General features: G+C 63.2%; 223 protein-coding genes, 1 tRNA gene, 2 pseudogenes and 1 riboswitch (2 of these 227 cut by a window edge). Of the genes and pseudogenes, 103 read left to right on the top strand and 123 right to left on the bottom strand.

Annotated features, from left to right (window positions below):
- Together AC2FME_RS01400 and AC2FME_RS01405 are read left to right on the top strand one after the other, a co-directional pair.
- Positions 1-768, top strand: partial view of a cache domain-containing protein gene (locus tag AC2FME_RS01400; RefSeq protein WP_496799414.1) — the 3' portion only. It extends 666 nt beyond the left edge of the window; 768 of the gene's 1,434 nt are visible here — the last part of the coding sequence; its start codon lies off the left edge, out of view; it ends in the stop codon at positions 766-768.
- Positions 768-1,412, top strand: coding sequence for a response regulator transcription factor (locus tag AC2FME_RS01405; protein ID WP_496684491.1), 645 nt, complete (start codon positions 768-770; stop codon positions 1,410-1,412). Before AC2FME_RS01400 ends, AC2FME_RS01405 begins: the two co-directional genes overlap by 1 nt.
- A 6-nt stretch (positions 1,413-1,418) precedes the next feature.
- Here AC2FME_RS01405 and AC2FME_RS01410 read toward each other — a convergent pair whose 3' ends face one another.
- The gene (locus tag AC2FME_RS01410) at positions 1,419-2,264 is read right to left on the bottom strand and encodes a HalD/BesD family halogenase (protein ID WP_496799415.1); all 846 of its coding nucleotides are present in this window, start codon (positions 2,262-2,264) and stop codon (positions 1,419-1,421) included.
- A 403-nt stretch (positions 2,265-2,667) separates the two neighbouring features.
- On the opposite strand from AC2FME_RS01410, the gene AC2FME_RS01415 reads away from it, so the two are divergent.
- The 5 genes and pseudogenes from AC2FME_RS01415 to AC2FME_RS01435 all read left to right on the top strand — a co-directional run bounded on the left by AC2FME_RS01415 (position 2,668) and on the right by AC2FME_RS01435 (position 7,506).
- Positions 2,668-4,419: an acetolactate synthase 3 large subunit gene (locus tag AC2FME_RS01415; protein WP_496799416.1), complete on the top strand. Its 1,752-nt coding sequence runs from the start codon at positions 2,668-2,670 to the stop codon at positions 4,417-4,419.
- Positions 4,420-4,479: 60 nt separating this feature from the next.
- Positions 4,480-5,040, top strand: coding sequence for an acetolactate synthase small subunit (gene ilvN, locus AC2FME_RS01420; protein ID WP_496684483.1), 561 nt, complete (start codon positions 4,480-4,482; stop codon positions 5,038-5,040).
- A 311-nt stretch (positions 5,041-5,351) separates the two neighbouring features.
- Positions 5,352-5,541, top strand: a pseudogene (locus AC2FME_RS01425) (helix-turn-helix domain-containing protein); the annotation flags it as partial.
- Between the two features lie 589 nt (positions 5,542-6,130).
- Entirely contained in the window at positions 6,131-7,288 is a 1,158-nt protein-coding gene (locus tag AC2FME_RS01430) for an aromatic ring-hydroxylating oxygenase subunit alpha (protein ID WP_496799417.1), read from the top strand.
- Positions 7,285-7,506, top strand: coding sequence for a hypothetical protein (locus AC2FME_RS01435; protein ID WP_496740751.1), 222 nt, complete (start codon positions 7,285-7,287; stop codon positions 7,504-7,506). The genes AC2FME_RS01430 and AC2FME_RS01435 overlap by 4 nt, the downstream gene beginning before the upstream one ends.
- Positions 7,507-7,515: 9 nt before the next feature.
- Here AC2FME_RS01435 and AC2FME_RS01440 read toward each other — a convergent pair whose 3' ends face one another.
- The 6 genes from AC2FME_RS01440 to AC2FME_RS01465 all read right to left on the bottom strand — a co-directional run bounded on the left by AC2FME_RS01440 (position 7,516) and on the right by AC2FME_RS01465 (position 16,112).
- Positions 7,516-8,307 (bottom strand): DUF2189 domain-containing protein, encoded by a 792-nt coding sequence (locus tag AC2FME_RS01440; protein ID WP_496796054.1) that lies wholly within the window; start codon positions 8,305-8,307, stop codon positions 7,516-7,518.
- Between the two features lie 24 nt (positions 8,308-8,331).
- Positions 8,332-9,732, bottom strand: a complete 1,401-nt coding sequence (locus AC2FME_RS01445; RefSeq protein ID WP_496799418.1) for an amidase — start codon at positions 9,730-9,732, stop codon at positions 8,332-8,334.
- A 110-nt stretch (positions 9,733-9,842) separates the two neighbouring features.
- Complete coding sequence (prfB, locus tag AC2FME_RS01450) at positions 9,843-10,970, bottom strand: peptide chain release factor 2 (protein ID WP_496799419.1); 1,128 nt, start codon at positions 10,968-10,970, stop codon at positions 9,843-9,845.
- A gap of 107 nt (positions 10,971-11,077) precedes the next feature.
- Positions 11,078-13,567 (bottom strand): penicillin-binding protein 1A, encoded by a 2,490-nt coding sequence (locus tag AC2FME_RS01455; protein ID WP_496686418.1) that lies wholly within the window; start codon positions 13,565-13,567, stop codon positions 11,078-11,080.
- Positions 13,568-13,662: 95 nt separating this feature from the next.
- On the bottom strand, positions 13,663-14,883 hold the full coding sequence (locus AC2FME_RS01460; RefSeq protein WP_496711469.1) for an N-acetylmuramoyl-L-alanine amidase: 1,221 nt from the start codon (positions 14,881-14,883) through the stop codon (positions 13,663-13,665).
- 65 nt (positions 14,884-14,948) lie between these two features.
- Positions 14,949-16,112 carry a pyridoxal phosphate-dependent aminotransferase gene (locus AC2FME_RS01465; protein WP_496799420.1) on the bottom strand — a complete coding sequence of 388 codons (1,164 nt, stop codon included), beginning with the start codon at positions 16,110-16,112 and terminating at the stop codon, positions 14,949-14,951.
- Between AC2FME_RS01465 and AC2FME_RS01470 the strand changes: the two genes are divergently transcribed.
- Together AC2FME_RS01470 and AC2FME_RS01475 are read left to right on the top strand one after the other, a co-directional pair.
- On the top strand, positions 16,111-17,493 hold the full coding sequence (locus tag AC2FME_RS01470) for a M48 family metalloprotease (protein WP_496799421.1): 1,383 nt from the start codon (positions 16,111-16,113) through the stop codon (positions 17,491-17,493). The genes AC2FME_RS01465 and AC2FME_RS01470 overlap by 2 nt on opposite strands.
- Positions 17,490-18,248 carry a DsbA family protein gene (locus AC2FME_RS01475; RefSeq protein ID WP_496686429.1) on the top strand — a complete coding sequence of 253 codons (759 nt, stop codon included), beginning with the start codon at positions 17,490-17,492 and terminating at the stop codon, positions 18,246-18,248. The genes AC2FME_RS01470 and AC2FME_RS01475 overlap by 4 nt, the downstream gene beginning before the upstream one ends.
- Positions 18,249-18,322: 74 nt before the next feature.
- Here AC2FME_RS01475 and ispG read toward each other — a convergent pair whose 3' ends face one another.
- The 3 genes from ispG to hemA all read right to left on the bottom strand — a co-directional run bounded on the left by ispG (position 18,323) and on the right by hemA (position 22,082).
- Positions 18,323-19,444, bottom strand: a complete 1,122-nt coding sequence (gene ispG, locus AC2FME_RS01480) for a flavodoxin-dependent (E)-4-hydroxy-3-methylbut-2-enyl-diphosphate synthase (RefSeq protein WP_149774887.1) — start codon at positions 19,442-19,444, stop codon at positions 18,323-18,325.
- 72 nt (positions 19,445-19,516) lie between these two features.
- Positions 19,517-20,728, bottom strand: coding sequence for a helix-turn-helix domain-containing protein (locus tag AC2FME_RS01485; protein ID WP_496681175.1), 1,212 nt, complete (start codon positions 20,726-20,728; stop codon positions 19,517-19,519).
- A 130-nt stretch (positions 20,729-20,858) separates the two neighbouring features.
- Positions 20,859-22,082, bottom strand: a complete 1,224-nt coding sequence (gene hemA / locus AC2FME_RS01490; RefSeq protein WP_496799422.1) for a 5-aminolevulinate synthase — start codon at positions 22,080-22,082, stop codon at positions 20,859-20,861.
- A 325-nt stretch (positions 22,083-22,407) separates the two neighbouring features.
- On the opposite strand from hemA, the gene AC2FME_RS01495 reads away from it, so the two are divergent.
- Positions 22,408-23,793: a dipeptidase gene (locus AC2FME_RS01495; protein WP_496686437.1), complete on the top strand. Its 1,386-nt coding sequence runs from the start codon at positions 22,408-22,410 to the stop codon at positions 23,791-23,793.
- A 161-nt stretch (positions 23,794-23,954) separates the two neighbouring features.
- Here the strand turns inward: AC2FME_RS01495 and lpdA are convergent, their stop codons facing one another.
- Entirely contained in the window at positions 23,955-25,349 is a 1,395-nt protein-coding gene (lpdA, locus tag AC2FME_RS01500) for a dihydrolipoyl dehydrogenase (RefSeq protein WP_496799423.1), read from the bottom strand.
- Positions 25,350-25,562: 213 nt separating this feature from the next.
- On the opposite strand from lpdA, the gene AC2FME_RS01505 reads away from it, so the two are divergent.
- Positions 25,563-25,997 (top strand): hypothetical protein, encoded by a 435-nt coding sequence (locus tag AC2FME_RS01505; RefSeq protein WP_496799424.1) that lies wholly within the window; start codon positions 25,563-25,565, stop codon positions 25,995-25,997.
- Here the strand turns inward: AC2FME_RS01505 and AC2FME_RS01510 are convergent.
- The 4 genes from AC2FME_RS01510 to AC2FME_RS01525 form a co-directional block, all read right to left on the bottom strand.
- A complete protein-coding gene (locus AC2FME_RS01510) occupies positions 25,994-26,572 on the bottom strand; it encodes a DUF924 family protein (protein ID WP_496681166.1) in 579 nt (192 codons plus the stop codon). The two genes, AC2FME_RS01505 and AC2FME_RS01510, sit on opposite strands and share 4 nt — an antisense overlap.
- Before the next feature lie 107 nt (positions 26,573-26,679).
- The gene (locus AC2FME_RS01515) at positions 26,680-27,951 is read right to left on the bottom strand and encodes an MFS transporter (RefSeq protein ID WP_496681165.1); all 1,272 of its coding nucleotides are present in this window, start codon (positions 27,949-27,951) and stop codon (positions 26,680-26,682) included.
- A gap of 121 nt (positions 27,952-28,072) precedes the next feature.
- Positions 28,073-29,119 (bottom strand): tRNA preQ1(34) S-adenosylmethionine ribosyltransferase-isomerase QueA, encoded by a 1,047-nt coding sequence (gene queA / locus AC2FME_RS01520; RefSeq protein ID WP_496799547.1) that lies wholly within the window; start codon positions 29,117-29,119, stop codon positions 28,073-28,075.
- A gap of 45 nt (positions 29,120-29,164) precedes the next feature.
- Positions 29,165-32,539, bottom strand: coding sequence for a YhdP family protein (locus AC2FME_RS01525; protein WP_496799425.1), 3,375 nt, complete (start codon positions 32,537-32,539; stop codon positions 29,165-29,167).
- A 68-nt stretch (positions 32,540-32,607) separates the two neighbouring features.
- Between AC2FME_RS01525 and AC2FME_RS01530 the strand changes: the two genes are divergently transcribed.
- From AC2FME_RS01530 to aqpZ, 5 genes are all read left to right on the top strand, one after another.
- A complete protein-coding gene (locus tag AC2FME_RS01530; protein WP_496686447.1) occupies positions 32,608-33,069 on the top strand; it encodes a peroxiredoxin in 462 nt (153 codons plus the stop codon).
- Between the two features lie 76 nt (positions 33,070-33,145).
- Positions 33,146-33,964, top strand: a complete 819-nt coding sequence (locus AC2FME_RS01535; RefSeq protein WP_496799548.1) for a ferritin-like domain-containing protein — start codon at positions 33,146-33,148, stop codon at positions 33,962-33,964.
- Positions 33,965-34,152: 188 nt separating this feature from the next.
- Positions 34,153-35,478, top strand: coding sequence for a DUF5930 domain-containing protein (locus tag AC2FME_RS01540; RefSeq protein WP_496681160.1), 1,326 nt, complete (start codon positions 34,153-34,155; stop codon positions 35,476-35,478).
- A complete protein-coding gene (locus AC2FME_RS01545; RefSeq protein ID WP_496681152.1) occupies positions 35,468-35,971 on the top strand; it encodes a bactofilin family protein in 504 nt (167 codons plus the stop codon). The genes AC2FME_RS01540 and AC2FME_RS01545 overlap by 11 nt, the downstream gene beginning before the upstream one ends.
- A 180-nt stretch (positions 35,972-36,151) precedes the next feature.
- Positions 36,152-36,841: an aquaporin Z gene (gene aqpZ / locus AC2FME_RS01550; RefSeq protein ID WP_496681150.1), complete on the top strand. Its 690-nt coding sequence runs from the start codon at positions 36,152-36,154 to the stop codon at positions 36,839-36,841.
- Between the two features lie 8 nt (positions 36,842-36,849).
- Here aqpZ and AC2FME_RS01555 read toward each other — a convergent pair whose 3' ends face one another.
- From AC2FME_RS01555 to AC2FME_RS01565, 3 genes are all read right to left on the bottom strand, one after another.
- Positions 36,850-37,812: a DUF3179 domain-containing protein gene (locus AC2FME_RS01555; RefSeq protein WP_496799426.1), complete on the bottom strand. Its 963-nt coding sequence runs from the start codon at positions 37,810-37,812 to the stop codon at positions 36,850-36,852.
- A 120-nt stretch (positions 37,813-37,932) separates the two neighbouring features.
- On the bottom strand, positions 37,933-38,478 hold the full coding sequence (locus AC2FME_RS01560; RefSeq protein WP_496799427.1) for a peptidylprolyl isomerase: 546 nt from the start codon (positions 38,476-38,478) through the stop codon (positions 37,933-37,935).
- The gene (locus AC2FME_RS01565) at positions 38,471-38,977 is read right to left on the bottom strand and encodes a peptidylprolyl isomerase (protein WP_496681145.1); all 507 of its coding nucleotides are present in this window, start codon (positions 38,975-38,977) and stop codon (positions 38,471-38,473) included. Before AC2FME_RS01565 ends, AC2FME_RS01560 begins: the two co-directional genes overlap by 8 nt.
- 136 nt (positions 38,978-39,113) lie before the next feature.
- Between AC2FME_RS01565 and AC2FME_RS01570 the strand changes: the two genes are divergently transcribed.
- From AC2FME_RS01570 to AC2FME_RS01590, 5 genes are all read left to right on the top strand, one after another.
- Entirely contained in the window at positions 39,114-40,304 is a 1,191-nt protein-coding gene (locus tag AC2FME_RS01570) for a phosphoglycerate kinase (RefSeq protein WP_496799428.1), read from the top strand.
- A 169-nt stretch (positions 40,305-40,473) separates the two neighbouring features.
- Entirely contained in the window at positions 40,474-40,773 is a 300-nt protein-coding gene (locus AC2FME_RS01575; RefSeq protein ID WP_496799429.1) for an FtsB family cell division protein, read from the top strand.
- Between the two features lie 130 nt (positions 40,774-40,903).
- Entirely contained in the window at positions 40,904-41,893 is a 990-nt protein-coding gene (pdhA, locus tag AC2FME_RS01580; protein ID WP_496681139.1) for a pyruvate dehydrogenase (acetyl-transferring) E1 component subunit alpha, read from the top strand.
- Positions 41,894-41,908: 15 nt separating this feature from the next.
- Positions 41,909-43,288 (top strand): pyruvate dehydrogenase complex E1 component subunit beta, encoded by a 1,380-nt coding sequence (locus AC2FME_RS01585; protein WP_496799430.1) that lies wholly within the window; start codon positions 41,909-41,911, stop codon positions 43,286-43,288.
- 14 nt (positions 43,289-43,302) lie between these two features.
- A complete protein-coding gene (locus AC2FME_RS01590; RefSeq protein ID WP_496799431.1) occupies positions 43,303-44,619 on the top strand; it encodes a pyruvate dehydrogenase complex dihydrolipoamide acetyltransferase in 1,317 nt (438 codons plus the stop codon).
- Positions 44,620-44,689: 70 nt separating this feature from the next.
- On the opposite strand, the gene cysE is transcribed toward AC2FME_RS01590, so the two are convergent.
- Complete coding sequence (gene cysE / locus AC2FME_RS01595) at positions 44,690-45,499, bottom strand: serine O-acetyltransferase (RefSeq protein ID WP_496681130.1); 810 nt, start codon at positions 45,497-45,499, stop codon at positions 44,690-44,692.
- An 86-nt stretch (positions 45,500-45,585) separates the two neighbouring features.
- Between cysE and AC2FME_RS01600 the strand changes: the two genes are divergently transcribed.
- On the top strand, positions 45,586-45,924 hold the full coding sequence (locus tag AC2FME_RS01600) for a TraR/DksA family transcriptional regulator (RefSeq protein WP_496799432.1): 339 nt from the start codon (positions 45,586-45,588) through the stop codon (positions 45,922-45,924).
- Here AC2FME_RS01600 and AC2FME_RS01605 read toward each other — a convergent pair.
- From AC2FME_RS01605 to AC2FME_RS01680, 16 genes are all read right to left on the bottom strand, one after another.
- Positions 45,905-46,201 (bottom strand): DUF7742 family protein, encoded by a 297-nt coding sequence (locus tag AC2FME_RS01605; RefSeq protein ID WP_496799433.1) that lies wholly within the window; start codon positions 46,199-46,201, stop codon positions 45,905-45,907. The genes AC2FME_RS01600 and AC2FME_RS01605 overlap by 20 nt on opposite strands.
- 7 nt (positions 46,202-46,208) lie before the next feature.
- The gene (locus AC2FME_RS01610; RefSeq protein ID WP_496799434.1) at positions 46,209-50,177 is read right to left on the bottom strand and encodes a baseplate multidomain protein megatron; all 3,969 of its coding nucleotides are present in this window, start codon (positions 50,175-50,177) and stop codon (positions 46,209-46,211) included.
- Entirely contained in the window at positions 50,177-50,620 is a 444-nt protein-coding gene (locus AC2FME_RS01615) for a C40 family peptidase (protein ID WP_496799435.1), read from the bottom strand. Before AC2FME_RS01615 ends, AC2FME_RS01610 begins: the two co-directional genes overlap by 1 nt.
- Positions 50,620-51,507: a phage/gene transfer agent baseplate hub protein gene (locus AC2FME_RS01620; protein WP_496799436.1), complete on the bottom strand. Its 888-nt coding sequence runs from the start codon at positions 51,505-51,507 to the stop codon at positions 50,620-50,622. The genes AC2FME_RS01615 and AC2FME_RS01620 overlap by 1 nt, the downstream gene beginning before the upstream one ends.
- Entirely contained in the window at positions 51,507-52,139 is a 633-nt protein-coding gene (locus AC2FME_RS01625; RefSeq protein WP_496799437.1) for a phage distal tail protein, Rcc01695 family, read from the bottom strand. The genes AC2FME_RS01620 and AC2FME_RS01625 overlap by 1 nt, the downstream gene beginning before the upstream one ends.
- A gap of 15 nt (positions 52,140-52,154) precedes the next feature.
- Complete coding sequence (locus AC2FME_RS01630; RefSeq protein ID WP_496799438.1) at positions 52,155-52,817, bottom strand: RcGTA-type gene transfer agent tail tape measure protein; 663 nt, start codon at positions 52,815-52,817, stop codon at positions 52,155-52,157.
- Positions 52,804-53,013 (bottom strand): rcc01693 family protein, encoded by a 210-nt coding sequence (locus tag AC2FME_RS01635; RefSeq protein ID WP_496799439.1) that lies wholly within the window; start codon positions 53,011-53,013, stop codon positions 52,804-52,806. The genes AC2FME_RS01630 and AC2FME_RS01635 overlap by 14 nt, the downstream gene beginning before the upstream one ends.
- Positions 53,010-53,330: a gene transfer agent family protein gene (locus AC2FME_RS01640; protein WP_496796036.1), complete on the bottom strand. Its 321-nt coding sequence runs from the start codon at positions 53,328-53,330 to the stop codon at positions 53,010-53,012. The genes AC2FME_RS01635 and AC2FME_RS01640 overlap by 4 nt, the downstream gene beginning before the upstream one ends.
- Complete coding sequence (locus AC2FME_RS01645) at positions 53,330-53,743, bottom strand: phage major tail protein, TP901-1 family (RefSeq protein WP_170370664.1); 414 nt, start codon at positions 53,741-53,743, stop codon at positions 53,330-53,332. The genes AC2FME_RS01640 and AC2FME_RS01645 overlap by 1 nt, the downstream gene beginning before the upstream one ends.
- A 20-nt stretch (positions 53,744-53,763) precedes the next feature.
- Positions 53,764-54,177 carry a DUF3168 domain-containing protein gene (locus tag AC2FME_RS01650; protein ID WP_496686487.1) on the bottom strand — a complete coding sequence of 138 codons (414 nt, stop codon included), beginning with the start codon at positions 54,175-54,177 and terminating at the stop codon, positions 53,764-53,766.
- Positions 54,174-54,512 carry a phage head closure protein gene (locus tag AC2FME_RS01655; RefSeq protein ID WP_496686490.1) on the bottom strand — a complete coding sequence of 113 codons (339 nt, stop codon included), beginning with the start codon at positions 54,510-54,512 and terminating at the stop codon, positions 54,174-54,176. Before AC2FME_RS01655 ends, AC2FME_RS01650 begins: the two co-directional genes overlap by 4 nt.
- The gene (locus AC2FME_RS01660; RefSeq protein ID WP_496799440.1) at positions 54,509-55,108 is read right to left on the bottom strand and encodes a head-tail connector protein; all 600 of its coding nucleotides are present in this window, start codon (positions 55,106-55,108) and stop codon (positions 54,509-54,511) included. The genes AC2FME_RS01655 and AC2FME_RS01660 overlap by 4 nt, the downstream gene beginning before the upstream one ends.
- A 177-nt stretch (positions 55,109-55,285) precedes the next feature.
- A complete protein-coding gene (locus AC2FME_RS01665) occupies positions 55,286-56,464 on the bottom strand; it encodes a phage major capsid protein (protein ID WP_496799441.1) in 1,179 nt (392 codons plus the stop codon).
- Between the two features lie 34 nt (positions 56,465-56,498).
- Positions 56,499-57,044: an HK97 family phage prohead protease gene (locus AC2FME_RS01670; RefSeq protein ID WP_496681094.1), complete on the bottom strand. Its 546-nt coding sequence runs from the start codon at positions 57,042-57,044 to the stop codon at positions 56,499-56,501.
- Positions 57,045-57,070: 26 nt separating this feature from the next.
- Entirely contained in the window at positions 57,071-57,295 is a 225-nt protein-coding gene (locus tag AC2FME_RS01675) for a GTA head formation protein, RCAP_rcc01685 family (protein WP_093962401.1), read from the bottom strand.
- Positions 57,288-58,460: a phage portal protein gene (locus AC2FME_RS01680; RefSeq protein WP_496799442.1), complete on the bottom strand. Its 1,173-nt coding sequence runs from the start codon at positions 58,458-58,460 to the stop codon at positions 57,288-57,290. The genes AC2FME_RS01675 and AC2FME_RS01680 overlap by 8 nt, the downstream gene beginning before the upstream one ends.
- Before the next feature lie 192 nt (positions 58,461-58,652).
- Between AC2FME_RS01680 and AC2FME_RS01685 the strand changes: the two genes are divergently transcribed.
- On the top strand, positions 58,653-59,495 hold the full coding sequence (locus AC2FME_RS01685) for an SDR family NAD(P)-dependent oxidoreductase (RefSeq protein ID WP_496799443.1): 843 nt from the start codon (positions 58,653-58,655) through the stop codon (positions 59,493-59,495).
- Here AC2FME_RS01685 and AC2FME_RS01690 read toward each other — a convergent pair whose 3' ends face one another.
- Both AC2FME_RS01690 and AC2FME_RS01695 read right to left on the bottom strand, forming a co-directional pair.
- Complete coding sequence (locus AC2FME_RS01690; protein WP_496799444.1) at positions 59,496-60,866, bottom strand: DNA-packaging protein; 1,371 nt, start codon at positions 60,864-60,866, stop codon at positions 59,496-59,498.
- Entirely contained in the window at positions 60,775-61,119 is a 345-nt protein-coding gene (locus AC2FME_RS01695) for a hypothetical protein (protein ID WP_149774847.1), read from the bottom strand. The genes AC2FME_RS01690 and AC2FME_RS01695 overlap by 92 nt, the downstream gene beginning before the upstream one ends.
- Before the next feature lie 518 nt (positions 61,120-61,637).
- On the opposite strand from AC2FME_RS01695, the gene AC2FME_RS01700 reads away from it, so the two are divergent.
- Positions 61,638-62,888, top strand: coding sequence for a DEAD/DEAH box helicase (locus tag AC2FME_RS01700; protein ID WP_496740799.1), 1,251 nt, complete (start codon positions 61,638-61,640; stop codon positions 62,886-62,888).
- Positions 62,889-63,009: 121 nt separating this feature from the next.
- Here the strand turns inward: AC2FME_RS01700 and mltG are convergent, their stop codons facing one another.
- The 7 genes from mltG to fabD all read right to left on the bottom strand — a co-directional run bounded on the left by mltG (position 63,010) and on the right by fabD (position 69,338).
- Positions 63,010-64,170, bottom strand: a complete 1,161-nt coding sequence (gene mltG / locus AC2FME_RS01705; protein WP_496740801.1) for an endolytic transglycosylase MltG — start codon at positions 64,168-64,170, stop codon at positions 63,010-63,012.
- On the bottom strand, positions 64,171-65,436 hold the full coding sequence (fabF, locus tag AC2FME_RS01710) for a beta-ketoacyl-ACP synthase II (RefSeq protein ID WP_496740803.1): 1,266 nt from the start codon (positions 65,434-65,436) through the stop codon (positions 64,171-64,173).
- A 194-nt stretch (positions 65,437-65,630) separates the two neighbouring features.
- On the bottom strand, positions 65,631-66,374 hold the full coding sequence (locus tag AC2FME_RS01715; RefSeq protein ID WP_496740805.1) for a 1-(5-phosphoribosyl)-5-[(5-phosphoribosylamino)methylideneamino]imidazole-4-carboxamide isomerase: 744 nt from the start codon (positions 66,372-66,374) through the stop codon (positions 65,631-65,633).
- Between the two features lie 123 nt (positions 66,375-66,497).
- Entirely contained in the window at positions 66,498-67,037 is a 540-nt protein-coding gene (locus tag AC2FME_RS01720) for a GNAT family N-acetyltransferase (protein WP_496686512.1), read from the bottom strand.
- Positions 67,038-67,176: 139 nt separating this feature from the next.
- Positions 67,177-67,410, bottom strand: a complete 234-nt coding sequence (locus AC2FME_RS01725) for an acyl carrier protein (protein WP_005982462.1) — start codon at positions 67,408-67,410, stop codon at positions 67,177-67,179.
- A gap of 210 nt (positions 67,411-67,620) precedes the next feature.
- Complete coding sequence (fabG, locus tag AC2FME_RS01730; RefSeq protein WP_496681068.1) at positions 67,621-68,358, bottom strand: 3-oxoacyl-[acyl-carrier-protein] reductase; 738 nt, start codon at positions 68,356-68,358, stop codon at positions 67,621-67,623.
- Between the two features lie 41 nt (positions 68,359-68,399).
- Entirely contained in the window at positions 68,400-69,338 is a 939-nt protein-coding gene (gene fabD / locus AC2FME_RS01735; RefSeq protein WP_496799445.1) for an ACP S-malonyltransferase, read from the bottom strand.
- A 171-nt stretch (positions 69,339-69,509) separates the two neighbouring features.
- Between fabD and AC2FME_RS01740 the strand changes: the two genes are divergently transcribed.
- The gene (locus tag AC2FME_RS01740) at positions 69,510-70,739 is read left to right on the top strand and encodes a cytochrome b/b6 domain-containing protein (RefSeq protein ID WP_496799446.1); all 1,230 of its coding nucleotides are present in this window, start codon (positions 69,510-69,512) and stop codon (positions 70,737-70,739) included.
- 74 nt (positions 70,740-70,813) lie between these two features.
- On the opposite strand, the gene AC2FME_RS01745 is transcribed toward AC2FME_RS01740, so the two are convergent.
- A complete protein-coding gene (locus tag AC2FME_RS01745) occupies positions 70,814-71,386 on the bottom strand; it encodes a YceI family protein (RefSeq protein ID WP_496681320.1) in 573 nt (190 codons plus the stop codon).
- A 128-nt stretch (positions 71,387-71,514) separates the two neighbouring features.
- Entirely contained in the window at positions 71,515-72,033 is a 519-nt protein-coding gene (locus AC2FME_RS01750) for a hypothetical protein (RefSeq protein WP_496681318.1), read from the bottom strand.
- 283 nt (positions 72,034-72,316) lie between these two features.
- Between AC2FME_RS01750 and rpsF the strand changes: the two genes are divergently transcribed.
- The 6 genes from rpsF (at position 72,317) to AC2FME_RS01780 (ending at position 76,077) form a co-directional block, all read left to right on the top strand.
- The gene (gene rpsF, locus AC2FME_RS01755; protein WP_149774836.1) at positions 72,317-72,670 is read left to right on the top strand and encodes a 30S ribosomal protein S6; all 354 of its coding nucleotides are present in this window, start codon (positions 72,317-72,319) and stop codon (positions 72,668-72,670) included.
- A 28-nt stretch (positions 72,671-72,698) separates the two neighbouring features.
- The gene (rpsR, locus tag AC2FME_RS01760; protein WP_005982441.1) at positions 72,699-72,926 is read left to right on the top strand and encodes a 30S ribosomal protein S18; all 228 of its coding nucleotides are present in this window, start codon (positions 72,699-72,701) and stop codon (positions 72,924-72,926) included.
- A 12-nt stretch (positions 72,927-72,938) separates the two neighbouring features.
- The gene (gene rplI, locus AC2FME_RS01765; protein ID WP_496681315.1) at positions 72,939-73,556 is read left to right on the top strand and encodes a 50S ribosomal protein L9; all 618 of its coding nucleotides are present in this window, start codon (positions 72,939-72,941) and stop codon (positions 73,554-73,556) included.
- 152 nt (positions 73,557-73,708) lie between these two features.
- A complete protein-coding gene (locus AC2FME_RS01770) occupies positions 73,709-74,230 on the top strand; it encodes a transglycosylase SLT domain-containing protein (protein ID WP_496799447.1) in 522 nt (173 codons plus the stop codon).
- Positions 74,231-74,423: 193 nt separating this feature from the next.
- Complete coding sequence (locus tag AC2FME_RS01775; RefSeq protein ID WP_496681312.1) at positions 74,424-75,125, top strand: helix-turn-helix transcriptional regulator; 702 nt, start codon at positions 74,424-74,426, stop codon at positions 75,123-75,125.
- Between the two features lie 97 nt (positions 75,126-75,222).
- Positions 75,223-76,077, top strand: a complete 855-nt coding sequence (locus AC2FME_RS01780; protein ID WP_496681309.1) for an acyl-homoserine-lactone synthase — start codon at positions 75,223-75,225, stop codon at positions 76,075-76,077.
- Positions 76,078-76,246: 169 nt separating this feature from the next.
- Here the strand turns inward: AC2FME_RS01780 and tig are convergent, their stop codons facing one another.
- The 3 genes from tig to AC2FME_RS01795 form a co-directional block, all read right to left on the bottom strand.
- Complete coding sequence (tig, locus tag AC2FME_RS01785; protein WP_496799549.1) at positions 76,247-77,578, bottom strand: trigger factor; 1,332 nt, start codon at positions 77,576-77,578, stop codon at positions 76,247-76,249.
- A 184-nt stretch (positions 77,579-77,762) separates the two neighbouring features.
- Entirely contained in the window at positions 77,763-78,884 is a 1,122-nt protein-coding gene (locus tag AC2FME_RS01790) for a porin (protein ID WP_496799448.1), read from the bottom strand.
- Positions 78,885-79,192: 308 nt separating this feature from the next.
- Positions 79,193-80,770 (bottom strand): NAD(P)H-hydrate dehydratase, encoded by a 1,578-nt coding sequence (locus AC2FME_RS01795; RefSeq protein ID WP_496799449.1) that lies wholly within the window; start codon positions 80,768-80,770, stop codon positions 79,193-79,195.
- A gap of 169 nt (positions 80,771-80,939) precedes the next feature.
- Between AC2FME_RS01795 and AC2FME_RS01800 the strand changes: the two genes are divergently transcribed.
- The 4 genes from AC2FME_RS01800 (at position 80,940) to AC2FME_RS01815 (ending at position 84,753) form a co-directional block, all read left to right on the top strand.
- Positions 80,940-81,278, top strand: coding sequence for a P-II family nitrogen regulator (locus AC2FME_RS01800; protein ID WP_005982402.1), 339 nt, complete (start codon positions 80,940-80,942; stop codon positions 81,276-81,278).
- Positions 81,279-81,310: 32 nt separating this feature from the next.
- Positions 81,311-82,717 (top strand): type I glutamate--ammonia ligase, encoded by a 1,407-nt coding sequence (glnA, locus tag AC2FME_RS01805; protein WP_496681303.1) that lies wholly within the window; start codon positions 81,311-81,313, stop codon positions 82,715-82,717.
- Between the two features lie 147 nt (positions 82,718-82,864).
- Positions 82,865-83,659, top strand: a complete 795-nt coding sequence (locus AC2FME_RS01810) for a lytic murein transglycosylase (protein ID WP_496796025.1) — start codon at positions 82,865-82,867, stop codon at positions 83,657-83,659.
- Positions 83,660-83,841: 182 nt separating this feature from the next.
- Positions 83,842-84,753 carry a hypothetical protein gene (locus AC2FME_RS01815; protein WP_496799450.1) on the top strand — a complete coding sequence of 304 codons (912 nt, stop codon included), beginning with the start codon at positions 83,842-83,844 and terminating at the stop codon, positions 84,751-84,753.
- A gap of 36 nt (positions 84,754-84,789) precedes the next feature.
- Here the strand turns inward: AC2FME_RS01815 and AC2FME_RS01820 are convergent, their stop codons facing one another.
- A complete protein-coding gene (locus AC2FME_RS01820) occupies positions 84,790-85,533 on the bottom strand; it encodes a heme-dependent oxidative N-demethylase family protein (RefSeq protein WP_496799451.1) in 744 nt (247 codons plus the stop codon).
- 123 nt (positions 85,534-85,656) lie between these two features.
- On the opposite strand from AC2FME_RS01820, the gene dddP reads away from it, so the two are divergent.
- Entirely contained in the window at positions 85,657-87,000 is a 1,344-nt protein-coding gene (gene dddP / locus AC2FME_RS01825; protein WP_496799452.1) for a dimethylsulfonioproprionate lyase DddP, read from the top strand.
- 3 nt (positions 87,001-87,003) lie between these two features.
- Here the strand turns inward: dddP and AC2FME_RS01830 are convergent, their stop codons facing one another.
- Complete coding sequence (locus AC2FME_RS01830) at positions 87,004-87,195, bottom strand: hypothetical protein (RefSeq protein WP_496799453.1); 192 nt, start codon at positions 87,193-87,195, stop codon at positions 87,004-87,006.
- A 249-nt stretch (positions 87,196-87,444) separates the two neighbouring features.
- Here AC2FME_RS01830 and AC2FME_RS01835 point away from each other — a divergent pair, with 249 nt between their 5' ends.
- The 6 genes from AC2FME_RS01835 (at position 87,445) to AC2FME_RS01860 (ending at position 93,268) form a co-directional block, all read left to right on the top strand.
- The gene (locus AC2FME_RS01835) at positions 87,445-88,683 is read left to right on the top strand and encodes a bifunctional alpha/beta hydrolase/OsmC family protein (RefSeq protein WP_496799454.1); all 1,239 of its coding nucleotides are present in this window, start codon (positions 87,445-87,447) and stop codon (positions 88,681-88,683) included.
- Positions 88,684-88,860: 177 nt separating this feature from the next.
- Positions 88,861-90,165: an adenylosuccinate lyase gene (purB, locus tag AC2FME_RS01840; RefSeq protein ID WP_496681287.1), complete on the top strand. Its 1,305-nt coding sequence runs from the start codon at positions 88,861-88,863 to the stop codon at positions 90,163-90,165.
- A 126-nt stretch (positions 90,166-90,291) separates the two neighbouring features.
- Positions 90,292-90,444 carry an adenylosuccinate lyase gene (locus AC2FME_RS01845; RefSeq protein ID WP_496681285.1) on the top strand — a complete coding sequence of 51 codons (153 nt, stop codon included), beginning with the start codon at positions 90,292-90,294 and terminating at the stop codon, positions 90,442-90,444.
- Positions 90,445-90,544: 100 nt separating this feature from the next.
- Positions 90,545-91,084, top strand: coding sequence for a tetratricopeptide repeat protein (locus AC2FME_RS01850; protein WP_496681283.1), 540 nt, complete (start codon positions 90,545-90,547; stop codon positions 91,082-91,084).
- A 66-nt stretch (positions 91,085-91,150) separates the two neighbouring features.
- Positions 91,151-92,248, top strand: coding sequence for a flagellar motor switch protein FliG (locus AC2FME_RS01855; RefSeq protein ID WP_496799455.1), 1,098 nt, complete (start codon positions 91,151-91,153; stop codon positions 92,246-92,248).
- 96 nt (positions 92,249-92,344) lie between these two features.
- Entirely contained in the window at positions 92,345-93,268 is a 924-nt protein-coding gene (locus AC2FME_RS01860) for a lysophospholipid acyltransferase family protein (protein WP_496796019.1), read from the top strand.
- 4 nt (positions 93,269-93,272) lie between these two features.
- Here the strand turns inward: AC2FME_RS01860 and AC2FME_RS01865 are convergent, their stop codons facing one another.
- Entirely contained in the window at positions 93,273-93,971 is a 699-nt protein-coding gene (locus tag AC2FME_RS01865; RefSeq protein ID WP_496799456.1) for a DUF1223 domain-containing protein, read from the bottom strand.
- 226 nt (positions 93,972-94,197) lie between these two features.
- Here AC2FME_RS01865 and acnA point away from each other — a divergent pair, with 226 nt between their 5' ends.
- Entirely contained in the window at positions 94,198-96,888 is a 2,691-nt protein-coding gene (gene acnA / locus AC2FME_RS01870) for an aconitate hydratase AcnA (RefSeq protein ID WP_496681276.1), read from the top strand.
- A 110-nt stretch (positions 96,889-96,998) separates the two neighbouring features.
- Positions 96,999-97,700, top strand: coding sequence for an SDR family NAD(P)-dependent oxidoreductase (locus tag AC2FME_RS01875; protein WP_496799457.1), 702 nt, complete (start codon positions 96,999-97,001; stop codon positions 97,698-97,700).
- Between the two features lie 8 nt (positions 97,701-97,708).
- Here AC2FME_RS01875 and AC2FME_RS01880 read toward each other — a convergent pair whose 3' ends face one another.
- From AC2FME_RS01880 to yajC, 10 genes are all read right to left on the bottom strand, one after another.
- Entirely contained in the window at positions 97,709-98,248 is a 540-nt protein-coding gene (locus AC2FME_RS01880) for a DsbE family thiol:disulfide interchange protein (protein ID WP_480642760.1), read from the bottom strand.
- Positions 98,241-98,399: a heme exporter protein CcmD gene (gene ccmD / locus AC2FME_RS01885; RefSeq protein WP_005982370.1), complete on the bottom strand. Its 159-nt coding sequence runs from the start codon at positions 98,397-98,399 to the stop codon at positions 98,241-98,243. The genes AC2FME_RS01880 and ccmD overlap by 8 nt, the downstream gene beginning before the upstream one ends.
- Positions 98,396-99,169 (bottom strand): heme ABC transporter permease, encoded by a 774-nt coding sequence (locus AC2FME_RS01890; protein ID WP_496686559.1) that lies wholly within the window; start codon positions 99,167-99,169, stop codon positions 98,396-98,398. The genes ccmD and AC2FME_RS01890 overlap by 4 nt, the downstream gene beginning before the upstream one ends.
- 45 nt (positions 99,170-99,214) lie before the next feature.
- The gene (gene ccmB, locus AC2FME_RS01895; protein WP_496681267.1) at positions 99,215-99,871 is read right to left on the bottom strand and encodes a heme exporter protein CcmB; all 657 of its coding nucleotides are present in this window, start codon (positions 99,869-99,871) and stop codon (positions 99,215-99,217) included.
- Complete coding sequence (ccmA, locus tag AC2FME_RS01900) at positions 99,868-100,482, bottom strand: heme ABC exporter ATP-binding protein CcmA (RefSeq protein ID WP_496799458.1); 615 nt, start codon at positions 100,480-100,482, stop codon at positions 99,868-99,870. Before ccmA ends, ccmB begins: the two co-directional genes overlap by 4 nt.
- Before the next feature lie 125 nt (positions 100,483-100,607).
- On the bottom strand, positions 100,608-100,961 hold the full coding sequence (locus AC2FME_RS01905; protein WP_496711953.1) for an Mth938-like domain-containing protein: 354 nt from the start codon (positions 100,959-100,961) through the stop codon (positions 100,608-100,610).
- 8 nt (positions 100,962-100,969) lie between these two features.
- Positions 100,970-101,728: a TSUP family transporter gene (locus tag AC2FME_RS01910; RefSeq protein ID WP_496799459.1), complete on the bottom strand. Its 759-nt coding sequence runs from the start codon at positions 101,726-101,728 to the stop codon at positions 100,970-100,972.
- Positions 101,709-102,677, bottom strand: a complete 969-nt coding sequence (gene secF / locus AC2FME_RS01915; RefSeq protein WP_496681258.1) for a protein translocase subunit SecF — start codon at positions 102,675-102,677, stop codon at positions 101,709-101,711. Before secF ends, AC2FME_RS01910 begins: the two co-directional genes overlap by 20 nt.
- A gap of 1 nt (position 102,678) precedes the next feature.
- Positions 102,679-104,340: a protein translocase subunit SecD gene (gene secD / locus AC2FME_RS01920; RefSeq protein WP_496799460.1), complete on the bottom strand. Its 1,662-nt coding sequence runs from the start codon at positions 104,338-104,340 to the stop codon at positions 102,679-102,681.
- A gap of 33 nt (positions 104,341-104,373) precedes the next feature.
- A complete protein-coding gene (yajC, locus tag AC2FME_RS01925) occupies positions 104,374-104,661 on the bottom strand; it encodes a preprotein translocase subunit YajC (protein WP_073279584.1) in 288 nt (95 codons plus the stop codon).
- A gap of 204 nt (positions 104,662-104,865) precedes the next feature.
- On the opposite strand from yajC, the gene AC2FME_RS01930 reads away from it, so the two are divergent.
- Positions 104,866-106,527 carry a mechanosensitive ion channel family protein gene (locus AC2FME_RS01930; protein ID WP_496799461.1) on the top strand — a complete coding sequence of 554 codons (1,662 nt, stop codon included), beginning with the start codon at positions 104,866-104,868 and terminating at the stop codon, positions 106,525-106,527.
- Between the two features lie 78 nt (positions 106,528-106,605).
- On the top strand, positions 106,606-107,898 hold the full coding sequence (gene serS, locus AC2FME_RS01935) for a serine--tRNA ligase (protein ID WP_496799462.1): 1,293 nt from the start codon (positions 106,606-106,608) through the stop codon (positions 107,896-107,898).
- Between the two features lie 40 nt (positions 107,899-107,938).
- On the opposite strand, the gene AC2FME_RS01940 is transcribed toward serS, so the two are convergent.
- The 5 genes from AC2FME_RS01940 to AC2FME_RS01960 all read right to left on the bottom strand — a co-directional run bounded on the left by AC2FME_RS01940 (position 107,939) and on the right by AC2FME_RS01960 (position 113,251).
- Entirely contained in the window at positions 107,939-108,466 is a 528-nt protein-coding gene (locus AC2FME_RS01940; RefSeq protein WP_496799463.1) for a helix-hairpin-helix domain-containing protein, read from the bottom strand.
- A gap of 90 nt (positions 108,467-108,556) precedes the next feature.
- Positions 108,557-109,543 carry a fatty acid desaturase gene (locus AC2FME_RS01945; protein WP_496799464.1) on the bottom strand — a complete coding sequence of 329 codons (987 nt, stop codon included), beginning with the start codon at positions 109,541-109,543 and terminating at the stop codon, positions 108,557-108,559.
- Between the two features lie 163 nt (positions 109,544-109,706).
- A complete protein-coding gene (gene der / locus AC2FME_RS01950) occupies positions 109,707-111,161 on the bottom strand; it encodes a ribosome biogenesis GTPase Der (protein ID WP_496681247.1) in 1,455 nt (484 codons plus the stop codon).
- Positions 111,162-111,209: 48 nt separating this feature from the next.
- Positions 111,210-112,532 carry a PQQ-like beta-propeller repeat protein gene (locus AC2FME_RS01955; RefSeq protein WP_496799465.1) on the bottom strand — a complete coding sequence of 441 codons (1,323 nt, stop codon included), beginning with the start codon at positions 112,530-112,532 and terminating at the stop codon, positions 111,210-111,212.
- A 47-nt stretch (positions 112,533-112,579) separates the two neighbouring features.
- The gene (locus tag AC2FME_RS01960) at positions 112,580-113,251 is read right to left on the bottom strand and encodes a hypothetical protein (protein ID WP_496681244.1); all 672 of its coding nucleotides are present in this window, start codon (positions 113,249-113,251) and stop codon (positions 112,580-112,582) included.
- A 222-nt stretch (positions 113,252-113,473) separates the two neighbouring features.
- Between AC2FME_RS01960 and AC2FME_RS01965 the strand changes: the two genes are divergently transcribed.
- Together AC2FME_RS01965 and AC2FME_RS01970 are read left to right on the top strand one after the other, a co-directional pair.
- On the top strand, positions 113,474-114,700 hold the full coding sequence (locus tag AC2FME_RS01965; protein WP_496799466.1) for an efflux RND transporter periplasmic adaptor subunit: 1,227 nt from the start codon (positions 113,474-113,476) through the stop codon (positions 114,698-114,700).
- Positions 114,697-118,473, top strand: a complete 3,777-nt coding sequence (locus AC2FME_RS01970; RefSeq protein ID WP_496799467.1) for an efflux RND transporter permease subunit — start codon at positions 114,697-114,699, stop codon at positions 118,471-118,473. Before AC2FME_RS01965 ends, AC2FME_RS01970 begins: the two co-directional genes overlap by 4 nt.
- Positions 118,474-118,532: 59 nt before the next feature.
- Here the strand turns inward: AC2FME_RS01970 and AC2FME_RS01975 are convergent, their stop codons facing one another.
- A complete protein-coding gene (locus AC2FME_RS01975) occupies positions 118,533-120,338 on the bottom strand; it encodes an ABCB family ABC transporter ATP-binding protein/permease (protein WP_496794850.1) in 1,806 nt (601 codons plus the stop codon).
- 76 nt (positions 120,339-120,414) lie between these two features.
- Positions 120,415-121,788: a LysM peptidoglycan-binding domain-containing protein gene (locus AC2FME_RS01980; protein ID WP_496799468.1), complete on the bottom strand. Its 1,374-nt coding sequence runs from the start codon at positions 121,786-121,788 to the stop codon at positions 120,415-120,417.
- A 126-nt stretch (positions 121,789-121,914) separates the two neighbouring features.
- Here AC2FME_RS01980 and AC2FME_RS01985 point away from each other — a divergent pair, with 126 nt between their 5' ends.
- Positions 121,915-122,466 carry an LOG family protein gene (locus AC2FME_RS01985; protein ID WP_496740862.1) on the top strand — a complete coding sequence of 184 codons (552 nt, stop codon included), beginning with the start codon at positions 121,915-121,917 and terminating at the stop codon, positions 122,464-122,466.
- Between the two features lie 3 nt (positions 122,467-122,469).
- Here the strand turns inward: AC2FME_RS01985 and AC2FME_RS01990 are convergent, their stop codons facing one another.
- Together AC2FME_RS01990 and AC2FME_RS01995 are read right to left on the bottom strand one after the other, a co-directional pair.
- Positions 122,470-122,919 carry a baeRF12 domain-containing protein gene (locus AC2FME_RS01990; protein WP_496681233.1) on the bottom strand — a complete coding sequence of 150 codons (450 nt, stop codon included), beginning with the start codon at positions 122,917-122,919 and terminating at the stop codon, positions 122,470-122,472.
- Between the two features lie 189 nt (positions 122,920-123,108).
- Entirely contained in the window at positions 123,109-123,708 is a 600-nt protein-coding gene (locus AC2FME_RS01995; protein ID WP_496740864.1) for a superoxide dismutase, read from the bottom strand.
- Between the two features lie 107 nt (positions 123,709-123,815).
- On the opposite strand from AC2FME_RS01995, the gene AC2FME_RS02000 reads away from it, so the two are divergent.
- Positions 123,816-124,568, top strand: coding sequence for an FkbM family methyltransferase (locus AC2FME_RS02000; protein ID WP_496799469.1), 753 nt, complete (start codon positions 123,816-123,818; stop codon positions 124,566-124,568).
- Positions 124,569-124,646: 78 nt separating this feature from the next.
- Here AC2FME_RS02000 and AC2FME_RS02005 read toward each other — a convergent pair whose 3' ends face one another.
- From AC2FME_RS02005 to AC2FME_RS02025, 5 genes are all read right to left on the bottom strand, one after another.
- Positions 124,647-125,213, bottom strand: a complete 567-nt coding sequence (locus AC2FME_RS02005) for a sarcosine oxidase subunit gamma (RefSeq protein ID WP_496799470.1) — start codon at positions 125,211-125,213, stop codon at positions 124,647-124,649.
- Positions 125,206-128,220 (bottom strand): sarcosine oxidase subunit alpha family protein, encoded by a 3,015-nt coding sequence (locus AC2FME_RS02010; RefSeq protein WP_496799471.1) that lies wholly within the window; start codon positions 128,218-128,220, stop codon positions 125,206-125,208. The genes AC2FME_RS02005 and AC2FME_RS02010 overlap by 8 nt, the downstream gene beginning before the upstream one ends.
- A 67-nt stretch (positions 128,221-128,287) precedes the next feature.
- On the bottom strand, positions 128,288-128,617 hold the full coding sequence (locus AC2FME_RS02015; protein ID WP_496686601.1) for a sarcosine oxidase subunit delta: 330 nt from the start codon (positions 128,615-128,617) through the stop codon (positions 128,288-128,290).
- A 19-nt stretch (positions 128,618-128,636) separates the two neighbouring features.
- Positions 128,637-129,434: an FkbM family methyltransferase gene (locus AC2FME_RS02020; RefSeq protein WP_496799472.1), complete on the bottom strand. Its 798-nt coding sequence runs from the start codon at positions 129,432-129,434 to the stop codon at positions 128,637-128,639.
- Positions 129,434-130,678: a sarcosine oxidase subunit beta family protein gene (locus AC2FME_RS02025; protein WP_490360667.1), complete on the bottom strand. Its 1,245-nt coding sequence runs from the start codon at positions 130,676-130,678 to the stop codon at positions 129,434-129,436. Before AC2FME_RS02025 ends, AC2FME_RS02020 begins: the two co-directional genes overlap by 1 nt.
- Before the next feature lie 176 nt (positions 130,679-130,854).
- On the opposite strand from AC2FME_RS02025, the gene ccmI reads away from it, so the two are divergent.
- The 3 genes from ccmI to AC2FME_RS02040 are packed head-to-tail and all read left to right on the top strand — an operon-like array spanning position 130,855 to position 132,796.
- Positions 130,855-132,084 carry a c-type cytochrome biogenesis protein CcmI gene (gene ccmI, locus AC2FME_RS02030; protein WP_496799473.1) on the top strand — a complete coding sequence of 410 codons (1,230 nt, stop codon included), beginning with the start codon at positions 130,855-130,857 and terminating at the stop codon, positions 132,082-132,084.
- Positions 132,081-132,545: a Holliday junction resolvase RuvX gene (gene ruvX, locus AC2FME_RS02035; RefSeq protein ID WP_149774785.1), complete on the top strand. Its 465-nt coding sequence runs from the start codon at positions 132,081-132,083 to the stop codon at positions 132,543-132,545. The genes ccmI and ruvX overlap by 4 nt, the downstream gene beginning before the upstream one ends.
- Positions 132,546-132,562: 17 nt before the next feature.
- Positions 132,563-132,796: a DUF1289 domain-containing protein gene (locus AC2FME_RS02040; protein ID WP_496686609.1), complete on the top strand. Its 234-nt coding sequence runs from the start codon at positions 132,563-132,565 to the stop codon at positions 132,794-132,796.
- Here AC2FME_RS02040 and AC2FME_RS02045 read toward each other — a convergent pair.
- The 6 genes from AC2FME_RS02045 to AC2FME_RS02070 all read right to left on the bottom strand — a co-directional run bounded on the left by AC2FME_RS02045 (position 132,791) and on the right by AC2FME_RS02070 (position 137,808).
- On the bottom strand, positions 132,791-133,033 hold the full coding sequence (locus AC2FME_RS02045) for a hypothetical protein (RefSeq protein WP_496799474.1): 243 nt from the start codon (positions 133,031-133,033) through the stop codon (positions 132,791-132,793). The genes AC2FME_RS02040 and AC2FME_RS02045 overlap by 6 nt on opposite strands.
- A 341-nt stretch (positions 133,034-133,374) precedes the next feature.
- Complete coding sequence (locus tag AC2FME_RS02050) at positions 133,375-134,103, bottom strand: SpoIIAA family protein (protein ID WP_496799475.1); 729 nt, start codon at positions 134,101-134,103, stop codon at positions 133,375-133,377.
- Positions 134,104-134,136: 33 nt separating this feature from the next.
- Positions 134,137-134,922 (bottom strand): hypothetical protein, encoded by a 786-nt coding sequence (locus AC2FME_RS02055; RefSeq protein ID WP_496799476.1) that lies wholly within the window; start codon positions 134,920-134,922, stop codon positions 134,137-134,139.
- Positions 134,916-135,740, bottom strand: a complete 825-nt coding sequence (locus tag AC2FME_RS02060) for a sulfite exporter TauE/SafE family protein (RefSeq protein WP_496799477.1) — start codon at positions 135,738-135,740, stop codon at positions 134,916-134,918. The genes AC2FME_RS02055 and AC2FME_RS02060 overlap by 7 nt, the downstream gene beginning before the upstream one ends.
- A 33-nt stretch (positions 135,741-135,773) precedes the next feature.
- The gene (gene dusA, locus AC2FME_RS02065; RefSeq protein ID WP_496799478.1) at positions 135,774-136,781 is read right to left on the bottom strand and encodes a tRNA dihydrouridine(20/20a) synthase DusA; all 1,008 of its coding nucleotides are present in this window, start codon (positions 136,779-136,781) and stop codon (positions 135,774-135,776) included.
- A 412-nt stretch (positions 136,782-137,193) separates the two neighbouring features.
- The gene (locus tag AC2FME_RS02070; protein ID WP_496799479.1) at positions 137,194-137,808 is read right to left on the bottom strand and encodes a hypothetical protein; all 615 of its coding nucleotides are present in this window, start codon (positions 137,806-137,808) and stop codon (positions 137,194-137,196) included.
- Positions 137,809-138,365: 557 nt separating this feature from the next.
- Here AC2FME_RS02070 and AC2FME_RS02075 point away from each other — a divergent pair.
- The 5 genes from AC2FME_RS02075 (at position 138,366) to AC2FME_RS02095 (ending at position 142,664) form a co-directional block, all read left to right on the top strand.
- On the top strand, positions 138,366-139,031 hold the full coding sequence (locus tag AC2FME_RS02075) for a recombinase family protein (protein ID WP_496799480.1): 666 nt from the start codon (positions 138,366-138,368) through the stop codon (positions 139,029-139,031).
- Between the two features lie 523 nt (positions 139,032-139,554).
- On the top strand, positions 139,555-140,424 hold the full coding sequence (locus tag AC2FME_RS02080; RefSeq protein ID WP_496799481.1) for a hypothetical protein: 870 nt from the start codon (positions 139,555-139,557) through the stop codon (positions 140,422-140,424).
- 470 nt (positions 140,425-140,894) lie between these two features.
- Complete coding sequence (locus AC2FME_RS02085) at positions 140,895-141,287, top strand: hypothetical protein (protein WP_496799482.1); 393 nt, start codon at positions 140,895-140,897, stop codon at positions 141,285-141,287.
- Between the two features lie 43 nt (positions 141,288-141,330).
- Positions 141,331-142,314 carry a hypothetical protein gene (locus AC2FME_RS02090; RefSeq protein ID WP_496799483.1) on the top strand — a complete coding sequence of 328 codons (984 nt, stop codon included), beginning with the start codon at positions 141,331-141,333 and terminating at the stop codon, positions 142,312-142,314.
- 101 nt (positions 142,315-142,415) lie between these two features.
- Positions 142,416-142,664: a hypothetical protein gene (locus tag AC2FME_RS02095; protein WP_496799484.1), complete on the top strand. Its 249-nt coding sequence runs from the start codon at positions 142,416-142,418 to the stop codon at positions 142,662-142,664.
- Between the two features lie 13 nt (positions 142,665-142,677).
- On the opposite strand, the gene AC2FME_RS02100 is transcribed toward AC2FME_RS02095, so the two are convergent.
- Together AC2FME_RS02100 and AC2FME_RS02105 are read right to left on the bottom strand one after the other, a co-directional pair.
- Complete coding sequence (locus tag AC2FME_RS02100) at positions 142,678-144,042, bottom strand: tyrosine-type recombinase/integrase (protein ID WP_496799485.1); 1,365 nt, start codon at positions 144,040-144,042, stop codon at positions 142,678-142,680.
- A 92-nt stretch (positions 144,043-144,134) separates the two neighbouring features.
- A tRNA-Leu gene (locus AC2FME_RS02105) sits at positions 144,135-144,221 on the bottom strand.
- Between the two features lie 141 nt (positions 144,222-144,362).
- Between AC2FME_RS02105 and AC2FME_RS02110 the strand changes: the two genes are divergently transcribed.
- Positions 144,363-145,022: a DsbA family oxidoreductase gene (locus AC2FME_RS02110; protein ID WP_496799486.1), complete on the top strand. Its 660-nt coding sequence runs from the start codon at positions 144,363-144,365 to the stop codon at positions 145,020-145,022.
- Between the two features lie 38 nt (positions 145,023-145,060).
- Complete coding sequence (lipB, locus tag AC2FME_RS02115) at positions 145,061-145,720, top strand: lipoyl(octanoyl) transferase LipB (RefSeq protein WP_496711933.1); 660 nt, start codon at positions 145,061-145,063, stop codon at positions 145,718-145,720.
- A 334-nt stretch (positions 145,721-146,054) separates the two neighbouring features.
- Here lipB and AC2FME_RS02120 read toward each other — a convergent pair whose 3' ends face one another.
- Positions 146,055-146,981 (bottom strand): cation diffusion facilitator family transporter, encoded by a 927-nt coding sequence (locus AC2FME_RS02120; protein WP_496799487.1) that lies wholly within the window; start codon positions 146,979-146,981, stop codon positions 146,055-146,057.
- 76 nt (positions 146,982-147,057) lie between these two features.
- Between AC2FME_RS02120 and AC2FME_RS02125 the strand changes: the two genes are divergently transcribed.
- Positions 147,058-147,471 (top strand): MerR family transcriptional regulator, encoded by a 414-nt coding sequence (locus AC2FME_RS02125; RefSeq protein ID WP_496799488.1) that lies wholly within the window; start codon positions 147,058-147,060, stop codon positions 147,469-147,471.
- Positions 147,472-147,479: 8 nt separating this feature from the next.
- Here the strand turns inward: AC2FME_RS02125 and AC2FME_RS02130 are convergent, their stop codons facing one another.
- Positions 147,480-147,899, bottom strand: a complete 420-nt coding sequence (locus AC2FME_RS02130; RefSeq protein WP_496795992.1) for an HIT family protein — start codon at positions 147,897-147,899, stop codon at positions 147,480-147,482.
- A 292-nt stretch (positions 147,900-148,191) separates the two neighbouring features.
- On the opposite strand from AC2FME_RS02130, the gene ctaD reads away from it, so the two are divergent.
- The 3 genes from ctaD to AC2FME_RS02145 all read left to right on the top strand — a co-directional run bounded on the left by ctaD (position 148,192) and on the right by AC2FME_RS02145 (position 151,121).
- Positions 148,192-149,850, top strand: coding sequence for a cytochrome c oxidase subunit I (ctaD, locus tag AC2FME_RS02135; protein WP_496682160.1), 1,659 nt, complete (start codon positions 148,192-148,194; stop codon positions 149,848-149,850).
- A gap of 134 nt (positions 149,851-149,984) precedes the next feature.
- Positions 149,985-150,584 carry a 2-hydroxychromene-2-carboxylate isomerase gene (locus AC2FME_RS02140; RefSeq protein WP_496711931.1) on the top strand — a complete coding sequence of 200 codons (600 nt, stop codon included), beginning with the start codon at positions 149,985-149,987 and terminating at the stop codon, positions 150,582-150,584.
- 45 nt (positions 150,585-150,629) lie between these two features.
- A complete protein-coding gene (locus AC2FME_RS02145) occupies positions 150,630-151,121 on the top strand; it encodes a DUF2244 domain-containing protein (RefSeq protein WP_496799489.1) in 492 nt (163 codons plus the stop codon).
- A gap of 7 nt (positions 151,122-151,128) precedes the next feature.
- Here the strand turns inward: AC2FME_RS02145 and AC2FME_RS02150 are convergent, their stop codons facing one another.
- On the bottom strand, positions 151,129-151,611 hold the full coding sequence (locus tag AC2FME_RS02150) for a GatB/YqeY domain-containing protein (RefSeq protein ID WP_496682166.1): 483 nt from the start codon (positions 151,609-151,611) through the stop codon (positions 151,129-151,131).
- A gap of 183 nt (positions 151,612-151,794) precedes the next feature.
- Between AC2FME_RS02150 and carA the strand changes: the two genes are divergently transcribed.
- Complete coding sequence (gene carA / locus AC2FME_RS02155) at positions 151,795-152,961, top strand: glutamine-hydrolyzing carbamoyl-phosphate synthase small subunit (protein ID WP_496799490.1); 1,167 nt, start codon at positions 151,795-151,797, stop codon at positions 152,959-152,961.
- Between the two features lie 90 nt (positions 152,962-153,051).
- The gene (locus AC2FME_RS02160) at positions 153,052-154,965 is read left to right on the top strand and encodes a glycosyltransferase family 2 protein (protein ID WP_496799491.1); all 1,914 of its coding nucleotides are present in this window, start codon (positions 153,052-153,054) and stop codon (positions 154,963-154,965) included.
- Here the strand turns inward: AC2FME_RS02160 and AC2FME_RS02165 are convergent.
- Positions 154,922-155,569, bottom strand: coding sequence for a GntR family transcriptional regulator (locus AC2FME_RS02165; protein WP_496682172.1), 648 nt, complete (start codon positions 155,567-155,569; stop codon positions 154,922-154,924). The two genes, AC2FME_RS02160 and AC2FME_RS02165, sit on opposite strands and share 44 nt — an antisense overlap.
- Positions 155,570-155,670: 101 nt before the next feature.
- Here AC2FME_RS02165 and AC2FME_RS02170 point away from each other — a divergent pair, with 101 nt between their 5' ends.
- The 3 genes from AC2FME_RS02170 (at position 155,671) to AC2FME_RS02180 (ending at position 157,957) form a co-directional block, all read left to right on the top strand.
- Positions 155,671-156,315 (top strand): pyrimidine 5'-nucleotidase, encoded by a 645-nt coding sequence (locus tag AC2FME_RS02170; RefSeq protein ID WP_496799492.1) that lies wholly within the window; start codon positions 155,671-155,673, stop codon positions 156,313-156,315.
- Between the two features lie 122 nt (positions 156,316-156,437).
- The gene (locus tag AC2FME_RS02175) at positions 156,438-156,686 is read left to right on the top strand and encodes a hypothetical protein (protein WP_093962490.1); all 249 of its coding nucleotides are present in this window, start codon (positions 156,438-156,440) and stop codon (positions 156,684-156,686) included.
- 74 nt (positions 156,687-156,760) lie between these two features.
- Positions 156,761-157,957, top strand: coding sequence for a UbiH/UbiF family hydroxylase (locus tag AC2FME_RS02180; protein WP_496799493.1), 1,197 nt, complete (start codon positions 156,761-156,763; stop codon positions 157,955-157,957).
- A gap of 13 nt (positions 157,958-157,970) precedes the next feature.
- Here AC2FME_RS02180 and AC2FME_RS02185 read toward each other — a convergent pair whose 3' ends face one another.
- Positions 157,971-159,098, bottom strand: coding sequence for an aminotransferase class V-fold PLP-dependent enzyme (locus AC2FME_RS02185; RefSeq protein ID WP_496799494.1), 1,128 nt, complete (start codon positions 159,096-159,098; stop codon positions 157,971-157,973).
- A 316-nt stretch (positions 159,099-159,414) separates the two neighbouring features.
- Here AC2FME_RS02185 and hutC point away from each other — a divergent pair, with 316 nt between their 5' ends.
- Positions 159,415-160,029: a histidine utilization transcriptional repressor HutC gene (gene hutC / locus AC2FME_RS02190; RefSeq protein WP_496686636.1), complete on the top strand. Its 615-nt coding sequence runs from the start codon at positions 159,415-159,417 to the stop codon at positions 160,027-160,029.
- A gap of 3 nt (positions 160,030-160,032) precedes the next feature.
- Here the strand turns inward: hutC and AC2FME_RS02195 are convergent, their stop codons facing one another.
- Both AC2FME_RS02195 and AC2FME_RS02200 read right to left on the bottom strand, forming a co-directional pair.
- Entirely contained in the window at positions 160,033-160,491 is a 459-nt protein-coding gene (locus AC2FME_RS02195) for an Lrp/AsnC family transcriptional regulator (protein WP_496686637.1), read from the bottom strand.
- Positions 160,488-160,943 carry an Lrp/AsnC family transcriptional regulator gene (locus AC2FME_RS02200; protein ID WP_496686638.1) on the bottom strand — a complete coding sequence of 152 codons (456 nt, stop codon included), beginning with the start codon at positions 160,941-160,943 and terminating at the stop codon, positions 160,488-160,490. The genes AC2FME_RS02195 and AC2FME_RS02200 overlap by 4 nt, the downstream gene beginning before the upstream one ends.
- A 131-nt stretch (positions 160,944-161,074) precedes the next feature.
- Between AC2FME_RS02200 and ilvC the strand changes: the two genes are divergently transcribed.
- Together ilvC and AC2FME_RS02210 are read left to right on the top strand one after the other, a co-directional pair.
- The gene (gene ilvC / locus AC2FME_RS02205) at positions 161,075-162,097 is read left to right on the top strand and encodes a ketol-acid reductoisomerase (protein ID WP_496682193.1); all 1,023 of its coding nucleotides are present in this window, start codon (positions 161,075-161,077) and stop codon (positions 162,095-162,097) included.
- Positions 162,098-162,169: 72 nt separating this feature from the next.
- Positions 162,170-163,072 (top strand): DMT family transporter, encoded by a 903-nt coding sequence (locus tag AC2FME_RS02210; protein WP_496799495.1) that lies wholly within the window; start codon positions 162,170-162,172, stop codon positions 163,070-163,072.
- Here AC2FME_RS02210 and glmM read toward each other — a convergent pair.
- The 9 genes from glmM to AC2FME_RS02255 form a co-directional block, all read right to left on the bottom strand.
- The gene (gene glmM / locus AC2FME_RS02215; protein ID WP_496686640.1) at positions 163,066-164,412 is read right to left on the bottom strand and encodes a phosphoglucosamine mutase; all 1,347 of its coding nucleotides are present in this window, start codon (positions 164,410-164,412) and stop codon (positions 163,066-163,068) included. The genes AC2FME_RS02210 and glmM overlap by 7 nt on opposite strands.
- Positions 164,413-164,448: 36 nt before the next feature.
- The gene (gene folP, locus AC2FME_RS02220; RefSeq protein WP_496799048.1) at positions 164,449-165,447 is read right to left on the bottom strand and encodes a dihydropteroate synthase; all 999 of its coding nucleotides are present in this window, start codon (positions 165,445-165,447) and stop codon (positions 164,449-164,451) included.
- Positions 165,444-166,364 carry a dihydroneopterin aldolase gene (locus AC2FME_RS02225; protein WP_496682204.1) on the bottom strand — a complete coding sequence of 307 codons (921 nt, stop codon included), beginning with the start codon at positions 166,362-166,364 and terminating at the stop codon, positions 165,444-165,446. Before AC2FME_RS02225 ends, folP begins: the two co-directional genes overlap by 4 nt.
- 102 nt (positions 166,365-166,466) lie before the next feature.
- Positions 166,467-167,843, bottom strand: a complete 1,377-nt coding sequence (locus AC2FME_RS02230) for a multicopper oxidase family protein (protein ID WP_496799496.1) — start codon at positions 167,841-167,843, stop codon at positions 166,467-166,469.
- A 79-nt stretch (positions 167,844-167,922) separates the two neighbouring features.
- Positions 167,923-168,597 carry a cell wall hydrolase gene (locus tag AC2FME_RS02235; protein ID WP_496682209.1) on the bottom strand — a complete coding sequence of 225 codons (675 nt, stop codon included), beginning with the start codon at positions 168,595-168,597 and terminating at the stop codon, positions 167,923-167,925.
- Between the two features lie 152 nt (positions 168,598-168,749).
- Positions 168,750-171,290, bottom strand: a complete 2,541-nt coding sequence (locus AC2FME_RS02240; RefSeq protein WP_496742327.1) for a putative PEP-binding protein — start codon at positions 171,288-171,290, stop codon at positions 168,750-168,752.
- A gap of 88 nt (positions 171,291-171,378) precedes the next feature.
- Positions 171,379-173,637: a glycine--tRNA ligase subunit beta gene (gene glyS, locus AC2FME_RS02245; RefSeq protein ID WP_496799497.1), complete on the bottom strand. Its 2,259-nt coding sequence runs from the start codon at positions 173,635-173,637 to the stop codon at positions 171,379-171,381.
- Between the two features lie 9 nt (positions 173,638-173,646).
- The gene (gene gltS, locus AC2FME_RS02250) at positions 173,647-174,858 is read right to left on the bottom strand and encodes a sodium/glutamate symporter (protein WP_496682248.1); all 1,212 of its coding nucleotides are present in this window, start codon (positions 174,856-174,858) and stop codon (positions 173,647-173,649) included.
- Between the two features lie 8 nt (positions 174,859-174,866).
- Positions 174,867-175,391 (bottom strand): DUF6446 family protein, encoded by a 525-nt coding sequence (locus AC2FME_RS02255; protein WP_496682218.1) that lies wholly within the window; start codon positions 175,389-175,391, stop codon positions 174,867-174,869.
- Positions 175,392-175,482: 91 nt separating this feature from the next.
- Here AC2FME_RS02255 and AC2FME_RS02260 point away from each other — a divergent pair, with 91 nt between their 5' ends.
- The gene (locus tag AC2FME_RS02260) at positions 175,483-176,115 is read left to right on the top strand and encodes a MarC family protein (RefSeq protein ID WP_496799498.1); all 633 of its coding nucleotides are present in this window, start codon (positions 175,483-175,485) and stop codon (positions 176,113-176,115) included.
- 8 nt (positions 176,116-176,123) lie between these two features.
- Here the strand turns inward: AC2FME_RS02260 and AC2FME_RS02265 are convergent, their stop codons facing one another.
- The gene (locus AC2FME_RS02265) at positions 176,124-177,053 is read right to left on the bottom strand and encodes a glycine--tRNA ligase subunit alpha (protein ID WP_496682224.1); all 930 of its coding nucleotides are present in this window, start codon (positions 177,051-177,053) and stop codon (positions 176,124-176,126) included.
- Positions 177,054-177,258: 205 nt separating this feature from the next.
- Between AC2FME_RS02265 and AC2FME_RS02270 the strand changes: the two genes are divergently transcribed.
- Positions 177,259-178,998, top strand: a complete 1,740-nt coding sequence (locus tag AC2FME_RS02270; protein ID WP_496799499.1) for a serine protease — start codon at positions 177,259-177,261, stop codon at positions 178,996-178,998.
- 56 nt (positions 178,999-179,054) lie between these two features.
- Here the strand turns inward: AC2FME_RS02270 and AC2FME_RS02275 are convergent, their stop codons facing one another.
- The 5 genes from AC2FME_RS02275 to metZ form a co-directional block, all read right to left on the bottom strand.
- Complete coding sequence (locus AC2FME_RS02275; RefSeq protein WP_496799500.1) at positions 179,055-180,635, bottom strand: thiamine pyrophosphate-binding protein; 1,581 nt, start codon at positions 180,633-180,635, stop codon at positions 179,055-179,057.
- Positions 180,635-182,083 (bottom strand): TrkH family potassium uptake protein, encoded by a 1,449-nt coding sequence (locus AC2FME_RS02280; RefSeq protein ID WP_496682232.1) that lies wholly within the window; start codon positions 182,081-182,083, stop codon positions 180,635-180,637. Before AC2FME_RS02280 ends, AC2FME_RS02275 begins: the two co-directional genes overlap by 1 nt.
- A 52-nt stretch (positions 182,084-182,135) precedes the next feature.
- Positions 182,136-182,780, bottom strand: coding sequence for a hypothetical protein (locus tag AC2FME_RS02285; RefSeq protein ID WP_496799501.1), 645 nt, complete (start codon positions 182,778-182,780; stop codon positions 182,136-182,138).
- 277 nt (positions 182,781-183,057) lie between these two features.
- Positions 183,058-184,161 (bottom strand): GTP cyclohydrolase FolE2, encoded by a 1,104-nt coding sequence (gene folE2, locus AC2FME_RS02290; RefSeq protein ID WP_496799502.1) that lies wholly within the window; start codon positions 184,159-184,161, stop codon positions 183,058-183,060.
- 191 nt (positions 184,162-184,352) lie between these two features.
- Positions 184,353-185,543 carry an O-succinylhomoserine sulfhydrylase gene (metZ, locus tag AC2FME_RS02295; RefSeq protein ID WP_496799503.1) on the bottom strand — a complete coding sequence of 397 codons (1,191 nt, stop codon included), beginning with the start codon at positions 185,541-185,543 and terminating at the stop codon, positions 184,353-184,355.
- Positions 185,544-185,605: 62 nt separating this feature from the next.
- Positions 185,606-185,683, bottom strand: a riboswitch (SAM riboswitch).
- Positions 185,684-185,796: 113 nt separating this feature from the next.
- Here metZ and AC2FME_RS02300 point away from each other — a divergent pair.
- Complete coding sequence (locus tag AC2FME_RS02300; RefSeq protein WP_496799504.1) at positions 185,797-186,495, top strand: glutathione S-transferase N-terminal domain-containing protein; 699 nt, start codon at positions 185,797-185,799, stop codon at positions 186,493-186,495.
- 64 nt (positions 186,496-186,559) lie between these two features.
- Here the strand turns inward: AC2FME_RS02300 and AC2FME_RS02305 are convergent, their stop codons facing one another.
- Both AC2FME_RS02305 and AC2FME_RS02310 read right to left on the bottom strand, forming a co-directional pair.
- Complete coding sequence (locus tag AC2FME_RS02305) at positions 186,560-187,375, bottom strand: DUF2189 domain-containing protein (protein WP_496799505.1); 816 nt, start codon at positions 187,373-187,375, stop codon at positions 186,560-186,562.
- Between the two features lie 40 nt (positions 187,376-187,415).
- On the bottom strand, positions 187,416-187,802 hold the full coding sequence (locus AC2FME_RS02310) for an OB-fold nucleic acid binding domain-containing protein (RefSeq protein WP_496799506.1): 387 nt from the start codon (positions 187,800-187,802) through the stop codon (positions 187,416-187,418).
- A gap of 126 nt (positions 187,803-187,928) precedes the next feature.
- Between AC2FME_RS02310 and AC2FME_RS02315 the strand changes: the two genes are divergently transcribed.
- Both AC2FME_RS02315 and AC2FME_RS02320 read left to right on the top strand, forming a co-directional pair.
- The gene (locus AC2FME_RS02315) at positions 187,929-188,252 is read left to right on the top strand and encodes a 2Fe-2S iron-sulfur cluster-binding protein (protein ID WP_149776058.1); all 324 of its coding nucleotides are present in this window, start codon (positions 187,929-187,931) and stop codon (positions 188,250-188,252) included.
- 11 nt (positions 188,253-188,263) lie between these two features.
- On the top strand, positions 188,264-189,031 hold the full coding sequence (locus tag AC2FME_RS02320) for an FG-GAP repeat domain-containing protein (protein ID WP_496799507.1): 768 nt from the start codon (positions 188,264-188,266) through the stop codon (positions 189,029-189,031).
- Between the two features lie 90 nt (positions 189,032-189,121).
- On the opposite strand, the gene purD is transcribed toward AC2FME_RS02320, so the two are convergent.
- Positions 189,122-190,384 carry a phosphoribosylamine--glycine ligase gene (purD, locus tag AC2FME_RS02325; RefSeq protein WP_496799508.1) on the bottom strand — a complete coding sequence of 421 codons (1,263 nt, stop codon included), beginning with the start codon at positions 190,382-190,384 and terminating at the stop codon, positions 189,122-189,124.
- A 74-nt stretch (positions 190,385-190,458) separates the two neighbouring features.
- Between purD and xseA the strand changes: the two genes are divergently transcribed.
- Positions 190,459-191,952, top strand: coding sequence for an exodeoxyribonuclease VII large subunit (gene xseA / locus AC2FME_RS02330; RefSeq protein ID WP_496712784.1), 1,494 nt, complete (start codon positions 190,459-190,461; stop codon positions 191,950-191,952).
- Between the two features lie 12 nt (positions 191,953-191,964).
- Here xseA and AC2FME_RS02335 read toward each other — a convergent pair whose 3' ends face one another.
- Complete coding sequence (locus AC2FME_RS02335; protein WP_496712782.1) at positions 191,965-192,357, bottom strand: hypothetical protein; 393 nt, start codon at positions 192,355-192,357, stop codon at positions 191,965-191,967.
- A gap of 138 nt (positions 192,358-192,495) precedes the next feature.
- On the opposite strand from AC2FME_RS02335, the gene AC2FME_RS02340 reads away from it, so the two are divergent.
- The 5 genes from AC2FME_RS02340 (at position 192,496) to AC2FME_RS02360 (ending at position 196,737) form a co-directional block, all read left to right on the top strand.
- Complete coding sequence (locus tag AC2FME_RS02340; protein WP_496742340.1) at positions 192,496-193,131, top strand: lysoplasmalogenase; 636 nt, start codon at positions 192,496-192,498, stop codon at positions 193,129-193,131.
- Between the two features lie 57 nt (positions 193,132-193,188).
- Positions 193,189-194,340, top strand: coding sequence for a signal recognition particle-docking protein FtsY (gene ftsY, locus AC2FME_RS02345; protein WP_496795965.1), 1,152 nt, complete (start codon positions 193,189-193,191; stop codon positions 194,338-194,340).
- Positions 194,341-194,419: 79 nt separating this feature from the next.
- A complete protein-coding gene (locus tag AC2FME_RS02350) occupies positions 194,420-195,322 on the top strand; it encodes an EamA family transporter (RefSeq protein WP_170366474.1) in 903 nt (300 codons plus the stop codon).
- Positions 195,323-195,339: 17 nt separating this feature from the next.
- A complete protein-coding gene (locus AC2FME_RS02355; RefSeq protein ID WP_496795964.1) occupies positions 195,340-195,945 on the top strand; it encodes an inner membrane-spanning protein YciB in 606 nt (201 codons plus the stop codon).
- Positions 195,946-196,068: 123 nt separating this feature from the next.
- Complete coding sequence (locus AC2FME_RS02360) at positions 196,069-196,737, top strand: Crp/Fnr family transcriptional regulator (RefSeq protein ID WP_496799509.1); 669 nt, start codon at positions 196,069-196,071, stop codon at positions 196,735-196,737.
- A gap of 233 nt (positions 196,738-196,970) precedes the next feature.
- Here AC2FME_RS02360 and AC2FME_RS02365 read toward each other — a convergent pair whose 3' ends face one another.
- The 6 genes from AC2FME_RS02365 to rpiA form a co-directional block, all read right to left on the bottom strand.
- Entirely contained in the window at positions 196,971-198,419 is a 1,449-nt protein-coding gene (locus tag AC2FME_RS02365) for a DegQ family serine endoprotease (protein WP_496799510.1), read from the bottom strand.
- A gap of 172 nt (positions 198,420-198,591) precedes the next feature.
- Complete coding sequence (locus tag AC2FME_RS02370) at positions 198,592-198,786, bottom strand: DUF2065 domain-containing protein (RefSeq protein ID WP_496799511.1); 195 nt, start codon at positions 198,784-198,786, stop codon at positions 198,592-198,594.
- A complete protein-coding gene (gene hflC / locus AC2FME_RS02375; protein ID WP_496799512.1) occupies positions 198,786-199,673 on the bottom strand; it encodes a protease modulator HflC in 888 nt (295 codons plus the stop codon). The genes AC2FME_RS02370 and hflC overlap by 1 nt, the downstream gene beginning before the upstream one ends.
- 3 nt (positions 199,674-199,676) lie before the next feature.
- Entirely contained in the window at positions 199,677-200,825 is a 1,149-nt protein-coding gene (gene hflK / locus AC2FME_RS02380; RefSeq protein WP_496680296.1) for an FtsH protease activity modulator HflK, read from the bottom strand.
- Positions 200,826-200,897: 72 nt separating this feature from the next.
- Positions 200,898-202,256 carry a glutathione-disulfide reductase gene (gene gor, locus AC2FME_RS02385; RefSeq protein WP_496799513.1) on the bottom strand — a complete coding sequence of 453 codons (1,359 nt, stop codon included), beginning with the start codon at positions 202,254-202,256 and terminating at the stop codon, positions 200,898-200,900.
- A gap of 109 nt (positions 202,257-202,365) precedes the next feature.
- Positions 202,366-203,151, bottom strand: coding sequence for a ribose-5-phosphate isomerase RpiA (gene rpiA / locus AC2FME_RS02390; RefSeq protein WP_496688878.1), 786 nt, complete (start codon positions 203,149-203,151; stop codon positions 202,366-202,368).
- Between the two features lie 125 nt (positions 203,152-203,276).
- On the opposite strand from rpiA, the gene AC2FME_RS02395 reads away from it, so the two are divergent.
- The 4 genes and pseudogenes from AC2FME_RS02395 (at position 203,277) to AC2FME_RS02410 (ending at position 206,779) form a co-directional block, all read left to right on the top strand.
- Positions 203,277-204,074 (top strand): methyltransferase domain-containing protein, encoded by a 798-nt coding sequence (locus tag AC2FME_RS02395; RefSeq protein ID WP_496799514.1) that lies wholly within the window; start codon positions 203,277-203,279, stop codon positions 204,072-204,074.
- Positions 204,075-204,154: 80 nt separating this feature from the next.
- A pseudogene (locus AC2FME_RS02400) lies at positions 204,155-204,367 on the top strand (thioredoxin domain-containing protein); the annotation flags it as partial.
- Positions 204,368-204,441: 74 nt separating this feature from the next.
- Positions 204,442-205,815 carry an L-serine ammonia-lyase gene (locus AC2FME_RS02405; protein ID WP_496680292.1) on the top strand — a complete coding sequence of 458 codons (1,374 nt, stop codon included), beginning with the start codon at positions 204,442-204,444 and terminating at the stop codon, positions 205,813-205,815.
- Between the two features lie 49 nt (positions 205,816-205,864).
- Positions 205,865-206,779, top strand: coding sequence for a DMT family transporter (locus AC2FME_RS02410; protein WP_496799515.1), 915 nt, complete (start codon positions 205,865-205,867; stop codon positions 206,777-206,779).
- Here AC2FME_RS02410 and AC2FME_RS02415 read toward each other — a convergent pair.
- Entirely contained in the window at positions 206,724-207,431 is a 708-nt protein-coding gene (locus AC2FME_RS02415; protein ID WP_496799516.1) for a thiamine diphosphokinase, read from the bottom strand. The genes AC2FME_RS02410 and AC2FME_RS02415 overlap by 56 nt on opposite strands.
- Before the next feature lie 122 nt (positions 207,432-207,553).
- Between AC2FME_RS02415 and AC2FME_RS02420 the strand changes: the two genes are divergently transcribed.
- Entirely contained in the window at positions 207,554-209,272 is a 1,719-nt protein-coding gene (locus AC2FME_RS02420; protein WP_496799517.1) for a hypothetical protein, read from the top strand.
- A gap of 130 nt (positions 209,273-209,402) precedes the next feature.
- On the opposite strand, the gene AC2FME_RS02425 is transcribed toward AC2FME_RS02420, so the two are convergent.
- The 5 genes from AC2FME_RS02425 to nthA form a co-directional block, all read right to left on the bottom strand.
- Entirely contained in the window at positions 209,403-209,645 is a 243-nt protein-coding gene (locus AC2FME_RS02425; protein WP_496680284.1) for a DUF2842 domain-containing protein, read from the bottom strand.
- Entirely contained in the window at positions 209,645-210,940 is a 1,296-nt protein-coding gene (locus AC2FME_RS02430; RefSeq protein WP_496680282.1) for an adenylosuccinate synthase, read from the bottom strand. Before AC2FME_RS02430 ends, AC2FME_RS02425 begins: the two co-directional genes overlap by 1 nt.
- Before the next feature lie 212 nt (positions 210,941-211,152).
- Positions 211,153-211,488 (bottom strand): nitrile hydratase accessory protein, encoded by a 336-nt coding sequence (locus tag AC2FME_RS02435; protein WP_496799518.1) that lies wholly within the window; start codon positions 211,486-211,488, stop codon positions 211,153-211,155.
- Entirely contained in the window at positions 211,485-212,162 is a 678-nt protein-coding gene (nthB, locus tag AC2FME_RS02440; RefSeq protein WP_496680280.1) for a nitrile hydratase subunit beta, read from the bottom strand. The genes AC2FME_RS02435 and nthB overlap by 4 nt, the downstream gene beginning before the upstream one ends.
- Positions 212,159-212,773, bottom strand: a complete 615-nt coding sequence (gene nthA / locus AC2FME_RS02445) for a nitrile hydratase subunit alpha (RefSeq protein WP_496799519.1) — start codon at positions 212,771-212,773, stop codon at positions 212,159-212,161. The genes nthB and nthA overlap by 4 nt, the downstream gene beginning before the upstream one ends.
- 149 nt (positions 212,774-212,922) lie before the next feature.
- Between nthA and secG the strand changes: the two genes are divergently transcribed.
- From secG to AC2FME_RS02495, 10 genes are all read left to right on the top strand, one after another.
- Positions 212,923-213,288: a preprotein translocase subunit SecG gene (gene secG / locus AC2FME_RS02450; RefSeq protein WP_496680278.1), complete on the top strand. Its 366-nt coding sequence runs from the start codon at positions 212,923-212,925 to the stop codon at positions 213,286-213,288.
- A 158-nt stretch (positions 213,289-213,446) separates the two neighbouring features.
- The gene (gene pyrG, locus AC2FME_RS02455) at positions 213,447-215,090 is read left to right on the top strand and encodes a CTP synthase (RefSeq protein WP_496680276.1); all 1,644 of its coding nucleotides are present in this window, start codon (positions 213,447-213,449) and stop codon (positions 215,088-215,090) included.
- A gap of 78 nt (positions 215,091-215,168) precedes the next feature.
- The gene (locus AC2FME_RS02460; RefSeq protein WP_496680275.1) at positions 215,169-215,462 is read left to right on the top strand and encodes a DUF1330 domain-containing protein; all 294 of its coding nucleotides are present in this window, start codon (positions 215,169-215,171) and stop codon (positions 215,460-215,462) included.
- A 42-nt stretch (positions 215,463-215,504) separates the two neighbouring features.
- Positions 215,505-215,954 (top strand): tellurite resistance TerB family protein, encoded by a 450-nt coding sequence (locus tag AC2FME_RS02465; protein ID WP_496680273.1) that lies wholly within the window; start codon positions 215,505-215,507, stop codon positions 215,952-215,954.
- Between the two features lie 20 nt (positions 215,955-215,974).
- On the top strand, positions 215,975-216,412 hold the full coding sequence (locus AC2FME_RS02470) for a tellurite resistance TerB family protein (protein ID WP_496688894.1): 438 nt from the start codon (positions 215,975-215,977) through the stop codon (positions 216,410-216,412).
- 5 nt (positions 216,413-216,417) lie between these two features.
- On the top strand, positions 216,418-217,161 hold the full coding sequence (locus AC2FME_RS02475) for a phosphate/phosphite/phosphonate ABC transporter substrate-binding protein (protein WP_496799550.1): 744 nt from the start codon (positions 216,418-216,420) through the stop codon (positions 217,159-217,161).
- Between the two features lie 128 nt (positions 217,162-217,289).
- Entirely contained in the window at positions 217,290-218,066 is a 777-nt protein-coding gene (locus tag AC2FME_RS02480; protein WP_496680271.1) for an ABC transporter ATP-binding protein, read from the top strand.
- Between the two features lie 32 nt (positions 218,067-218,098).
- Positions 218,099-218,848, top strand: coding sequence for a transporter substrate-binding domain-containing protein (locus AC2FME_RS02485; protein ID WP_496680270.1), 750 nt, complete (start codon positions 218,099-218,101; stop codon positions 218,846-218,848).
- Positions 218,849-218,929: 81 nt separating this feature from the next.
- Positions 218,930-219,817: an ABC transporter permease gene (locus AC2FME_RS02490; RefSeq protein ID WP_480633320.1), complete on the top strand. Its 888-nt coding sequence runs from the start codon at positions 218,930-218,932 to the stop codon at positions 219,815-219,817.
- Entirely contained in the window at positions 219,814-220,620 is an 807-nt protein-coding gene (locus AC2FME_RS02495; protein ID WP_496680269.1) for an ABC transporter permease, read from the top strand. Before AC2FME_RS02490 ends, AC2FME_RS02495 begins: the two co-directional genes overlap by 4 nt.
- Positions 220,621-220,631: 11 nt before the next feature.
- On the opposite strand, the gene AC2FME_RS02500 is transcribed toward AC2FME_RS02495, so the two are convergent.
- Positions 220,632-221,021 (bottom strand): MerR family transcriptional regulator, encoded by a 390-nt coding sequence (locus tag AC2FME_RS02500; protein ID WP_496799520.1) that lies wholly within the window; start codon positions 221,019-221,021, stop codon positions 220,632-220,634.
- A gap of 88 nt (positions 221,022-221,109) precedes the next feature.
- On the opposite strand from AC2FME_RS02500, the gene AC2FME_RS02505 reads away from it, so the two are divergent.
- From AC2FME_RS02505 to AC2FME_RS02525, 5 genes are all read left to right on the top strand, one after another.
- Positions 221,110-221,442 carry a hypothetical protein gene (locus tag AC2FME_RS02505; RefSeq protein ID WP_496799521.1) on the top strand — a complete coding sequence of 111 codons (333 nt, stop codon included), beginning with the start codon at positions 221,110-221,112 and terminating at the stop codon, positions 221,440-221,442.
- A 4-nt stretch (positions 221,443-221,446) separates the two neighbouring features.
- Positions 221,447-221,671, top strand: coding sequence for a GDCCVxC domain-containing (seleno)protein (locus AC2FME_RS02510; RefSeq protein WP_496799522.1), 225 nt, complete (start codon positions 221,447-221,449; stop codon positions 221,669-221,671).
- 65 nt (positions 221,672-221,736) lie between these two features.
- Positions 221,737-223,056 (top strand): glutamine synthetase family protein, encoded by a 1,320-nt coding sequence (locus AC2FME_RS02515; protein WP_496799523.1) that lies wholly within the window; start codon positions 221,737-221,739, stop codon positions 223,054-223,056.
- Between the two features lie 58 nt (positions 223,057-223,114).
- Positions 223,115-223,795, top strand: coding sequence for a type 1 glutamine amidotransferase (locus AC2FME_RS02520; protein WP_496799524.1), 681 nt, complete (start codon positions 223,115-223,117; stop codon positions 223,793-223,795).
- Positions 223,795-224,046: the 5' end (the start) of a glutamine synthetase family protein gene (locus AC2FME_RS02525; RefSeq protein ID WP_496688905.1), read on the top strand. 1,107 nt of this gene lie beyond the right edge of the window; the window shows 252 of its 1,359 coding nt (coding positions 1-252); its start codon is at positions 223,795-223,797; its stop codon lies beyond the right edge, outside the window. The genes AC2FME_RS02520 and AC2FME_RS02525 overlap by 1 nt, the downstream gene beginning before the upstream one ends.

Raw genomic sequence — 224,046 nt, forward strand, 5'->3', positions numbered from 1 at the left:
GTGCTGATCGTCTTTGCCTCGGGGATGCTGCTGAACATCCGCGAACGTCGCCTCGCGGATGCCAAGCTGAAAGAGTTGACCAAGCGGGTCATCGACGCCCAGGAGGAAGAGCGCGGCCGCGTAGCGCGCGAATTGCATGACGGGATCAGCCAGATTCTGGTCGGAGTGCGCTATGCGCTGGACAATGCGCGCCGGCGCCTCGCAAAAGGCGATCATGACGGTGCGCGGGTGCCGCTGGACAAGGGGATCGACAATCTGGGCACCGCCATCACCGAGGTGCGCCGCATCAGCCGCGACCTGCGCCCCGGTGTTCTGGACGATCTGGGCCTCGGCCCCGCGCTCAAGGCGCTGACCGACGATTTCCGCGAACGCACGGGGATCGAGACCGAGTTTTCCACCGTCGTGTTCCGCAACCGTCTGGACCATGACAGCAAGATCGCGCTCTACCGAATCGCGCAAGAGGCGCTGACCAATGTCGAACGCCATTCCGGCGCGACGCGGGTGACGATCGACCTGCGCGGCCACAAGCGAGGCGCCACGATGCGCATCACCGACAACGGGAGCGGGTTGCGCAGCCGGCCGGGCCAGATCAGCACCGGGATCGGCCTGCGCAACATGCAGGAGCGGATCGAACAGCTTGACGGGACCCTGCGCATTCTGTCATCACGCGGCGCGCAGAGCGGAACGGTGATCGAGGTCAGCCTGCCGCTGAGCCACCTGCTGCCGCCGCAGGAAGACGCGACACCCAAAAGAAAGGCCGGTTCCTGATGACAGACACGACCCGAGTCCTGATCGTCGACGATCATCCGATGGTTGCCGAGGGCATCCAGTCGATCCTTGAAAGCTATGACGACATTAACGTGGTCGGCACCCTGGGCAACGGGCAGGAAGCAATCGACTTGGCCCCGGATCTGCGGCCCGACGTGATTCTGATGGATCTGAACATGCCCGGCACGGGCGGGCTGAGCGCCACCGAGATCATTCTGGAACGCCTGCCCCAGACCCGAATCCTGATCCTGTCGATGCATGACAGCCCCGAATACATCTCGACTGCGCTGAGCCATGGCGCCAAGGGATACATCCTCAAGGATGTGCCGACCGACGAGATCAAACAGGCCATCGATGCGGTGATGCGCGGCGAGCGCTATCTGTGCACCGGGGCCAGCGGCTCACTGGAGCCCAAGGGCGACAGCACCCGCGAAGCGCTGACCGGGCGCGAGCAGACGATCCTGCTGGAACTGGCGCAGGGCAAGTCGAACAAGGAAGTGGCCCAGACGCTGGACATCTCGGTCCGCACGGTCGAAACCCACCGCAAGAACATCAAGCGCAAACTGGGCATTTCCTCGACCGCCGGCCTGACGCGCTATGCGCTGGAACATGGTGTGCTGCAGGGCACCGGCGTCGGGTACTGACGCGGGTCAGTCCAACAGACGGTCAGCCCGCCGCCCCGCGCGCGCAAGGTGATGCGGCAGCACCCGGCCGTACAGCTGTTTTGTCCGCTCTATGCCGCCACACATCCCCTCTGCCTCAACGAAGGAAAAGATACCCACATAGCGCGGCCAAGGGCCGCTGACCGGCGCAACCCGGTGCAGCGAGTAGCGGCCGCGAAATATCTGCAGGTCACCAGGCTGAAGTTCCAGTTGCCGGACAGCGCTCATGTCACCGTCGAGGATCGCGGCCACTTTGTCGAAATTCTCGTGTTCAGGCGTGCGCAGGTTGGGCGCGTATTCGAACGCCCCGCCCCATTCGGCATTCTGGATCGCCAGAGTCACGGTGAAGTTGTTGGTATCGAAATGCCAGGGGAACCCCTGCCCTTCCTCGACCACGTTGATGATCACGTCGGCCAGAGGATCGTCATAGCGAAAGAACCGATCCTGGGGTTCGTTCAGGGCCGCGCGGATAAAGGGCAGAAAGCCATCATATTCATAGATACGCCGCAACGGGCCGGTCTCGGGGAAATTGTCGGCCGGTACAAATGCGTTCGACCGGTCATAGAACCGTCGGATCGGGTGGCGGATGCCGAACCGGGGGTCGTCTCGGGTGAAATAGGGGTTGGTGCGGTTGAAACTGCGATGCGCGCGCGGGGCGACGGCCTCGGCCTCGGCCAGCAACTGCGCCAGACCACCGTCATGCACGAAACCGGGCAGCACCGCGCACCCGTCCGCGTCAAGCTCGCGCCGGATATCCGCGATCAGCCGCTGGTAGGCCGCCGAGTCCGGCCGGTCGATCGGATAACGGCCCAGGTCCACCAGATCCACAAGCATGCGCGCCTCCGTCCTTGCACTTTCCGGTTCAGCCTGACCCGGCGGCGCGTGCGGCTCATGCCCATTTCAGACATCGACCTGCCGCTTTCTGACTTCGGAACCCTTGCCCGCGGCACCATTCGCGGAAATTCCGGCCATGCGTCAATCTGCGCAATAAAATGTCGCAAAATTCGACCTCAGAGACAGGAAATTGGCCAGATTGCCTGTTGACGCCCCGTCCCCCCACCCATAATGTCCCTGCACGCAAAAAGGAGCCTCTGGCGATGAAAACGCTAGTCGTAATCGTAGGAACCACGCGCATGGGCCGGTAACGGTACACCATAATCGAACCCATGCGCCTCCGAAACTTCGGGGGCTTTTTTATGTCAAACGCAAGACACATGTCGCGAACGGAGCAAAGCAGATGACACGTGAGATGACCGGCGCAAAGATGGTGGTCCAGGCCCTCAAGGATCAGGGCGTGGACACGGTATTCGGGTATCCCGGCGGCGCCGTCCTGCCGATCTATGACGAGATCTTTCTGCAGAACGACATCCGTCACATCCTCGTGCGGCATGAACAGGGCGCGGTCCATGCCGCCGAAGGCTATGCCCGGTCGACCGGGAAGCCCGGCGTCGCGCTGGTGACCTCGGGCCCCGGCGCGACCAACGCGGTGACCGGCCTGACCGATGCGCTGATGGATTCGATCCCGATCGTGGTTCTGACCGGCCAGGTGCCGACCTTCATGATCGGTTCGGACGCGTTCCAGGAGGCCGACACGGTGGGCATCACCCGCCCCTGCACCAAGCACAACTGGCTGGTCAAGGACACCAATTCGCTGGCCGCAACCCTGCACGAGGCGTTTCACGTCGCCACTGCCGGCCGCCCCGGCCCGGTGCTGATCGACATTCCCAAGGACGTGCAGTTCGCGACCGGCACCTATACCGCGCCGAAACCCTCGACCTCGCATTATCAGCCGGCGGTCAAGGGCGATCTGGACGCGATCACCGAACTGGTCGCTGCCATCGAAACCGCCAAGAAGCCCGTGTTCTATACCGGCGGCGGCGTGATCAATTCGGGCCCTGCCGCCAGCCAACTGCTGCGCGAGCTGGTGGACGCGACCGGCTTCCCCATCACCTCGACCCTGATGGGTCTGGGCGCCTACCCCGCATCGGGCAAGAACTGGATCGGAATGCTGGGCATGCACGGCCTGTACGAGGCGAACATGGCCATGCATGACTGTGACCTGATGATCAATGTCGGCGCCCGGTTCGACGACCGGATCACCGGGCGCATCGACGCGTTCTCGCCCAAGTCGAAAAAGGCGCATATCGATATCGACCCGTCCTCGATCAACAAGGTGATCCGAGTGGACATCCCAATCGTGGGCGACGTGGCGCATGTTCTGGAAGACGTGCTGAAAGTGTGGAAGGCGCGCGGGCGCAAGACCAACGCCGCGGCCGTCACCAAATGGCAGGCCCAGATCTCGGACTGGCGCAAGGTGAACTGCCTTGCCTACACGAACAGCGAAAAGTCGATCAAACCGCAATACGCGCTGCAGCGACTTGAGGCACTGACCAAGGACCTTGACCGCTACGTCTGTACAGAAGTGGGCCAGCACCAGATGTGGGCCGCGCAGTTCCTTGGGTTCGAAGACCCCAACCGCTGGATGACCTCGGGCGGTTTGGGCACCATGGGCTATGGCTTCCCGGCCTCGATCGGGGTGCAGATGGCGCATCCCGACGCGCTGGTGATCAACGTCGCGGGCGAGGCCAGCTGGCTGATGAACATGCAGGAGATGGGCACCGCCGTCCAATACCGCCTGCCGGTGAAACAGTTCATCCTGAACAACGAACGCCTGGGCATGGTGCGCCAGTGGCAGGAGCTGCTGCACGGCGAACGCTACTCGCATTCCTGGTCCGAGGCCCTGCCCGATTTCGTCAAGCTGGCCGAAGCCTTCGGGGCCAAGGGAATCATGTGCTCGGACCCGGCCGATCTGGATGACGCGATCATGGAGATGATCAATTACGACGGTCCGGTGATCTTTGACTGTCTGGTCGAAAAGCACGAGAACTGCTTCCCCATGATCCCGTCGGGCAAGGCGCATAACGAGATGCTGCTGGGTGAGGCCGAAACACAGGGTGTGATCGACTCCAAGGGCTCGGTACTGGTCTGATCGCTCCCACCGCACCCGGCCGGACCTTCCGGCGCACGAAAGTTGAAGAAAGGGACATAAATGTCTGCCCTACATATTAAAAAAGGCTCTACCCGCCATTCGGCCTATAACCTGCGCCCGACGTTTTCGGACGTGCAGGAGCGCCACACGATCGCCGTTCTGGTCGAAAACGAACCCGGCGTCCTGGCGCGCGTGATCGGGCTGTTTTCCGGACGTGGCTACAACATCGAAAGCCTGACCGTGGCCGAGGTCGACCACACTGGCCACCTCAGCCGTATCACCATCGTGACCACCGGCACACCGCAGGTGATCGAGCAGATCAAGGCGCAGCTGGGCCGGATCGTTTCTGTGCACGACGTGCATGACCTGACCGTCGAAGGCCCCTCGGTCGAGCGAGAACTGGCGATCATCAAAGTCGTGGGCGAAGGCGAAAAGCGCGTCGAGGCGCTGCGCCTGGCCGACATCTTTCGAGCCAACGTGGTGGACAGCACCTTGAATTCCTTCATCTTCGAGATTACCGGCACACCCGAAAAAATCGACGCCTTTGCCGACCTGATGCGCCCGCTTGGACTGATGGAAATCGCCCGGACCGGCGTGGCCGCCCTGCTGCGCGGCAGCTGACGGGTCGTCGCCCCCGCGCAAGGGGGGCCGCTTGTCTCCATATCCACTCGAGACTGTCGCCGGTCAGTGTCATCTGACCGGTTTTCCCAAATAGTTTGTGCAAAATCGCCAAATGCCTATTGCCTTTGGCCTATAAGGCATTAGCCTAGCGTCGGTTCTTTCCGACAGGAAAGCTCTTGGGGAAAATTATGCGATATTCCGGTTCAGGCCGACGGCTGACGCTGTGTCGGCACAGTCGTGTTGCGTTGCCATAGGCCATGACTGGACAAGGCATGGGCCATAAAGCACGCACACCAGAAGAATTGCGCACAATGCTTGGCGCAAACCTCCGGCAGCTGGTCAGCGGCTATCCCTCGGTGTCCGAGGTCTGCCGCCGTCTGGGCATCAATCGCACTCAGTTCAATCGATATCTGTCTGGCGAAAGCTTTCCACGGCCTGATGTGCTGGACCGGATCTGCCGCTTTTTCGGGATTGATGCCCGCATCCTTCTTACCCCCCTTTCCGAAATACCGAAAACCGAGTCGGCGCCGCTGCCTCCGTCCCTGCTGAAGTTTTTCGCGACGGGCCAAATAAAACGGGAGGAAACCCTGCTGTGCAGCGGGTTTCATCATGTCATCGAAACCCATCCCGCAGAGCCGCGGCACACCTGCCATCTGTTGCTGTTTGCCCGGAACCAGGGCAGCCACGCGACCGTACGCGCCTTCGACCCCGTCACGCCGGGTGCGACACCGGCTTCGCGCGAACTGCGCGGCTTGGCCTTCCGCTCAGGCACGACGACACAAATCATGATGGCGCATCGCGATACCATCGGCACCCGTTTCTACGTTCTTGCGGACGCAACCACTCCGGCCGCGTCGGTACGCACCGGATACAGCGTCAGGCTAGGCGCAAGCGCCTCCGACTGCCGAAAGTTGGAACTGCGGTTCCTGGGGCAAGATCTGAAGGCGGCCCTCGGGGTCGCGCGGCTGGCCCGGTCCTGACCACCCCGGCAGGCCGCCAACATGTCGTTGTGAGAAAAACCCGGGTCGCGGACATGACAGCGGGCCGGCGGTGGGACTGCTTAGGCTGGGTGGCAACCGAGGAGGACCACATGGCCAGCACACTGACCGATCTGTCTGCCGTTCGCCAAAGCATCGAAACCGCGCTGGGCCTGCCCAACGCGCACTATACCGACCCCCGGCTGCACGCCGAGGAGAGCCAGGCCCTGCTGCTGGACGGCTGGTCCGGACTGGCCGTAACCGCCGACGTGCCCGAACCGGGCGACGCGGTCCCGATCGAGTTTCTCGGCATCCCCCTGCTGCTGCTGCGCGACCGGTCGGGCCAGGTACGGGTGTTCCAGAACATCTGCCGCCACCGTGGCATGATCCTGGTGGCCGAACCGCGCAAGATCGAAGGCGCGATCCGCTGCCCCTATCACAGCTGGTGCTATTCGACCGAGGGTCGCCTGGTGGCGACCCCGCATGTGGGCGGGCCGGGCCAGAACGCGCATGACGCGATGAACCGGTCCGAACTGGGCCTGATCGAGGTGCGCAGCCATATCTGGCGCGAGGTGGTCTGGATCAACGTCTCGGGAACCGCTCCGGCCTTCGAGGATGCCAACGCCAAGCTGATCGAACGATGGGCCGAGTTCGACCAGCCGCTGTACCATGGCGGCCCCGACAGCGCCTTCCGGCTGGACGTGAACTGCAACTGGAAGCTGGCGGTCGAGAATTACTGCGAAAGCTATCACCTGCCCTGGGTGCATCCCGGGTTGAACAGCTATTCCCGGCTGGAGGACCACTATCACATCCAGGAGCCCGGCCTGTTTTCCGGCCAGGGTACCCTTGTCTATCGCCAGTTGACCGGCGAGGACGGCCGCACCTTCCCCGATTTTCCGGGGCTGAGCGCCAAGTGGGACACGGCCGCCGAATACATCGCCGCCTTTCCCAACGTTTTGCTGGGCGTGCATCGCGACCACGCCTTTGCCATCATCCTGCGCCCCGAGGCGCAGGACCGTACATCGGAACATATCCATCTGTTCTATGCGTCGCCGGACACAGATGCCGACCTGCGCGCGCGCAACACCGAGCAGTGGAAACTGGTGTTCGAGGAAGACGTGTTCGTGGTCGAAGGCATGCAGCGCGGTCGCGCGGCCCCCGGTTTCGACGGAGGGCATTTCTCACCGGCGATGGACGGGCCGACGCATCTGTTCCATGACTGGGTCGCACAGCGGCTGATCGCGCGCCGCGATAGGCCTGCCGCCGAATGAGCGCACTGGACGACCGTCTGCTGAACGCACATGCGGCTGGCGACATCCGGGCCTTGGCGGCCCTGTATGAACAGGCCGCAGACGCGCAGAGCGATGCGGATGCAGCAGCGTTCTTCCTGACCCACGCCTATGTGCATGCGCTCGAGGCCGGTCTGCCGGCCGCCGCCTGGCTGCGCCAGCGGCTGATCGACATGGGGCGCGAGGTTCCGCAGCAGTGACCGCACCGATCAGGTCGGGGCGGTTTCTTCACCGTCACTATCCCCCGTGATCTGCCGGTACAGGTGCCAGCTGGCATGGCCGAACAGCGGCAGCACGATCAGCAGGCCCAGAAACCACGGGATCATGGCGATGAAGGTGGTGACGGCGATGAACGCCCCCCACCCGAGCATCACACGCTTGTTCACTGCGACATAGGCATAGCTGGAAATCATCGCCGTCACGAAATCCAGTTCACGATCCAGCAGCATCGGAATCGACAGCACCGAGATCATGTAGAGCAGGATCGCGAAAAGCGCTCCGACCACGGTTCCGACGGCCAGCATGGTCAACCCGTTCGCAGTAAGGAACACCTCGAGCGACGAGGACACGTTGGTCATGGTCGACAGGCCCATGAACAGGGCGAAGATCATGTGGCCCAGAAAGAACCAGAACAAGAAGATCACAACGATGATGGCGCAAATCGACGGCAGCTGTCGGCGGCTCTGCTGGATCACCACGCCGAAGATGGCGCCGAAATCCAGCGGCGCGCCCTGTTCCAGCCGGTGCGAGACCTCGTATAGCCCCACCGCTGCAAACGGCCCCAACAGCGGAAACCCGATCGCGGCCAGCACCAGCCAGTACGAGGTGCCCGTCTGCACCGTGATCCATGCCATCAGCCAACCCACTAGAACGTAGAACCCCGCGAACAGCAGGCCGAAGATCGGCGCGCGGCAATAGTCCTGCCAGCCCCGGCGCAGCGCCGTGCGAAGCATTTCGCGGCTGGCGGGTTTCAACTTTGGAACTCCGAATGGCCTGTCCATGTTCCGTCTGTCCTCCCAGTTCCTTCAAATCTCGGGCGGCCGTTTCTGCGGCCAATGCGTAACCGCATGATAGGCGGCCCCGATCGACAGCAGTCGGGCATCGCTGCCCCGCGGGCCGAACAGCTGCATCCCCATCGGCAGCCCCCCCGGCCCGAATCCGGCCGGAATCGACAGGCAGGGCAGCCCCAGCAGGCTGACCGGTGTCACCACCTGCATCCAACGGTGATAGCTGTCCATCTCGACCCCGGCGATGCGGCGCGGATACGGCCAGTCCACCGGAAACGGCCAGACCTGCGCTGCTGGCAGCACCAGCGCGTCATATTCGGAAAACAGCGCGACCGCCCGCCGGTGCCAGTCTGACCGGGTCACGCTGGCGGCCTGCAGTTGCATCGCGGTCAGGGCCAGCCCGCGCTCGAGCTCCCATAGGGCACTGTCCTTCAGGGCGTGTTTGCGGTCGGCCAGGGGTTGCAGCCCGGCCGCCACGCTGAACGAGCGCAGCGTGATCCAGGACTCCCAGATCCGTTCGGCATCGAAGGGGGGCGGTACCTCCTCGACCGTTGCGCCCAACTGGGCAAACAGCGTCAACTCGCGCGCGCACAGCGGCAGAATGCCGTCTTCCGTTGGGAAGGCCCCGCCCCAGTCACCCAGCCAGCCGATGCGCATGTCCTCAAGGCTTCTGACCGGCACGGGCGAGACCGGATCGCTGTCGAACGACAGGGGCTGGCGCGGGTCCGCGCCCGACATCACGTCCAGCAGCAGCCCGATATCCTCTGGGCTGCGCGCCATCGGACCCAGCGTCGAAAGTTGATGAAGATACAGATCGCCCACCGGCTCGGACGGGACGCGGCCCCAGGTCGGGCGGAAGCCATAGACATTGTTCCAGGCGGCCGGGTTGCGCAGGCTGCCCATCATGTCGGACCCATCGGCCAGCGCCAGCATTCCCGTGGCCAAGGCGACCGCCGCCCCGCCCGAAGACCCGCCGCAACTGCGCGTCAGGTCATAGGGGTTGCGGGTTGCGCCATAGACCGGGTTGAACGTATGCGACCCCAGACCGAATTCCGGCGTGTTGGTCTTGCCGATCAGGATCGCGCCTGCCGCGCGCAGTCGGGCCGCGATGAGGTCGTCGGCATCGGGCACATGGCCGCGAAACAGGGGCGAACCCTGGGTCGAAGGAATGCCCGCCACGTTCACCAGATCCTTGACCGCCATTGGCAGACCGTGCAGCGGGCCATGCCGGGCATGGCCGTCGGCCGCCTGCGCCTGCGCCATCAGTGCATCTTCATCCTGCAGTGCCACGATGGCGTTGACCCGGTCGTTGACCCGCGCGATCCGGTCCAGCGTCGCGCGCATCACTTCGACGGCCGAAACCTGCCCCGCGCGCAGCTTGCTCAGCAGTTCGACGGCCGAAGTTTCGATTGGGGTCATGGGGTTACGTCCAGGCTATGATCGAACTCAGCCTAGCGATGGACGGATCGTATTTAAACCCGGTGTTTTGTATGTATCTTTTGTCGGTGTGCCACCCGCCCCGTGCGCAATCAGGCGTCCGACTGCGCCTCGGCCCGGCTTTTGCCCGAAACGTTCATCGCCAGCGTGGCCGCCATGAACCCATCCAGATCACCGTCCAGAACACCCTTGGTGTCCGAGGTCTCGTAACCCGTGCGCAGGTCCTTGACCATCTGATAGGGCTGCAGAACGTAGGACCGGATCTGGTTGCCCCAGCCCGCGTCGCCCTTGGCCTCGTGCGCGGCGTTGATCTCGGCGTTGCGACGGTCCAGCTCCAACTGGTACAGGCGCGATTTCAGCGCCTTCATGGCGATGTCGCGGTTCTGGTGCTGCGACTTTTCCGAACTGGTCACCACGATGCCGGTCGGGATGTGGGTGATCCGAACCGCCGAATCCGTCGTATTGACGTGCTGACCGCCCGCGCCGGACGAGCGATAGGTATCGACGCGGATGTCAGCCGGGTTCACTTCGATCTCGATATTGTCGTCCACCACCGGATAGACCCAGACCGAGCTGAATGACGTGTGCCGCTTGGCCGCCGAGTCATAGGGCGAGATGCGCACCAGCCGGTGCACGCCGCTTTCGGACTTCAGCCAGCCATAGGCGTTGTGGCCCGAGATCTTGTAGGCCGCCGACTTGATCCCCGCCTCTTCGCCCGGGGTTTCCGACTGCAGCTCGACCTTGTAACCCTTCTTCTCGGCCCAGCGGACATACATCCGCGCCAACATCGAGGCCCAGTCGCAGCTTTCGGTGCCCCCGGCGCCCGCGTTGATTTCAAGGAAGGTGTCATTGGCATCGGCCTCGCCGTCCAGCAGCGCCTCCAGCTCTTTTTCGGCCGCTTTGTCGCGCAGCTTTTTCAGGGCCTCTTCGGCATCCTTGACGACTTCTTCGTCGTCTTCCATCTCACCCAGTTCGATCAGTTCGACATTGTCGTTCAAATCGGTCTTGATCGACTCGTAGGTCTCGATCGCATCGACCAGAACCTGCCGTTCGCGCATCAGCTTCTGCGCGTTTTCGGGGTTGTCCCACAGGTTGGGGTCCTCGACGCGGGCGTTGAACTCCTCCAGCCGGTGCGGCGCGGTTTCATAGTCCATACGCTGGGCCAGCAGCTCCAGCGATTTTTGGATCTCGGCCACGATGTTCTGGATTTCGGCGCGCATGGTCAGGTCCCAACTTGCTCAATCAGGCCTGCGTGATAGCAAGAGGTTCAGGCCACCACAAGATGACCCGCGCGGGTTTGCACAGCTTTCCCGCGCTCGGCGGCAGATCAGTAAAGTCCGCCGCCCTGCAGATCGCCCTGGCTGGCCTTCGGCCCCACGATGACCGTTTCGCCGGTCGATGTCCGAACCTGACGGCCTCCGCTCGTGACCTCCTCGAACAGAGGCAGGTCAGACCCCATCGCGAAACCGCCATCATACACGCGGTCGATGAACCCATCGACGCCATCGCGGAAATATTCGGCTACGACGTAATCGCCGGTCGCATCTTCCGGCAGCCGCGCGCCGCTGAACCGGTCGATCTTGATGAAATGGCCGCCCGGGGGCACTTCGAACGGGCCGCCGCCGTATTTCGCGACTGCCTTTTCCATGAAGCTCTGGAAGACCGGCCCGCACAGCGTGCCGCCATAGGCCCCCCGCCCCATCGGACGCGGACGGTCATAGCCGATATAGCAGCCGGCCACGATATTCGAGGTGAAGCCGATGAACCAGGCGTCCTTGGATTCGTTGGTCGTACCGGTCTTGCCAGCCGTCGGAACCGGCAGGTTGACCACACGCGACGCGGTACCGCGATCCACCACGCCCTTCATCATCGAGGTCAGCTGATAGGCGGTGATCGGGTCCATCACCTGCTCGCGGTCGTCGACGATGGTGGGGGCCGCATCGGGTTCCAGCCAGCTGGAATTGCAATCGAGGCATTGACGATCATCATGCCGATAGATCGTCTTGCCAAACCGGTCCTGGATCCGGTCGACCAGGGTGGGTTTGACCCGCTCGCCACCGTTGGCGAACATCGCATAGGCCGCAACCATCTTGTAGAGCGTCGTCTCCTCGGCCCCCAGCGCGTTGGCCAGGTAGGGGCCCATGTTGTCGTACACGCCAAACCGTTCCGCATAACCTGCGACCACGGGCATCGAAACCTCCTGTGCCAAGCGGATGGTCATCAGGTTCCGCGACTGCTCGATCCCGGTGCGCAGCGGCGTGGGGCCATAGAACTTGTTGGTCGAGTTCTTGGGGGTCCACAGACCCTGCGGCGTATTCACCTCGATGGGCGCATCCACCACGATGGTCGCCGGGCTGTAGCCGCTGTCGAGCGCGGCGGCATAGACGAAGGGCTTGAAGGCCGAACCGGGCTGGCGCAGCGCCTGGGTGGCGCGGTTGAACACCGAGTCCTGGTACGAGAACCCGCCCTGTATCGCCAGAACGCGGCCCGAGTTCACGTCCATCGCGACAAATCCGCCCTGAACCTCGGGGATCTGGCGGGCCGACCACTGGCCGTCTTCGGCGGCTACCACAAGGATCACGTCGCCGCGCTTGAAATTGGCGCGGAAATCGCCCTGCATCCACTTGATGTCGCTGCGCGGGATGATGCCGTCGGCCGGACCGTTTTCGACCCCCACGGTCAGTTGCTGGTCGGCAACGTCCAGCACCACCGCCGGATACCACGGCGTGGGCAGCACCACGTCGCGCGGAACCTCCAGTTTGGCCAGCTCTGCGCGCCATTGTGCCTCGTCGGCCAATATTTCCTCGGGGATGGTCAGGCCGGTTCCGCGCCATTTCCCGCGCGACCGGTCGTATTTCTGCAAGGCCTCGCGCAGGGCAAGTGCGGCTTCGACCTGCATCTCTTCGTCCACCGAGGCGCGGACGGTGAAACCGCCGGTAAAAAATTCGCCCTCGCCGAAATCCTCGCTCAGCTGACGGCGGATCTCGTCGGTGAAATAGTCGCGCGGCGGCAGCGCGGTGCGGAAGCTTTCGAAATCGCCGTTCTGGACCGAGCGCAGCGGTTGCGCCACTTCGGTCTCATAGGTCGCCTTGTCGATGTACCCGTTCTGGTACATTTCGCGCAGCACATAGTTGCGCCGCGCCAGCAGGCGATCCTTCTGCCGGACCGGGTGATAGTCCGACGGCGCCTTGGGCATCGCCGCCAGCGTCGCCGCCTCATGCGGGGCCAGTTCCTGCAAGGTCTTGTTGAAATAGGTCTGCGCGGCAGCGGTCACGCCGTAGGAGTTCTGGCCCAGGAAGATCTCGTTGAGATAAAGCTCGAGGATCTGTTCCTTGTCCAGCGTCTCTTCCAGGCGGGTGGCAAGGATGATTTCCTTGATCTTGCGCTCGGCCCGGCGGTCGCCCGACAGAAGGAAGTTCTTCATCACCTGCTGGGTGATGGTCGAGGCCCCGCGAACGTTTTCGCCCTTGGACTTCACCGCCTCGACCGCGGCGGCGATGATGCCGCGCGGGTCATAGCCTTGGTGGGTGTAGAAATTCTTGTCCTCGGCCGAGATGAAGGCCTGCTTGACCAGGTCGGGGATTTCCTCGGACGGGGTGAACAGGCGGCGCTCCTGGGCGAATTCGTCAATCAGGTGGCCTTCGCCCGAATAGATGCGGCTGATGGTGGGCGGCTTGTACTGGGCCAACGACTCGTGGCTGGGCAGGTCACGGCCGTACATCCAGAACACCGCGCCGATCACCAGCGCCGCCATGAAGATACCAAGCGTCACGAGGCTGAAGATCGCCCCGAAAATCGAAAGAATGAACCGGATCACGTTGCTGCCTTTTGTTCGCGGTGCCGCCTATATAGTGCCGCTGCACACAAGGGTCAAAGCACCCGCGCCGATACTAGCCGTTTTGCGCCGCAGGGTCACTGCCCAATCAGGTCGCGGCGGGCCAGATCTTGCTGCCGCCAAGCCTGAAGCCCCTGACGGATGCCGCGCGCCATGGTGGATCGCCATTCGGGATTTTTCAGGTTTTTCAGATCTCTGGGGCTGGACAAGAACCCAAGTTCGACCAGAACCGACGGGATGTCGGCGGCCTTGAGTACCGAAAACGAGGCCCGACGGACAGGGCGCCGGTTCATCGGCCCGCCCTGTTGCGCCATGCCGTTGGCCAGCGTCTGCGCCAGCGCCTCGGTGCGGGGCTGGGTCTCTTGCCGGGCCATGTCCAGCAGAACGTCGGCGATCTGGTCGTCCGAGCCGCTCAGATCAACGCCGGCGATCAGGTCGTCGCGGTCGTGCCGCTCGGCCAGTTTGCGGCTGGCCACGTCCGAGGCCTCGTTGGACAGGACATAGATCGTGGCGCCGTGGGCCTGCCCCTCGGACAGCGCGTCGGCATGCAGCGAGATGAAGACATCGGCTGCGGCGCGATGCGCCAGCGCGATCCGCCGTTCCAGCGAGACGAAATAATCGTCGGCCCGCGTCAGGACCACTTCGAACCCGCCCGCGCGCAGCAGTTCCTCGCGCAGTTCGCGGGCGAAGGTCAGCATCAAGGTCTTTTCGTTGGTTCCGCCCGCCTCGGCGCCGGGGTCGATGCCGCCATGGCCCGGGTCAAGCATCACCCGCAGCGCCCGTCGGTCATCCGCGCCGCGCAGCGCCGGCAGATCGGCCGGGGGCGGCAGATCCCATCCGGGCGTGTGCGGCGCGCCCGCGCTTGCGGCGAAGCTTTCGAAATCGGTGCCTTTCAGGTTCAGGGTCAACACCGCCGCGCCCGAGGCCGGATCGACACGCATCGCGGCCCGGTCCACAGCCAGCGGCGCCCCAAGTTCCAGCACCAGACGCGACCAGCCGGGCACATAGGCCCCGAACCGAACCGCGCTGATGCGCCGGGTCTGCAGGAAGGCCTCGCGGTTCAACCCGCTCCAGTCGACTTCCTTGAAGTCGATCACCATCCGGTACGGGTCTTGAAGGGTGAAGATGCGATATGGCACGCCCTGGCTCAGCCCCAGTTGGACCTGTACGCCCGCGCCGTCATCGTCGATGATCCGGCTCTGCTCGGGCAGGACACGCGCCAAGGCATTGAAGTCCTGCGCCCATACCGCGCCGGTCAGCGCCCAGATCAGGGCGAGTGCGAAAAGGATCCTGCTCATGGCCTCAAGTTTTCCCGAGATCGTTTGGCAGTAGCCTATCGCAGCACGGCCGGTTTGTGAACGCCTCAGGCCGACTTCTGCGCGGCCCGGCGATCCACCATGAAGCTGCGGAGCCGTTCCAGGCCCTGCTCGATGTCCTCGGTCGACCGGGCGTAGGAAAGGCGCAGGGTCGTGTGGCCGCGCACCGGATCGAAATCCAACCCCGGCGTTACGGCGACGCCGGCCTTGTCCAGGATCTCGGCGGCAAAAGCGCGGCTGTCCTGGGTCAGGTCCGAGACATCGGCATAGACATAGAACGCCCCGTCCGGAGGCGCGATGTTGGTGAACCCGGCCTCGGGCAGGCCCTTCAGCATCAGGTCGCGGTTGCGGCGATAGACGGCTAGGTTGCCCTGCAGTTCGTCCTCGCAATCCATCGCGGCCAGCGCGGCGATCTGGCTGGCATGGGGCGCACAGATGAACATGTTCTGGGCGATGCGCTCGACCACGCGCACCTGATCCTCGGGTACCACCATCCAGCCGACGCGCCAGCCGGTCATCGAGAAATACTTGGAAAACGAGTTGATGACATAACACTCGTCGGTCAATTCCAGAGCAGTGACCGCCTTGGCCTCGTATTCCAGCCCGTGATAAATTTCGTCACTGATGAACGAAGCACCCTGCCCCTGCGCGGCCTCGATCAGCGCGCCCATGGCGGCGTGGTCCAGCATGGTTCCGGTCGGGTTTGCGGGCGAGGCCACCATCAGCCCCTGCAGGTCGAGCCCGGCAAAATCCTGTGGCACGGGTTGCAGGCGGTTTTCCTGCGCAGTCGGCAGATCGACCGGCACCAGCCCCAGCGCCCGCAAGATCTGACGATAGGACGGATAACCCGGCGCGCCGATCCCCACCCGGTCGCCGCTGTCGAACAGCGCGGTGAAGGCCAGCAGGAATCCGCCTGAGGATCCCGGGGTGATCACCACCCGTTCGGGGTTCAGGTCTACGTCGTACCATTCGCCATACATCCGTGCGATGCGTTGCCGCAGCGCCGGCAGACCCAGCGCGACGGTATAGCCCAGCGGGCCGTGCCGCATCGCGCGGGCCAGCGCCTCCAACGCGCCTTGAGGCGCGCCGGTTCCGGGCTGGCCGACTTCCATGTGGATGATGTGGCGCCCGGCCTCTTCAGCGCGGCGCGCGGCCTCCATCACGTCCATCACGATGAAGGGATCAACGCCCGACCGGGTTGAGTTTCGCATGCCCATCTCCCATGTTGCGACCATGGCTTTTGAACGCGGATCCCGGCTGGCGTCAATCCCGGCATTTCTGCTGGCGGTGGCGCTGTGGATCGCGGCCGCCGCGCAAAGCCACGCGCAAAGCCTGATCCGCGACCCCGATATCGAACACGGGCTGCGCGAACTGGCCTTTCCGATCCTGCGCGCGGCGGGGCTGAACACCAACCGCGTGCGCGTTCTGGTGGTCAAGGACGATACGTTCAACGCCTTCGTGATCGACTACAACACGATCTACGTGAACCACGGGCTGATCCTCAGCGTCGACAGCCCCGAGATGCTGCAGGCCGTCATCGCGCACGAGGCCGCCCATATCGCCAACGGGCATCTGGCCCGGCGGGCCGAAAACCTGCGCGCCGCCAAGCGGGCCGCCGGGTTCGGAACCGCGCTGGCCATGATCGCCGCGGCTGCAGGGGGCGGCGAGGCCGCAGCCGGGATCGCCGCCGGAACATCCGCCTCGGCGCTGCGCAGCTTTCTGGGCCACACCCGCGCCGAAGAGGCCTCGGCCGACCGCAGCGCGGCCGGATACCTGCGTTGGGCCGAGATCTCGCCCAGCGGCATGGTCGCCCTGCACCGGAAATTCGCCGGCCAGGAATTGCTGAGCGAGGCCAATCAGGACCCCTACATGCGGTCGCACCCCACCAGCCGCGAGCGTCTGCGCGCCGCCGAGGCCTTTCTGGATGAATTCGGCGACCGCGCCAAACCCGACCCGAACGCCGACTACTGGTTCGCGCGGGTGAAGGGCAAACTGTCGGCCTTCCTGCGCTCGCCCAGCTGGACCCTGCGCCGCGCCAAGGAAGAAAGCGCACGGGACATCCGCCTGATGCGCGAAGCCGCCGCCCATCACCAGAACCGCAATCTGGGTGCGGCCCTGTCGGCCATCGACGGGGCCTTGGCGATCCGGCCCGAGGATCCGTACTATTACGAGTTGAAAGGTCAGATCCTGCTGGAAAACCGCCGGTTTGCGCAAGCGGTCAACGCCTATGCCAAGGCCATGGAACTGGCGCCGCGCGATGCTCTGATCATGGCCGGGTACGGGCGCGGGTTGCTGGCCGAAGGGCGTACGAAGGAAGCCCTGCAAGTGCTTGAAAAGGCACGCGCCCGCGACTATCGAAACCTGCGGCTGATGCAGGATCTGGGGGTGGCCTATGCCAAGCTGGGACAGCCCGGCATGGCCGCGACCGTCACCGCCGAACGCTATGCCCTGCAAGGCCGCCTGGCCGATGCGGGCATCCACGCAAGACGCGCCGTCGGGCAATTGCCCGAAGGCTCACCGGGTTGGCAACGGGCACAGGATGTGCTGATTGCCGCAGAACGAGCTGAGAAATCGAAAAGGAAACGGAAATGATCCTCAGACACGCAGCACCTGCCCTTCTGGGGCTTACCCTGATATCCGGCCCCGCGCAGGCGCTGGACCTGAGCGCGATGAGTCCCGACGAAAAGGCCGAGTTCGGCGCGGCCGTGCGCGAATATCTGCTGGAAAACCCCGAGGTCATCATCGAAGCGGTCAACATTCTGGAGCAGCGCAATGCCGCAGCCGAAGCCGCAGCCGACAAGGACCTGGTCGCAGCCAATGCCGAGGCGCTGTTCAATGACGGCTACAGCTGGGTGGGTGGCAATCCAGACGGCGACATCACTCTGGTCGAGTTCATGGACTATCGCTGCGGCTATTGCCGCCGAGCGGTGCCCGAGGTCGACGCCCTGCTGGCACAGGATGGAAACATCCGCTTTATCATCAAAGAGTTCCCGATCCTTGGCGAGGCTTCGGTGTTGTCGTCACGTTTTGCTATCGCGACCAAGCAAGTCGCAGGCGACGACGCCTACAAGCAGGTGCATGACGCGCTGATGGAATTCGGCGGAGACGTGACCGAAGTAGCCCTGCGCCGAATTTCCGACGGGCTGGGCCTGGACAGCGATGCGATCTTGGCTGCAATGGATAGCGACGCGGTGACAGATGAAATCGCCCAGACCCGCGAACTGGCGCAACGGCTCAAGATTTCTGGCACGCCCAGCTTCGTGCTGGGTACGGAAATGTTGCGCGGTTATCTGAAGGCCGATCAGATGCAGCAGATCGCCGACGCCGTGCGCGCCGAACAGGGATAGTCGGCCAAGAGGTCGAGACCGGACACGCAACGACATGGAAGAGCCGCAGCCAGGTGCTGCGGTTTTTTCTGTTTCTATTCAGCCGCCTCGGCCGCGGCATCCAGCTCGGCCGCCTTCTTCTCCACCTGCTCGACGATGTGGTCGATCATCTGTTCGTTCGACATCTTGTGGCTGGCCTTGCCCGCCAGATAGACCATGCCCGAACCCGCGCCCCCGCCGGTAAAGCCGACATCGGTCATCAGCGCCTCGCCGGGGCCGTTCACGACGCAGCCGATGATCGACAGGCTCATGGGCGTCTTGATGTGTTCCAGCCTCTTTTCCAGCGTCTCGACCGTCTTGATCACGTCGAACCCCTGCCGCGCGCAGGACGGGCATGAGATGATGTTCACGCCCCGATGGCGCAGGCCAAGAGATTTTAGGATCTCGAAACCGACCTTCACCTCTTCGACCGGATCGGCGGACAGGCTGACGCGGATCGTGTCGCCGATCCCCATCCACAGCAGGTTGCCCAGCCCGATGGCCGATTTGATCGTGCCGCTGACAAGCCCCCCGGCCTCGGTGATGCCCAGATGAATCGGGGCGTCGGTGGCCTCGGCGATGCCCTGATAGGCAGCAGCCGACAGGAAAACGTCGCTGGCCTTCACGCTGATCTTGAATTCGTGGAAATCATTGTCCTGCAGGATGCGGATATGTTCGAGCCCGCTTTCCACCATCGCCTCTGGGCACGGCTCGCCATATTTCTCCAGCAGGTGCTTTTCCAGACTGCCCGCGTTCACGCCGATGCGGATCGAGCAATTGTGGTCGCGCGCGGCCTTGATGACCTCTTTCACCCGCTTTTCATCACCGATATTGCCCGGGTTGATGCGCAGGCACGCGGCGCCGGCCTCGGCGGCCTCGATGCCGCGCCGATAGTGGAAATGGATATCCGCCACGATCGGCACCGGGCTTTCGCGCACGATCTCCTTTAACGCCTTCGACGACGCCTCGTCCGGGACCGATACGCGCACGATATCCGCTCCGGCCTCGGCCGCCGCCTGTACCTGCGCCACGGTCGCGGCGACATCGGTCGTCAGCGTGTTGGTCATGGTTTGCACGGCGATCGGCGCGTCGCCGCCCACCGGAACGTTGCCGACCATGATCTGGCGGGATTTGCGGCGATAGATGTCGCGCCAGGGGCGCACGTGGTTCAGAGACATGAAAACGGATCCGCGTCAGCCTGAGGTCTGGCCTTTAGATAGTCCGGGGGCAAGCCCGCCGCAATGGCAAGATCACTCTGCCGGGGCTTCGGTCGCTTGAGTCTGAAGCTCGGCCACCAGACGCCGCAGCGCACTGTTGGCCTCGGACGTGAGATCGGCAACGGCGTAGTTTTCGGCAACCGCGTCCTTGGACAGGATCACGCCCTTGGACACGGTTCCGGGCTTACCGACCGGGCCGTAATGCTGGCCGTTCATCGAGAAATACACGCTGCCCGATGCACCTGCGCGCAGTTGCGGGGGCTCTTCGGTCAGCGGCACCTCGAAGACGTTGCCGTTTTCGACCGTGCCAAGCGTTCCCTCGAAGATCACGCTGCCATCGGCTGCGGTGACCCGCATCCAGGCAGGTTCTACCGCAACGATCTTGAGCGCAGTGTCTACCTGTTCGACCACTTGCGGCAGCGGTGTGCGCTCGACCGTGTGCACTTCGGCCATAGCCACCTCGGGCAGTTCCGGCGGGCGGAAGGTGCCTACGGTGCGCGGATCGAGCGTCGAGATCGGCGCATCGCGCGCCACCAGCACCGGCACGTCCAGCGCCTGCGGCCGATACAGACGATCCAACGCCTCTGCACTGGGGGCCTGCAAGCCGTCGATATCATCGTCGGTGTCGGACCGGATCGCCGCCAGCGGATCGAGATCGGCCAACACCACCGGCGCTTGTTCGACCGGGGCGACCTGCACCTGCTGGATCTTGTTGAGAACCGACCAGCCGCCATAGCCGATGCCGCCGATCAGTGCCAGCAGGACCAGCGAAGAGCCGATTGCCCGGGGTTCAATCTGGCTGAAGACGGATTCACGGCCCGGAAGATAAGGCGTGTTCGGCGAAATGAACGGGTCGCGCCCCATTGGTCCACGCGCCGGCAAGTCGCCGCCGCCTTTCTTGACCACCGAGGCTTGGGCCGACATGCCATGCGCCACCGAAAACCCGCTTTCCTTGCAGAAGGTTTCAAACGTTTCATCCGGGTCCATGCCCAGATACCGGGCGTAGGAACGCACATACCCGGCGATAAAGCCGGGTGTGTCGAACGCATCAGGGTCGGCGTTTTCGATGGCGGCGATGTAGTTGGCCTTGATCCGCAGTTCACGTTGGACATCCAGCAGAGACTTGCCCTTGGTGGCACGCTCGCCGCGCATGACATCGCCCAAGCGAACCTCATAGTCGTCAAACCCTTTTGGCCTGACCTCCACGTCTTGCTCGGAATTGCGCTGAGTCCTGCGCCCAATCATCCCTGCTGCCCCAAACTGCCTACCGCGTGTTACACGCAAACGGCGAATCATCCCCACAACGAATCATCCGTTTTCTTTTGTTAGCGAGAGCTTAACACGCGCCAAACATGTTGCACATGTCAGTCAGAGGCTACCCGGCAAGTTCGGCGCGATTTAGCGCACAATGTGACCAAAGTTCGTCCATTGCCTGGACCAAGCGGTTCATCTCGTCCGGTCCATGGACGGGCGACGGGGTAAAGCGCAGGCGCTCGGTCCCGCGGGGCACGGTCGGGAAATTGATCGGCTGGACATAGATGCCATAGCTTTCCAGCAGCATGTCGCTGAGCTTTTTGGTATGTACCGGGTCGCCTACGATCACCGGCACGATGTGGCTGCCGTGGTCGATCAGCGGCAAGCCCAGCCCCTTCAGCCGCAGCTTGAGGATCTTGGCCTGGGTCTGATGCTGCTCGCGCAGTTCCGGCGCACGCTTGAGGAAGGCGACCGAGGCTGCGGCGCCCGCAGCGACCGCCGGAGGCAGCGAGGTGGTAAAGATAAAACCCGGCGCATAAGAGCGAACGGCATCGCACATTTTCGCGCTGGCCGCGATGTAGCCGCCCATCACGCCATAGGCCTTGGCCAGGGTGCCGTTGATAATGTCGATCCGATGCGCCAGCCGGTCACGCTCGGTCACGCCGCCGCCGCGCGGGCCGTACATGCCCACGGCATGCACTTCGTCGATATAGGTCAGCGCGCCGAACTCGTCGGCCAAGTCGCAAATTTCCTCGATCGGACCGAAATCGCCGTCCATGGAATACACCGATTCAAAGGCGATCAGCTTGGGCGCGGCCGGGTCGTCGGCTAGGAGCAGTTCGCGCAGATGGGCCACGTCATTGTGGCGGAAGATCCGCTTGGCGCCCCCGTTGCGGCGCACGCCCTCGATCATCGAAGCATGGTTCAGTTCGTCGGAATAGATGATCAGGCCCGGAAACAACTTGGGCAGCGTGCTAAGAGTGGCGTCGTTGGCGATGTAGGCGCTGGTGAACAGCAGCGCCGCCTCTTTGCCGTGCAGATCGGCCAGTTCCGCCTCGAGCCGTTTGTGATAGACGGTCGTGCCCGAGATGTTGCGCGTCCCGCCCGATCCGGCACCGGTTGCGTCGATTGCCTCGTGCATCGCCTGCAACACGACAGGGTGCTGCCCCATGCCCAGATAATCGTTGCCGCACCAGACCGTGATGTCCTGCTGCGACCCGTCGGGGCGCGTGCGTACCGCATGCGGGAACTGTCCGTTGCGACGTTCGATGTCGATAAAGGTCCGGTAACGTCCTTCTTCATGCAGCTTGGCAATCGCCGTATCGAGCTGAGCTCTATAGTCCAAAGGACCCTCCTTCATGACCCTTTCGCGCGGCCAGGCGTTTCTCCGTGCCATAGTACCCGATTTTCAGGCAACGTCCGCTATTTGTTTCCTGCACTTGCCTAGCCCGTCGGGACCCGTCGCAACATTGATTTGCATCAATTATCCTCTCGGGCCAGCCGCGACAAGTAAACTCGACACCACCAAGCGCGAGGAAACGACGCAGGCCGGGCGCCTCACATGCCCGCATGTTTCCGATATTGTCCGCGGTTTCCCTGCGGCTTGGACTGGACGGCGCCGCTGACACTGATAGGTTCGGCGCAAATTCAAAACCATTCAGGAGCCCCCGATGTCGCTTGACGCCGTACTGAGCAAGATCGACGCTGATCTTACCACCTCGATCGACCGGTTGATGGAATTTCTTCGGATCCCGTCCATCTCGACCGATCCAGCCTACAAGGAAAGCGTTGACAAGGCTGCCGACTGGCTGGTCGCCGATTTGCAGAGCATGGGCATTCAGTCAGAAAAGCGCGCAACGCCGGGCCACCCGATGGTCGTCGGTCATGTTGGCGATGATGCTGACGCACCGCACCTGCTGTTCTACGGGCACTATGACGTTCAGCCGGTTGACCCGCTGAACCTGTGGAAGCGCGACCCGTTCGACCCGGCTCTGGAAGAGACCGAGCACGGCCAGGTGATCCGCGGGCGCGGTGCCTCGGACGACAAGGGCCAGCTGATGACTTTCGTCGAGGCCTGCCGTGCGTGGAAGGCCGTGCATGGCAAACTGCCCTGCCGGATCACCTTCTTCTTCGAAGGTGAAGAAGAGTCTGGGTCGCCTTCGCTGGTCCCGTTCCTCGAGACCAACAAGGACGAGTTGAAGGCCGATCTGGCGCTGGTCTGCGACACGTCGATGGTGTCGCGCGGCGTGCCCTCGATCGCCTCGCAACTGCGCGGCATGCTCAAGGATGAATTCACGATCATTGGCCCGCGCATCGACCTGCATTCGGGCCACTACGGCGGCCCGGGCCTGAATCCGCTGCGCGAGATTTCCCGGATCGTCGCCTCGTTCTACGACGAGGAAACCGGCCGCGTTGCGGTCGAAGGCTTCTACGAAGGCGTGCACGAGGTTCCCGCCGACCAGCTGCGCCAATGGGAGAATTGCGGCTTTGACGAGGCCGAGTACCTCAATTCGGTCGGCTACACGCAGCCGCACGGCGAAAAGGGCTACTCGACGCTCGAGCAGCAATGGGCGCGGCCGACGCTGGAAATCAACGGGCTGTGGGGCGGCTACAACGGGGCGGGGTCGAAAACCGTGATCCCCAGCGAAGCCCATTGCAAGATCACCTGCCGACTGGTCGGCGACATGGACCCCGACAAACTGCGGGACAAGATCCGCAAACACGTCGAAGACCGCCTGTCGCCCGACGCCAAGGTCGTTTGGGACAATGACCTCGAAGGCTCCCCCGCCTCGGTGATGAATCTGGACCGGCCGGAGTTCGAGGCCGCCCGCAGCGCCCTTTCAGATGAATGGAACCGCGAGGCTGTTTTCACCGGCATGGGCGGCTCGATCCCGGTCGTGGGATATTTCAATTCCGTTCTGGGGCTGGATTCGATGCTGGTCGGATTTGCGAACGACGACGACGCCATCCATTCACCCAACGAAAAGTATGACGTGAACAGCTTTCACAAGGGCATCCGCTCGTGGGCCCGTATCCTGGACGCCCTGACCCGCTGAGCAGAAGCAGTTTGCGAGGCTCTGCCTCGCACTCCGGGATATTTGACGCCAGATGAAGAATACGACCGCACTTCATCTGGCCCAAAATATCCCGGGGGAGCCGCGCGCAGCGCGGTAGGGGCAGAGCCCCATTCCGCGTTCCGCCATGATCCGATTTGCAGCTAGAAGTGGATGGCGCGTCCGTAAGCGTCCAGAACGGCCTCGTGCATCATTTCCGACAGCGTTGGGTGCGGGAAGACGGTGTTCATCAGGTCTTCTTCCGTGGTTTCCAACTGGCGCCCTACGACATATCCTTGGATGAGCTCGGTCACCTCGGCACCGACCATGTGCGCCCCTAACAGCTCACCCGTCTTGGCATCGAAAACGGTCTTGATCATGCCCTCGGGTTCTCCCAGCGCGATGGCCTTGCCGTTACCGATAAAGGGGAAACGGCCGACCTTGACCTCAAAGCCCAACTCTTTGGCCTTGGCTTCGGTGTAGCCGACCGATGCCACCTGGGGGTGGCAGTAGGTGCACCCAGCGATGCTCTCGGGTTTGACGGGATGGGCATGTTTTCCGGCGATCAGTTCCGCGACCATGACGCCTTCGTGGCTTGCCTTGTGCGCCAGCCAAGGCGCCCCTGCGATGTCGCCGATCGCATAGAGGCCATCGACGCCGGTACGGCAGAATTCATCGGTCACGACATGGGTTCTGTCGATCTTCACATCCAACGCCTCGAGCCCCAGGTTCTCGACGTTGCCGACGATCCCAACGGCAGAGATGACCGTGTCGAATTCGTGTTTTTCCGTCTTTCCGCCGGTTTCGATATGGGCGGTCACCTTGCCCTTGCCGCGGTCAAGCTGCTTGACCATGGATTTCTCCATGATCTTCATGCCCTGCTTGATGAATGCCTTTTTGGCAAAGGCGCTGATCTCGGCATCCTCGACCGGCAGAACGCGGTCCATGACCTCGACCACCGTCGTGTCCGCACCCAGCGTATTGAAGAAACTGGCGAATTCGATCCCGATCGCGCCCGAGCCGATGACCAGCAGCTTCTTGGGCATCCGAGGGGGCTGCAGCGCGTGCTTGTAGGTCCAGACCAGGTCGCCGTCGGCCTCGAGCCCAGGCAACTCACGCGCCCGGGCCCCGGTGGCGAGGATGATGTTGCTGGCGGCCAACTCCTCGGTTCCCTTGTCGGTCTTCACCGAAACCTTGCCGCGTGCGGGGATGGTCGCCTCTCCCATCACTACGGTGACCTTGTTCTTTTTCAGAAGGTGCCCGACGCCACCGGCCAGTTGCTTGGCCACACCGCGCGACCGCTTGACCACAGCATCGATATCATATCCGATCTTCTCGGCGCTCAGCCCGAATTCCTTGGCGCGTTCCATAAGGTGGAATACCTCGGCAGACCGCAGCAGCGCCTTGGTCGGGATGCAGCCCCAGTTCAAACAGATGCCGCCCAGGTGCTCGCGCTCGACGATTGCGGTCTTCAGGCCCAGCTGGGCCGCGCGAATAGCAGCGACATAGCCGCCGGGGCCGGCCCCGATTACGATCAGATCAAAGGATTTTGCAGCCATGTGTACCTCTCGGCGCGGGTCTGATGAAAACTAGTTTAGTGCTAAACTATTTCTGCGGGCGCTTCAACATCGCTGCCTGCGATATTGGTGACGTAAGGTCACAAAAGCAGAAACCCAGCCCGTCAAGACTATTGCAGCGCTGGGCGGAAGGCTAGAAAAGATACCAAATCCATTGGCAACACGTGTTTGACCGAGACATAGGAGGCCCAGGCCATGGCCCGAACACTCAAGGATCTGCTGATTGCCCTACTGAACGCGACTCTGATCCTGCTGGCCCTGTGCCTGTTTCTCGGCTGGAAACTGGCGCAGAGCGTCGAGAACATTCAGGACCGGTTTCAGCAGAATCTGCAGATCGTGCGCCCATTTCAGGAGCAGGCCCGCAACATCAGAGCGGATTTGAGCGCGTTGCGGGACGAGTTGGAGGCCGTTCGCGCCGGCGGCAGTACCGATTTGGACACTGGACAGAAGCTGGCGCGAACGCTGGACCGGCTCGACCAAAGCCTGGCAGCCCTGAACCGGGCACAAGATACCCTGACACAGATCGCCGAAACCCCGGAACTGTTGATCGACCGAGCCATAATCACAGCCATCGACACCACCAGCCAACGCCTGATGACGCTGCGCGGCTGCGGGGCGCAGGAAAGCTAGGCGATCGCCTGCAACTCGCGCACGGTGGCACCGTAACCGCCGTTGCTGACATAGGCGGCCTCGGGCGCAGTCGTTTCCCGCGACAGCGCCGCGTTGCGATAGGGGAACCGCCCGAATTTTCTGATCACCTCGCGATGCGCGCGGGCATGCAGCAGGTTGTCTCTGCCATGCTTGGGCATGCGCTCGCACATCAGTCGTACACAGCGTTCCTGGTCGCACAGGTTCTCGGAATGCATCAGCGGCATGTAGAAGAACTGCCGCGCCGGTTCGTCGATCTTCAGGTCCCAGCCCTTGTCGATGGCGCATTTGGCCGCCGCCAGCGCAGCCCTGTCGGACGCGAAGGCCCGAGCGCTGCCCCGGAACATGTTGCGCGGAAATTGATCCATCAGAATGATGTAGGCCAAGGCCCCGCTGGGATAGGTCAGCCACAGCGAGAATTTCCCTTGGCACGCCGCTTCCCACGTCGTCAGGAACCTCTCCCGGATCCGGGTATCCAGTGCCTCATCCTCGCGGTACCAGCCCTTGGGGCCGACTTCATCCAACCAAAAACTCAATACTTCTTCAGGACCGACCATCCCAATGACTCCGTGTGTTCTCCCCCAAGAGACATAGGGTTATTTAAGGGTCTTTTACAAAAATGTTACAGTAACATATTGCAACACTTGCGACACATATCTGGCGCTCAGGCCGGAGTTTCAGCCTCTTCGTCGTCCTGCGCGGCCTCGATGGCGATTTCCTGCGCAACTTCCAGCGCCACCGGCGAGGCGGTGGGGTAAAGCGGCGCAAGCGCGGCGGTCTCGTCCACCGGCACATGGGCACGCTGGGTCATCCGGTACAACGCATAGGCAGCCATGGCGAACAGCAACGCTGCGATTAACAGGAAATACCCGGACGGCCCGAACACCGCATCGCCCATCAGCCAACCGGTGATGAGCGGGCCAGCGATCGCCCCCAAACCGTTGATGAAGATCAACCCGCCCGAGGCAGCGGCCATGTCCTCGTATTCCAGATAGTCATTGGTATAGGCGATCAGCAGCGAATAAAGCGGGTTCGACATGCCTCCGATCACGAAGGCGGCGGCCAGCAGAACCGCGAAGGTCATGCCAAACAGCATGCCCACCAGAGCCGCGGCCCCCCCGGCGACCGAAACCAGCAGGATCAGCACCCGCCGGTCCATCCGGTCCGAGAACCATCCCAGCGGATACTGCAACAGCAACGCACCGATGTAGAAGGTTGCCACGAAGGTCGAAATCTCGACCAGTGTCAACCCGGCGCGGGCGCCATAGACCGCGGCCATGCCGAACTGGGCCGAAAAGACGCCGCCCAGCAGGAACATGCCAACGCAGCCCAGCGGCGAGGTTTCCATCAACTGTCTCAGCGTCATCGGCTTGGTCGTGTCAAAGGCCGGTGTCGGCGAGATCGACAGCAGGATCGGCGCGAACGAGACCGAGACCAGGATCGAGGCGATTACGAAGGTCTCGTACCCCGCCGGATCGCCCACCAACATCAGCGCCTGCGCACTGACGATGCCGATCATCTGGACGATCATGTACAGCGACAGCGCCTGCCCCCGGTTTTCATTGCTGGCGGCATTGTTCAACCAGCTTTCGGCCGTCACATATACGCCGGAAAAACAAAAGCCGATCACCACGCGACCCAGCGACCAGGCGATCGGGTCGGTCAGCATCGGATACATGATCATCACCGCCGAGATGAACGACGCCAGCGCCGCGAAGACCCGCACATGCCCGACCCGCCGGATCATCTCGGGGGCCAGGCGCGAGCCGCCCAGGAATCCCACGAAATAGGCCGACATGACAAAGGACATCTCCAGCGTCGAGAAGCCCTCGATCTCGCCCCGCACGCCCAGCAGTGTACCCTGCAGGCCGTTGCCGATCATCAGCAGACCCATTCCAAGAAGAAGCGCCCAAGCGCTGGCAAGTACCTGAAGCATGACTGCCTCCAATTCTGCTGAACAATTCTTTGCGTCAAACTCGTTGCGTTAAACGACCTGAATACGCCCCGGTCGCGCTTGTCTACGACATTTCCCGGATTCGGTCCGGTGATCGCGCCCTTTAAGGGATCAAAAGCGACGCGTCACCATAAGAAAAGAAGCGGTACCGGCTGGCAATAGCGTGATCGTAGATCCGCAGCATCCGGTCCTTACCCATCAATGCCGAGACGAGCATCAGCAGGGTGGATTTGGGCAGATGGAAATTGGTCATCAGCGCATCGGTCACATGGAATTTGAAACCGGGATAGATGAAGATGTCGGTCTCGCCTTCCCACGGTTCGATCCGTCCGCCGCGCGCGGCGCTTTCGATCAGGCGCAGCGCCGTGGTGCCCACGGGAATGACGCGGCCGCCGGTGGCCTTGGTGGCGGCGATCTCAGCCGCGGCCTGCGCGCTGACACGCCCCCATTCGGCATGCATCTTGTGGGTGGTCACGTCCTCGACCTTTACCGGCAGGAAGGTGCCCGCGCCCACATGCAGGGTGACATAGGTGAAATCCACCCCACGCGCGGCCAGCGCCTGCAGCAGAGACTCGTCGAAATGCAGCGAGGCGGTGGGGGCCGCGACGGCACCGGAATGGCGCGCCCAGACCGTCTGATAGTCCGTCTTGTCCCGCTCGTCCGCCGGTCGCTTTGCGGCGATGTAGGGCGGCAGCGGCATCGCCCCGGCTTGCTCAAGCGCACGGTCGAAATCCTCGCCCGTCAGGTTGAACCGCAGATGGGCCTGCCCGTCCACGACGCGTTCCAGAATCGCAGACAGTTCGCCCGAGAACACGATCTCTTCGCCGACGCGCACCTTTTTCAGCGGTTTCAGCAGTGCCGCCCAACTGCCGTCGGCCTGCGGGTCCAGCAAGGTGGCCTCGATCGCGGCCGACACCGACCCCTGCGCGCTGTCGCGGTGGCGCCGCCCCGACAGGCGCGCGGGAATGACCCGAGTGTCGTTCAGCACCAGCCGGTCGCCCGGTCGCAGCCAGTCGGGCAGCTCGGACACGCGCGCATCGGTCAGGTCATCGCCCTGCGCCACCAACAGACGCGCCGACGAGCGCGGGCTGGCGGGCCGGGTAGCGATCAGGTCTTCGGGCAGGTCGAAATCGAAATCACTCAGCTTCATGCGCGCGGCATACAACGCCCGAATGGATTTGACCACAGATCCCGGTCAACGATCTTCTCCGCGTGCCCCCAAAGACGGGCTGGGGCCATCGCGTTGGGGCGTTGCGTTGGGGCCGTCCGAAACCGTCGGTGCCGGGTCGCGCATAAGGTTGCGTAGAAACAATGGCGCCAATCCCGACAGCGGATTGACCGAGACCTGCGGCGCCGAGACCGGCCCGACCAGCTTGTAGTTGAAGGCGAAAACGCCTTCGCCCTTCTGGGTCAGTACGCTGCCGATGGCGTTGACCAGGTAGATCGGAGAAATCGCGCCCTGAAGGTTCAGGAATTTGCGGTTCAAATCGACCGTGCCGTCGAACGACAGCCCCAGCGACGGACCGACCGCGCTGCCGCTGAGGATCTTGACCTGCGTCGGCGTGATTCGCATTACGCTCTCGATCGACGAGAACTGGATCCCCTGCCCGGACATCTCGTCCAGCAACCCGACCACGCTGATCGCGTTCAACAGTGCCGCCATGGCCGGGGCGTCGGTGATGCGGGTGTTTCGGATATTCAGGTTCAGGTCGTAATTTCCGGGCTCGGCCACCGGGTCCAGCTGGACCTGTAGCGTGCCACCCTGCGCCTGCGTCAGCAACCCGGCCGACCGCAAAACGGCCCCGGCATCCACCGATTGCAGCCGGACTGCGCTGCGGCCATCGCCGCTGGGGAAGACCTGCCCCTGAACGGCGGCACCACCGTTCACCCGGGCGCTGAACCCGCCCTGCAGGCCGCCCGTCGTCTGGAAATTCCCGGTCAGGCCGGTCAGGGCCACCGTATCGGTGACCTGCAGCCGGTCCAGCGTCACGTCCAGTTTCGGACCTGCGCCACCGCCCCCGCCACCGCTGGCGAAGGTCGCCTTGGCAAGGTTCAGAACCCCACCCAGAACCCGGATATCCGGGACCGCCGCACCCCGCCCAATCAGCTCGGCCGGAACCGCCAGCCAGTCGCCCAGTTCGAACGTGCTGAATCGGATCCGGTCCAGCGCGCCGTCGCTGATCGAGATCGCTCCCACGGCCCGCAGCCCGGCGGCTTCGATTAGCAGCGTGTCGATGCTCAGCGGCTCGGAGACGGTGGCTTCGACCGTCAGCGCGCCCGTGCCGGACGGAGGCTTGCGCCAGCCCAATTCGGGGATCGCCAGCGTCACCCCCGCAAGATCCGAACTGGCGCGCAGACGCGTCGGCTGACCGCCCCCGATCCCCAGTTCGATCTGCGCCACGCCCTGCCCCGTCAGCATCTGCGGCGGCAATCCCGCCTTCAGCTCGTCCATCAAACGCGGCGACAGCTCGATCTGCCCGGTCAGCGTGCTGCGTTGCGGTTCGGTGCCGCCGATGGGCTGTCGCCAGCGGACCTGCATCGGAACCGCGCCGAAAGACCCGTCGCCGGCGATGGAGACCTCGTCCTGGGTGCCGCTCAGGGCCAGTTTCGCCGCGCTGACGCGGAAACCGGGCACAAGACGATCGGTCTGCAGGTTCAGGATGTCCCCGGCAAAATGGAACCGGGTTTCTTCCAGCTTGAGCCCCTTGATCAGCGGCAGGGCCAATGTGCCGCTCAACCGCACCTGCCCGTCGGCCAGATCGACCGGCAGTTTGGCCTTGGTCAGCACGGACAATGGCGGCCGGTCCAGCAGCGACAGCGCCGCGGTCACGCTGCCTCTGGCCTGAATGCGAACAATGCCCGGCGTCGATTTCTTGATCCCGGTGTCCGGGATGATGAACGAGGTGCCCGCGGCATCGACGACTCCGCCCTGATCGGCCTTCACGAATCCCTGATGGGCGGTGACGATAAAGCGCCGCTCGATCAGGCTGGCCTCACCGCGTGCGTTCTGCAACGGCGGCAGGGTCTTGGCAAATCGCACGGTCGCCTCGTCGAATTCGAAATCCGCGTAGATCAGCGGTTTGGTCCCGGGGCGCAGGCGAAGAGCGAAATCCACGTTCGACATCTGCCCGCCGAGCACGTTTTCCGTGACCCATTTGCGCGGCTTAGGCGCCAGTCGCGGCGGCCAGTACTGCAAAACGCGCCCCTGCGAGATCTGATTGATCCGAGCGTCGAGATCCACGCTCCAGCCGTCGGGCAGGCCCTGCACCGCGCCCGACGCTTGCAGCCGCACGTTATCGTCCTCGACAACCGCCTGCCCCAGTTGCAGGCGGAACGGATTCAGACTGACCTGGAAATCCAGCTGGGCCCGGTTCAGGTGCAGGTCGTCCACGAACAGATCAGCCGGGTTCAGCCCGATTCCCGTCAGGCGGACCTGAACCGCCATGCTCTGCAGCGCACCCGTCTCCACACCCTCGAGATAGGCCTCACCTTCACCTTGGACCGTTCCCCAGGCAGAGGCGATGGAGACTTCGTTGAAATCCAGAACCTGCCGGTAGGGGTCATAGGTGAAATAGGTGCGGGCCGTGTCAAACGGCACCGGACGGGTTTCGGGATTGGGCTGCACGGCGCCCGGGCCGAGGTTGAGCGTGGCAAAAACCGGCCCCAACGCCCCCTGCTCGTCGATGCTGCCGCGCAGGGCGCCCGAGATCGGCGCGTCCAGCACCTGCAGCCACGCGAGGGCCGGCGCCTGCGCGGCCACGTCCACGGCGGGCAGGTCCGTGATCGAGATGCCGAACTGTGCCTGAGGCGAGCCGAATGAGCTGGTATAGTTGGCCTCGACCATACTCACATAGTCTCGCCCCGCCAGAACCGAAAACCCTGTGGCCAGCCGCAAGGCCCGATCGTCGCGGGTGACCAGGATGTGCCCGCCATCCAGAACCCAGGACCGGCCAAGCCGCTGATCGCTGTAGTCCAGCGTGATCGCCTCCATCTCGACCGACGCCAGTGCGGACAGGGCCGGAGATTGGAAAACGGCATCAGCCTGCTCGATCAGTTCGGCCAGATTTGGCGCCTGCCTCACGGGGGCGCTGCCGGACCCCACGATCAGGGTCAGCATCCCGTCTGGCCCGCGGACCAGCGTGATCTGGGCACCGTTCAGTACGATCCGCTTGGGCCGGACATGTCCGCGCAGCAATGGGCGCATCGACAGGCTGGCCCGCAAGTCCGACACATGTGCGATCTGCCGCCCTTCGGCATCGCTGATCGACACGTCGCTCAGCCGCAGACTCGGACGCCAGCCTTCGTGGATGATGAAACTGGCATCGCCGAACCGGATCTTCACCCCGTCCAGCGCCTGGTCTAGCCGCGCCTCGACCCGGTCGCGCAGCCAGTTCGGCGCATGCACCCGTTGCCCCAGGACCATCAACCCCGAGAACACGGCCAGAAACACCAGCAGGAAAACCCCGCGCAAGGCCCACAGAACGGCCGTCCGGCGGCGGGATCGGCGGCGCGGCGCCCGGCCTGGTTTGTCCGATTTTTCGTCCTGCCGCTCAGCCAATTCGCCTACCAAGCCTTCCAACCCGCTGACGCCGCTCTATTATCCGCGGCAGTTCATGACAACCACAACCGGAGACCTCCATGCCCGACCTCTCAGACATCGCCCCCGATTTCACCCTGCCCCGTGACGGCGGCGGTTCGGTCACCCTGTCGGCCCTGCGCGGCCGCCCCGTCGTTCTTTTCTTCTATCCCCGCGATGATACGCCGGGCTGCACGAAGGAATCCATCGGATTTTCCGAAGCTCTGCCCGCCTTCGCCGAGGCGGGCGCGCAGGTCTTCGGCATCTCGCGCGACAGCGTCGCCAAACATGACAAATTCGTCGCCAAGCACGGTCTGACCACGACGCTTCTGTCCGACGAAGACGGAACCGTCTGCGAGGCCTTCGGCGTCTGGGTCGAAAAGAACATGTACGGGAAGAAATCGATGGGGATCGAGCGTTCGACCTTTCTGATCGACACCGACGGCAAGATCGCCCGCGTCTGGCGCAAGGTGAAGGTCCCCGGTCACGTCGATGAGGTGCTGGAGGCCGTGCGCGCGCTTTGACGCCGCGCGCCATCCGGTCTAAGAGGCGGCAGTTTCATTCGACCCGAGGATCACCGTGGCCAAGACCCTGACCCAGATGGCAACCGACGTGCTGACCACCGCGGACGGGCGGGCCAAGACCGCCCTGTCGCGGCGCTATGCGGCCGACTGGGTCGCGTCCCGCAAGGGCGAGGCCCCGGCGATCGCGATCGGCACCGCCGAACCGCCGCTGCATCCCGCGCGCCCCGCCCGCCCCGAGCTGCTATCACCGCGCGACGTACCGCGCCGCCGCCCCGGGTCCGAGGCCGGGCGCATCGCGCTGCTGCACGCCGTAGCCCATATCGAGCTGAACGCGGTGGACCTGCATTGGGACATCATCGCCCGGTTCGGACATGTGCCGATGCCGATCGGCTTCTACGACGACTGGGTCAAATGCGCCGAGGAGGAATCGCGCCATTTCGAAATGGTCTGCGACTGCCTGGAGGCGATGGGCAGCCATTACGGCGCGCTTCCCGCCCATGCCGGCATGTGGCGCGCGGCCGAGGACACCGCCGGGGACCTGATGGGCCGGCTGGCGGTAGTGCCGATGGTGCTCGAGGCGCGCGGCTTGGACGTGACACCGGGCATGATCGAGATTTTCCGCAAGGCAAAGGCCGATCAGGCCGTAGCTGCGCTGGAAGTGATCTATGCCGAAGAGGTCGGCCACGTCGCCTATGGGTCGAAATGGTTCCACTTTCTGTGCGGTCGGGAAAATGCCGACCCCAAGGACGTGTTTCACGATCTGGTCCGCCGGTATTTCCACGGCGCCCTGAAACCGCCCTTCAACGAGGAGAAGCGGGCCGAGGCTGGATTGCCGCCCGATTTCTACTGGCCCCTGGCCGAAGATCTGCCCCTGCCCGGAACGGCCCGGAAATAGACCGGGCAGCGCGCGCTTCGGCAAATTCTCGCCGATCCGTAGCCCGAAATTGCGCGATTTTTGCACCAATCGGTTAACAAACTTGCCCAATCGCTGCCCGGCCATTAATCAGTCGCCCCAAGGGTCGGCAAGCCGCCACGGCAACCACTCATGACCGACCCGGACAATGGGGATGAGGAGTAAGACGCGTGCGAACACGTCTGGCGATCAAACTGCACTCACTGCTCGAACGGCACTTTCCCGAACGCAGGGTCTTTCTGAAATCTGACAAGGACACGCGCTTTGTCCGGCTTAGCTCGGAAACCCAGGTACTGGCGGTTCTGGGCGTGGCGGTCATGGTCGGCTGGACGTCGGTGGCAACTGCGCTGTTGCTGATGGACAGCATCGGGTCGGGCAATTTCCGGGAACAGGCCAAACGCGATCAGGCGGTCTATCAGGAACGTCTGAACATTCTGTCCGCCGAACGGGACGCCCGCGCCCAAGAGGCGCTGGCCGCACATGAACGCTTCAATTCCGCGCTCGAGCGGATCTCGGCGATGCAGTCTGAACTGCTGGAATCCGAGAACCGCCGGCACGAGTTGGAAACAGGGATCGAGGTGATTCAGGCCACTCTGCGCGCCACCATGAAACAGCGCGAGGAGGCGCGCGCCGAACTGGCCGCGCTGAAACAGAAGGCCGACGACCCGGCCGTGGCCATGTTTGCATCGGCCGCCCCCGTTCAACTGGGATTCCTGTCCGAGGCCCTGGCCCGCACGGCCCAGCAGCGCGACCAGATCGCGTCCGATGCCCAGAGTGCGCTGGACCAGCGCGACGAGCTGGAACTTGAAATCCAGTTGATGCAGGAACGCAATGACGAGATCTTCCGCCAGTTGGAAGAGGCGATGCTGATCTCGGTCGAGCCGCTGGACAAGATGTTCCGCCAGGCCGGCATGCCGACCGACCGCATCCTCGACGAGGTGCGGCGTGGCTACAGCGGCATTGGCGGGCCGTTGACCCCGATCTCGTTCAGCACCCGCGGCGAGGAGCTGTCGCCGGATGAAATCCGCGCCAACCGCCTGCTGGAACAGATGGACCAGTTGAACCTGTATCGCATCGCCGCTGAAAAGGCGCCCTTTGCCACGCCGATCCGTTCGTCCTTCCGGTTCACCAGCGGCTACGGCTATCGCCGCGACCCAAAGACCGGTGGCCGCCGGATGCACAAGGGCACCGATTTCGCCGCCCCCAAGGGCACAAACATCTATGCGACCGCCGACGGCGTCGTGACCCATGCCGGATGGCAATCGGGTTTCGGCAAGCTGGTCAAGATCAAGCACGCCTTCGGGATCGAAACCTATTACGCCCATAATTCGAACATCCGCGTGAAGGTCGGCCAAAGGGTCTCGCGCGGGGACCACATTGCTGATATGGGTAACACCGGACGGTCGACCGGAACGCATCTGCACTACGAAGTGCATGTGAACGGAAAACCCGTAAACCCCATGACCTACATCAAGGCTGCGAACAATGTTTTCTAAGAGCAAGATCAACGAGCCCGCACCCAAGGCATCCGAAACGGCGAAGCCCGCCGCTCCGGCCGCTCAGGCGACCCCTGCCCCGACCGAGCAGAAAGCGGCCGCAACCCCACCGAAACCCAAGCCGCCGGCTTCGGTTCTGTCGTCAGATCTGCACATCACCGGCAACATCAAGACCTCGGGCGACATCCAGGTCGAAGGCACCGTCGAAGGCGACATCCGCGCGCATCTGCTGACCATCGGCGAGACCGCGACGATCAAGGGCGAAGTGACCGCCGATGACGTTGTCATCAACGGCCGCATCGTGGGCCGCGTGCGCGGGCTGAAGGTGCGCCTGACCTCGACCGCGCGTGTTGAGGGCGATATCATCCACAAGACCATCGCCATCGAAAGCGGCGCGCATTTCGAGGGCTCGGTCCAGCGTCAGGACGACCCGCTGAACCCGGGCCGCAGCAGCAAGACCGGCGCCAACCCGGCCGCCGAAGTCAGCCAGTAAATCCGAAGAACCCAACGGTTCCGACCCAAACGCCGTGGCCCTGCCGCGGCGTTTTTTCGTGCGCGATGCCCCCGGAGCCGGTGGCCAATTAACACCAATACCGGACGGATATCGGGGCGGGATTCGAAATTTTCCTGATTTCGGCTACACTTGCCTCCGATGTATTTGGGAGATTTCACGATGCGAGCAAAATTGATGGCCGAGTTCTTCGGCACGTTCTGGCTGGTTCTTGGCGGGTGCGGCAGTGCGGTTCTGGCCGCGGGCGTAGCCGATGTCGGCATCGGCTGGCTGGGCGTTTCCTTCGCCTTCGGCCTTACGGTGCTGACGATGGCCTTTGCGGTGGGCCATATCTCGGGCGGGCATTTCAACCCGGCCGTCAGCCTGGGCCTGATGATCGGCGGACGCTTTCCAGCCAAGGATCTATTGCCCTATTGGGCCGCCCAGGTGATCGGCGCCATACTGGCGGCTGCGGTTCTGTACCTGATCGTCAGCGGCGCGCCCGAGTTTTCCGGTGTCGGCAGTTTTGCCTCGAACGGTTATGGCGAAGCCTCGCCTGAGGGCTATTCGATGATGTCCGCCCTGGTGATCGAGATCGTCCTGACCGCCTTTTTCCTGATCATCATCCTGGGCGCCACGTCCGAAAAGGCACCGGCCGGCTTCGCCCCCATCGCCATCGGGTTGGGGTTGACCCTGATCCACCTGATCTCGATCCCGGTCACCAACACGTCGGTGAACCCGGCGCGATCGACCGGCGTTGCGCTCTTCGCCGACGGGCCTGCGCTGGCCCAGCTGTGGCTGTTCTGGGTCGCCCCGCTGATCGGCGGCGCGGTGGGCGCGCTGATCTGGAACGCGATGGTGTCCGAGGACTGACGCCCGGCCTAGCGACCCGTCATCCAGATTCCGTCGGGCCAGAAGGCGTGGAAGGCAAAGGCGAACATCACGTCGTGCACCACGTCCTGCCCGGTGGCATCGGTGACGCGGACCGATCCGACGTCACGCCCCTTGGCGATGAGCCCGTTGTCCAGCGCCGAGGCCTGGCCGCTGCGCCACGAGATCGTCACGCCAGCCTCGGTCACCTGCCCTTGGCGGCGCAGGCGGGTCAGAGGCCAGGCCCGGTCGCCCACCCGCACCACACGTTCCAGAGGGTGAAGGCCATGTGGTGGCAGCGCTCCGTCATACAGGAACGGTTGGCGCGACGTGTCATAGCCGCGATAGGGGTTGCGGCCATAGTCGCGATTGTAGTCCGGTTCGGCCATAACCAGCCCATCGGGGTTGCGTTCGCGAAACTGCGCCCAGCTTTCCATCCACGCCGGAAGCGCCCGCAGCCGGGCTCCGGTCAGCCGCCCGACAATGGCCTCGCCCGTGGCCTGCTGCCACCAGCTTTCGGTTTCACGATCGTACATGACCATGTCCGAATGGCGCAGCTTGCCCGTGACGCCAAAACTGAGCACGCCTTGCTCCGTCCGCCGGTCGAACACCAGCGCCGAGTTGCACAGGGGGCAATAGGTGATCGCGACGGGCCGGTTGCCGATCCGGTCATTCACGATCTCGTGCCAGATCAGATAGCGGATCGGATAGGCCCTTGGCCGCGCGCCGGGTAGCTCGACGGAGATGACCGGCTCGGCAGCGGCCAGTCCGGTATTCACGGACACCTCGACGAAACCGGGATCGCTGAGCGCCGGGATGCCATCCTTGGGCGGCCCGCCCGAGCGGATCTGGCTCCAGTCCTGCACCGAGGTCATCGCGAAATCGGTCCGAGGCCATTCACCGCGCCACAGATCGGGGTTTGCGGACGCAGCCGCCGCGCAGACCAGCAAAAGAGCGGATAGAAGGGATCGCATGAGGCACCTCTGGCTGTCTGCCATGGTGCGCGATGCGCGGGCGGCGGGCCAAGCCCCCCGCACGGGGACGTGAACACCCGTGCGTCAAACCCGGCGCGGAAACCGCGCCGGGTGTCGAGGTCATTCGGTAACGGTGACCTTGGTCATCACGTCGGGCTGGCCGATCACGGCGCCGTTCGGGCCGGTGCCGCGTTTGATGGCGTCCACTACGTCCATCCCACCGGTCACCTCGCCGACAACCGTGTACTGGCCGTTCAGCGACGGCGCCGGTGCGAACATGATGAAGAACTGCGAGTTGGCGCTGTTCGGGTCGCGCGCCCTCGCCATGCCGACGATTCCGCGCTCGTAGGGAACATCTGAGAATTCGGCCGGCAGGTCAGGACGATCGGACCCACCGGTGCCCGCACGGCGCATATCGCTGCCCAGCTTGCCGTATTCGACATCGCCGGTCTGCGCCATGAAACCGTCGATTACGCGGTGGAACACCACCCCGTCATACTTGCCCTCGGCGGCCAGAGCGGTGATCTGCTCGACATGCTTGGGCGCGACATCCTCGAACAGGTCGATGGTGATCGTGCCGTTGGCCTCGCCCTCGACTTCGATCTGCAGGCCCGTGGCCAGCGCAGGGCTGGCCAGAAAGGCAAAAACGGCGGCCAGCTTATACATCGGCGGCCACCTTGACGCTGATCATGCGGTCGGGGTTCGCGGGCGGCTCGCCGCGGGTGATGGCGTCGACATGCTCCATCCCCTCGATCACGCGGCCATAGACGGTGTATTGGCCGTTCAGAAAGTGGTTGTCCTTGAAGTTTATGAAGAACTGCGAGTTGGCCGAGTTCGGGTTGGCCGACCGGGCCGCGCCCAGCGTACCCCGGTCATGCGGCAGTTTCGAGAATTCCGCCGGAAGGTTCGGCAGCGACGACCCGCCGGTGCCCGCCATGCGGAGGTTGAAGCCGTCTTCCATGTCGCCGTGCTGCACATCACCGGTCTGCGCCATGAAGCCGTCGATCACCCGGTGAAAGGCCACGTTGTCGTACTCGCCCGCGCGCGCCAGCTCTTTCATGCGCTCGCAATGCTGGGGTGCCACGTCGGGCAGCAGCTCGATGACGACCTTGCCATCCTTCAGCTCGATGATGATGGTGTTTTCGGGATCCTTGATCTCGGCCATGGGGCTCTCTCCTGTGGAAATGATTTGCGCAAATACCTATGCGCCGGACGCGGGAAAGCCAAGTGAAGCATTGACCTGTCGGCAAAATGCAGGAAAAGAACCGCTGACGCGTGGTGACAACGGCGAGGATGACACGATGGGCTGGAAAACGCTGGACGACATGGACCTGCAGGGCAAACGCGTGCTGGTGCGCGTGGATATCAACGTGCCTGTCGTCGACGGCGCGGTGACCGACGACACGCGCATCCAACGCATCGTGCCCACCGTGCGCGACATCCTGGCCAAGGGCGGCAAACCCATCCTGCTGGCCCATTTCGGGCGCCCCGGCGGCGAGCGGCGGCAGAACCTGTCGCTGAAACATCTGGTTCCCGCGCTGGAAGCGGCCTTTGGCACCAAGGTCCGTTTTGGCGAGGATTGCGTCGGATATGAGGCCGAGCTGGCCGTGGCCAACCAAGGCGAAGGCGAGGTCGTCCTGCTGGAGAACACGCGGTTTCACGACGGCGAAACCAAGAACAGCGCCAAACTGGCCGAAGGGATGGCCAAGCTCGGCGATATCTATTGCAACGATGCCTTTTCCGCCGCGCACCGCGCCCATGCCTCGACCGAGGGGCTGGCGCGGCTGCTGCCGGCCTGCGCCGGGCGCCTGATGCAGGCCGAGCTGAGCGCGCTTGAGGCCGCGTTGGGCAACCCTCAGCGTCCGGTCACCGCAGTGGTCGGCGGGGCCAAGGTCTCGACCAAGCTGGACCTGCTGGGCAACCTGATCGAGAAGGTCGACAACCTGATCATCGGCGGCGGCATGGCCAACACCTTCCTGCTGGCCAAAGGGTATGACGTTGGCAAATCGCTGGCCGAACACGCCATGACCGACACCGCGGCGCAGATCATGACCAAGGCCGAGGAAACCGGCTGCCGCATCATCCTGCCCAGCGACGTGGTCGTGGCCGAAAAGTTCGAGGCCCACGCCCCGCACAAGGTGGTGCCGGCCGATCAGTGCCCGGCCGATGTGATGATCCTGGACGCGGGGCCGGAAACCGTCGCCACGATCTGCAAGACCTTTGAAGACAGCAAGACACTTATCTGGAACGGCCCCTTGGGCGCTTTTGAGATCGAGCCCTTCGACGCGGCCACCAACGCCGCCGCGCTGAAAGCGGCCGAGCTGACCCGCGCGGGCAAGCTGGTCTCGGTGGCCGGCGGCGGCGATACGGTCGCCGCGCTGAACGCGTCGGGCGCGGCGCATGATTTCACCTACATCTCGACCGCCGGTGGTGCGTTCCTTGAGTGGATGGAGGGCAAGACCCTACCCGGCGTCGCCGCCTTGGACCAATGATCCAAGGCCGGTGGCGCTCTGCCCGGCGAGGCGCCCTGTTTTTTTGAATCGCTGTCGAGATTTTCGCGCTTTCGGGGATTCACAAGCCGAATCACCTGTGACATAGTGCCGACAGATGCCCGGGAAACGGGCACGATTTTGAGGCAGTATTCATACGGCGGTAAACAGAGTGTCCCGTTCCAGTCGGCCCGGTTTGGGCACAGTCCTGTTCTTTTCAGTGGCGTTTTTGCTTGGTGTGTATTTCACCTTCGCCGCCGTACAGGGCGACTATGGCCTGCTCCGACGGGTCGAGATTGCGGCGGAACGGGATGCTCTGTCGCGCGACCTCGGCGCATTGAACGCCGAAATCGCGCGGATGGAGAACCTGACGCGCAGACTTTCGGACACCTATCTTGACCTTGATCTTCTGGACGAACAGGCACGCTCGGTTCTGGGCATGATCCGCGCCGACGAAATCGTCATCCGCTGAACGCCCACTCCGGCTGTGGCACGGCGCGCGGCGAGACGCTGCGTCACATTTCCACTCGCCAGACTGGGCGAAATGCATTAAAAGATAGTTTAACGCTAAACTATCTTGCCGGAAGGGGGAGATCGCCACGATGGCTGCGCGAAAAACCACAAAGAAACCAAACGTTTCTGCGGAAGAACTCAAGACCTACTACCGCGAGATGTTGTTGATCCGCCGATTCGAAGAAAAGGCGGGGCAACTGTATGGGATGGGTCTGATCGGCGGTTTCTGCCACCTCTACATCGGTCAGGAAGCCGTCGTCGTGGGGCTCGAAGCCGCTGCCGAGGATGGCGACAAGCGCATCACCTCCTACCGCGACCACGGTCACATGCTGGCCTGCGGCATGGATCCGGGCGGCGTGATGGCCGAGCTTACCGGGCGCATCGGCGGTCTGTCCAAGGGCAAGGGCGGCTCGATGCACATGTTCTCGAAGGAAAAGCATTTCTATGGCGGCCACGGCATCGTGGGCGCGCAAGTACCTCTGGGGGCGGGTCTGGCCTTTGCCGATAAATACAAGGACAACGGCCGCGTGACCTTCACCTATTTCGGCGATGGCGCGGCGAACCAGGGCCAGGTCTACGAAACCTTCAACATGGCCGCCCTGTGGCAGCTACCGGTGGTCTTCGTGATCGAGAACAACCAGTACGCGATGGGAACGGCGCAGTCGCGCTCGACCTCGACCAAGGACATCTATCACCGCGGCGAGGCGTTCGGCATTCCCGGCGAAATCGTCAACGGCATGGACGTGCTGGCAGTGAAAGAGGCCGGAGAGAAAGCAGTGGCCCACTGCCGCGCAGGCAAGGGGCCCTATATCCTCGAGGTCAAGACCTACCGCTATCGCGGCCACTCGATGTCAGACCCGGCCAAGTACCGCACCCGCGAAGAGGTGCAGAAAGTGCGCGAACAGAGCGACCCGATCGAACATGTGCGCGAGCTGCTGCTATCGGGCAAGCACGCCACCGAGGATGACCTGAAGGCGATCGACAAGGAGATCAAGGAAGTCGTCAACAAGGCCGCCGAATTCTCCAAGGAAAGCCCCGAGCCGCCCGTCGAAGAGCTCTGGACCGACATCTACGCCTGAGAGGACGAACAAGACATGGCAACCGAAATTCTCATGCCCGCCCTTTCGCCGACCATGGAGGAAGGCACCCTGGCCAAATGGCTGGTCAAGGAAGGCGACACCGTAAGTTCCGGCGACATACTGGCCGAGATCGAGACCGACAAGGCCACGATGGAGTTCGAGGCCGTCGACGAAGGCATAATCGGCAAGATCCTGATCCCCGAGGGCACCGAAGGGGTCAAGGTCAATACACCCATCGCCGTGCTGGTCGAAGAGGGCGAAGACGTCTCCGCCCTGCCCGAGGCTGCCCCGGCAGCCGACGCGGGCAACGAGGCCGCCGCGCCTGCGGCGGTTGAGGCGTCCGCACCCACCCCTGCGGCGGCTCCCGCCGCGCCCGTCGTGGATCTGTCGCCCGATTGGCCAGCCGACGCGCCGATGAAACAACAGACTGTCCGCGAAGCTCTGCGCGACGCGATGGCAGAAGAGATGCGCGCCGACGAAGACGTCTACCTGATGGGCGAGGAAGTCGGCGAATACCAGGGCGCCTACAAGGTCTCTCAGGGTCTGCTGGACGAGTTCGGCGCAAAACGCGTGATTGATACGCCAATCACCGAGCATGGCTTTACAGGCATCGCCGTCGGCTCGGCCTTTGGCGGGCTGAAGCCGATCGTCGAGTTCATGACCTTCAACTTCGCCATGCAAGCGATCGACCAGATCATCAACTCGGCCGCCAAGACGCTGTACATGTCCGGCGGTCAGATGGGTTGTCCGATTGTGTTCCGCGGCCCCAACGGCGCCGCCGCGCGCGTGGCGGCCCAGCACAGCCAGGACTATGCCGCCTGGTACATGCAGATCCCGGGCCTTAAGGTCGTGATGCCCTATTCGGCAGCCGACGCCAAAGGCCTGCTGAAATCGGCCATCCGCGACCCCAACCCGGTCGTGTTCCTGGAAAACGAAATCCTCTATGGCCGCTCGTTCGACGTGCCGCAGGTCGATGACCTGACCGTGCCGCTGGGCAAAGCTCGCATCTGGCGCGAAGGCACCGACGTGACCATCGTCAGCTTCGGCATCGGCATGCAATACGCCTTGGAAGCTGCCGACAAGTTGGCCGAGGACGGCATCAGCGCCGAGGTGATCGACCTGCGCACCATCCGCCCGATGGACACCGGCGCGATCATCAACTCGGTGATGAAGACCAACCGTCTGGTCACGGTCGAGGAAGGCTGGCCCCAAGGGTCGGTCGGCAGCTACATCAGCTCGGTGGTGATGCAACAGGCGTTCGACTATCTCGACGCGCCCGTCATCAACCTGACCGGCAAGGACGTACCCATGCCCTATGCCGCAAACCTGGAAAAACTGGCGCTGGTGACCACCGACGAGGTGATCGAAGCCGTCAAACAAGTGACCTATCGGTAAGGAGCGACTGACAGATGCCCACCGAAATTCTGATGCCCGCCCTTTCGCCGACCATGGAGGAAGGCACGCTCGCCAAATGGCTGGTCAAGGAAGGCGATACCGTCTCCTCGGGTGACCTGCTGGCCGAGATCGAGACCGACAAGGCCACGATGGAATTCGAAGCCGTCGACGAAGGCATCGTCGGCAAGATCCTGATCCCCGAAGGCACCGAGGGGGTCAAGGTCAACACCCCGATCGCCGTGCTGCTGGAAGAAGGCGAAAGCGCCGACGACATCGCAGACGCCCCAGCCAAAGCACCCGAGGCTGCACCCGCAGCCTCCGCGGGCAACGAGGCTGCCGCGCCTGCGGCATCCGAGGCGCCCGCCCCTGCCCCGGCTCCGGCGGCCCCGGTCAAAGCCGACGGCGGACGCATCTTCGCCTCTCCGCTGGCCCGCCGGATCGCCGCTCAGAAAGGGCTGGACCTGGCGCAGATCAAGGGCTCGGGCCCGCATGGCCGCATCGTCAAGGCGGATGTCGAAGCCGCAACCGCTGCTCCGGCCACCGCTCCGGCTCCGGCAGGCGCACCCAGCGCAGCGCCGGCACCTGCTGCTGCCCCCGCCGGCCCCTCGGCCGACTTGGTCGCCCGCATGTACGAAGGCCGCGAGTACCAAGAGGTCAAGCTGGACGGCATGCGCAAGACCATCGCCGCGCGTCTGGCCGAGGCCAAGCAGACCATCCCGCATTTCTACCTGCGCCGCGACATCAAGCTGGACGCGCTGCTGAAATTCCGCAGCCAACTGAACAAGCAATTGGAAGCCCGCGGCGTAAAGCTGAGCGTCAACGACTTCATCATCAAGGCCGTCGCCAACGCGCTGCAGCAGGTGCCGGAATGCAATGCCGTCTGGGCGGGCGACCGGGTGCTGCAACTGAAACCCTCGGACGTGGCCGTGGCCGTGGCGATCGAAGGCGGGCTTTTCACCCCGGTCCTGAAGGACGCCGACACCAAATCTCTGTCGGCGCTCTCGACCGAAATGAAGGACCTGGCCGCCCGCGCACGCGAGCGCAAGCTGGCCCCGCATGAGTATCAGGGCGGCACCTTCGCGGTTTCTAACCTAGGCATGTATGGCATCGACAATTTCGACGCCATCGTGAATCCGCCGCATGCGGGCATCCTGGCCGTCGGCACCGGCGCCAAGAAGCCGGTCGTGGGCGAGGATGGGGAACTGACCGTGGCGACCGTCATGTCGGTCACTATGTCGGTGGATCACCGGGTGATCGACGGCGCGCTTGGGGCTCAGTTGCTGCAGGCCATCGTGGACAACCTGGAAAACCCAATGGTCATGCTGGCCTGATCCAGGCCACAAGAATCAAAAAAAGCCGCCTCGGACCCCGAGGCGGCTTTTTTCGTACCTGAGAACAGGCTTACTGATCCTTACCCAGCATGTGATCCATCGAGATCGAGGGCTGGTCGCATCCGGCCTCGCCCACGATCTTGGCGGGGATTCCGGCTACGGTTTTGCAGGGCGGCACATCCTGCAGAACCACCGAACCGGCGGCGATACGGCTGCAATGGCCTACGCGGATGTTGCCCAGAACCTTGGCGCCAGCGCCGATCAGAACGCCATCCTCGATCTTGGGATGGCGGTCCTCTTCCTCCTTGCCGGTCCCGCCAAGGGTCACCGAATGCAGCATCGAGACGTTATCGCCCACGACCGCGGTTTCACCGATCACGATAGAATGGGCGTGGTCGATCATGATGCCCTTGCCGATCTTCGCGGCGGGGTGGATGTCGACACCGAAAATCTCGGAACAGCGCATCTGCAGAAAATAGGCCAGATCGTGGCGCCCCTTGCGCCACAGCCAATGCGCTACCCGATACGCCTGCATGGCCTGGTAGCCCTTGAAATACAGAATCGGCTGCAGCAGGCGATGGCAGGCCGGATCCCGCTCGTACACGGCCATCAGGTCGGCCCGGGCGGCAGTAAGCAGGCTCTGGTCGTCGGCGTAGGCCTCCTCGACGACTTCCCGCAGCACCATCATCGACATTTCGTTCGAGCACAGCTTGGCCGAAATCCGATATGACAAGGCGCGTTCCAGCGATTTGTGGTGCAGAATGCAGGCGTGCACCAGCCCGCCCATCAGCGGTTCTTTCTCGACGGCGGCTTGCGCCTCGGATGTGATCCGGTCCCAAACGGGATCGACCGGAGTGACTTGGGTGCGCGTTTCAAACATGGCTTTTGTTCCTTTTCTGCGCCTAGAATAGCCATCTAGGCCCAAAAAGGCCAAACGCAAACCCTTGATGTACGGCACAACAAAAAATGAACCAGGCGGAACTTATGGAATTCGAAACACTGATCCGCGCCCGGTTGGCCGAATTGGAACAGAATTCCGAAGCCGGGAAACAGGCCCAGTCGGTCGTCCAGCTTGATCAGCAGGCGGTTGGGCGCCTCAGCCGGATGGACGCGCTGCAGAACCAGGCCATGGCCAAGGCCCAGCAGACCCGGCGCGACCTTGAAGCCCGCCGGCTGAACGCTGCTCTGACGCGTATTTCCGCGGGCGAGTTCGGGTATTGCGAAGACTGTGGCGAGGCCATCGCGCGCGGGCGGCTGGAACTGGATCCAGCCGCCGGGAAATGTGTCAGCTGCGCGTCCGGCTGATCTGAAACCGGATCAGGTGGCGCAGAACCGTCTCGAAACACTGGCAATAATCCGTGTCGTCGAAACCCGGTTCATCCGCCAGAGGTCGGCCACGCGCCGCCGCCATCAACGACCCGTTGCCGAACTGCGGATGCAGCCGCCCGGTGGCCGCGACATGCCGGTCGGCCAGTTCGGCCTCGGCAATCATGCGGGCACACAGGCGGTCCCTTTCGGGTTGCGGCGCGGATAACAAAACCCGCGCCGCCGCGCTGATGTCTCCGTGCAGAACGGGGCGCATGGCCGACCTAGCCCACGGTCATTCGCGCCGCGGGGCCCGGGCCATAGCTGGCCGAAACCTGCGCGACCTCAACGCCATAGGAACCGGTGACGCCGTCGGCAGATTTCATCGCGGCCGTATAGGTCCAGGCCGGAACGGAGACTACCTCTTGGCGCACCAACGCGCCGCCGGCGCTGATACGAACCAGATAGGCCTCGGATTCCTCACCCAGGGGCACCTCGAGAAAGCTCCAGTCGTCTCCGTCGATCCGGGTCCGGCGAACCCAGGTCAGATGGTCGTCGCCCGCCGAATGCAGAGCGCGCAGATGCACCGGCGCATAGGGGCGCAGTCCGTTGCCGTCGAAGGTTTCGACCCTGTGGGTGTAGGACTCGTCGTCGTAACCCCGCGTTGCCGGCCCGATCCGGAAATGCCGCTCGACGCGACGCTCGGTGCGGGCGAGGCTGGCCTGATAGATGCGCTCGTCCAATAGGACGAAGACCGACCCTACCGGCCAGTAGTCCGGCATCAGGGCATCGGTGCCGAACTGGCCCCGCAACCGCCCCGACAGGTCGTAGACACCGGGTTCCTGCAACTGCGCGTCGGCGAACTGGAACAGCTCCCAGTTGCCGGCGGTTCCATCTCCGATGGCCGCCAGATTCGCCCCGTTCAGCAAGGTAGCCCGCGACTGCGACTGCAGCACCCCGTCAATAAGCCTGACCCGCAAGGGGGCGCCTTCGTCCCAAACCCCGGCCGCAGCCCTGGGCAGTTGGGTTTCGGCAAATCCGATCACGGCCTGCCCCGGCAGAACGTCGCGCAATTCGTACCCCTCATCCCGATCCGAGGCATAGACGGCAACGCTGCCCGGCCAGGGGTCGGCCGTCGCCGCAATAAAAGGAGCGTGCGGCTTTTCCGCACCGGTGATCAGCGGCAGATCCAGGAAATAGGACAGAACCGGTACCGGCGCGGCATAGGGCTTGGCGCTGGCTCCGTCATCTTCCATGTCCGACCGGTCATAGACCGCTGGCTCGATCCGGACTGCGTCCACCAGCTGCAGGTCGGCCTGCTCGACCCGGTCGATGCGATACAAGGCATTCGACGCCGCATTCGCCGAAGGCAGGCGCACCACGTCCCCGGCGCCCAGGTGCATCAGTGATGGCGGTAGCGCAAACCGAACCGTGTCGCGCGACACGCGTGCCTCGGACAGCCAACGTTCGACGGTCTGTCGCCCCTCGGCCCGGGTCATCGACAAGGGCATTTCATTCACGGCCACCGAGTGGGTCCGGTCATCGGGCATCACCGCCTCTTCCGACACAAGGTCGTGGTCGGAATCCGACTGCACGAACCGCAGACGCACACGGCCCGCCATTTCCGCTTCGGCCTCGCGCAGGTACTGCACGCGCCCTTCGATCTCGGGGCTTTCCGCGATCTGGTCCAGTTCAAGGTCGTGTGAATGCCGACCCTCGCGCATACGGAACACCAGCATCCCGTCGCGCTCGACCGCGTCGAACCCATAGCGCAGCATGAGCGGTTGCAAGGCGGAGCGTGCATCCGACACGTCTTCGACCGCATAGCCCCGCACCACGCCGTACAGGCCCGACACATCGATGTCGGTCACCCCTGCGCCATGGCAGATTTCGGTCACAACCGAGGCCAGAGTGCGCGACCCAGACCGCCCGTTCAGCCAATGACCGCGCGCATAGTTGGCCCCATCGCTCCATTGCGAGCGCAGGTTCGGAAAGGTCGGATAGGGCCGCGCATCCCAGGCCCAGACAAAGGCATTCGACACATCCACCATCGGCCCGCCATAGATCTCGGAGACCGGGTTCACCTGCGGGTCCGCCCAATAGCCCAAGGTGGCCTTGAGGTACTGAACCTGGATGAAGTCATCGCGCAGCCCGTTCGAGTATCTTGGCAGGTCCGATTCCGAGGATTTCGGATCGACGAACTTGTTGGGCTGGTTGGTTCCCTTGTCGATAGCCGCGCAGCCCAGTTCGGTGAACCAGATGGGCTTCGCCCCGGGCACCCATGCGGTGGGCGCGGGCTGCCGTACCCCGCCGATGCGTTCGTGATGCGGCTTCGACCACCAGTTCCGGATGTCCTTGTACCGCCAGATCCATGGTTCGCCATGTTCGGCATCCTCGATCGGGGTCCGGATCTGGGCGTCGCGCTCCTCCGGCGAGGCATAGTACCAGTGATAGCCCTCCCCGCCTTCGATATTGGCGCGCAGATACCCAAGGTCATAGATCGACCGCGCACCGGATTTGGCGTCAAGATGCCCGTCTCCGTCGCGCCAGTCCGAGATCGGCATGTAGTTGTCGATCCCGACAAAGTCGATGTTGTCGTCGGCCCATAGGGGATCCAGGTGAAAATACCGGTCTCCGCTGCCGTCGCTCGGTTGATAGCCGAAATACTCGGACCAGTCGGCCGCATAGCCAATCCGGGTCTGCGGCCCCAGAATCTGGCGCACTTCGGCCGCGAGGGTCCGCAGCCGGTCCACGGCCGGAAATCCCGACGCGCCGCGGATCTGGGTCAGACCCCGCATCTCGGACCCGATGCAGAATGAGTCGACCCCCCCGGCCGCTTTGCAAAGGGCGGCATAGTGCAGGATGAAGCGCGCAAGCCCCCATTCCTGCGGCCCCGAATAGGTGACGGTGCCCGCGCCGATTGAGAAATCCGACGCCTTGGCCGCGCCAAAGAAGCTGGCCACCTGCGCGTCGGCCTGAGCCGTTCCGTCCACAGACCCGTCCCGCCCCGGCGCAACGTCCAGCGTGATACGCCCACGCCAAGGCAGATGTGGCTGATCGCCCGCATCGGACCACGGGTCCGGCAGGCCGTTCCCCGGCAGTTGATCCATCAGGATGAACGGATAGAACATGACCCGCTTGCCCGTGGCCTTGAGGTGCGCGATGGCTTCGATGACCGACACGTCCGCCGGGGTCCCGCCATAAACCGGACGGCCGTCAATCTCCTCGACGACCGCAGCCGCGCTGCGAGCCACCCCGGCCACGTTCCACGGCATGTTCATGCCATCGACATCCCGTCGCAGAACCTTGGGTCGAATGCTGCATTGGCCGCACCGCAGATCATCCCCAAACCATGACACGACCAACGAGGCTGCTTCGCAAGCGGGCAATTCCCGGCGCAACGCCCGCAGCGAGTCGACCAAATCCGGCTGGCCGGACGGCGCGTTGACATTTGCGGCCCAGGTCCGCCCCTTCCCTTTTCCATAGTTCACCTGACTGCTGGCAAGGGTGTATTCGCCCGTGCCCGGCATCAGGGCAACGCCCTTCACGATCCGTTGCAGCTCGCTCTCATAGTTCGGCATATCCTCCTGATCGGGGCGGATCACCTCGAACGAGAACTGCGGCACGCGGTTGCCGAATCTGCCGAGTTGCAGGTCCTCGATCACCACATAAGCCGTGCCGCGATAAGCCGGCACGTTGCCCGTGCCCTCGATCGATTCAATCAACGGGTCGGGCAGTTGAGTATCCGTCCCCCGATAGATCCGCATGTTCACGCTGGTGCGCTCGATTTCCTCACCATCGGCCCAAATGCGCGAAACGTCGGCGATTTTTCCTGCCCCGACCGCAATCGCCAGCGACACCGAGTAGCTGTAACTGTGGGTGGTCGTCGTCACTTCGGCGGGTTTGGGCGTGCCCTTGCCGCCCCCGGCAGACTGCGTCGTGGTCGTGGTCGACCGCGTCTCCAGAAAATCCGAAGCCCAGATGACCTGCCCGCCCACGCGCATCCGGCCGAAAACGGTGGCCACGGGCGCGCCTTCGCCGGTCTCGGTCAGGCGGAAGCGGTCCAGCCGCCCGGTCTCGACCACTTCGCTGCCGCTTCCCATCACCGATTGGCTCATCAGGCGCTGGTCGATCACACGGCCCAGCGTGGCGCCGATGGCACGGCCGACGATCGCCGTGGACAGGCCGGCCACCGTTCCGCCGATGGACCCGCCCAGCGCGGCCCCGGCCGCCGATAACAGAATGGTCGCCATCAGGTGTCCTCCAAAGAAAAATCAAAACAGGCGACCACCCGGCGGCGCCAGGGATCGCTCAGAGCGTTTTCAACCACCCCGTGCCCTGAATAGGCATGGATGAAGCGCGGCACCGGGCCGGTCTCGCTGACGATGCCCAGATGCTTGGCAACGCCTCGGTCGCGCATGCGGAACAGCAGCACCGCTCCGATGGCCAGGCTAAGGTCAGGGCGTTCGATCAGGTGGCGTTGGGCAGCCGCCCACATCCGCTCCTCGCCCTGTGGCTCGGACCAGTCCTGGCTGTAGGCCGGTACTGCTTCGGGCTCGTCCCCGATTGCGGCGCGCCACACGCCACGCAGCAAGCCCAGGCAGTCGGTGCCCGCCCCTCTGACCGAGGCCTGGTGGACATACGGTGTCCCCAACCAGCGGCGCGCTTCGCTCACAATGTCATGTCGGGTCGGCATCACCGTCGGCTCCCTCCTTTGTACGGCTTTCCCTGCTTGGGCACGGCCATCACCCAGTCTTCGCCTGGCAGGTCGGGAAATCCCTGAAAGTTCAGAAGATTGTCGAATTTCAACCGGCAGGTTCTCATCCGTTTGTCGCAACCCGCCGTCAGCCGGACGCGGTCACCGGCCGAAAGGCGCCCACCGATCCCGGACCACAGCATAACCTCGCGCCCACCCGAGACCGGCCGATCCGTCTTGATCGTCGCCCACAGCCCTTGCGATGCGCCGCTCAACACATCCAGCCGGCCCCGATCGAACCAGCTCGCGTCAATCTCCGCGGCTCCTTCCAGGCGCAAGACCGGGCCGTCGCCGACCGCGGCGATCGCGACCTCAGCCCAATAACCGGGCGTGGTCGTGTCGAACTTGCAGGCCTTGTCGCCCAAAATCGCGGTGCAGGGTTTTTGGTAGATCCGCCCCAATGGCCGGTTCAGCCGGTCGGTCAGCCCCCGCAATTCGGCATGAAACGCGCGCCCGGCCCTCCGCAACTCGCCGATCGAGCCGCGAAACTGCAGCATCCGCTGGTCCGGCGCGGCCCAGTTGACCAGCCAGGCCCGCACCTCGGCGCCGTCGAACCGGCCGGCCTCGATATCTTCGTCGCGCACGGCCGCATCGGTCAGGGCGCCCATGGCCTCGGAATTGTCGATCGACAGGCCCGTTGCCTGTTCGATCGCCGAGGCCGTCAGACCGGAGCTTGCCTTGAACACCAGTCCGTCAAAGGCCAATTCGCGGTCATGGTCGGTGAAACCGAAGGACACGCCATCGGTTCGAGTGATCGCCCAACAGCGGCAGACCGTAGTCATGCCGGACTGAAGATGGGTCAGCAATGCCTGCTTGTCGCCGCTCATCAGACCCGCACCTCCACCACCGGAACATTGGGTACGTCGCCTGCCTGAAAGCTGGCCACGCTGACCTGGATCCTGTCGGTATCGAAGCGCACCGGCACGTCGAACTCGAACCCGGCGGTCACTTCGACCCCCTCGGCCGGCGGGACCGCGAATTGAATCAGACCGCTATTCAGGTCCACCTCGAAATCGACGCCCTCTCGGGCCTCGTCCTGATCGAGCCCCACCTTGACCGTACCCAGCACCGGCTTGACGATGGGCCTGACATAGCTGACCCCGCCCGAGGCATAGGTCTTGACCAGTTGGAACACGGTCGTGACCCCGTCGCCTTGACCGATCACCTGGTCGCCCATGTCGACCTCGGCAGTGGCGGCGCAGGACTTGTAGTCCGACCAGTCCTTCCAGCGAAAGCCGTACATCTGCCCCTTACGCGCCTCGAAAAAGGCGATCAGCGTCTGGATGTCGTCCAGCGACCGCATCCCCAAACCGGCGTCATAGCGCCGCCGCGAATGCGCCCAAGGCGTGTTGCGTTCCTCGAACCCGTTGGCCAGCGTCACGATATCCGTGCGCCGCTCGGGTCCGCCGACCGAGCCGAAACTCAGGCTGGCGGGAAATCTGACTTCGTGGAAATTCATGTCCTGCTCCCCAAATTACCGGTTGCGATTGCCGCGCCCCAGGGCGCGGCTCATCTGGGCCGCGATCTGGCCCTGGCTGCGGCGGAAGCCTTGAACGTCGGGTGTGGTGATGTTCATCACCACGTTCACCGCCCGTCCGCCGCCCGAGTTGCGCACGCCCAGCTTGCCGTCGGGTCCGCGCGCCAGCGGCATGATCGCCTCGGGGCCGGCCTCGCCCATCAACCCGGTCGCACCGCGCATCGGAAACATGGTGGGCCCGGTGACCACGCCGCCATTGGCAAAGGGCATGACGCGCCCCTGGGCGAAACTGCCACCGTCGGCAAAGGGCAGCAGCCCCTGCACCAAGCCGCCGACCGTATTGGCCAGCATGCCACCGAAATGATCCGTCACCGGCTTGATCGCTGCCGAATAGGCCGTGCGGATCATCGAATTCTTCAGAACGTCCAGCGCCTCCGACAGGTTCATGCCGTCCAGAACCACGCCGTCGAATGCCTTACGCAGCCCGGTTGACATGCCGCGTTCCAAGGTGGCGACATCCTTCCCGGTCTCTTCAAAAGCGGCGCTGACCCGCTTCATCTGGGCATCGAAGGCCGCCGCCATCGTGGCGGCATCGCCCAGGGCATCGCCCAGCGCCTCGCCGCGCTCCTGCAGGTCGTCAAACCCGTCATTTTCCGCCATCACGCTCTCCTCGTATCTTGTCGGGCCAGGCGGCCAGCAGCTTCTCCAGCCGCGCCCGGTTCATCGCCGGAATCCCGCGTCCCTGCCCCAGCATCAGCCGCAGTTCGGCCGGGGTCAGACGCCAGAACTGATCCGGCGTCAGCCGCAGCCCGTGCAGCCCGGCCCGCATCATGCCGGGCCAGTCAAAGCCGCTCATGACTCACCCGGCACCATGAAGGCCCGCGCCAGCAGCTCGGCCGCCGCCCGCGCCGCGGCCATCGGGCCGCCCTCGATCTCGGCCCGCAGCATGTCGGCGCGGGTCACATCCGCCCCGCCTCCGCGCAGCCCCGCCAGGATCAGCGCCAGCACGTCACCGCTGGAATAGGCGCCGCTCTCGAACCGCTGCACCAGCTCCACCAGCGACCCTGCGCCCAGCTCCTGCTCCAGCTCGGCCAACGCGCCCAGCGTCAGCTTTAGCAACCGGCGCTGGCCATCGATCACCAGCGCCACTTCTCCCGCCCACGGATTGACCATCACAGCGCCACAAAGGTCAGGGCGCCGGCGCTGGCCAGGCTCATCTCATAGGTCGCCTCGCCATTGTGCGAGCCCGCATACTCGATCCCGGTCACCTGGAACGGGCCTTCGACGATGCCGAAATCAGGGATGATCACCTGGAAGGCGGGCGTTTCACCATCAAAGAACAACTGCCGCGCGCGTTCATCCGTGCCGGCGTCCTTGAACACGCCCGATCCGGAAATCGAGGCCGACTTGACCCCCGCCCCCGACAGCAACTCGCGCCAGCCGCCCTGGCTTTCCAACGTGGTGACATCCACGCTTTCGGCGTTGAAACTGATACGCGTGGCCCGCAGCCCCGCGATGGTCTGGAACAGACCCGTGCCGTTCATGTCCACCTTGACCAGCAGGTCCTTACCGTTCTGGGCACCCATATGCTCTCTCCATTGATTGCTTAGTTGTCTTCCACGCGGGCGCGGAATCTCAGGTCGATCTGCCGGATCGCGCCGCCGGTCCCGGTGCGCCGGGCCGAGGCCCGCTCGAACCACAGCCCCACCAGCCGCCCCCGATCCAGCGTCAATGCGGCGTCGTCCAGCGCGTCGCACACGGCCCCAGCCAGCGTCTTGGCCGCGCCGAACCCGGCGGCCTCCGAGACCACAGATACGGTGAAGCGATGCAAAGTGCCCTGCCCCGTCTTGTCCGAAGCCTCGCGCACCTCTTCGGGGCCAAGCGTCACGTAGGTCTGAGGAACCGTCCCCGAAGGCACCGCGTCATAGATCGCGCCGCCGCTCAGCGCGCCCACCTGGGCATCCGCCACCAATTGCTGGAACACCGCCGCCTGCAGCGCCGCCGAAACGCCATAGCTCATGCCGCCACCTCCTCATCCGCGAAACAGGTCAGATAGCGCCCGGCCGCGTCGTATTCGGCCACGGCACGGATCACGAAGCGCCGCTCGCCCTCGCGAAACCTCTGATCGGGCGCCGGGCGCATCGACGACCCCTCGGGCGCGCCGCGCACAACGATGCGGTAACTCACGCGCGACACCGGCACATTCGCGACCGCGCGTTCCGCCCCCGTGCGGGCCGTCACCTTGGCCCACAGCGTGCCCAGAGGTGTCCATGTCTCGGCATAGCCGCCCGCACCGTCGGCCACCCGCACCGGGGCCTCCAGCACCAACTGCCTGTTCAGACGGGGCACGCTCATTGCATCACCCCCGCGCCAAAGCGCACCATGCGAAAGCGCTGAATCAGGCTGGTCACGCCGAAAGGCATGCAGCCGTCGCCCAGGCTGGTCTCGTCGCGGTATTCATAGTAATGCGCCGCCAGCAGCAGCACCGCCTGCCCCAGATCGGCCGGCAGTCCGCCCCAGTCCGCCGCCATCCCGGCCGTCAGCGCGATGGTCGCCTCTCCACCGTTGGGAATGGCGGGCAGGCGAGCCCCCATCGGCCGCAGGCAGGGACGCTGGCTGTCCCGCTCCAGGCGGTAGGTCCCGGGCGCCACCACCTGCTGGGCGCCCAGCGCGTCGGTCAGCATCACCGCGTCGATACTCGTCACCGGCGCAACCGGCAGGACCTCGCCCGCGTCGTTGCGCCACCGGCTTAGCGTCCATGTGAAACTGCGCGATATCAGCACCTTGCCCGTGCGCGCCTCGATCGCGGCCATCGCCGCCCTCAGGAACCCTTTCAACACGTCGTCCTGCAGGCTGGTCTCGGCAAATCCCGTGCCCAGCCGCAGATGCGCCTTGAACTGATCCACCGGCAGCGCCGCATCCGCGATGGCGGTTTCTTCGATCAACATCATCCATTCACTCCGCAATCTCGGACCCCTCCGGGGGCCGCATCCTTGGAAAATGGCGGGCACGTGCCGCCCCACGTTGCTCGGACGGAGGGGAGCAGCTAGACAACGCGGGGGATCTCACCCCGGCCCGCGCCCGCCGCCCGAGGGACCGGCCCACCGGCCCCCCGGATCCGTCACCGCTTAGGCGGTGCCGAATTTCACCAGCTTGATCGCGGCAAAGTCGCTGATGTCGCCGCCCACGCGCTTGGTGGCATAGAACAGGACATGTGGCTTCGCGCTGAACGGATCGCGCAGCACGCGCAGGTCAGGCCGCTCGGCAATGGTGTAGCCGGCCGAGAAGTCACCGAAGGCGATCGAGAAACTGTCGGTGCCCGGATCGGGCATATCCTCGGCGATCAGCACCGGATAGCCCATCAGGCGCGCGGGCTCGCCGGCGGCAAGGCCGTCGGACCACAGGAAGCGGCCGTCGGCGTCCTTCAGCTTGCGGATCACGCCTGCGGTTTTCGAGTTCATGACGAAGGTGCCGTTCACGCGGTACTGCGCGCCCAGCGCATAGACCACGTCAACGATCGCATCCGCATCGATGCCGCCCGCAACACCGGTGGGCACGTAGCCCAGGTTGCCCCAGGTCCAGACGTCATTATCCACCGCCGGATGGATCAGAATGCCCTTGGGCTTGTCGATGCCGTCGCCGTTGATGAAGGCCGCCGCCTCGGCGCGGGCGAACTTGTCGGCGATGCGGCCCGCCAGCCAGCCCTCGACGTCGAATGCGCTGTCATCCAGCAGCCGCTGCGAGGCCTTGGGCAGCGCGCTCAGCTCGTGCAGCGGGATCGAGATGCGGTCGATCGACGGGGTGCCGGTCTCGGAGGCGGCCGCGGTTTCATCGGCCCAGCCCGCGCCCACATCGGTGTGGTCGATCAGCACGTCGAACGAATTGGCCTCGACATTCACGACCGACGCGATCGAGCGGATCGACGCGGTGGATTTCAGCACCGACTTGATCATCTCGGCGGTCTGCGGATCGACTAGGTAACCGCCATCGCTGTTGACGGCCGTCGACAGCGACTTGGCCTCCATCTCCAGCCCGCGCAGGGCATCGTCGTCGCCCGAGCGCACATAGGCGTCAAAGGCCTTCTGGTGCGGCGCTTCCTCCAGGGTCGAGGCCGCAAGATGCGGGCGCGCCGCAATGGTTGATTTACGATCCAGCATGGTCAGTCGCTCTTCTGTCTGTTGCAGTTTATATTGAACTTCAGCCTTCAGGCCCTTGAATTCACTCACGAAGCCAGCCATCGCCTGCTTCACCTCCTGAACCAGGGGCACACCCTCTCCGGTCAAGGCCGCGGTCTCGGTCTTGCTCATCAGCACTTCCTTTCTGGGTGGGGGTTGAGGCGCGCTAGGTTCGCGCCAGCTCCTGCCGGGCGTTCTCGAACACCTCGGCAATACTGCGCCAGGTGTCCTCGGCATCGGGGTCCGTCCCCTTTGCCGCCACCCGCGCACTGGGCAGCATCGGGAAGGTCACCAGCGACACCTCCCACAGCTCCAGTTCCGTCAAGAGCCGCCGGCCCTTGTCATCCTTCACGGCCCGCTTTGTGCGATAGCCGATCGACAGCCCGTCCAGCGCACCCGCGCGGATCAGCTCGGCCGCTTCGCGCCCCTTCTGGGTGCTTTCCAGCAACCGCCCCTTGACCCACAGCCCGCGCTCATCCTCGCGCACCTCGTCCCACACGCCGATGGGCTGCGTCGGATCGTGCTGCCAGAGCATCTTGACCCGCTGACCGGCCGCCCTCAGCCCGGCCAGCGATACGGCATAGGCACCTTTCTGCACCACGTCGCGGCCCTGATCGACCTGGCCGAACAGGCTGGCATAGCCCTCGATCACCGCGTCCTCGGTCACCGACAGCCCATCGCCGAACCGCGCGAACTTGCGTTCCAAATCCATGAAAAACTCCTCGTAAGCCACTGAATTCATGGCGCTACCGTCAGGAATGACTGGAACGCCTGCGCTAGGATCACCGCCGCCACGCCATAGACCGTCAGCCACAACCGCCGCTCCAGCCGTTCCATCATTTCCTCGATCTGATCCAGCCGCCTGCACAGATGCGCATGCTGGATCTCGGCCACCCTCTCGTGCGCGGCCAGGCGCAGGCCCGGCGCGCAGTCAAAGGGCGGGTATCCCGGCGTGTCAGCCATCCGCCGTCTCCGCCAGCGCCGGCAGGCCCAGCAGAGCACGCTTTTCGGCATCGGTCAGGAAATCGGCATTGGCCACCCGCGCCCATTGCGCATCGCGTTCCGCCGCCAGCGCCGGCACCTGATCCAGATCGGGCTTCAGCATCAGATCTTCGCCGGTAAAGCCCGACAGCCAGTCCGACAACGCCGCCGCCACCCGCGTCACCAGGGGCAGAACGGTCAGGCGATAGAACGCCCGGTTGGCCTCCTGATAGTTCGAATAGGTCGCGTCGCCCTGGATCCCCAGCAGCATCGGCGGGACACCAAAGGCCAGCGCGATCTCGCGGGCGGCGGCTTCCTTGGTCTTCTGAAACTCCATGTCCGAGGGCGAAAAGCCCATCGGCTTCCAATCCAGCCCGCCTTCCAGAACCATCGGACGCCCGGCGTTGCGCGCGCCGCGATAGTTCGCCTCGATCTCGTCGCTCAGACGGCGGAACTGTTCCTCGGCCATCACGCCCTGCCCGTCGCCGCCCTTCCACACCAGCGCCCCCGAGGGCCGCGCGGCATTGTCCAACAGCGATTTCGACCAGCGCGAGGCGCTGTTGTGGACGTCGATCGCCATCGCCGCCGCCTGCAGGGGCGAAAAGCCATAGTGGTCATCCTGCGGGTGGAACGACTTGATATGGCAGATGGCTTCGGCCGGGAACCGGTGCGTCTTGCCCCCGGCGGTGTAGTCATAGGCCCTGGGCCAGCCATCCGCCCCCGGCACCACGCTCATCCGGTCCGAGCGCAGCACATGCAGCTCGACCGGCAGCCCGCCCTCGGCCTGCACCGCCTCGACATAGGCATTGCCCGACAGCAGCAACTGCCCGAACAGCGCCTCCAGCAGCTCGGCCTTGCCCTGCGCCGCGTTCGGACGGCGCATCAGACTCAGAACCGGGTGCGTCTCGTACCGTTGCGCGTCGTCTTGCAGCACCAGAGGCAGCGCCGCCGCGGCCTCGGCAATCAGCTTGACCGACCGGAACCCCACCGGGTTGCCCGTGAACCCCGCGTGCGTCAGCGAGACGGTGTCCCGCGGGCTCCAAGCCACGCGACCGCCGGTCTGCCAAGCCACCACCGGCCCGGCTGCGCTTACTTTTGCCTCGGGGGCCTTCTCAGCCGATCCACGACGCAAGAAATCGAATACCATGTCCAGATGCTCCTTTCTGCCGCCGCTCTGCCCGGCTTGTTGAAAGGAGTTATGACGGAAAGATCTTTAAGCCTCGGGAATGGGGCGTACGGCGGTTGCGCAACGGCGTCGGAGCCTATGCCTTCAGGTTTTACCTCGGCATCAACCAGAAATGCGCTACCCTCGTCGTCAATCTATCAGGAGGGACCAGTCATGTACAAACGTGCAATTGAAACCGGCGGGATCGCCGTCGTGACCGGCGCCGCCAGTGGAGTCGGGCGCGTCGCGGCACAGCGTTTTGCTCAAGCCGGGCTGGACGTCATACTCGCCGACCTTCCGGGACAGGCGCTCGACGAAACGACGGAAGACCTCAAAGCAGGCTTTGACGCGGTAAACATCACCGCGGTGCCGACTGATGTCACCTCTCAAGCCGACATGGAAAACTTGGCTGATACAGCTCTCGCCGCCGGGCACGTCGCCGTTTTGATGAACAATGCAGGCATCAGCCTTCCGACGAAAACATGGGAGTCATTCGACAACTGGCAGAAAATTCTCGACGTGAACTTTCTGGGTGTGCTGCGCGGCGTCCAAGCCTTTTTGCCCCACATGATCAAGGCTGACCGCCCGGCGGTCGTCATCAACACCGGGTCAAAGCAGGGGATCACCACCCCGCCGGGCAACCCCGGCTACAACGTGTCCAAGGCCGCCGTCAAAACGCTGACCGAACAGCTCGCGCACGAGCTGCGCGAGGCCGGCGCACCGATCTCCGCGCATCTCTTCGTTCCGGGCTTTACCTATACCGGCATGGTCGCGTCATTCCTGCCGGAAAAACCAGCCGCCGCCTGGACCAGCGAGCAGACCGTCGACTATTTCCTGGACCGCATGGCCCAGGGCGATTTCTACATCCTCTGCCCCGACAACGACGTCGATGCCGAACGCGACCGCCGTCGCGTTCAATGGGCCGCCGAGGACATCATTCACAACCGCCCCGCCCTCTCGCGCTGGCACCCCGACTATGCCGAGGCCTTCGCGAAGTTCGAAAAGCGCGAGGGCTGATCACAAAACCCGCACCCTGGGCCGCTGGTATGCCGCCGCCGGTCCCACCACCAGCTCATGCAGCGCCCAGACCAGCGCATCGACCCGGTCGGGCGAGCCCTGCCCCTCAAACCCCCGCGCGGTCATCTGGCACATCTGCTCCTCCAGCGCGTCCAGCCCGGCGACCTGGAACACCCGCCCCTGCTCATAGAGCGCCGCCACCGGCTCGGCCCGCGCCACCTTCCCGCGCGAGGCCCGCACCGCCCGGAACGGGACCAGGGGGTCCACCTGCCGCACCACCTCTTCTACCAACTGCCCGCCCTGATTGACCTCGGCCACCAGCCGCTCGGCCCCGAATTCGTCCATCGCGTCGATCGCCGCGCGCGCCCAGCCTGCCGGGCCCGCGCCCTGCACCGTCCGGTCGGCCACCACATAGGCGCGCCAGTCCTCGGGCGGCCCCTGCAGTTGCGCGCCGACCACCAAGATCCCGCAGGCATCCGCGCCAGAACCGCCCGTCACCGCCGGGTCCAGCGCCACCACCACGCGGTCCAGCTCGGGCACCGCCTTGACCCGCGCCGCATCCAACATCGAGCCGGTCCACAACGCCCCCTCGGCATCGGCCAGCAGCACCCCGTCCAACTCCTGCCGCCCCAGCCTTGTGCCGGCATAGCGCGCGCGCACCTCTTGCAGGAACGAGTCCGCCAGATTGGCCCGGTTCGCCTCGGTCGGCGCATGGGTCATCACCGTGGACGGTGCCGCCAGCAGATCCTTCAAAACCTTCACGTTGCGCGGCGTCGTGGTCACACAGACCCGCGGGCGCTCGCCCAGACGCAACGCGAATTGCAGCATGTCCCAGGTCTCGCCCGCCTTTTTCCACTTGGCCAGTTCATCAACCCAGGCCGCATCGAATTGCGGCCCGCGCAGCCCCTCGGGGTCATGCGCCGAAAACGCCTGCGCCTCGGCCCCGTTGGGCCAGACCAGCTTACGTTCCGATGCCTTCCACTGCGGCCGCCGGTCAGGCGGCGAGCACTGCATGATCCCGCTGTCGCCAAAGATCATCACGTCGCGCACTTGGTCAAAGGTCTCGCCCACCAGCGCCACGCGCTTGGCCTCACCCTCATCAAACGGCTTGGCCCCCTCGACCACCTGTCGCACCCACTCGGCCCCGGCCCGCGTCTTGCCCGCGCCGCGCCCGCCCATGATGACCCAGGACCGCCAGTCGCCTTCGGGCGGCAATTGATGCGGCAGTGCCCAGAACTCGAACAGGAAAGGGAGGGCACACAGCCCCCCCTCCCCGATCTCACTCAGAAATCTGTCCCGCACCGCAGCAGGCGCGGAGGCGAGCCAATCGGCACCCGATCTCAGATCGGGCCCGCTCCAGGTCGAGCGCATAGCCTCCTTGGGCGATTCCCGCTTGTCTGTGACATTGTTCGACAAAGCTTGTCTCCACTTTCTGGCAACTTCGGATCAGCCCCTCTAGCTGCCCGAGTTGTCTGGCTGAACTCGCCAGGTCTGCATCCTCCCCGGCCTCGATCCGCCTGCGCAGGTCTTCCGCCGCTTGCCGCAAACCGCGAATGGATACCTCCAACGACTGCAACAGCTCGGCCGTCCGGGACATCCGCTCTTCCGGGGTAATCAAAGTCATGTTTGCCTGTGACCTCATGCGTGAGTGATCTCCGCACGAGAGAAATGAAAAACGGCCGCCGGGTTGCCCCGGGGCCGTTGCCCACTTCTTCTAGCATGACACAACCTATACGCGAAACAGTGCGCCATGTCAAGGTGCCGCGCAACAGCGCGCAACGGGTAACGTACTGTCGGGGTTAACTAAATCTCAATTTCCACCCCCTCACACGGCCCAGCCCAGATACCACACAAGCCGCCGCTCCACACCAATCCGCCGACGCGGCTTGACATTCCACGCCGCAGCCCTCATGTGTCCCGCAGCGCTGCCGCGTGAGCACGCGGACCAGAACCGAGGTCCGACAGCGCCCCATATCTCCAGTTCCCATTCACGCAGGGTTCTCGACGCGTCGGCCGGATGCCGCAGGATTCGCCTGCTGATCCCGAGGCCACGCACAACCCCTGCCGGTCGCGCATCCCGCGCGATCAGTGACTATCGTGTGCGCATTGCAGATGCAGGCGCGGACCACAAAGGAAGACTACTTGTTCGATTTCGACATGCTTGGCCTTGCGCCAGCCCTGAACGACGCGCTTGAACGCGCCAAATTCACCCAACCGACCCCGATCCAGAACCAGGCCATCCCGCTGGCCCTGGAAGGTCATGACATCCTGGGCCTCGCCCAGACCGGCACCGGCAAGACGCTGGCCTTTGGCCTGCCGCTGATCGACCACCTTCTGGCCCAGCCCGGCAAACCGGCGCCGAAAACCGCCAAGGCCCTGATCCTCGCCCCCACCCGCGAACTGGTGAACCAGATCGCCGACAGCCTGCGCACGCTCACCAAAAAGACGAAACTGCGCGTGGCTACCGTCGTCGGAGGCCAGTCGATCAACAAGCAGATCATGTTCCTGTCGCGCGGCACCGACATCTTGGTGGCCACTCCCGGCCGCCTGATCGACCTGATGGAGCGCGGCGCGGTGGATCTCGGCCAGGTCCGGCATCTGGTGCTGGACGAGGCCGACCAGATGCTCGACATGGGCTTCATCCACGCGCTGCGCCGGATCGCGCCCGAACTGGGCACGCCGCGCCAGACCATGCTGTTCTCGGCCACCATGCCGAAACAGATGGAGGAGCTCAGCCGCGCCTACCTGACCAACCCGCAACGGGTGCAGGTCTCGCCTCCGGGCAAGGCGGCCGACAAGATCACCCAGTCGGTGCATTTCGTTGAAAAGCCGGGAAAACCCGCCAAGCTGCGCGAGATCCTCTCGCGCGACACCGAGGCCCTGACGCTGGTGTTTTCGCGCACCAAGCACGGCGCGGAAAAGCTGATGAAGGGGCTGGTGGCCGACGGCTACAACGCCGCCTCTATCCACGGCAACAAAAGCCAGGGCCAGCGCGACCGCGCCATCAAAGCCTTCCGCGAGGGCGAGATCACCGTGCTGGTCGCCACCGATGTGGCAGCCCGCGGCATCGACATTCCGGGCGTGGCCTATGTGATCAACTATGACCTGCCCGAGGTGCCCGACAACTATGTCCACCGAATTGGCCGCACCGCGCGTGCGGGTCGCGAAGGCGAAGCCATCGCCTTCTGCGCCCCGGATGAATACGATCTGCTGCGTCAAATTCAGAAGCTGATGAAGATCGAAATTCCCGTGGCCAGCGGAACGGCCCCCGAGGCCGCGGCCACTGCCAAACCCGGTGGACGTCAGCGCAATCGGCGCCGTGGGCCAAAGCCGCAAAGCGCAAATGGCGCTGCAAACCGTCGGCGCCGTCCGCGCCGCAAATCGGCGGCGTAACAAGAGACCGGCGCGCATGCCCCCATGCGCGCCAGCCATCGAGTCCTGAATACTCGTCGAACGTTCAAACTAGACAGATCGTCTTATTCGGCCTAATCACCCTTGCTCGGGCCCGCGCGGATCAGTTCCCCGACCCGTTCCTTTCGGCCTCGATCTCACGCCACTTGGCGACATTGCGGTTGTGCTCCTGCAGAGTTTCCGCAAAGGCATGTCCGCCGGTTCCATCAGCCACGAAGAAGACATAGTCGGTCTCGTCCGGTGCGACGGCGGCCTGCAAGCTGGCCAGTCCCGGGTTGGCAATCGGCGTGGGCGGCAATCCATCGATCAGATAGGTGTTCCACGGGGTCGCCCGCCGCAGTTCGCTGCGCCGCAGACCCCGGCCCAGAACGCCCTGCCCCTTGGTCACACCATAGATCACCGTGGGATCGGTCTGCAGCTTCATGCCCTTGCGCAAACGGTTGATGAAAACGCTGGCCACCTGGCCGCGCTCTTCCGGGATGCCGGTCTCCTTCTCGATGATCGAGGCCAGGATCAGCATCTCCTCCGGCGTCTCGATCGGCAGACCGTCTTGACGGGTCTCCCAGACCTGAGCGATGCGGGTCTGCTGTTTGTCCTGCATCTGTTGCAGCAGCGCGGTGCGGTCGTCACCGGGCGAAATCTCATAGCTGTCTGGGGCCAGCATGCCTTCGGGCGGCAGTTCGGCCACCTCTCCGGTCAACGCGTCCGCCGCCTTCAGCCCCTCGACCACCTGCCAGCTGGTCACACCCTCGGCCACGGACACGCGATAGCGCGTGTCAGGATTGTTCCGCTTTTCCTGGTAGATCTCCGGCGCGTCCTCTTCACCCACCACGAACAAGGCGATCTCGACAAACTCCAGCGTCGCCGGGTCCAGTTCACGCACGCGGATCTGCGTCCGGGTCACGCCGATGCGATATTCGATCTCGGTGCCACAGGTGCTGGCGCCGCTGCGGGTGATCTCGTCGATGATCTCGGCCATCGAGGCACCCTCTGGGATCAGAAAGCTGCCCGCCTTCAGCCGCTGCGCCTTGTCTGTGTAGTCGGCGGCCAAGCGAAAGATCGTGGCACTGCTGATCGCGCCCTGATCTTCCAACTGGCGGCTGACGCCGGTCATGTTGCTACCGCTTTTGACCTGCAGGCAGATCGCGGTTTCCAGAGGGCCTTCAGCCTTGTACTGCGACTGCCCCCACAGGATCAGCCCGCCCAGCAGGAACATCCCGACCACCAGCAGGGTCAGCATGTTCGAGGCCAGCGCGCGCCACATCTATTTCGCCTTTCCGAAAATCACACTGGCATTGGTACCGCCGAACCCAAACGAGTTCGACAGCGCCACGTTTATTTCACGCTCGCGCTTGGTATTCGGCGCCAGGTCAATCGGCGTTTCCACCTCGGGGTTGTCCAGGTTTATCGTCGGCGGGGCCACCTGATCGCGGATCGCCAGGATAGAGAAGATCGCCTCGATCGCGCCTGCGGCCCCCAGCAGGTGACCGGTGGCCGATTTGGTCGAACTCATCGTCGCCTTGCTAGCGTATTCGCCCAGCAGGCGTTCAACCGCGGCCAATTCGATCGTGTCGGCCATGGTCGAGGTGCCATGCGCGTTGATATAGTCCAGATCCTTCGGCTCGAGCCCCGCGTTGCGCAGCGCCGCCTTCATCGAGCGCTCCGCCCCGTCGCCATCCTCGGCCGGCGCGGTGATGTGATAGGCGTCGCCCGACATGCCATAGCCCAGAACCTCGGCATAGATCTTAGCGCCCCGGGCCACGGCGTGCTCGTATTCTTCCAAAACCACGATTCCGGCGCCCTCGCCCATCACGAAACCGTCGCGATCGACGTCATAGGGGCGGCTGGCGGCCTTGGGGTTATCGGCATATTTGGTCGACAATGCCTTACAGGCGTTGAAGCCGGCAATACCGATCTCGCAGATGCAGCCCTCGCCGCCGCCGGCGATCATCACGTCGGCATCGCCCGAGCGGATGATACGGCTGGCATCGCCGATCGCGTGGGCACCGGTCGAACAGGCGGTCACGACCGAATGGTTCGGACCCTTGAAGCCAAAGCGGATCGAGACCTGACCCGAGGCCAGGTTGATCAGCGCGCCCGGGATGAAAAACGGCGACACGCGGCGCGGACCCTTGTCGCGGATCAGATTGGCGGTCTCAGCGATCGAGCCCAGACCGCCGATGCCTGACCCGATCAGAACGCCGGTGCGCAGACGCTCTTCCTCGTCCTCGGGCAGCCAGTTCGCGTCCTTGCAGGCCATCTCGGCCGCAGCGATCGAATACAGGATGAAATCCTCGATCTTGCGCTGTTCCTTGGGCGGCATCCAGTCATCGGGGTTGAAGGTCCCGTTGGTGCCATCGCCACGCGGCACTTCGCAGGCATAGGTCGTGGTGACCCCTGCGGCTTCGGCATCGAACAAGGTGATCGGGCCGGCACCCGACTCGCCGGCCAGCAGCCGCGACCAGGTTTCCTCGACCCCGCTGGCCAGTGGAGTGACCAATCCCAGACCGGTTACAACGACTCTGCGCATGAAATGCCTCTTGCCTGCTTGCTGTTTGAGAACCGCTCATACCCCGGCCAAGGGTCCGGGGGCAAGAGCAACAGCGTATTCCGCACCGGCAGCCTGCCGCCCGCCCTCGCGGCGCACACCGCGCACGGCCAAGGCAAAACTACAGGAACTGCCCCCGACAACCTGTCAGAGGCGGCCCGGACGGATTTGTTGCGTTACTGGAATTGCGCTACAGGTTCATGGGCGGTTTTGGCTACCGCCAAAGCCTCGGACAAGTCGACCGTCTTGCGGAACAGCGCCCGCCCGACCAAAGCACCCGAGATATTGGGGATGTACGCCAGACGCGAGATGTCGTCGCTGCTGCGCACGACGCCGCTGGCGATCACCGGTGTGCGCGAATGCGCGGCCAGCCCCGAAATCAGGCCCAGCTGCGCCTCGACATCCTCCATGTCGCTGTCGATATCGGTGACCAGAATGGCAGCAAGCGGAGCATCGGCAAACGCTTCGATGAAAGCCTCCGGGGTGAACGCACTTTGGGTGCGCCAGCCGTCCGTCATCACGTAACCCTGCCACACGTCCACGGCCAACACGATCTGGTCTGGGTATAGCTTGGCCAACTCTTTGAACAGATGGGGATCACGCGCCGCCAGGGTGCCGATTACGATGCGGCCCGCCCCTTTGTCGATCCAACGCTCGACCTGCTCGCGCGAGCGGAACCCGCCCGCCAGTTGAACAGGCAGTTCGGCGCTGCGGATGATCTGCTCGACAAGCACAGAGTTCGTGTCGCAACCTTCGATCGCGTCGAAATCGGTCAGGTGCATCCATTCCGCCCCCGCCGCGGCCCAGCCTTGGGCGGTTTCCACCGGATCGACATGCCAGATCAGCGCCTCGTCCAGGCGGCCCTTTTCCAGGGTTACGCACCGCCCATTCTGCAATTCCATCGTGGGATAGATCCTCATGAGCCAACTCCTCTGCCCAGTCGTTCCGGATTTCCACGATAGCATAGGCGGTCGCCAACGGCCTTCGCTTCCCAGTTTCGGCAAACTGAGAGCCATTTGCGGCAACAAGCGGAAAGTTGCGTTTCAGAAACGCGCGGGCGGGCCATCCCGACGAAACAGTTTGACGGTCGTGTCGCGAAACCGGGTTTCGCGCAGTGCGACATAGCCCAGCCTGGCGGCCAGTCGCTGCGACGGTTGATGATCGGCATCTATCATCGCCACCAGCGGGCCCGGCATGATCCGGTCGAACCAGTCATGCGCGGCCTGCGCGGCCTCGAACCCGTAGCCTTGCCCATGCGCCTCGGGCGCCAGGACCCAGCCGGCTTCGGGGAAGGTGTCGAAGTCCTCGCCCAGACAGCGGTTGCCGAAAAAGAACCCCGCCTGACCTATCAAAGTGCGATTCGATTGCAGCAGCACGCCCCATTGGCCGAACCCGGCCATCTGCCAATGGCCCGCATTGCGCAGAAAGGAATCCCAGGCCTCGCCGCGTGTGCGGGGCTTGCCGCCGATATGACGCACGACATCCGGGTCGCGCCAAATGTGGGCGAACCGCTCGAAATCCTCGGGTCGCATCCCGCGCAGGGTCAGCCGCGCGGTATTGATCGTCGGGGTGGATCTTATCATGCCCTTGCCCGTTCAGAACCTGCCTACATCCAGAGCAGAGCAAATCCTGGCCGTGCGAGGCAAGCCGGAAATGGCCGGCGCAAAGAAAAACGGCGCCTCCGTTGCCCGGAAGCGCCGTTTTCCCAATAATTCAAAGCGATCAGGAAGCTTCGCTGATGAACTTCACGGCGTCGCCGAAGGTCTGGATGGTTTCGGCTGCATCATCGGGGATCTCGATGCCGAACTCTTCTTCGAAAGCCATGACCAGTTCAACGGTGTCCAGGCTGTCCGCGCCCAGATCGTCGATGAAGGACGCGTTCTCGGTGACTTTGTCCTCTTCAACACCCAGGTGCTCAACAACGATCTTTTTAACGCGATCTGCGACGTCGCTCATGTCTATTCCTCATTCCATTTCAGGGCGGTCTGCCCGGTTCTGCCCTTGCCCGCTCGGGGTGGCCTTGATTTGCCCGATCCGGGCGGTTTGGGTCCCGGGTCTCCGGGAAAGTAGAAGGCCGACCTGAACGCCCGGCCCCTAATTACATGCGCCGCCTATAGCACAGACGACGCAAGAGGCAAACGCTTTCGCACCTGCCCCGCGATGCGCCTACAACATGGCCATGCCGCCGTTCACATGCAAGGTGGTTCCGGTCACATAGCCCGCCTCGGGGCTTGCCAGATACAGCACGGCCGCCGCGATTTCCGACGGTTCGCCCATCCGACCGGCGGGCACCTGCGCCAGGATGCCGGCCTTCTGGTCGTCGGTCAGCTTTTCGGTCATCGCGGTCGTGATGAAACCCGGCGCAACCGCATTTGCTGTTATGCCCCGGCTTGCGACCTCGTAGGCCAGCGACTTGGTCATGCCGACCATGCCCGCCTTGGACGCGGCATAGTTCACCTGACCCGGGTTGCCGGTTGCACCGACAACGGACGAGATGTTGATGATGCGCCCCCAACGCGCCTTCATCATACCCCGCAGAACGCCTTTGCACAGCTTGGCGGTCGCGGTCAGGTTCACGTCGATCACGCTCTGCCATTCCTCATCAGACATGCGCATGAAAATGTTGTCGCGGGTTATCCCTGCGTTGTTGACCAGAATATCAACGGACCCCATGGCCTCGGCGGCCTGCTTCGGCAGCGCGGCCACGGCCTCGGCGTCACCCAGGTTGCACGGCAGGACATGAGCACGCTCGCCCAGTTCATCCGCCAGTTTCTGCAGCGGCTCTACCCGCGTGCCCGACAGGCCCACAGTGGCCCCTGCGGCGTGCAAGGTGCGTGCGATCTCGCCCCCGATCCCGCCCGAAGCCCCGGTGATCAGAGCGCATTTTCCAGTCAAATCAAACATACCTGTATCCTTTTCGAGTGTCCTGTCGGACCAACTTTAGGTTATTCGCCTGCCTGCAGCGCTTTTTGAACGTCTTCCGGCGTGCCAACGGCGGTGCAGGCCACGGCCCGATCGATCTTGCGGATCATGCCCGACAGCGCCTTGCCCGCGCCTATCTCCCAAGCTTCGGTCACGCCCTGGGCCACCATGTACTGAACGGATTCGCGCCAGCGGACCGAACCGGTGACCTGTTCGACCAGCAATTGACGGATCAGGTCGGGATCGGTCACCGCCTCGGCGCGGACATTGGCCACCAGTGGAACAGCCGGCGCCTTGATTTCGACGCTTGCCAGCGCTTCGGCCATCACTTCGGCGGCGGGCTGCATTAGGGCGCAATGGAACGGGGCGCTGACCGGCAGCATCACGGCGCGCTTGGCGCCCCTTGCCTTCGCGATCTCGGCCGCGCGTTCGACGGCAGCCTTCGCCCCCGACACCACGACCTGCGTGGGATCGTTGTCGTTGGCGGCTTGGCACACGTCGCCCTGTGCCGCTTCCTCGGCCACGGCACGCACCGCATCCAGGTCCAGCCCCAAGATCGCAGCCATCGCGCCCTCGCCCACCGGCACGGCGCTTTGCATGGCCTGACCGCGGGTGCGCAACAGGCGAGCCGTGTCGGCCACGCTGAGCGCGCCGGCCGCAGCCAGAGCCGAATATTCACCCAAGGAATGGCCCGCGACGAAAGCCGCCCGAGTGACCTGAACGCCCTCGAAATCCAGCGCGCGCATCGCCGCAATCGACGTGGCCATCAGCGCCGGCTGCGCGTTCTGCGTCAGGGTCAGGGTTTCGATGTCGCCCTCCCAGATCAGGGTACTCAGCTTCTCGCCCAGCGCCTCGTCCACCTCGTCGAACACGGCTTTGGCGGCGGGATAGGTATCGGCCAGCGCCTTGCCCATGCCGATGGTCTGGGCGCCCTGCCCCGGAAAAACAAACGCGATTGTCATTGCGACCTCTTGGATGACGTCAGGTTGCGCGGGGTGTAAACCGAGTGGCGGTCTGGCACAAGCTTTGCCTGCACTCTGCATTATGGCACCCTGTCTGTGCGCAGCACGCTATTGTGTCGCCCCGCGGGGCCGCTACCTTGGCGCAGAAGCCAATTCCGGAGCGTACCACCCATGCCCCTGACCAACACCCCTGCTAGCTATGGCAGCGTGACCAAGACCTTTCACTGGGTGACAGCCCTGCTGATCTTTACCGCGCTACCGCTCGGCTGGATCGCCAATGACCTGGCACATGCGATCTCAGACCCGGCGATCCCCTCGTCCGAGGCCGACATCGCCCGCGCCGCCCGCCTGTTTTCGCTGCACAAGACCGTCGGGATCACGGTGTTCTTCGTGGCACTGGCGCGCATCCTGTGGGCGCTCAGCCAACCCAAGCCGGGTCTGCTGAACGCCGACAACAAGCCCGAGGCCTTCGCCGCCGATGCGGTGCATTGGCTGCTGTACGGGTCCCTGGTGCTGGTTCCGCTGTCGGGCTGGATCGACCATGCCGCGACCGAGGGCTTTGCACCCATCCTGTGGCCATTCGGACAGAACCTGCCGCTGGTGCCGAAATCTCCGCACCTCGCCGAATTGATGGCCGCGCTGCATTGGCTGTTCATGCTGGTGCTGGTGGTCGCCCTGTTTCTGCACGTGGCGGGAGCGCTCAAGCACCACGTCATCGACAAGGATTCGACCCTGCGCCGGATGCTGCCGGGGCGGTCCGACGCGCCGACCCCGCCCGACCAGACACATTCTGCGGCGCCGGCAGCCGCGGCAGCGGTCGTCTGGGTCGCGGTACTGGCGGGCGGCTGGGCGACCGGGATGCTTGGCGCCGGGACTCAGGCCGATGCTGGCTCTACAGAATTGGCAGAGGTTCAATCGGACTGGCAGGTGCAGGACGGCGAACTGGCGATCACGATCACCCAGTTGGGCAACCCGGTGACCGGCCGGTTTGCCGATTGGACGGCCGCCATCACCTTCGACGACCCTGGTGCGCCGGGGCCGGCGGGGACCGTGGACGTTACGGTGTCGATCGGCTCGCTGAGCCTGGGCAGCGTGACAGATCAGGCCATGGCCCCCGATTTCTTCGACGCTGCCCAATTTCCCACCGCCCGGTTCCAGGCCGTTTTGGTCAAGACCGAGACCGGCTACGAGGCGCGTGGCCCTTTGACCATCCGCGGCCAGTCCGTCGACATCGTGCTGCCCTTCGCCCTCGACCTGCAGGGCGACACAGCGCGGATGTCAGGCTCGGTCGATCTGAATCGGCTGGATTTCGGCATTGGCGAGACCCTGCCACAGGAGGATTCGCTGGCCTTTGGCGTTACCGTCGCGGTCAATCTGACCTCGACGCGCAGCGCAGAATAAGCGCGCCACGTGCATGAAAAAAACCGCCGAGGCGCAGGCCGCCGGCGGTTTTCTCTTTCACATCCTGGAACGGATCAGTCGGCCTTCTGCGCCTCGATCGAAATCTGGATTGCAACTTCATCACTGACGAACGGCGCGAACTTTCCCAAGCCGAAGTCGCTGCGCACCAGTGTCGTGGTCGCATCAAAGCCTGCCCAGGGCTTGCCGGCCATCGGGTGCTCGCCCACCTGGTTCAGCTTGGCGTCCAGAACAACCGGCTTGGTCACGCCGTTCAACGTCAGGTCGCCGGTGATCTTGGCGGTGGTCTCACCGGTCACCTCGATGCTGGTCGAGGTAAAAGTCACCATCTCGTCCTCGGTCGCTGCAAAGAAGTCTTCGGACATGAAGTGATCTTCGCGCGGCTTCCAGCCGGTGATCATCGACATGACCGGCATCGACACGGTCACGCTAGACGCGGCGGGGTCTTCCTGGTCGAACATGATCTCGCCCTCAAAGCCCGAGAACATGCCGGTGGTGGTCGAAAAGCCCAGATGATTGTAGCTGAAGATCACCTGGCTGTGGCTGGAGTCCAGAACGTATTTCTCGGGCGCGGCGAAGGCAGCGGTGGCAGTGGCGGCAAGCGCGGCTGCAAGAAGGGTGGTTTTCATGTCGATCTCCAAAAATAATGTAAACGCAAACCCACTGGGTTGCTTGCCAAAGAAAATGTGCCGCCCATGGGCGGCACACAATCCATTTAAATCTCACAAGTTCTGTTCTTTTTTGAACAGACCGAGTTTCAGGCGAAAATCGTCACGTTTCCGCTCAGTTGACCCTTGAGCGCTCGGCTGACATCCGCCGATTGCAAGGGCAGCTTCATCAACAGGCTGCCATCCACCTCGAACAGTTCGACCTGGTCGTCGGCAAAGCGGGCGCCGCCCAGGCTTTCGTAGGACCGGCGCAGAACGGTTTGGGGGCGACCGTTTCCATTTTTTTGCAAAACCCGCACTTCGCGGCGGATCGGATCGAAATAGGCGTCGGGACGCGGGTCCAGCACTTCGATCGTCAGCAGGCTGACCCCCAACAGTAGGAACAGCATCGAGACGGTCAGCTTGAACCCCCAGACCTCTGCACCGGAAATCGACCCCGGCATCAGCCACATCGAGAAAGCCGCGATGATCAGCGCTGCGCCGACCACGCGAAACAGCACCAGCCGCGCCTTCCAGTTTGGAGCGAAGGTGATCAGCACCGGCACCGATTTTTCATAGGCCTTGCCGGTCTGTGCCTGCTGGAACGTGTTGGTGTTCGTGACCGCCATCTTCTTTTACCCTGTCCATGTCCGTGTTCAGTGGCCCCAATGGGTGCCGGATTTGTCGAAAGAGTCGGCTCGAAAAGCGTCAGGAATTGGGCGGCGGGGTGTTAATGGGGTGGAAAAACGGCGGCCCCAGACGCAAACCCTGACAGGTCTTGCCCCCCCGCCAGAAACGTGTATACCGAGCCATCCTTCGCAAATCGCATGAATCGCGCAGCCTCTCGTGGCAGGGTCGCGAAGGGTTCTGGCCCCGCCTATGAAATGCGCCTTGATACAAACAGGAGTGAACATGCCACTGTATGAGCATGTAATGATCGCGCGTCAGGACCTGTCCAACGCGCAGGCCGAGGGCCTGATCGAACACTTTGGCACCGTACTGGCTGACAACGGCGGCAAGCTCGTCGACAGCGAGTACTGGGGCGTCAAGACGATGGCCTACAAGATCAACAAGAACCGCAAGGGCCACTATGCCTTCCTGAAGACCGACGCCCCCGCCGGCGCCGTTCAGGAGATGGAGCGCCTGATGCGCCTGCATGACGACGTGATGCGCGTTCTGACCATCAAGGTCGATGAACACGAAGAAGGCCCGTCGGTTCAGATGCAGAAGCGCGACGAGCGCGAAGGCCGCCGCGAGCGCCGTTGATCAACGCCTGAGGAAAGGACACCAAACCATGGCCGCAAAACCGTTTTTCCGCCGCCGCAAGGTCTGCCCGTTCTCGGGCGACAACGCGCCCAAGATCGACTACAAGGACACCCGTCTGCTGCAGCGCTACATTTCCGAGCGCGGCAAGATCGTTCCGTCGCGCATCACCGCCGTTTCGGCCAAGAAGCAGCGTGAACTGGCCCGCGCCATCAAGCGCGCCCGCTTCCTCGCCCTGCTGCCCTACGCCGTGAAGTAAGGAGAGACTGACATGCAAGTTATCCTTCTGGAACGCGTCGCGAAACTGGGTCAGATGGGCGATGTCGTCGACGTCAAGCCCGGCTACGCGCGCAACTACCTGCTGCCCCAGGGCAAGGCTCTGAGCGCATCGGAAGCCAACATCGCATCCTTCGAAGCCCAGAAAGCGCAGCTGGAAGCGCGCAACCTGGAAACCAAGAAAGAAGCCGAAGCCCTGGCCGAAAAGCTGGACGGTCAGCAGTTCATCGTGATTCGTTCGGCGTCGGACGCTGGCGCGCTGTACGGCTCGGTCACCCCGCGTGACGCCGCCGAAGCCGCAACCGCAGCCGGTTTCAGCGTCGACAAGAAGCAGGTCGCGCTGGTTGCCCCGATCAAGGAACTGGGCCTGCACACCGTTGCAGTGCGCCTGCACCCCGAGGTCGAGGTCGAGATCAAGCTGAACGTCGCCCGTTCGGAAGAAGAAGCCGAACTGCAGGCCTCGGGCAAATCGATCCAGGAACTGGCCGCCGAGGAAGAGGCAGCTGCCGATTTCGAGATCGCCGAACTGTTCGACGACATCGGCTCGGCCGCTTCGGACGATGAAGACCTGGCCGCTGAGGCCCCGGCCGAAGGCGACGAAGCCAAGGCCTGAGTTCTCGACGAACCTATTTTGGGAAAGGCCGCGCAGACGCGTGGCCTTTTTCTTTTGTTGGCCGATCGGGCAGCATTCAGCCGACGCGCTGCCGTCTGCTTGCAGCGCGGTGTTGCAATCTTATCATGGTCGCAAAGTGACAGGAGAGCCCCATGCCCGACAAATATCGCCGCGGTTTTCTGAAATTTCTTATGGTTGCGCCTTTGGCTGCGTGCGGCACCCCGAACCCGGACGTGGTATCGCGCACCGCGACATTCGATCCGCCGCTCTACCCGAACGAAACACCCCAATTGAGGGCATCGATCAACAAGTGGGCCGACCACTACGGGCTGCCACGGGAATTGGTGCACAAACTGGCAATCCGCGAGAGTACCCACCGCCCTTGGGCCGTGAACCGACCGTATTACGGCCTGCTGCAGATCCTGCCTGCGACTGCAAGATCAATGGGTTACAAGGGCAAGCCCGAGGGGTTGCTGGATGCCGACACCAATCTCGAGTTTGCCGGGAAATACCTGCGGGGCGCCTGGATGCTGTCGGACGGCGACATGGATCGGGCCATTTTTCTTTATGCCAAGGGCTACTACCCCGAGGCCAAGGCGCGCGGCATGCTGCTGGAAACGGGACTGCGTCCCGACTTATCGGGGTCACCAGGCTACGGCGCGATCCGATCATGACGATCCGCAATGCGGCGATCCCGCTCGACGGTTTCAAAAAATTCGCTCCGACCGTTGGCAATGGCACCCAAAACGACAATATGATATGCACAAAAAGCTTGCGTCTTGCTCAACACTTGACGCAACGTCGATACATTAAAGGGACAGAACCGGCATTTCGGGGGAAAATGCCAACGGAACAAAGGTTGGACTGGTGAAACTTATCGACTTGGCCGCGATTGACCATGGGGAACGGTCGGCCTTCGACATCATTGATTCTGTCTGTAACGAACTCGGCTTCGACTATGCGTCCTATGCCACCACGCATCCCGTGAAGGGTGACGTGCAAGGCTATGCCAACTATCCAGAAGAATGGAAGATACACTATGGGACGCAGGGCTATCATCATCTTGATCCCACTCTGTACCAATCGGCCCTGAGCATCGCGCCGGTCGATTGGAGCCGTTTCAACCACGATGACAAGTTCAATGCGGTATTCCGCGATGCACATGATTTTGGAATCACCGACCGGGGCCTGACCGTCCCCGTCCGCGGTCCTTACGGCGAGTGCGGGCTGCTGAGCGTCACCAAAGACTGCTCGGACTCGGAATGGAAAAAGCTCAAACGCCATGTCATGGGCGACCTTCAGATGGCGGCGGTTCAGGCGCATGACACGGTGATGCAATCGGGGGTTCTGGCTAAAGCCTTGTACCTGCCAACTCTGTCCTCGCGCGAAAAAGAGATTCTGCAATGGGTTGCCGAAGGCAAGTCACAGCAGGATATCGGAGATATTCTGTGCATTTCTCATCGTACGGTCGAAGTCCACTTGCGGTCCGGACGCGAGAAACTTGGCGCTCTGACCACTGCGCAGGCGATCGGCCGAGCCATCGGCCTGGGCTTGATCTACCCCGGCTGACCGAATTAAGGCAGAAAATTACGGGAAATCCCCAATAGTCATGTTTCCAAAGTTGGTTAATCTCAACTTCACGGTAACCAGACTGTAGGGGGATGGAATGATCATCGTAATTGATGGTATCAACCAGCACAAATTCAAAGACGTCCTGGACGAAATGTTCAAGCTGCGCGCACGCGTTTTCGGGGATCGCTTGGGCTGGGAAGTAAACATTAAGGATGGCCGGGAACGCGATCATTTCGACGACCTCAATCCTGCCCATGTTGTCAGCATCAGCGACGAGGGCGATGTTGTCGGCTGTATGCGTCTCTTGCAGACGACCGGTCCGCATATGCTGGCCGATGTGTTCAACTCGATCTTGGATGGTGAGCCGCCGATCCGCAGCGCCCAAGTGTGGGAAGCGACGCGTTTCTGTGTCGATACAAAGAAACTTGGTCGCGGACGGGGCAAGAACTCAGTGTCCTATGTTACCAGCGAGGTGATGATCGGTTCCTTCGAATACGCGATGGAAGCCGGCGTCATGGACGCAGTGGCCGTCATCGACCCGGTCATGAACCGCGTCCTGCAACGTTCGGGAAATGCGCCGTATGACTATGTCGGAACAGCCAAACCGATGGGCAAGGTTGTAGCCATGGCTGCCCTGATGGATTGCTCGGAAGAGCGGATCACGTCCATCCGGAACTACGCGGGAATCGACCATGACGTGTTCCTGAGCGACCAGCAGGCCCGCGACCTGTTCGACAGAATCGAGACAACGCAATTGTCGCCGGCGAACCGGGATCACAAACCCCTGTCCGAGCTCGAAACCTATTTCGTCGAACAGATGGCCGCGGCCAAGACCGAATCTGAACGCCAGGCCGTGCTGAACCTTATCGAGGCGCTGTCGGACCAGTTCACGCCCGAACAGAAAACAGCTCTCCTTCAGACCCCCCGTGCTTTTGCTCATGAGGCCTGACCCCCTCACCTCATAAGAACAAAAGCCACCCATGCGGAGCCGCCCCATTCCAGGCGGCTCCGCTTTTTATTTGGGGGGGTCTTCTGACACGGGGCAGACAAAAGAAAAGGCCCCCTGCGCGGGGGCCTTTGAACATTCCGGTCAATCGGTTTCCGGCTGACGGAGATTGTTATTCCTCTTCCAGCGCTTCGACGGCCTTCTGCAGGTCGTCCTTGCCGACCTCCTTCTCGGTGACATCGGCCAGCTCGACCACATAGTCGACGACCTTGTCTTCGAAGATCGGCGCGCGCAGTTGCTGCTGCATCTGAGCATTCTGCTGAACGAATTCGAAGAACTGACGCTCTTGCCCCGGATACTGGCGGGCCTGGTTCATGATCGCCTGGGTCATCTCGGCATCGGTGACCTCCACCTCGGCCTTCTGGCCCAGTTCGGCAAGCAGCAGGCCCAAGCGCACGCGGCGCTCGGCCAGCTTGGTGTGCTCTTCGGTGGGCTCGATCTCTTCGTGATCATGGCCCTGGACGTCGGGGTTCTCTTCGTGCCACAGCTGGTGCGCGATCTGCTTGGCTTCAGCCTCGACAAGGGTCGGCGGCAGATCGAACGACACCATCTTATCCAGCTCGTCCAGCAGGGCGCGCTTCATCACCGCTCGCGAGGCGCCGGCATATTCGGCTTCCAGGCGCTCGGCGATCTGCTTTTTCAGCGCGTCCAGATCCTCGGCACCGAATTTCTGGGCCAGCTCGTCGTTAATCTCGGCTGCGACGGGCTCTTTCACCTCTTTCACGGTGCAGGTGAACACGGCCTCTTTGCCGGCCAGGTGCTCGGCTCCGTATTCCTCAGGGAAGGACACGGTCACGTCCTTCACCTCTTCGGCCTTCACGCCGACCAGTTGATCCTCGAAACCGGGGATGAAGCTGTTCGATCCTAGAACCAGCGGATAGTCTTCGGCCGAACCGCCTTCGAAGGGCTCACCGTCAATCTTGCCGACAAAATCGATGACGACCTGATCGCCCTCTTTCGCCTTCGAGCCCTTGCGGCGGGCTTTGAAATCCTGCGCGGTTTCGGCCAGGTTCTTCAGAGCCTCTTCCACGGCGGCGTCGTCGGCCCTGACCACCAGCTTTTCCAGCTTAACGGACTTCAGATCAACCTCGGGGATTTCCGGCAGCGCCTCGTACGTCATCTCGACATGAACGTCGTCGCCTTCTTTCCAGTCCTCGTTGGTCATCTTGACCTGGGGCTGCAGGGCGGGACGATCGCCACTCTCCTCGAAATGCTTGTTCATGGCGCCGTCGATGGTCTCTTGCATGGCTTCGCCAAGCAGACGCTGGCCGAACTGCTTTTTCAGCAGCGCCATCGGCACCTTGCCTTTGCGGAAACCTTTCATCTCGATTTCCGGCTGGGCTTCGGCCAGTTTCTCGTTGACCTTCTCGTCCAGCTCGGCGGCGGTGACAACGATGTTGTAGCCGCGTTTCAGACCTTCGTTCAGCGTCTCGGTAACCTGCATTCTGGTAGTCCCCATAGGATTCGGGGCGCGCAAAACGGGCGCGCCGGGCAAATTTGACGCCTTCTATTTGCCCAGCCGCCGAAGGGCAAGGGGCAAGGTGCCTGTTCGGCTCCGATTTGCCGCCCTGCCCTACAAAAAACGCCCCGGACCGGGCCGGGGCGCTTGGATTGACGGTTTGACGCGATCAGAACTTCCAGCGCGCGCCCAGAACCCAGGCTTCGTTCTTGTCGAACGATGTGCCGTCGTCGAAATCGTGGTTGCGGTATTTCAGGTAGGCATCGGTGTTGATGCTGTCGATCCGCTGGACCACGGCGACGCCCCAGGATTCAGTGCTGGAGCCATTAGTGTCGAAGTCCGACCCATCATAATAGTCGATGCCGACGCCCGTCTTGCCCCAGGACACCCAGTCGCCTTCATAGGCGATCTTGGTGTACCAGAAACTCGGGTCGCTCTGGCCTGCGACGTTGTCACGGCTGCCGGCCGCCGCGGTAAAGCTGAACCCGCTGGGCAGCAGCACCGAGGCCGACCCCACGGTATCGTTGCGCTCGCCCGACCCATTGTCGAAGTCGCGCACGGCATAGGCGAGGCTGGCCGCAAACTCGACACCACCCGCGAAGGTGTTGTTGTAGTTCACCGCCACGTCGTAATAGTCGTCGTCATCGCTGCTTGACAGGATGTTCTGGCCATAGGCGAAGCTGGCCGAGAATCCGCTGAAGTCAGGGGTGTCATACCGCACGCGGCCACGGCGCGCGCCGTCAAAGTTGCTGGTGCTATCGCCCACGGTGATGCCACTCAGGGCCCCGTTGGTTCCACGGTAGAAGAAGCCCGAGTTTTCGTCGGCCGTATAGGAATACAGCGCCGTCCTCACAAAGGACAGGTCGGTTTGCGCCGCCCAGTCCGATGCCATGCTGCCCTGACCGGCCGAGAATTTACCCCAGCTGCCCTTCAGCCCGAAATCGACATGGCGGATGTCTTCACGGGTCCAGCCGCTGAAATTAGTGCCGTTCTGGTTCCACTCGGTCGAGTTCGGCAGACCCAGCGCGGTCTCGAAGCGAAAGGTGAACTCGTTCTGTCCGAAGGGCTGCATCAGCCTCAGGCCGACGCGGCTGTTGGACAGGTCGTTGTCCAGAAGGCGGGTATCAGTATCCTGACCATCATCCACCGAGATGATTGCCGGGCTCAGTTGCCCGTACAGAAGAACATATCCGCCCGAGTTGTTTTCGTATTTCATTTCAGCCGCGGCGGGGATCGCCGTGGTGGCCGCCAGCAGCGCTGCGGCCGAGGGAAGTCTGAGATTAAGTGTCATGTCGTTCACCATGAATGCTTCAGGTTTCGGATACTGCTCAGATGTTCAGTCGAACCTTGCGGTTCCAGTGGTCCTCCGCCCACCATGGCCGGACATTGCAATTTCGCCACACACTGCGACGCGATTACGCCAAGATACAAAGTTTTTTCAATGCTTTAACTTTTCCACTTCGCAACATCATCAAAGCTGCGAATGAATTCTGCCACTTGGCCATGCATATAGCAAACACTGGCTCTGCAATTGCGCAGGCTTGACGGCAGAAATTCGCCGGAAATCCGGTGATTTGTACTGGAAATGTCACCCAGAGTTCATACCTGCAACAGTCTAAGCACCTCCGGCAGCTGTTCGGGCAGATCCTCGGCAATCAGGCCAGGCCCGAAACTGCGGGCGCACTCGACATGCAGCCAGGCGGCGATCTCGGCCGCCGTCGGCGCGGAGAACCCGCGCGCCAGCAGCCCTGCGATGAACCCCGACAACACATCACCGGCCCCGGCCGTCGCCAGCCAGGGAACGGCGCGGTCGTGGTGGGCCGAATTGACGATACAGCGGCCATCCGACGCGGCGATGACCGTATCCGCGCCCTTGAACAGAACCGTGCAACCCGCACGCTTTGCAGCGTCGCGCACGGCATCGACCTTGGAATAGGCCGGCCCCTTGATCGGAATTTCGGCCAGCCGGGCCGCAAGATCCGGGAACAGGCGCGCGAACTCGCCACCATGGGGGGTCAGAACGCAATTCTCGCGAAGAAGGCGGAACAGTGCTGCGGGCGCGTCGGCGAAGGCGGTCAGCGCATCCGCGTCCAGTACTGCCGGCCGAGGCGATACATCGCCGCCCCCAAGAGCCACCGGCACCAGTTCGCGCGCACGCTCAAGCCCCAACCCCGGCCCGATGCAGAGCGCATTCAGGCGCTCATCCCCCAGAACCTCGGTCAGGCCCGCCGCCCCGTCGACCCGCCGCAACATCAGCGCGGTGATCTGGCCGGCCACCTCCGACTGGGCAGACGGCGGCACCGCCAGAGTCACCAACCCCGCCCCGATCCTAAGTGCCGCGCGCGCGGCCAGCCGCGCGGCTCCGGTCTTGCCGGAGCCACCAGTCAGGACGAGTGCATGACCATGCGCATATTTGTGCCCGGCACCGGCCTTGGTCAGCAGATGCGGCAGCACTCGGCAGTCTCGCGCGATCGGCGTCTTGCTGTTGTACAGCGCACCGCCTTCGCGGCGCCGGATCCCCAGCGGCTTGACCGCCACCTTGCCCGAGACGGCCGCCGCTTCGGCCAACCGATGCCCCAGCCGGGGGCATTCGAAGGTCACCGTCAGGTCGGCACCCGAATTGGCGTGCGCTTCGAACAACGGGCGGCCGCTGTCTGCGCAATATCCCGACGGCATGTCCACCGCGACCACCCGAACCGGAGAAGGCCCCTGACGCATCACTCCCAGCAACCCGAGCACTTGCGTGACTGCCGAGTCGAGCCTGCGGGACAAGCCCGTTCCGAACAGGGCATCCACCACCACCGAGGGACGCTCCGGTGGCGGACCAGTAAAGGCCTCGACGGCCTGAACGGTCCCGCCCAGCGCCGTCCACCTGTCAAAATTCACCTTGGCGTCCGGCGGCAGTTTTCGAGGTTCGCCAAAAAGATACACACCGACCTCCCACCCCCAGTCCCGCATCAGACGCGCCACCACGAATCCGTCGCCGCCATTGTTGCCCGGGCCGCACAGGACAACCGCACGCTGGGGTTCTTTGGCAAGATCGGGCCATTCTTCTAAAATCGCCTCGAAAATGCCACGCCCGGCCGTCTCCATCAGATCCAGCCCGGTGGCGTGACCGGACTCGATTGCCTCTTGCTCGATCGCCCGCATCTGCGCTGCCGTCAGCAATTCCGCCATGTCATGCCTCCTGCCGATTCAGTTTCGTCCATTTTTTGTGCAAGTCGCCCATTTTTTAAACCGCCCTTCGTTTTGCACCGCCCGGCTGGCCCACAAACCCGCATTCGGATTGCCCCGTGATCTTAGACGTGGTGACTGCGGTTCTGACAACCATGCGAGGTGAGCCGGAATGAAAAAGATCGAAGCGATCATCAAGCCGTTCAAGCTGGATGAAGTGAAAGAAGCGCTCCAAGACGTGGGCGTGCAGGGCCTCAGCGTCATCGAGGTCAAGGGGTTCGGTCGTCAGAAAGGGCATACCGAACTGTACCGCGGCGCCGAATACGTCGTCGACTTTCTTCCCAAGGTGAAGGTCGAGGTCGTTCTGGAAGACGATCAGGTCGATGCCGCCATCGAGGCCATCGTCGCGGCCGCCAAGACCGACAAGATCGGCGACGGCAAGATCTTCGTCTCGCCCGTCGAACAAGCCATTCGCATCCGCACCGGAGAAACCGGCCCGGACGCGTTGTAATCGCAATTCTGCAAATCTAGAGGAACAGTATTATGAGCAAGGACGCAGTTCTTCAGCTGATCAAGGAAGAGGGTGCCGAATATGTCGACATCCGCTTCACCGACCCGCGCGGCAAGCTGCAGCACGTGACCGTGATGGCGGATCAGGTCGATGAGGACTTCCTGGACGAAGGCTTCATGTTCGACGGATCGTCGATCGCCGGCTGGAAGTCGATCGAAGCATCGGACATGAAACTGATGCCCGACACCGAAAGTGCCTATGTCGATCCGTTCTATGCGGAAAAGACCATCTGCATTCACTGCTCGGTGGTCGAGCCCGACACCGGCGAACCCTACGAGCGTGACCCGCGCGGCACCGCGCAGAAGGCCGAGGCCTACCTGAAATCGTCGGGCATCGGCGACGCGGCGTTCTTCGGCCCCGAAGCAGAATTCTTCCTGTTCGATGACGTGCGTTTCTCGAACAGCATCAACAAGGTATCCTACGAAGTTGATGCTACCGACGCATCGTGGAACACCGACACCGAATACGAGATGGGCAACATGGGCCATCGTCCGGGCGTCAAGGGTGGCTACTTCCCGGTGAACCCGATCGACGAAGCCCAGGACCTGCGTTCGGAAATGCTGTCGACCATGAAACGTCTGGGCATGAAGGTCGACAAGCACCACCACGAAGTGGCCTCGTGCCAGCACGAGCTGGGGCTCATCTTTGACAGCCTGACCAAACAGGCCGACGAGCTGCAGAAATACAAGTATGTCATCCACAACGTGGCGCACGCCTACGGCAAATCGGCCACCTTCATGCCCAAGCCGATCGCGGGCGACAACGGCACTGGCATGCACGTGAACATGTCGATCTGGAAAGACGGCAAGCCGCTGTTTGCTGGCGACAAATATGCCGACCTGTCGGACGAGGCCCTGTGGTTCATTGGCGGCATCCTCAAGCACGCCAAAACCCTCAACGCCTTCACCAACCCGTCGACCAACAGCTACAAGCGCCTGATCCCGGGCTTCGAAGCCCCCGTTCTGCGCGCCTACTCGGCCCGCAACCGTTCGGGTTGTGTCCGTATTCCGTGGACTGAATCGCCGAAAGCCAAACGCGTCGAGGCCCGCTTCCCCGACCCGTCGGCAAACCCCTACCTGGCCTTTGCAGCCTTGCTGATGGCCGGCTTGGACGGCATCAAGAACAAGATCGATCCGGGCGAGGCGATGGACAAGAACCTCTACGATCTGCCCGCCGAAGAGTTGGCCGGTATCCCGACCGTCTGCGGCAGCCTGCGCGAAGCTCTGGAGAGCCTGGCAGCCGACCACGACTTCCTGCTGCAGGGCGACGTGTTCACCAAGGATCAGATCGACGGCTACATCGCGCTGAAGATGGAAGAGGTCGAAACCTACGAGCACACCCCGCACCCGGTCGAGTACGGCATGTACTACAGCTGCTGATCGCAGCAGGTTGATGCTACCTTTTCAAGGGTGCCCTGCGGGGCGCCCTTTTTTTGATTTGGGCGCTCCGGGTTCAGCAAAGCGCTTTGTAGTGTTGCCGACAGGCTCTAACCTTGGTCTCAGTCATTTTTTGAACGGATTGATGCTATGATGCGCGCAGCCCTGCTTGTTTCGGCCCTGTCCCTCGCTCCGGCGACTGCTCTGGCCGCCCCCTGCGGCAATGACGGCAGCGGTTTCGAAACGTGGAAAACCAGTTTCGCCCAACAGGCCCGCAGGGCTGGCGTCAGGAAGAAGGGGCTGCAGGCATTGGCCCAGACCCGGTATGCGGCCGGCACGATCGCCGCCGACCGCAATCAAAAAAGCTTCAGATATTCGCTGGGCAAATTCCTGCAGATCCGTGGCGCCGACACGATCGTCGCGCAGGGCCGCAAACGCAAGGCTCGCAACCCGCAATTCTATGCCGCGCTCGAACGCCAATACGGCGTGCCGGCCGGTGTTCTGATCGCCATTCACGGCATGGAAACCGGGTTTGGCCGCTTTATGGGAGACAGCCAGGTCGTTTCCGCAATTACAACACTGGCCTACGATTGTCGCCGATCCGAGTTCTTCATTCCACACGCCATCGGCGCCCTGAAACTGGTCGACCAAGGCAGTATTTCGATGGCAACAAAAGGGGCAAAACATGGCGAGTTGGGCCACACGCAGTTTCTTCCCGGGAACGCCCTGCGCTATGGCGTAGACGCCACCGGAGACGGCAGGGTCGATTTCTATAACCCGACCGACGCGCTTGCCTCGACCGCGAATTTCCTGCGCAAGAAAGGGTGGAAACCCGGCCGCGGCTACCAACCGGGAGAGCCGAATTTCGCGGTGTTGCAGCAGTGGAACGCAGCCAGCGTCTATCAGCAGGCCATCGCGATCATGGCTGCCCGAATCGATAAATGATACCCGGCCGGCGCTACCGACCGCGCCCCCAATTTTGCCACAATGTCGCCACAGTACCTAAGATTTTGGTCTAATTTCTTGGTTTCCAAAGCGTAATCAATCATCGGATTTCCGTTCTTTTTTGCAGAATGGTCAAATTTCCTCCCCGATGTCCTGCTAGATTTGTTTTCAACGATGCCGACTTGAAGGAAAGTCTTGTGACCTCGAAGCACTCATATCACGGCGGCCTGCAGTTCCAGGGAGACCCGGATGGCGCGCTCGAACGCTTCGGCGAGATCGTTGCCGCCACGCTCGAGGATTACGGCCATCTGGTCGAGCGCAAGGCTCTGCTCAGCGCGAACGAGGCAAGTATCGTAACCAGCCAATATCTGGTTTCCCTCATCGTCGAAACGGAAAGCCCGGAAACGCCCCCGCAATGCCGTCGCGATCAGATGGCCGGGCTGAAAACGATTATCCGTCCCGCCGCGGCCCGTCCCAGAAACCGTCTGACTGTATCACTGTTGCCCGTGTCCGGGCTGCTCGACGATTCCGAGATCTCGGAACTGATGCTGGTGGTGATGCTGTACCGGATGGTCGATATCTGCACCACCCAGCGCGTGGAATGGCTGTCGCCGAAAACCGTTCTGACGACCGAGCAGTTCATGAGCGCGTTTGATACGTTCATGCCGCGCAAGATCCGCAGTCGGCACGACGCATTTCACGTCGTCAGCGGCCCGTTCGCCGGTCTACGGACCGAAAACACCGACGTCGAGATCGACGAACTGCCAGCCCCGAAGGCAACCAGCGGCCGCCCGATCCAGCTGACGGATGATCAATTGCTGAGCATCGCCTTCAGGGCTGAGGCCAACGAACCGCAAGAACAGGTGACCGAGGACGAGGACCGCCCCAGCGATGCGCTGCGCCTGAGCAGCTGGGCCATGACCGGAATCGTGGCCAGCATGTCGGCGCCTCTTGCCCTGTCGCTGGCAGCTGTGAACCTGATCAAGGGCGAGGATTTCCGCCTGAACACTCAGGTAATGGTCTTTACCGTGGCCATCGTTTCGCTGAGTTCCAGCAAGGTGTTCGCCGGAGCGGCCAACGCGCTGGGCATGTAGCCGAAATTCAAAGAACCCTCCTTGGAGGCCCCGCCGTCAGGCGGGGTTTTCCATTTCTGGCAGCCGCTCGACCGGCAAGACATAGGTGTGGATCGAGAACACAACTGCCTGCGACTGCGGCAGCCGCACCAAGGTCTGACGCTCGCTGCGCAGGTACCGTGCAGTGCCGCGGTCGCGGATCTCGCGCGGGGCGCTGGCACTGCGGGGCTGGTGCAACTCGGGGTCATCGTACCACAGCGCGTTGAACCGCCACAAAGGCCGAGCAATTTGAATCCCGTCAAACAGGCGCTGCACCCGGCGCGCGATGTTGGGATCATAGCTGTCGACCGGCTCGTGAATGGCGATCAGTGGTCGCATGAATTTCTCGGACAGACGCCAGCTGGCGGGAAAGCACAGGATGGCCCCGGTCAGCACATGCTCGTCGCCCCGTTTCTGCAGGATGCAGAAATCCTCCTGCGCCAGCAGGCAAAGCGTATCCAAAGGATTGTCGCGGTCAATCGGCACGGCGGCCCCATCCGGGCGCTGCGCGGTGTCGGCCGCCTCGGGATAGGCCTGCGCCAAGACCAGATCCAGCAGTTCGACGGCGGCCGGGTGGGCGTGCGGGTCCAGCGCCAGCACGTCGTCCCGACGGGTTTCAAGCAGGTGCTGGCGGTGGCGCATCTGCGCGGCGAAGGCATCATCGCGATGAAGCCAGTCCTCCATCGTGGTCGGCGCGATCCCCGGCAGCGGTCGCTGTTGGGTCGGATCGTAGGGCAGAGTCTGTTGCAGAATGGCTGTCATGGCCTTGGGTTAGCACTCCAAACAGGCCTTGTCGGTCAAAAAGCGACTGGCAAATCGTCGCAATTCACCCAGACGGGGCCGCCCTGCCCCTTCAGGCTGAACCGGCAAGCAGGGAGGCGCGCCGTGAACCACCACTACCGAGACACCCGCAAGATCGACCCCAGCCGCGGCGCGACGCTTGGCGACGGCACGCCGAACGACAATGACCGGATCGAGATCGGCCCCACCCAACTTGCATTCAGCGAATGGGCCGCCGCCGGGTTGCAACTGCCCAACCTGGACCGGATGCGCGAATATCGCTGGAAACGGCTGACTCAGGCAATCGTCGATCGAGGCTATGGCGGGCTGCTTATGTTCGACCCGCTCAACATCCGCTATGCGACCGACAGCACCAACATGCAGCTGTGGAACACACACAACCCGTTCCGGGCTGTGCTGCTGTGCGCCGATGGCTACATGGTGATCTGGGACTACAAGAACTCGCCCTTTTTGTCGAAATTCAACCCGCTGGTGCGGGAACAGCGCTCGGGCGCGGACCTGTTCTATTTCGACAGGGGCGACAAGGTGGACGTACAGGCGGACGTGTTCGCCAACGAGGTGCGCATACTGATGCAGGACCACGCCCCCGGCCACACCCGGCTGGCGGTGGACAAGATCATGCTGCACGGCCTCCGCGCGCTCGAGGCACAGGGCTTCGAGATCATGGAGGGCGAGGAAGTCACCGAAAAGACCCGCGCCATCAAGGGCCCTGACGAGATCCTTGCCATGCGTTGCGCCAGCAACGCCTGCGAAACCGCCGTGGCCAAGATGGAGAAGTTCGCCCGCACCTATGTTGGTGACGGCAAGACCTCCGAGGATGACATCTGGGCCGTTCTGCACGCCGAAAACATCAAGCGCGGCGGTGAATGGATCGAAACGCGCCTGCTGGCCTCGGGGCCGCGCACCAACCCGTGGTTTCAGGAATGCGGGCCGCGGATCACTCAGAAGAATGAAATCATCGCCTTTGACACCGATCTGATCGGCAGCTACGGCATTTGCGTCGACATCTCGCGCACTTGGTGGATCGGGGATGAAAAACCCCGGCCCGACATGGTCTATGCCATGCAGCACGCGCATGAGCACATCATGACCAACATGGGCATGCTGAAGCCCGGCGTTATGATCCCCGAGTTGACCGCCAACTGCCACAGGCTGGACGACAAGTTCCAGGCGCAGAAATACGGCTGCCTGATGCATGGCGTGGGCCTGTGCGACGAGTGGCCTTTGGTGGCCTATCCCGACAAGGCGGTGCCCGGCGCCTATGACTATCCGCTGGAACCCGGCATGGTGCTGTGCGTCGAGGCAGCCGTGGGCGAAGTCGGCGGCGATTTCTCGATCAAGCTCGAGGATCAGGTGCTGATCACCGAGGATGGATACGAAAACCTGACCACCTACCCGTTCGATGCCGCTCTCATGGGGCTCGAATAGGTCTCAATCCGTCCAGTACGAGCGGCGCACATTTCCGCGCCAATCCTCGGGCGCGGGCTGCTCGATGCCGACTTGTTCGGAGTCCAGCGGCCAGGTCTGGCCCGCAGCAAAATCCAGCGTAGCAGTCAGCAGCAGCCCCGGCAAAAGCCCGAGGTGATAGCGGTGACAGTGATGGATCGGTTCAACATGTGTCATCGTAAAAATCCTGTTTCATTGTTCGACGAAACATGAGCATGGGGACATCCGAACCATTTACGAAACGAATATCTGATCGCTGCGACACCACAATCCCTGAAGTTTTACCTTCCCGAGACAAGCAAGCCGCAACACCTTCACGATTCAACGCTCCCCTCTCACCTTGGCGTGACGCGCCTGACACAGGGGTTGAGGCCCCCGCGCCCGGCCCCCAGTATTGCGGGAACCCGATCAACGGAAGGAGCGGCCATGCCGACCGAACGCATCACCTTTGCCGGACACGACGGCAGTCAATTGGCTGCACGCTTGGATCTGCCCGACGGGCCGGTGCTGGCGACGGCGCTGTTTGCCCATTGCTTCACCTGCTCAAAGGACATCCCCGCCGCCCGGCGGATCAGCGCGCGGCTGGCGGCGATGGGCTTTGCGGTGCTGCGGTTCGATTTCACGGGCCTTGGCCATTCCGAAGGCGAGTTTGCCAACACCACCTTTACCACGAACGTGCAGGACCTGATCGCGGCGGCTCAGTATCTGGCCGAGCGGAACATGGCGCCGGATCTGCTGATCGGGCATTCCCTGGGTGGGGCGGCCGTGTTGCGGGCTCGGGCCGGGATCCCCTCGGTCAAGGCGGTGGTCACCATCGGCGCCCCGGCCGACCCCGGCCATGTGGCCCATCACTTCGAGGGCGCACGCACGCAGATCGAACAGGATGGCAGCGCCGAGGTGCTTTTGGGCGGACGGCCGATCCGCATCGGGCGCGACTTCGTGCGCGACATATCGGAATCGGCGCTGATCCCGGCAATCGAGCGCCTGAAGGCCGCTCTGCTGATCCTGCATGCCCCGCTCGACGAAACCGTGGGCATCAACAATGCCAGCACGATCTTTCTGGCCGCCAAGCACCCCAAAAGCTTTGTCACGCTGGATGATGCCGACCACCTGATCACCCGCCCCACGGACGCGGACTATGCCGCCGACGTCATTGCCGCCTGGGTGTCGCGCTATGTGCAACTGTCGCCACCCGCCCCACCGCCGGGCGCCCCCGAAGGCGTCGTGCGCGTAACCGAGGTGGACCCGAACGGATTCCTGCAAGACATCCAGTCAGGCCCGAACCATCATGCCGTGGCCGATGAACCGGCTTCCTACGGCGGCACCGATCGCGGCATGTCACCCTATGGGTTCGTGTCGGCCGGGCTGGGCGCCTGTACCTCAATGACCATCCGCATGTACGCCCGGCGCAAACAATGGCCGCTGACCGGGGTCACCGTGGATGTCTGCCACGACAAATTGCACGCGCAGGATGCGGGGTTGGCCGGCGATGGCAAGGTGGACCAGTTCCGCCGCAAGATCCGCCTGGCTGGGCCTCTGGATGAGGCCCAGCGGGCCAAGCTCCTCGAAATCGCCGACAAATGCCCGGTGCACCGCACGCTCGAGAACTCGGCCCATATCACGACCGAACTGCTTCCGGCCCAGGACCCGGTCGTTACGGTCTGACCCGGCCCAAGGCCGCGACAGGGCACAGACAGACCGGGGATCGGCGGGCGGCCGGCCAGAACGGCGCTTGTGCGGGGGCAAACCGTCTCAGTAGGTCCTTCGCGGCTTGCCGGATGTGCCGGACAAGGCTATGACCCGCGCCGACACCCATTGCCAATCACGAAGGTCCTGCCGCCCATGATCCCCCGCTATTCCCGCCCCGAAATGGTCGCCGTCTGGTCGCCCGAGACCAAGTTCCGCATCTGGTACGAGATCGAGGCCCATGCCTGCGACGCGATGGCCGACCTGGGCGTCATCCCGCGCGAAAACGCCGAGGCCGTCTGGAAGGCCAAGGACGTGGAATTCGACGTAGCCCGTATCGACGAGATCGAGGCCGTCACCAAGCATGACGTCATCGCCTTTCTGACGCATCTGGCCGAGCACGTCGGCAGCGAAGAGGCCCGTTTCGTCCATCAGGGCATGACCAGCTCGGACGTGCTCGACACCTGCTTCAACGTGCAGTTGACCCGCGCCGCTGACATCCTGATCGCCGATCTCGAAGGCCTGCTGGCCGCGCTCAAGCGCCGCGCCTACGAGCACAAGGACACTGTCCGCATCGGCCGCAGCCACGGCATTCATGCCGAGCCCACCACCATGGGCCTGACCTTCGCGCGCTTCTACGCCGAGATGGACCGCAACCTGTCTCGGATGCGCGACGCCCGCGCCGAGATCGCCACCGGCGCCATCAGCGGCGCGGTCGGCACCTTCGCCAATATCGACCCGCGTGTCGAAGAACATGTCTGCGAAAAACTTGGCCTGGTGCCCGAGCCGATCAGCACGCAGGTCATCCCGCGCGACCGCCACGCGGCCTTCTTTGCCACGCTGGGCGTGATCGCCAGCAGCATCGAGAACATCGCCATCGAAATCCGCCACATGCAGCGCACCGAGGTTCTGGAAGCCGAGGAGTTTTTTTCCAAAGGCCAGAAGGGCTCGTCGGCGATGCCGCACAAGCGCAACCCAGTTCTGACCGAAAACCTGACCGGCCTGGCCCGGCTGGTGCGCATGACCGTGATCCCGGCGATGGAGAACGTGGCCCTGTGGCACGAGCGCGACATCAGCCACAGCTCGGTCGAGCGCAACATCGGCCCTGACGCAACCGTAACGCTAGACTTCGCCCTGCACCGCCTGACCGGGGTGATCGACAAGCTGGTGGTCTATCCGGACAACATGCTGGCCAACATGAACAAGTTCCGCGGTCTGGTCATGAGCCAGCGCGTGCTGCTGGCCCTGACCCAGGCCGGCGTCAGCCGCGAGGACGCCTATCGCCTGGTGCAGCGCAACGCGATGAAGGTCTGGGAAGAAGGCAAGGACTTCAAGACCGAACTGCTGGCAGACCCGGACGTGACGGCAGTGCTGAGCACGGAAGAGATCGAAGAAAAATTCGATCTCGGCTATCACACCAAGCATGTCGACACGATCTTCGAGCGGGTGTTCGGCGAGTAACCCTCAATGCATGAACGGCTTTTTTGGGGCCCGGATCGCACAGTACGATCCGGGCCCCTGTCTTTTGCGAAAACATCCGAAATCGGCTATGCTGGGTAGGCAATTTCCGTTCAAGGAGAGCCCACCATGATCCGCATGACCCTCTGCGCACTGGCCCTTGCCCTGTCCGCCTCGTCCGCATTCGCCTGCCAAGCCCACAGCAAGCAATCGCAATCCTGTGCGCCCGGCACGACTTGGGATTCGGCCTCGGAAAGTTGTGTGAAAAACGCCAGCAGCTGAGCATCTGACCCAGTTGTGAACTGATCCGGGCGATTTCCTGTTAGCTTTTCCTCGGAACGCGCTATGCTTTGCCCAAGCGAATTTCGAGATGGAGTTTGACATGCGCCTTTTGTTGGCCTCGGCGATTGCCCTTCAAAGTTTTGCCTTTGCCCCCGCGGTCAGTGCCGCAGGCGGGGACAGCAGCCCCCCGAAACCGACAAACACCACCAAGAAATGCCTGTTCGGCAGAGTCTATGACGAGGCGGCGGGCCGCTGCGTCAAACCCAACAAGACCAATTTCACCGACGACCAACTGTATCAGGCCGTGCGCGAGATGGCCTATGCCGGCCAATACGAAAACGCCCAATCCGTGCTGCGCATCATGGATCAAGACGACGACCGCGTCCTGACCTATTGGGGCTTCACCTACCGCAAGATGGGCAAGGTCGATCTGGCCAACGCCCATTACATGCGCGCGATTGCGGCGAACCCCGACAACATCCTGGCACGCAGCTACATGGGCCAAGGTTTCGTGGCCGAGGGCAAGACCGACCTGGCCATCGCCCAATGGCGCGAGATCAAGGCCCGGGGCGGTGAAGGCAGCTGGGCCGAAGCGTCGCTGCGACAAGCGATCCGCACAGGGTTGACCTACAGTTACTAGAGTTCAGCTTTTCTTTACGCGACTCTCGCTAATCTGCCTGCGCAACGAATTTGACAGCACAGGCAGATGCAAGACTCCAACGCTTTGGTTCAGACGGCCCTGGGCGCCACGCCGCTGGCGGCCGAACAACAGGACGACGCGCCGCGCGTGGTTCCCCGTCACCTGACACCCGGACAAAAGGCCGCAATCATCGTGCGCCTGCTATTGAACGAGGGTGCGGATTTCCCGCTCGAGGAACTGCCCGACGAACTGCAGGAACGGCTGACCGTGCAACTGGGGCAGATGGGGCTGGTCGATCGGGTGACGCTGGCGGCGGTGGCTCAGGAATTCGCCGATGCGCTCGACAGTGTCGGCCTGGCGTTTCCGCACGGGCTGGCGGGCGCGCTGGACGCGGTGAACGGCAAGATCGCCCCCACGACGGCCGCACGGCTGCGCAAGGTGGCGGGCATGCGCCAGGTCGGTGACCCGTGGCAGCGCCTGCGCGACGTGCCGGTCGAGGATCTGGCCCGCATGGCCCAGGCCGAAAGCACCGAGGTGGCGGCGGTCATGCTTTCCAAGCTGGATACAGCGACGGCCGCGAAACTGCTGGGGCATCTTCCCGGCCCGGTGGCACGCCGGATCACCTACACGGTCTCGAAAACCACCAATGTCTCGCCCGAGGCGGTCGAACGTATCGGCTGGTCGCTGGCCGCGCAGTTGGATCAGCGCCCGACCCCGGCCTTCGGAGACGACCCCGGAGCGCGGGTGGGGGCGATTCTGAATCAATCCTCGGCGGCCACTCGGGACGAGTTGTTGAGCGCCCTCGAAGAAGAAGACAAGAGCTTTGCACAAGCGGTGCGCCGCTCGATCTTCACCTTTGCCCACATCGCCAAACGCATCGCGCCGCGGGATGTTCCCGCGGTCTTGCGCGGGATTGACCAGCCCGTTCTTGTCACCGCGCTGGCTGGTGCAAACAGCGACGAAGACAAAGCCTCTGCCGAGTTCCTGCTTTCCAACATGTCGTCGCGCATGGCCGACAACCTGCGCGAAGAAATTGCCGAGCGTGGCAAGGTCAAGCAAGCCGACGCCGAAGAAGCCATGACCCAGGTCGTGGGCGCCATCCGCGCGCTGGTCGATGAAGGCACGATCACCTTGAACGAAGAGGAGGCCGAGGGCAGGGACTGATCCCCTCCCGACCGTCCGCCCATACGGTGCTTGTGGTTGCCCGGCGCCCTCTGTATGTCTGGCCCCGCAAATCACATAACCCGTCGAGACCCTCGCATGCCCGCCGAAAAGTCGGAACTGAGCCGCGTTCAGCTTGCAAAATATTATGTCGCCAACCTGTTTCTGAAAGGCGTGATCGGCACCATGCGCTTGCTGCCCTACGAGCGGCGGATCGCAACGATGGGCGCGATTGCACGAGCGCTGTCGCCGCTGGTGGGGTTCACCAAGCGGGTGCGCAGCAACCTGAGACTGACCTGCCCCGAACTGACCGAGAGCGAAGTCAAACGCATCTGCCGTGCAGTACCCGACAATGCGGGCCGCGCGATCATGGAGCATTTCTCGCCCGAGGATTTCACCAAAAGGCAAAAGGCTGCCGTCGTGACCGGGCCGGGCTTGGCCGCATTTGACCGTGCCGTCGCCGAGGGCCGCCCGGTGATGATGATCACCGCGCATTTCGGGCATTACCTAGCCGCGCGGATCGCGTTGCAGGCGCACAGCGGCAAACCGATCGGCTGCTTGTACCGGCGCATGGCCAACCCCTATTTCAACGAGATGTATGTCGAAGCCTTTCATAGGACCGGCAAGCCGATGTTCGAACAGGGGCGCCGGGGCATGGTGGAAATGGTGCGTTCGTTGAAGAATGGCGGCATCATCGCCATCGTGTCCGACCTGCACGCCCATGGCGGCGAAGAGCTGACGTTTTTCGGCAAACCGGCGGTGACCTCGGTTCTGAATGCTGAACTGGCCATGAAATACGATGCAGTGCTGATCCCCTGCTATGCGGTGCGCCAACCCAATGGCATCGATTTCCAGATCGTTCTGCATGACCCGGTGCCGCATTCCGACCCCAAGACCATGACCCAGTTCATCAATGATGATCTGGAAGGAATGGTGCGCCAGCACATGGGTCAGTGGTTTTGGATTCACCGGCGCTGGAAAGCCTGGAACGGCCTGGGCGTTCAGCCTGAAGACATGCCCTGAGCCCTCAATCCACCCGCGCGGCCGCGATGATCGGCCCGTGCCCGGCCTGTTGCAGCAAGACCACGGCCGGCAACTCAGACGCCACCGAGACCTGGAACACCTGCGGCCCGGCCCCATCCCATTGCCCGCCGACATGCCAGGCGTCGATCACGTTGGCATAGTCCAACTCGCGCCCGGCCAATTCACCCCGGCGGATCGAGGCGTGACGCAATGGCGTGTATTGCACGACCCGGACGTCATAGACTGTGCCCGATTGCAGATCGACCGGGGCAACCTGGACCGAAACGGTATCACCGGTTCGCGTCGCCGACACCTGCGCCATGGGCGGCGCGCTCAGATGGCTATCGATCACCCGTTCCAACTGTTCGCGTCTGGCCCCGACGATATCCTGCTCCCCGTTGACCACCATCTGCGGCGTATAGATCATGTCGCGCCCGCCCCGGCGCGCATAGGTGCGCTGGCGTGTGGTGTGGAACGGGTTGGCGTATTCGTCCTTCCAGCCGATATAGTCCCAGTAGTCCACATGCAGGGCCAGGCCGATCACGTCATCACGCTTGGCCAGATCGTGCATGATCGCATCCGCCGGCGGACACGAAGAACAGCCCTGCGAGGTAAAAAGCTCGACCACCACCGGACCGTCGGCCGCGGCCGGGACGGCGAGAAACAGGGACAGAAGGGTGGCGGTCAGTCGATGTCGTGGCATGGTCGGCTCAAGGCTCGTGGTTTACGGGAACCGGTTTACAGCCCGTCCGCGTCAAGGGCCAATCAAGGTTTCTTGAGACCGGTTTCGGCGGCAATCCGCAAAAATGTGTGCAATGGTATACAAAAATTGCCGCACCCGCCCTGTTGGACCTTGAACCGCAGGCCTTGGTGATGCAGATACCGCTCAGCGAATCCCAATTCCACGTCATTTGAGAGGGAGGCCACAGATGCCCATCAAAGTCGGACAGGATACCGCCAAGACACGCCGCAGCCTGAGCGTGAATGGCAAGTCCATCTCGTATTACTCGATCCCCGCCGCGCAAGAGGCCGGTCTGGGCGATTTCTCCAAGCTTCCCGCCGCGCTGAAAGTGGTGCTGGAAAACATGCTTCGGTTCGAGGACGGCGGTTTCTCGGTCTCGGTCGATGACATCAAGGCTTTTGCCGAATGGGGCGCAAACGGCGGCAAGAACCCGCGCGAGATCGCCTATCGCCCGGCCCGCGTGCTGATGCAGGACTTTACCGGCGTTCCGGCCGTGGTGGACCTGGCCGCGATGCGTGACGGCATCAAGGCGCTGGGGGGCGATCCGCAGAAGATCAACCCGCTGAACCCCGTCGACCTGGTCATCGACCACTCGGTCATGATCGACGAGTTCGGCAACCCGCGCGCCTTCCAGATGAACGTGGACCGCGAATACGAACGGAACATGGAGCGCTACCAGTTCCTGAAATGGGGCCAGAACGCGTTCAATAACTTCCGCGTCGTGCCTCCGGGAACCGGCATCTGCCACCAGGTGAACTTGGAATACCTAGCCCAGACCGTCTGGACCGACACCGACCAGAACGGTGAAGAGGTCGCCTATCCCGATACGCTGGTCGGCACCGACAGCCACACCACCATGGTCAACGGCATGGCCGTTCTGGGCTGGGGCGTCGGCGGGATCGAGGCCGAGGCCGCGATGCTGGGTCAGCCGATCTCGATGCTGATCCCCGAGGTCGTCGGTTTTGAACTGACCGGCGAGATGGTCGAAGGCACCACCGGCACCGACCTGGTTCTGAAGGTCGTGGAAATGCTGCGCGCCAAGGGCGTGGTGGGCAAGTTCGTAGAATTCTACGGCGAAGGCCTGGACCGTCTTCCGCTGGCCGACCGCGCAACCATCGCCAACATGGCGCCTGAATACGGCGCGACCTGTGGCTTCTTCCCGATCGACAACGAAACCCTGCGCTACCTGCGCAACACCGGCCGCGACGAGGACCGCATCGCGCTGGTCGAAGCCTATGCCAAGGAAAACGGTTTCTGGCGCGACGAGAATTATGCCCCGGTCTACACCGACACTCTGTCGCTGGACATGGGCACCATCGTCCCTGCCATCTCGGGCCCCAAGCGCCCGCAAGACTATGTGCCGCTGACCAACGCCAAGGCCGCCTTCCGCAAGGAAATGGAAAACACTTTCAAACGCCCGATGGGCAAGGAAGTGCCGGTCAAAGGCGAAGACTACACCATGGAATCGGGCAAGGTCGTGATCGCCTCGATCACCTCGTGCACTAACACCTCAAACCCCTATGTGATGATCGGCGCCGGTCTGGTTGCGAAAAAGGCGCATGAGCTGGGCCTGAACCGCAAGCCCTGGGTGAAAACCTCGCTGGCGCCGGGATCGCAGGTCGTGTCCGAATACCTCGAGGCCGCCGGCCTGCAAGAGCATCTGGACGCCATCGGGTTCAACCTGGTGGGTTACGGCTGCACCACCTGCATCGGCAACTCGGGCCCGATCCAGAAAGAGATCTCGGAAGCCATCGCCGAGGGCGATCTGGTGGCAACCTCGGTCCTGTCGGGCAACCGCAACTTCGAAGGCCGGATCTCGCCCGACGTGCGCGCCAATTACCTGGCCTCGCCGCCGCTGGTGGTGGTCTATGCGCTGGCCGGCACGCTGGACATCGACCTGACCTCGGAACCGATCGGTCAGGACAAGGACGGCAACGACGTCTACATGAAGGATCTCTGGCCGAGCCAGAAAGAGATCTCGGATCTGGTCGAAGCTACCGTGACCCGCGAGGCGTTCCAGTCGAAATACGCCGATGTCTTCAAGGGCGACGAGAAATGGCAATCGGTGGAAACCACCGATGCCGAGACCTATGACTGGCCGCCGACGTCGACCTACATCCAGAACCCGCCCTACTTCCAAGGTATGGGGGCACAGCCGGGCACCATCTCGAACATCGAAGGCGCCAAGGTTCTGGCTATTCTGGGCGACATGGTCACCACTGACCACATCTCGCCGGCTGGTTCGTTTGCAACCACCAGCCCCGCAGGCAAATACTTGCTGGAGCGCCAAGTGCAACCGCGCGAGTTCAACTCGTACGGATCGCGCCGGGGCAACCATGAGGTCATGATGCGCGGCACCTTCGCCAACATCCGCATCAAGAACGAGATGCTGGACGGCGTCGAGGGTGGTTACACCAAAGGCCCCGATGGTCAGCAGACCTCGATCTATGACGCATCGATGGCCTATCAGGCAGAAGGCACGCCGCTGGTCGTGATCGGTGGCGAGCAGTATGGCGCCGGTTCCTCGCGGGACTGGGCGGCAAAGGGCACCGCGCTGCTGGGCGTCAAGGCCGTGATCGCAGAAAGCTTCGAGCGAATCCACCGCTCGAACCTGGTGGGCATGGGTGTCATCCCGTTCGAGTTCACCGCCGGCGACAACCGCAAGACGCTGGGCTTGAAAGGCGACGAGACCTTCTCGATCCACGGTCTGGACACGATCCAGCCGCTGCAGGAGGTGCCCTGCACCATCACCTATGCGGACGGGACCGAGAAGACCATCACGCTCAAGTGCCGCATCGATACCGCGCCCGAGATCGAATACATCGAAAACGGCGGCGTGCTGCACTACGTGCTGCGGAACCTGGCCAAGGCGAGCTAAGCCGGCACAAAGCCAAGAACACAAGGGCGCCCCGACCGGGCGCCCTTTTTCATTTCAGGCATTTCAACTATCGCGTTGTGTTTTCTGCAGACTGCCGGTCTGTTTGCGACATGGGAAAAGTTGCATTGATAACCGGCGGCGCGCGTGGAATTGGCCGGGCCATCGCGGTTGATCTGGCCGCGGATCATCGTGTCGCCCTGACGTGGCACACGACCGAACCACAGCCCCTGCCCGATGACCGACCGGCGCTGACCCTGCACAGCAATCTGACGCAAGAAGGTCAGCCCGAAGACGTGGTGCGCCGCGTCATCGACAGATACGGCCGGCTGGATGTCATCATCAACAATGCCGGGCTGGTTCAGGCCACCCCGAAGGACCGGTTCAGCCAAAAGGATCACCAGGCCATTCTTGATCTCAACCTGTTGGTACCGGCCGCCCTGCTGGCCGCCGCGTTGCCTTACCTGCAGCGGGGAGCGTCGATCGTCAGTATCTCGTCAGTCAACGCCGCGCTTGCCCCGCACGACGCCGCGACCTATGGGGCCAGCAAGGCTGCGCTGAACTTGTGGACCCGCGCCATGGCGAAAGAACTGGGTCCTGACGGCATTCGCGTCAACGCGGTGGCTCCTGGAGCGATCAACATCCCCGAAGCCCCCAGACCCGACGATCTGACCGACCTGTTCGTTCAGAACACGGCGCTGGGGCGTGTTGGGATACCAGAAGACATAGCGCGCGCAGTTCGCTTTCTCGCATCTGAAGACGCGTCCTTCATCACCGGAGAGGTGCTGACCGTCTCTGGCGGGTATCGCCTTTAACCCCGGCGTTACTGCGCGGCGGCTTTTTCCAATGCGGGTCGGATAGTGCTCTCGATCACGCGCTGGGTGATCGGGCCGGCAAACCGCAGGATGATCGTGCCGTCACCGTCGATCACGTAGGTCTCGGGCACGCCGTAGACGCCCCAGTCCAACCCCATGCGGCCGTTTTCATCGCGCCCGATGGCGGCATAGGGATCGCCCAGCTCGGCCAGGAACGCATCGGCATTGGCAAGCTTGTCTTTGTAGTTGATGCCGTAGACCGGAATACCTTCCTGCGCCAGTTTCTCGAGGTTCGGATGCTCGGCACGGCAGGGTGCACACCAGCTGGCCCAATAGTTCACCAGCTTAACCTGACCGTCGCGCAGGGTTGCGTCGTCGAACCCCTGTTTGCCCGGAAACTCGGTCAAGACAACGGGCGGCGCGGGCTGGCCTTCGCGGGCCGAGGGCAGCGCGTTGGGATCTTCGCGGAACATGCCGATGGCCGCCAGCACGGCGAAGGCGCCGAAAATCAGCGGCGGAGCAATCATCAAGGGCGAGATCTTAGCCATTGCGCGACATCCTCTGTTCGATCTTTTCCATCTCGGCCCGAACCTTGCGCCCACGCAGTATGCTGAAAACCACCAGCGCCACCAGCAGGACGATCGAGGCCGCGTAGGAGGACAGAACCGTTTCGGCGTATTTTCCCAGATCAGGCATCATCCGTTTACCCTTTCCCGTGCCAGCAGCGCCTTGATGCGCCGCGCACGGATTTCGGTGCCGGTCCGATACAGGACCAGCGCGATGAACAGCAGCACGAAGCCGATGATGCAGGTCAGCAGCGGGTAGAAGAACACGTTGCTGACCTTTTCCTCGGTATCCGTGCCGGTGACCGCCCCGACCCGCATGACCGAGGCACCCTGATGCAGGCCTTGATTCCAGAAATTGACCGCATAGCGGCTGAGGAAGGCAAAGACCGAACCGACCAGACATAGGACCGAGGTCAGGTCGGCCGCAGTATCCGGATCCTCGATCGCCTCCCACAGGGCGACGTAGCCCAAATAGAAAAGGAACAGGATCAGGAACGAGGTCAGGCGCGGATCCCAGGCCCACCAGGTGCCCCACATGGGCTGTCCCCAGATGGCCCCGGTCGCCAGCGCGATCAGCGTCATTACGATGCCTACCGGCGCGGCGGCGCGTGCTGCAAGCGCGCTGACATGGTGACGGCGCACCAGCCAGACCAGTGACGTGACCAGCATCATAATCCAGCAATTGATCGCCATCAGGGCCGATGGCACATGCAGGTAGATGATCTTGACCGTCGACCCTTGCTTGTAGTCGTCAGGCGTGAAGAAAAAACCCCAGACAAGACCGATCACCAGACAGACGGCAGAGCTGATCCAGAAGAACGGCAGCACGCGCTCGGTCGTGGTGAGGAACTTCTTGGGGTTTGCGTATTCCCAGAGGGCGTTGGCTTTGGATGCTATGGACATGTCGCTTATCTAGTCCGTCTCGGGGCGGTTCTCAATTGACATCGGTCAACGCAGATTGACGCGGAGAACCGCGGCGCTGGCAAAGGGCAGCAGGGCGATGGTTGCGGCGGTGATCCCGGCCAGCATCAGCAGAGGCGTGGCGGTCTCCATCCCGGTGGCGCCGCGACGGGCCACCTCGGCTCCGAAGATCAGCGTGGGCACGTAAAGCGGCAGCACCAGCAGCGACAGCAGAAGGCCGCCGCGCTTGAGCCCCACGGTCAGGGCTGCGCCGAAAGTGCCGATCACGCTGAGCGCGGGCGTGCCGATCAACAGCGAGACGACCAGCCAGCCAAAACCGGGGCCAGGCAGGTTCAGCAGCACCCCAAGCACTGGCGCGGCCAGCACCAGCGGCAGACCGGTGGTGATCCAATGTGCCAAGGCCTTGATCGCGGCCACCGACTCCAGCGGCAGCGGCGCGGTGGCCAGCAGGTCGAGCGACCCGTCCTCCCAATCCAAGGCCAGCAGGCGATCGAGCGACAGCAGACAGGCCAGCAATGCGCCCAGCCACAGCACCCCCGGCGCGATGGTCGCCAGCAGTGAGGATTGCGGACCCACAGAGAACGGCACCAGAACGGTGACGATCAGGAAGAAGGCCAGACCGAGGCCGAACCCTCCGCCCGCGCGGAAGGACAGTTTCAGGTCACGCAACAGCAGGGCGATCACAGGAAGCCTCCGTCGAAGTCATCCAGCGCCTTGGGTCGCGCCTTGTTGGGGCCGACATCCAAGACCTCACCATCGAGGCCCAGATCGATATGGGTGGCAATCAGGGCCGAGCCGCCCTGCCCCAGATGCGCCCGCACCGCATCGGCGAACATCGCCACCGCGGTCTTGTCCAGTGACACGGTGGGTTCGTCCAGCATCCAGATCGGGCGGCCGGTCACCAGCATTCGGGCTAAACCCAGCCGGCGTTTCTGACCCGCCGACAGGTTGCCTGCGTGACGATCAGTCAGTTCGTTGAGCGCAAAGGCATCCAGCGCGGGCTGGATGTCGCGCGTGCCAAAGACCGAGGCCCAGAAGGTCAGGTTCTCGGTCACGGTCAGGGTGGGTTTCAGCCCGTCGGAATGGGCGGCATAGGCGATCCGGTCCTCTGCCCCCTCAATCCGTCCCGAAAGCGGCGGTTGCAGCCCGGCCAGCGTGCGCAGAAGGGTGGTCTTGCCGATTCCGTTCGGGCCGCGCAGGATCAGCGCCTTGCCCGGGGGTAGCGCGAAACTGAGGCCTTCGAGCACGGGGAGGCCCCCTCGGGCGATGGCAAGGTCGGTCACGGTCAGTGTCATGAGACCCGCTTATCCGATTGGTTGCGGGGGAAAAAGGACGGATTTGCCGCAGGGCCTGTTGGCGGGTGGGATGTGAGGGGCCAGCCCCTCACGCACCGCGGGATATTTGGGGCCAGAGGAAGGGGTCAGACTGGCAACAGGGCCAGAGCGATCCGGCGGCCTTCGGACAACAGCACGTTGTAGGTGCGGCAGGCGGCGGGCGAGTTCATGATCTCGACCCCGATGCCAGCCTCCTCGAGGGCTGTGCGCAATTCGAACGGGATCTGCGACAGAACGGCGCCGGTGCCGATGAACAGCACGTCAATCTGCGCGGCGAGACCCAGCAAGGGCGCCGGGTCCTGCAGGCCTGACCAAGGGCCGGTTCCGCTGGGGCCCGTCAGGACGGCGCCGTGGAACACCTGACCGCCGATGCGGAAGAATCCGGGGCCGTAGCCGTCTATTGGGGCGGCGTCGGTGAAAGTGATCTCGTTCAAGCGCATAAGGTCTTTTAGCCCCAAAGCGGCAGGCCCGACAAGGCCGATGCGGCGATGGCGACATAGGCAATAGCGCGGTAGAGGCGGTCTCGCGTCGGACGGAACAGCCATCCGCCCAGCCAATTGCCCAGCAAGTTCGGGATCGCAAGCGCCAGGCCCAGCGCGGTCGTTGCAACCGTGAGGCGGCCCATCAAGCCGAGATATCCGAAGATCAGGAAATCGAAGGCAAACAGAAACAGAAGAACCGTCGCGCGAATGACCGCCACTGGCAGCGGCCGCGACATGTAGAACAGGATGACGGCAGGCCCGGGCAACCCCGCGACACCACCGAGGAAGCCCGCCGCCGCGCCGATGACCGTGACCATGCCACGCCGGACCGGTCCGGTGTAGCGCAGGCCAAGGACCAGCGCCGCCAGCATGGAAAGACTGAGCGTGCTGACAGTATATCGGAACACCTCGGGCGGGACCTGCGACAGCACCCACAGACCCACCGGCAAGGTCAGGGCGCATCCCGTGATCAGGCGTGTCAGATCGGAGCGTTCGACATGGGCCCAGGCGCGGCGCAGGTTCGGCAGAGGGCCAAACACATCCATGCAGGTCAGGGCGATCAGGGCGCCGAACGGACCCAGATGCGGCGTCGCGAGGGGCAGAAAAACCAGCGCGGTGCCAAACCCAGTGAACCCGCGTACGATGCCGCCCAGAAGCGCCGCAAAAACGACAATGGCCAGCCCCGCAGGGGGCTGGCCGAACAGATCAGGCGTCGATATTGGCAAACTGGTTTCCGGCCGTGTTCGACGGCTTGGACCAGTCACGTTTGACCCCCAGCCACAGCAGGATGGTCGAGGCCACGAAGACCGACGAATAGGTCCCCACGATCACGCCCCAGATCATTGCGAAGACGAACCCACGTATCACGTCGCCGCCCAGGACATAGAGCGAGATCAGCGCCAACAGGGTGGTGACCGAGGTCATCACCGTCCGGCTGAGAGTCTCGTTGATCGAGAGGTTCAGAACCTCTTTCAGGTCTTTTTTCTTGTATTTGCGCAGATTCTCGCGCACCCGGTCGAACACGACCACGGTGTCGTTCAGCGAATAGCCGACGATTGTCAGCAGGGCCGCGATGATCGCCAGATCGAAGCGGATCTGCAGTTCCGAGAAGATGCCGATCGTCAGCAGCACGTCATGCACCAGCGCGGCCACGGCCCCCAGCGCGAACTGCCATTCGAAGCGCAGCCAGATGTAGACCAGCACCGCCCCGATCGCCAGAACCACGGCGATCACAGCGGTCTGGATCAGCTCGCCTGAGACCTTGGGACCCACCGATTCGACTGACACGAACTGGATATCGGGCACGACGGCCCGCAACGCATCTTCGACCGCGGTGATGGTCGCGGCCGAGACGGCCTCGGCGTCGTCCTGTGCCTGAATGCGGATCATGGCCACGTTTTCATCCGGGCCGAAGGTGGGATCAAACACTTCGGTGATCGACACGTCGCCCAGGCCCAGCGGGGTGATCGCATCCCGGTACAGACCCACATCGATTTCCTGCGCACTTTGCGTACGGATCGTGGTGCCGCCGCGGAAGTCGATGCCAAAGTTCAGGCCCTGGAGCAGGAACGACGTGAAGGCGATGACCATCATCAGCCCTGAGATGCCCAGCCACAGCTTCCAGCGGCTGAAAAAATCGAACGAGGTGCTTTCGGGTACGAGTTTCAGTCTCATGTCAAACCTCGATCGTTTTCGGGCGGCGGCGCTCGAACCACATGACCACCATCAAGCGCGTCACGAAGATCGCGGTGAACACCGACGTCAGGATGCCCAGGCCCAATGTGATGGCAAAGCCGCGTACCGGACCACTGCCCATGGCGAACAGGATCACGGCGGTGATAAAAGTGGTGACGTTGGCGTCCAAAATGGCCGACAGCGCCTTTTCATAGCCTAGCTCGATCGCGCGGGCGGGGCCTTTCGACGATTTCAGTTCCTCGCGGATGCGCTCGAAGATCAGAACGTTGGCGTCCACCGCCATGCCCACCGTCAGAACGATGCCCGCAATGCCCGGCAGGGTCAGCGTTGCCCCGATCAGGGACAGAAGGCCAAAGATCAAGCCCACGTTGATCAGCAGCGCGATGTTGGCGAAGATGCCGAATAGGCCATAGCTGAGGGCCATGAAGACCAGCACCGCGACAAAGGCCACGATGGTGGCCACCTTGCCCGCCTCGATGCTGTCCTGCCCCAATTCGGGGCCGATGGTGCGTTCTTCCAGGAACTCCAGCCCCGCGGGCAGTGCACCGGCTCGCAGCAGGACGGCCAGGTTGGTGCTTTCCTCGACGGTAAAATTGCCGGTGATGATGCCCGAGCCGCCGGGGATGTGGCTTTGGATGACCGGGGCCGAGATGACTTCGTCGTCCAGCACGATGGCGAAGGGCGCGCCGATATTGTCACGGGTATAGTCGCCGAACTTGCGTGCACCCGTAGTATTGAACCGGAAACTGACGGCCGGGCGGCCGTTCTGGTCGAAGGACGGCTGCGCGTCCACCAGTTCCTCGCCAGTCACGACGGGGGCGGCCTCGATGGTGTAGTAAACGCCGTTTTCGTCGATCGAGGGCACGACCTTTTCGCCGATGCCCGCCGGGGCGTCAGGGTCCGTCCCGCGCGAGACCACGGGGTTGAAGGTCAACTGTGCGGTGGTGCCGATGATCTCTTTCAGCTCGCTGGCGCTGCCGATTCCGGGCACCTGGATCAGGATTCGGTCGGTGCCCTGGCGCTGGATCGTGGGTTCGCGGGTACCGACCTCGTCGATCCGGCGGCGCACGATCTCCAGCGCCTGGCGCACGGTGCGATCGTCAGAGGCCAGTTTCTCGGCCTCGGACAATTGCACCACGATGGTGTCGCCCTCGGCGCGTACGTCGATATCGGTGGCGCCCGCCCCGGTCAGGGATTGGATCGGGCGGGCCAGGCCACGCACCACCTCCAAAGCGCGGGGCATGCCTTCGGGCTGACTGATGCGGATGCGAATCTGATCGGGCTCTGACGGCTGCCGGCGGATGGTGCCGACCTCGGAGCGCACGTCGCGCAGCGCGTTGCGGATTTCCGGCCACATGGCCTCCATCCGGGTTTCGTACACGTCGCTGACCTGCACTTCGGCCAACAGATGCGCACCACCGCGCAGATCAAGCCCCAGATTGACCAGCGACGACGGCAGCCAACTTGGCCATTGCTGGGCCTGCGCCTGCATCTCGGGGGTATCGTTGCCCAGTTCAATGGCCGCCCTGGCGTCGTTATATTGCTCGACCCGCGTGTAGAACGCGTTCGGCAGGGCCATCAGCAGGCCAACCACGCAGACCAGCCAGATCAGGACCCGTTTCCAGGTTTCAATTTGCAGCATTACCCTGCCTTTTCCGTCGATTGTCGCGCGAAGTTACTTCGCCGGCTCGGTCTTGTTCAGAACCTGAGCGATGGTCGATTTGATCACGCGGACCTTCACGCCATCGGCGATTTCGACCTCGATCTCGTTCTCGCCTTCCTTGACCTTCGACACCTTGCCGATCAGGCCGCCCTGCGTGACCACCTGATCGCCACGGCGCACGGCCTCGACCATGGCCTGATGTTCCTTCATCTTCTTCTGCTGCGGACGGATCAGCAGGAAGTACATGATCGCAAAGATCAGAATGAGCGGGAGAAACTGGGCGATTGCGCCACCTTCCATGGGATATTCCTTTTATCTTGAGGTCGCGGTCGGAGCGCCGCGAATTTGGCGGGAAACTATGCCCTGCAATCGACCTTTGCAAGCAACGCCGCCCCGGATTCGCGCGGACATGGGGCAACGGCAGGGCACACCAAGGCAAAACGTTGCAGGAATACACTATGAACACGATTCGCCTCAGCGATATTCGAGCCGAGTGGAGGGCCCATGCGACATTTTTTCAAACCGCTGTTCAGATTGGCGCTTTTGCTGTGCACCCTCACCCTGACAGCGGTGGAGTCGCCCCCTGCCACCGCGCAAGAGGCCCCGCCCCAGCCTACCGATGCCGAGATCGCACAGGCCGAAGCATTCCGGGCCCCGGTGATCGTGGACGGCGATACGCTATTTCACATTCGTGGATCCAGCGCCCTGCCCGCCCCCGAACGGGCCGAGAACATCCAGAACACCATCGTCACCGTGGCCGAGTCGTCGGACCGGCCTGACGTCAGCATCACCTTCGAAGAAACTGAGCTAGGCACCCGCATCCTGGCCGATGGGGTGATTGTCACGATCGTCACCGAGGCCGATGCCGAACTGGACCAGATTGACCTGAAGGTCTTGACCGCCCTGCATGCCGACGCGATCCGCGAGGCGATCCGGTCTTATCGCGCCAACCGCACCGACGAGGCGCGCGTGTCCAGTGCGATCGAGGCCGGTGCCTGGACGCTGGGCTTTGCGGTGTTTGTCGTGACCATCCTGTGGCTACACCGGCGCATCCGGCGCCGCACCTTGAGTGTTGTCCGGCGCTATCTGCGCGATGTCGAGGAAGCCACCGCCAAGAGCGTACAGGCCGAGGCCATCGCCGCCCTGATCCGATACGCGCTGAGCTTCGTGCTTTTGGTCATCTTTTTCCTGGGCTTCTACTATTACCTGTCCTTCGTCCTTCTGGCTTTTGCCGAGACCCGGTATTTCGCCCATTTGCTGCTCACCTATCTGACCGAACCCGTGCTGCTGATCTTCAGGGGTATCATCAGCTATGTCCCGAACCTGATCATGCTGGCGCTGATCGCCTGGGTGACGATGTACATCATCAAGGGCATGCGCGTGTTCTTCGACGCGGTTGAGGCCGGAACCTTCGACTTGGGCGATTTCGAGAAACACTGGGTCAACCCCACGTTCAATATCGCCCGCGTCGTGGTGATCCTGATCGCGCTGGTCTTTGCCGTGCCCTACATACCGGGCTCGGATTCGGCAGCCTTCCAAGGGCTGACGATCCTGGTGGGCGCGATGCTGTCGCTGGGCGCGAATTCTGTGGTCAGCAACATGCTGGCGGGGCTGTTCGTGATCTACCGCCGGTCGACCTCGATCGGGGACCGCATCCAGATCGGCGACCATATCGGCGACGTCGTGCAGATCAAACTGATGGAAACCCATCTGAAATCCATCAAGAACGAATTGATTTCGATCCCTAACGCGCAATTGATGAACTCGGACGTGATCAATTTCTCCAAACCGACAGACGGCAACGGCCTTTTGGTGCACACCACCGTAGGGATCGGCTATGAGGAACCGCCCGAAATGATCGAGGCGATGCTGATCGAGGCGGCGCGGCGCACCAAGGGGCTCAAGGCCCGCCCAGCCCCGTTCGTTCTGTGGGCCGCGCTGGCCGACTATGCCATTAACTACCAGATCAACGCCTATACGACCCGCGGCAATTCGATCCCCAGGATACGCTCGGATCTCCACCGCAACATCGTGGCGGTGTTCAATGAAAACGGCGTGCAGATCATGACCCCGTCCTACATGGCCGATCCGCCCGAACCCAAGATTCCCTCGGCGCCATGGGATGGCCACCTTGCGCATGAAGCGCGCGAAGACACAGAGGATTGAGGCCAATCCGGTGCTACACCCCGCGCGCCAGATGGTGCATAAGCGGGCAAAGTGATTCATTTGCCAGGGATCTGAGCCATGCATGACATCCGCGCAATCCGCGAAAACCCAGCCGCTTTCGACGCTGCCCTTGCCCGCCGGGGCGAAGCGCCGATCTCGGCCGAGCTGTTGCGCTTGGATGAAGCCCGCCGCGCCAAGATCCTGGCCGCCGAAACCGCTCAGGCCGAGCAGAACAAGGCGAGCAAGGAAGTGGGCGCCGCCAAGGCCCGCGGCGACGAGGCCGAGTTCCAGCGCCTGCGCGCGCTGGTGGCCGAGAAGAAGGCCGAGATCGCCCGCATGCAGACCGAGGCCAAGGATCTGGACGCGCTGCTGGCCGACCAGTTGATCCGCATTCCCAACCTGCCGGCCGAGGACGTGCCGGACGGCAAGGACGAAAACGACAATGTCGAGGTGAACCGCTGGGGCACCCCGCCCGAATTCGATTTCGACGCCAAAGAGCATTTCGAGATCGAAGCGGTCCAGAACGGCATGGATTTCGAAACCGCGGCCAAGTTGGCGGGCTCGCGTTTCGTGCTGCTTTCGGGGGGCGTCGCGCGCATTCACCGGGCTCTGGCGCAGTTCATGCTGGACACGCATATCAACGAGAACGGCCTGACCGAGGTGAACGCCCCGGTTCTGGTTCTGTCCGAGATGATGATGGGCACCGGCCAGTTGCCGAAATTCGGCGAGGATAGCTATCAGACCCGCGAGGGGTGGTGGCTGATTCCGACCTCCGAAGTGTCGCTGACCAACATCGTCAACGACACGATGATCGAGGAAAGCTATCTGCCGCGCCGCTACACCGCGCATTCGCTGTGCTTCCGCTCCGAGGCTGGTTCGGCCGGCAAGGACACGCGCGGGATGCTGCGACAGCACCAGTTCGAGAAGGTCGAGATGGTCTCGGTCACGCATCCGGACAAGTCGGACGAAGAGCAAAAGCGCATGCTGCGCTGCGCCGAGGGTATCCTGGAAAAGCTGGGCGTGCCCTATCGCACCGTGATTCTGTGCACCGGCGACATGGGCTTTGGCGCGCGCCGCACCTATGACATCGAGGCCTGGCTGCCGGGTCAGAACACCTATCGCGAGATCAGCTCGGTTTCCACCTGCGGTGATTTCCAGGCCCGCCGGATGAATGCGCGCTTCCGCCCCGAGGGCGGCGGCAAGCCGGAATACGTGCACACACTGAACGGCTCGGGGCTGGCCGTGGGGCGCTGCCTGATCGCAGTTTTGGAAAACGGCCAGCAGGCCGACGGGACCGTGGTCCTGCCCCAGGTGCTGGCCCCCTATCTGGGTGGCAAGCTGACCCTGCAAAAGGACGGCACGCTGGCCTGATCCGACACGGATCGCGACCTGACGACAGAAGGCGGAGAAGTTATTTCTTCTTCGCCTTTTTCTTTTCTTTCTTGGATTTCTTGGACTTACCGTCCTTTTTTGACGCCTTGCCGTCTTTCTTCGACTTCTTGTCCTTTTTTGTCTTGGACTTGATCTTTTCTTTGGCTTTCTGGATTGCCGCCTCCATCTCCTTCTTCTTTTTGGCGGCTTTCTCGGCTTTGGCCTTGGCCTTGGCTTTCTTGCGGGCCTTGGCGCCCGCGGCTGCTTTCTCGGCGTCGTCTTCAGCGACTTGCGTCGGTGCCTGTGACTTGCCTGAAACCGCGCGGCCCGAGTTCGGCCTCGGCTTGGTTGCTGTTCGGGCGTTTTGCTTGGCGGGCGTTGCGCCACCTGAAACCGCTTGGTTTGCAGCCAAGATCAGTGCTTGCGCGCGCCGTTTGCCGATACGCGGAACAGCGATCAGGTTTTCAGGATCAGCGCTGGCAAGGTCCTGCGCGGTCTTGATTCCCTGACGTGACAGCTCCTGACCCAAAGCCTTGCCCACACCACGCACGTTCGTCACTGATGTCATTCAAATGTCCTTTCAAGTTCGAGGGCAGCGATCCAGTCCGCGCGCCATGCCGAACACTACGCCCAACGGATGGCATCTGCGGCCCGAATATCAATTGACGGGTGCGAAGCTGCCCGAGTTGTTCTTTTTTGGGAATGGAACCAAACGCTTTGCATCTTCGTCCCAAAGTTTCAGGTTCAGCGCGGCCAGGGCCTCGGGGAACTTGATCCGGCGCGGCGTGTATTCCTCCGGCAGGTTGTAGTGGCAGGCTCGCAACCGATAGGACGGGATGCGCGCGTTGAAGTGGTGGATGTCGTGCAAGGTGATGCAAGCCACCGCCATGTCGAACCACCATCCGAAATCCAGCGCCGACGACCCCTGCAGCGCCGCAAGCTGCGGATCCAGATCCGGGCGGCGATCCCAGTAGGTATCCTCGAAATTGTGCTGCAGATAAACCAGGAACACGCCCAGCATGCCGCCCAACAGTGAAAACACTAGCCAGACCAGAATGCCGGTCAGTCCGGCAACCCAGTAAAGCAACCCGAGGAACACCACGATCGATAGGTTGTGCAGCAGCACGCCGCGTACCCCGAACCGCATCGTGTTCTTGGGCCAGCGATAGCGGATGAAATAGGTGAACAACGCCCCGACCGGCACCAGGATGAACGGGTTTCGGTACAGACGATAAAACAGCCGCGTCTTCCAGTCGGCCGCGTTCCATTCGCGCAGGGTCATGGTGTGGATCTCACCGGTTTCGCGATGTTCCAGATTGCCGATGCCCGCATGGTGCAGATTGTGGTTCTGTTTCATCACCTCGAACGGCGCAAAGGTGAACGGCGACAGGACATGGCCGGCCCATTCGTTCTGCCGTCGGGTTTCAAACAGAGAATGATGCCCGCAGTCGTGCTGCAGCACGTACAGCCGAACGGCGGAAAACGCGAACACCACCCCGGCCGGGATCAGGATGTACCAGCGGTCGACATGGGCGATCGCCAGCGCCAGCGACGCGAAATAAACCGCAAAGGTTCCAAAGTAACTCAGTGCAGCAAGCCGATTGTCCTGCACCGCATATTGCCTTGTGTACTCTCTCAGATCCATCCAGCCCGCTCCCCACGATGGTCCGGTTCAATAGTTCCTTCGAAAACAAGCACGCGAGTCCCGCGCACAAGCTGCACGCGAAATGGGTGCGCACCAGCAAATGCTAGCGCGATGTGTGGGGCCTGTCACGTCCCACACCTGAAAATGCATAAAATTGGGGCGGTTACGCCCTGCCCTTGAGATGTTTGGCCAGCGCGCCGGCATTTTTCTTTCGCCGGCCCTTGTACGGGTTCTTGTCCCCTTGGCCGCGCAGGGTCAGACGTATCGGGGTGCCCGGCATGTCGAAATCATCGCGCAGACCGTTGACCAGATAGCGCGTATAGCTGGCCGGCATCTTGTCGGGGTGCGAGCACATCACCACGAACCCCGGCGGGCGGGTCTTGGCCTGGGTCATATAACGCAGCTTGATCCGGCGGCCCTGCGGAGCGGGCGGCGGGTGCTGTTCCAGCATCGCCGTCAGCCAGCGGTTCAGGGCCGCGGTCGGAATACGGCGGTTCCAGACATCATGGGCGCGCAGGATCGCGTCGTGCAGGCGGTCCAGCCCGCGCCCGGTCTTGGCCGAGACCGTCACCAGCGGCGCGCCGCGCAGTTGCGGTAGCAGGCGCTCGAAGGCCTCCTTGAGCTCGCGCAGCTTTTCCTGCTTGTGCTCTTCGACGTCCCACTTGTTGACCGCGACCACCACGGCGCGGCCCTCGCGCTCGGCCAGGTCGGCGATGCGCAAATCCTGCTGTTCGAACGGGATCGCGGCGTCCAGCAGCACCACGACGACCTCGGCGAATTTGACGGCGCGCAGCCCGTCCGAGACCGACAGCTTTTCCAGCTTTTCCTGCACTTTGGCCTTCTTGCGCATTCCTGCAGTGTCAAAGATGCGCATGGGCGTGCCGTTCCAGTCGATGCGCAGGCTGATTGCATCGCGGGTGATCCCGGCCTCGGGGCCGGTCAGCAGACGGTCTTCGCCCAAGATCTTGTTGATCAACGTAGACTTGCCCGCATTGGGTCGGCCGACCACGGCCACTTGCAGAGGCTTCGCGGCGGTGATCGCGGGGGTCTCGCCCTCGGTCTCTCCGGCCTCGTCCAGATCAACGTCGGTATCGGGGGCCTCCTCGGCCTGCTTTTCCTCCATAGCGTCGGCCAAAGGCATCAACGCAGCGTAGAGGTCGGTCATGCCCTCGCCATGTTCCCCCGACAGACGGATCGGCTCGCCCAGTCCAAGGCCATAGGCCTCGAGCACGCCAGCATCGGCCGCCGCGCCCTCGGCCTTGTTGGCCGCCAGGATCACGTGCTTGGAGCGTTTGCGCAGTATCTCGGCGAACAGCTCGTCGGTGGGGGTGACGCCCGTGCGCGCGTCGATCATGAACAGGCAGACATCGGCCATATCCACCGCGCGTTCGGTCAGGCGCCGCATCCGGCCCTGAAGGCTGTCGTCAGTGGCGTCCTCCAGCCCCGCGGTGTCGATCACGGTAAAGCGCAGGTCGCCCAGCCGCCCCTCGCCCTCGCGGAGGTCGCGGGTGACGCCGGGCTGGTCATCGACCAGCGCAAGGCGCTTGCCCACAAGGCGGTTGAACAGGGTGGATTTGCCCACATTGGGGCGCCCCACGATGGCGAGGGTCAAAGACATGATACTCAACTTTCAAGACTCAGACGCGCCCTTTAGCGCATCTTGCCGTTAACGGAAAGCGTGCAGTTGCCCCTTGGTCGAAACCACATAGAGGGTCTGCCCGGCAACGACCGGGGTCGTGGTGGCGCCGCCCGGCACCTCGACCTGGTGCACCAGGGCACCGTCCACCGGATTGAAGAACCGCAGATACCCGTCATTCGAGGCGACGACGATCCGACTGCCGGCCATGATCGGGCCGTAATGCGCGAAGATCGGGCCACGCTTGCCGGGCTTGTCCTTGACGAAGCCCGGAAGATCAACGGCCCAGACCACCGAACCGTCGGCGACATCGAGCCGCACCAGTTGGCTGCGGTCGCTGATCAGGAACACGCTGTTGCCGGCCGGCCAGACGGTATCGACCGCGCCCTCGAAAGCCGTCCACTTGCGCTCGCCGGATTCGGTCTCGAGCGCGACGGTGCGGCCGGAATGGTTGCCGATATAGATCGTGTTTCCTGCCACGATCGGCCCGCCGGTCACATCCAGGATCTGCGCCGCGGCGCGCCCGCGCCGCCCACCGGCGACCGAGCTGTTCCAGCGGCGGATGCCGCCCTTGCGGAAGGCCGCGGCGACGTCGCCGGACCCGAAGGCAAAGACCACGAATTCCGAGGCCAGCACCGGCGCCGGCGCCCCCAAAACGTTGCCAACGCTGGGGATGCCCTCGATCTGCCACAGAACGCGCCCGTCCTTTATGTCGATGGCCCAGCCGGTCTGGTCTCCGGCGACCAGATACAGCAGACCGCCGGACACCAGCGGTGCGCCGCTGCCGGTCGCGTCCAGTTTCTGCTGCCAGCGGATCGCGCCCGTCTTGGCGTCAAGCGCCGTCAGCCGGCCAAAGCCCGACGAGACGTACAGAACGCCGTCGGCATGGGCCAGACCGCCACCGGTGGCCTGATCGTCCCGCTCGGTCGGCGGTACAAGGTTGGTGCTCCACGCCACCTGCCCCTGCGGGGACACCGCTGAGACCGTCGCACCGGAATCCAACGTGTAGATCAGGCCGCCCGCCACCACCGGCTCGGCTGTGATACGCTGCTTGCGCCCATCACCTTTGCCGATATCGACGGACCAGACACGCTGAGGTGTGGCTGACAGCGCCGCATTCGTGGTGCGGAAGGACTGGGTGCCGGGGCTTTGCGCCCAGGCAGTGTTGCGCTGCGATGCAGGCAGGCTGATCGGTTTGGCCCCGCTGCGCTGGACGGTTTCAAGATCCTGGGACGGGCGAATGTCTTCGCGCTCTCCGGGCAGGATGACTTCGGGCTCTTCGCAGGCACTCAAAGCAGTCAGGGCGATTGCCGCAACCGTCAAGCCAACGCGGGAAATAAGTGGTTTTGACATGGAAATCGGTACTCGCCTGTCTTGCGTTGCGTGCTGGCTGTCGCGCCTCAACCCTGTTGAGCCACGACCGGTTCGGGCGTGCCGCCCAGTGCAACGATCAGTTGCCCGGCCCGCTGCCGGATTTCGGTTCCGGCCTCGGCATCCTGGCGCAAAGCCTGCAGCCGGTCCAGCGCGGCCTGTACGTCACCCTCGGCGACGTCGATCAGGGCCAGCTGCTCTTGGGCCAGCAGGCGCAAAGGCGCGCCCGGCACGGCCAGCGCCTCGAACTGCTGACGCCGATCCGCCGCCGGCAAGGTATCGGCCTGCAGCAACAGCGCCTTGAAGCTAGCGATCGCGCGATAGATCTCTGGCAAGTCACCCTGCACGGCGATGGCGTTCAGACGCTCGACCGCTTGGGGAACTGACCCCGCCTCGGCCCGCGAGGCCGACAGAAGGAAGTTCACCACCGCGTCGCCGCCGGGCGCATGGGCCTCGATCCCCTCGAGCGTCGCCGCGCGGTCTGCGGGTTCGTTCTGAACCATCGCCGCCACAATCGCGTCGCCCAGATCCTGGGCCTGAGCGGTGCTGCGGGCCTTGCGGTATTCGTTGAAGGCGGCGCCCCCGACGATCAGCACCACCAAGGCCACGCCGACCCAGCCCCACCGGCGCAACAGCATGTAAAGCCTGTCGCGGCGCACCTCTTCGGTGACTTCATCAATGAAACTGTCGACGTCGCTCATTCCTGCCCCCGGGGGATTTCGTCATCTGTCTGGCGACATGTCATACCCCGCCGCCACCATCAAGCCAAGTGGCACAAATGCACAAATGCATGGCGTGCAGCCCCTCTTGCGAAAGAAATTGAACCGAACTATTCAGTTCAGTATGGACAAGTGGCCCGGTCCACCCCATCTCTTGCCACACGTTTGTGGATTTAAGGCCCCAATTTCAAGGAGAGACACGGCATGCGGTTGATATCCCTGATCAACGCCGTTCTGGTCATAGTAGCGTTGTATTTTCTGGTATTTGAACGCGATGCCCTGTTTGCCTTTGCAGGCCGCGAAGGTCCGGCCACTCAGACCGAGGCCTCGGCCGAGGCCGTTGAAACCGCCCCGACCAAGGCCATTCGGGTCGTGGCCCTGCGCTCGACCGCCCGCGAGATCGACAGCGCCGTTCTGCTGCGTGGCCAGACCAAGGCCAACCGCCAGGTACAGGTCCTGGCCGAAACCACGTCGACCGTGATCTCGGAACCGATGCGCAAGGGCGCCTTCGTCGAGCCCGGCGACGTTATGTGCCAGCTTGATCCCGGCCCGCGCCCGGCCCAACTGGAGCAGGCCAAGGCCGCCCTGGCCGAGGCGCAAAGCCGCATCCCCGAGGCCGAGGCCAAGTTGCAAGAGGCCACTGCGCGCGTCGCCGAGGCTGAAATCAATCTGCGCGCCGCCCGCAAACTGTCCGAGACCGGATTTGGATCGGAAACCCGCAAGATTTCCGCCGAAGCAGAAATGGCCGCCGCCCTGGCCGGAGTTAAATCGGCCGAGGCACAACTGAAATCGACCCAAGCCAGCATCGAGGGGGCCGAAGCCTCGGTGGACGCGGCCCAGCTTGAGGTGGACCGCCTGACGATCAAGGCCCCGTTCCGGGGCCTGCTGGAAAGCGACGCCGCCGAGCTGGGCAGTCTGATGCAGCCCGGATCGCTGTGCGCGACCGTGATCCAGCTGGACCCGATCAAGTTGGTCGGGTTCGTCCCCGAAACCTCGGTCAACCGCATCACGGTCGGCGCCCCGGCGCAGGCACAACTGGTGACCGGCCTGCAGGTCGAGGGCCGCGTGACCTTCCTCAGCAGGTCCGCCGACGAGACCACCCGCACCTTCGAGGTGGAAATCACCGTGCCCAACCCCGAACTGCTGATCCGCGACGGGCAGACCGCCAGCATCCAAATCGCCGCCGAAGGTGCCAAGGCGCATATGCTGCCGCAATCGGCGCTGACCCTCAACAACGAGGGTCAATTGGGCGTGCGCACCGTCGGATCGGGCAACATCGTGAACTTCCTGCCCATCCGCCTGCTGCGCGACAGCGCCGACGGGGTTTGGGTGGGCGGACTGCCTGAAACCGCCGACGTCATCGTGGTCGGCCAGGAATTCGTGACCGCCGGCGTTGCCGTCGAGCCGACCTATCGGGATGCGTCGCAATGACCGGTATCGTCTCTTGGGCCGCCGATCGGGCCCGCATGGTTCTGGCGTTCATCGCAATCTCGCTGATCATCGGCGGCTATGCCTATGTCGGCCTGCCCAAAGAGGGCGAGCCGGACATCGAGATTCCCGCCTTGTTCGTGTCGGTGCAGTTTCCCGGAATCTCGGCCGAGGACAGTGAAAACCTGCTGATCAAGCCGATGGAAACCGAGCTTGCGGATCTGGACGGCCTGAAGGAAATGACCGCCACCGCCGCCGAAGGTTACGCCGGGATCGCGCTCGAGTTCGACTTTGGTTGGGACAAGACCGCCATCACCGCAGACGTGCGCGACGCGATGAACAGCGCCCAGGCCAAGTTCCCCGAAGGCGCCGAGCAATACACGCTGACCGAGATCAACTTCTCGGAATTCCCGATCGTCATCGTGAACCTGTCGGGCCCGGTGCCCGAACGCACCATGGCGCGCATCGCGAAAGATCTGCAGGATGACCTCGAAGCACTGGATTCCGTGCTCGAGGCCGGGATCGCGGGCAACCGGGACGAGATGCTGGAAGTGATCATCGATCCGCTGCGGCTCGAGGCGTACAACGTCACCGCGGCAGAGCTGATCAACGTGGTACGGAACAACAACCAGCTCATCGCCGCCGGCGAGGTCGAAACCGAACAAGGTGCGTTTTCGGTCAAGATCCCATCGTCGTTCAAGACGCCCGAAGACGTCTACGGCCTGCCGATAAAGGTCAATGGCGACCGGGTCGTGACCCTTGGCGAACTGGCCGAGATCAACTACACCTTCGAAGACCGCGAAGGGACCGCCCGGTTCAACGGCGAACCGACCGTGGCGCTGCAGGTGGTCAAGCGCAAAGGCTTCAACCTGATCGACACCGTGGCCCAGGTGAAGGAAACCGTCGCCAAGGCCGAAACGAAATGGCCCCCCGAGTTGCAGGCGGCGGTGGATGTCGGCACGTCGAACGACCAGAGCCGCATCGTGGGTTCGATGGTCAGCCAGCTGGAAGGCTCGGTCCTGACGGCCATCGCACTGGTGATGATCGTGGTTCTGGCTTCTTTGGGTACCCGGGCGGCGCTGCTGGTGGGCTTCGCGATTCCGACCTCGTTCCTCTTGTGCTTTGCCTTCCTGGCGATCATGGGGGTCAGCATCTCGAACATCGTGATGTTCGGCCTGATCCTGGCCGTGGGGATGTTGGTCGATGGCGCGATCGTGGTGGTGGAATATGCCGACAAGCGCATCGCCGAGGGTGTCGGCCCCATGCACGCCTATGTCGAGGCCGCGCAGCGGATGTTCTGGCCCATCGTCTCGTCCACCGCGACGACGCTGTGCGCCTTTCTGCCCATGCTGTTCTGGCCCGGCATTCCGGGCGAGTTCATGGGGATGCTGCCGGTTACGCTGATCTTCGTTCTGTCGGCCTCGCTGATCGTGGCGCTGATCTATCTGCCGGTGATGGGCGGTGTATCTGGCCGGTTGAGCCGCGTGTTCGACCGCAGCTCGAACTGGCTGCGCGCGCGGACGCCCTGGTGGGTGCGTGCCATCATGGTGCCGCCGGCGGTCTACATGATCTTCCTGGGCGCGATGCAGTTGCTGAATCCCACGTATCTGTTGCCGGAAGGCGCAGGCGGTGGGTTCTTGCTGGGCGTGGTGCTATTCCTGTTCGGCGCCTTTGCCGGATCGGTCACGCTCAGCGCGGCCCGGATCGAGCGCAAGCCGGATGAGCGCGTGCAAACGGCCAAGGAACATACGCCCTTTGGTTATGTCATCAAGTTTCTTGTCGGCAATCCGATCATGCCCATCGTCTCGATCGTGGCAGTAGGATTCGCGGTGATGACAGTGATGACCATGTACGGCCAGAACAACCGCGGTGTCGAATTCTTCGTCGAAAGCGAGCCGGAACAGGCCACCGCCTATGTCCGCGCACGGGGCAACCTGTCGCTGGCCGAAAAGGACGCGCTGGTCTTCGAAGCAGAACAGGTGATCAGCCAGCATCCGGCGGTGATCAACGTGTTCTCGTTCGCCGGTGAAGGCGGCCTGAACCAGAACACCGGCGGGGCGCAGGCTCCGGCGGACACGGTGGGCCGCGTGCAGTTCGAGATCATCCCGTGGGAGGATCGCCCGAACGTGTCAGAACCTGTCGCAGGCGGATTGTTCGAGAAGCACACTGTCGCACCCGAGTATGACGGCGATTTCGTGATCGACCAGTTGAACGCCGAACTGGCCAAGCTGCCGGGTTTCGTGGTCGAGATCCTGCCTCTGGAACAGGGTCCGGCCTCGGCCAAGCCCGTGCACCTGCGGATCAAGGGCGACGACTGGGATGACCTGACCAGCGCGACGCTGACCGCGCGCGAAATGTTCGAAAACACCCCGGGCTTGATCAAGATCGAGGACACCCTGCCCCTGCCCGGCATCGACTGGCAGATCGACGTCGACGTGGCCAAGGCCGGCCGGTTCGGTGCCGACGTGGCCACCGTCGGAGCGATGGTGCAGTTGGTGACCCGAGGCATCCTGCTGGGCGAAATGCGCCCCGAAAGCGTGGATGAAGAGATCGAGATCCGCGTGCGTCTGCCCGATCAGGATCGGGTCCTGTCCACGTTGGATACGCTCAAGGTGCGTACTCCGGACGGGCTGGTGCCTTTGTCGAACTTCATCACCCGCAAACCGGTGGCAAAGCTGGCCCAGATCAATCGGGTGGATCAAGAGCGCTATTACGACGTCAAGGCCGACGTGGAATCCGGCCTGAGCAAAGTGGTGATCGACACCCCGGACGGAGAACAGCGGCTGGCCGTTGTACGCGAAGTGACCGAAGGCTCGGAACCTGAAGGTGCGACAATCAACGGTGCCAATGGTACGGCCTATTCTCTGGTTCAGTTGACCGGCGCGGAGACCTTGCAGGAGGTGCAGACCGCCATTGATGACGGCAACGCCCGCCTAACGCTGATCAACCCGAACGAACGGATCGCGGTACTGACCGAGTGGCTGGACACTCAGCCCTTTGCCAACACGATCACCTGGGAATGGACCGGAGACCAGGAAGACCAGGCCGAAAGCCAGGCCTTCCTATCCAGCGCCTTCCTGGCCGCGCTGGGTCTGATGTTCGTGATCCTGTTGGCGCAGTTCAACTCGTTCTACAACTCGGTGCTGGTGCTGCTGGCGGTGGTTCTGTCCACCACCGGCGTGCTGATCGGGATGATGGTGATGCAACAACCCTTCTCGATCATCATGACCGGGACGGGCATCGTGGCGCTGGCGGGGATCGTGGTGAACAACAACATCGTTCTGATCGACACCTACCAGGAATACAGCCGCTACATGCCCCGGATCGACGCCATCGTGCGCACGGCCGAGGCGCGGATTCGTCCGGTTCTGCTGACCACGTTGACCACGATGGCCGGCCTGACACCGATGATGTTCGGCCTGTCGCTGGACTTCATCAATGGCGGCTATTCGATCGACAGCCCCACCGCGTTGTGGTGGAAACAGCTGGCGACGGCGGTGGTGTTCGGCTTGGGTATCGCCACGGTTCTGACACTGATCGTGACGCCCTCGTTCCTGGCGTTGCGGGTGTGGGTGACCACCTATGCCATATGGCTGGGCAAGCTGTTGGCCCGCGTGACCGCCGGCCGATCCAGCCAGATCGCGCAGGACATGGCGATCGGAGACACGGCGCGCCGGATGCAGGCGACGGAGATTGTCTGGACCGAGGATGATGCGGCCGATCCCGAGGAAAGCTCAGGCGACACACCGGGGCATCCGCTGAAAGCGGCAGAGTAACACAGGAAACGGGCCGGTACTGCCGGCCCGTTTTCGTTTAATCCATAACCGCAGGGGTTTCAGGCCGCTTGCGTATCCGATTGCTGGCGGTTCCACAACTGGGCATAACGCCCTTCACGGCGCAACAGTTCGTCGTGGGTGCCCTGCTCGATGATCTCGCCCTTTTCCAGAACAACGATCTGGTCGGCCTCGGCAATCGTGCTCAGGCGGTGGGCGATGGTGATCACCGTGCGCCCCTCGCCTGCGCGGGCCAAGGCATCCTTGATGTCCTGCTCGGTGTCGGTATCCAGCGCGCTCGTGGCCTCGTCCAACAGCAAGATCGGCGGGTTCTTCAACAGCGTCCGCGCAATGCCCACGCGCTGTTTCTCGCCGCCTGACAGCTTCAGGCCACGCTCACCCACCTTGGTATCGTACCCCTCGGGCAGCGAGGTGATGAATTCGTGGATTTGGGCGGCCTGTGCGGCGGCTTCGATCTCGGCCTGCGAGGCCCCCTCGCGGCCATAGGCGATGTTGTACCGGATCGTGTCGTTGAACAGCACCGTGTCCTGCGGCACCACGCCGATGGCGGCGTGCAGGCTTTCCTGCGTCACGTCGCGCACATCCTGCCCGTCGATCCGCAACGCGCCTTGGGTCACGTCATAAAACCGGAACAGCAGGCGCCCGATGGTGGATTTGCCCGAGCCGGTCGCGCCCACGATAGCCACGGTCTGCCCCCCCGGCACCACCAGAGAGACGCCGCGCAGGATCTCGCGGTCCGGGTCATAGCCAAAATGCACATGGTCCAGTTCGACCCGGCCTTCGGTGATCTGCAGGGGCTTGGCGTCTGGCCTGTCCACCACTTCGGCCGGCTGCTCCAGCAGCTGAAACATCTGGCCCATGTCGACGAGGGCCTGACGGATCTCGCGGTAGACGGTGCCCAGAAAATTCAGCGGCACGGTGATCTGGATCATGTAGGCGTTGACCATCACGAAATCGCCCACCGTCAACTGCCCGTTCTGAACGCCGATCGCGGCCAGAACCATCACCCCGATCAACCCACAGGTGATCAGGAAGGACTGACCGAAATTCAGGAAGGCCAGCGAATATGCCGTTTTCAACGCGGCCTGCGCATAAGCCTTCATCGACACGTCATATCGTTCAGCTTCGCGCCGCTCGGCGTTGAAATACTTGACGGTTTCGAAATTCAGCAGGCTGTCGATGGCGCGCTGGTTGGCCTCGGTGTCCTGATCATTCATCTCGCGTCGCAGCTTCACGCGCCATTCGGTGACTGTGAATGTGAACCAGATGTACAGCGCGATGGTGACGGCCACCACGACCAGATACCAGACGTCGAACAGCCACATCAAAACCACCGCCACCAGCAGCAGTTCAAGGATCAGCGGGCCGATCGAAAACAGCAGGAAGCGCAGCAGGAACTCCACGCCCTTGACCCCGCGCTCGATGATCCGGCTGAGGCCGCCCGTCCGGCGGGTCACATGGTAGCGCATCGACAGCTGGTGGATGTGCTGGAAGGTTTCCAGCGCCAGAGCCCGCAGAGCGCGTTGCCCCACCGGCGCGAACAGCGCATCGCGCAACTGCTGAAACCCCACGGTCATCATCCGCGCCATACCATAGGCCACGGTCAGCCCAACGGCGCCCAGCGCCAGCGGCGGCACACCCTCGCCCGCCAAGGCATCGACCGCGCCCTTATACAGGATCGGCGTATAGACCGCGATCAGCTTGGCCAGCACCAGCATGGCCATGGCCAACACCACGCGCCGCTTGACCCAGGGCTCGTCCGCCGGCCACAGATAGGGAGCGACCTTGCGGATGGTTATCCATCCCGACTTGCGTTCGTCCATCTGTGGCAGGTCATCGGAATGCATCGGCGCAAGTCTTCTCATGTGGCTACTTAAACACGGTTGCGGCCGGGAAGCCCCGGCCGGCACCAGACCTACGCCTTTATTCGGGAATGGTGAAGACCTGCCCCGGGTAAATCAGATCCGGGTCGCGGATCAGGTCGCGGTTGGCCTCGACCAGGCGCACGTACAGTATCCCATCGCCAAACCGCTCGCGCGAGATCGCCCACAGGGTATCGCCCTTTTGCACCGTGACGGACCGGATCGGAGCCGACGGTTCGACACCGGCTTCCGGCCCTTGCGCACCTGCCGCGCGCAGAGCTTCGACCGGCTCGCGCTTGAATGGAGTTTCCACGCGGCTAAGCACCGTGCCGTCCGTGTCCACCTCGTCGACGCGCAGGGTATATAGGCCGGGATCGATCCCCTCGATCTGGCCGCGCCAATCGCCGTCCTGCTCTGGCGTGATATCGGCGACCAGGCGGTTGTTCAGGTACAGTCGCACCGCGGCACCCTCGGCGACGCGGCCCGTCAATTGAACGTCGCCCAGTTCGGAATAACCGATCGTATCCAAGGCAACCTGATCGGGCGCCTGACTTCGGACCGAAGGCGATTGCACCACCGATACCCCCTCTTCCCCCGAGCGCAGAACCGCAACCTGCCGCTCTTCGTCGGCATCTTCGGGCGTCACCGCAGGCGGTGCCTCGGGGGCCTGATCCGCAGGCTGGGCTGCCTCGGCGGTCGTGTCCTCGGTCTGAGTCGCACCCGTCGCAGCGGGGACCGGGTGCTCTTCGGTTTCGTTGGTGGTCGAGCCATCGGCGCTGGCGATATCGTCGCCGACCGGGGCCGCCTCTGCCGGTTTTGGCAGGGCCGCGATCACATAGTCGTCCGACCGCGCCGTTCGGTCACCATCGGTGGTTTCCAGTACCAGGCCGCGCGCGGTCTCGCTGAAGGGAATGGCTACGAATTCGGCAAACTGTCCGCTGCCATCGACGGTGAAACTGTGCACCGGCGCCCCGTCCAGCAGGATCCGAACCCGGCTGCCGGGCTGGGCCGAGCCGGACAGCAGGGCGGTGCCATCGGGTTCAACGAAGATCTGGTCCAGCACGGTGTGGGGCAAGTCAGCCTGCGTGTTCTCGTTTTCGGATTCGGTTTCGGTCGCGCCCGCCTGTTCCGCGCTTTTGGCCGGTGCTTCGACCCGTGTATCGTCGGGCGTCGTTTCGTCGGCCTCTGACGGTACGACGGCGACTGCGTCCTCGTCCTGTTTCTGCGGCGTTTCGGTCAGCGGCTTCGGCTGCACAGATCCGGCTTGCTGGGGCTGTTCCTCCGTCGAAACCGAGGCGTCTTCGGGCGCCGACGGCGAAGACCCAGAGAACACACCCAAAAGATAAAGCCCGGCAGCAACCAGGATCGCCAGAACACCGGCCAGAACCCCCAGGATGAAGGATCCTGACCGTCCGCTTCCCGATTTGGCGTCCATGTTTCCCCTTTCACTCTGCCGCGCAACCGCTTTGTCTGAAAAGCATTCCTGCGGGCGGTTGAGCCAATCTATCAATCCCGCTATCACGGGTCAAAACCTCTGACACAACCCCGGAGTCGCCTTTCCATGCCTCAGAAATCCGTCTGTGTGTACTGCGGGTCACGCAATGGCGCCCGCCCCGCCTATTCCGAACAGGCCCGGAGCTTTGGCACACTTCTGGCCCGCGAAGGCTGGCGGCTGGTCTATGGTGCGGGCGACGTGGGCCTGATGGGCGAGGTTGCCCGCGCCGCGCAGGCCGCCGGAGGCGACACATTCGGCGTGATTCCGGTGCACCTGCTGCGCCGCGAGGTCGGCAAGACCGACCTGACACGTTTCGTGGTCACCGAAACCATGCACGAACGCAAGAAGGTGATGATCATGAACGCGGACGCGGTGGTGGTGCTGCCCGGCGGACCGGGGTCTTTGGACGAGCTGTTCGAGGCCCTGACCTGGCGCCAACTGGGCCTGCATGACAAGCCCATTCTCGTGATGAATGTCGAAGGGTACTGGGACAATCTGCACAGCCTACTGGATCAAGTGATCGACCAGGGCTTTGCAGACGGCTCCTTAGCGCGGTTCATCACTTGGGTCGACGATGCGCCCTCGGCCATGGCGGCGCTGCGCCAGATGCTGGCCTGAAGCTCAGGGCGTGTGATCGGCCAGCACTTTCTCGATCTTCCCCAGCGGATGATTGGTCAGGGTCTTGTCGATCTCGGCCACGATCTTTGTCTGAACACCGTCATGCAGACTGCGGCGCAGCAGCCCCAGAACCTGAGGGCTTGCGATCAGCACCAGATGCGAAAAGGCGCCCTTGTGCCCTTCGCGGTTCAGCAGATCGGCCAAGTCCTGCGCGAACAACGCGCGAGCGTGGGTGCGCCAAGTGTCTTCTTCAACGGCCGACTTCTGGTTCGGCCCACCGTCGGCCCGGCGCCCGGGCCGGTCGTTCGGACGGGGCTGCACCGCGTCGGGATCCTGCTGCTCGACCGACAAGACCTTCAGCTTCGGCTCCCAGCCTGCGGCGGTGTTCTCGGTGAACAAGGCTTTTTCGCCATCCGCGATCACAACCCAGGTTCCAGGTACCAGCTTCACCATTTCGTCCTCCTGTCGATCCGAATGCCTGGGTCCGCGACCGTCGCGGACCGTGCAATATTCCACTTATGTATCAAAAAGCGACTTGCAACGCCAAAGGGCCAAACTTGTCCGGCCACTACCGGAACAAAACGAAAAGCCCGCCAGCGTTCAGGCTGGCGGGCCGTGATCCGGACGTTCCGGGCCGTGCGGTCACATGCGCGAGGCGACGTTTTCCCAGTTCACCAGGTTGTTGAGGAAGTTATCCAGGTAAGCGGGGCGCTTGTTGCGGAAGTCGATGTAATACGAGTGCTCCCACACGTCGCAGCCCAGCAGCGCGGTCTGCCCGAAACACAGCGGGTTCACGCCGTTCTCGGTCTTGGTGACGGCCAGCGAACCGTCGGCATTCTTGACCAGCCATGCCCAGCCCGAGCCGAACTGACCGGCACCGGCGGCAGCAAACTGCGACTTGAACTCGTCAACCGAGCCGAAGTTCTCGATCAGAGCCTTTTCCAGCTCGCCCGGCATCTTGGACTCGCCCGGCCCCATCATTTCCCAGAACTGGTTGTGGTTCCACAGCTGGCTGATGTTGTTGAAGATGCCGTTCTGGGCCACCGCGCCGGCCTGGTAGGTGCCGACGATGATCTCCTCCAGCGACTTGCCTTCCCACTCGGTGCCGGCGATCAGCTTGTTGCCGTTGTCGACATAGGCTTTGTGGTGCAGGTCGTGGTGATATTCCAGCGTTTCGGCCGACATGCCCTTGGATGCCAGCGCGTCATGTGCATAAGGAAGGTCTGGAAGTTCAAAAGCCATCTTGGCCCCCTGTCAAAATATGTGTTGCGTTCCCACGTTTACATGCTTTGGCAGCCAGTTGAGGTCAAGGGCCGACAGGACAAAACAATGAACCCGGAGGCAGGGCGATGCTGACCAAAGCGCGCAAGATGTTCTACCGCGCCCGAGGATATTATGCGGGTCAGCTGAATGGCGAAGCCTTCCGGCTGGATCCCTATCATTCGAAATTCTGGCGCAAGGCCTCGGCCGGGAACTGGGAGCCCGAGACTTTCGCCGTGCTGGACCGCCACCTTTCGCCAGACCGCGACTATCTAGACATTGGCGCATGGATCGGCCCGACCGTTCTCTATGGTGCCCGTAAGGCGCGCCATGTCTGGTGTTTCGAGCCCGACCCGACCGCCTATCGCCACCTGGCCTGGAACCTGGACCTGAACGACATCCGAAACGTCTCGGCCTTTGGCGTGGCATTGTCCGACCGGTTCGGCGTGGCCCGCATGGCCTCGATGCGCGGAGAGCCGGGCGACTCCACCAGCTCGCTGCTGCATGACGGCGCGCATGGAACCGATGCCCTGACCATCGCATGGGATCAGTTTGCCTCCGCCACTGACCTTTCCGGTGTGTCGCTCGTCAAGATGGATATAGAAGGTGCGGAGTTCGCCGTGCTGCCCACGTTGATCGACTGGTTGCGCGAACACCGCCCTGCGCTCTACCTGTCCACCCACGCGCCGTTCCTGCCCGCCGCAGATCGCGCCGCGGCCATGGCCCGCCTCGGCGAAGCCCTGTCCTTTTACGACATCTGCCTTGACGAAGCTGGCCACCCCGCCGACCTCGCGGCCACGGACGCGCAGGACCGCTTCCGCAGCGTCCTGTTCACCGGCTGACCGGCATCTTCATCTCTTGGACAATACTCGGGGGAAGTCGCGCAAAGCGCGACGGGAGCAAAGCCCCCGCCTCCTTGGTCAGTAGACCCCGACTTCGCTGCCGGGCTGCGCCGCCACCTTGAGCAGCTTGAAGACGTAATCCGCCACCGAGCGGAAGCAGACCACGCGGAAGTCATCCTCGCCATCCACCCAGAACGCTCCGGCCACTTGCGCCAGTCGCGTGCGCCGGATCTGGCCGGGCTGGAACGCATCCCTCGACAGATCGACGGGCGCCACCTTGGCCAGCACCTCGCGCGCCGAGGCGCCCGAGACCCGGAACACCGCCCGCGCGTCCGAGACGTTGACCGCCATCGCGTGAACGCCGCTCAGCGCGCCCTTCATGGCCGCCAGTTTGGCCTCGACCTCGGCGTAGGGAACAAGCACCAGCAACTCGTCCGGCGACATCCAGCAGACGCCGGTCTCGCCATCGACGAAAGCCTCACGCTGGCCGGGCATCTTCTGGCCGGTGGCGTCCTTGACCGCCTTGATCACGACCTTGTCGGACAGGTCGCCGCGTAGGGTGACCATCCCCTGCAGGCCGCATTCCTCGATCCGGGCGATGCCGTCATAGCTTGCGTGGTTCAGTGCGCTGATGGGTTCAGACATTCTGCTTCTCCCCGTCCTTGTCGTAGAACACAGGGTCCACGATCTTTGCCTTGTAGATTTTGTCGTCGGTGCCCGGGAACTCGATCACCTCTCCCATGCGGTTCGGCCCGTTCTTGACCAGCCCCATGGCGATACCGCGGCCCAGGTTGGCCGAGTAATAGGTCGAGGTGACGCGCCCGATCACGTTGCGCTGACCGTTGGCATTCACGCCCTCGCCCACCGCATAGGCACCGTCGGGCAGAACCGATCCATCCACAGTCTCGAGACCCACCAGTTTCCAGCGGTCCGGGTCGGTCATGTGAGAGCGTTCCTGCGCGCGCTTGCCCAGGAAATCCTCTTTCTTTTTCGAGATCGCCCAGTGCAGCCCCAGGTCCTGCGGGATCACGGTGCCGTCGGTCTCGTCCCCGATCATGATGAAGCCCTTCTCGGCGCGCAGAATGTGCAGACATTCAGTGCCATAGGGCATCACGCCGAACTCTTTCCCGGCCTCCATCAGGGCATCCCAGAAGGCCTGACCCTGGCTGGCGGGCACCGCGATTTCATAGGACAGCTCGCCCGAGAACGAGATGCGGTAGGCGCGGCAGTCAAAGCCGCCGATCAGGCCGTCGCGCCACTCCATGAAGGGCAGCGCCTCGCGGCTGATATCCATGCCGCCGAGCTTTTCCAGCACCTTGCGGGCGTTGGGGCCCACCACGGCGATCTGAGCGTATTGCTCGGTCACGTTGGCGACATAGACCTTCCAGTCCCACCACTCGGTCTGCAGCCACTCCTCCATGTGGGCATGGATGCGCTCAGCCCCGCCGGTGGTTGTGTGGCACAGCCAGGTGTCCTCGTCGATCCGGGCCACGACGCCGTCGTCGATCAGGAAACCGTTTTCCGAGCACATCAGGCCATAGCGGCATTTGCCGACCTTCAGCGTGGACATCATGTTGGTGTACATCATGTCCAGAAACTTACCCGCGTCCGGCCCCTTGACGATCAGCTTGCCCAGGGTCGAGGCATCCAGCAGGCCGAGGTTCTCGCGCGTGTTCTTGACCTCGCGGTTCACGGCGTCATGCACGGTTTCTCCGGGGCGCACATAGGCGTAGGGGCGCCGCCACTGGCCCACCGGCTCCCAATCCGCGCCATTCCGGTCATGCCAGTCATGCATCGGCGTGCGGCGGATCGGCTGGAAAACCTCGCCGCGCGCCTCACCCGCGATGGCTCCCATCGAGATGGGCGTATAGGGCGGGCGAAAAGTGGTGGTACCGACCTTGGGAATCTCGGATTCCAACGCATCAGCAAGGATCGCCAGGCCATTGATATTGCTCAACTTGCCCTGATCCGTCGCCATGCCCAGCGTGGTATAACGCTTGGTGTGTTCGACGCTCTCATAGCCTTCGCGCGCAGCCAGTTGTACGTCCGAGACTTTCACGTCGTTCTGGAAGTCCAGCCACGACTTCATGCGCAGCTGCACCTCGGCCTTGGCAGGCATCAGCCAGACGGCCTGCATGGGTGCTTCGGTCTCGGCCTCGCCCTGCGGTGCCTTGGTGTTCTTCGGCTTGAACCCGGCTGCCTTGGCCGCGGCCTTGCCCGCGGCGTGGGCATCGGCCAGGACCTCGCCCAACGCCAGCGGCCCGTTGGCCGACCCCGCCGGCACGACAAAGCCTTCGCCGTTGGCGCCCAGAGGCGGACGGTCGGGGTCGGGGCGGAAATGGGCGTTGGCTTCGTCCCAGATCAGCTTGCCGCCGCAATGGGACCACAGGTGCACCACCGGAGACCAGCCACCCGACATGGCGACCGCATCGCATTCGACCTCTTCCCGAGCACCGCCGATGCCTTCCTGGTTGCAGATCGCGACCTTCTTGACCCGCTTGCCGCCCTTGACTTTGGCGATCGCCTTGCCGGGGTCGACCCGGATGCCAAGGCTGCGCGCCTCGTCCGCCAGCGGCCCGGCCGAGGGACGGGCATCGACGACGCGTAACACATCCACACCCGCCTGTTTCAGGATGATCGCGGTGCGGTAGGCGTCGTCATTGTTGGTGGCGACGATCACGCGCTCACCCGGGGTCACGCCCCAGTTGACCACATAGTCGCGCATGGCCGAGGCCAGCATCACCCCCGGCACGTCATTGCCGGCAAAGGACAGCGGGCGCTCGATCGCGCCGGTCGCCGTAACGACCTGCTTGGCGCGGATGCGCCACAGACGATGGCGCGGGCCTTGGGTGCCCGGTTTGTGATCGGTCAGACGCTCGTATCCCAGCACGTAACCGTGATCATAGACCCCGGCCCCCATGCAGCGCGACCGCAGGGTGACATTGCTCATTGTTTCGAGTTCGGAAACCAATTGTTCCACGAACTTATCCACAGGCTCGTCGTTGACTGTGCCCCCATCGACAGGCGCGCGGCCACCCCAATGGGCGGTCTGTTCGATCAGCATGACCTTGGCGCCCGATTGCGCCGCGGCTTTGGCCGCCTGCAGGCCCGCAACACCGCCGCCGATCACCAAAATGTCAGTGAAGGCATAAAAGTGTTCATAGGTATCCGAGTCGCGGCTGTCCTTGTCGGGCGCCTTGCCCAGACCGGCCGACTGGCGGATGAACGGCTCGTACACATGTTTCCAGAACGGTTTGGGGTGGATGAACGTCTTGTAGTAGAACCCTGCCGGCAGGAACCGCGCCAGCGCCGTGTTCACCGCGCCGATGTCGTATTCCAGGCTGGGCCAGTGGTTCTGCGAGATCGCGGTCAGGCCATTGAACAGCTCGGTCGTGGTGGCGCGCTGGTTCGGTTCGAAACGGTTGCCCTGCCCCAGACCGACCAGCGCGTTGGGCTCCTCGGCACCGCTGGCCACGACACCGCGCGGACGGTGGTATTTGAACGACCGGCCGACCATCATCTGATCGTTGGCCAGCAGGGCCGACGCCAGCGTGTCGCCCTGATAGCCCTGCATCGCAGTACCGTTGAAAGTGAAGGTGACCGGTTTCGACCGGTCGATCAGCCGGCCTTGCTTGGCGAGACGGGTGCTCATGTTTCGGACCTTTCGCGGATAGAGGGCATGGTGCCTCCGGCGGGAATATTCTTGAATGGGCGGGGCATCAGGAGAACTCTCTCCAACTCCAGCCCGGGCGTTTGGCCGAGATCGCATCGCGGATCTCCTGCGGCGGCTCGGTGACCTGGGCCGAATAGGTGCCGAACACCTCGAGTGTGGCGGTGCACCGTGCGGCGTGGAACCACTTGCCGCAGCCGTTGCTGTGGCGCCAGCGTTCGAAATGTACGCCCTTGGGGTTTTCGCGCATGAACAGATAGTCGTGGAACTCGTCATCCGACGAGCCGGGACCGAAGCGTTTCAGATGCGCTTCGCCGCCGGCGGTCAGTTCGGTCTCTTCGGCGTCGACGCCGCAATAGGGGCAGGTCAGGATCAGCATCGGGTCAAAACACCTTTGGTCATGGATTCAGTTCGACCGTTTCTTGGACGGTCAGCGGAACAAGGTTGTTGAAGTGGAACATCGCCTCGATCGGGATGGTCACGCGGCCCGGACGCAGGGCGACGATGTCGTTGGCCAGCCGATATGCGACCAGCCCGGCCGCGTTCAGGGCCGAGACGATCGCATCCTGTTCGGCCGGGTCGCCGGCGTTGCATTCAACGATGGCCAGCGACAGCCCCAGGCGTGCGGGATCAAAGCTGTCGAGGACAGAGCGTTCGTGCCCTTCGACGTCGATCACGAGGATATCGGCGGCGGAAACACCCGTTTCGGCCAGAATCCCGTCCAGCCGCCGCGCGGCGACGGTTGTCTCGGCCACGGCCGAATGGGGTACGTCCGCCCCCGTCTTGCGGTTGGCGCGGTCGATTGCGGCCACCATCCGGCCACGGTCCAGCGACGCGCAGCCGCGCAACCAGCCCGGATAGGCACCGGAATAGGCCTCGTCGAGGTGATACAGCGTCATGATGCCCGCAACCTGCGATACAGCGGCATTGACCAGTTTCACGTTCGGATTGGCCGCATGCAGCGACGCAAGGGCCGAAAAATACAGCGGGTGCGGCTCGATCAGGACACCTTTCCAATGTAGTTTCGACCAGTACGGCAATATGGGATCATCCAGCTTGCCGTCATTGGCCCCGACCTGCACCACCTGAACGCTGTCGGACTGCGCGTCGAAACACGCCAGCAGAAAGTCCAGCAGCGCAAGCCGGCTGCGGCGCGGCCGGTCTGGTATGGCGGTGGGAAGGGATTGGATGTCCATCAATGCGCGACCCCGGCGGCAACGCTTTCGTCGATGAAACGGCCCTCTTTGAACCGGTCCAGCGAGAAGGCCTCGGTCAGCGGGGAATGCCCGGTGGCCATCAGCTGCGCCATGCCCCAGCCTGAGCCCGGGATGGCCTTGAACCCGCCGGTGCCCCAACCGCAGTTGATGAAGCAACCGCCCAGCGGCGTCTTGGACAGGATGGGCGAACGGTCGCCGGTCATGTCCACGATGCCACCCCACTGGCGCAGCATCTTGAGGCGCGAGATCATCGGGAAGGTCTCGACTAGGGCGCGGACGGTTTCCTCGATATGGTGGAACGACCCGCGCTGGGTGTAGTTGTTGAACCCGTCGGTACCGCCGCCGATCACCATCTCGCCCTTGTCGGATTGCGACATGTAGCCGTGCACGGTGTTGGCCATCACCACCACGTCCATGCAGGGCTTGATCGGCTCGGACACCAGCGCCTGCAGGGCCAGTGCCTCGACCGGAAGGCGGAAGCCCGCCATCTCGGCCAGCTGGCCCGAGTGGCCCGCCACCACGATGCCCAGCTTGTCGCACTCGATGGCGCCCTTGGTCGTCTCGACCCCGGTGACGCGGCCATTGGCCGAACGGATGGCCGTGACCTCGCATTGCTGGATGATGTCCATGCCCATGTTCGAGCAGGCCCGGGCATAGCCCCAGGCCACCGCGTCGTGGCGCGCGGTGCCGCCGCGTTCCTGCCACAGCGCGCCCAGAACCGGATAGCGCGGGCCGTCGATGTTGATGATCGGCACCAGTTCCTTGACGCGCTCGGGCCCGATCCATTCGGTCTTGACGCCCTGCAGCGCGTTGGCATGCGCCGTGCGCTTGTAGCCGCGCACCTCGTGCTGGGTCTGCGCCAGCATCATCACGCCGCGCGGGCTGAACATGATGTTGTAGTTCAGCTCCTGGCTGAGATCCTCGTACAGGCCGCGCGACTTTTCATAGATCGCCGCCGAGGGATCCTGCAGATAGTTCGAGCGGATGATGGTCGTGTTCCGGCCTGTATTGCCGCCACCCAGCCAGCCCTTTTCGATCACCGCGACATTCTGGATGCCGTAGTTCCGGCCCAGGTAATACGCCGTCGCCAGGCCGTGCCCACCCGCGCCGATGATGATGACGTCATAGCGCTTCTTGGGTTCGGGTGAACGCCAGGCGCGCTCCCATCCGGTGTGATAGCGCAGCGCCTCTCGCGCCACGGCAAAGGCTGAATAGTGTTTCATGAGCGAATCCGTCCGGTTCGTGTTTGGCCGAAGATATGCCGTGCAGCGGCAGAATACCCCTGCCATGCAGCGCCGCAATATCGCACTATTGCGACATGTAGGCCATTCGCGGCCTTTTGTCCCTTTTGTCGGACTGCAAGCAGGTCTAAGTCAGGGCAACCATTGTCGGAGGGACCATGACGTTCTGGGTTCTGCTCATCTTGTTCGCGCTGCTGATCGCGGCCTTTTTGGCCTATGGCATGCTGCGGGAACGCCGCCGGGGAGAACCGGCGGCGGCCTATGACCTGCGCGTCTACCGCGAACAGCTGGCCAGCGTGGACCGTGACTTGGCCCGCGGCGTGATCGACCAGGCCGATGCCGAGCGGGTACGGACCGAGATCTCGCGCCGCATTCTGGCCGCGGACGCGCAGATGCAGGCGGCCGCGACAGTATCCGGCCCGTCACGGGTGATGCGCGTGGCGGCACCGGTGGTTCTGGCCCTGCTGCTGGTGGGCGGCGCCCTGGCGCTGTATCGACAACTTGGCGCCGCTGGTTACCCCGATCAACCGCTGTCGGCCCGCCTGGAAATGGCCGACGACTTGCGCGAAAACCGCCCCAGCCAAGCCGAGGCCGAGAGGGCCGCCCCCCCGGTCGAGCCGCCCCAGCTGGAAGAAAGCTATGCCAAGCTGCTGGACCAATTGCGCGAAACAGTGGCAAGCCGCCCCGACGACCTGCAGGGGCACATGCTGCTGGCCCAGCACGAAACCAATGCCGGCAACTTCAAGGCCGGGTACGAGGCGCAGAAAAAGGTCATCGAGCTGTCGGGCGCGGATGCCCCTGCGGATGCCTATTCGAACCTGGCCGAGATGCTGATCCTTGCGGCCGGCGGCTATGTCTCGCCCGAGGCCGAGGACGCCCTGCGCGAAGCCTTGAAACGCGCCCCCAACCATGGCCCGGCGCGGTATTACTGGGGGCAGATGCTGGCCCAGATCGGCCGGCCCGATCTGGCCTATCGGGTGTGGGCGGATACGCTGCGCAGTTCGCCGCCTCAGTCACCTTGGGCGCAGGCGATCCGCGCCCAGATCGACGATCTGGCCTGGCGCGCCGGCGTGTTCAACGCCCCCGATCTTTCGACCGCTCCGGCGGCCCCCGGCCCCAGCCAGGCCGACATGGAGGCCGCCGCCGAGATGACGGCCGAAGAACGGCAGGAGATGATCCGCGGCATGGTTGACGGGCTGTCCGACAGACTGGCGACCGAGGGCGGCTCACCTCAGGAATGGGCGCGGCTGATCTCGGCGCTGGGTGTTCTGGGCGAAACCGAACGCGCCAGCGCGATCCGCGACGAGGCGCTGACCAAGTTCGCCGACAACCCCGAGGCGCTGGAGATGATCGCCTCGGCCGCCCGCCGGGCTGGGATCGCGCAATGATCCACGACGGGTTCGAGGAGTTTGCCGCCGCCCTGCCCCCGATGCAGGCACTGATGGGGCTGGACCTGGGCGAAAAGACCATCGGCGTCGCCGTGTCGGACCGGATGCGCGGCGTGGCCAGCCCGCTGGAAACCGTGCGGCGCAAGAAATTCAAGCTCGACTCTGCGCGCCTTTTGGAAATCGCGACCGACCGGGAAATCGGCGGGATCGTCCTGGGCCTGCCGCGCAACATGGACGGGTCCGAGGGACCGCGGTGCCAATCCACCCGCGCCTTTGCGCGCAACCTGTCGCAGCTAACCGATATTCCAATCGGATTCTGGGATGAACGCCTGAGCACGGTTGCGGCGGAAAAGGCACTGTTGGAGGCGGATACGACACGAAAACGTCGCGGACAGGTGATCGATCACGTCGCGGCGGGGTATATTCTGCAAGGGGCGCTGGACAGGCTGCGCTTTCTGTAACGGGTCGGAGACCGCGCATGACGAACATGATCTGGAAACGGAACGAGGTCGAAAGCCCCTGCGTGCAGATCTGCGTGGTGCATCCGACCGAGAGGATCTGCACCGGCTGCTACCGCACCATGGACGAGATCTCTCGCTGGTCGAAGATGGACAGCACCGAACGCGCCGCCATCATGGAAGAGCTGCCCAGCCGTAAGCCCCGCCTGGCCAAACGGCGCGGTGGGCGCGCAGCCCGGCTGGTCCGGTCATAAGGCCATCGTCCCGTCAGAGCCTTTTTTTAAGGGTTTTGCCTCGCGCACGGCGGCCATTTGCCGATTGGTCACTCTGTCGCCCGCCTTTTTGGCCAAGAGTTCCCGCTGGAAAAGTCGTGTGATCTCGGCACGGTTGGTTTTTGCTCGGACTTCCGCCGCGGCGTCGGCCTGAGACGTGTCCACCGAGGAACGGCGCTTGGTTTTGACCTTGCCGGAAAACAGTTTGAACAGTCGCATGACAGCCCCCTTGAACAGCTCGGCGCCGTTGCGATCCAGCCGCCCCCGCGGGGCAAGGCCTATACCGAAACACACGGATAGATTGCAGCAGCGACCTATTCCTACCGTGTCGAGTAGCTTTGAATAAGGGGGAAAACCCCGCCGCGAAACGCAAAAATTTGTCCAACAGGACAAAAAATCCTTCAAGTCCGGGCGCTTGCACGCGCGCCCCTGTCCACGAGTGCGCGAAACGGACGTAGCGTAACAAATCCAATACCTTCGGCACAGCCTGGGGTAACCCAGGGTCAGCCGGTGCAAATCAAGGCCCATCAACCGCGCCGCGAATCGCGGCCCCGAGCGGATCAGCCGGACGTCAGCCAGGTCTTGGCCTCTTCATACGCTTCGGACGGGAAATACTGGGTACGTGTGCCCAGGATGTGCCGCGCGACGCGCTGCGCCATGTGCTGCCAGGCCTTGTCGCCCACGATGGCGGCCCGGTCCAGCATGCCGATATGATTGCGCGCCAGACGGAAATGCGCCGCGAGCGCCGACAGGCCCTGCCAGCCGTCGAACTCGCGCAGATCGATCAGCAGACGGAAGCCCTCCTTCTGGCTCAGCAACGTGTCCAGGCGCTGCTCGGCCTCTTCGTATTCCCTGGGGTCCACCTTGCCCAACAGGCTGATCTGCATACAAGGCCCGCCCAGATCGACGACGTGAATGGCCCCGAGGGACTCGCGCAGCCACAAGCGCGCCTCGTCCAGATGCGACATCTCGAACACCTGCACAGGGCATGGCATCAGCGGAGCCGCGAGCCGCGCGCTGGTCTTCACCCAAGCTTTGTTGGTGACCACCGCGATCCGGTCGAACCCGCGCCAATGGCTGAGGCCCAGCTTGGTGTCCTCCCACGCGGCGCCAAGGTCATAACCTTCGAAGTCGGGGCCGACGATCACCAGCATCCGGACCTGGTCGTGCTCTTGCAGCGCAGCTTCAATCGCGGGAACCAAGGAGTTGGTATAATCGGCACTGGTGACTTCGCCCGTCAATTCGATCTCAAGCAGTGCACCGTCAGACGTCTTGTGAATCGTAATCATCGAATGCCCTCCAAATCAGAGAATGGCCCGAGGTTACGGCGTTTCGATCCATTCGGCCACACCGCCGGGCAGTTCAGGCCGGAAATAGGCGACCATCCGTCCGTCGGGTCCGGCCGTTGCTCCGTCACGCCAGGGGGCCACCCCGTGCAGACAATGCCTGTGCAGTGCGATGGCCTCTCCCGGCCGGGCTGGGATCTCGATCCGCAGGCAGGTTTCGAACACCTCTCGGCGGGCGTCCTGATAGGCTTCGGTGATGTCTACCATCGCCCAATCCGCGCGCGCGACGCCGGCCAATACCCGGCGAAACGCCGCCTGCATGATCCGGTGGCTGCCATCCCAGACGACCAGCGGCGCCGCATCGGCGCTGGCTGCTGTCAGCGGCAGCCCCAGAATCCAGGCGTGCGGCTCGTCGATATGGCGGCGCCGATCCGGCCCATTGGGTTTGAGCCCGTCCACATGGGCCCCATCGCGCCGGACCCGGTATCGGGCGGCGGCTTCGCCCTCGCCCCGGCGCGGCCGTGGATAGCCCGGATAGACCACCGAGACCTGCCCTGGGTGCAGCGCGACCGAACCGTATTGCGCGCGCAGGAAGTCAAACGCCGCGCCGCCCAACGGTCCCGAGCCGCCAACCCGCCCCGCCACGTCGTTGGGCAGGGCATCGACGCCGATGAACCACGTCTCTTCACAGTCAAGCCAGTGGAGATGGGCCGGGTCCCGCACCGCCGCGCGGGCGGCGGGCAGCGCATGCGCCACCCAGTCGGCGACGGAGGGCTCGGCCGGGAAAACCTCCCACCCGCGCGCCCAGAATGGCCTCACCACCCCAAGGCCTTGCGCAGCATGTTCAACGCCACGAGGGTCAGAAAGACCGCAAAGACGCGTTTAAGCGGTTTGGGATCCATCGCATGGGCCAGCTTCACGCCCCAGGGCGCGGTGATCATGGTCATGGCAACGACCACGCCAAAAGCGATCAGGTTGACGGCCCCGATTGTGAATGGCGGGCGATAGTCCGGCGCGATGGGCAGGAACAGGAAGCCGATGACCGACGGCACCGCGATGATGACGCCGAACCCAGCCGCGGTGGCGACGGCTCGGTGAATGGGCGTGTTGTACAGACTCATCAGCGGCACGCCGAAACTGCCCCCGCCGATCCCCATCAACACCGACAGAAACCCGACCATCGGGGAAATCAGCAATCGCCGCAGCCCGCCGGGCATGGCATCGCCCAGCCGCCATTCGGATTTTCCCAGGCCCAGATAGGCCCCGATGCAGATGCCGAGAATGCCAAACAAGGCCTGCAGCGCCTCGGTCCGTAGGGCGGACGCGACCATGACGCCCAAGATGGCCCCCGCAGCGATCCCCGGCCCCCAGCCGCGCAGGATCTGCCAATCCACCGCGCCTTTCTTGTTGTGACTCAGAACCGAGCGGACAGAGGTCACGATGATCGTGGCCAGTGAGGTCGCCAGGCACATCTGCATCAGTTGCGGGCCGCCATAGCCCAATGTCTGGAACGTATAGAAGAACGCGGGCACCAGAACGATCCCTCCGCCCACGCCCAGCAGGCCCGCCAGCACCCCGGCCAGCGCTCCGATAATAAGCAACAGGCCCAGCATCTGGACCAGCAAAAAAGTCTCGGGCATCCGTCCCCCTTGGATTGCGGCCCTTCGGCCCTGTCAAATTGCCTGTGCCGCGACGGCGTCCGGAGCCACGCGGGCCAGCGCCTCCAAAACGACCTCGGGACCGGCATGGTCCCGGACCGCCCCTTCCGACAGGGCCCGTCGCCACCCCCGCGCGCCCGGTCGGCCCGCGAACAGACCCAGCATGTGCCGGGTGATCTGGTGCAACCGCCCCCCCGCGGCAAGGTGTCGGTCGATATAGGGCAGCATCTTATGCACGACGTCCACCGGATCGGCGGCAGCCCCGGTGCCAAAGATCAGCGGATCGGCCTCGGCCAGAATGTCGGTGGGTTGGTGATAGGCGGCCCGCCCGATCATCACCCCGTCCAGTCCGGCCTCCAGATGCGCGCGCGCCTCGGCCAGAGACGCGATCCCCCCGTTGATCGAGATGTGCATGTCGGGAAACGCGGCCTTCATCCGATGCACCAGGTCATAGTCCAGCGGCGGGATATCGCGGTTTTCCTTGGGGCTCAGCCCCTGCAGCCAAGCCTTGCGGGCGTGGATCGTGACGCGCTGGCATCCGGCGGCTCGAATCCTCTCCAGAAAGTCGGGCAGCACCTCCTCGGGGGTTTGCTCGTCCACTCCGATGCGGCATTTCACCGTCACCTCGACGCGCACGGCCGCGCGCAACGCCGCGACACAATCCGCCACGCGCGCCGGGTCCTTCATCAAGACCGCGCCGAAGGTGCCCGACTGCACCCGGTCGGACGGGCATCCGCAATTCAAATTGATCTCGTCATACCCCGCCTCGGCCCCCAATATGGCGGCCTGCGCCAGTTCCTCGGGGTCGGACCCGCCCAGTTGCAGGGCCACGGGGTGTTCTTCAGGGCTGAACTCCAGCAGGTGAAGCGCCCCACCTCGGACAAGAACGGGCGCGGTCACCATCTCGGTATAGAGAAGCGCATTGGAACTCAGCAGTCTGTGCAGGTACCGGCAATGACGATCTGTCCAGTCCATCATGGGCGCCACGCTTAAACGCGCCGCTTTTTGTGCGTTATTTTTCAAAGCGTTCGCTCCAAATTTCCGTCACCCGTATACAGCACGGCCACCCCAGATTTCTGGCGAATTCGGCGGTTTTCGATTCTGCGTTGCCATCGTGTAGCACACCCGAGCCGACAGGACACTGCCGCTTCTGGCGGATGTTCAGCAGTAAGCCGTATCGACCGCAAACGCCAAGTCTAAGGCAGCTGAAAGCGATCAGCCCAACAATGTCGCGGCAAAGATGATTGGTGTATTGAGATTGGTGCGGTCGAGAAGACTAACCACCTCAGACCCGACACCGCTATAACGCTGTTTTTCAATGGAAAATCAGAACGACTTCCCGTCCGTGTGTCCCGTGACGTGTGCAAAATGTGTCTCACCAAGATAGCGTCGAAGCAAGCAGCTTTTTTCCGTCACGAAGGTTGGACATGTTGTCTCAAGGCACATATCGCGCATTGGGTGTTTGCCTGAGCACGGTTTTAAGTCGGATTTCGCTTTTCTTGCTGAGAACGCGACTAGCGGCATGCCTCTGACGTATGATGTCACACATCAAGACAACCACATGCAAAAGTTCATGCAGTTCGATGGGCCCAGAAGCTCTGCCACTTTCCTCAAGCACCGCTTTCCGAAGACCAACTGGCGTGCAGTTTATCAGATCAAGAATGTCCTGATCTGAGATTTCGAAGCTAAGATCGTGGGCGATCTTATTCCTCAAGTTGTTAATTTTCCTCACGCAAGCCAGTAGCTCATCTGGAAGCAAGTCCAGCGCCGAAACAAGGTCAAGCCTCTGGCTGAGGCCCATTCTGGACATGGAAATTGCTTCTGGCTTCGGCATTGCTTCGGTCAACAGCTGAGAAATCACATGCTCAAAATACAGATGAGCCTGTACAACTTGCTGCCACCTGTCGCCCACCTTTAAACGAGCTTCGAACTCGGGTTCATCGAAGCAGAAAACTTCATGCTGTTTGACTATCTCTTCATCCGGGGTGGCTAGAAGAGCCAAGTCTTCTTCGGAAACGCCATCTTCTATAGGTGTTTGGTCCTCTTCCATGCTCTGCCTGCTCTCCAAGTCACTCCAACGAAATATACGCCACCATAGCGCACAGCTCTGATTACCAAAATCAAGCACCTAGGCTTCCTTGCGGTAAGGCCTGAAATTATTTCACCGCAAAAATCTGACATCCTGAGATATATATAGAGGCCCGCGAATTACCCCCGTGGGGGCACCCTAGCCCCCTGTTAGCTCCACCTGGGGGAAAGCTCCATAAATGAAGCAAAATCAATGGCGTGACTATCTCTTCTGCGCTGGCGATGTAGGAGGAGGCGAGGCCTATACCCGCCTTCACATCAGCGCAAGGAATACCCCATGCTCATCTTCGACATCCGCCTCGGTCACCTCTCCATCCTCGCCCAGCGCGAGACCGTTCGGCATTCCTTCAATGTGACCCGAGAGGGGCCGGGAGAGGTCATCCTCGACCTCCCGTTCACCAGCATCACCTTCACGAACCACCGGAAAGCAGTAGCGTTGTAACAGTCACAACCATCGTTGACATTAGCAACACGTCGCTGATAGACCCCTCCTGAACACACCAGCGAGGGGTCTATCTCATGAAACGCTATGTCATCTATCGCCGCGTCAGCACCGAAGACCAAGGGAAGTCGGGGCTTGGTCTTGATGCGCAGAACAGGGACATCTCGCTGTTCCTTGAGAATTTCTCCGAGGAGCCGTTCGAGGTCATCGGGGAGTTCGAGGACCACCTAAGCGGCAAGCAGGACGACAGACCCCAGCTTGCTGCGGCGCTGGAGATGGTCAGGAAGACAGGGGCCGAATTGCTGGTCGCCAAGCTGGACCGCCTCAGCCGTAAGGTGTCCTTCATCGCGACCCTGATGGATGACCCAAGGGTGAAGCTGCGGGTGGCTTCGATGCCCTACGCCGACAAGTTCCAGCTTCACATCTACGCGGCCCTCGCGGAACAGGAGCGGGAGTTCATCTCAACGCGGACGAAGGCCGCTCTGGCCGAGGCCAAGGCCAAAGGTAAGAAGCTGGGAGGGCTGCGCCCGAAGACCGAGGCGAGGAACAAGGCCATTCAGGCGAACGCCAAGGCGCGGGCCGACAAGGTGGCAGGAGTGGTGCAGCCGCTCAGGGCGCAGGGGGCTTCCCTTAGGGAGATCGCCGAGGCGCTGAATACCTCAGGGGTGCCCACGGCCCGTGGCGGCAAGTGGCAGGCCTCGCAGGTCAAGCGGGTCTTGGAGCGTCTTGAAGGGGCCGCGTGAGGGCAGGAAAGCGAAACGCCCCCACTATAGCCCAAAGACAGCCGGGGGCGAACAACCCTCATACTTGGATTAATAACCCCCACCCTAGCCCTAAGGGGCCGTTGACCCATGTTGACTGCCTGCCGGGCACTTCGGGCTAAAAACCCACACCATAGAGATAAGACATCTCGGGAGATTAGCCCGCAACTGTGCTCTAAGAGAGCCGTGACCCCGCGTTGACGGTCCCTCGAAGGGCACCTCAGGCGATTAACCCGCCGTATAGAGATAAGACACCCTGAGCGGTCACACCCGGCGGAGCTTTATCGGGCGCTGCCGACGCTGGCTATGCGACGACGGGCGTCTTCTCTCGCGACATGTGATGTTCACTTCACAGTTCCCTCCTTGGTGCCCGCCTCGGTGACCCTTCGGGTTGCCGGGGTGGGTCTCTTTTGGCGCATGCCTTCGGAGGGGCGCGAACAATGCTTTTCCCAACTTGTCACACCATCACGCACAGACATCCCCGCATGCAACAAGGACCAATGACATGCTGAACAGAACTCTCACGAATATCGACCGCAACAAGATCACCACCGACACCACCTTCAGGCACCGCTCAGGCCCCGATAGCGGCACCCATCTGGCCGCCCTCAGGAAGACCCTGCGGAACACCGGGAGGTTGGACCCCGTGCTGGTCTGGCAGGAGGCAGACGCCAAGGGCACCCCAACGGGCCGCTTGGTTCTCCTCGATGGGCACTATCGGCTGGCAGCCTATCGGGCGGAGCAATCCGCCGGGAAGATCGAAGGCCGAGGCATCCCTGTGGTGATGCTGACGGGGAGCCGCATGGAGGCCCATCTGGCCGCCCTCATGGCGAACTCCAAGGACACCCTCCCGTTGACCATGCAGGAGCGCCTTAACGCGGCGTGGCGGCTGGTGCGGACATATCGGAACGGCATCTCGAAGCCCCGCTTGGCGAGGGCCTCAGGGGTTTCCGAACGGACCATACTCAGCATGCGCCAACAGATGAAGAAGTTCGCCGAGGCAGGGGAAAGCCCTGACGGCAACTGGCTGATCGACCGCAGGTTCCCCGTTAAGGGCGATTATGAACCACCTTCAGATGCCGCACGGCAGGCAATGGTCGCCACCCTCTCGCAGGGCATCAAGGCGGCCCTGAACGAGGTGAGAACCCGCGACATCGAGATCATCGCCGACGCGCTACAGGAAGCCCTTGGGGTTCGCCAGTTGGCCACCATCGCGGATTACCTCGGGGGTGGTGATGAGGCAGACGACAGGGACACCTCATGGATGGAACCCGACATCAACGAAGGAGGCTACTTCGACGCCGATGACGGCGACGTTGATGACTTCACGGGCGACCGCACGCAGCCCCGAGAGGTGGCCGCGAGGTTGAACTGAACAGCCCCAAACCACGCAACCCTAGACCACGCAAATTGCGCGGTGCTCACACCCCTTAACGCGCCCCTGTCGGACATCACGGCGGGGGCGTTTTCTATTCCCAAGAAGGAACAACGTCATGCAACTGATACCAGCAACAGCGCCAGCAATAGCGCCCCCGCGACAGCGCCAATCCGAAACCTCAGATGAATACCTGGGCGTGGTCGCCCAACTACTCCCCAACGTCCGTGTCATCGTCTGCGCAGGTAACCACCAATGGGTTCTGCAGAAGCGCGAGAAAGGCACCGGGCGGTGGCCGTGGAAGGCCGTGAGCTACTGCCGCACCCGAAAAGCCCTAACGCGACTGTCCGCCGCCCTGTGTGGACGAGAGCAACCGTCTGCAGCGGCGATGCGCACCTTGGAAAGCCTGCCGGACAACTTCTCGGCATGGACCCCCAGCGACCACATCCTCACAGCGTAAGGAAAACCCAATGACCGCCACATACACCCGTCCGACCAAGACCAAGGCAACCGCCGTGGGAGAGCGCAACCGCGCCCACTGGACCCGCCACCTCCGCAAGAAGCTGTTCTCGCTGGTAACGCCCATCGAGTTCTTGAACGCCGAGGAGGCATCCACCGTCGATACTATCCACCGCCAGATGAAGGCACCGAGGCACCTGCCTTGGGATGATCGCCCGCGCTGGGTCACCACCCGCCTACGCATCGACCAGATGGCCGTGCTGGAGATGCTCCAAGCGCGGCACCTCAAGGCCACCGGGAAGGAAATCTCTAAGGCCGAGGTGCTGGCAGCCCTCATGGCCGAGGGTCTCGAACGCATCCTCGACCACGCGAACTTCGGCGGCAGTCCGTCTGACGCCAACTGACACCGCCCCTCAACACATCCAACCACCGAGCAAGGAACTGAACATGACCAATTGGATCACCGCAACGGGCGCAGAAGAAGCGCCTACATCGAACACCGCAGACCGCAGCATGGTCTCGACCTTCCAGACCGAAGTCGGCAACGGTGGCGGCTGGGAAAGCACAGGCAACGGCAACGCTGTCAGCAATCCCTCGACCAGCTATCAGGCGCGCCCAAACGATGACGAGAGCGGAGGTCTTATGGCAACCGTTCGTTCACAGGCAGGCAGCCCAATCGTGGGCCGTAGTCCCCGTGGCAGCGACATCATCTTGGTGCAGGGCATGCCTGTTGACCTCAACAACGCGGCGCTGCAGGGCTGGGTCACCCGAAATCCCGACGGCTCATTCTCCGACAAGGAGACCCCGGTGGGCCTGAAAGACCCGACGGCTGCAGCCAAGGCACAGACCCCAGCAGAGAAGCCCGCCGACGACCCCAAAGGGGAACCGGAAAGCATCACCTTCGGGGAAGCCGCAGAGGCTACCCTGCAAGAACTGATGGCCGGGCAGAACCCCGGTGACCTGATCAAGACCATGGATAGCGTCCTGCAGCACGGCGACATCGACCAGAACACCATCAACCGCATGGCCTCGAGGGCGGGTGTTGAACCCGAGCAGATGGCCGAGCAGGTAACAACCGTCTGGCACGGTGCCTACGACGCAGCCACGGACTACTTGGCAGGCTTCGGCATCGAGAACGAAGACGCCTTCCAAGCGTTCATCACCTCGGACACCCGGCGTCGGGCAGACATGATGGAAGCCGCAAGGAACTACTTCATGCACAACAAGACCGAGGGTCTGGCCACGATGGCAGAGGCCTACCTGCCCAGCATGGACCGTTACGAAGGCGACCGTGTGAAGGGGATGCTGACCGAGGCTGGCTATGAGTTCACCGACAAGCCCGATGGTGGCATCAACATCATCGTGAATGGTCAGCCCATCTCTTGGGACGTGGCTGTGAAGCAGAAGATCATCACCTTCTCGCGCGGCTGACTACGAACGCGCCCCTGAGCAATCCCGCTCGGGGGCACCCCGCAGGATGCTCGTCATCCGAGGATACCTGCGCCCATCAATCACCATAGGAAATCGACACCATGTCCAACGTCCCATACCGCCCCGTTGTCACCGAGGGCGACCCCAAGCAGAAACCCTCAGCGTGCAACATCACGCAACCCGCCAGCCACGTATCCGCCAACCAGCCCAGCGCCGCACAGATCGCGGCCAAGGGGCAGGATGCATATGCAGCCTATCAGGCACAGAACGAGGCGTGGCGAAAGGCCACCGAAAGACGGCAGAGCGAGGCACCCAAGGGCCGGATGCTCAGGCCTGACGAGATCGAGTGAGCCTCAGGAGGCGCTAGGGGGCCAGAGCGATTGCCTTCTGCATGGCCTCATACGCCGCCCGCAAACGTGCCTCCCCACCACCATAGACGCGGTCTCCAACGCCACCGAGAGAGTGCCCAAGGATGCGGTTTTCATCACGCTGATCAACACCAGCAGTCACCAAGCGGTCTTTCATGTTGTGCCGCAGCGAGTAGACCACATGGCGCGGGTCACTGGTGAATGTTCGCAGGTGCTTCATGAGCGCCTGTGAGACCGCATCGGGGCCAGCATCTCGGGCATACTTGGGGAAAAGCATATGGGAACCCTCTCGGGGCAACTCCAATGCTTCCTTCATCGCAGCCAAGGCATCACCCACCAGAGGCACCGCTCGAATGCTGGTCTTCGTTTTCACGCTCCTGTCCTCGTGCCACCTGACCCATATGTGCGGATAGGGGTGACCCACGAACACGTCTTCGACACGAAGGCCGACAACCTCAGCGCCACGACATCCGGTTCCCTCAAGGATGCGCCATATAAGCCCAAGCTCAGGTCGCCTCAGTTTCCCTGTCATTCGAACCCGCATGGCTTCGAGAACGGGTTCAGGTAGAGGGTCACGAAGTTCCCATTCGTTTTGCGGGGCCTTGTTTGGCGTGGCCAGTGAAATCCCCTCGAAGGGGTTCTTGGCTTCTCTCTCTAGGTCAAATGACTTGATGGCCAAATTCACCATCGTCGAGACCATATCCAACTCCCGCCTGACAGTCCGAGGAGCCAAAGGCTTGCCACCCTTACCGTTGGCAGGGACACTCAGCATGTAGTCGCGTAGCTTGCGCCCATGCGCGTCCCGAAGGTCTGCCAAAGGTAGCTTCCCGAGCGGCCCCAGCGCAGCCTCTACCCTGCGGCAGACCCGCTCCAAGCGGTTCTTCTGATTGCGACCGGGGTTATCCCCAAGCCGCTCTTGCTCATACATGTGTTTGGCATCCAGCATGGTGACAGGAGGCTCCTCGGCATCCGGGGTCATCACGGCCCTGATCATGACCGGGTCAGCACCTCGGCGATGGAGATCATCGGCCAAGACCTCCTGCCTGTCGTCGTCACTCAGGTCGCCCACTATCGCGTCCTTCATGGCAGTGACCTCGGCGACAGCTTCACGCCAGTGTTCAAGAGGAGAGAGCGCACCCTGCCCCGCTGCCTTGCGCTTGGCCTTCGCTACGATCTTCTCGTATTCGGCAAGAAGGGTTTCCTGTTCGGTGACCAGCGCTGCACCTTCGCGGGCCTTCATGGGAACCTGAAAAAATTCTTCGCCCAAAACCCCAGCGACAGCTTTAGGGAACCGCCGCCTGAACCGTTTGCGGCCTCCCGATAGATCGTCAACGTATTTGAGTTTCATCATCACCACCATCGCATGTGTCCCATTTGTGTCCCGTTTTGTGTCTCGGGATGGGCGCGAAGTGCCTGATATACTTGAAAAACAGGCCCCTCAAGGGGGTGATTTGGTGCGGTCGAGAAGACTCGAACTTCCACGGGAGTTACCCCACAGCGACCTCAACGCTGCGCGTCTACCAATTCCGCCACGACCGCACTGCCAATGACTTGGTACGGCGGCGTATAGACGTTTGGCGAATGGATGTGAAGAGGCAAAAACAACCGCATTGGAAATCCCCTGTTTCGACCATATCTGTGCCATCTGGAAACCGACGACCAGCCCGACAGGAGCTTGACATGACTTCGCTCGACCCTCGCCCCACCGTACAGATCGACATCGTGTCGGACGTCGTGTGTCCCTGGTGCATCGTCGGATTTCTGCAACTCGATCAGGCCCTGACGCGCGAGGGCGTCCAGGCCCGGTTGCGCTGGCATCCGTTCGAGCTGAACCCGGCAATGGGACCCGAGGGCCAGAATCTGCGCGATCATATCATCGAAAAATACGGCACTACCGTCGCGCAAAGCCAACAGGCGCGCGCACAGCTGAAGGCGCTGGGGTCCGATCTGGGCTTTGCCTTCAATTTCAATGATGACAGTCGCATCGTGAACACCTTCGCCGCTCATCAGCTGTTGGACTGGGCCGAAGAGCAAGGGCGCCAGCACCCGCTTAAGCTGGCATTGTTCAGCGCATATTTCACCGATCAGAAGGATGTCTCGGACACCCAGGTTCTGGTGGATGCGGCCCGGTCCGTCGGGCTGGACGGCGATGCGGCCCGCGCAGCGCTGACCTCGGGCGCGCATGCGGGACCCGTCCGTCAGAAACAGCAATTCTGGACAAGCCGCGGCATCAGCGGCGTTCCCGCCATGGTCTTCGGCGGGAAATACCTGCTGACGGGCGCGCAAGGCCCGGACACCTACGCCCAGGTGCTGAGACGCTGCCTGTCCGAGGCCGCCTGACGCTTTCCCTTCGCCGGGAACCGGGGTAAGAGGCACGCATGGAATGGAAGATCACAGACGGGCTGACCGACTATGACGCCGCCGTCGCCTTCATGGAGGCGCGCGTGGCCGAAATCGCCGCCGGACAGGCGGACGAGTGCATCTGGCTGCTGGAACACCCGCCGCTGTACACCGCCGGGACCTCGGCCAAGCCCGAAGACCTGACGGACCCCGACCGTTTTCCGGTCTATCCCAGCAAGCGCGGGGGCGAATACACCTATCACGGGCCCGGCCAGCGGGTGGTGTATGTCATGCTGGATGTCGGCAGACGTGGCCATGACGTGCGCCGCTTCGTCAAGCAGCTGGAGGCTTGGGTGATCGCCGCTCTGGGTGAGTTCAATGTCCACGGAGAAATCCGCGAAGGCCGCGTCGGCGTTTGGGTGCCGCGCAAGGACAAGCCCCTGACCGCGTCAGGCAAACCGACCGAGGACAAGATCGCCGCCATAGGGATCCGCCTGCGCAAGTGGATCAGTTTCCACGGGATCTCGATCAATGTCGAACCGGACCTGGAGCATTTTTCGGGCATCGTACCCTGCGGCATCCGGGAATATGGCGTGACATCGCTTGTGGATCTGGGCCTGCCCGTGACGATGGCCGATGTTGATGTCGCCTTGCGCAAAACCTTCGACGAGGTTTTCGAAGCAGCACCCGCCGGGTGATTCTCGGCACCGGCATGTCGGATAGTGACGCAGGGCAACAACAATGCCTTTGTCACGCGGCCGCTGTTTCGCAAAGCAGACGGCTTTTTCCCAAATGTGTCTAAAAATCAGGGTTAATTAACCCAAACACCACTTTAGGTTCACACAATGGCCTCAGTCTGAGGTATTATGAAGAGACCGTTCAAGAGTGAGTGGTATGTTAACCGGTGATCGCGGCCAGCCCGCGAAAATCGATCAAGTGTTTGGTTACGAGTCTGCCGTTCCGACCCCAAATCGGAACGGCAATTCTCGTTTCAGGCCCAACCTTCAATAATTCTCGTTTCAAGCCCTTCCGTCAATCATGCCCGAACCGCGGCGGGGTCTCGCAACCCTGCCCGGTCCGTTCCATCTCGAGCGTCGTGTGGCCAATGGCAAATCGCTCCTGCAAGATCTGCCTGACCGAAACGCGGATGCGCTCGGCCGCGGGCCAGGCGTCGGCCGCGATGACCAGATGCGCGGTCAAGGCCGGCTCGCGCTCCTGCATGCTCCACAGATGGACATGGTGCACGCCGTCGACGCCCTCGGCCTCCTCGATGGCGGAGGCGACCTGTTCGGGGTCCAGCCCGGGCGGCGCGCCCAGCATCAGAACGCGGATCGCCCCGGTGATTTCCGCCTTGACGTGCCACAGGATGTAGAACGCGATCAGGATCGTCACGGCCGGGTCGACCCAGGTCCAGCCGAACAAGATCACGGCGCTGCCGGCCAGGATCACCGCCACCGACCCCAGGGCATCGGCAAGGTTGTGCAGGAAGGCCGCCCGGATGTTCATGCTGGTTTTGGCCATCGAAAAGGTCAAAAGCGCGGTGACCGCATCGACGATAAAGGCCAGCACCGCGATCCAGACCACGATCCAGCCGTCGATCGGCTCGGGCTGAACGATGCGCATCACGCCTTCGTACATCAGGTAGATCGCCAGCACGACCAGCGTGGTATAGTTGACCAGAGCTGCCACCACCTCGGCCCGACCATAGCCGAAACTCATGCGGGGGTCTGACGGGCGGCGCGCGATCCTGCGGGCGAAGAACGCGATGATCAGTGCGACCGCATCCGAGAAATTGTGCAGCGCGTCGGCGATCAACGCCAGCGACCCGGACAGAATGCCGCCGACGATCTGAGCCAGCGTGAGGGCTAGGTTGACGGCGATGGCCCAGGCCACCCGCGCATCCCCCGTGCTTGGGTCGATCTGGTGGTGATGATGCCCGTGGTCGTGTTTATGCGCCATGGAAATCGGTCCTTGTCAGGGTCATGACCAACACCTAATTCCTCTAGTGACTAGAGGTTCAAGGGGGGGGCCGAAAATGTACACGATCGGAGAACTGTCGCGCCGCACGGGCGTCAAGGTGCCCACCATCCGGTTCTACGAAGACAAGGGCCTGCTGCCGCTACCGGAACGCACAGCGGGCAATCAGCGGCGCTATGACGAGGCGGCGCTGGACCGCCTGCGCTTCATCCGTCACACGCGCGACCTTGGACTGCCGCTGGCCGATGTCGAGGCGCTGCTGTCGCTCGAGGGCGCGCAGGGCGACGACCTGAACCGGGCGCACGAGATCGCACGGCGGCAGTTGCATGATCTGCGGGAACGCATCGGCAAGTTGCAAAGGCTCGAGTCCGAACTGGCCCGGATCGCCACTGCCTGTGACGGGCAGCACGATCATGTCTGCGCGGTTCTGCACGCCTTTGGCGCCCATGACGACTGTTCAGGGCCGCACTGAGCGCCGGATCAGTCCAGCGCCGCCCGGATCCGCTCGGCATGCGCGGCGATTTCGTCCAAATCGCCCATCTTGCCCGGCGGCCGCATGGGCAGGCCTTCACGGCGCGGAAGAACATGGAAATGCAGGTGAAACACCTCTTGCCCGCCTGCGGCCTCGTTGAATTGCTGGACGGTCACACCGTCGGCGTCAAAGGCTTTCATGACGGCGCGCGCCAGTTTCTGCACGGTGGCCATGACTGCGGCCAATTGCGCGGGGGAGGCGTCAAGGATGTTGCGGCAGGGGGTCTTGGGGATCACCAGCAGATGCCCGTCGGCGCGCGGCATGATATCCATGAATGCCAGCGTTTCATCATCTTCGTACACACGGGTCGAGGGGATCTCGCCCCGCAGGATCTTGGCAAAGATGTTTTCGGGATCATAAGTGGACATGACAGGTCTCCGGCAATGGGGCTGCGTGTTGTTCTGCGGCCAAGCCCGCGGCGGGTCAAGGCGCGATTCCGCCCTCGGGCAGCCCCAGTCCTTGCAATTCACCCGATCATCCCCAGCTACCGCCTGGTCAGGGCCAAATTCGTGTGGGTGGCCTCTTGCCCCGCGACAATTATTCTTGATCCAGATCAAACTCGGCCATTGAAGGCCGCCCCCTTGCATTCTAAAACCAGCAGGAATCCCGCGCGTCGGAGAGGTCCGGCTGCGCGGTCTATTTGCAACAGGAGGCACCTAAATGGCAGACGCAGCCATTCATGGTCACGATCATGAAGACCAGCGCGGGTTCTTTACCCGGTGGTTCATGTCGACCAACCACAAGGATATCGGGATCCTTTACCTGATCTTCTCGGCCTTTGCCGGGTTCATCTCGGTCGCGATGACCATCTACATGCGGCTAGAACTGATGCATCCGGGCGTTCAGTACATGTGCCTGGAAGGCTTCATGGCCGATCCCTGCACCCCGAACGGACACCTTTGGAACGTGATGATCACCTATCACGGTGTTCTGATGATGTTCTTCGTGGTCATCCCCGCGCTGTTCGGCGGTTTCGGCAACTATTTCATGCCGTTGCAGATCGGTGCGCCGGACATGGCCTTCCCGCGGATGAACAACCTGTCCTTCTGGCTGTATGTCGCCGGCACCTCGCTGGGCATCGCTTCGCTGCTGGCCCCCGGAGGCAACGACCAAGCCGGCTCGGGCGTGGGCTGGGTTCTGTACCCGCCGTTGTCGACGACCGAAGGCGGCATGTCCATGGACCTGGCGATCTTTGCCGTGCACGTATCGGGCGCCTCCTCGATCCTCGGCGCGATCAACATGATCACCACCTTCCTGAACATGCGTGCCCCGGGCATGACCCTGTTCAAGGTGCCGCTGTTCAGCTGGTCGATCTTCGTCACCTCGTGGCTGATTCTGCTGTCGCTGCCGGTTCTGGCGGGCGCGATCACCATGCTGCTGATGGACCGCAACTTCGGCTTCACCTTCTTTGACCCGGCCGGTGGCGGTGACCCCGTTCTGTATCAGCACATCCTGTGGTTCTTCGGTCACCCCGAAGTGTACATCGTGATCCTGCCCGGCTTCGGCATCATCAGCCACGTGATCGCCACCTTCTCGCGCAAGCCGATCTTCGGCTATCTGCCGATGGTCTGGGCGATCATCGCAATCGGCGTGCTGGGCTTCGTCGTGTGGGCACACCACATGTACACCGTCGGCATGTCGCTGCGTCAGCAGGCCTACTTCATGCTGGCCACGATGGTCATTGCGGTTCCGACGGGCGTGAAGGTGTTCTCGTGGATCGCCACCATGTGGGGCGGCTCGATCGAGTTCAAGACGCCGATGCTGTTCGCCTTCGGCTTCCTGTTCCTGTTCACCGTCGGCGGTGTGACCGGTGTGGTTCTGTCGCAGGCCGGTATCGACCGCGCCTATCACGACACCTACTATGTCGTCGCGCACTTCCACTACGTGATGAGCTTGGGCGCAGTCTTTGCCATCTTTGCAGGCGTGTACTTCTACTTCTCGAAGATGACGGGCCGTCAGTACTCGGAGTTCTGGGGCAAGGTGCACTTCTGGATGTTCTTCATCGGTGCAAACCTGACCTTCTTCCCGCAGCACTTCCTGGGCCGTCAGGGCATGCCGCGCCGTTACATCGACTACCCAGAGGCATTCGCCCAGTGGAACTTCGTCTCGTCGATCGGTGCGTTCATCTCGTTCGCTTCGTTCCTGCTGTTCTTCGGCATCGTGTTCTACGCCCTGTTCCGTGGTGCCAAGGAAACGCGCCCGAACCCGTGGAACGAATACGCGGACACGCTGGAATGGACCCTGCCCTCGCCGCCGCCCGAGCATACGTTCGAGCAGCTGCCCAAGCAGGAAGACTGGGACAAGAGCCACGCGCACTGACCCCGGTTTCAAAATAACAAAACCCCGCCATTTCGGCGGGGTTTTTCTTTGCCCCCACGGCCGCCATCGCCAGATCGGCAAAAATCGGGTAATCTGGTCCCTGCCCGACAACTGCGGCAACCTCGGGGGATGCCATGGCCGATATTGATTTTTGGTACTCGATCGGCAGCACCTACAGCTTCCTGACCATCATGCGCTTGGACGCGTGGTGCGAGGAAAACGGCGCGACGGTCACATGGCGCCCGTTCAACGTGCGGGCCGTGATGTCCGAACAGCGAAACATTCCCTTTGCGGGCAAACCCGTGAAATCGGCCTATATGTGGCGCGATATCCAGCGCAGGGCGTCCAAGTACCACATCCATGCGCGCCTGCCCGCGCCCTATCCAATCTCGGATCTGGAGCTGGCCAATCAGGTCGCGCTGCTGGGCATGTCCGAAGGCTGGGGCAAGGGCTTTACCCAGGCGCTGTACCGGATCTGGTTCGAAGAGGGGGTCGAGGCCGGCAGTGAGCAGGCCATCTCCGAGGCCCTTTTCCGCTGTCAGCAGGACCCGTTGCCGGTACTGGCCCGCGCCCGCACCCCGCAGGCCGAGGCCGCGCTGCAGGCCGAAACCGACACCGCCATCCGCCTGGGCATTTTCGGCGCCCCAAGCTTTGTCGTGGGTGGCGAAGTGTTCTGGGGCGACGACCGGCTGGAAGACGCGCTCTCGTGGGCGCGGGTCGGGCATGTCGTGTGAAATTGCCCATCGACAACACGGGCACGACCGCTATTTTTTGTCGTGATGCCGTATCACTGGGAAGACACATCAGATGCCGAGCAGCGCCTGCGCCTGTGGCCGCACAACTCGTTGCCGCCGCGCGGTGCGATGGCCGTCGTTCTGGCGGTCTTTCTGTTTGGACTGATCCCCCTGCTGGCGGTTCTGGGATCGGTCCTTCTGTGGGGGCTTCTGCCGTTTCTGCTACTGACCGTGGCCGGGCTGTGGCTGGCGTTCGAGGCCAATTACCGCGCCCGCAGCGTCCACGAGGTTCTGACCCTGTCCGGCACCCAGGCCCATCTGGTGCGCCATGCCCCACGAGCCCCTCGGCAGGAATGGCAGTGCAACCGATACTGGGCCCGCCCCGAGATCCACCCGACCGGCGGGCCGGTGCCAAATTATGTCACCCTGTCGGGCGAAGGCCGCGTCGTCGAAATCGGTGCCTTCCTGTCCGAGGAAGAGCGCGTTTCCCTCTACAACGACCTGGTGAAACGCTTGCGCGATCCGGCGGTCGGCTGAGACAACCTCAGCCGCCGTTCGAAACGCTGCACAGGTGGTCTTTGACCAACGGCCCGACCTTGCCGAAATCCATCCGGCCGGCATAGCGCGATTTCAGAGCCCCCATCACCTTGCCCATGTCGCGGATCGAACCGGCTCCGGTCGCGCTGATCGCCGCCTCGATCGCGGCGGCGACTTCGTCGTCATCCAGTTGCTTGGGCAAGAATTCCTCGATCACCTCGACCTCGCGCAGTTCGCGTTCAGCCAGGTCGAGGCGGCCGCCCTCCTCGTAGGCGCGGGCGCTCTCCTTGCGTTGCTTGCTCATTTTCCCAAGGATCTCAAGCACATCCGCATCGCCGCAGCCGTTGGCCTCTTCGTTGCCCTCGGCGCGCTTGGCAATGTCGCGATCCTTGATGGCGGCATTGATCAGCCGCAGGGTCGACAGGCGCTCGGTGTCCTTGTCTTTCATTGCTTGCTTCAGGGCGGTGGTGATCCGCGTTCGCATATCCATCTGCTCAATTCATCCCCATGGCAACGGAACCCCGAACATATCCAAACAGTTTTCATGACACAACACCCTTGAACTTTTGTTAAGCCGTTGAAAAACAACAAAAGCCCGAAAATTGAACAGGGTTGACCCGAGGCACCAACCCCCTTAGTTATGCGCCGATTTACCCAAAAGGAGAGTCGCGCCATGGCCCACAACGCCACGTCTAAGCCCACCGCATGTCTGGCACTGGCCGACGGAACGCTCTTCTTCGGCACCGGTTTCGGCGCCACGGGCCAGACCGTGGCCGAGCTGTGTTTCAACACCGCGATGACCGGCTATCAGGAGATCATGACCGACCCGTCCTATGCCGGTCAGATCGTCACGTTCACCTTCCCGCATATCGGCAATGTCGGCGTCAATCCCGAGGATGACGAAACCGCCGATCCGGTGGCGGCAGGCATGGTCGTGAAATGGGACCCGACCGAGCCATCGAACTGGCGCTCGGCCGAGCGGCTGACCGACTGGCTGGCCAGGCGCGGCCGGATCGCCATCGGTGGGATCGATACCCGCCGGCTGACCCGCGCGATCCGTCAGCAGGGCGCCCCGCATGTGGCCCTGGCCCACGACCCCGACGGCAATTTTGACATCGAGTCGCTGATCGCTGCGGCGCGTGGTTTTGCCGGGCTGGAAGGGATGGATCTGGCCAAGGAGGTGACCTGCGCCCAAAGCTACCGCTGGGACGAGATGCGCTGGGCCTGGCCCGACGGCTATCAGCGGCAACAGGCACCCCTGCACAAGGTCGTCGCCCTGGATTATGGCGCCAAACGGAACATCCTGCGCTGTCTGGCCTCGGCCGGGTGCGACGTGACCGTGCTGCCCGCAACCGCCACCGCGGCAGAAGTTCTGGCCCATGACCCCGACGGCGTGTTCCTGTCCAACGGTCCGGGCGATCCGGCCGCCACCGGGGAATACGCTGTGCCGATGATCCGCGAAATTCTCGACACCACCGACCTTCCGGTCTTCGGGATCTGCCTTGGCCACCAGATGTTGGCGCTGGCGCTGGGCGGGCGAACGGTCAAAATGAACCACGGCCACCATGGCGCGAACCACCCGGTCAAGGATCTGGAAACCGGCAAGGTCGAGATCACGTCGATGAACCACGGGTTCGCCGTGGACGCGCAATCGCTGCCCGAAGGCGTGATCGAAACCCACCGCTCCCTGTTTGACGGTTCGAACTGCGGCATCCGCGTGACCGACCGTCCCGTCTATTCGGTTCAGTACCATCCCGAGGCGTCCCCCGGCCCGCAGGACAGTTTCTACCTGTTCGAACGGTTCGCGCAGGCCATGGCGGACAGAAAAGCCCACGCTTAAACCACGTTGGCTGCGATATGCGCAGCCGTTAACCTGGGATTAACCTTGATTGAGCAACTCTGCCCGAGTGACTTCGGGCAGGGTATCAATATGGTTGAGTTGAGTTTTTCGGATCAGGGTCCCGCGACAGCAGTGGCCGGATCGGAGATTTGGAAGCCCCTTGGCGCCTGTTTGGTCGATGCGGGAACGATTACGCCCCAACAACTGGACGCGGCGCTGCAATCGCAAAAGCGACAGAAGGCACCGTTGGGCGAGATTCTCGTCAGCGAAAACTGGGCCACGCGCAAAGATGTTCTGTGCGCTTTGCGGCATCAACGCCGGTTGCAATTCGCCGATCTCGAGACCTCCCCTCCGCCTGCCGAACTGTGCGCCCTGCGCCCGGTGCAATTCTGGATCGAACACAACGTCATTCCGTGGATGCGGGTCGGGCCGATCCTTATGGTGGCCACCGCCCGCCCTGATCGGTTCGACGTGGTGGCCGATCGCCTGCGCGACTGCGCGCAGACGGTCCTGCCGGTCTTGGCCCAAGCGGACCAGATCGACAATGCGATCGCGGACCGGTACAAGACGCAGCTGGCCCAGGCTGCAGAAACCCGCGCCCCACTGAGCCAGAGTTGCCGTGGGTGGAATCTCGGTTCGCGGTTCAAGCCGGCTGTTGCGTTTCTGATGGCTGTCGCCGGGCTTGCCGCCATCCCGCAGCTTGGTCTTTCGGTGCTGTTCTGGGCCGCGGTCGGCACGTTGACATTGTTTCTGGTCCTGCGTCTGGCTGGCGTGGCGGCCTATTTCGCTCCGCGAAGAACACGCCAGACCGAATTGATGGAATCGCCTGCCCGGCTTCCCAGCGTTTCGATCATGGTTCCATTGTACAAGGAACGGGAAATCGCTGGCGCTCTGGTCCAGCGTCTGCAACGTCTGACATACCCCAAGGCGCTGCTGGATGTCGTCCTCGTGCTGGAGGAGAAGGATGGCGTCACGCGCGCGGCGCTGGAAAAAGCCGATCTGCCAAGCTGGATGCGCACGATCGAGGTACCGGCCCTGGGCGATTTGACCACCAAGCCCCGCGCCATGAACTATGCGCTGGATTTCTGCCGGGGCGAGATCGTGGGCGTTTGGGATGCCGAAGACGCCCCCGTGCCGGACCAACTCGAGACCGTGGCTCGCCATTTCGCAAAGGCGCCCGAAGACGTGGTCTGCCTGCAGGGGGCACTGGATTTCTACAACCCGCGAACCAACTGGCGCGCCCGTTGCTTCACCATCGAATACAGCGGCTGGTTCCGAGTGATCCTGCCGGGAATCGCCCGGCTGGGGCTGGTCGTGCCGCTGGGAGGAACGACGTTCTTCTTCCGCCGCGACAAGCTGATCGAGCTTGGCGGCTGGGACGCACACAACGTCACCGAGGACGCGGATCTGGGCCTGCGCCTGACCCGCGCTGGCTATCGCACCCAGATCGTGGACACCACGACCTATGAAGAAGCGAATTTCCGCGCCTGGCCTTGGATCAAGCAGCGGTCACGCTGGCTCAAAGGCTTCATGGTCACCTACCTGGTGCATATGCGGTCTCCGACGCGGCTGCTGCGCGACCTTGGGGCGTGGCGGTTTTTCGGGGTTCAGGCCTTCTTTCTGGGCACGGTCGGACAATTTCTGCTTGCCCCGGTGCTCTGGGCCTTCTGGCTGGCCTCGGTCGGGTGGCCGCATCCTTTCCAGGGCATCATAGCGCCGGAAATCCTGCGCGGTTGCGTCTATCTGTTCCTGACCGCCGAAGCCGCGAACATCATCGTGGGCACACTGGGCGTGGTCTCGGGCGGCCGTCGGTTCCTGATCCCATGGGTGCCCACCATGGCGCTGTATTATCCGCTGGGCGTGATAGCCGCCTACAAGGCATTGTGGGAACTGGCGGCCAACCCGTTCTTCTGGGACAAGACCCAGCATGGCCAGGCAGCCGAAGAAAACCTGCCCAAGCCTACTTTTCGCGCCGGATTGCGTCCTGTTTCAGACGGGTCATGAACGCGACCGAGATATGCTCTTTCAGCGCCCGGTCCGCGGCCTCCTCGTCGCGGGCCGCGATGGCGTCAACGATCGCCTTGTGCTCGTTCTGGGCGATCTCGCCCCGACCTTGCGCTGCCAGCGACGTGGTGGCCATAAGCGCCATCGTGCGATGCACAAGATCCAGTTGCTGCACGAGATAGCGGTTGTGCGACGCCAGGTGGATCTGTTCGTGGAACCGTCGATTGGCGCGCGACAGGGCGACCGGGTCACCCACAAGTGCGTCGTCGGCCGCGACCATGTCCTGCAATACCTTGATTTCTTCCTCGGTCGCATGCCGCGCGGCCAGCCGGGCCGCCAGCCCCTCCAATTCACGCCGGACGACATAAAGCTCGGCCATCTGGTTGTGGTCCAGCGAGGCCACGATCAGCGACCGCCCGTCACGTTCAAGCAGCGACTGCGTCTCAAGCCGCTGTAGCGCCTCGCGGATCGGGGTGCGCGACACGCCGAACCGCTCGGCCAGTTCACTTTCCACCAGCCGGTCACCGGGTTTGTACACCCCTACGTCGATCGCTTCGAGGATCAGGCTGTAGGCATCGGTCTGGGGCTGTCGGGACTGGTTCATTGGGTCAGGTCTCTCCTCGTTCGGACCTGTCTATCCGGGCCATGGGTCTGCAATCAAGTGCGCCATTGAAAACCCGGTGGCCACGGCCTAAACCCAACCCCATGGTCAAGCCTGCGTTTTCACATGTCACTCAGTGGGTGTTCGATCTGGACAATACCCTGTATCCGCCGCACATGCGCCTGTTCGATCAGATCGAGGTGCTGATGACGGAATACGTGGTCGAAGCCCTGCGCGTCGACCGGGCCGAGGCCGACCGACTGCGTCAACATTATTGGCGTGAACACGGCACCACGCTGGCCGGGCTGATGGCCGAACATGATCTGGACCCCGAGCCCTATCTGCACGCGGTTCATCAGGTCGACCTGAGCCACATCGAGCCCGACCCTGCGCTGGCCGCGCATATCCGGGCCCTGCCCGGGCGGCGCATCGTCTACACCAACGGCAGCGCGCCCTACGCCGAGCGGGTTCTGGCCTCACGCGGGTTGGATGGGCTGTTCGACGCGATCTATGGGGTCGAACATGCGGGGTATCGCCCCAAACCCGACAAGGCCGCGTTTGAAACGGTCTTTGCCCGCGACGGCATCCAACCCGACCGCGCCGCCATGTTCGAGGACGAGCCGCGCAACCTGAAGGTCCCGCACGACATGGGCATGCGTACGGTGCATGTTGCGCCCGATCCTCATGACGCGGATCACATCCACCACCACACCGATGACCTGACCGCCTTTCTCGCGCGCCTGATCTGAACCACCCGAGATTGCGACGAAATGCGCCTGCGCGCAGCCCGAAACTGCGACGATCCGCGCATTCTGCAGATGCAAAGTCGTTCCTACATCAGGCTCAGCGACGAACAGAACTGGAGACCCCGATGACCGCAATCGAGATGCCCGGCCGCCTGCCCTTTTGGCAGCGCCTGCTTTTTGCAATTCCCCTGTTTGGCTGGCTGGCCCGCGATGCGGCCAATGGAAAGCCCGAGGATCTGGGCTATACCGTTGCGGCGCTGGTCAGCATGTGGGGCTGTTCCGCCCTGTTGTTCGGCCTGCCGGGCCTGTATCTGCCGGCCTTGGCGATGGTGCCGGTGATGTTCCTGATTCTGGTCCTGATTTCACGCGGCTAGACCACGGGACAGGATGTCACTTGGCGCAGGCCCCAGAACCGCACTAGGGTCCGCAGGCAACGGAGAGTGACGCGATGACCGACAGTTGTGACATCCTGATTTCCGGCGGCGGCATCGCCGGGCTGACCGCGGCGGCCGTATTCGGCGCCGCAGGGTTCGACGTGATCTGCGTGGACCCGACCCCACCCGTCACCGACCGAGACGCCGACGGGTCCGACCTACGCACCACCGCGTTTCTGCAGCCGGCGCACGGCCTGCTGCAGCACTGCGGATTGTGGGACCGGCTGGAACCTTACGCCGCGCCGTTGCAGATCATGCGCATCGTGGACGCGGGCGGCGACATCCCCGAGCCGCGCGTGGTGCGCGATTTCAACGCCGCCGATATCTCGGATCAACCCTTTGGCTGGAACCTGCCCAACTGGCTGCTACGGCGCGAGATGGTGGCCCGGCTGCACGAACTGCCGAATGTCGATTTCCGCCCCGGCACCGGCACCGTCAGCCTGTTCACCCGCACCGCCGAGGCGCGTGTGGGTCTGTCCGACGGCACGCGCATCCGCACCAAGCTGGTGATCGCCGCCGACGGCCGCAACTCGCCGATGCGAGAGGCTGCGGGGATCAAGGTCCATACCACGCGATACGGGCAAAAGGCATTGGCCTTTGCGGTGACCCATCCGATCGCCCATGAAAACGTCTCGACCGAGATCCACCGGTCCGGCGGGCCGTTCACCCTGGTCCCCCTGCCTGACTGGCAGGGCCAGCCCTCGTCGGCGATCGTGTGGATGGAGCGCGGCCCACGCGCGGTCGAACTGCTAAACCTGCCCGAGGCCGAGTTCGAAGCCGCGATGACCGAGCGGTCCTGCGGCCTTTTTGGGCCGCTGAAACTGGCCTCACGCCGGACGATCTGGCCGATCATCAGCCAATCGGCCGAGCGCCTGTCGGCCCAGCGCGTGGCGCTGATGGCCGAGGCCGCCCATGTGGTGCCCCCGATCGGGGCGCAGGGGCTGAACATGTCACTGGGAGATCTGCGCAGCCTGCTGGACCTGGCCCAGGCACGGCCCGAGAGTCTGGGAGATGCCCAAATGCTCGACGCCTATCACAAGGCCCGCCACGCCGAGATCGAACTGCGCGTCAAGGGGATCGACCTGCTGAACCGCGCCTCGATGGTTGAGGCACGGCCGTTGCGCGATGCGCGCGCCGCAGGGCTCAACGCGCTTTATTCGATGCCGGTGGTGCGCAAGACGCTGATGCAGATGGGCCTCGGCGTGCGCTGAGGCCCGTTCGGGCCTAAAGCACCTGATCCAGCACCCGCTTCAGCCGGGCCACCGTGCCATCGACATCATAGAGCTTGTCCAGCCCGAACAGGCCCAGACGGAAGGTGCTGAACCCTTCGGGCTCGTCACATTGCAAAGGTACCCCGGCCGCGATCTGCATGCCCAGCGCGGCAAACTTCCTGCCGTTCTGCACCTCGGGGTCGTCGGTATAACTGACCACCACCCCCGGTGCCCCAAAGCCTTCGGCAGCGACCGAAACGCCCCCCTTGTCGCGCAGCATCGCCCGCACCGCATTCCCCAGCAGCCATTGCGCGTCGCGCAGCTTGTCGAACCCATAGTCACGGGTCTCCAGCATCGTGTCCCGGAACGCCCGCAGCGCATCGGTGGGCATGGTGGCGTGATAGGCATGGCCGCCGCCCTCATAGGCCTGCATGATCTGGCGCCATTTCTTCAGGTCCAGCGCGAAACTGTCCGAGGTGGTCTCGGCCAGCCGCGCCTCGGCGCGTTCAGACAGCATGACCAGACCAGCACAGGGCGAGGCGCTCCAACCCTTTTGCGGCGCCGAGATCAGAACGTCCACGCCGGTGGCCTTCATGTCGATCCAGGCACAGCCCGAGGCGATGCAGTCGAGCACCATCAGCGCACCGACCTCGTGCGCTGCGGCAGCCATCGCGTTGACATAGTCGTCCGGCAGAATGACCCCGGCCGAGGTTTCCACATGCGGCGCGAACACCACGCCGGGTCGCTGGCTGCGAATGGTTTCGACCACCTCGTCGATCGGCGCAGGCGCAAAGGGCGACGGGCTGGAATTCCCCGTTTGACGGGCCTTCAACACGGTGGCTGACGCCGTCAGCCCCCCGGTTTCGATAATCTGGCTCCAGCGATACGAGAACCAGCCGTTGCGTACCACCAGCACATTGGCGCCACGGGCGAATTGGCGGGCCACAGCCTCCATCGCGTAGGTTCCGCCACCCGGCACAATGGCCACGCCATCCGCGCCATAAACGCTCCGCAGCATCCCTGAGATGTCGCGCATCACCTGCTGAAAAGCCTGCGACATGTGATTGAGCGAGCGGTCGGTGAACACAACCGAAAACTCCTCAAGCCCCTGTGGATCGACGGTTTCCAACAATGCGGGCATGGAGGCTCCTTTCAAGTTTTGATTTTTTAGAAATAAGACACAAACTATGGGAATGGGCTGGCCATTATCAACAATTGACCCAAGGAAAATGTCATTTTGATATTCTCGAATGCAACAGTATCGGCCGGAACGGCAAAAATGACGCCAACCAGTATCAGGTGATCTTTACACTCTGGCGTGTTTCTGAACAGATACGCTCAGCCGGAACCTGAACAGGAATTTCCAGACAGTGAATGCTCACAAGCGTATCAGTTTTCAGTTTGTTCGTGACGAAGTCAAAAGGCGGATTGAAACCCGTGTCTGGCCACAAGGCGCATTGCTGCCGACCGAGACACAGCTGGCCGAGGAATTCAACTGCGCGCGGGCAACCGTGAACCGGGCGCTGCGCGAACTTGCCGAACAGGGCTTTGTCGAACGCAAACGCAAAAGTGGCACTCGGGTCAAGAAATTGCCCAGCAAGCAGGCCAAGCTCGAGCTGTCTGTGGTCAAGCAAGTCGTTGAAGACCAGAATGCCGCCTATCGCTATTCACTTGTGGAACGGAATGTGGTGCCCAGCCCCGGTTGGCTCAGCTCGCAACTCAGCCTGCAGGCAAATGCGCGGGTGCTGCACGTGGTCTGCATGCATTATGCAGACAACCGTCCTTTTCAGCACGAAGAACGGTGGGTCAACATCGCCGCCGTCCCCGAAATTGAAGCGGCCGACCTAGAGCGGACATCGCCGCATGAATGGTTGCTGGACGCCGCGCCGTTTTCGGTTGCCGAAATCGCCTTCAGGGCAATTTCCGCCGACAGCGGCCTTGCCGATTATATGGGTACAACGACCGCAGCGGCGATGATGCAACTGGAGCGAACCACCTGGAAGGACGGAGTGCCATTGTCCTTTGCGCGCATGACCTTCCACCCCGGATACTGCATCCGCACCCAGTACTGAAACCTAGCCGATGGGCCCCGGTCGGCGTTCTTCGCTCAGAAGCACGTTGGCTTCGACATCTCCGGCCCCGGGCAGTGTCATGATGCGGCGGCGCAGAACACGCTCGAAATCCGCCAGGTCTCGCGCCACCACTCTCAGCCGATAATCATACAGGCCCAGAACGTGTTCCACAGTCTGCACCTCGGGGATGGCGCTGACGGCGCGTTCGAAATCCTCGAGGCTGACCTGCCCTTTGCGCGCCAGCTTGACGCCCAGAAATACGGTGACGCCGAACCCCAGCGCCTCGGCGTTCAGACGCAGCCTGCGCCCCTTGATGATGCCCGCCTGCTCCAGCCGCCGGATCCGGCGCCATGTCGCGGGCTGCGACAGCCCGAAACGCCGCCCCAGCGCACCCGCGCTCTGCGTGGCGTCCTGCGCCAAGGCGCGCAGCAGCTTGCGGTCAAGATCGTCCAGTTCGATCATACCGGCAGCACCTCGTCCCGTTTGACCCGCGCGATGTGCATCAGGGCCTCGATGTCGGCGATATGCGGCAAGGTCAGGATACGGTCGCGATAGACCTGCTGATAATGCGCCATGTCCCGCGCGATGACGGACAGGCGGACATCCACCCGCCCCAGAAAGGTCTGGATCTCGATCACCTCGGGTACCTTTCGGGCCGCCGCGGTAAACTCGTCGAAGGCGCGCGGCTGGGTCTTGTCCAGCGTCACCCGCAGCGACACCTCGACCGCATAGCCCATGGCGGACCAGTCAATCACGGCCTCCTGCCCCTGAATGATCCCGGCGGCCTGCATCTTCTCGATCCGGCGCCAGCACACGCCATTGCTGATCCGGCACCGCTCGGCCAGTTCGGCGGTGCTCAGGCTTGGCTCGGCCTGGAAATGGCGCAGGATGCGGCGGTCGATATCGTCAAGCATGAATTTTTCGTTTTTTCTTATTTCCAAGAATTATTGTTTACATCTTTCGTCAATATCCAATCCCAACGCTCTCGCCAATAGCAATCGTCACAGATAGAACCGCATCAATCGAAACAGAAAGGACCGGCAAAATGCGCGTCTATTACGATCGCGATTGCGACATCAACCTGATCAAGGACAAGAAAGTGGCCATCCTGGGCTATGGTTCCCAAGGCCACGCCCACGCGCTGAACCTGCGCGACTCGGGTGCCAAGAACCTGGTCGTCGCCCTGCGCGAAGGCTCGCCCTCGGCCAAGAAAGCCGAAGCCGAAGGCCTGCAGGTGATGGGGATCGCCGAAGCCGCGGCCTGGTGCGACGTCATCATGTTCACCATGCCCGACGAGCTTCAGGCCGAGACCTACAAGAAATACGTGCATGACAACATCAAGCCCGGCGCGGCCATTGCCTTTGCTCACGGCCTGAACGTGCATTTCGGCCTGATCGAGCCGAAAGAGGGCGTGGACGTCATCATGATGGCGCCCAAAGGCCCCGGCCACACGGTGCGCGGCGAATATGTCAAAGGCGGCGGCGTGCCCTGCCTGGTGGCCGTTCACACCGACGCAACCGGCAAGGCGCTGGAAATCGGCCTGTCGTACTGCTCGGCCATCGGCGGCGGCCGTTCGGGCATCATCGAGACCAACTTCCGCGAAGAGTGTGAGACCGACCTGTTCGGCGAGCAGGCTGTTCTGTGCGGCGGTCTGGTCGAACTGATCCGCTGCGGTTTTGAAACTCTGGTCGAGGCCGGCTATGCGCCCGAGATGGCCTATTTCGAGTGTCTGCACGAGGTGAAGCTGATCGTGGACCTGATCTATGAAGGCGGTATCGCCAACATGGACTACTCGATCTCGAACACTGCGGAATACGGTCAATACGTCACCGGGCCACGCATCCTGCCCTATGAGCAGACCAAGAAGGCGATGAAAGAGGTTCTGTCGGACATCCAGCAGGGCAAGTTCGTGCGTGACTTCATGCTGGAAAACCAGGTGGGCCAACCCTTCCTGAAGGCCTCGCGCCGGGCCAATGACGAACACCAGATCGAAGAAGTCGGCAAAAAGCTGCGGGGCATGATGCCCTGGATTTCGGCCGGCAAGCTGGTCGATCAGGAAAAGAACTGAGCCGGAACGGTTGAAACCAAAGGGCGGCCACAGTGGCCGCCCTTTTCATGCACAACGGATGAACGGCCAGCGATGGTGCATCAACCCGACATACGCGACTGGAGCGGCGTCATTGCCCTGGGCCTGATCTGGGGCGGCACCTTCATGGTTGTCGCGATGGCGTTGGAAGGCTATGGCCCGATCACGGTGGCCACGGCGCGGACGACTCTGGGGGCGGTGATGCTTCTGGCTTTGATGGGGCTGGCCGGGCGGCGCATCCCCAGCCTGACACCAAGTCTGGCGTGGTCGGTAATCCTGATCGGCATCCTGTCCACCGCGCTGCCTTTCGTGCTGCTCAGCTGGGGGCAGCAATATGTGCCTTCGGCTTTTGCCGGGCTGTCCATGGCGGCAATTCCGCTGATGGTGCTGCCGCTGGCGCATTTCTTTTCGGATGAACCCCTGAACGCACGCCGGTTCGTGGGGGTATCGCTGGGATTCACCGGAGCGCTGACGCTCATCGGCCCAGGGCTGGCGCAACTGGGCAGCGGGGCCGAACCGCTGGCACAGCTGGCCTGCATCGGGGCGGCATTCTGCTATTCCGTGGCGTCGATCCTGACCCGGCGCTGCCCGCCGATTGACCCGGTGGTTCTGGCCGCGCTGACATTGGCGGTGGGCGCAGTGATCCTGCTGCCGGTCATGATGGCGACCGAGGGCGTGCCCGCCCCGCAGGGCTTGCGCCCAACTCTTGCGCTGATCGTACTGGGGCTTGTGCCCACGGCCTTTGCCACCCTGCTGCGGGTGTCGATCATTCGCAGCGCCGGGTCGGTCTTCATGACGCTGGTGAACTATCAGGTACCGGTCTGGTCAATGATCTTCGGCGCGTGGATCCTGTCCGAGGCGCTGCCGTTGCGGTTCTACATCGCGTTGGCGCTGATCCTGACCGGAATGGCGATCAGCCAATGGTTCAGCCTGCGCAAATTGCTCTTGGGCTACTGACGCGCTGCAGCTTCGACCTCGGCCACGATCCCATCGACCACCTGCGCCAAAAGGGCGTCATCCTCGCATTCCGCCATCACACGGATCAAGGGCTCGGTACCCGACTTGCGGATCAGCAGCCGCCCTTGCCCGTTCAGCCGCGCCTCGGCTTCGGCGATCGCGGCCTTGACCGTGTCCGCTTCCAGCGGGGCTTGCCCCTCTCCATATCGTACATTTTTCAAAAGTTGCGGCACGGTCTCAAACTGCTGCGCCAGATCCGAGGCTTTGCGTCCGGAAATGACCATCTCGGCCAGGAAATGCAGCCCCGCCATCAGGCCATCACCGGTGGTGGCATAGTCGCTCATGACGATGTGGCCAGATTGCTCGCCGCCAAGGTTGAACCCGCCTTCCCGCATACGCTCGACCACATAGCGGTCACCGACCGCCGTCCGTTCCAGCCGCAGCCCGCGCGCGCCCAGGAACCGCTCCAGACCCAGGTTCGACATGACGGTCGCAACAAGAGCGCCGCCTTTCAACCGTTCGGAAGTGGCCCAGGCGGTGGCCAGAAGGGCCATGAGCTGATCACCATCGGCGACCTGTCCGGTCTCATCCACGATCACCACCCGGTCGGCATCACCGTCGAGGCAGATGCCCACATCCGCCCCATGCGCCACAACGGCCTCGGCCGCCACGCGCGGCTGGGTCGAGCCGCAGCCCAGATTGATGTTCGTGCCGTTGGGCGCCGTTCCCACCGGGATCACCTCGGCCCCCAATTCCCACAGCACCTCGGGCGCGGTGCGGTGTGCGGCCCCGTTGGCACAGTCAATCACCACCTTCAGACCGTCCAGCCGCAGATCGCGCGGCAGAGATGACTTGACCCGCTCGCCATAGCGGAACCGCGCGTCATCGACACGCCGGGCGCGCCCGATATTCTGCGCCCGCGCGGGTTTGACACCCGCTTCGATAAGCTGTTCGATCTCAAGTTCGGCCTGGTCGGACAGTTTGAACCCATCGGGGCCGAAGAACTTGATCCCGTTGTCCTCGGCCGGGTTGTGGCTGGCCGAAATCATCACACCCAGATCAGCCCGCATCGACCGGGTCATCAGCCCGACCGCCGGTGTCGGCACCGGCCCCAACAGCAGCACGTTCATGCCGGTCGATGTCAGACCCGCCGTCAGCGCACTTTCCAGCATATAGCCCGACAGGCGCGTGTCCTTGCCGATCACCACCCGGTGAACGCCCGAGCCATCCCGGCGGAAGTAGCGCCCCGCGGCCGCGCCGATCCGCAACGCCATCTCGGCCGTCATCGGATAGGTGTTGGCGGTGCCCCGCACCCCGTCGGTTCCGAACAGCTTGCGCATTCCTGCTTTCTCCGGTTGGTCCTGCCTGCGACCCGATTACCGGACAGCGGCCCACAGGCGCAAGGCCTGAGCGGTCTCGGCCACGTCATGTACCCGGATGATCTGTACACCTTGCGACAATCCAGCCAACGCCACGGCGATTGATCCCGGTGCGCGGGCATCCTTGCGCGGTTCCTTGCCGATCCGGCCGATGAAGCCTTTGCGCGATACGCCCAGCAGGATCGGGCAGCCCAACCCATGAAACAGGCTTAGATTGCGCAGCAAGGTCAGGTTGTGTTCCTCGGTCTTTCCGAACCCGATACCCGGATCAACGATGATCCGGCCCCGATCCAGCCCGAGGCCTTCCAGCCAGGCCACCTGCCCGGACAGGAAATCGTAGACGTCCAGCAGAACGTCGTCATAGGTCGGGTTGTCCTGCATCGTGGCCGGGTCGCCCTGCATGTGCATTACGCAGACCGGCGCATCGATCTCGGCGCAGAAAGCGCCAAGTGCAGGATCGAAGGTAAAGCCCGAAACGTCGTTGATCAGCCCTGCACCGGCCTCGACCGCAGCCCTGGCCACGGCGGATTTGCGCGTGTCGATCGAAATCAGCGCCGGTGTCTCAGCCCGGATCGCGCGGATCAAGGGCTGGGTACGGGCGATCTCTTCGTCCTCGGGCACGAAATCCGCACCGGGGCGGGTGGATTCACCGCCGATGTCCAGAATGGTTGCTCCGTGCGCGACCATATCCCGGGCCGCCGCCCGCGCGGCATCAGGCGTGTTGTGCTTGCCACCGTCGGAAAAGCTGTCGGGCGTGGCGTTCAGGATGCCCATGATCTGCGGCTGCGTCATATCCAGCCCGGCAATCGCGGCGCGCGGTTGCGTCAGTCGGTCGAGCCACGTTTCAGGGATGTCGGCGGCTGCAACGATCCGGGGTGCCGCGTCACGCCGCAGGCATTCGGCATGGGTGAACCACAAGCCCTGCCCCGCCAGCGGCGAGGCCCCGTCCGGGCGCACAGGCCCATGTTGCACCAGTGGGCGATAGTAACTGGTCACAGTTGCGCCTGCTCCACCGGGACCGCCCGCAGCGGTGTCTTGGGCGCCTCGGGCAGTTGCCCACCGATGACCAGCATTTCGCTGGCTTCGAAAGTGGCGGCGAACCAGGCCGCCAAGGCCACCGCATCGGACGGTGCCGCCGAAGGCCCATCGACCGCATCCAGCACGATCTTGGACGGTGCCCAGACACAGATCTGGCCGTTCTTCATGGCCCAGTTCAGCTCGGTCCGGGTCGACACGACGACACAGCGCGGGTCGCGCGCTGCCAGCACCCAGGCGTTCTGCTCGATCGCCAGCAGGTCGATCCGGCGCTGGGTCATGGCGTGGCCGGTCTGCGGCACTGGCAGATCGGACGCGCCGACGCACAGGATCAGCGGCCGCTGCCGGCTCTCCAACTGGTCGATCCAGCCCGACAAATTGTCGGACTCAATCGCTGCGTTCGACAGAAAGACCAGCCTGGGATGGGGACGCTCTTCCTCGATGACATCGTGGTGGACGGCATCCTTGCCACGCACGATCTCGACCCCCAAAGCGCCGGGGCCCCGATCCAATTTTTCGATTCGAACAAAAGCTCTTACCGCCTGAGGTTCAAGCAGAATCCGCTCGGCGATCCGTTCGGCCAGCGTTTCCAGAAGGTTCAGACGCTCAGCCGCCAATTCGTAGGCGATGGCCTCGGTCACCCGGTCGTAGGACAGGATGCGGTCGACGTCATCGTCGATCTGCTCGGTCAGCGGGCGCACCTCGACCACGATGTTGAAGCAGATACGCTGGGTGGTGCCCCGCTCGGCCTGAAAGGCGCCGATCTCAACCTCGACGATGTGATCGCGCAGGGAAATGCGATCCAGCGGTCCGCGTGGCGCGGTCGCCTCGGACCGTTCGGACGGATGCGCAAAGGCAAGGCGGATTTCAGAGCTCATGGCACAGGCCTTTTCGGGCAGCTTGGACAGGTTTGCCCAAATTATTCGTTGGGCGCGGCTATAGCACTCAAACAAACGCCATTCCAGCCGCCGAAAGCGGCGTCAGGTGACGCGGTACCAGCTCATCATACCAGACGCGGCATGGCCCAGCATGTGACAATGCAGCAACCAGTTGCCCGGGTTGTCGGTTACCAGCGCTATCTCGCGGGTTTCGCCACGTTCGACAAGAACCGTGTCGCGCCACGGGCCAAGACTTCCGTCCGGCAAGACCAGACGAAAATGGTGGCCGTGCAAGTGCATGGCGTGCGGAAAAGCTGTTTCGTTGACAAAGGCGATCCGGTGAAGGCTGCCAAGGGACGCATCCAGAAACGGGTCGTCGGGGCGTTCGGCATAACCGTTCAACGCCCAGAACCGGCCCAACTGCGCCAGTTCGCGGCCAGACAATTCCGTATCGCCCAGCCGGGCACTATCCAACCAGCGCATGGCCCCGCCCTGCAGTGTCATGCGGTGACGCGGAACGCCATCCAGCCCCCTGATCTCGGGCAAAGAGTTTGGCGGCAGCGGCTGAACACTTTTGCGGGGCACCGACGCGGCCTGCCCCGAAACGTCCAGGCGCACGACGCCAAAAGCGCCGTCGCGTTCTCGGCTGAACAGGCCGGCCGGGCTGCCATCTTCGGCCACGACGTCGACGATCACATCCGCCCTCTGCGCGGGGGCCAGCGGGAATGTGTCTTCGATCGCGATCGGGTCCGACACCGGCATGCCGTCCAGCGCGACGATCCACCCCGCCAAACCATCAAGGCCCAGATCGAAAATGCGGGCGTTCGCGGCGTTGATCAGGCGCAACCTTAGGCGTTCGTGGCGCTTGACGGTATAGGAGGGGTCGAAACGTCCATTGACCGTCACAAGGTTGCCAAGGCGTCCGGCATGGCTGAGGTCGTGCCCATTTTCGAAATCACCGGTGATCTGCGCGGTTTCTGGGTCGAGCCGCCAGTCGTCCAGCATCAAGGTCAGATCCTGATCGACATCCGGCGCCTGGGGCTCTTCGACGATCAAGGGGCCATAGAGCCCGCGCGCCACCTGCTCGACCGATTTATTGTGGGCGTGGTACCAAAAGGTGCCCGCGTCCGGCGCGACGAAATCATAGTCGAAAACGCCGCCCGCCGGCACCGCATCCTGCGTCAGCCCGGGCACACCGTCCATGTCGTTGGCAATGCGGATACCGTGCCAATGCACCGAGGTGGCCTGCGGCAGATCATTCACCAGACGGCGCTGGACCCGCGCACCCTGTTTCACCTGTATCGGCAGGCCCGGTACCCGACCGCCATAGCCCCAAACACCAGTCTGTGGGTAACCCTCGGGCGCGATCAACTGCGTTCCCTCGCGCGCCTGCAGGGTCGGCGGAGCAGCTTGGGCAAACGTCGGATAAGCCGCAAACGCTGCAGCAGATTTCAATAGGTCTCGGCGGCTTGGTTTCATCACGGGTCTCCTTTCCCGCAACATAGCCTGCCTTCACCCCCGCGCCATCAAGCGTACAGCGCGGGTGCGTCAATTCGCGCTAGTTGCTCGCTGTCCGGTAGTTGTGGCGATAAAAGATGTGCACGCCGATCCTCGCGGTCTCTTTGTAGACCCGCGCCCAAGACGGGCGAACAGCCTTGGTGTGATAATGCGTTGCGCCCGACGTGAGCGGTTTACCAACCCCATCCATGGCCAGACGCGCCACCTTGGCAACACGCTCATAGGCCTTCTTTTCACGGATCACCTCTTTGCGGCCGTCGCAGGTGTAGGTAAATTGGCACTGATACTTCTTGCCGGTACCCTGACGGATCACGCCGCAAACCGAATTGGGGAAGCGGCTGCTTTCAACCCGGTTCAGAATCACCTCGGCAACCGCGAACTGGCCGCGGACGCTTTCACCGCGCGCTTCGAAATACAGCGCTTCGGCCAAGCATTTCCAGTCCTCTCCGCCGGCCGCCTTGGGCAATTGATCGAGCCATCCTTTCGAGTAGGTAACCTCAACCGGCTTGACCTCTTTGCGTGGTTGGAAAAGCTTCAGGTAATCACGGAAGCCTTGTCCCGGCAGCTCGTTGCGGGACACCAGTTCACGCTTGGCGGAATCGGTGGTCTCTCTCTCGGCGACGGACGCACTCGGCAGCACGGTTGCCGCCGCAATGGCAACAGCCAGTATGTAACGTATCATCAGATAACCTCGCACAGGCACTTCACGCGCCATACCCTCCCCCGGCGGGCGCGAGGGGGGTTTACCCCAGACGGGGCGAAACGTCCAGTTTTGAGGATTCGGCAAGAGAAATCTTGCCCGTCGGGCCAAAAAAATTGGCCACAGGTCCACCCCAAGCCCACTATTCTTAGGGCTCGGAGGGCAGGTCAACCCCCAAGTTTTGACGCAATCGCCAATTGAGCGGAAGCCAGCCGAGCGACCGGAACCCGGAACGGAGAACAGGACACATAGTCGAACCCAAGGTCCCGGCACAGGGCGATTGATTCGGGGTTACCGCCATGTTCACCGCAAACCGAAAGCGTAACATCCGGCCGGGCCGCACGCCCGCGTTCCGAGCCCAGCTTCAGCAGCTCCCCCACCCCGTCGGCATCCAGAACATGAAACGGATCCTCTGAAAATACGCCCTGCCGGACATAGGCCGACATGAACCGACCGGCATCGTCCCGCGACAAACCATAGGTCATTTGGGTCAGGTCATTGGTGCCAAAGCTCAGGAACGACACATGGGGCGCGATCTCTTCCGCGCGCAGGCAGGCGCGCGGCGTTTCGACCATCACGCCCAGGCGGTACTCAAAATCCTGCCCCCGCTCGGCCGCGACGGCTGCGGCCACCGAGTCGATGCGGGCCTTGACCAGCTCGACCTCGCGCTTGGCCGACACCAGCGGGATCATCACCTCGGGAACCACCGGGGCGCCGTTCTTGCTGGCCTCGAGGGTCGCCTCGAAAATCGCGCGGGCCTGCATGTCATAGATTTCGGGCACCGTCACGCCAAGGCGGACGCCGCGCAGGCCCAGCATGGGGTTGTATTCGCTCATCGCCTCGACCCGGCGCTCAACATCCGAAACCGGCAAGTCCAGCGCCTCGGCCAGTTCACGCTGGCCGCTGCGGGTCGTGGGCAGGAATTCGTGCAGCGGTGGGTCGAACAGGCGGATGCAGACGGGCTGCCCTTCCATGATTTCGAAAAGCTGTACGAAATCCGCGCGTTGCATAGGCAACAGCCGCGCAAGCACCGCCGCGCGACCGGCAGGGGTCTCGGCGAAAATCATCTCGCGCATCACGATCAGGCGACCGGGGTCGAAGAACATGTGCTCGGTCCGGCACAGGCCGATCCCCTCGGCCTGGAACCGGCGCGCGACCTGCGCATCGGCGGGCGTGTCGGCATTGGCGCGAATGGCGATGTCGCGTTCAGCATCGGCCCAGCCCATCAGGGTCTGGAAACAGTCGTCCAGCGCCGCCTCGAGCATTGCCGGCTCACCCGCCAGTACCTGCCCGGACGTGCCGTCGATAGTCAGAGTGTCGCCGGTCTTGAACACGCGACCGTCCGGCGCCACCAGATGTTTCTTCTTGGTCTGGAACCTCATCTCGGACGCGCCGACGATACAGGGCAGCCCCAGACCGCGGCCAATCACGGCGGCGTGGCTGGTCATCCCGCCCTTTTCGGTCAAAACGGCCACGGCCGCATGCATGCCCCGCACATCCTCGGGCGAGGTTTCGCGGCGCACAAGGATGCAGGGCTCGCCACGCGCGGCGCTGGCCTGCGCTTCGGCCGAGGTGAACACGATCCGCCCACTGGCCGCCCCCGGGCTGGCCCCGATGCCGGTAGTGAGCACGTCACGCTTGGCCTCGGGATGGACCTGCCGGTGCAGCAACTCGTTAAGAGAATGCGGATCGATCCGCATCACCGCCTCTTGCGGCGGGATGATTCCGTCTTCAGCCAACCGAACGGCGATGCGCATCGCGGCGCGAGCGCTGCGCGGTACGCGCACGCCGTCCAGAATATGCACCTTGCCGTTCTCGATCACGAATTCAACCTGCATTTCCTCGCGCAGCTTTTTGCGCATCAACGCGGCATGTGCCTTGAGGTCGGCAAAGGCTTGCGGCGCCACATCCTCGAGCGACGGTCCGCGGGGGTCCTTTTCCAGATAAAGTGCGGAAACGCCTTCGCCCAGCGCGTCGCGGCCCTGGCTCTGGCTCAGATAGCGGCCCGTGATCTGCGGCAGACCCGTCGTGGGGTCGACCAGTTGCAGAACACCCGAGCCGCACTCGCCCTGCCCGACGCCCGGAATCATCTCCTGGATCACCAGACCCAGCCCGGCATCGGCCGGCGCCCCCTTGGCCTGACGCAGCAATCGTGCCGACGTTCCGTCCCACGCCCGCGCCATCGAGCGCAGCACCCCGATCAGCTGCTCGCCACGGTCCTGTGGGAACTCCTCGTCGGTCTCGTCCTCGTAGGCGCGCAGGGTCTGGCGCAGCCCGCTGCGACCGTCGCCCTCGATATCGTCGAACACATCCGGATCCAGCCGAGCGACGTGGATCGCATAGCTTTGCACAAACCGCAGATACAGGGCGGCGGCGGCCTCGGCCCCCATCTTGTCGGACAGCTCTACATAGCGCGCGTCGTTCATGCCGATGTTCAACACCGCGCCCGGCCCACCCCAATCGGGGTCCTCGGAACTGGGCCGGACGCACAGCAGCGCCGAAGCATCGAATTGTTCCAGCACCGCCTCGATGTCGGGCACCTCGCCATCGGCGATCCGCTGGACGGCGTCGAAAGACAGCGCCACGGTGCGCGGCACTGGCAGGTTCAGCCGCACCAAGCGTTGCAGGCATTTCGCCCGCCCGCCATGCGTATTCGCGGCGATGGGCGCATCGGGTGTGACAAGCGTTGTATGTGGATTATTCTGCACTGCGGCACCTTTTGGTTTCTCCGCAGCATAAGCGCCTGCGCCGGTCGCGCAAGGGCCGAGTGGGCGCGCCGCGGCGCGCCCGTGGGCCTCAGCCTTCGATCTTCGTCAGGTCCGCGACGCTGGAACAGATCTGGCGGATCTGGCTGAGAAGGTTCAGGCGGTTGCGGCGCAGCACGGCATTGTCGGAATTGACCTGAACGTCCTCGAAGAATGCGTCGATCGGCCCGCGCAGCGCGGCCATCGCTGCCATCGCCGCCGGGAAATCCTCGGCCTCGAGTGCCGGCGCGATCTTGGCCTGCGCCTCCTCCAGCGCGGTGAACAGGGCCTTTTCGCTGTCGGTTTCAGCAAATTTCGGATCGGCCCCGAAGGAATATTCCACGCCGTCCTTTTCCTCGGCCTGGGTCAGGATGTTGTTGGCGCGTTTGAATCCCTGCACGAGATTCTCTCCATCCTCGGTCGCGATCACCACATTCAACGCGCGGGCGCGTTTGACCAACAGGTTGATGTCATCATTCCCGTCCATCGCGATACAGGCGTCGATCACGTCGTGGCGTATGCCTTCGTCACGCAGAAAGACCTTGAGCCGGTCGTGGACGAAGGTAAGCAAATCTTCCAGGATCACCGCATCTTCGCGGAAGCTGGAGTTCCGGTCATTCAGCGTGTCCCACAACGTACCGAGAATTCCACGCTCGGCAATCATCGACGCCAATGCCTCGATCCCCAGATCATGCAGTTTGTCGACCTCGACTCCCATGATCCGAGCGTATTCCGCGCGCTTTTCCTCGATGGTTTCACCGGCCGAGGTGTCACGCTTGAGAGCGTGCGGGAAGTAGGCCCAGACACAGGCCTCTTTCAAATCCAGCCTCAGATCGTTCTCTAGGATCAACCGGATCACCCCCAGCGCCGCGCGGCGCAGCGCGAACGGGTCTTTCGAGCCGGTGGGCTTTTCATTGATCGCCCAGAACCCGGTCAGCGTGTCCAGCTTGTCAGCCAGCGCCACGGTCATCGACAGCGGTGCCGCCGGAACATCATCCGACGGGCCCAGCGGGGAGTAATGCTCCTGCGCCACGGCGGCCACGGCGGCGTCTTCACCGGCGGACGCGATGTAATAGCGGCCCATAAGCCCCTGAAGTTCGGGGAATTCATACACCATTTCAGAACTCAGATCGGCCTTGGCCAGCCGCGCGGCCTTTTCAGCCTGATCCGGGTCGGCACCCGTCACCGGGGCCAGTTCGCGGGCCAGCGCGGCAATGCGGTCGATCCGCTGGGCCTGGGTGCCCAGCTTGTTGTGGAAGGTCACGTTCTCAAGCGCGCGGGTCCATTGCGTGATGTCTGCCTTGGCAACGCGCAGATCATTTTCCCAAAAGAATTTTGCATCGGCCAGACGGGCCGACAGCACCTTCTGGTTTCCGGCCAGAATGGTCGCGCCATTGTCGCTGGTCTCGCGGTTGGCGACGGTGATGAACCGCTCGATCCGCCCCGTCTTGGGATTGCGGACCGAGAAGAATTTCTGGTGCTCTTTCATCGAGGTCTGCAGCACCTCGGGCGGCAGGTCGAGGAATTCATCGTCGATCTGCCCCATCAGCACCACCGGCCATTCGACCAGCCCGGCTACCTCGGCCAGCAGGCCCTTGTCCTCGACCACCTCCAGACCGGCAGCAAAGGCCAGGTTCTGTGCGTCGTTCCAGATGTGCTCGGCCCGTTCCTCGGGCGACAGCACGACAAAGGCGCGCTTCAGCTTGGCGGCGTAATCCTCGAACCCGGTCACGGCAAACCGGCCGGGCGCCATGAAGCGATGGCCCTCGGTGGTGTCACCGGTCGTGATCCCGTCGATCTCCATCGGCACGACCTGCGCACCGCCTTCATCGCTGAGGATGCACAGGATCGAATGCAGCGGGCGCACCCAGCGCAGCGAGGAACTGCCCCAGCGCATCGACTTGGGCCAGGGGAAGTTTCGGATCGTGTCGGCCAAAACCTCGGCCACGATCTCGGCCGCCGGGCGACCCGATTTCTCGATGGTGGCAAAATAGACCGCGCCCTTGGGCGTCTCGCGCTCTTCCAATTGGTCGCGGCTGATCCCCGCGCCACGTAGGAAGCCTTCGATGGCCTTGTCCGGCGCGCCAACCTTGGGGCCCTTGCGCTCCTCGCGGATGGTGGGGCTTTCGGCCAGCAGCCCCTCGACCGCCAGCGTCAGGCGGCGCGGCGTGGTCAGGGCGTGGGCGTGGGCATAGGTCAGACCGGCCTCTACCAGACCGTCGGTGATCCGTTTTTTCAGATCCTCGCCGGCGCGGGTCTGCATGCGCGCGGGGATTTCCTCGGAAAACAGTTCGATCAGCAGGTCGGGCATTTTCGATCCTTAGAAATTGACGATCGTCTGGATGACGATGGCATTGGCGATATCCACGAAGAATGCGGATACAAGGGGGAGCACGATAAAGGCAATAGGCGAAGGCCCGTATCGCTTGGTTACGGCGGTCATATTGGCAATTGCGGTCGGTGTCGCGCCCAGCGCGAAGCCGCCAAACCCCGCCGCCAGCACGGCCGCGCGGTAGTTGGCGCCCATGACCGGGAACAGAACCCAGATCACGAAAGCCACTGCAAACAACGTTTGCGCCGTCATGATCACCACGATCGACAGGCCCAAATCTGCGATGGTCCACAGCTGCAGGCTCATCAGCGACATGGCCAGAAACGCGCCCAGCGCAAACTCCGAAATCAGCGCCAGCGACGGCGTGCGCGACACAGGCGCAGCGCGCGGGGCCAGCAGCGGACGCAGGTTGCCGATCACGATGCCCATGATCAGGCACGGCACGAACAACGGCAGTTTCAAACCCGCGGCCAGGATAACCTCGGACAGAGCATAGCCCGCGATGATGGCCATGTTCAGGTACAGCAGCACCCGCATCACCGTCAGGTGGTCGATCTTCGCGGCAGCGTCTGACGGCTCGTCGGGCAAGCCGATCGTGTGTTCCTCGTCCGGGCGGTTTGGCGACAGGTCGCGCCCTTCGATCAACAGACGCGCGATGGGGCCACCGACCAGCGCGGCCAGAACAAGCCCGAGGGTCGCAACGGCCACCCCCAACTCGGTCGCGCCCTCAAGCCCGGTGGCCTGCGCGACCTCGGGCGCCCAAGCGATGGCGGTGCCGTGGCCGCCGATCAGGGCGGCCGACCCGAACAGAACGCCGGACTGCGCCGGATAGCCAAAGGCCGCCGCCCCCGCCGCGCCGATCAGGTTCTGCGCCACGATCGTCAGCAGCGTGAGGATCAGCAGTAGCAGCAAGGGCTTTCCGCCTGCGATCAGGTCGGACAGCCGGGCGTTCAGGCCGATCCCGGCAAAGAACAGCACCAGCAGGAAATCCCGCGTGGTCAGGTCGAACTCCAGTTCGATCCCGAACAGCAAATACAGCGCAAGAACCACCAGTGAGGCCAGCAGGCCTCCGGTCACAGGTTCGGGAATGTTGAACCGACGCAGAACCTCGGCGCGGGCGTTGATCTCGGCGCCCATCAGGTAGACTGCAAAACCCAGTGTTGCCGTCACGAAACCGGGGATATCCAAGGTGAACCCCATCCTGCCGCTCAGCTTTCCGGGCGGGGCGGACATTCCTCGCCGACCACGGTGCCGTCATAGGCCTTTTCGCCGCAGTTGTTCAGGACGTGCCAGGCAAAGCCGCGCCCGTCCTGGGTGACCGCAACCACCCGGTCCACGCCATAGTGGATGTTCTTGACGCCGATGAACGCGCGGGCCGAACCGCTTGCCAGCGCCTTTCCCAACGCCTCGGCGTCGTAGCAGTCGAACCAGCCCGGTGCCGTCAGCGGCTCGGCCTTTTCGGCGGGTTCGAACTGCTGGGCCAGTTGATCCGGTGTTAGATCCGTCGTGAAACAGGCCCGGTACCGGATCGGAGAGCTGTCGGCGTCGATGGCTTGAAACCCGTCATAGGAAATGGGCACCGTCGCGCCGCTTTGCCGGTCGGTCAGAACGACATCCCGGCCGGGGGTCGGCGTGACGGTGTAGTAGTACCCGTAGACCTGCAGGTAATACATGGCCACGCCCGCCATCACCGCGCAGATCACAATGAGAATTGCCAGCAGCTTTCCGGTCATAGATCACGCCTCCTGTTCACGCAGCGTCTTTCAAGTCGTCCGAAAATGAGACAGTGTCGGAACCTGAACCTGATATCGTAAGGCTATTTGCATGGATCTGACACTGGCCACCGGATTTTTCGGCGCGCTGTTTGCGATCATGAACCCGATCACCAACCTGCCCGTTTTCCTGACCGTGACCGAGGGCCTGGACCTGGGCGACCAGCGCAAGGTTGCGGTCAAGACCGCCGTGTACTGCCTTGTTCTCGGGGGTCTTTTCGCCATCCTCGGCAATCATATTCTGGGGCTGTTCGGGATCAGCGTCAATGATCTGCGGGTCGCTGGCGGCCTTGTGGTTCTGCTGTTCGGGCTGAACATGCTGAACGGCGGCGAAACCAGCGCGCATCACGGGACGGACAGCGAAAAACAGGCCTACCCGGCGCCCGAGACTGTCGCCTTCTATCCGCTGACCTTTCCCATTCTCGTGGGGCCCGGCACCATCACTACGGTCATCCTGTTTGCCCATCATATCAGCAACGTTGCCGATGCCATGCTTTATGCCGGGGTGTTTTTGGGCGTGACGCTGCTGTTGCTGGTCACGTTCTGGAATGCCGCGGCCCTCGGCCGGCGCCTGTCGGACAACGCCCGCGTCATCATGAGCCGTCTGATGGGCATGATCCTGTCGGCCATCGCGGTCGGCATGATCGCGGACGGCCTCAAGGCCCTGCTGCCGGGATTGGCCTGAGCGGCCCATCAGGCCTGGTACCCGGCCGCCTCGGTCTGCACGAAGGCATCGGCGCATTGCTTGGCCAGCGCCCGCACCCGCCCGATGTAGGCCTGGCGTTCCGTCACCGAGATCACGCCGCGCGCGTCCAGAAGGTTGAAGATGTGGCTGGCCTTGATGCACTGGTCATAGGCGGGATGTGCCATGATGATGCGCTTGCCCGTCTTGGGGTCCGCATGCTCCTGGCTCAGGATCGCAGCGCACTCGGCCTCGGCTTCTTCGAAATGGCGCAGCAGAACCTCGGTATTGGCCACGTCGAAATTCCAGCGGGCGTATTCTTCCTCGGTCTGCTTGAAGATGTCGCCATAGGTCAGCGGGATCGGCGATTGTGGATCGTTGAAGGGCATGTCCATCACGTGATCGATGCCCAGCACATACATCGCCAGCCGTTCCAGCCCATAGGTCAATTCGCCCGAGACCGGCGCGCAGTCATGGCCGCCGACCTGCTGGAAATAGGTGAACTGGCTGACTTCCATCCCGTCACACCAGACCTCCCAGCCCAGGCCCCATGCGCCCAAGGTGGGGCTTTCCCAGTCATCCTCGACAAATCGGATGTCATGCAGGTCCATGTCGATGCCGATGGCCTGAAGGCTGCCCAGATACAGCTCCTGAAGGTCCGGCGGGCTGGGTTTGATCAGCACCTGGTACTGGTAATAATGCTGCAGGCGGTTGGGGTTTTCGCCATAGCGGCCGTCGGTCGGGCGGCGCGAGGGCTGCACATAGGCCGCAGCCCAGGGCTTGGCGCCAAGTGCGCGCAGGGTGGTTGCAGGGTGGAAGGTACCGGCGCCGACCTCCATGTCGTAGGGCTGCAGGATGGCGCAGCCCTTCGAGGCCCAGTAGTTTTGAAGCCGCAGGATGATTTCCTGAAATGAACGTGGTGCGCTTGACGGTTCGGTCATGACATTCCCTTTGGGCGCGGATGTGCCCGGTTCCGGTCGGTTTGGCCCTTCCTATGCAAGGGGCCAAAGGGCGTCAACGGGCCAATGGCCGCTGGCTGTCACTGTGCCGCCACACTGGAAATTCCCCGTGGCCGGGCCATGGCTTTCGCCCTGGTGAATCGCGTAACCTGTTCCTTGACCAAGACACCGCACCAACGGGCAGAAAATGACACGTATTCTAGTTGCATTTATTTTCACGATTTCCTTCGGTCTGCGGGCCGCGATCGCTCAGCAAGGCACCGACCCCGGCGTCTGGGTGCAGATCGAGGCGCAGCCCTCGCTGCGCGAGGCGCAGGAGCGCGCCCAGGCCTATGCCAGCGATCTACCCGACGTGAACGGGTTTCGCCTGAACAGCGGCTGGTACGCCATCGTCATCGGCCCCTATCTTCGTGCAGATGCCGAACAGGTACTGCGCGTCTATCGGGCCGAGCGTCAGATCCCGTCGGACAGTTTCATCACCTTTTCCGCCGCGCTGGGGCAGCAATTTTGGCCCATTGGCGCGAATGTCCTGAACCGGGGCGCCATCACGGCCCCTGTCCAGCCCGAGCCCGAACGGCCCCAGGCCGGTCTGACCCCGCAACCATCTGACGAAACCCGCGCCCAGGCTCTGCAGTCCGAACGGCGGCTGAACGCGCAGGAGCGCAAGGACCTGCAGACCGCCCTGCAGGCCGCGGGCTTCTACAGCGCTACGATCGACGGCGCATTTGGGCAGGGCACCCGCCGGTCGATGGCCGACTGGCAGCGGTTCAACGGGTTCGAGCCCACCGGCGTTCTGACCACCGCACAGCGCAAGGTGCTGATGGATGACTACAACGCACCGCTCATCAGCGTTGGCATGCAGCGCCATGTCGATGACCGCGCCGGGATCTCGATGGACCTGCCGCTGGGTGTCGTGACCTTTGACCGGTACGAGGCTCCATTCGCCCATTTCAAACCGAAGGGCGATCTGGACGCCCGCGTTCTGTTGATCAGCCAAGAGGGCGACAACAACACCCTGCGTGCCCTCTACGAGGTGATGCAGTCGCTGGAAATCGTCCCCCTGAACGGCCCGCGCGAGATCAGTCGAAACCGCTTCTCGATCGAAGGTCGGGGCAAAGGGATCGTTTCCCATACCCAGGCCGAGTTGAAGGATGGCCGGATCAAGGGTTTCACCCTGGTCTGGCCCGAGGGGGACGAGGCCCGCCGCACCCGCGTTCTGGCCGCCATGACCACCAGCTTTGCCCGGCTCGACGCGGTGCTGGAATCGTCCGCCGGTGCAACGGCCAGCCAGAGCGTCGATCTGATGTCGGGCCTGCGCATCCGCAAGCCGCGCCTGTCACGGTCGGGCTTCTTTGCCGACCCGAGCGGGCTGGTCCTGACCGTAGCCGAGGCCGTCCAGAACTGCAGCCGCATCACCCTGGATGACGATCAGGACCTAGAGTTGGCCCACAGCGACCCGGATCTTGGTGCGGCGGTGCTGCGACCGGCACGCAATCTGGCGCCGATGGCCGTGGCGGCCCTGAACGACGCACCTCCGCGGCTGCAGTCCGAAGTAGCCGTGGCCGGGTATTCCTACGAAGGCGCGCTGGGTGCCCCGACGCTGACCTTTGGCAAGGTCGCAGACATCCGCGGGCTGAACGGCGAAACCGGCGTGACCCGCCTGAACCTTGCGGCGCAACCGGGGGACGCAGGCGGGCCGGTCTTTGACGATCACGGCAATGTCGTGGGCATGTTGCTGCCCACCCGGGCCGAAGGCCGCACCCTGCCACGCGATGTCAGCCTGGCGGCCGCCGCCGACCACCTGCATGACCTTCTGTCAAAAGCAGGTGCCACGGCCCAAACCGCGCAGGAAACCGGACAGGTCTCGCCGGACGAACTGAACCGCCGGGCAATCGGTATGACGGTCCTGGTGAATTGCTGGGACTGATCCGGGCCTTGTGAACCGACCGAGGGCGCCGCAGTTCCATGCGGCGCCTTTTGCGATCAACCGTTCAGGATTTCGGGCGTCAAATGTATCAGCGTGGGCCGCGGCGCCTCAAAGGCCGTCCGCACCGCATTTTGCATGTCGGACAGTGACGCAGGGGCCGCTGACAAGGCACCGAATGCCTCGGCCAGTTTGCAGAAATCGGGGTTGCGCGCCACCACGGCGTTGGGGGCGATTTGGCTGCTGACCATGCTGTCCTCGATCTCTTTCAGCTTGCCGTTGTCCCACAGGATGATCGGCAGCGACAGAGCCAGCTCTACTGCGACGCCCAGTTCCTGCATCGTGTAGTGAAAACCGTAATCCCCCGCGATCACGGCGGTCGGCTTGCCGCGCCGCGCCACCGCACCACCGATCGCCGCCGGCAGGGCATAGCCCAGGGTGCCGAACCCGGTCGGATGATGCCAGTGGTGGGGAAAGGCCATGTCCCAGACCTCTTTCGCGGCATAGGCGAACTGGGTCATGTCGGAATAGATCATCGTGTCGGCCGGCATCGCCGCGCGCAGGGCATCGGCCACGGGCACGATACCCGGGCGCTCGGCATCGACCTCGGCCCGCCAGCGCGCGCGCGCCTCGGCCACCTCGTCGGGGCTCCAGCCGGTTGCGGGCTTGGCGGCTTCGGTGGCCGCCCACAGGGCCAGCGCAAAGCTCTCGGCATCGGCCTGCAGCTTGACCGCGGCCCGGTGGCGATCCGACAGCACCTCGGGGTCCAGATCGACCCGCACCAGCGTTGCCTTGTGGCCCAGGTCGTCGCGCCACAGATCCACCTCTCCCAACTCGGCCCCAACTGCGATCACCAGGTCGGCGGACCCGATGACCTCGGCGCTGCCCGGACGCGGCAGCATGGCGCCGAAATCCAGCGCGTATCCCGTGCCGACCAGCCCCCGCCCGGCATAGGTGGTGAAACAGGCCGCGCCCAGATTGATCAGGATCTGGCGCCACAGGTTCGACCGGGCTCCGCCTCCCAAAATGAACAAAGGCCGGCGCGCGATGTTCAGCAGCGACAGGACCGGGGCGATGTCGGGCGCCAGCGCGCGCACCCGTTGCGCGTCCTGGTTGGGAAAAGGCGCAGGATCGGCCTCGGCCTCGAGCCGGCCAATCGGCACCTGGATATGCTTGGGACGCGGACGCTGAAGCGCGAATTCCTCGAAGGCGCGCTCGATCAGGCCATAAACCGCTTGCGCGTCGTTGGCCTGGCACGACCAGTCGGCCACGCAGCCCGCAGCGGCGCGCTGATCCTTCATCTGGTGCAACTGGCCCCGCTGGGCTTGGGACTCGTCCAGGCACGAGGACAAAACAAGCATCGGCACTGAGTCCGTGTACCCCTGCCCCATCGGCGTCAGGATATTGCACAGGCCCGGCCCTGTGATCACATAGGCCACGCCCGGCTTGCCCGTGGCGCGTGCGTAACCGTCGGCCATGAACCCCGCGCCCTGTTCGTGCCGGGCTAGGACATGGGCAATACCTGCCTCTTCGATCCCGCGATACATTTCCTGATTGTGCACGCCGGGGATGCCGAAGATGACCTCGACCCCCCGATCCCTGAGCATGTGGGAAATCTGCGCGCCCAGCGGTCTTTTCATCAGCCTCTCCAGAACCTTATGGTGAACAGGACATAGACGGCCATCAACTCCAGCCGCCCGGTGAGCATGCCGAAGGTCAGCAGCCACTTGGCCGTGTCGTTCAACCCGGAAAAGTTTCCGGCCGGGCCGATCTGATCGCCCAGACCGGGGCCGACATTGGCCAACGCCGTGGCCGCGCCCGAGACGGCGGTGATGAAATCCAACCCGGTCAGGGCCAGTGCCCACGACAGCCCGCCCAGCGACAGGGCGAAGAACATGAAAAAGCTCATGACCGAGGTCAGCACGTCGCGGCTGATCGGGCGGCCGTCATATTTGGGGATGAACACCCCATGCGGTGACCGGATGCGCTGAATCTGCGCCTTGATCGAGGCAAACAGCAACTGATACCGGAACACCTTGATCGAACAGGCGGTCGAGCCCGCACACCCGCCGATCAGCCCGATCATGAAGAACATCATGATCGGAAAACTGCCCCAGGCCATGTAATCGACGCTGGCATAGCCGGTTCCGGAAATGATCGAGGTGATGTTGAACAGCGACTCGCGCACCGCCTGTTCCCAATGATGCGGAAAGACCGAGGTCAGGAAAACCGCCATAACCATCACCAGCACGGCGATCGTGGCCAGGAACACGCGGATCTGACTGTCCTCCCACAAGGAAGTGGTCCGGCCGTTCACGAATTGCACATAGCGCACGAAGGGCAGCGCTGCGAGGATCATGAAAACGGATGCCGCATATTCTGCAGGCCCCGAAAAGGTGCCAAAAGACGCGTCATAGTTCGAAAATCCGCCGGTCGAAATCGTCGTCAGCGCATGTACCAGCGCGTCAAAGAAACTCATCCCCAACCCGGCATAAACAAGGCCACAGACAAAGGTCAGAAAGACGTAGATCAGGGAAATCTGGCCCGCGATCTCCTGCGCGCGGGGCAGGATCTTCCCCATGGTCTCGAAACCTTCCGAGCGGAAAATCTGCATACCGCCGACCTTGAGCTCGGGCAGGAAGACCATGGCCACGACGATGATGCCGATCCCACCCAACCATTGCAGGATTCCACGCCACAGCAGCAAACCGCGCGGCAGGTCGTCCAGCCCGGAAATGACCGTCGATCCGGTGGTGGTCAGGCCGGACATCGCCTCGAAATAGGCATCGACGAAGCGCAGCTCGGTCGCGCCGAAGATGAAGGGGATCGCGCCGAACACAGGCAGCGCGACCCAAACCGCCGTGGTCAGAAGAAAGGTCTGGCGGATCGTTAACCCCTCACCTACGCCGTTCGCGCAGCTCATTGCCAGAACGACCCCGGTCAGAATCGTGATGACGCCGCTTTCAAAGAAAACGGTCCATTCGCCACGGCCTTCGATGACGTCGGCAAGCATGGGCAGAGCCATGGTCGCCCCGAGAATGGCGACCAGCAATCCAATCACATATCCGACAGGGCGAAGATCAATCATGAGGCGCAGGGTTGGCGCGCCCGCCCGGAACTGTCAAGCAAGCGTAGAGAGATCAGTCCGTGGTTGTGACCTTTGGCTCCGGCATCGCCGGCGGCTTGGACGGCGCCCGGGTCCGGCGTGGCGTAGGCTTGGCGGTCGCGGCAACCGGCTTGGTCGGGGCGGCGACCTCTGCCGGCGCGGGCACCTTGTTCGGCTGAACGTTCGATGCCGGTTTCGCGGTAACCTTTTGAGGCCGAGCCGGTTCCGAGACCGCACTTTTGGGCGCTGCGTTCCGCTCGGAAACCTTGGCCCCGGCGTCGGTTTTCGGCGCGATGGCGGGAGTCGTGGCTTTTGAAGCAGCGGCTTTCGGCGTCGCTACCACCGATGGCTTGGCCGCCTTTTGCGCGGGTGCCGGCTTCGCGGCGGGCTTCGCCTGCGCTGCGGTGGCTTTAGCTGCCAGCTTGGGCTTGGCCACTTTGGCGGCAGACTTGGGACTAGCTGCGGCTTTCGCTTTGCGAACAGGCTTAGGGGCAGGGCGTTTGGCCGGTGCGGCCGCGGTCGCCTTCGTCCCTGCACTTGGCACGCCAAACGGCGCCAAGGGCAGTTCGAATGCCGAACGAGCTACGATTTCCATAAGTTTCAACTGGCTGGCAACGGCATGGCCCGCTAGGCGCATGGCAGCGGCTTGAAGCTCAAGCTGATGGGCAATCGGATTCATTACATGTCTCTCCTGTAAATACGAAGCAGCCGGAAACCTGAGGGGCAAAACCCTTGCCACACCGAACCATCGGGCGATCAGAGGCGGGGTGCAGTCCAAGGCGATGCACGTCTCGGCTTCCTTTCGGGATGGCACACCCACCCGTGCGGATGCGCCGATGCTGCATTCACAAGAATCGTATCGCATAAATGCCGCACGCGCAGCAAAATTTGCTGCGATGCGGCGAAAAGGCGCTGAACCGACAGATCCTGCGCATTTTTTCAGCAGCTTGCGCCGATCATCCCACGTGGAACAGCGTCGAGAACAGGCGCGGGTCCAGGCTGGATGCGGCGAAAGTCGGCCCTTCGGTCAGGATCGAGACCGCGTCATGGCTGTGCAGGCTTTCCTGGTGGCTGGCGATCACGCGGAAGTCACCGATATGGTGATCGGCCAGAAGCTCAGCGCAAAACAAACGCGCGGCATCTTCGACGAAAATCGGATTGGCGGCATTCAGTTCGGCAAAGGCCTGTTCATCCTCGCGCTTGACCATCACCTGGGTTTCGGTGGGCACGGCCCGGCGGCACAAGGCGATCAGGTCCTCGAACCAAAGGCAATCGGCGTCACTGTCGACCACGACCGAGATCCGCGCCACCGACCGTTGCGAATGCGGCGTTGCCAACTGCCCCCGCACCGATCGGGCGTGTTCGCTGAGTTCCAGCGAACACGGGCATGTCGAAGAATAGACATAGTCCAGATGCATGATCTTTTGACGGACCCCGCCCTGTTCAACCAATTCCAGCGCGATGTCATAATACTGATATCCCTCCAGCCCCGACCGCAGGCTCTTGACCCGTTCGGGGTAGGAAAAGCGCATCTGCAGCCGCGCGTCGAAGCTGTCGAGATCGGTCAGGTAATCGCTCAGCGCGGCCTCCATCACCTCGAAACTGAACGTACGCTCGGCATGTTTGTAGAAGGACCGCATGATTCGGGACATGTTGATGCCCTTTTTGTCGGCCTCGAGGCTGACGGTGCCGGTGACCGAGGTCTCCAGCGTCAGGTCCGGGCCGTTCTTGCTGTGGAACCGGATCGGCAGGCGGAAATTCGAGATGCCCACATGCTGGATCTGCTGTTTGGCACCACGGATCAGGCTGGACGGACCGTTCTGAAGGTCGGGCAAGGCAGATTTGTAGGCGTCGTCGACCTTAAAGTCGTCGGGATATTCACGCGACATCGCAGGGTAGTTTTCCGGCATCAACCCAGGCACCAGGCGCGCCACCACCGGATCAAGCTGTCTAATCTCGGCCGAGCTTGCGCCTTTTGCCCATTTCCGCAGGATCTTGAGAGCCTCGGCGGCCGCGTCCCGATCAGGTTTCTCGTCAATGTCGCGCGAATGAATGTTCATCGGCTGCATATCCTCAGTGTGTCGTCAGGTCATCTGTGACCACGGCGAAAGCCTCAGTCTAACCCAATACGGTTGAGATAGCAGCCCGGATTGAAAAAACCATCTTAAAACCGCCGCTTCCGAACGGATTGCGCCCTTGTCCCGATCTGCCTTTCGCCGATGCCGATGTGTTCACCCGCCCAATTGCGCCATTAGTCCGCAGCAGCCGACAATGCCTGTCGTATATCCGCCAGCAGATCGTCGGCATCCTCGAGCCCTACGGAAAAGCGGATCAAACCGGGCGTGATGCCCAATTCGTCTTTCTGGGCTTCGCTCAGCCGCTGGTGCGTGGTCGTCGCTGGATGGGTAGCGATGGACTTGGCGTCGCCCAGATTGTTCGAGATCACCGGGATCGTCAGCGCGTTAAGGAACCGGAAGGCCGCGTCCTTGCCCCCTTTGATGTCCAGCGACAGAACCGTACCGCCCTTACCCCCCAGCTGGCTCTGCACCAGAGCGTTTTGGGCATGAGATTTCAGACCCGGATACATGATCCGATCCAGCGACTGATGGCCTTCCAGCGCCTCGGCCAGCTTCTGCGCCGTCTCGGCCTGCGCATTGACCCGCAGCGCCAACGTTTCCAGCCCCTTGAGCATGATCCACGCGTTGAAGGGGCTCAGCGCGCCGCCGGTATGCTTCAGGTAGGGCTCCACCGTGCCGCGGATGAACTCGCGACTGCCGAGGATCACCCCGCCCAGCGCACGCCCCTGCCCGTCGATATGCTTGGTCGCCGAATAGACCACCACATCGGCACCCTGCTCGATCGCCTTGGAAAAGACCGGGGTCGAGAACACGTTGTCCACGATCACCGTGGCCCCGACCGCGTGGGCCAGCTCGGCCACGGCCTGAATGTCGACGACCTCGAGCGTCGGATTGGACATGGATTCAAAGAACACCGCCTTGGTTTCGGGCCGGATCGCCGCCTTCCACTGGTCCAGATCGGTGCCATCGACGAAAGTCACCTCGACCCCGTACCGTCCAAGGATGTTTTCCAGGATAAACAGGCACGACCCGAACAGCGCCTTGGCCGAAACCACATGATCCCCGGCCTTGAGCATCGAGGTCAGTGCCCCGTTCACCGCCGCCATGCCGGATGCGGTGGCAAATGCGTCTTCGGCCCCTTCAAGCGCAGCGATGCGCTGCTCGAACATCGAGACGGTCGGGTTGCCATAACGGGCATAGATGAACTCATCAGGCCCGGATTCGATGAACCGCGCCTCGGCCTGTTCGGCGGTGTCATAGACGAAGCCCTGTGTCAGGAAGATCGCCTCGCTCACCTCTTTGTATTGACTGCGGCGGATTCCACCATGCACGGCCTTTGTGCGCTTGCTCCAGCTGTCGCTCATCTCGTCCCTTTCCGCCCCGGAACCCGAGGGCAAAAAAAAACCCAATCGCGGTCAAGCGAAAGGGGGCTTTCATCCTGACCTTTTAGCGGTGTTGTTTAGCGTGGCCCGCAATCCGGTAACAAATCGCCACGTGGTTCCTGCGCTGCCCATACGCCGCGCATCCCGTTGCGTCAAGCCTGAACGGGTGCGCGGCCTGCCCCTTGCCGTTTGCCGCAAATGCCTCATGATCACGCTCCGAGACACGGAGGACACGATGGCAAACCCGATCGAGCTTTACTACTGGCCCACGCCGAATGGCTGGAAAATCTCCATCGCGCTCGAAGAGATGGGGCTGCCCTACACCGTCAACCTGATCGACATCGGCAAGGGCGACCAGTACGACCCGAATTTCCTCAAGATCGCCCCGAACAACAAAATGCCTGGCATCATCGACCCCGACGGCCCCGACGGCGCACCGATCTCGGTTTTCGAAAGCGGCGCGATCCTGATGTATCTGGCGCGCAAGACCGGGCGGTTCTATGGGCAGACCGAGCGCCAGCGGATTGCGGTTGAGGAATGGCTGATGTGGCAGATGGGCGGCGTCGGCCCGATGGCGGGTCAGGCGCATCATTTCCTGAAATACGCCCCATATTTCGACCCGCCGCAGGACATCCCCTATGCCAAGGATCGCTACCGCACCGAGGTCGCCCGTCTTTATGGCGTGCTGGACCGGCGGCTGGCGGAGAATGAATACGTCGCCGGAGACTTCTACTCCATCGCCGACATGGCGATCTGGCCCTGGGCCAGCCTGTGGGAGGGCCAGCAGCAGACGCTGGAAGACAAACCGCACATGGCCCGCTGGCTCAAGGTCATGGCCACCCGTCCAGGGGTGCAGGCGGGGCGGGGCTTGCACGCCGAACTGCGCGGTAATCACCGCAGCAAAGAGGCGCAGGGGGTGCTGTTCAAGAGGTGAAGCTGGTATCCGGGTTGTCTTGGCCGAGGCTTTCGCTGCCGACACCATTCATTTGCAGGACAGATCACCCCTCCGCCGGCTGCACGGCTCGCTGATACAGATGCCAAGTGGTGTGGCCAAGGATCGGCAGGGTAAAGATCAGGCCCAGAAAGGCCGGAACCAGCGACAGCAGCATGGTGACCGCGATGATCGCCGCCCAGCTCAGCATGACCACCGGGTTTTCCCGGACGACCCGAACGGATGTGATCATCGCGGTGATGAAATCGACCTCGCGGTCAAGCAGCAGGGGCATGGCGACGACGGTCACCGAGAACAGCACCGCCGACAGAAAAGCGCCGACACAGGTGCCGATCGCAAGAAAGATCCAGCCCTCGGGCGAAAAGAACACGGTATTCAGGAACCCTTCGAGATCCGAGAAGGATGAGTGTTGAAGGACGATCACCATCACGGTCCGGAACTGATAGAACCACACCCAAGAAATGAACAGGGTGACAAAGGCCATCCAACCCATTTCGCGTTTGCGCTGATTGGCCATGACCGTGAGAATATCACGCCAGCCAAAGTCTTCGCCCTTCTGCATCCGGCGCGACATTTCATACAGCCCGGCGGCGGCAAAGGGCGCGACCAGCGGAAAGCCGACGGCGGCGGGAATGACCATCCAGACCGCGCCCAGCCAGACCAGGGCCCAAACGAACAGTATCCCGAACAGCGCGTAGAACAGGCCGAAAAAGCCGCTCATGACCGGGCGCGCCAGAAAGTCGGAAAACCCCGCTTTCAGCGACTCGGCAATATCATCCGCTGTAACCTTGTTGACCTTGGGCGCAGTCTCCTGCTGCGGCGCCGGGTTGCCCGGCGTGGACCCTTCGGCTTTGGATGCCATGACAAACTCCTCCGCGGGAAAGTTTGCATCAGGTCAGGCATCAGGGCAAGCCGGCCTGCCCATCCCCCCGCACCAGCAGGTCCAGCATCCCCGAGATGTCCTCGATCTCTTCCGCGATCACATGGGTCACCGAATGGGCCCGCTGCATCCGTCCGGTGACGCGCAAGAGCCGTCCCGAGATCACCGCCCGGCGGAACCGTTCGTAGATCTTGCGCCAGACGATTACGTTCACGATGCCGGTCTCGTCCTCGAGCGTGACAAAGATTACCCCCTTGGCCGTCCCCGGCCTCTGCCGCAGGATCACCAGCCCCGCGACCGTCACCCGCGCGCCCTCGGGCGGCTCCTGCAGCCGGTTGGCGGGCAGGCAGGCGGGCGGGCGCGGCCAGTCCTGGCCTGAAACCGTGGGGGATGCCGGGGCAACGATCATGAGAACAAAAATAGAACATACGCTACGAATGTCCAGACGCGCCACGACGAGTCGCAAATGAGGGTGGAAACGCCTAGATGGCTTGATTAGGAAGATGCGAAACATCGCAAGAGGAAGACGCGAGCAATGGCAAAAATCACTTACATCGAGCACGGTGGCACCGAGCACACCGTCGAAGTCGCCAACGGCCTGACCGTGATGGAAGGCGCCCGCGACAACAACATCCCCGGCATCGAAGCCGATTGCGGCGGGGCCTGCGCCTGCTCGACCTGCCATGTCTATGTCCACCCCGACTGGGTCGAGAAACTGCCCGCCAAGGACGACATGGAAGAGGACATGCTGGATTTCGCCTACGAGCCCGACCCGGCCCGTTCGCGCCTGACCTGCCAGATCAAGGTGACGGACGAACTGGACGGGCTGATCGTGCAGATGCCGGAAAAGCAGATCTGATGCGACGGCGCATGTCCCGCTCGTCCGGCGGCATGCGTTGCGGCTTCAAAGCGCCGCGTCTGGCGGTGCGCTTTTGGCCATGCCGCGTGCGCGGCGCGCTGATGGCTGCATGCCTGTGGCTGGCGGGTCCTGCCTTGGCCGCCGAAACCATAGCGACCGCCCACTACACCGACCCGACCACCCGCTATCCACACGGCGTTCTGGGTGACCGGATCGAATGGGGGACGCTTGAACTCAGGCTTTCGGACGGCGTGCACCGCACCTTCACCCTGCCCGATCATCTCGTCTTTGAAGACCTCGCGCCCCGGGTGGTCGACGTCACGGGCGACGGTCTTCCGGAAGTCATTACGGTGGAGAGTGACGCGCAGCACGGCGCGCGCCTTGCCATCTACGGCCCGCACGGCCGCATGGCGGCGACACCGCATATCGGCACCCGTTTCCGCTGGCTGGCCCCGGTCAGCGCAGCTGACCTCGACGGCGACGGACATGTCGAAATCGCCTATGTCGATCGCCCCCACTTGGCCAAAATCCTACGCATCTGGCGCTTTGCCGACGGCCAACTGACGGAAATCGCCGCGCTCCGCGGCCTGACCAACCACCGGATCGGCGAGGATTTCATCTCGGGCGGCCTTCGCACCTGCAACGAACGGCCCGAGCTGATCGTCGCCAGCGCCGACTGGCGACGGATCATCGCCGTCCACCACGAAGACGGCTGGCGCACCAGAGACCTCGGCCCGCTGACCGACGACAAAGCCCTCACGCGCGCGCTCACTTGCTGACCGCACGCTTCGTCTGGCCTCAAATATCCTGGGGGTGAGGCCGCAGGCCGAGGGGGGCAAAGCCCCCTTTCCCTGCAGGCATTCAAACGGTCAAAGCGCCCGCCACCCGATATCGCGCCGATAGAAGCCGCCCGGCCAATCGATGACCTCGACCATTGCGTAAGCGTTGTCACGCGCCTCCTGCAATGTTGCTCCACGCGCCGTCACGTTCAAAACCCGGCCCCCTGAGGCCACAATCTGCCCGTCCTGCGCCTTGGTACCCGCATGAAAAACCATATGGCTGCTGTCCTCGGGCAAGTCATCCAGCCCGTTGATCACGCTGCCTTTTTCATACGCCCCGGGATAGCCCTGCGCGGCCATCACCACGGTCATGGCGTGGTCGTCGCCCCAGTTGACCCGCGCCTCGTCCAGCCGTCCCTCGGCCGCCGCATGCATCAGGTCCAGCGCCTGCGCCCCCAGACGCATCATCAGAACCTGACATTCCGGGTCGCCAAAGCGCACGTTGTATTCCACCAGCCTCGGTTGCCCGTCCTTGATCATCAGACCGGCATACAGCACGCCCTGAAACGGCGTGCCGCGCCGGGCCATCTCGGCCATCGTCGGGCGCACGATCTGTTCCATCGCACGCTCCTCGACCTCGGGGCTCAGAACCGGTGCTGGAGAATAGGCCCCCATGCCGCCGGTGTTCAGGCCGGTATCGCCCTCGCCCACGCGCTTGTGGTCCTGCGCGGTGCCGACCGACAGGATGTTCGCGCCGTCGCACAGCACGAACAGAGAGGCCTCTTCGCCGTCCATGAACTCCTCGATCACCACTTCGGCCCCGGCCCCGCCGAACGCGCCGCCGAACATGTCGTCCACAGCCTCCAGCGCAGTCGCCTCGTCCATCGCCACAATCACGCCCTTGCCCGCGGCCAGACCATCGGCCTTGACCACGATCGGCGCGCCCTGCTGGCGGATATAGGCCTTGGCCGGCTCGGCCTCGGTGAACCGGGCATAGGCGGCGGTGGGCGCACCGGCCGCATCGCAGATCTCCTTGGTAAAGCTTTTTGAGGCCTCCAGCCGCGCCGCCTCGGCCGAGGGGCCGAACACCAGAATGCTCGCCTCGCGCAGCCGGTCGGCAACCCCGGCGGCCAAGGGCGCCTCGGGGCCGACAATCACGAAATCGATGGCGTTTTCCTCGGCGAAACTGACCACCGCGCCGCCATTCTCGATATCTAGTGCCGCACAATCGGCGATCTGCGCGATCCCGGCATTGCCCGGCGCCACGATCAGGCGGTCGCATTTGGGGTTCTGCATCACCGCCCAGGCCAGACTGTGTTCGCGCCCGCCGCTGCCGAGAATGAGGATGTTCATGAAAGTCTCCGATCTGCTTGGCCTTGCCTGCGCGGCGTTCTAAGCTGCGCGGGCAATCGAAACAAGGCGCTGAAATGTCCGACCTGCTTGACGATCCGATTCCCGGCCAGAATACCCCCGAATACACCGTGTCCGAGATCTCGGGCGAGGTGAAACGCACGCTGGAAGGCACTTTCGGGCGAATCCGCGTGCGCGGCGAGGTCGGGCGCGTATTCAAGGCGCGCTCGGGGCACCTGTATTACGACGTCAAGGATGACCGCAACGTGCTGGCCTGCACCACGTGGAAAGGCCAGATCTCCGGCCTAGCGGTGATCCCCGAGGAAGGGCTCGAGGTCGTGGTCACGGGCCGCCTCACTGCATTCGGCGCGCAGTCGAAATACAACATGAACGTCGACGAGGTCGTCGTGGCCGGTCAGGGCGCGCTGATGGCCTTGCTGGAAAAGCGCAAGAAACAGCTGGAATCCGAAGGGCTGTTTGCGCCCGAGCGCAAGAAACCTTTGCCCTTCCTGCCGCAGATCATCGGCGTCGTCACCTCGCCCTCGGGCGCGGTGATCCGTGACATCCTGCACCGCCTACGTGACCGTTTCCCGCGCAAGGTGCTGATCTGGCCCGTGGCCGTGCAGGGCGCCAACTGCGCGCCCGAGGTCGCCAACGCCATCCAGGGCTTCAACCGCCTGACGCCCGGTGGCGCGCTGCCGCGGCCCGACCTGATCATCGTCGCCCGTGGCGGCGGCTCGATCGAGGATCTGTGGGGTTTCAACGAAGAAATCGTGGCCCGTGCCGCCGCCGCGTCCGAGATCCCGTTGATCTCGGCCGTTGGGCACGAAACCGACACCACGCTAATCGACTATGTCTCGGACCGCCGCGCGCCCACGCCCACAGCCGCCGCCGAACTGGCCGTGCCCGTGCGGATGGAACTGCTGGCCTGGACCGGCGAACAGGGCGCCCGCCTATCCCGCGCGGCCACCGACGCTGTGCAGCGCCGCGCCCAACGCCTTCGCGATCTGTCGCGCGCACTGCCGCGCCCCGAAACTCTGCTGGATGGTCCGCGCCAACGGCTGGACCTGATTGCCGATCGTCTGGCTCCAGCGTTGCAACGCGGCGTGCAGAACCGCCGCCTGCAAGTGGTGGAACTGTCGGGGCACCTGCGCCCGTCAACGCTGCGCAGCCTCGTGGCCGCGCGGCGGGACACGCTGCGCAACCTGTCCTCGCGCCTGTCGATCCGCCCGATCCAGCGCGAAATCCAGCAGCAGCGCGACCGGGTCAACCAGCTGGCCCAGCGCATGACGGCCGCGCAGACTCTGCGGATGGACCGGCTTCGCCAACAACTGGATGCGACCGACCGACTTAGGGAAACGCTCAGCTACAAGGCCACACTTCAACGCGGCTATGCCGTGGTGCATGCCGAAAGCGGCGTGGTCACCACAAAGGCAATGGCCAGCAAGCACGCCACTCTGACTATTGAGTTCGCGGATGGAAAGTTGAAGGCAGCACCGCTGTCCGGAACGGCCTCAGCCGCGAAGAAACCATCCAAGCCACCTGCCCCGGATCAAGGGTCGCTGTTCTAGAAACCCGAGCGATCAAACCCCGACATCCGGGCCATAGCAGATCATCTCTTCGTCGATATCGCCCGCTTCATACAACTCGGTTGCCTCGGGGTCGCCTTCGAACTGAGCGACCAGCCCGCCCCCCGATTGCCTAAAGACCCAGCATTGCGGGTCCGGGCGATCTTCGTAGACAAAACAGATCTGGCCGTCCTGTTCATACCAGACGCCCTGTTTGCAGTCGCCATCCAGAAATGACCAGATCACCCGCCGGTCCGGCAGGTACCGCTCGACCCCGTAGGCAACGCCGTCGAACCCGTAAAACAGGGTCTTGCCCCGGGTGTAGGCATCGAATTCGGCGCCCGACAGGGGCTGGGCCACCACCGATGGGGCCAGCACGGAAAACAGAATCGCCGCTCGCGTGAACATGGGGGTATCTTGGCAGATGCCGCCGCCCTGTGCCATCGCCCGTTTGGCCGCCGCATGCCATGCCCCCACGTTACGGGTTGAGGATTTGCCCCGCTTGCGGCGAAACTTTCCGGCGCAGGCGGAAACCGGAGGCCAAAGATGACCATTCTCGTACTCGCAGCGCTGGCCTGTGCCCTGGCCTACCTGGCCTTGACGGCTCGTCCGGCCAGTCTGCTACGCACGGCGCTGAAAACCGCCAGCGTCGCCCTGCTGGCCGTCGAGGCCGCAGTGCAGTCCGGCCCTCTGCTTCTGGTCCTCGCGCTTTCTCTCTGCGCCTTTGGAGACGCGCTTCTGTCGCACGAGACAGAAGGCGCATTCATGGCCGGCATCGGGGCGTTCGCCGCCGGGCATCTGGTTTACATCGCTCTGTTCTTGACCCATCCGGCAAGCGACACCGCGCTGATCTTGGACAAACCCGGATACGCCTGGACGCTGGTCGTTCTGGGAATCGTGATGGCCACGCTGCTGGCCACTCGGGCCGGGGATCTGCGCGGACCGGTCCTTGCCTATATCCCGATCATTCTGGGCATGGGCATCACTGTTCTGACCCTGCCCGAGGCCGGGGCGCTGCGCTGGGCTTTGCCAGCCGCGATGGCCTTCATCGCCTCGGACCTGATCCTGGCAACCGAAAGGTTCCTGCTGCCGCCTGGCCACCCGGCCCTGCGGCTGACGCCCTATCTGGTTTGGCCGCTCTACTGGGGCGCACAGTTCGGCTTTTTCCTGGCCTTCACCTGACCCTTTGCAACTGCCGCCATTCCGCATTAGGTGAAGGGAACACCTGCGGAGACCACTATGGCGTTTTTTACCAAGCTCAAGGACCGGTTGTTCAAATCCTCGTCCCGCCTCGAACAGGGGCTTGAGGCAATCGTCGAGGACGGCGGCGAAGAAACCACCGCCCCCGATCCGATGATCCCCCAGCCCGAGCCCGAGCCGCAACCCGTCCCGGAAATCCCCGAACCCGCACCCACACCGCAGCCGGTCGAGACACCGTCGCCCGAGCCGGCCGATCCGACGCCCGCCCCGCCGCCGCCGGAATTGCCGGAACAGCCCCAGTCCAAGGGCCTGATCGGGCGTCTCTTCGGTCGCGGCGATGCCGGGCCGGTGGTCCGCCGCACGCTGGACGACGACATGCTCGAACAGCTCGAGGAACTGCTGATCGCCTCGGACATGGGCGTCGACACCGCCCTGCGCGTCACCGCCAACATGGCCGAGGGGCGCTATGGCAAGAAACTCTCGACGCAGGAAATCAAGCAACTGCTGGCGCAAGAAATCGCCCGCGTGATGGAGCCGGTCGCCAAACCGATGCCGATCTACCCCAAGCGCCCGCAGGTGGTGCTGGTGGTGGGCGTCAACGGGTCTGGCAAGACCACGACGATCGGAAAGCTGGCCAGCCAGTTCAAGGCCGCCGGCAAAAAGGTGGTCATCGCCGCGGGCGACACCTTCCGGGCCGCCGCCGTGGAACAGCTGCAGGTCTGGGGCGATCGCGCCGGTGTACCGGTCCTGACCGCGCCCGAAGGCTCCGACCCCGCCTCGCTCGCCTTCGACGCCCTGACCAAGGCGCAAGCCGAAGGCGCCGACCTGCTGATGATCGACACCGCCGGTCGCTTGCAGAACCGCGCCGACCTGATGGAGGAACTGGCCAAGATCGTCCGCGTCATCCGCAAGATCGACGAGACGGCGCCCCACAACACGCTTCTGGTGCTCGATGCCACCACCGGTCAGAACGCGCTCAGCCAGGTGGAAACCTTCCGCAAGCTGGCCGATGTCTCGGGCCTGGTGATGACCAAGCTCGACGGCACCGCCAAGGGCGGCGTGTTGGTGGCGCTGGCCGACAAGTTCGGCCTGCCGATCCACGCCATCGGCGTCGGCGAACAGATCGACGATCTGGCCCCCTTCGACCCCGAGGAATTCGCCGCCGCCCTGACCGGACTCGCCCCCAACTGACCTTCATCTGACCCCAAATATCCTCGGGGGTCTGGGGGTGGAAAACCCCCAGCCTCTCCACCAGCGAAAGACCCGCAGCGTGAGCGACTGGCTGATCTCCCTCGAAGGCACAGAGGCCGGACACAGGCTGGCCCTTGGTCTCGCCCTTATGGCGGCCTTCCTACACGCGGTTTTCGGCGCGCTGCAGAAGGGTCGGCATGACCCCTGGCTGTCGCGCGGGGCGATCGACGCCTGCTATTGCCTGATGGCCGCGCCTTTTGCGTTCTTCGTCGTGCCCTGGCCCGAACCTTTCATGTGGCCGATATTTGCCGTGGTGTGGCTGATCCATGTCGCCTACAAGACGCTGCAGGCGATGGCCTATACCAAGGGGTCCTACACCGTGGTCTACCCGGTGGTGCGCGGCACCGGCCCGCTGTTCACCGTCATCGGTGCCTATCTGCTGTTCAACGAAACCTTTTCGCCCACCCAGTGGCTGGGCGTTGCTGTGCTGCTGACCGGTATCTTTGGATTGGCTGCCTACAATTTCCGCTTCCTGGAAACCAACCGCGAGACTTTGGGCATCGCATTGGCCCTTGCGGTTGCAACCGGCCTCTTCGTGGCGCTCTACACCACCTATGACGCCTACGGCATCCGCGCCACGGCTGATCCGTTCACCTTTCTGGCCTGGTTCTTCATGATCGACGGGGCGACAATGCCGATCTACGCCTTCCTGCGCTGGCGGGCGATGATTCACCGCCCGGCGATCGGGCCGTTGATGCTGCGGGGGCTTGCAGGCGGGCTGATCGCCCCCATGTCTTTCGGAGCAATCATGCTGGCCACCCGGCTGGACAAGGTCGGCGAAGCCGCGGTGCTGCGCGAAACCTCGACCGTCTTTGCCGCGCTGATCGGCTGGCTGGCCCTGAAAGAGACCGTGGGGCCTCGGCGCATAATCCTGATGGCATTGATTGCATTGGGCGCGGTAATAGTTGAAATGGGCGGGTGAACAGCAGGACGACAGGCATGGCAGACAAGAAAGAGATCAATCCGTTTCTGAAACAGGTGCTGGAACTGGGACCACCGCTGGCCTTCTTCTTCATCTACCTGCGCCTGCGCGACGACAGCTTTCTGATCGGTGGCACGGAATATTCCGGCTTCATCGTGGCCACCATCATCTTCGTTCCGCTGATGTTGGGGGCGATGGGTATCCTGTGGTACCTGACCGGCAAACTCAGCCGGATGCAGATCTTCACCGCCATCATGGTCATCTTTTTCGGCGGCCTGACCGCCTGGTTCAACGACGAGCGGTTCTTCAAGATGAAAACCACGCTGGTCTACGGGTTCTTCTCGCTGATGCTGGGTATCGGTCTGATGCAAGGGAAATCCTACCTCGCCTATGTGCTGGACGAGATGCTGCCCATGCGCCACGAGGGCTGGATGATCCTGACTCGCCGCCTGTGCGCCTGTTTCGCCGTGCTGGCCGTGGCCAATGAACTGGTCTGGCGCACCCTGTCCACCGATCTGTGGGTCAAGATCGAAACCTTTGGCTTCCCGATCGCCTTGATGGGGTTCCTGATGCTGCAATTCAGCATCCTGCAAAGCTACATGGACGACCCGGACCAGAACTAGGGCACCGATCGGCAAGCCCGACATCGGTGGAAAACCACACAAAATCCTTGGCTTGACGCGCAAGCTGTGGAAAGCTGACACACCACCACCCACCAAGTTCCCGGCCGAGGCCTCGTGTCATCCATGACAGCATTTCCCAACAGCGGGTTTCTTTCCGAAGCGTCCGAACGGTTGCGCGTCATGCTGTCCAGCCTCGCAACCCCCGTATCCCTGTCGCAGGGAGAGGTTCTGTTTGAACAGGGCGACGAGGGCGATGCGCTCTATGCCCTGATGGAAGGCATGCTCGAGGTCTCTTTCCTGGCCATGAGCGGGCGCAAACTGGCGCTCAGCCTGATGCGGCCGGGTGAAGTGTTCGGCGAGATCGCCCTGTTCGACAGCGGCCCCCGCACCGCCACCATCACGGCGGCCGAGCCATCGCGGGTGCTGCGCGTGCGCAGCAATGACGTGATGAATCAGATCCGTGAACACCCTGACCTTGCGGTGGACATGATCCGTCTGGCCGGGCTGCGGATGCGCTGGATGGGGGCACAGTTGAACGAGCAGGTCTTCCTGCCAATGCCCGTGCGCCTTGCGCGCAAGCTGTTGCACCTTGCAAACCAGCAAGAGGTACCCAGCGCCCGAATTGCCCTGTCGCAAAGCGAACTGGCCGAATTCGTCGGCGCCACGCGCGAGGCCGTGTCCAAGACCATCGCCACTTGGAAACGCAGCAAAGTGGTCGAAGCCTCGCGCGGGGGGGTGCAGATTCATGATTTCGACGCCCTGCGACAGCTTGCAGAATCCGATCTGATCTGAGGTTTCGGAAAACCACGGCCGATGTGATCCGCTTCACATACAGGGCACGGACAATAGATTACACCGATAGATGTTACCGTAGGGGGCCAGCGTATCATCCCCGATATCTGTCCACTGGTCTCTCCCTGCACCAGAGCCACGTGCCTCCCCGGCATGTGGCTCTTTTGCGTTCGGCAGCGAAAAAAAATGGCCGGAGCATGCAGCCCCGGCCATGCCGTCCAATCTTGGCGCGCCTACTCCTCGAGGCTCAGCGCCACGAACCTTGGGTCTCCGCCGCGCCGTACCAGCAGCAACAGCGACTTGCGCCCGGCCTCGCGGGCCTCGTCCATACGGGCCTCAAGCTCGGCGATGGTGCGGACCTTCTGCTGGCCGGCCTCGGTGATGATGTCACCGGCCCGCAGGCCCTTGTCAAAGGCCTCGGACGCCTCGTCGACATCCATCACCACAAGCCCCTCGGCAGTCGCATCCAGGCCCAGATCCTCGCGCAGTGCATCTGTCAGCGGTGCGATCGTCAGGCCCAGAACGGTGGCGTCCTCTTCGGCCGGCGCCTGAGACTCGTCAGCGGCGCCCTGCTCGGCCCGCTCGGCGTCTTCGCGGCGGCCCAGCGTGACCACCACGGTCTTGGTCGCCCCGTCGCGCATCACCACGACGCGCACCGCCTTGCCGACCGGAGTTTCGCCAACCTGACGCACCAGCGCACGCGTGTCCTTCACTTCGACCCCGTCAAAGCTCAGGATCACGTCACCCGGCAGCAGGCCCGCCTCTTTTGCGGGACCATCCGGCACATCGCTGATCAGCGCCCCGCCGGGCTTGTCCAGCCCCATCGCCTCGGCCATGTCCTCGGTCACGTCCTGAATGCGGACCCCCAGCCAGCCGCGCCGGGTTTCGCCGAATTCACGCAGTTGGTCGACGACCTTGACCACGACGTTCGATGCCATCGAAAACCCGATGCCGATCGAACCGCCATTGGGCGACAGGATCGCGGTGTTCACGCCGATCACCTGACCGTCCATGTTGAACAGCGGCCCGCCCGAGTTGCCCCGGTTGATGGCCGCATCGGTCTGGATGTAGTCGTCATAGCTGCCGCTGAGTTCGCGGTTGCGCGCCGACACGATGCCAGCCGAGACCGAAAATCCCTGCCCAAGCGGGTTGCCCATCGCGATGACCCAATCGCCCACCCGCGCCGTATCGCTGTCGCCGAAGGTGACGTACTGCAGTGGCCCTGACGCCTCGACCTTGAGCAGGGCGATGTCGGTCTTCTCGTCGGTGCCGATGACCTTGGCCGGCAGCTCTTTCTTGGGCTGTCCGTCACCCGGGAAGAATTCGATCAGGATTTCATCGGCCTCGGCGATGACATGGTTGTTGGTGACGATGAATCCATCCTCGGAAATCACGAAGCCCGAGCCCAGCGCATTGCTGCGGCGGGGCCGGTTTTCTTCGCCGCCATTGCGGTCTTGGAATTCGCGAAAGAAATCTTCGAACGGGGACCCCTCGGGGACGATACCCCGAGGACCGGCCTGGCCTTCGATCAGGGTCGTGGTGGTGATGTTGACCACCGCGGGGCTGATCTTGTCGACTAGGGGCGCCAGGCTTTCCAGCCGGGCCTGCGCGGCCACGGTCTGGGCCAGCAACAGGATCGCGGTGGCCAAAGACAACCACATCAACCGCGTCATGGTAACCATTTCGTCCCGGCGGACGGACACACTGCGTGCTAATGCCTGCACTTGGTCTCTCCTTGTCGACAATCGTTATCAGGCCCGCCTTGGCGCGCGCCTTTTGCAAACAATGTAGTCAGTTTGCACCGCCCCGCAACTCGGTAAGTGCGAGAATTCACCAGTGTTTGACCGCCGCGGATCAAAACCCCGCCTGATACGCGGCCCAGAGAAGGACGAAACCGCTGACCACGCACAGCAGCCCAACCAGCCGCCGCGCCGGTTCGGGCAGGCTGCGCAGCACCTCAAGCATGCGCTCGACAAGCGAAGGGGCCAGCGCATAGGCCAGCCCCTCGACAATCAGCACCAGCCCGAAGGCCAGCAAGACCATGCCCATCACTCGGCTGCCGCTCCACGGCGCCCGGTCGGCGATCCGAGATAGTTGAAGAACTCGGAATCAGGGCTGAGAACCAACGAGCTGTTGCCGCCCTTCAAGGCGTTCTCGTAAGCCGTCAGGGACCGGTAGAATTCGAAGAACTCCGGGTCCTTGCCATAGGCTTCGGCAAAGATCGCGTTGCGCTGCGCATCGGCCTCACCGCGGACGATCTCGGCCTCGCGGCGCGCTTCTGACACCAACTCGACCACCGTCCGGTCGGCTTGGGCGCGGATCCGCTGTGCGGCTTCCTCACCCCGGGCCACTTCGTCGGCCGCCTCGCGTTCCCGCTCGGCGCGCATCCGGGCGAAGGTCGCCTCGAGGTTGGCCTGCGGCAGGTCGGTGCGTTTCAGGCGCACGTCGATCACTTCAAGACCCAGATCGCGGGCCTCGGCGATCGCGCCGTTGCGGATGCGCAGCATCAGCGCCGCCCGGTCCGAGCTGAGGATGTCATTCGAGCTGACCGAGCCCAGAACCTCGCGGGTTTTGGCGCGCAGGATCGAGTCCAGACGCTGCTCGGCAGTGTCGATGCCACCGGCACCCACGGCCTCGCGGAACTGGCGCACGTCGGCGATCCGATAGCGCGCGAAGGCGTCGACCACCAGGCGGCGGTCATCCAGCGGCGTGACTTCCAGCGGCCCGACCTCGCGGCTGAGGATACGGTCGTCATAGCGCACGACCTCTTGGATGATCGGAATCTTGAAGGCCAGGCCCGGCTCTTCCTTGACGTCGACCACCCGGCCGAATTGCAGAACCAGCGCCTTTTCGCGCTCGTCCACGATGAAGATCGCCGACAGGGCGATCACCAGAACCACGAAAATGGCCGGCAGGAGAAAGGATGTTTTACGCATGTCTTAGTTCCCCTCGCCCGAATTGCGGCGCAGTTCGTTCAGCGGCAGATAGGGCACGACGCCCTGCCCCTGTCCGGTCGCGCTTTCGTCCAGAATGATCTTGTCCACGTCGCCCAGAACCTGCTCCATCCGTTCCAGGTACAGACGTTTGCGGGTCACGTCCGGCGCCTTGGAATATTCTTCCAGAACCGCGCTGAATCGGCTGGCCTCACCCTGGGCTTCGTTCACGACCTGGGCGCGATAGGCCTCGGCCTCTTCCAGCACCTGCGCGGCTTCACCGCGCGCGCCGGCCAGAACCCGATTGGCATAGGCATCGGCCTGCTTTTCAAGCCGGTCGCGTTCCTGCCCGGCCGACTGGACCTCGCGGAAGGCGTCCTTGACCGGCTCTGGCGGGTCGGCCCCGTCAAAGTTGACACGGACAATGTTGATGCCCGAATTGTAGCTGTCCAGCGTTGACTGGATCAGCTCCTCGAGCCGCTCGGCGATGACCGCACGGTCGCGGTTCAGGATCGGCGCCAGGTCCGACTGCGCGATGATCTCGCGCATGGCCGATTCAGACACCGCACGGATGGTTTCGCGCGGATCGCGGAGGTTGAACAGGAAGTCCGCCGGGTTCGAGATGTTCCAGACCACCTGGAAATCGATGTCGACGATGTTCTCGTCGCCGGTCAGCATCAGCCCCGCATCGGTGCCGCGACCGCCCGAGCCGATGGTCTCGGTCTGTTCGACCTTCACCGGGATGACTTCGGCCGTGACCACGGGCCACGGGGCAAAGTTCAGACCTTCGGTGCCGATCCCGGAAAAGCGGCCGAACAGCAGTTCAACCGACTGTTCTTCGGGCTTGACCGTATAGGCGCTGGCAAAGCCCCACAGAACCAGGGCGGCAACCCCACCCAGCAGGATCGTGCCCTTGGTGATCGCCGGGCCGCCACCGCCTCCCTGGCCGGACCCGTTGCTGCCGCGACCACCGCCGCCGCGCCCGCCCATCAGCACGCGCAGCTGCTCCTGGCCCTTTTTCATCAATTCATCGATTTCGGGGATCTGCGGCCCGTCGCCTTCGGGCGGACGTCGCCCGCCGCCATTGTTTCCCCGGTTTCCTCCGCCACCGGATGAGCCTCCGCCCCCCCAGGGGCCTCCGCTGTTGCCCGCCATGTGTTTCATTTCCCTTGTTTTGGCCCGTGAGCTCACGGGATCACTTGTAACCTGTGTGCGCGCGCTTGCAAATCAAGCGGTACGCACGGGTTGCCGCATGGTTACCAGTTCTTCAGCCATTACTGGATGAACCGCAACCGTGCGATCGAAATCTTCTTTTGTCGCCCCCATCTTGACCGCGATGCCAGCCAACTGGATCATCTCGCCCGCGCCGGGGGCGACGATGTGACACCCCAGCACCTTGCGGGTGGCCTGACTTACGATCAGCTTCATCAACACCCGTTGCGTGCTGCCTGCGAACGCCTTCTGCATCGGTTTGAACGAGGTCGCATAGACCTCGATCGGCTCCTGCTCGGCGGCGGCCTCCTCGCTCAGCCCCACGGTGCCCATCTCGGGCTGGGTGAAGATTGCGGTCGGGATCAGTTCATGATCCACCGGGGTGGGGTTGCCCTTGAACACGGTCTCGACAAAGGCCATCCCTTCGCGGATCGCGACCGGCGTCAGGTTCACCCGGTCGGTCACGTCACCGATGGCAAAGATCGAGGGCACCGCCGTTTGGCTGTATTCGTCCACGATGATCTCGCCCTTGCGGCCACGTTCGACGCCCAGACCTTCCAGCCCCAGATCGTCGGCATTGGGCGCCCGGCCCGTGGCGAACATGACCACGTCGAACAGCAGTTCCGACCCGTTGGTCGCCTTGACCCAAATCTTGTCGCCCTGCTTTTTCATCTCGAGCACATTGGTGCCCAGATGCACGTCGACACCGTTCTGGCACATCTCTTCGCAGATCAGCCCGCGCGCCTCGTCATCGAACCCGCGCAGGATCTGCGCCCCGCGATAGAATTGCGTGGTCTTGACGCCTAGGCCGTTCATGATCCCGGCGAACTCGCAGGCGATATAGCCGCCGCCGACGATCAGCATGGTCTCGGGCAGCTTATCCAGATGGAAAATCTCGTTCGAGGTGATCGCCAGTTCCGAACCCGGAAACTCGGGCACCACGGGGCGGCCGCCGGTTGCGATCAGGATGTGCTTGGCGGTCTTGCGGGTGCCATCGGCCAGTTCGACCGTGTGCGGATCGACCAGTTTCGCGCGCTGGTCAAAGGTTTCAACGCCGTTGTTCTTGAGGATATTGCGATAGATCCCTTCAAGCCGGTCTAGCTCGGCATGCAGCTTGCCGCGGAACTGCTGCCAGTCGAAAGCGCCAGGCTGGATGTCCCAGCCATAGGCGCGAGCGTCTTCGGCCATGCCCGAATATTCGCTGGCGAACACCATCAGTTTTTTGGGCACACAGCCCCGGATCACGCAGGTTCCGCCGTACCGGTCCTCTTCGGCCAGCGCGACCTTGGCGCCGGTTTCACCCGCCGCCACCCGCGCCGCGCGGACCCCGCCCGAGCCGCCGCCGATGACGAATAGATCATAGTCAAAGCTCATGCCGCGTTCCTTCTGTCAGCCTGCCTCGAAGTGTCTTGGATATGTGGGGGCGCAGCACAACCTGCCAAGCCCCGGGCATTGATACCACACGGGCGCGTGAACGCCCCGGTCAGTCGGCCAGGTCCGAGAACAGGTTGTCGTCGCCTTCGCCCAGACGATCCAGCTGGATCGTGCCTTCGTTGATGTCGCGCAGCTCGACCCGGCCATCGCCGAACCCGATCACCACCTTGTCGCAGATGTCGATGAACAACCCGTTTTCCACCACGCCGGGGATCTGGTTCAGGGCCAGCGCCAATTGCCGCGGGTTGCCGATACGCTGCAGGTGCAGGTCCAGGATGTGGTTGCCCTCGTCGGTGACGGTCGGGGCCTCGCCGTTCATCCGCAACGTAGCCGACGTGCCCAGAACGTCCATCGAATCCAGCAGTTCCTCGACCAGCGTCCGCGTGGTCTGCCAGCCAAAGGGAATCACCTCGATCGGCAGGGGAAAGGCGCCCAGAGTCTCGACCTCTTTGCCGGCATCGGCGATCACCACCATCAGGTCGCTGGCCGTGGCCACGATCTTTTCCTGCAGCAAGGCCGCGCCGCCGCCCTTGATCAGGTTCAACTCGCCGTCGAATTCGTCGGCCCCGTCGATGGTCAGGTCCAGCCAACCGGCCTGATCCAGCGATACCACCTCGATGCCCACCTCGCGCGCCAGCTGCGCCGTTGCGGTCGAGGTCGGAACGCCCTTGATCTTCAGGCCCTCGTTCTGCACGCGCTCACCCAGTCGGCGCACCAGCCAGGCCGCCGTCGACCCGGTGCCCAGCCCTACGCGCATTCCGTCCTCGACCATCTCGGCCGCCCGATAGGCGGCGACGCGCTTGGCAGTGTCGATCGGTGACAGTTTCTGGGTCATTGCAACCTCGCAAAGTTCAAAATTCGACCCCTTATAGGCAATCCCTGCTGCGGGTGCGAGGGGGGAGGGCGCGGTTTCCTTCGTCTGCACAAGAATTTCGGTTACGATGGTCCGAAGGGGGCACCATGCTGAAATTCGGAAAATCCACGGCGCAACTGCTGGACCTGGCCTATCAGGGCGCGGATGTCTCGCGCCGCCGTCGCGCCAATTTCGACGCCCTCGCCCCCGCCTCGGGTGAGGCGATCCTGGATCTTGGCTGCGGTACCGGCCTGCTGACCGCCGAGCTGGCCCGTGCGGTGGGGCCACAGGGGCAGGTTACCGGCCTCGACACCAGCCCGGACATGCTGGCCGCCGCGCGCAGCCGATGCAGCGCGTTTGACCACGTTGACCTGGTCGAGGGCTCGGCCTTTGACATGCCGATCCCCAACCAGCATTTCGATAAGGCCGTGTCCGTACAGGTGTTCGAATATTTCGCCGACCCGGCGCCTGCGCTGAGCGAACTCAACCGCGTCCTGCGCCCGGGCGGGCGTCTGGTGATCGGCGACACGCACTGGGACAGTTTGACATGGCACAGCGACCACCCTGAACGCATGCGCCGCATCTGCGAAATCTGGGACGCCCACCTGGCCGACCGCTGCGTTCCGGCCGCGCTGCCCGCGGCCCTGCGGGGCTGCGGGTTTCAACCGGACCACGTGAATCCGGTGACGTTCTGCGACACCACCCTGCGCCCCGACGGACTAGCCCTGATGATGATTCGGCTGATGCAGGACTTTGCCATCCAGTCTGGCGAAATCCTCGAGGCCGAGGCAACGGCCTGGGCCGACGAGCAAAACGCCCTTGCCGACGCGGGCCGGTTTTTCATGTCGATCACCCATTTCGTCTGGGTGGCGCACAAAAGCCGATCCTTGCCATTGACGATTTGATGTGTCGGAAATACGCGTTTCCTATCGGAAACGTCGCAATCGTATGTTCGCGCAACAGGCGGGCTGGATATTTTGGCTCCATGACTGAACGGTATGCCCTGCACTACGCCCCCGACAACGCCGCGCTGGTGATCCGGCTGGCGCTGGAAGAGATGGGCCTGCCCTACCGCACGGAACTGGTCGACCGCGCCCACAATGCGCAGGACAGCGCCGCCTGTCGCGCGCTCAATCCCAACGGGCTGATACGGGTTCTGGGAACCCCGCAGTGCCCGATCTTTGGAACCGCCGCGATCACGGCCGAAGGGCTGGGCACCGCACCGTTTACCGCACCCACCTATGCAAAGCCTCCAGAAGGGTCTGCCACCTGATGTTTCTTTCCGTCTTCGACATGTTCAAAGTGGGCATCGGCCCGTCCTCGTCCCACACGATGGGACCCATGGTGGCTGCCGCCCGGTTCCTGGATCTGATGCGCGCCTCGCCGTTCGAATTCGCGGGGCTGCGCGCCTCGCTGCACGGATCGCTGGCCTTTACCGGGGTCGGCCACGCCACCGACCGGGCCACGATCCTGGGCCTGGCCGGGTTCACCCCCGACACCTATGACCATGACAAGGCCGAGGCGACCCTGGCCGCCATCGCCGACGCCCGCAGCGTTTCGCCCGAGGGCCTGCCCACGCTGCGCTTCGACCCCAAGGCGGACCTGATCTTTGACTATGACAACGCGCTGCCGGGCCACGCCAACGGCATGATCCTGATGGCCACCGACGCGCAGGGCGACGTGATCCTGCGGCAGGTCTATTACTCGGTCGGCGGCGGCTTTGTCCTGACCGAAGAGGAACTGGCCGAAGGCAAGGACACCAACGACGGCCCCCCCGTGCCCTACCCGTTCAAGACCGCCGCCGAGATGCTGGAGATGGCCCGCGCCAGCGGCAAGTCCATCGCCGAAATGAAACGCGCCAACGAGATCGCGCGCGGCTGCGCCGACAGTTTCGCCAAGGGCACCGCCCGCCTGTGGGAGGTGATGAACGCCTGCATCGAGCGCGGGCTGAGCACCGACGGCATCCTGCCCGGCGGCCTTAAGGTACGGCGCCGCGCCAAGGCGATCCACGATGCGCTGATGGCCGAACGGGGCATGAACCTGAATGCGCCGCACACGATCAACGACTGGATGAGCGTCTATGCGATGGCGGTGAACGAGGAAAACGCTGCTGGCGGTCAGGTCGTCACCGCCCCCACCAACGGCGCGGCGGGCGTGCTGCCGGCGGTGCTGCGCTATTACCTCGACCACGTTCCCGGCGCATCGGAAAGCCATATCGAGGATTTCCTGTTGACCGCCGCCGCCATTGGCGGGCTGGTGAAGTACAACGCCTCGATCTCGGGCGCCGAGGCCGGGTGTCAGGCCGAAGTGGGCAGCGCGGCCGCGATGGCCGCGGCGGGCCTCTGCGCAGTGATGGGCGGCACGCCCGAACAGGTGGAAAATGCCGCCGAGATCGCGCTGGAGCATCATCTGGGCATGACCTGCGACCCGGTCGCCGGGCTGGTGCAGGTTCCCTGCATTGAGCGCAACGGGCTGGGCGCGATCAAAGCGGTTTCGGCGGCGTCGCTGGCCCTGCGCGGGGACGGGCAGCATTTCGTGCCGCTGGACGCGGTGATCGAGACCATGCGCCAGACCGGCCATGACATGCACGAGAAGTACAAGGAAACCTCGCTGGGCGGTCTGGCCGTCAACGTGCCGAACTGCTGAGACGCATTAGGCCTTTCACCGGCCCGCCGCTTGACCTAGCGTGCGGGCCATGACCCAGGATCGCCCCGTCTTCGGCATCTTCCTGATGCTTGGTTTCTGCGTGCTGGCCCCGCTGGGCGACGCGCTGGCCAAGCTGTTGGGCGAGACCATGCCGCTGGGCCTGCTGGTCCTGGCGCGTTTCGCGGTGCAGGCTGCGCTCCTGATCCCTCTGTTGGCACTGACCGGCCGGCCGTGGCGGATGCGCGGGCGCGTCCTGCGGCTGACCGCGCTGCGCACGCTGCTGCATATCATCGGCATCAGCGCGATGTTCAGCGCGCTGCAATTCCTGCCGCTGGCCGATGCGGTGGCCATCGCCTTCGTCATGCCGTTCATCATGCTGCTGCTGGGGCGCTACGTTCTGGGCGAAGAGGTCGGCCCCCGCCGCCTGATCGCCTGCATCATCGGCTTTGCCGGCACCCTGCTGGTGATCCAGCCCAGCTTTGCCCAAGTGGGCGTCCCCGCATTGCTGCCGTTGATCGTTGCGGTGGTTTTCGCCCTGTTCATGCTGGTCACGCGGCAGATCGCCAAAGAGACCGATCCGATCGCCCTGCAAGCGGTATCGGGTCTGATGGCAACGCTGTTGCTGCTGCCGGTCCTTCTGATCGGCGCATCCGCAGACCTGCCTGCCCTGACGCTGACTCTGCCGGCCAACGCCCCCTACGGTCTGCTGCTGTCCATAGGGGTATTGGGCACGGTCGCGCACCTGTTGATGACGTGGTCGCTGCGCTATGCGCCGTCGGCCACGCTGGCCCCGATGCAGTATCTGGAAATCCCCGTCGCCACGTTGATCGGCTGGCTGATCTTCCGCGACCTACCCAACGGTCTTGCCGCCTTGGGGATCGCGATCACCGTGGGTGCCGGCCTCTATGTCATTCTGCGCGAGCGGGCCACCGCCCTGTCTGCCCGGACGCAAACGCCTGCATGACCTGATCCAGCGCGCCGCGCGGCACCATCACGATCAAGCCCGGCCCGTCCACCGTGAGCGTGACATCCGACAGCGCCCGGTTCGATGTGCCCACACGCCCGTCGGGTTCCAGCACCAATCCGTCGATGGGCCATTCCAACCCCAAGCTTCGCCCGGTCACCCGCCGGAACGGAAACAATGACACCGTGTCGCCTGGCGGGATCTGCAAGGTGACATGCGGCGGCGCGTGGAACACCACCTCTTGCGACCCAAGAAGGATGCAGGGTCGATCCGGCCAACGCACCATGGTATTGAACACCGCCAGCTGGTGATCCAGCCGCCCGCCCAGGAATCCGACACCCAGCACCACCGGTGCTCGAATATTGCGCAGGGCCTTGTCGAAATCGGTGCTGTCCTGTTCGCGGATCGGAAACAGCCGCTCGGCCGGCACCTGCGCACGATGGCGGCTGGAAAGCGAGTCGAAATCGCCGATCACCGCATCCGGAACGCGCCCCGAATCGATCAAACCCGCCGCGCCCCCATCCGCAGCAACGGCCAGCCTGACGCGGCTCAGCGCCAGATCCAGATCGCCGGGGTCGATTTCTCCGCCACCAAACAGCCCGATTGGCCAATCAGAATGAACAATTTCGCCGTTTTTTCCAAGATTGACCATTTTTCCCGCTTTTGGACACATTCAGACCACAAAATGATAGGTTCATCAGAACAGTTGCTTGAGCCGATTCTGCGCCGCGGTTGCGAGTTTGGCTGTGTTATTGTGTAAAGGACGTGCGTCTGATGGTACAGAACAACAAGGTATTGACCGTTTCCTACGGGACTTTTTCCTGCACGCTGGAAGGGTTCGACGATTCCTTCGAAACGATGAAGGCGATTGCGGAATATTTCCGCGATCTCGCCGCAGAAGATCGCTATTTCGGTTCTGAACCTCCGCAACCCGACGCCGAGATGCTGGCCCGCATCGCGCAACGAGACACCGCGCGCCACGTCGAGGCCCGCCCCGGCGAGAACGGATTGCTGCTGCGCGCCTCGGATCGCCCCCCTTCGGCCGCACCGCGCCCCATGACTGCTGACACCCGGACCCCCTCTATGACCCCTCCCCTGTCTGACCCGCAAGACCCAGCCGCGCGCCCTGCGGCGCCGCCCCCGGCTGCGGACAGCATCGCCGCGAAACTGCAGCGTATCCGCGCGGTGGTTTCCCACGGCGACCACCCCCCCACGCCTTACGCAGAAGAAGATGAGACCGGCTTTCTGGCTGCAACCGAACCCCAGGTCGACGCCATTTCGGCTGCTTTTGAAACGGGCGCCTTGGCCCCGGACGATCTGGAAACGGTGGCCGGTTCGGATCCGGCGGCAGCCAGCCCCCGGCAGCCCTACACCCCGTCCACCGCCGGTGCGGAACCAATCATGGCCCAGCCGGACGACCATGTGGAAAGCGCTGCAGAAACCGGTGCCTCCGTTGAGTTGGTCGATCAGACTGACGTGGAACCCGACCTGCCGCTTCAAGACCTTCAAGACACAGATGCCGACGACGATTTGTCCGTTGAAACGCCCCAGGCCGAGGCGGCAGAGACCGAGGACAACGGGTCTGAGGAGATGGCGCCCGCGGCGCCTTCCACCCCGATCGAACCGGAAGCAGCGGCCGAAGAAGCCCTGTTCGAGGATATCGAGGACGACGCCCAGCCCGATGTCGACGACATCCTCAACATTCTGGGCGAAGACGAAAACTCGGATGACACCAAAGAGGCAACCGGCACCCTGACGGTCGAGGATGAGGAAAACATCCTGCGCGAAATTTCCGCGATCGAGTCCGAAATGGAAGCGCCGGCCGACCACGCGGACGACGACGAACTGGACACGGATGTTCTGCGCCTGCTGCAGAAGGCGGATGCCGAACTGGGTGACCCGGCCACTGCCGACACGCGAGAAACCTATTCGCACCTGCGCACGGCCGTCGCGGCCACCGAAGCCGAGCGCGAGGCGACCGGTGACAATGCGGCTTCCGAGGACGAAAAATACCGCGGCGATCTGGCCTCGGTCGTCAGCCCGCGCCGCCCCGAGATTCGAGTAACCAGCATGCGCCCGGAATCGGATACGGCCGCCCCCCTCAAGCTGGTGGCCGAGCAGCGGGTCGACAAGGACGCCCCAGAGGCGGGCCCGGTGACCCCGCGCCGCGTGACCGCCGAACCGGCGGACTCGTCACCCGATGAAGGCGGGTTTGCCCGGTTCGCGCAAGAACAGGGCGCACAGTCACTGCCCGAACTGCTCGAGGCCGCGGCCGCCTACCTGTCGTTCATCGAGGGCCAGGAACAGTTCTCGCGCCCTCAGTTGATGAACAAGGTTCGCGCCCTGAAGCAAGACGAATTCAACCGCGAGGAAAGCTTGCGGTCGTTCGGCCAGCTGCTGCGCGACGGCAAAATCGAAAAAGCCGGCGGAGGGCGCTTTGCCGCCTCGAACCAGATCGGCTTCCGGCCCGAGGACAAACGCGCCGCGGGCTGACAAGACCCCCACAACTGACCAATCGGGCCGGAGACATTTCTCCGGCCTTTTTTGGTGCGGCTGACATGGGTTCTTTTGGGAAGCCGGTCGCGCCCCGATCACGCGGCTTTGATCAGGGCCAGTGGTGCACTTACTCCTGCTCTTGGTCGGGGTCGGCCTGCCCCACCCCCCTGAACACGAATTTGAACGGAAGCGCCCACAGGATCCCAAGCCCGACATAAACCAAAAGTTCCAGCCAGATCGGAGGACGGTCCAGCCAGTTCAACACGGTGACGACGGCCACGATGTAGAGCGGCAGCCCCACCAGCAGCAGCACCAATGACCACCGCCTGCGCGCCTTGTAGCTGAGACCGGTTTCTTGTTGCCTGCGCATCAGTCTGCAAACGGGTCGGTCACCAGGATGGTGTCGTCCCGCTCCGGGCTGGTGGACAACAAGGCCACCGGGCACTCGATCAGTTCTTCGACCCGACGCACGTATTTGATCGCGTTGGCCGGAAGATCCGCCCAACTGCGCGCACCTTCGGTGGACTCGCTCCAGCCCGGCAACTCCTCATAGATCGGCTTGCAGCGCGCCTGCTGCTCGGCGGCCGTGGGCAGATAGTCCAAGCGCTGCCCATCCAACTCATAGCCAACACAGATCTTCAGCGTGTCAAAACCATCCAGAACGTCCAGCTTGGTCAGCGAAATACCGTTGACCCCGCTGGTTGCACAGGTCTGGCGCACCAGACAGGCGTCGAACCAACCGCAACGCCGCTTGCGTCCAGTGGTGGTCCCGAACTCGTGCCCGCGCTCACCCAGGCGCTGCCCGTCCGCGTCATGCAACTCGGTCGGGAAAGGCCCTTCACCCACCCGGGTCGTATAGGCCTTGACGATACCCAGAACGAAATCGATGGATCCGGGGCCAATACCTACGCCCGTCGCGGCCTGGCCGGCGATCACGTTTGACGATGTCACGAACGGGTAGGTACCGAAATCAATGTCCAGCAACGCACCTTGTGCGCCCTCGAACAGGATGCGCTTGCCCGCCTTGCGCTTTTCGTTGAGCACTTTCCAGACCGGGGCGGCAAACGGAAGAATCTGCTGCGCGACATCCTTCAGTTGAGCGATCAGGGCATCGCGATCGACCGGAGCAATACCCAACCCCCTGCGGAGGGGGTCATGATGCTGCAATGCCCGGTCGACCCGGGTCTCCAGTGTCGCATCATCCGCAAGATCGGCCACCCGCACCGAGCGGCGCCCCACCTTGTCTTCATAGGCCGGCCCGATTCCACGGCCAGTCGTGCCGATCTTGGTCCCTTTGCTTGCGGCCTCTTCGCGCGCCCGGTCCAACTCTCCGTGAATCGGCAGGATCAAGGGTGTATTCTCGGCAATCATCAATGTTTCGGGCGTGATCTCGACCCCCTGCCCGCGAATCGTCTCTATCTCTTCCAAGAGATGCCACGGATCCAGCACGACCCCGTTGCCGATGACACTCAGCTTGCCGCCACGCACCACTCCTGACGGCAGGGCGTGCAGCTTGTAGACCTTGCCGTCGATAACCAACGTATGCCCGGCGTTGTGCCCGCCCTGAAAACGCGCGATCACGTCTGCCCGCTCGCTCAGCCAGTCGACGATCTTGCCTTTTCCTTCGTCGCCCCATTGGGCGCCGACAACAACAACATTGGCCATATCCGGTCCTTTTGTGCTGATTTTCCAAACTCGGCCCGTATAACGAGGCACAGGCAGCAGGGAAACCGGTATTTCGACGCAGTGTTCGATCGCGCTGGCGCGCGATGCCTCCGGTGGGGATATTTTGGGCCGGATGAACATTGGCCGCAAATTTCATCTGGCCATAAATATCCTGGGGGAGTCGCCCGGAACGGGCGGCGGGGGCAGAGCCCCTATTCGCGAGTAAGTCGAACTGGGTGCCCGTGTGGAGTGCTCAGAAACGCAACCCTCCAAGCCTCGAACACAGCATCAAGTTCATTGCGCTCGGCGGCACCTGAGGATACTAAAAGTGTCTCGAGCGTTTCTAGCCAAGCTAGGAAATAGTCATTGCCGCCATCCAGTTGGCGGGCGACACCGTGCCGCGTCAAAGTGGTCGAAAAGGCATTCGTCCATTCAGCCCAGGAAAACCTCCCCGCCTCGTTCAGCGCAACCGTGGCGGCGAACAACTGTGCGTGCCAGGGTTGCTCGAACACCACGTCAGGTCGGATTGGTGGTGGGCATGTGGTCATGACGGCTCCAGATAGCTTTGCCAAAGATCAAGGATGACCTCGTCCTGTGGGCTTTCGGGGTGCGTCCAAAGTTGCGAGGCCCGAAACGCGACGGCGTAGAGCGGCTCAGGCGCTTCACCCAGTCCGTGGGCGCTGGAATCCGGCAGCACGTGAGATCCGTGAACGCGCAAGATCCGCCCTTGCGCTCCGGCGGCATATTTCGGCAATCGGGTATGACCGCCATCGACCAATCGGTTCCCCGCCGGTCGGCGCGTACGCACCACCTGACCAACCTTGAATTCGACCTCGACGTTCGGAGGACGGTCGGCCGGACCACCCATGGCCAGAACTTTTTCCACAGCGCCGGCTTGCAGCGCCCGAACCGCCAACGGATGTTCCACCTTGGTGTCCACCCCGCGCAGCTCGTCCAGGCTGAGCACACCCGTTTCGACCAACAGGTCAGCCAGGGCCGAGATCCATTTTTCGTAATAGGAAAACCGCGCATAGTCTTGCGGCGACAACCGCTCGCGCGCATGGCGCGCGGTGTCAATGTTCCATTGCCCCAACGCGCCCGCGGCCAGCGTGACGGCAAGCGCCCGGGCGTGCCACTCCTCGGCGAAAACCGGGGCCTCCTGCGGCTCGGGCCGGACCCGGCCATCCCCGAACCGGCCACCCATATCATGCGCGCGCGTCATGCCGGCACCTTGGGCAGCCCGGTGCCGATCATGCTGTCGCGGGTCACCAGCGCCGTAAGCTCGTCCTCGCTCATCCCCTCAGTGCCCGGCGGCCTCATCGGAAGGACGAGGTAGCGTATCTCGGCTGTCGAATCCCACACGCGTACCGCCGTCTCAGACGGCAGATTTACGCCGAACTCTGCCAAAACCTTTCGCGGCTCGCGCACCGCGCGGGCGCGATAGGCGTCTGACTTGTACCAGGTGGGCGGAATCCCCAGCAGCGGCCACGGATAGCAGCTGCACAGGGTGCAGACGACCATGTTGTGCTGCTGCGGCGTGTTCTCGACCACCACAACGTGCTCTCCTTGCCGCCCGTAATAGCCCAGTTCGGCGATCAGCGGCGTCGCATCCTTTAGCAGCCCGGACTTGAACTCTGGATCGGCCCATGCCTTTGCAACAACGCGCGCACCATTCTGCGGACCAATCCGGTTTTGATAGATGTCAATGATCTCATCCAGAGCCGCCGGGTCGATCAGGCCCTTGCGGATGAGAACCGTTTCCAGCGCTTTCACGCGCAGGGCGGGTTCGGGCGGCAGCAGGGCATGCGGATGATCGGGGTGGTCATGAGGCATGGCCAAAGCCTGCGCGATGCACCGCGTCCTGTCCACATCTTTCGATGCAAAATCGCGGATCGATCCGGCTGAGGGAAACTCGTGACTTGCCCCCGCCCCCAAACTTGCTTAAGTACCCGGCGATACACGCCACGCCGTACAGGACCACCATGGAAAACGTCGTTCTCATCATCCACCTTCTTCTGGCCCTTGGCCTGATTGCCGTTGTCCTGATGCAGCGGTCCGAGGGCGGCGGCTTGGGGATGGGCGGCGGTGGCGGCGGCGCCATGACCGGCCGCGCAGCCGCGACGGCGCTGGGCAAACTGACCTGGATTCTTGCGGCCTGTTTCATCGTCACCTCGATCACGCTGACGATTCTGGCGGCGCAGAAATCGGCTGGCACGTCGGTCATCGATCGTCTGGGCGTTCCGGCTCCGGTGGAAACCGAAGAAACCACACCGTTGGTTCCGCCGGCCGAAGATCTGCTGCCTCCGGCGCAGGGCGACAATGCCCCGCTGATCCCGCAGGCCGACTGATCCACAAAACCTAGAAACCTGAAAGAGAACGGCAACAGCATCTTGCGGTTCTCTTGCGCTTTTGGCGCGAATCCTTTATATGTGAAGTCCCGTGATGCTGCGGTTTTTCAGGCCGCCGGGCAGTTGGTAATGACGTCTCACGGGAGCAGCCGAAAAACATGGCGCGTTTTATTTTCATCACTGGTGGTGTTGTTTCGTCGCTGGGCAAGGGGCTGGCCTCGGCCGCACTGGGCGCGTTGCTGCAGGCACGCGGATATTCGGTGCGTCTACGTAAACTCGACCCCTACCTGAACGTCGATCCCGGCACCATGTCGCCGTTCGAACATGGCGAGGTCTTCGTCACCGATGACGGCGCAGAAACCGACCTAGACCTGGGTCACTATGAACGCTTCACCGGCGTTCCGGCACGCAAGACCGATTCCATTTCCTCGGGCCGCATCTACATGAACGTGCTCGAGAAGGAGCGCCGCGGCGACTATCTGGGCAAGACCATCCAGGTGATCCCGCACGTCACCAACGAGATCAAGGATTTCATCGCCATCGGCGAGGATGAGGTCGATTTCATGCTGTGCGAGATCGGCGGCACTGTCGGCGACATCGAAGGACTCCCCTTCTTTGAAGCGATCCGCCAGTTCAGCCAGGACAAGCCGCGCGGACAGTGCATTTTCATGCACCTGACCCTGCTGCCCTACATCAAGGCCAGCGGAGAACTTAAAACCAAACCCACCCAGCACTCGGTCAAGGAACTGCGCTCGATCGGTCTGGCCCCCGACATCCTGGTCTGCCGTTCCGAAGGTCCGATCCCGCAGAAAGAGCGCGAAAAGCTGGCCCTGTTCTGCAACGTCCGCCCCGATGCAGTGATTGCCGCGCAGGATCTCTCGACCATCTATGACGCGCCGCTGGCCTACCACAAGGAAGGGCTGGATCAGGCGGTGCTGGACGCTTTCCAGATCAGCCCGGCCCCCAAGCCCGACCTGTCGAAATGGGAAGACGTCAGCGACCGCATCCACAACGCCGAAGGCGAGGTGAAGGTGGCCATCGTCGGCAAATACACCCAGCTGGAAGACGCCTATAAATCGATTGCCGAAGCGCTGACCCACGGCGGCATGGCCAACCGCGTCAAGGTCAAGGTCGAATGGGTCGATGCCGAGATCTTCGACACCGAGGACCCCGGTCCGCATCTGGAAGGCTTCCACGCCATTCTGGTGCCGGGTGGATTCGGCGAGCGTGGCACCGAGGGCAAGATCAAGGCGGCGCAATACGCCCGCGAACATCAGGTTCCCTATTTGGGCATCTGCTTGGGTATGCAGATGGCCGTGATCGAAGCCGCCCGCAACGTTGCCGGCATCTCCGGCGCGGGGTCCGAGGAATTCGACCACGAGGCCGGCCAGAAACGGTTTGAACCGGTGGTCTATCACCTCAAGGAATGGATTCAGGGTAACGCCAAGATCGAACGCAAGGTTGGCGATGACAAGGGCGGCACTATGCGGTTGGGCGCCTACAATGCGGTTCTGACCGAAGGCTCCAAGGTGGCCGAGGTCTATGGCACCACCCAGATCGAGGAACGCCACCGCCACCGCTATGAGGTGGACACCAAGTATCGCGAACAGCTTGAGAAAGCGGGCTTGAAATTTTCGGGGATGTCGCCCGACGGGCGCCTGCCGGAAATCGTCGAATGGTCGGATCACCCGTGGTTCATTGGCGTGCAATATCACCCAGAATTGAAGTCCAAACCCTTCGACCCGCACCCGCTGTTCCGCGATTTCGTGCGCGCTGCGAAGGAAAGCTCGCGCCTGGTTTGACGCGCCCCTTCGGCTTGGGCTTGCTTTGCATTCCGTTCCGGGTCAATTTGACCCGGAAAAACCGCAGGGGGCAGTTTCATGGCCAAAGGATATTGGGTGGCGCATGTCGACGTGAACGATATGGAGGCCTACAGGAATTACATCGCCGCAAACGCCGAACCCTTTGCCGCCTATGGCGCGCGGTTCCTGGTGCGCGGGGGTCAGCGCCAGGTCAAGGAAGGTGCAGCCCGCGCCCGCACCGTGGTGATCGAATTCCCAAGCTACGAGGATGCGCTGGCCTGCTATGAAAGCGCGGGTTATCAGAAAGCCAAGGCCTTGCGCGATCCGGTCTCGCTGGGCGATCTGGTGGTCATCGAAGGCTATGACGGGTAGCCCGGGCTTGGCGGACCACAAAATACGGAATAGTCTGCGCCAATGTTGAAAAAGTTCTTTCAGGCGTTTCGCCCGCAGCAACAGACCACCCTGCCCGATCCGGACACGGAACTGGCTCTAGGCGCGTTGCTGGTGCGCGTGGCTCAGGCCGACCGCGACTACAAGCTGGAAGAGATCCGGTTGATCGATCGCATCCTGGCACGCCTGTACCAGCACAACGCGATTGAGGCCGCCCAGGTCCGCGCCACCTGCGAGAAGCTGCACGCCGCAGCCCCCGACACCGATACGTTCGGCAAGCTGATCCGCGAAACGACGGACTTGCAGGAGCGGCTGGCCGCGATGGAGGCCCTGTGGGAGGTGGTGCTGGCCGACGGAAACTCGGACGAGGGCGAGATCAAGATTGTGGAAGAGGCACGCATCGCCATGGGGCTCAGCTACAATGACAGCCAGGCCGCGCGCGAACGCGTGCAAAGCCGCTTGGACGCAGACTGAGCCGCCGCTATATCTGAGGCATGTTCAATGCCTTCCTGTCCCGGCTTACCCAGCCGCAGCCCGACCCACTGACCGATGACGACGCCCGGCTAGCGCTTGCCGCCCTGCTGGTGCGCCTTGCCCGGTCCGACGATGACTATGCCGACAGCGAAATGTCGCGCATCGACAAGGTCCTGGCTGAACGCTATGACCTGTCGCCGTTCGAGGCCGCAGGACTGCGTGCGCGGGCCGAGGACCTCGAGGCAGAAGCCCCCGACACCGTCCGTTTCACCCGTGCCATCAAGGATGCGGTGCCCTATGATCACCGCCTCGGCGTGGTTCAGGCGCTGTGGTCGGTGGCGCTGGCCGACGGTCAGCGCTCGCAGGATGAGGATTCGCTTTTGCGGCTGGTGGTTAGCCTTCTGGGCGTCAGCGACGTGGATTCGGCACGGGCCCGGCAGAAGGCCGCCAAATCGTGACCGCAATGCTGGGCATGTACGACATGCCCGCCCTTCGGCCCGTCAATGATCGCTTTTGGAGCCTGATTCGCGCGCATTTGGGCGAAGGTCCGGGCCAACTGACCCGTGATCGCGATTTCTGGGAAATCTGGCAGGACCCTGACCTAGTCTTTGCCCAGACCTGCAGCATGCCCTATCGCACCCGACTGCATGGCAAGGTGCATCTGGTTGGCACCCCCGATTATGGCCTGCCGGGTTGCCCGCCGGGGCACTATTGTTCGGTCTTCGTGGCCCGGGCCAATGATGCACGTGATCTGCCCGAACTGGCCGCCTGCGTCCTAGCCTATAACGAGGCCCTGTCCCAATCGGGCTGGGCCGCCCCGGTCACGCATCTGTCCGAACTGGGCCTTGCTCCGGCGCGCCTGCTGGAAACCGGTGGACATGCCCTGTCAGCGCAGGCCGTGGCCGACGGACATGCCGATTATGCATCGCTGGACGCGCTGACATGGGTGCTGCTGCAAGAGCACACCGATCTGGGCCAACGCCTGCGCCAAGTGGCAACCACGCGCCCCACCCCGGCGTTGCCCTACATCACCGCGATCACGCGCGATCCGGCCGCGGTCGCTGCCGCGGTTCGCGCCGCGATCTCAGACCTTTCCCCGGCCGATCGCGCGGCGCTGCACATCCACGGGTTGATCGACATTGCTCCCGATCTCTACCTTGCCGTTCCCAACCCGCCACCGCCCGCGGCGGTGGTGCCCGAAAGCTGACCAATTTGACCACTGTCCTTGGCCGAATCGGAGATTTCAGGTCTTGAACTTGTCATTTGCGCATTGCATTGCTCTGGTTTTTCAGCCCTAGTACCGCACCAACGCACTCAACAACACCAGGACGACCCGTGACCGACAGCACTCCCGTCATCGAGATCAGGAACCTGCACAAAAGCTTTGGCAATCTCGAAGTCCTCAAAGGAGTGGACATCACCGCCCATCGCGGCGACGTGGTGTCGCTGATCGGGTCATCGGGGTCGGGCAAATCCACCCTGCTGCGCTGCTGCAACCTGCTGGAAGACAGCCAGGAAGGCGAGATCCTGTTCAAGGGCGAGCCGGTGCGCTGGACAGGAACCCGCGACCATCGCCGCCCCGCCGATCCCAAGCAGGTGCTGCGCATTCGCACCAACCTGTCGATGGTGTTCCAACAGTTCAACCTTTGGGCCCACATGACCATCCTGCAAAACGTGATGGAGGCCCCGATCACCGTGCTGGGCCGTGACCGGCACGAGGTCGAGGACAGCGCCCGCAGATATCTGGACAAGGTTGGCATCGGCGACAAATGCGACGCCTATCCGGCGCAGCTCTCGGGTGGCCAGCAACAGCGCGCCGCCATCGCGCGCGCGCTCTGCATGGAGCCCGAGGCGCTTCTGTTTGACGAACCGACCTCGGCGCTGGATCCCGAGCTGGAACAGGAAGTGATCAAGGTAATCAAGGATCTGGCCGCCGAAGGCCGCACCATGATCATCGTCACCCATGACATGCAGATGGCCGCCGACATCTCGAGCCACGTGGTGTTTCTGCACCAGGGCCTGATCGAAGAAGAAGGCTCGCCCGAAGATATCTTCTCCGCGCCCGAATCCGAACGGCTTCGGGGCTTTCTCTCCGCCACGATGGCGGCATAACATCAGAACAGAACCAAACAGGGGAGTTACCAATGAAAAACCTGATTCTGACCACCGCGGCACTGGCGCTTGGCGCCGGCATGGCCATGGCCGACACGGTCCGCATGGGCACCGAGGGCGCCTATCCTCCGTACAACTTCATCAACGACGCCGGCGAGATCGACGGCTTCGAGCGTGAAGTCGGCGACGAGCTGTGCAAACGCGCCCAGTTGGAATGCGAATGGGTCAAGAACGACTGGGATTCGATCATTCCGAACCTGGTGTCGGGCAACTACGACACCATCATCGCCGGCATGTCGATCACGGCCGAGCGTGACGAGGTCATCGACTTCACCCAGGACTACTACCCGCCGACCGCGTCGGCCTATGTGGCCACCTCGGCGGATGTTGACGTGACCGGTGGCGTTGTCGCTGCACAGACCGCGACCATCCAGGCCGGCCACGTGGCCGAGTCGGGCGCAACCCTGGTTGAATTCGCAACGCCCGAGGAAACCATCGCCGCCGTGCGCAACGGCGAAGCCGATGCCGTTCTGGCCGACCGCGACTATCTGGTGCCGCTTGTCGAGGAATCGAATGGCGAACTGGTCTTTGTCGGCGATCCAGTTCCGCTGGGCGGTGGCGTCGGTATGGGTCTGCGCGAAAGCGACACGGAGCTGCGTGAAAAATTCGATGCCGCGATTACCTCGATGAAACAGGACGGCACCCTGAACGAGATGCTGAAAAAGTGGTTCGGTGAGGATACCGCCACCTATGCACCTGACGGCTCGGTCGTCACCAACTAAGCATCCGGTCCTACGGTTCGGCGCCACGCGCGCCGAACCAATCCCGGCCTCGCGCCGGGCCTGACGTTCGAAAGACGCCTCATGTTTTCCTACTGCGCTGATCCCGACACGCTCGGCACTTTCCGCTGGTTTTCATGCTATCTGACCAACGGCGTGCACTGGTCGTTCTACTTGTCGTTCATCAAGGTTCTGGCCTTGCTGGCGGTGACGGCCCCGGTGGCGTTGGCCTTCGGTTTTGCGGGGGCCATGGCGGCCCGGTCGCATGTCCCGCCGCTGGGCTGGCTGGGCAAGGGCTATATCGCCATCGTGCGCGGGGTGCCCGACATTGCGTTTTTCCTGTTCTTCGTGATCGCCCTGGACCAGGGTTTCGAATGGATGCGGCACCAGGTGCTGTGTCCCGACTGGACCGATCCGATCCGTCAGGGCAACGATTTCCTCGTCTGCCCCGCCGCCAAGCTGCCGCTGGGCACCGCACCAGAATGGGTGCACGAAACCTACGGCTTTTTCCTGGCCGTCATCACCTTTTCGATCGTTTTCGGCGCCTTCGCCGCCAACGTGCTGTTCGGCGGCATGCGCGCCGTGCCGCTGGCGCAGCTTGAAACCGCCGAGGCCTATGGCATGACCCGCCGCCAGACCTTCTGGCGCATTCTCGTGCCGCAGATGTGGGTCTATGCTCTGCCCGGCCTGTCGAACCTGTGGATGGTGCTGATCAAGGCCACGCCCCTGCTGTTCCTGCTGGGGGTCGAGGACATCGTCTATTGGGCGCGCGAGTTGGGCGGCACCAAGACCTCGAAATTCACCGCCTATCCGCATGGCGACTGGCGCATGTGGTACTTCCTGTTCCTGCTGGTTTTTTACCTTGGCATGACCCGCGTTTCCGAGATTGGCCTTGAACGGCTGATGCGCCGCCTGTCGCATGGCCAGGCGACCTCGGGCGGAGAGCTGCTGCGTAAGGAGACCACCGCATGAGCTGCCTGCAGACCATCCAAGATTACGGCCTGCGCTCGATCGGCATCGGCGAGCGCCTGCTGCCGCGCAGCGATTTCACCCTGTGCGAACAGTTCACCCTGATCGGTTCGGGGATGATCTGGAACATCTATTTCGGCGTGATGGCGCTGGCCACCGGGTTCTTCCTGGCCACGGCCGTGGCTCTGGGCAAGGCGTCCAGCCGCAAGTGGCTGCGAAAACCGTCCGAGTGGTTCATCTTCATCTTCCGCGGTTCGCCGCTGTTCATCCAGTTCTTCTTTGCCTACTTCCTGTTCCTGTCGCTCAAGAAGACCTATCCTATGTTCGACGCCTTCACCTCGGCTTGGCTGGGGGCGCTGATCGTGCTGTTCCTGAACACCGCCGCCTATTCCGGCGAGATCTTCTATGGCGCGCTGCGGTCGATCCCCAAGGGTGATATCGAGGCCGCCGATGCCTATGGCATGTCCGGCTGGTCGCGCTTCCGCCGGATCGTGTGGCCCACCATGCTGCGGCTGGCCTGGCCCGCCTACACAAACGAGGCTATATTCTTGTTCCATGCCACCACGCTGGTCTTCTTCTCGGCCTTCCCGGCCTGGCAGCAACGCGGGGACGCGCTGTACTATGCCAGCTATTTCGCTGACAAGACGTTCAACCCGTTCGTCCCCTACCCGATCCTGGCGTTCTACTTCATCCTGCTGACGCTGGTGATCGTGGGCATGTTCGGCCTGATCAACAAGCGGCTGAACCGGCACCTGCCGGTGGCGCGCAAGGCCAAGATGCGGTTCCGCCTGAACCTGGCGCGCTGAGGCGCCAGGGTTCAGGCCATCCGCAACCGGCTCAGCATCCGGCAGTCCACCGACCCTTCGGCGCAATTGGCGGTCAGTTCGTCCAGGGCGGCTTGCAACCGTTGCAACTCGGCGATCTTGCGGCGTACGCTTTCCATGTGACGTTGCGCCAATGCGATGACCTCGGCGCAATCGGCCGCGCCGCCCTCGGACAGGTCCAGCAAGGCCTTTGCGTCGCCCAGCGAAACCCCCAGGTCACGGCAGCGTTTCAGAAACCGCAACCGCCCCACATCCTGCGCGGAATACAGCCGCCGATTGTTGGTGGCCCGCGCCGGGCGCGGCACGATGCCTTCGCGCTCGTAATAACGGATGTTCTCAATCCCCACGCCGCTTTGACGGGCCGCTTCGCCGATCGCAATCATGTGACCTCTTTCGCTTGATCCTGTAGTGACTACAGGATTTAGACCTCTGCCCACGCGATGCGGCAATGCCGCAGGCCTTGAATAACGGATGAACAAGATGCGCGGATTTCTCGGCCTCAGCTTCGCCGGATCCCTTTCGGCCCTTGGTGTGGGCGCGTGCTGCATGCTGCCGATGACGATGATGTTGCTGGACCTTGGCGGCAGTTGGTTGGCCGTCTTTGGCCAGATCATGGCGGTCAGCTACCATGTTCAGGTGACCTCGACGGCACTGATCGCGACTGCGTGGCTGGTGGCCTGTCGGCGCAATGCTGTGCGCCATCTGGAATGGGGCTTGGCGGCCAGCACCGCGATGACTGCCGTCGCCTGGGTTGTCGTGTTCCACGAGGCCCGCATCAACGTATTTCTGATCCAGCCGATGTGAGACAATGACAGACAAGACCGTAACGCTTGAAAGCACCCTGACCTGCCCGGTCTGCGGCCACGCCCAGTCCGAGACCATGCCCACCGACGCCTGCCAGTGGTTCTATGAATGCAGCGCCTGTCACACCGTACTGAAACCCAAGCCGGGCGATTGCTGTGTCTACTGCTCGTACGGAACCGTGGCCTGCCCGCCCATTCAGCAGGGCGACAGCTGCTGTCGGATAATTTGATCAAATATCGTGACAAGGGCAAAAAGCTCGACTAGGTTTGCCGAAGCACAGCTACGGAGCCCCGGATGGACCTTGCCGCCCTGCACACATTTCGCGTCGCCGCATGTGACCTGAACGGCCAGATGCGCGGCAAACGCGTGCCCCCGTCTTACGCCGACAAGCTGGGCAGCGGCGCGGTGCGCATGCCGTTTTCGGCGCTGAACGTCGATCTGTGGGGCGCCGATATCGAGGGCAGCCCGCTGGTGTTTGAAACCGGCGACGCCGATGGCGTGCTGCGCCCGACCGAGCGCGGGCCGGTGCCGATGCCCTGGCTGACTACACCCACGGCGCTGGTGCCGATGTGTCTGTACGACGATCACGACACGCCGTTTGCCGGCGACCCCCGCCATGCGCTGGCCGCGGTCCTGTCGCGCTATGCCCAGCGCGGGTGGAAAGTTGTTGCCGCGACCGAGTTGGAATTCACCCTGCTTGATTCCTCGGATGCGCATCCAAAGCCCCCACATAACCCGGTCACTGGCCGTCGGCTGCGCGGCGAGGCGGTGCTGTCAATGGCCGAAATGGACGCCTTCGACGCCTTCTTCACCGAGCTTTATGACGGGTGCGCCGAAATGGGGATCCCCGCCCAGACGGCAATTTCCGAGAGCGGCATCGGCCAGTTCGAGATCAACCTGAACCATCAGGACGCCATGCGCTGCGCCGATGATACGTGGCTTTTCAAAGCATTGACCCGTGGGCTGGCTCGCAAGCACGGCTTTACCGCGACCTTCATGGCCAAACCCTATGCAGATGATGCGGGGAACGGAATGCATGTGCACTTCTCGGTGCTTGATGGCCAGGGCCGCAACGTCTTTGACAATGGCGGGCGTGAAGGGACCGAAATCCTGCGCTCTGCCGTCGCCGGTTGTCTGGCCGCCATGCCCGGCAGCACGCTGATTTTTGCTCCGCATGGCAATTCTTACACGCGGCTCGTGCCCGGAGCCCATGCCCCCACGGGCGCGGCCTGGGCCTATGAAAACAGGACCGCCGCGATCCGCATTCCGGGCGGTGCGCCCGCCGCCCGCCGGATCGAGCACCGCGTGGCCGGCGGCGACATCAACCCCTATCTGATGCTGGCTGCGGTTCTGGGCGCGGCCCTCGTGGGCATCGAGGACGGCCTGCACCCCCCAGCCCCGATCACCGGCAACGCTTACGACATCGACGGCCTGCCGCAATTGGCCGCTGACTGGGACACGGCCGTGACTGCGTTCGAGACCGACCCGATCGTCGCGCGCATCTTTCCCACTGATCTGATCCGCAACATGGCCATGACCAAGCGGCAGGAGATCGCGCGCTTCGAGCAGATCCCGGCAGATCAGCACTGGCTCAGTTATCTCGAGGCCGTCTGACCCCCTTGCCCGTTCGGCGGGACTCAGCTAGATTAAATTTGATCAAATTTGGTGACTCATGAAAATCGGCATTTTGCAGACCGGCCACGCGCCCGAACCGCTGGAGAAGAAATTCGGCGACTATGACGCCATGTTCCGCACCCTGCTGGATGGCAACGGTTTTGAATTCGTGACCTATGCCGTGGTTGATGGCGAATTTCCCGATGATCCCGATGATGCCGATGGCTGGCTGATCACCGGGTCGCGTCACGGTGCCTATGAGGATCATCCGTGGATACCGCCGCTCGAAGAGCTGATCCGACAGATCCACGCGGCCGGCAAACCCCTCATCGGCGTCTGTTTCGGCCACCAGATCATCGCGCAGGCCTTGGGCGGCAAGGTCGAGAAATTCAAAGGCGGCTGGGCCATAGGGCGCACCGAATACGACTATGACGGCGAAACCGTCAGCCTGAACGCCTGGCATCAGGATCAGGTCACGCAACGCCCCGAAAGCGCGCACCTGCTGGGCAGCAACCCGTTCTGCGAAAACGCGATGCTGGCCTATGGCGACACGATCTGGACCGTGCAGGCCCACCCGGAATATTCCAACGACTTCATCCAGGGGCTGATGGAAACGCGCGGCAAGGGTGTGGTGCCCGATGCGCTGATGAAAGACGCGAAGACCCGCGAAGCCGCCCCCGATGACAACGAACGGATCGGCCGCCTGATGGCCGATTTCCTGAAGAAAGAGAGGGCCTGATGGCCGAATGGACAGAGCAGCTGCCACAGGCGGCGCGCGATTACATCGAAGGACACCGGCTGGACGAGGTGGAATGCATCATCTCGGACCTGCCCGGCATTGCCAGGGGCAAAGCGGTTCCGGCCTCGAAATTTGCCAAGCAGTCCTATTTCCATCTGCCAGACAGCATCTTCTACCAGACCATAACCGGAGACTGGGGCGAAGCCGCAGGCGAGGATGGTTTCATAGAGCGCGACATGATCCTCAAGCCC

It is taken from the genome of Ruegeria sp. BHSC026, from assembly GCF_059613065.1.

Excerpts from the sequence above, each read along its gene's own strand:
- AC2FME_RS01405 (WP_496684491.1), top strand. The coding sequence starts at position 768 with ATGACAGACACGACCCGAGTCCTGATCGTCGACGATCATCCGATGGTT.
- AC2FME_RS01410 (WP_496799415.1), bottom strand. The coding sequence starts at position 2,264 with ATGCTTGTGGATCTGGTGGACCTGGGCCGTTATCCGATCGACCGGCCG.
- AC2FME_RS01415 (WP_496799416.1), top strand. The coding sequence starts at position 2,668 with ATGACACGTGAGATGACCGGCGCAAAGATGGTGGTCCAGGCCCTCAAG.
- ilvN (WP_496684483.1), top strand. The coding sequence starts at position 4,480 with ATGTCTGCCCTACATATTAAAAAAGGCTCTACCCGCCATTCGGCCTAT.
- AC2FME_RS01430 (WP_496799417.1), top strand. The coding sequence starts at position 6,131 with ATGGCCAGCACACTGACCGATCTGTCTGCCGTTCGCCAAAGCATCGAA.
- AC2FME_RS01435 (WP_496740751.1), top strand. The coding sequence starts at position 7,285 with ATGAGCGCACTGGACGACCGTCTGCTGAACGCACATGCGGCTGGCGAC.
- AC2FME_RS01440 (WP_496796054.1), bottom strand. The coding sequence starts at position 8,307 with ATGGACAGGCCATTCGGAGTTCCAAAGTTGAAACCCGCCAGCCGCGAA.
- AC2FME_RS01445 (WP_496799418.1), bottom strand. The coding sequence starts at position 9,732 with ATGACCCCAATCGAAACTTCGGCCGTCGAACTGCTGAGCAAGCTGCGC.
- prfB (WP_496799419.1), bottom strand. The coding sequence starts at position 10,970 with ATGCGCGCCGAAATCCAGAACATCGTGGCCGAGATCCAAAAATCGCTG.
- AC2FME_RS01460 (WP_496711469.1), bottom strand. The coding sequence starts at position 14,883 with ATGAGCAGGATCCTTTTCGCACTCGCCCTGATCTGGGCGCTGACCGGC.
- AC2FME_RS01470 (WP_496799421.1), top strand. The coding sequence starts at position 16,111 with ATGCCCATCTCCCATGTTGCGACCATGGCTTTTGAACGCGGATCCCGG.
- AC2FME_RS01465 (WP_496799420.1), bottom strand. The coding sequence starts at position 16,112 with ATGCGAAACTCAACCCGGTCGGGCGTTGATCCCTTCATCGTGATGGAC.
- AC2FME_RS01475 (WP_496686429.1), top strand. The coding sequence starts at position 17,490 with ATGATCCTCAGACACGCAGCACCTGCCCTTCTGGGGCTTACCCTGATA.
- ispG (WP_149774887.1), bottom strand. The coding sequence starts at position 19,444 with ATGTCTCTGAACCACGTGCGCCCCTGGCGCGACATCTATCGCCGCAAA.
- AC2FME_RS01485 (WP_496681175.1), bottom strand. The coding sequence starts at position 20,728 with ATGATTGGGCGCAGGACTCAGCGCAATTCCGAGCAAGACGTGGAGGTC.
- AC2FME_RS01495 (WP_496686437.1), top strand. The coding sequence starts at position 22,408 with ATGTCGCTTGACGCCGTACTGAGCAAGATCGACGCTGATCTTACCACC.
- lpdA (WP_496799423.1), bottom strand. The coding sequence starts at position 25,349 with ATGGCTGCAAAATCCTTTGATCTGATCGTAATCGGGGCCGGCCCCGGC.
- AC2FME_RS01505 (WP_496799424.1), top strand. The coding sequence starts at position 25,563 with ATGGCCCGAACACTCAAGGATCTGCTGATTGCCCTACTGAACGCGACT.
- AC2FME_RS01510 (WP_496681166.1), bottom strand. The coding sequence starts at position 26,572 with ATGGTCGGTCCTGAAGAAGTATTGAGTTTTTGGTTGGATGAAGTCGGC.
- AC2FME_RS01515 (WP_496681165.1), bottom strand. The coding sequence starts at position 27,951 with ATGCTTCAGGTACTTGCCAGCGCTTGGGCGCTTCTTCTTGGAATGGGT.
- queA (WP_496799547.1), bottom strand. The coding sequence starts at position 29,119 with ATGAAGCTGAGTGATTTCGATTTCGACCTGCCCGAAGACCTGATCGCT.
- AC2FME_RS01530 (WP_496686447.1), top strand. The coding sequence starts at position 32,608 with ATGCCCGACCTCTCAGACATCGCCCCCGATTTCACCCTGCCCCGTGAC.
- AC2FME_RS01535 (WP_496799548.1), top strand. The coding sequence starts at position 33,146 with ATGGCAACCGACGTGCTGACCACCGCGGACGGGCGGGCCAAGACCGCC.
- AC2FME_RS01545 (WP_496681152.1), top strand. The coding sequence starts at position 35,468 with ATGTTTTCTAAGAGCAAGATCAACGAGCCCGCACCCAAGGCATCCGAA.
- aqpZ (WP_496681150.1), top strand. The coding sequence starts at position 36,152 with ATGCGAGCAAAATTGATGGCCGAGTTCTTCGGCACGTTCTGGCTGGTT.
- AC2FME_RS01555 (WP_496799426.1), bottom strand. The coding sequence starts at position 37,812 with ATGCGATCCCTTCTATCCGCTCTTTTGCTGGTCTGCGCGGCGGCTGCG.
- AC2FME_RS01560 (WP_496799427.1), bottom strand. The coding sequence starts at position 38,478 with ATGTATAAGCTGGCCGCCGTTTTTGCCTTTCTGGCCAGCCCTGCGCTG.
- AC2FME_RS01565 (WP_496681145.1), bottom strand. The coding sequence starts at position 38,977 with ATGGCCGAGATCAAGGATCCCGAAAACACCATCATCATCGAGCTGAAG.
- AC2FME_RS01570 (WP_496799428.1), top strand. The coding sequence starts at position 39,114 with ATGGGCTGGAAAACGCTGGACGACATGGACCTGCAGGGCAAACGCGTG.
- pdhA (WP_496681139.1), top strand. The coding sequence starts at position 40,904 with ATGGCTGCGCGAAAAACCACAAAGAAACCAAACGTTTCTGCGGAAGAA.
- AC2FME_RS01585 (WP_496799430.1), top strand. The coding sequence starts at position 41,909 with ATGGCAACCGAAATTCTCATGCCCGCCCTTTCGCCGACCATGGAGGAA.
- AC2FME_RS01590 (WP_496799431.1), top strand. The coding sequence starts at position 43,303 with ATGCCCACCGAAATTCTGATGCCCGCCCTTTCGCCGACCATGGAGGAA.
- cysE (WP_496681130.1), bottom strand. The coding sequence starts at position 45,499 with ATGTTTGAAACGCGCACCCAAGTCACTCCGGTCGATCCCGTTTGGGAC.
- AC2FME_RS01600 (WP_496799432.1), top strand. The coding sequence starts at position 45,586 with ATGAACCAGGCGGAACTTATGGAATTCGAAACACTGATCCGCGCCCGG.
- AC2FME_RS01605 (WP_496799433.1), bottom strand. The coding sequence starts at position 46,201 with ATGCGCCCCGTTCTGCACGGAGACATCAGCGCGGCGGCGCGGGTTTTG.
- AC2FME_RS01610 (WP_496799434.1), bottom strand. The coding sequence starts at position 50,177 with ATGGCGACCATTCTGTTATCGGCGGCCGGGGCCGCGCTGGGCGGGTCC.
- AC2FME_RS01615 (WP_496799435.1), bottom strand. The coding sequence starts at position 50,620 with ATGCCGACCCGACATGACATTGTGAGCGAAGCGCGCCGCTGGTTGGGG.
- AC2FME_RS01620 (WP_496799436.1), bottom strand. The coding sequence starts at position 51,507 with ATGAGCGGCGACAAGCAGGCATTGCTGACCCATCTTCAGTCCGGCATG.
- AC2FME_RS01625 (WP_496799437.1), bottom strand. The coding sequence starts at position 52,139 with ATGAATTTCCACGAAGTCAGATTTCCCGCCAGCCTGAGTTTCGGCTCG.
- AC2FME_RS01630 (WP_496799438.1), bottom strand. The coding sequence starts at position 52,817 with ATGGCGGAAAATGACGGGTTTGACGACCTGCAGGAGCGCGGCGAGGCG.
- AC2FME_RS01635 (WP_496799439.1), bottom strand. The coding sequence starts at position 53,013 with ATGAGCGGCTTTGACTGGCCCGGCATGATGCGGGCCGGGCTGCACGGG.
- AC2FME_RS01640 (WP_496796036.1), bottom strand. The coding sequence starts at position 53,330 with ATGGTCAATCCGTGGGCGGGAGAAGTGGCGCTGGTGATCGATGGCCAG.
- AC2FME_RS01645 (WP_170370664.1), bottom strand. The coding sequence starts at position 53,743 with ATGGGTGCCCAGAACGGTAAGGACCTGCTGGTCAAGGTGGACATGAAC.
- AC2FME_RS01650 (WP_496686487.1), bottom strand. The coding sequence starts at position 54,177 with ATGAGCTATGGCGTTTCGGCGGCGCTGCAGGCGGCGGTGTTCCAGCAA.
- AC2FME_RS01655 (WP_496686490.1), bottom strand. The coding sequence starts at position 54,512 with ATGAGCGTGCCCCGTCTGAACAGGCAGTTGGTGCTGGAGGCCCCGGTG.
- AC2FME_RS01660 (WP_496799440.1), bottom strand. The coding sequence starts at position 55,108 with ATGATGTTGATCGAAGAAACCGCCATCGCGGATGCGGCGCTGCCGGTG.
- AC2FME_RS01665 (WP_496799441.1), bottom strand. The coding sequence starts at position 56,464 with ATGAGCAAGACCGAGACCGCGGCCTTGACCGGAGAGGGTGTGCCCCTG.
- AC2FME_RS01670 (WP_496681094.1), bottom strand. The coding sequence starts at position 57,044 with ATGGATTTGGAACGCAAGTTCGCGCGGTTCGGCGATGGGCTGTCGGTG.
- AC2FME_RS01675 (WP_093962401.1), bottom strand. The coding sequence starts at position 57,295 with ATGGCTGACACGCCGGGATACCCGCCCTTTGACTGCGCGCCGGGCCTG.
- AC2FME_RS01680 (WP_496799442.1), bottom strand. The coding sequence starts at position 58,460 with ATGGTATTCGATTTCTTGCGTCGTGGATCGGCTGAGAAGGCCCCCGAG.
- AC2FME_RS01685 (WP_496799443.1), top strand. The coding sequence starts at position 58,653 with ATGTACAAACGTGCAATTGAAACCGGCGGGATCGCCGTCGTGACCGGC.
- AC2FME_RS01690 (WP_496799444.1), bottom strand. The coding sequence starts at position 60,866 with ATGCGCTCGACCTGGAGCGGGCCCGATCTGAGATCGGGTGCCGATTGG.
- AC2FME_RS01695 (WP_149774847.1), bottom strand. The coding sequence starts at position 61,119 with ATGACTTTGATTACCCCGGAAGAGCGGATGTCCCGGACGGCCGAGCTG.
- mltG (WP_496740801.1), bottom strand. The coding sequence starts at position 64,170 with ATGTGGCGCGCGCTGGCCTCGAACATGCTGACCCTGCTGGTGGTCGGG.
- fabF (WP_496740803.1), bottom strand. The coding sequence starts at position 65,436 with ATGCGCAGAGTCGTTGTAACCGGTCTGGGATTGGTCACTCCACTGGCC.
- AC2FME_RS01715 (WP_496740805.1), bottom strand. The coding sequence starts at position 66,374 with ATGAGGATCTATCCCACGATGGAATTGCAGAATGGGCGGTGCGTAACC.
- AC2FME_RS01720 (WP_496686512.1), bottom strand. The coding sequence starts at position 67,037 with ATGATAAGATCCACCCCGACGATCAATACCGCGCGGCTGACCCTGCGC.
- AC2FME_RS01725 (WP_005982462.1), bottom strand. The coding sequence starts at position 67,410 with ATGAGCGACGTCGCAGATCGCGTTAAAAAGATCGTTGTTGAGCACCTG.
- fabG (WP_496681068.1), bottom strand. The coding sequence starts at position 68,358 with ATGTTTGATTTGACTGGAAAATGCGCTCTGATCACCGGGGCTTCGGGC.
- fabD (WP_496799445.1), bottom strand. The coding sequence starts at position 69,338 with ATGACAATCGCGTTTGTTTTTCCGGGGCAGGGCGCCCAGACCATCGGC.
- AC2FME_RS01740 (WP_496799446.1), top strand. The coding sequence starts at position 69,510 with ATGCCCCTGACCAACACCCCTGCTAGCTATGGCAGCGTGACCAAGACC.
- AC2FME_RS01745 (WP_496681320.1), bottom strand. The coding sequence starts at position 71,386 with ATGAAAACCACCCTTCTTGCAGCCGCGCTTGCCGCCACTGCCACCGCT.
- AC2FME_RS01750 (WP_496681318.1), bottom strand. The coding sequence starts at position 72,033 with ATGGCGGTCACGAACACCAACACGTTCCAGCAGGCACAGACCGGCAAG.
- rpsF (WP_149774836.1), top strand. The coding sequence starts at position 72,317 with ATGCCACTGTATGAGCATGTAATGATCGCGCGTCAGGACCTGTCCAAC.
- rpsR (WP_005982441.1), top strand. The coding sequence starts at position 72,699 with ATGGCCGCAAAACCGTTTTTCCGCCGCCGCAAGGTCTGCCCGTTCTCG.
- rplI (WP_496681315.1), top strand. The coding sequence starts at position 72,939 with ATGCAAGTTATCCTTCTGGAACGCGTCGCGAAACTGGGTCAGATGGGC.
- AC2FME_RS01770 (WP_496799447.1), top strand. The coding sequence starts at position 73,709 with ATGCCCGACAAATATCGCCGCGGTTTTCTGAAATTTCTTATGGTTGCG.
- AC2FME_RS01780 (WP_496681309.1), top strand. The coding sequence starts at position 75,223 with ATGATCATCGTAATTGATGGTATCAACCAGCACAAATTCAAAGACGTC.
- tig (WP_496799549.1), bottom strand. The coding sequence starts at position 77,578 with ATGCAGGTTACCGAGACGCTGAACGAAGGTCTGAAACGCGGCTACAAC.
- AC2FME_RS01790 (WP_496799448.1), bottom strand. The coding sequence starts at position 78,884 with ATGACACTTAATCTCAGACTTCCCTCGGCCGCAGCGCTGCTGGCGGCC.
- AC2FME_RS01795 (WP_496799449.1), bottom strand. The coding sequence starts at position 80,770 with ATGGCGGAATTGCTGACGGCAGCGCAGATGCGGGCGATCGAGCAAGAG.
- AC2FME_RS01800 (WP_005982402.1), top strand. The coding sequence starts at position 80,940 with ATGAAAAAGATCGAAGCGATCATCAAGCCGTTCAAGCTGGATGAAGTG.
- glnA (WP_496681303.1), top strand. The coding sequence starts at position 81,311 with ATGAGCAAGGACGCAGTTCTTCAGCTGATCAAGGAAGAGGGTGCCGAA.
- AC2FME_RS01810 (WP_496796025.1), top strand. The coding sequence starts at position 82,865 with ATGATGCGCGCAGCCCTGCTTGTTTCGGCCCTGTCCCTCGCTCCGGCG.
- AC2FME_RS01820 (WP_496799451.1), bottom strand. The coding sequence starts at position 85,533 with ATGACAGCCATTCTGCAACAGACTCTGCCCTACGATCCGACCCAACAG.
- AC2FME_RS01830 (WP_496799453.1), bottom strand. The coding sequence starts at position 87,195 with ATGACACATGTTGAACCGATCCATCACTGTCACCGCTATCACCTCGGG.
- AC2FME_RS01835 (WP_496799454.1), top strand. The coding sequence starts at position 87,445 with ATGCCGACCGAACGCATCACCTTTGCCGGACACGACGGCAGTCAATTG.
- purB (WP_496681287.1), top strand. The coding sequence starts at position 88,861 with ATGATCCCCCGCTATTCCCGCCCCGAAATGGTCGCCGTCTGGTCGCCC.
- AC2FME_RS01845 (WP_496681285.1), top strand. The coding sequence starts at position 90,292 with ATGATCCGCATGACCCTCTGCGCACTGGCCCTTGCCCTGTCCGCCTCG.
- AC2FME_RS01850 (WP_496681283.1), top strand. The coding sequence starts at position 90,545 with ATGCGCCTTTTGTTGGCCTCGGCGATTGCCCTTCAAAGTTTTGCCTTT.
- AC2FME_RS01855 (WP_496799455.1), top strand. The coding sequence starts at position 91,151 with ATGCAAGACTCCAACGCTTTGGTTCAGACGGCCCTGGGCGCCACGCCG.
- AC2FME_RS01860 (WP_496796019.1), top strand. The coding sequence starts at position 92,345 with ATGCCCGCCGAAAAGTCGGAACTGAGCCGCGTTCAGCTTGCAAAATAT.
- AC2FME_RS01865 (WP_496799456.1), bottom strand. The coding sequence starts at position 93,971 with ATGCCACGACATCGACTGACCGCCACCCTTCTGTCCCTGTTTCTCGCC.
- acnA (WP_496681276.1), top strand. The coding sequence starts at position 94,198 with ATGCCCATCAAAGTCGGACAGGATACCGCCAAGACACGCCGCAGCCTG.
- AC2FME_RS01875 (WP_496799457.1), top strand. The coding sequence starts at position 96,999 with ATGGGAAAAGTTGCATTGATAACCGGCGGCGCGCGTGGAATTGGCCGG.
- AC2FME_RS01880 (WP_480642760.1), bottom strand. The coding sequence starts at position 98,248 with ATGGCTAAGATCTCGCCCTTGATGATTGCTCCGCCGCTGATTTTCGGC.
- ccmD (WP_005982370.1), bottom strand. The coding sequence starts at position 98,399 with ATGATGCCTGATCTGGGAAAATACGCCGAAACGGTTCTGTCCTCCTAC.
- AC2FME_RS01890 (WP_496686559.1), bottom strand. The coding sequence starts at position 99,169 with ATGTCCATAGCATCCAAAGCCAACGCCCTCTGGGAATACGCAAACCCC.
- ccmA (WP_496799458.1), bottom strand. The coding sequence starts at position 100,482 with ATGACACTGACCGTGACCGACCTTGCCATCGCCCGAGGGGGCCTCCCC.
- AC2FME_RS01905 (WP_496711953.1), bottom strand. The coding sequence starts at position 100,961 with ATGCGCTTGAACGAGATCACTTTCACCGACGCCGCCCCAATAGACGGC.
- secF (WP_496681258.1), bottom strand. The coding sequence starts at position 102,677 with ATGAGACTGAAACTCGTACCCGAAAGCACCTCGTTCGATTTTTTCAGC.
- secD (WP_496799460.1), bottom strand. The coding sequence starts at position 104,340 with ATGCTGCAAATTGAAACCTGGAAACGGGTCCTGATCTGGCTGGTCTGC.
- yajC (WP_073279584.1), bottom strand. The coding sequence starts at position 104,661 with ATGGAAGGTGGCGCAATCGCCCAGTTTCTCCCGCTCATTCTGATCTTT.
- AC2FME_RS01930 (WP_496799461.1), top strand. The coding sequence starts at position 104,866 with ATGCGACATTTTTTCAAACCGCTGTTCAGATTGGCGCTTTTGCTGTGC.
- serS (WP_496799462.1), top strand. The coding sequence starts at position 106,606 with ATGCATGACATCCGCGCAATCCGCGAAAACCCAGCCGCTTTCGACGCT.
- AC2FME_RS01940 (WP_496799463.1), bottom strand. The coding sequence starts at position 108,466 with ATGACATCAGTGACGAACGTGCGTGGTGTGGGCAAGGCTTTGGGTCAG.
- AC2FME_RS01945 (WP_496799464.1), bottom strand. The coding sequence starts at position 109,543 with ATGGATCTGAGAGAGTACACAAGGCAATATGCGGTGCAGGACAATCGG.
- der (WP_496681247.1), bottom strand. The coding sequence starts at position 111,161 with ATGTCTTTGACCCTCGCCATCGTGGGGCGCCCCAATGTGGGCAAATCC.
- AC2FME_RS01955 (WP_496799465.1), bottom strand. The coding sequence starts at position 112,532 with ATGTCAAAACCACTTATTTCCCGCGTTGGCTTGACGGTTGCGGCAATC.
- AC2FME_RS01960 (WP_496681244.1), bottom strand. The coding sequence starts at position 113,251 with ATGAGCGACGTCGACAGTTTCATTGATGAAGTCACCGAAGAGGTGCGC.
- AC2FME_RS01965 (WP_496799466.1), top strand. The coding sequence starts at position 113,474 with ATGCGGTTGATATCCCTGATCAACGCCGTTCTGGTCATAGTAGCGTTG.
- AC2FME_RS01970 (WP_496799467.1), top strand. The coding sequence starts at position 114,697 with ATGACCGGTATCGTCTCTTGGGCCGCCGATCGGGCCCGCATGGTTCTG.
- AC2FME_RS01975 (WP_496794850.1), bottom strand. The coding sequence starts at position 120,338 with ATGCATTCCGATGACCTGCCACAGATGGACGAACGCAAGTCGGGATGG.
- AC2FME_RS01980 (WP_496799468.1), bottom strand. The coding sequence starts at position 121,788 with ATGGACGCCAAATCGGGAAGCGGACGGTCAGGATCCTTCATCCTGGGG.
- AC2FME_RS01985 (WP_496740862.1), top strand. The coding sequence starts at position 121,915 with ATGCCTCAGAAATCCGTCTGTGTGTACTGCGGGTCACGCAATGGCGCC.
- AC2FME_RS01990 (WP_496681233.1), bottom strand. The coding sequence starts at position 122,919 with ATGGTGAAGCTGGTACCTGGAACCTGGGTTGTGATCGCGGATGGCGAA.
- AC2FME_RS01995 (WP_496740864.1), bottom strand. The coding sequence starts at position 123,708 with ATGGCTTTTGAACTTCCAGACCTTCCTTATGCACATGACGCGCTGGCA.
- AC2FME_RS02000 (WP_496799469.1), top strand. The coding sequence starts at position 123,816 with ATGCTGACCAAAGCGCGCAAGATGTTCTACCGCGCCCGAGGATATTAT.
- AC2FME_RS02005 (WP_496799470.1), bottom strand. The coding sequence starts at position 125,213 with ATGTCTGAACCCATCAGCGCACTGAACCACGCAAGCTATGACGGCATC.
- AC2FME_RS02010 (WP_496799471.1), bottom strand. The coding sequence starts at position 128,220 with ATGAGCACCCGTCTCGCCAAGCAAGGCCGGCTGATCGACCGGTCGAAA.
- AC2FME_RS02015 (WP_496686601.1), bottom strand. The coding sequence starts at position 128,617 with ATGCTGATCCTGACCTGCCCCTATTGCGGCGTCGACGCCGAAGAGACC.
- AC2FME_RS02020 (WP_496799472.1), bottom strand. The coding sequence starts at position 129,434 with ATGGACATCCAATCCCTTCCCACCGCCATACCAGACCGGCCGCGCCGC.
- AC2FME_RS02025 (WP_490360667.1), bottom strand. The coding sequence starts at position 130,678 with ATGAAACACTATTCAGCCTTTGCCGTGGCGCGAGAGGCGCTGCGCTAT.
- ccmI (WP_496799473.1), top strand. The coding sequence starts at position 130,855 with ATGACGTTCTGGGTTCTGCTCATCTTGTTCGCGCTGCTGATCGCGGCC.
- ruvX (WP_149774785.1), top strand. The coding sequence starts at position 132,081 with ATGATCCACGACGGGTTCGAGGAGTTTGCCGCCGCCCTGCCCCCGATG.
- AC2FME_RS02040 (WP_496686609.1), top strand. The coding sequence starts at position 132,563 with ATGACGAACATGATCTGGAAACGGAACGAGGTCGAAAGCCCCTGCGTG.
- AC2FME_RS02045 (WP_496799474.1), bottom strand. The coding sequence starts at position 133,033 with ATGCGACTGTTCAAACTGTTTTCCGGCAAGGTCAAAACCAAGCGCCGT.
- AC2FME_RS02050 (WP_496799475.1), bottom strand. The coding sequence starts at position 134,103 with ATGATTACGATTCACAAGACGTCTGACGGTGCACTGCTTGAGATCGAA.
- AC2FME_RS02060 (WP_496799477.1), bottom strand. The coding sequence starts at position 135,740 with ATGCCCGAGACTTTTTTGCTGGTCCAGATGCTGGGCCTGTTGCTTATT.
- AC2FME_RS02070 (WP_496799479.1), bottom strand. The coding sequence starts at position 137,808 with ATGGAAGAGGACCAAACACCTATAGAAGATGGCGTTTCCGAAGAAGAC.
- AC2FME_RS02075 (WP_496799480.1), top strand. The coding sequence starts at position 138,366 with ATGAAACGCTATGTCATCTATCGCCGCGTCAGCACCGAAGACCAAGGG.
- AC2FME_RS02080 (WP_496799481.1), top strand. The coding sequence starts at position 139,555 with ATGCTGAACAGAACTCTCACGAATATCGACCGCAACAAGATCACCACC.
- AC2FME_RS02085 (WP_496799482.1), top strand. The coding sequence starts at position 140,895 with ATGACCGCCACATACACCCGTCCGACCAAGACCAAGGCAACCGCCGTG.
- AC2FME_RS02090 (WP_496799483.1), top strand. The coding sequence starts at position 141,331 with ATGACCAATTGGATCACCGCAACGGGCGCAGAAGAAGCGCCTACATCG.
- AC2FME_RS02095 (WP_496799484.1), top strand. The coding sequence starts at position 142,416 with ATGTCCAACGTCCCATACCGCCCCGTTGTCACCGAGGGCGACCCCAAG.
- AC2FME_RS02100 (WP_496799485.1), bottom strand. The coding sequence starts at position 144,042 with ATGGTGGTGATGATGAAACTCAAATACGTTGACGATCTATCGGGAGGC.
- AC2FME_RS02110 (WP_496799486.1), top strand. The coding sequence starts at position 144,363 with ATGACTTCGCTCGACCCTCGCCCCACCGTACAGATCGACATCGTGTCG.
- lipB (WP_496711933.1), top strand. The coding sequence starts at position 145,061 with ATGGAATGGAAGATCACAGACGGGCTGACCGACTATGACGCCGCCGTC.
- AC2FME_RS02120 (WP_496799487.1), bottom strand. The coding sequence starts at position 146,981 with ATGGCGCATAAACACGACCACGGGCATCATCACCACCAGATCGACCCA.
- AC2FME_RS02125 (WP_496799488.1), top strand. The coding sequence starts at position 147,058 with ATGTACACGATCGGAGAACTGTCGCGCCGCACGGGCGTCAAGGTGCCC.
- AC2FME_RS02130 (WP_496795992.1), bottom strand. The coding sequence starts at position 147,899 with ATGTCCACTTATGATCCCGAAAACATCTTTGCCAAGATCCTGCGGGGC.
- ctaD (WP_496682160.1), top strand. The coding sequence starts at position 148,192 with ATGGCAGACGCAGCCATTCATGGTCACGATCATGAAGACCAGCGCGGG.
- AC2FME_RS02140 (WP_496711931.1), top strand. The coding sequence starts at position 149,985 with ATGGCCGATATTGATTTTTGGTACTCGATCGGCAGCACCTACAGCTTC.
- AC2FME_RS02145 (WP_496799489.1), top strand. The coding sequence starts at position 150,630 with ATGCCGTATCACTGGGAAGACACATCAGATGCCGAGCAGCGCCTGCGC.
- AC2FME_RS02150 (WP_496682166.1), bottom strand. The coding sequence starts at position 151,611 with ATGGATATGCGAACGCGGATCACCACCGCCCTGAAGCAAGCAATGAAA.
- carA (WP_496799490.1), top strand. The coding sequence starts at position 151,795 with ATGGCCCACAACGCCACGTCTAAGCCCACCGCATGTCTGGCACTGGCC.
- AC2FME_RS02160 (WP_496799491.1), top strand. The coding sequence starts at position 153,052 with ATGGTTGAGTTGAGTTTTTCGGATCAGGGTCCCGCGACAGCAGTGGCC.
- AC2FME_RS02165 (WP_496682172.1), bottom strand. The coding sequence starts at position 155,569 with ATGAACCAGTCCCGACAGCCCCAGACCGATGCCTACAGCCTGATCCTC.
- AC2FME_RS02170 (WP_496799492.1), top strand. The coding sequence starts at position 155,671 with ATGGTCAAGCCTGCGTTTTCACATGTCACTCAGTGGGTGTTCGATCTG.
- AC2FME_RS02175 (WP_093962490.1), top strand. The coding sequence starts at position 156,438 with ATGACCGCAATCGAGATGCCCGGCCGCCTGCCCTTTTGGCAGCGCCTG.
- AC2FME_RS02180 (WP_496799493.1), top strand. The coding sequence starts at position 156,761 with ATGACCGACAGTTGTGACATCCTGATTTCCGGCGGCGGCATCGCCGGG.
- AC2FME_RS02185 (WP_496799494.1), bottom strand. The coding sequence starts at position 159,098 with ATGCCCGCATTGTTGGAAACCGTCGATCCACAGGGGCTTGAGGAGTTT.
- AC2FME_RS02195 (WP_496686637.1), bottom strand. The coding sequence starts at position 160,491 with ATGATCGAACTGGACGATCTTGACCGCAAGCTGCTGCGCGCCTTGGCG.
- AC2FME_RS02200 (WP_496686638.1), bottom strand. The coding sequence starts at position 160,943 with ATGCTTGACGATATCGACCGCCGCATCCTGCGCCATTTCCAGGCCGAG.
- ilvC (WP_496682193.1), top strand. The coding sequence starts at position 161,075 with ATGCGCGTCTATTACGATCGCGATTGCGACATCAACCTGATCAAGGAC.
- AC2FME_RS02210 (WP_496799495.1), top strand. The coding sequence starts at position 162,170 with ATGGTGCATCAACCCGACATACGCGACTGGAGCGGCGTCATTGCCCTG.
- glmM (WP_496686640.1), bottom strand. The coding sequence starts at position 164,412 with ATGCGCAAGCTGTTCGGAACCGACGGGGTGCGGGGCACCGCCAACACC.
- AC2FME_RS02225 (WP_496682204.1), bottom strand. The coding sequence starts at position 166,364 with ATGAGCTCTGAAATCCGCCTTGCCTTTGCGCATCCGTCCGAACGGTCC.
- AC2FME_RS02230 (WP_496799496.1), bottom strand. The coding sequence starts at position 167,843 with ATGAAACCAAGCCGCCGAGACCTATTGAAATCTGCTGCAGCGTTTGCG.
- AC2FME_RS02235 (WP_496682209.1), bottom strand. The coding sequence starts at position 168,597 with ATGGCGCGTGAAGTGCCTGTGCGAGGTTATCTGATGATACGTTACATA.
- glyS (WP_496799497.1), bottom strand. The coding sequence starts at position 173,637 with ATGCCCGACCTGCTGATCGAACTGTTTTCCGAGGAAATCCCCGCGCGC.
- gltS (WP_496682248.1), bottom strand. The coding sequence starts at position 174,858 with ATGGGGTTCACCTTGGATATCCCCGGTTTCGTGACGGCAACACTGGGT.
- AC2FME_RS02255 (WP_496682218.1), bottom strand. The coding sequence starts at position 175,391 with ATGACCGGAAAGCTGCTGGCAATTCTCATTGTGATCTGCGCGGTGATG.
- AC2FME_RS02260 (WP_496799498.1), top strand. The coding sequence starts at position 175,483 with ATGGATCTGACACTGGCCACCGGATTTTTCGGCGCGCTGTTTGCGATC.
- AC2FME_RS02265 (WP_496682224.1), bottom strand. The coding sequence starts at position 177,053 with ATGACCGAACCGTCAAGCGCACCACGTTCATTTCAGGAAATCATCCTG.
- AC2FME_RS02270 (WP_496799499.1), top strand. The coding sequence starts at position 177,259 with ATGACACGTATTCTAGTTGCATTTATTTTCACGATTTCCTTCGGTCTG.
- AC2FME_RS02275 (WP_496799500.1), bottom strand. The coding sequence starts at position 180,635 with ATGAAAAGACCGCTGGGCGCGCAGATTTCCCACATGCTCAGGGATCGG.
- AC2FME_RS02280 (WP_496682232.1), bottom strand. The coding sequence starts at position 182,083 with ATGATTGATCTTCGCCCTGTCGGATATGTGATTGGATTGCTGGTCGCC.
- AC2FME_RS02285 (WP_496799501.1), bottom strand. The coding sequence starts at position 182,780 with ATGAATCCGATTGCCCATCAGCTTGAGCTTCAAGCCGCTGCCATGCGC.
- folE2 (WP_496799502.1), bottom strand. The coding sequence starts at position 184,161 with ATGAACATTCATTCGCGCGACATTGACGAGAAACCTGATCGGGACGCG.
- metZ (WP_496799503.1), bottom strand. The coding sequence starts at position 185,543 with ATGAGCGACAGCTGGAGCAAGCGCACAAAGGCCGTGCATGGTGGAATC.
- AC2FME_RS02300 (WP_496799504.1), top strand. The coding sequence starts at position 185,797 with ATGGCAAACCCGATCGAGCTTTACTACTGGCCCACGCCGAATGGCTGG.
- AC2FME_RS02305 (WP_496799505.1), bottom strand. The coding sequence starts at position 187,375 with ATGGCATCCAAAGCCGAAGGGTCCACGCCGGGCAACCCGGCGCCGCAG.
- AC2FME_RS02310 (WP_496799506.1), bottom strand. The coding sequence starts at position 187,802 with ATGATCGTTGCCCCGGCATCCCCCACGGTTTCAGGCCAGGACTGGCCG.
- AC2FME_RS02315 (WP_149776058.1), top strand. The coding sequence starts at position 187,929 with ATGGCAAAAATCACTTACATCGAGCACGGTGGCACCGAGCACACCGTC.
- AC2FME_RS02320 (WP_496799507.1), top strand. The coding sequence starts at position 188,264 with ATGTCCCGCTCGTCCGGCGGCATGCGTTGCGGCTTCAAAGCGCCGCGT.
- purD (WP_496799508.1), bottom strand. The coding sequence starts at position 190,384 with ATGAACATCCTCATTCTCGGCAGCGGCGGGCGCGAACACAGTCTGGCC.
- xseA (WP_496712784.1), top strand. The coding sequence starts at position 190,459 with ATGTCCGACCTGCTTGACGATCCGATTCCCGGCCAGAATACCCCCGAA.
- AC2FME_RS02335 (WP_496712782.1), bottom strand. The coding sequence starts at position 192,357 with ATGTTCACGCGAGCGGCGATTCTGTTTTCCGTGCTGGCCCCATCGGTG.
- AC2FME_RS02340 (WP_496742340.1), top strand. The coding sequence starts at position 192,496 with ATGACCATTCTCGTACTCGCAGCGCTGGCCTGTGCCCTGGCCTACCTG.
- ftsY (WP_496795965.1), top strand. The coding sequence starts at position 193,189 with ATGGCGTTTTTTACCAAGCTCAAGGACCGGTTGTTCAAATCCTCGTCC.
- AC2FME_RS02355 (WP_496795964.1), top strand. The coding sequence starts at position 195,340 with ATGGCAGACAAGAAAGAGATCAATCCGTTTCTGAAACAGGTGCTGGAA.
- AC2FME_RS02360 (WP_496799509.1), top strand. The coding sequence starts at position 196,069 with ATGACAGCATTTCCCAACAGCGGGTTTCTTTCCGAAGCGTCCGAACGG.
- AC2FME_RS02365 (WP_496799510.1), bottom strand. The coding sequence starts at position 198,419 with ATGGTTACCATGACGCGGTTGATGTGGTTGTCTTTGGCCACCGCGATC.
- AC2FME_RS02370 (WP_496799511.1), bottom strand. The coding sequence starts at position 198,786 with ATGGGCATGGTCTTGCTGGCCTTCGGGCTGGTGCTGATTGTCGAGGGG.
- hflC (WP_496799512.1), bottom strand. The coding sequence starts at position 199,673 with ATGCGTAAAACATCCTTTCTCCTGCCGGCCATTTTCGTGGTTCTGGTG.
- hflK (WP_496680296.1), bottom strand. The coding sequence starts at position 200,825 with ATGGCGGGCAACAGCGGAGGCCCCTGGGGGGGCGGAGGCTCATCCGGT.
- gor (WP_496799513.1), bottom strand. The coding sequence starts at position 202,256 with ATGAGCTTTGACTATGATCTATTCGTCATCGGCGGCGGCTCGGGCGGG.
- rpiA (WP_496688878.1), bottom strand. The coding sequence starts at position 203,151 with ATGACCCAGAAACTGTCACCGATCGACACTGCCAAGCGCGTCGCCGCC.
- AC2FME_RS02395 (WP_496799514.1), top strand. The coding sequence starts at position 203,277 with ATGCTGAAATTCGGAAAATCCACGGCGCAACTGCTGGACCTGGCCTAT.
- AC2FME_RS02405 (WP_496680292.1), top strand. The coding sequence starts at position 204,442 with ATGTTTCTTTCCGTCTTCGACATGTTCAAAGTGGGCATCGGCCCGTCC.
- AC2FME_RS02410 (WP_496799515.1), top strand. The coding sequence starts at position 205,865 with ATGACCCAGGATCGCCCCGTCTTCGGCATCTTCCTGATGCTTGGTTTC.
- AC2FME_RS02415 (WP_496799516.1), bottom strand. The coding sequence starts at position 207,431 with ATGGTCAATCTTGGAAAAAACGGCGAAATTGTTCATTCTGATTGGCCA.
- AC2FME_RS02420 (WP_496799517.1), top strand. The coding sequence starts at position 207,554 with ATGGTACAGAACAACAAGGTATTGACCGTTTCCTACGGGACTTTTTCC.
- AC2FME_RS02425 (WP_496680284.1), bottom strand. The coding sequence starts at position 209,645 with ATGCGCAGGCAACAAGAAACCGGTCTCAGCTACAAGGCGCGCAGGCGG.
- AC2FME_RS02430 (WP_496680282.1), bottom strand. The coding sequence starts at position 210,940 with ATGGCCAATGTTGTTGTTGTCGGCGCCCAATGGGGCGACGAAGGAAAA.
- AC2FME_RS02435 (WP_496799518.1), bottom strand. The coding sequence starts at position 211,488 with ATGACCACATGCCCACCACCAATCCGACCTGACGTGGTGTTCGAGCAA.
- nthB (WP_496680280.1), bottom strand. The coding sequence starts at position 212,162 with ATGACGCGCGCGCATGATATGGGTGGCCGGTTCGGGGATGGCCGGGTC.
- nthA (WP_496799519.1), bottom strand. The coding sequence starts at position 212,773 with ATGCCTCATGACCACCCCGATCATCCGCATGCCCTGCTGCCGCCCGAA.
- secG (WP_496680278.1), top strand. The coding sequence starts at position 212,923 with ATGGAAAACGTCGTTCTCATCATCCACCTTCTTCTGGCCCTTGGCCTG.
- pyrG (WP_496680276.1), top strand. The coding sequence starts at position 213,447 with ATGGCGCGTTTTATTTTCATCACTGGTGGTGTTGTTTCGTCGCTGGGC.
- AC2FME_RS02460 (WP_496680275.1), top strand. The coding sequence starts at position 215,169 with ATGGCCAAAGGATATTGGGTGGCGCATGTCGACGTGAACGATATGGAG.
- AC2FME_RS02465 (WP_496680273.1), top strand. The coding sequence starts at position 215,505 with ATGTTGAAAAAGTTCTTTCAGGCGTTTCGCCCGCAGCAACAGACCACC.
- AC2FME_RS02470 (WP_496688894.1), top strand. The coding sequence starts at position 215,975 with ATGTTCAATGCCTTCCTGTCCCGGCTTACCCAGCCGCAGCCCGACCCA.
- AC2FME_RS02475 (WP_496799550.1), top strand. The coding sequence starts at position 216,418 with ATGCTGGGCATGTACGACATGCCCGCCCTTCGGCCCGTCAATGATCGC.
- AC2FME_RS02485 (WP_496680270.1), top strand. The coding sequence starts at position 218,099 with ATGAAAAACCTGATTCTGACCACCGCGGCACTGGCGCTTGGCGCCGGC.
- AC2FME_RS02490 (WP_480633320.1), top strand. The coding sequence starts at position 218,930 with ATGTTTTCCTACTGCGCTGATCCCGACACGCTCGGCACTTTCCGCTGG.
- AC2FME_RS02495 (WP_496680269.1), top strand. The coding sequence starts at position 219,814 with ATGAGCTGCCTGCAGACCATCCAAGATTACGGCCTGCGCTCGATCGGC.
- AC2FME_RS02500 (WP_496799520.1), bottom strand. The coding sequence starts at position 221,021 with ATGATTGCGATCGGCGAAGCGGCCCGTCAAAGCGGCGTGGGGATTGAG.
- AC2FME_RS02505 (WP_496799521.1), top strand. The coding sequence starts at position 221,110 with ATGAACAAGATGCGCGGATTTCTCGGCCTCAGCTTCGCCGGATCCCTT.
- AC2FME_RS02510 (WP_496799522.1), top strand. The coding sequence starts at position 221,447 with ATGACAGACAAGACCGTAACGCTTGAAAGCACCCTGACCTGCCCGGTC.
- AC2FME_RS02515 (WP_496799523.1), top strand. The coding sequence starts at position 221,737 with ATGGACCTTGCCGCCCTGCACACATTTCGCGTCGCCGCATGTGACCTG.
- AC2FME_RS02520 (WP_496799524.1), top strand. The coding sequence starts at position 223,115 with ATGAAAATCGGCATTTTGCAGACCGGCCACGCGCCCGAACCGCTGGAG.